This is a genomic window from Micromonospora pisi, from assembly GCF_003633685.1.
GTDB lineage: Bacteria > Actinomycetota > Actinomycetes > Mycobacteriales > Micromonosporaceae > Micromonospora_G > Micromonospora_G pisi.
Genome location: NZ_RBKT01000001.1, coordinates 3,509,883 through 3,737,941 on the forward strand (window position 1 = coordinate 3,509,883; position 228,059 = coordinate 3,737,941).

Consider the following 228,059-nt stretch of genomic DNA (forward strand, 5'->3'; position numbering starts at 1 on the left):
CGACCAGTCGGCCGCCCCCGGTGGCGTGCAGCGAGGAAACCATCCCGCACTCGGCGCAGAGCGCCACGCCGTACGCGGCGTTCTCGACGTTGCAGCCGACCACCACCCGGCCGTCGTCGACCAACCCGGCCGCCCCGACCGGGAAGTTCGAGTACGGGGCGTACGCGTGGCGCATCGCCTCGGTGGCGGCCGCCCGCAGTACCGCCCAGTCGATCTCCATTGTCACGTCCCTATCCTGCCTCGCCGCTGGTCAGACCCGCTAACTGACCGGCGGGCCGGCCCCTGTCAGCCCTTGATGTAGGGCTTGCCGTCGGCGGCCGGCGCCCGGACCCGGCCGACCAGCCCGGCGACCGCCAGGATGGTGGCGAGGTACGGCAGCATCGCGAGGAAGTCGCTCGGGATGACGCTGTTGATCGCGCTCAGGTAGGTGCCGAGCTGGTCGGCGAAGCCGAAGAAGAGCGCGGCGAGCAGCGCCCCGGTCGGGCTCCACCGGCCGAAGATCAGCGCGGCCAGCGCGATGAAGCCCTTGCCGCCGATCATGTTCTTGCTGAACGTGTAGAGCGCCAGCGTGTACGAGGCACCGCCGATCCCGGCCACCATGCCGGCGAGCAGCACGTTGCGGTAGCGCAGCCGCAGCACCCGTACGCCGAGGGTGTCCGCGGCGGTGGGGTGTTCACCGACCGAGCGGGTCCGCAGCCCCCAGCGGGTCCGGAACAGTGCGAAGTGGATGACCAGCACCAGGACCAGGGCGAGGTAGAGGAAGATGTTGCTCTGGAAGATCGCCGGGCCGATCACCGGGATCTCCGACAGCAGCGGGACGGACCAGTTGCCGAAGTGCGGCGGCTGGTTGTACGTGGCCGCGTCGGTCTGCATCAGCCGCTCGTAGAGGAACCCGGTCAGGCCGACCGCGAGCAGGTTCAGCACGATGCCCATCACCACCTGGTCGACCAGGTAGCGGATGGAGAAGACGGCGAGCAGCAGGGAGATGAACGCGCCGCCGATCGCCGCCGCGACCAGCCCGACCCAGACACTGCCGGTGAGCGAGCCGAACAGGGCCCCGGCGAAGGCGCCCATCAGCAGTTGGCCCTCGATCGCCACGTTGACCACACCGGAACGCTCGCAGAGCACGCCGGCCAGCGCCCCGAAGATCAACGGGAGGGCGAGCAGGAAGGTGTTCCGGACGATGTTGACCAGCGGCATGAAGTTCTGTCCCGCCGGTGCGGCCGAGACCTGCCAGCAGAGGAAGGAGAGGACGAAGCCGACCACGCCGATGCCGATCAGCAGCGCGAACCAGCGCCGGGGCACGCCGACCAGCAGCGCCGCGCCGGCCGCCGCGCCGATCAACCCGAAGAGGATCGCTCCGACCGTACCGTTGATCTCCAGGGCGGCACCGGCCGCATCCTCGCTGAGGGTGAACCGGGCGAGTTCGCCGGTGGCGAGCGCCCCGAACAGGGCCGCCGCGAGCACACCGAAGACGAGCAGCCCGAGGCCGATGCGTCGATCACGGGTCCAGAACCCGTGGTGTACGGGGGCCAGGGCGACATCCCCCACTGCCGTCGTGGACATCGGCTACCAGCCCTTCGCCAGGCTCGTCTGCAATCTCGCGGCCCGCGCGGCGCGGAGCTGGAAGATCGCCTTAATCAGGGCGGGTGCGGCGATGAAGATGACGATCAACGCCTGCAACACGGTCACCAGTTCCAGGGAGATCCCGGCGTACGACTGCATCCGGTTGCCGCCGGCCTGCAACGCGCCGAAGAGCAGCGCGGCGAGCAGCACGCCCCAGGGTTTGACCCGGCCGAGCAGGGCGACCAGGATGCCGTCGAAGCCGATCTGCGCCACCACCAGCGGGGTGAGCGCGCTGGCCGTGGTACCGACCACCATGTTCGACCCGCCGAGTCCGGCGAGCGCTCCGGAGATCACCATGAGCAGCACGTACGTCTTGGTGACGCTGATCCCGGCGGTCCGGGCGGCGTCCGGGTTGGCTCCCACCGCACGCAGTTCGAAGCCGAACGTGGAGCGGTTGAGCAGCCAGGCCACCGCCCAGGTGGCCAGCAACGCGAGCAGGATGCCGGCGTGCACCCGCAGGTCGCCGCCGAGCAGCCGGGGCAGTTGCGCCGAGCCGTCGACCGGGCGGCTGATCGCGTCGGTCCGGTCCGGGTCGTGCACGACCTTCTGCAGGATCACCCAGGAGAGCAGGTAGACCGCCACGTAGTTGAGCATGATCGTGTTGATCACCTCGTGGGCGCCGGTGCGCGCCTTGAGGAAGCCCGGGATGAAACCCCAGATCGCGCCACCGAGCGCCCCGGCGAGCAGCGCCACGATCACGTGGATCACTGGTGGCAGCGGAATCAGGAAGCCGGCCAGCGCGGCCAGGATCACGCCGAGCGTGGCCTGCCCCTGGGCGCCGATGTTGAACAGCCCGCCGCGGAACGCCAGCGCCACCGCCAGACCGGTGAAGACCAGCGGCGCGGTGTACGTGAGCGTCTCGGAGATCGGCGCGAAGACCAGCTCCCAGCCGTTCGTGCCGTTGATCCAGCCCTGTACGGCTGCCGGGTCGACCACGGCGCCCTTGAACAGGTTGGCGTACGCCTCGCTGACCACTGCCCAGCTGGAGTTCAGCGCGTCCTGCGGTCGGGCGGTGATGTAGCTGTAGGTGTGCAGCACCTCCGGGTCGGAGATGATGATCAGGATCGCGCCGATCACCGTCGCCAGCACGATCGCCAGGATCGTCACCGTGACGGTGTTCGCCGCCCAGAGGTTCTGCAGGAAACTGCGGAGCAGGAGCGGGCCACGTCCGGGCGGGGTGGCCGGCTCGCCACCCGTACCCGGGGTGGGTGGATCCGCGTTCGCGGCCGCGGACCGCGCGGCCCGCGACTGCTCCGCCGGGTCCTTGTCCGGCGACGCGGCAGCACCATCGAACTCGCTCATGCCGCCGCCTCGCTCCGCTCGCTCATGCCGTTTCCTCGTCGCTTGGGGTGCTACCGGGAGTCGGGACCCCCGCCTCGTCGGTGATCCCGGCCATCAGCAGACCGATCTCCTCGCGCGGGGTGTCCGGTCCGACGATGCCGAGGACCCGGCCGCGGTACATCACGGCAATCCGGTCGGCCAGGCCGATGACCTCGTCCAGTTCGCTGGAGATCAGGAGTACGGCGGTGCCGATGTCCCGTTCACGCACGATCCGCTGGTGGATGAACTCGATCGAGCCGACGTCGACACCCCGGGTCGGTTGCGAGGCGACAAAGAGCTTCAGCGGCCGGGACAGTTCCCGGGCCACGATGACCTTCTGCTGGTTACCGCCGGAGAGCGTCCCGACGGGCGCGTCGGCGCTCGGCGTACGGACGTCGAACTGGGTGATCCGTTCCTCGGCGGAGCGGGCGATCTCCTCGGGCCGCAGTCGCAGGCCGGTGCCGAACGGCGGCTGGTCGTAGATGTCCAGCACCAGGTTCTCGGCGACGCTGAACTCCTTGACCAACCCGTCGACGCTGCGGTCCTCGGGCACGTAGCCGACCCCGGCGCGCAGCACCTTCTTGGTCGACCAGCCGTCGATCCGCTGGCCGGCGAGGCTCACCGAGCCGGCCAGCGTCGGCCGTAGCCCCATGATCGCCTCGACCAGCTCGGTCTGGCCGTTGCCCTGCACCCCGGCGATGCCGAGCACCTCACCGGCACGGACGGTCAGGTCGATGCCGTTCACCGCCCGGTAGGCGCGGTCGTCGTCGACGACCAGCCCCTCGATCTCCAGGACCGGTTCGCCCGGCGCGGCCGGTTCCTTCTCCACGACCAGGCTGACCGTACGGCCGACCATCTGGGCGGCGAGTTCGTCCTCGCTCGCCTGCGGACTCGCCGTACCGACGGTCTTGCCACGCCGGATGACGGTGATCCGGTCGGCGATCGCCTTGACTTCCTTCAGCTTGTGCGTGATGAACACGATCGACTTGCCGGCGGCCTTGAGCGCCCGCATGACGGCGAGCAGTTCGTCGGTCTCCTGCGGGGTGAGCACCGCGGTCGGCTCGTCCAGGATCAGCAGGTCGACGTCGCGGGTGAGCGCCTTGACGATCTCGACGCGCTGCTGCACACCGACCGGCAGGTCCTCGATCACCGCGTCCGGGTCGACCTGGAGGTTGTAGCGGGCGGAGACCTCGGCCACCTCGCGGCGGGCGCGCCGCCGGTCGAGCCAGCCCGCGAGGCCGCCCCGGACCTGCTCGGCACCGAGCATGACGTTCTCGGTGACGGTGAAGACCGGCACCAACATGAAGTGCTGGTGCACCATGCCGATCCCGGCACCGATGGCGTCCGCCGGGCCCTTGATCCGCAGTGGGGCGCCGTCGACCAGGATCTCGCCCTCGTCGGGCTGGATCAGGCCGTACAGCACGTTCATCAGAGTGGACTTGCCCGCGCCGTTCTCGCCGAGCAACGCGTGGATCTCTCCTGGCTCAACCGTCAGATCGATGTGGTCGTTGGCGACCAGCTCACCGAACCGCTTGGTGATGCCGCGCAGTTCGAGTCTCAGCGCAACCTCCTGGAGTGCGGGCGATGGTGCAGCCTAGCCGCCACCGCGACGGGGCGGGAGGGTGAACGGGTCAGCGCTGTCGGCCCGTTCGGCCAACGGTCGAGCATGGTACGGCGCCGGCCTGAACGCTTGATCAGGAGCGTTCCGGCCGAAGCCTTATACGGCCGCTCCGGTGTCCAGCGGGAGAACCGCGGGCACCGGAGCGGCCGGGGCGTTGCTGTGTGCTGACGAACCGGCCGCCGGAGGTGATGTTCCCACCTTCGGCGGCCGGTCCGGCGTCACTTCGGCTGGGCCGGGGAGGTGACGGTGACGGTGCCCGCGGCGATGTCCGCCTTGAGCTTGTCGACCTCGGCCTTCAGCTCGGCCGGAACCTTGCTGTCGAAGTCGTGGTACGGGGCCAGCTCGACACCGTTGTTGGCGAGGGTGCCGGTGAAGCCCGGGTCGTGCGCGAGCTTCTCGCCCTTGGCCGCCTTCTCCACGGCGTCCCGCACGGTGTCCGGGATGTTCTTGACCACGGTGGTGATCAGAGCCGGGCAGTTCTGGGTGCTCTCGCAACCGTCGACGTCGACCCAGATCGCGTTGAACTTGCCGGCCGACGCCTGCGCGGCGGCGGTGGTGCCCTGACCGGCGCCACCGGCAACCGGCATGACGATGTCGGCGCCCTGGGCGACGAGGGTGTCGCTGACCTTCTTGCCCTCGTCCTGCTTGACGAAGTCGTTGGTGAACGACCCGTCCTGGGTGGCCTTGTTCCAGCCGAGCACCTGGACCGACTTGCCCTTGACCTTGTTGTACTGCGCCACGCCGTCGGCGAAGCCGTCCATGAAGATGGTCACCGGCGGGATCTTCATGCCGCCGTAGGTGCCGACCTTGCCAGTCTTGGTCATGCCCGCGGCGAGGTAGCCGGCCAGGAAGGCGGCCTGCGCGGTGTCGAACTGCATCGGGTAGATGTTGCTCTCCGGCAGCTTCGCGTCCACGATGCCGAACTGCTGGTCCGGGTGCGCCTTCGCGATCTTCGAGGTGGCGTCACCCATCAGCCCACCGACCGCGAGGATGAAGTCGCAGTCCTGGTTGACGTACTGGGTCAGGTTCGGCTCGTAGTCGGCCTCGGCCTTTGAGGCGACGTACTTGATCTCAATGTTGGGGTCCGCCGCCTTGGCCTCCTGGAGGCCCTTCCAGGCGGAGGTGTTGAACGACTTGTCGTCGATACCACCGACGTCGGTCACCATGCACGCGTTGTACTTCTTGGCGGCGGTACCAGTGCCGCCACTCTCGCTCGGCGCCTCGCCGCAGGCGGCCATGCCCAGCGCGAGCCCGCCTACCGCGAATACCGAAACGAACCGCATCCCACGCACTGAGCGCAAGACGTCTCCTTCCCCATGCGCACCGACTCGCGGTGGCAGCCCTTCGCCGGCCTGCACCCTGCACCCGGCGTCCCACGTTAGGACGGGAGCGTACGCCCGCGCCCACCCACCGGCCGACAATCGTGCCCGACTGTTGAGTGGCTGTTACCCTCACGTAACCCTCTCGTGGTCGAGATCACTCTCGGTGCTGGTACACCACCGACCACAACTACTTAAACGTCCCTTAAGGGGAGTTTTCCCTGCTCAGGGCAGTGCCGCTGGGTGACTAAGCCGGAACGGTTGGCCAAGTTCCGCGTTAATAACAATTTCTCAACCCACCGAGGTCGAGAGTATTCGGCTCTTGTCAGTATTCGCCGGAATGCGTTCGGTGATCGCGATGACAGCCCGTCCGATAGACACGAACGACAGGCCGACCACCGCGTACCCGGCCAGGATCGCCAGCGGCGCGGTCGCCCCGGCCCCGTCGAAGAAGGCGGTCGAGCGGAGCAGGTCGGCACCGGCCCCGACCGGCAGCCACTGGCCGACGGCGCCCCACGGCCGGGGTAGTAGTTCGGGTGCGGTGGCCACCGCACCAAGCGAGTTGCCGACCAGGAAGATCGTCACCGCGCCGAGCGCGATCCCGGGGCGGCCGAACAGCGCGGCGAGCCCGGTCATGGTCGCCGACACGGCGAGCGCGAACAGGCCGATCGCGGCGGCGTTCGCCAGGTAGCCACCGGACAGTACGCCGAGCCATCCCTGGAGCACGGCGGCACCGGCGAGGCCGGCCAGCACACCGAAGGCGAGTAGCCCGACCAGACGGGCAACCCGGCTAGCGACGAGCAGCGCGAGCAGCACTCCGGCCAGCATGCCGACCATCCCGAGCGGCAGGAATCCGGCCGCGAAGCCGGTGCCGCGCGGGTCGTCCGGGTCGGCCGGCACTACGTCGACCACCCGGACCGGACCACCTGCGGCCCGCGCCACCTCGGTGAGCAGGGCGGTGACCGTGGGACTGGCCCCGCTGGCGGTGTGCAGGGTGATCCCGTCCGGGCCGACGACAAAGGCGCCGTACACCTCGCGGTCGCGTAACGCCCGGTCGGCCTCGGCCGGATCGGTCAGGGTGCGCGGGTCGAAGGCGCCGGGCTGGGCCGCGGCCAGCCGGGCCACGAGCGCCTCGGCCGCGGTCGCCGGCCCGGCGACCGCGATCGGCAGGTCGCGCGGCGTCAGGTGCGCCGCCGGGGCCGCGAACAGGGGTACGAGCAGCGCCTGCAGGACCACCACGGCGGCGGCGGCGAGCATGGCGACGACGATCGGTGATCCGGTACGGCGGGGTGACTGGACCATCTCCCTCTCCTTAAAACGAGCATTCGTTCTCTTAAAATCAGCGTCCCATCGCCCTGTATCGTCGTCAAGAACGAATGCTCGTTTTATATTTGCCCCATGCCCCGCGTCTCCGACGAACACCTCGCCGCCCGCCGTCAGCAGATCCTCGACGCCGCACGGCGCTGCTTCCTGCGCAACGGCTTCCACAACACCTCGATGCAGGACGTGATCACCGAGGCGGACCTCTCCGTCGGCGCGGTCTACCGCTACTTCAAGAGCAAGAACGAGCTGATCACCTCGATCGCCGAATCCGTGATCGGCAGCGCGGACCAGGTCTTCGTCGAGATAGCCCAGCACGACCCACCGCTGTCCCTGGACGAGGCGCTCGACCGCGCGCTGGCCTTCGTCGACACGCAGACCGGCCCGGACGGCGTGCTCCGGATCGCCATCCAGGTCTGGGCCGAGTCGCTGCGCGATCCCGCCCTGGCCGAGTTCGTCGCGGAGAAATACACCCGCTTCCGCGGCCAGTTCGCGGTCATCGCCGAGCGCGCCCGCGACATCGGTGAGCTACCGCCGCACACCGATCCCGAGGCCACCGGTGCCGCACTGTTCGGCCTGATCCCCGGCTACTTCCTCCAACGCGTACTGACCGGCGGGCCGGACCACGCAACCTACCTCGACGGCGTACGGACACTGCTCGAAGCCACGCAACCTCGGGTTCGAACCGCCGGGGACCGGGTACCCCAGCCCTAACCTGGTCGTCCGTTGTGCCCCGCGCCGACGGGCGACTGGGGCTGATGACCCCTTGTGGTGGGGGGTGCGATGGTGCCGCCGGTGCCCCGGGAGTGTCGTCCGGGGCACCGGCGTCGCTCCCGGGCCGCCCGCCGACGACCGGCTCAGCCGCTGAGGTTGCTCAGCTTGTCGGCGATCCGGGCCATGCTCGCCCGCAGTTCCTCCGGGGTCGGCGCGGGCCGTGGTTCGGCGTGCTGGTGCACGCTCTCCAGACCCGTCTCCTCGTCGAGCATGTCCTCGTAGTCGCCGTAGAGGTCGGCATCCTCGGCCTGGACCGCGTCGTCCTCCGCGGCTATCCGCGAGGCGGCGATCTCACCACGGATCTCGTCGGCGCTCAGCCGGGGCAGCAACGGTTCGACCACCGCCATCAGCTCCTCGTCCGCCACCACCGACTCGGCCAGGGCCAGCGCCTGGGGCCGCTCGTACGGTCCGCAGACCACCGGCTCCCACTCGTCGTCGTCGCCGAGGGGGCCGAACGTGATGATCCACGGCAGGTCATGGATCGGGGACCCGTCCGGCAGTTCCAGCGTCACTAGTGCGCCCACGGAATAATCATGGGCCGCATACTGGGCGGCTCGTCAGCATTTGCCCTAATTGCCCCAAGTTGCCACCTTGGTCGGACCGTCGGCCCGGCGGTCGCCTCAGCTCAGGCAGCGACGACCGCCGGGGGCCCAGCGGTGACCCGGATCGCGAACCGGTCGACGAAAGCCGTCTGACCAGCTACATGATCTTCACGGGCACGACGCCAGCATGCCACCAAGTCGATCTTCGTCACAAGAGGCTGCGACAACTTCACTGCGCGTATTGGCAGGCGGCGATGGGAGCCAACCTCCGGCCGCGTCAGCGCGGCTCGCCCACCCGTGGCGGACCCGGCGCGGGCGGGTCGTCGGCCGCCAGGTCGATCACCCGTCCCCGGTGGCTCGTCGCCGCCAGCGCGGCACCGAAGAGCAGCAACTGGTTCAACAGATAGAGATAGACCAGCAGGCCGACGGTGCCGGCCACCGCCGTGTACGCCAGGTTCCGCTCGAACCGGATCACGTAGTAGCGACCGACCGAGTTCAGCAGGGTCACGCCGAGCGCCACCAGCAACACCGGCGAGAAGAGCCGACGCGGAGTGATCCGCAGCCGGGGCACCGCCAGCATCAGCGCCGTCGCCAACACCACGTTGATCACCAGCGCCAACACCCAACTGGTGATCGAGACCAGCACCGAATGCGAGCCGATGGCCAGCCTCAGCAGCGACTGGAGCGTGTCCACCGCACCAACCGAGATACCCAGCAGCAGGAACACACCGAGCACCACCACCAGGTCGATCAGCTGCCGGATCACCACGTACCCGGGCTGCTGGTTGAGCCGGTAGACAAGGCGCTGCGAGGACCGGATCGCCTCCACCCAACCGATGCCCGTGATCACCAGCAGGACCAGGCCGATGATGCCGACCCGCCGGGACCCCTGCTGGATCTGCTCCGGATCCAGGAACGGCAGGTTCTGCCGGAAGAAGTGCGCGGTTCCCTCGTTGACCCGCTGGCTCTCGCCCAGCACCGCACCGAAGATCCAGTACGCCACCAGGCCGAGCGCGAACACCGCGAAGAACCCGTAGTACGCGATGCCGGCGGCGAGCCGCCCGCCCAACACCTCGACGTAACGCCCGACCGCCCGGCAGAAATGGTCGAACACCGGCGACCGGCCACGCCAGACCCGCACCCGCCGCTCGGCGCGTCCCACCACCCGATCCAGGAGGTTCACGCCGTCATCCTCGCCGATCCGCGCCGATTCGGCGCGCCGACCACGCGCGGGCACCCAGGCACGGCGTACGAAACCCGGCTCAACCGCCCAGCAGATAGTCCCGACGCGGCTGCCAACGCGCCTCACCACTGTGCGAGAAGAGGGTGAACCCGGCCACCTCGATGCGCGCCTCGAAACCCGCCAGGTCCTCGTACACCCGGTCCAGCGCAGTCGGGTCGACGTCGTGCGCCACCGTCACGTGCGGGTGGTACGGAAACCGGGTCTCCCGGCGCAGGCCGGGCGCGGCGTTGATGGCCTCGGCCAACAGTTCGCACTCGCTGATCCCCGCCGCCACCGCCACGAAGACCACCTCCGTGATCGGCCGGAACGTGCCCGTTCCCCGCAGGTGCAGGGTGTACGGCGGATGGTCGGCGGCCACCTTCTCCAGGTGGGCCTCCACCGCCGGCAGGTACTCCGGGGCGATCTCGGTCGGCCCGAGCAGGGTCAGGTGCGCGGGCACGTACGCCGCCTGCGGGTCACCCGCCTCGGCCCGACGCCGGGTGAGCAACCCACCCCACGGTTCCGGGATGTCCACCGCGACCCCGATCCGGGTCGGGCTGCTCTCGGTCTGCTGCGACCCGTCCGTACGAACCATGCTCCGCTCCCACGCCGCCGGCGACGGACGCCGGCCGCCCCTCATCCTCGCCGGTTCGTCCCCGGTCGGATCCCGCCGGACCGCCGGCCGGCGACCCGCCGCCCACGGCCGGTGCTGCCCGACCGCAGGCCAGTAGTGCCGGCCCGCCGACTAGTCACGCCGGGCCGCGGGCAGGAAGCCGATCCGGTCGTACGCCGCAGCCAGGGTGGTCGAGGCGACCGCCCGGGCCTTCTCCGCGCCGATCGCCAGCAGCTTGTCCAGCTGTGCCGGATCGTCGAGGTACGCCCGGGTCCGTTCCTGGATCGGCGTGACGAACTCGGTCACCACCGCGGCCAGGTCCTTCTTCAGGTCCCCGTACCCCTTGCCCTCGTACGCCTCGACCAGCTCGTCGATGCTGCGGGCGGTGAGCGCCGCGTAGATGGTGAGCAGGTTCGAGACGCCGGGCTTGGCGGCCTGGTCGAAGGTGACCTCCCGACCGGTGTCGGTGACCGCCGACCTGATCTTCTTCGCCGACCGGGCCGGGTCGTCCAGCAGCTCGATCAGACCAGCCGGCGACGACGCCGACTTGGACATCTTCGCGCTCGGGTCCTGCAGGTCGACGATCTTGGCGGTGTCCCGCACGATGTACGGCGCCGGGACGGTGAAGGTGGCTCCGAAGAGGGTGTTGAACCGCTGCGCCAGATCCCGGGTCAGCTCCAGGTGCTGCCGCTGGTCCTCACCGACCGGAACCGCGTCCGCCTGGTAGAGCAGGATGTCCGCGGCCTGCAGGATCGGATAGGTGAAGAGCCCGACGCTGGACCGGTCCGCGCCCTGCTTGGCGGACTTGTCCTTGAACTGGGTCATCCGGCTGGCCTCACCGAACCCGGTGATGCAGCTCAGCACCCAGGCCAACTGGGCGTGCTCCGGCACCTGCGACTGCACGAACAGGGTGCACCGCTCCGGGTCCAGCCCGACCGCGAGCAACTGGGCCGCCGCCACCCGGGTCCGCTGACGCAGCACCACCGGATCGTGCCCGGCGGTGATCGCGTGCAGGTCGACCACGCAGTAGAACGCGTCGTGCGTCTCCTGCATCGCGACCCAGTTGCGGACCGCGCCCAGGTAGTTGCCCAGGTGGAAGGAGTCGGCGGTCGGCTGGATGCCGGAGAGCACCCGGGGTCGGGCAGGAACGTCGGACATGCCGGCAATTCTGACAGCAACCCCGGACCCACGTCATGACGGGCCTGTGCCAAGTCCCGCCGGCCACCGATTCGCTCGGGAACCCGGACGACGGGTGGGGACTCGTACCCTGAGGACCGGAAGGGCGGCAATCGGGTGCCAGACCAGCACGGCCGGGGCGGGACCTCGGCGGACAGGGCGATCGGCGAGCTGTACCACGGCTGCTACCGACGCCTGGTCACCCAGGTCTACGCGTTCACCCTCGATCTCGCCGAGGCGCAGGACGTGGTGCAGGAGGCGTTCGCCCGGGCGCTGGCCCGACCACGCGGACTGACCGACATCGACAACCCCGAGGCGTGGCTGCGTACGGTCGCGATCAACGTGGTCCGCCGCCGGTGGCGTCGCCGGCAACTGCTGGACACCATCCTCCGCCGCGACCGACCCGTACTCCGGCTGGTCGAGGCGGCCCCCGGACCGGAACGGGCCGACCTGCGCGAGGCACTCGCCGAGCTTCCGGTCGGCTACCGCGAGGTGTTGGTACTGCACTACTTCGCCGACCTGCCGGTGGACGAGGTCGCCCAGGTGCTCGGCGTGGCGGTCGGGACGGTCAAGTCGCGACTGCACCGGGGGCGGGTGGCACTCGCCGCCCGGCTCGGCGACTACCGCGACGGTGCGGAGCCGGCCGACCTCACCGACCCCGCCTCGGCCCGGGCCGCCGGCGCCGGCCCACGCCGACCCGCCGCCGACACCGGCTCCTCCCGACCCGCCACCGACACCGGCAGCACCGAGGTGACCCATGCCTGAGCCCACCTGTCCCACCCGGCTCGACGAACAACTGGCGCACGGCCGGACCGAACTGCTGGACCGGATCGAGCAGCCCCCGCTGGACCGGATCCAGCACCGGGCTCGGCGTCGCCGACGCCGGTCCCGGCACGCCACCACCGGAGCCCTGACCGCCGTGGCGGTCACCCTCACCCTCCTGGTACGGCCCTGGGCCGGCGGCGGCGATCCGGCCCCGCCGCCACCGGTCGCCGGGACCCCCACCCCGGGCCCGATCTACAGCGACGCCGGAATCACCGTCAACGGGCTCGACGGGCCGGTCGTCGACGTACCGGGCACGATCACCGACATCGAGTTCACCGACCCCGACCACGGCTACCTGCTCGCCGAGTGCGTCGACGGCGCGGCATGCCCGGCGAGCGTGGCCCGGACCGGGGACGGCGGCCTCAGCTGGCAGATCACCGAGCTCCCCGGTGCGACCCGGGGACGTACCGGGCTGGGCCTGCTCGCCTTTGCCGACGGGCGGCTGGCGGTCACCGGGGAGACGACCTACCTCTCCGCCGACGGTGGCCGTACCTGGCGGGTCGGTGGCCGGGCCAAGCCGACCCCGCCACAGCCCGGCGACCGGCTGTACCGCCAGCCGGCCACCCCGGGAGGCGACGGCTGCGACGGCACCGTCTCGATCTGGCGGCCCACGGGCCCCGCCGACCTCGGCAGCGCCGACATCGACGGGATCACCGCCTGCTGGGTGGCGTCGGACAGCACCGGCGACGGGGCCTGGTGGGTCGGCGGGACACGCGACGGTCGACCGGTCGCGGCGGTCAGCCGGGACGGGGGCGGAAGCTGGACGGAGACCTTGCTCGGACCGGCCGAGGGCCAGGCGAGGGTGCGGGTGGCGGTACTCGGCAACCAGGCGTACGCGGTCGTGTCCGACCTTGACGGCACGATCCGCCGGTTCTTCCACTCGACCGACGCGGGGCGGACCTTCGATCCGACCTCGGCCGGCCCACCGGTCGGCGGGCCGGAGCGTCTCGCCGGTGACCTGGTGCCGCTGCTCGACGGCCGGCTGCTGGTGGCCGGGGCGGACAACCGCTGGTACGTCAGCGCCGACCGGGGCGCCACGTTCCGCCGAGCCGGCGGAACCCTGCCGACGGTCGGCGGACTCGCCCGTACCGACGCGGGTTACGTCGCGTACCAGCTGTTCAGCAACGGCTGGGCGGCGTACTCGGCGGACGGCTCGACCTGGCGCAAGCTCCAGATCCGGTGAGACAGCGCTAGGCGGACGGGGGCGGCTCGGGCAGGCGGAACGCCCGCCGCTGCTCGGGCAGGTGGGCCAGGGAGATGCCGATCCGGGCCACCCGGCGGCCGTCCAGCGCGAGCACCCGCAGCACCCAGCCGGCGTCGTACCCGCCCCGGTCCGGGTCGTCGGTGTCCTGGCCGCCGTCGGCGCCCGCGTCGACCGGCGCGGGCTCGTCCTCCGGCGGCCGGACCGGGCCTCCCGAACCGGTCGGATCGGCGGGTACCCGGACCTCGTCGCCGGGTGCCGGCACCCGGCCGAGCGCGGCCATCACGAACCCGCCGACGGTCTCGTACGGGCCGTCGGGCAGGGCGAACCCGGCCCGGTCGGCGAAGTCGGCCAGGTTGAGCCGGCCGTCGACCACCGCCGGCAGCCCGGCGCCGACCGGTTCGGGGGCGGCGTCGTACTCGTCGTGGATCTCGCCGACCAGCTCCTCGATCAGGTCCTCCAGGGTGACGATGCCGGCGGTGCCGCCGTACTCGTCCACCACCACGGCGAGGTGCTGCCGCTCCCGGCGCATCTCGGTCAGCGCGGCGAGCACCCGCTTGCTTCCGGGCAACTGCTTGACCTCCCGGGTCAGGTCCCGGATGGTGGCCCGGCCGTCGTGCTGGGGCCGGAGCAGCACGTCGCGCAGGTGCACGAAACCGATCACGTCGTCGTGCGGCAGGTCGACCACCGGGTAGCGGGTGTGGGTTTCCGCCCGGACCAGCTGGCCCGCCTCGTCGAGGGTGAGGCGGGCGTTGAGGAACACCACGTCGGTACGGGGCACCATCACCTCGCGTACCAGGCTCGCGCCGGCCACCAGCACCTCGTCGATGATCCGGCGCTCCACCGGGTCGAGCACGGTGTTCGCGGCCACCAGGTCACGCAGTTCGGACTCGCTGATCCGCTCCCGTCCGGAGGTCGGGCTCGCGCCGAGCATGGCGGTGACCAGACGGGTGGCGGCGTCGGCCGCGCGTACGACCACCCGGGCCAGCCCACGGGCGACCGGGCCGGGTTGTCGAGTAGGACGCCCCGGCGGTCTGCGCCGGGGCCCGGTACTGCCGGATACCCGCATGTCAGTGATGGTAGACACCCTCTGAGGGCAAGGTGGTGAGATGGCGGCCCAGACATGGCATGTTCGACTCTGTTGGATAATGATTGAACGTGGTGGGGCAGCGTCAACGTCACCCGGCTCCGGAGACGCCCGTAATCTGTCCCGCACGCCCCCCGGGGTCCTCGCGTGCGCGGCGCACACACCCCGGCGGGCCCAGGCAGGGAGGGCAACCACGTGAAACTGCTCGTCACTGGTGGCGCAGGCTACATCGGCAGCATCGTCACCCGGCTCCTGATCGACGCCGGACACCAGGTGGTCGTCCTGGACGACCTGCGTACCGGCCACGTCGAGGCGCTCGCCCCGGAGGCGACCTTCGTCCAGGCCCGGATTCACGACGCCGCCCAGGTGCTCACCCCGGACGCCGGCTTTGACGGGGTGCTGCACTTCGCGGCGCTGATCGCCGCCGGTGAGTCGATGACCCGGCCGGAGATCTACTGGGAGAACAACACCGTCGGCTCGCTCGCGCTGATCGACGCGGTACGGGCCGCTGGCGTACCCCGGTTCGTCTTCTCCTCCACCGCCGCCGTCTACGGCAACCCGACCGAGCTGCCGATCACCGAGAACGCGGTCAAGGCCCCGACCAACACGTACGGCGCCACCAAGCTCGCGGTCGACATGGCCCTCACCTCCGAGGCGATCGCCCACCGGCTCGGCGCCGTCTCGCTGCGCTACTTCAACGTCGCCGGCGCGTACATCCGCCCCGAACGGCAGCTCGGCGAGCGGCACGACCCGGAGAGCCACCTGATCCCGATCGCGTTGGAGGTCGCCGCCGGCCGCCGGGAGAAGCTGCAGCTCTTCGGCGACGACTACCCGACCGCCGACGGCACCTGCGTACGCGACTACATCCACATCGAGGACCTGGCCCGCGCCCACCTGCTCGCGCTCGGCGCGGCGACCCCGGGCGAGCACCGGATCTACAACCTGGGCAACGGCAACGGGTTCTCCAACCGGCAGGTGGTCGAGGTGGTCCGCGAGGTGACCGGCCACCCGCTGCCGGTGGAGATGGCACCGCGCCGCGAGGGTGACCCGGCCGAACTGGTCGCCTCCTCGGACCGGGCCCGGACCGAACTCGGCTGGGTGCCGGCCAAGCCCACCCTCGCCGAGATGGTCGGCGACGCCTGGAGCTTCTACCGCCAACACATCCTTCCGGAGAAAACCGAATGAGCCAGCCCGACCAGCCCAGCGGCACCGCGGACATCCCCGCCCGCGCCACCGCCGGCTACATCTCCGAGTACGGTGAGCCACCCGCCGGCCGTTGGGCCGCCCCGGGCCGGGTGAACCTGATCGGGGAGCACACCGACTACAACGACGGCTTCGTGCTGCCGTTCGCCCTGCCGCAGCAGACCGTGGTCGCCGCCACCGGCACGGGCGAACCAGGCTGGACGGTCTGGTCGGAGCAGTCCGGCGAGCGGATCGAATTCGACCTCGACGACGTCAGCGAGCCGGGACGGGTCAAGGGCTGGGGCGCGTACGTCGCCGGCACCGTCTGGGCACTGCGCGACGCCGGGTTCGACGTACCGGGGGCGCGGATGGCGATCGCCTCCGACGTACCGCTCGGGGCCGGTCTCTCCTCCTCCGCCGCGCTGGAGTCGGCGGTGCTCACCGCCCTGGCCGACCTCGGCGGACTGGACCTGCCGGTGGACGACCGGCCCGGGCTGGCGCAACGGGCGGAGAACCGCTACGTCGGCATCCCCTCCGGGATCATGGACCAGTCGGCGTCGATCCGTTGCCAGGGCGGGCACGCGCTCTTCCTCGACTGCCGCACCCTCGCGGTCGAGCAGATCCCGTTCGACCTCGACTCGGCCGGACTGACCATCCTGGTGGTGGACAGCCGTGCGCCGCACCAGCACGTGACCGGCGAGTACCGGGCCCGCCGCGCGGCGTGCGAGGAGGGGGCGCGCTCGCTCGGCGTACCGGCGCTGCGGGACGTGCCAATCGACGAACTGGACGCCGCCCTGGCCCGGCTCGACGACCCGATGATCCAGCGGCGGGTACGGCACATCGTCACCGAGAACCAGCGGGTGTTGGACACGGTCGAGCTGCTGCGCGCCGGTCGGGTACGCGAGATCGGCCCGCTCCTGACCGCCTCGCACGTCTCCATGCGGGACGACTTCGAGATCACGGTGGCGGAGGTGGACGTCGCGGTCGAGGCGGCGCTCGCCGCCGGGGCGTACGGCGCCCGGATGACCGGCGGCGGCTTCGGCGGCTGCGTACTGGCCCTGGTCGACACCGAGCGGGTGGAGGCGGTCGCGACCGCCGTCGCGGACGCGTACGCCGAGCGGGGCTTCACCGCCCCGCACTCATGGCCGGTGCTCCCCACCCCCGGCGCCCACCGCCTCCCCTGAGGGGTAAGGAAGGGCCCCCTCCTATCGTTTCTCGTATAGGAAGGGGCCCTTCTTAACGTGGGTCAGTTGGTGTCGACGATCATTCCGGCGGCGACCGTACGGTTGGTGGTTTCGTCGATCAGGATGAAACCGCCGGTGGTGCGGTTGCGCCGGTACTCGTCGGCGAGGAGCGGGACGGTCGTACGCAGGCGGACGCGGCCGATCTCGTTGAGTCCGAGTTCGGTGGCGGTCTCGTCGCGGTGCAGCGAGTTCACGTCGAGTCGGTAGTGCAGTCCGCGTACGACCGTCCGGGCCGACCGGGTGGTGTGCTTGATGGCGTACTTGCCGCCGGGGCGCAGTGGTTGGCTCTCGTCCATCCAGCAGATCATGGCTTCGATGTCCTGGGCGACCGCTGGGGCGTTGTTCGGCCGGCAGATCAGGTCGCCCCGGGAGATGTCGATCTCGTCGGTCAGCCGGACCGTGACCGACATCGGTGGGAACGCCTCGGCGACCGGGCCGTCCGCGGTCTCGATGCCGGCGATGCGGGAGGTGAATCCGGACGGGAGCACCATGACCTCGTCGCCGGGCTTGAGTACGCCGGAGGCGACCTGTCCGGCGTAGCCCCGGTAGTCGGTGACCGTGGTCGACTGCGGTCGGATCACGTACTGCACCGGGAAACGTACGTCGACCAGGTTCCGGTCCGAGGCGATGTGTACCCGTTCGAGGTGGTGCAGCAGCGACGGGCCCTCGTACCAGGGGGTGTGTTCGGAGCGGGTGACGATGTTGTCGCCGTGCAGGGCGGAGATCGGCACCACGGTCAGGTCCGGTACCTCGAGTTTCGCGGCGAACGCGGTGAACTCGTCGGAGATTCGCTCGAACACGTCCTGCGACCAGTCGACCAGGTCCATCTTGTTCACGCAGAGGACCAGGTGCGGCACCCGTAACAGGGAGCAGAGGAACGCGTGTCGCCGGGACTGTTCGACGAGTCCTTTTCTGGCGTCGACCAGGATCAGGGCCAGGTCGGCGGTGGAGGCGCCGGTGACCATGTTCCGGGTGTACTGGATGTGCCCGGGGGTGTCGGCGATGATGAACTTCCGCCTCGGGGTGGCGAAGTACCGGTGCGCCACGTCGATCGTGATGCCCTGCTCACGCTCGGCCCGTAGTCCGTCGGTCAGCAACGCCAGGTTGGTGTATTCGTCGCCACGGGCCGCGGACACCGCCTCCACCGCCGCCAACTGGTCGGTGAACAGCGACTTCGTGTCGTAGAGCAGCCGGCCGATCAGGGTCGACTTGCCGTCGTCGACGCTGCCCGCGGTGGCGAACCGTAACAGGTCCATCGCCCGCCCCTCGGGCGCCGCGCCCTCGGCCACCGGAAACGCGGTCGTGCTCATCAGAAGTAGCCTTCCCGTTTGCGGTCTTCCATGGCGGCCTCGCTGACCCGGTCGTCGCCCCGGGTCGCCCCACGCTCGGTGATCCGGGTCGCGGCGACCTCCTCGATGACCAGCTCCACCGTGTCGGCGTCGGAGCGGACCGCCGCCGTGCACGACGCGTCGCCGACCGTGCGGTAACGCACCTGCGCCTTGAACGGTTCCTCCGCGCCTCTCGGCCGGATGAACTCGTTCACCGCGTACAGCATCCCGTCCCGCTCGACCACCAACCGCTCGTGGGCGTAGTAGATCGACGGCAGCGCCAACCGCTCCCGGGCGATGTAGTGCCAGATATCCAGCTCGGTCCAGTTCGACAACGGGAACACCCGGATCGACTCACCCGGATGATGCCGACCGTTGTACAACGACCACAGCTCCGGCCGCTGGTTCTTCGGATCCCACTGACCGAAGTCGTCCCGGAAACTGAACACCCGCTCCTTGGCCCGGGCCTTCTCCTCGTCCCGCCGCGCCCCACCGAACAACGCGTCGAACCGGTACTTCTCCACCGCGGCCAGCAACACCGGCGTCTGGATCCGGTTACGCATCCCGTCCGCCGACTCCCGGACCAGACCCGCTTCCAGGGCTTCGGGCACGCTCGCGACCACAAGTTGCAGGCCGAGTTCGGCCACCCGCTGGTCCCGGTAGTCCAACACCTCGGCGAAGTTGTGTCCGGTGTCGACGTGCATCACCGGGAACGGGATCCGGGCCGGAGCGAACGCCTTCTGGGCCAACCGGAGCATCACGATCGAGTCCTTGCCACCAGAGAAGAGCAGGACCGGCCGTTCCAGTTCGGCGACCACCTCACGCATCACGAAGATGCTCTCGGCCTCCAGGGCGTCCAGATGCGACACCCGGTACGCCGCCGTGCCGCTCATCTCGCGCGCCCGCTGCATCGGCTTCTCATGGGCATTCCAGACCTTTCCGGTCGGTCAACTCCCGATATCGGGCCTAGGCTACCCGGAGGTGCCTCCGCAACGCTGCGAGCAACCCGGTAGCAAGATCTTTACGACATACCACCAGATCCGGCAACCGGGGATCAGCCCCGTTGTATTTCAGCGCAGAACCATCGATTCGGGAAGCGTGCAGCCCAGTGGCCGTCGCCACAGCCACCGGAGCCGCCGAGTCCCACTCGTACTGGCCACCGGCGTGCACGTACGCGTCGACCTCACCACTGATCACCGCCGCGATCTTCGCCCCCGCCGACCCCATCGGCACCAACTCCGCGCCAACCTCGTCGGCCAACTCGGTCAGGAACGCCGGCGGCCGGCTCCGACTCGCCGCCAACCGGATCGTCCGACCCCCCGGTGCCGTCGCGGCCAGCAACGTCATCGGCGGGTACGCCGGCGGATGGTCCGTACCGAGCACCCGGTGCTGCGCCGGCAGCGCCACCGCCCCACCGACCAACCCGTGCGCGGTCGCCGCCGTACGTGCCCAGAGCGCCACGTGCACCGCCCAGTCGGAGCGCCCCTCCTCGGAGAACTCCCGCGTCCCGTCCAACGGATCGACGATCCACACCCGGTCGGCGGCGAACCTCGGCGGCGCCGACGGCCCCAGATCGGTCGCCCAGGCCTGACGTGCCCCCTCGTCCTCCTCCGAGAGCACCGCGTCCGCCGGCCGCCAACGGGCCAACTCGGTACGGAGCAGATCGTGCGAGATCTTGTCCCCCGCCGCCTTGAGCGCGCCCGGATCCGCGTGCCCCATCTCGGCCCGCAGCTCCATCAACGCGTCCCCGGCCCGCGCCGCCAACCAGCGGGCAAACGCTCCGTCGATCACCGGTGGGGTGCCCATCAGCGGACTCCAGGGGTCGGGACGGCCTGAACCGCCGCACCACGAACGATCACTGACCGCCTCCTCAACCGACGGAATCCGCCTCCCCGGCCCTGCCGGCACCCTACCGCCGGCCCGGCCAGATCAGGCGCCGTGGTACGCGTTTTGCGTCCACTCCAGCCCCCGCAGGATCACCGACTCCACCGCGTCGGCCGCCCGGTCCACCTGAAACTCCAACTCCTTGCGCTCGGCCGCGGAGAAATCCGAGAGCACGTAGTCCGCCGGATCCTGCCGCCCCGGGGGTCGGCCGACCCCGAACCGGACCCGGACGTACTCCTTCGTCGCGAGCGACTTCGACATCGAACGCAGCCCGTTGTGGCCACCCTCGCCGCCACCACACTTCACCCGCAACTGCCCGTACGGAATGTCCAGCTCGTCGTGCACCGCGATCACCTGCGCCGGCGGCACCTTGTAGAACTGGGCCAACGCCGCCGCGGGACCACCAGAGAGATTCATGTACGTCAGCGGCTTCACCAGCACCAGCTTCGGCCCACCGAACCCGAGCCGCCCCTCGGCGACATCCGCCACCGTCCGCTTGTGCCGGCCGAACTTGCCCCCCACCCGGGCGGCCAACAGGTCGACGACCATGAACCCGACATTGTGCCGATTACCGGCGTACTCCCGACCGGGGTTACCGAGCCCGACCAGCAGCCACGGAAAGGTCTCGTCCGCCACACCCGTCTCCCCACACGCCCAGTGATATGCCAACAGGCGCCCCCGAACCGGTCGGGGGCGCCTGCGTCACAACAACTATCAGGCTTGCGCCGAAGCCTCGGCGGTCTCGCCCTCGGCACCCTCGGCGGTCTCGCCCTCGGCGGCTTCCTCGCCCTCGGCAGCCTCCTCGGCCTCCTCGGCCGGCGCCTCCTCGACAACCCCGGCGCCCTCGGCCTCGAGCTGCTCGGCGGTCGGCGCACCGGTGATCACCACGAGCACCGAGGCCGGGTCCGCCACCAGCTCCACGCCCTGCGGCAGCTTCACGTCGCCGGCGGTGATCTGCGTGCCCGCCTCCAGGCCCTCGATCGAGACCTCGATGCTCTCCGGCAGCCGGGTCGCGTCGGCACTCACCGAGAGGGTGTCGTGCTCGTGCATGACCAGCGTGTCGCGGGCCGCCTCGCCCGTGAGCTGCACCGCGATGTCGACGGTGACCTTCTCGCCCCGGCGGACCAGGAGCAGGTCGATGTGCTCGAAGGTGTCCTTGATCGGGTCACGCTGGATCGCCTTCGGCAGGGCGAGCGCCTGGGTGCCGTCGCTCACCTCGATGGCGAAGAGCTGGTTCGCGCCGCCACGACGGATCGCCGCGGCGAACTCACGCGCCGGAAGCGCGATGTGCTTGGGGGCCTCGCCGTGGCCATACAGCACGGCTGGCACCTTGCCGGCCCGACGGGTACGACGGGCACCACCCTTGCCGAACTCGGTACGGGGCTCGGCGCTGATCTTTACCTCGGACACGGGGAAACTCCTGATATCGTCGCTACGGCGGAACGTCGGCTGGCGGTGCTGGGGCGAGGGGCTCGCTGGGGCTCTGCGTGCAGAGCACTCCCCGGAGCACCGCGTCGATGACGGGCCCTCCGTGCGGCGCTTCTATCAGCGGCCCGCTGGGCACCCTCGCCGTGGCAACCGCACTATTCTACCCGAGGTCCGACGAAGCATTCAGCCGGTACCCCTGGTAATCACGCTGGCCCCGCTCCGCGGGGGCCAGCGCCCACCAGAAACGACCTCAGCTCAGTCCGCCGAAGAGCGTCGTCACCGATCCGTCGTCGAAGACCTCCCGGATCGCCCGCGCCAGCAGCGGCGCGATCGACAAGACCGTGATCTTGTCCAACTGCTTCTCCGGCGGCAACGGCAACGTATTGGTCACGATCACCTCGCTGATCCGGCTGTTCTTCAACCGCTCGATCGCCGGATCGGAAAGCAACGCGTGAGTCGACGCGACGATCACATCCGAGGCACCCGAGTCGTACAGGATGTCCGCGGCCTTACGAATCGTGCCGCCAGTGTCGATCATGTCGTCGACGACCAGGCAGACCCGGTCCTCCACGTCACCGACCACCCGGTTCGCCACCACCTGGTTCGGCTTCAGCGGATCACGGGTCTTGTGGATGAACGCCAACGGGCAACCACCCAGCCGGTCGGTCCACCGCTCCGCCACCCGGACCCGCCCCGAGTCCGGTGCGACCACCGTCATCGGCCGGCCGGCGTACTGGCGCTCGACGTACTCGGCCAGGATGTCCATCGCGAACAGGTGATCCACCGGCCCGTCGAAGAACCCCTGGATCTGCGCCGTGTGCAGGTCGACCGTGAGGATGCGGTTCGCGCCCGCCGTCTTCAGCAGGTCCGCCACCAGCCGGGCCGAGATCGGCTCCCGCCCCCGGTGCTTCTTGTCCTGCCGGGCGTACGGGTAGAACGGCAACACCACCGTGATCCGCTTCGCCGAACCGCGCTTCAACGCGTCGACCATGATCAGGGTTTCCATCACCCAGCGGTTCACGCCATGCGTCACGGACTGGACGACAAACGCGTCCGAACCACGCACCGACTCCTTGAACCGTACGAAGATCTCACCGTTGGCGAACTCGTACGAGTCGGAGGGCGTCGGCGCCACCCCCAGTACCTCGCCGATCTCCTTCGCCAACTCCGGGAAGCCCCGCCCGGAGAAGAGCATCAGGCTCTTGCGGTTTTCGGCGACGATGCTGCCCATCGGCTCGTCTGCTCCCGTTAATCGGTGGTTCCCGGCAGTGGACCAGGGACTATTCGGTTGCAGTATCTCCCTTGGCCGGACCGACGCCACCCGCATCGGTCGTCACGTGGGTTGCCTCACCCTGGCTTGCGCCGCCGACCCCCGAGGGTGCGTCCTCCGCCGCCCCGACCCGGCCACCCGCCACCCGCTCCTGAGCGCGTTCCGCGGCCTCCGCCGAGCGGGTACCAGCCCGCCGTCGGGCCACCCAACCCTCGATGTTGCGCTGCCGGCCCCGGGCCACACCGAGCGCCCCCGCCGGCACGTCCTTGTCGATCGCGCTGCCCGCCGCCACGTACGCCCCCGGGCCCACCTCGACCGGGGCCATCAGGGTGGTGTCACAGCCGACGAAGGCCGCCTCGCCGACCGTGGTGCGATGCTTGGCCACCCCGTCGTAGTTGACGAAGATCGTCGCCGCGCCGATGTTGGCCCTGGCCCCGATGGTGGCGTCACCCACGTACGACAGGTGCGGCACCTTCGCGCCGGCCCCGACCTCGGAGTTCTTCACCTCTACGAACGTACCCACCTTGGCCTGTTCGGCAAGTCGGGCGGCCGGACGCAGGTAGGCGTACGGCCCCACGCTGGCCCGGGGACCGATCTCCGCGCTGACCGCGTGGCTACGCAGTACCGTCGCGTCGGGGCCGACGCTGGTGTCGATCAGGGTCACGTCCGGCCCGACCACCGCCCCGGCGGCCACCGTCGTCGCCCCGCGCAGTTGCGTGTTCTGGTCCACCACCGCGTCCCGCTCGAGTGTGACGGTGACGTCGATCCAGGTGGTCGCCGGATCGAGCAGCGTCACCCCGGCCCGCATCCAGCCGGTGTTCACCCGGTCGCGCAGCAGCGTACGGAGACCGGCCAGTTCGACCCGGTCGTTGCAGCCGAGAGTCTCGGTGGCGTCCGGCGCCACGTGCACCACCACCGGCTCACCCGTCGCCACCAGGAGGCCGAAGACGTCGGTCAGGTACTCCTCGCCCTGGTCGTTGTCGGTGGAGAGCTTGCCGAGCGTGTCCCGCAGGCGGGACACGTCAAAGGCGTAGATACCGGCGTTGATCTCGCGGAGAGCGCGCTGGGCGGGGGTCGCGTCGCGCTCCTCGACGATCTGCTCCAGCCGTCCGGCCTCGTCACGGACGATCCGTCCCAGGCCGGTCGGGTCGGCGACCTCGGCGGCGAGCACGGTCGCCGCGGCCCCCGCCGCCTCGTGCGCCTCGACCAGCGCGGCGACGGTCTCGGGCCGGAGCAGCGGCGCGTCGCCGTTGATCACGATTACGGTGCCGGTCTGGTCGGGTGCCGCGTCGAGCGCCATGCGTACGGCGTGGCCGGTGCCACGCTGCTCGGCCTGGAGGACCGGACTGGCGTCGGGCGCCAACTCGGCGAGGTGCGCGGTGACCTGCTCGGCGCCGTGTCCGACCACGACCAGGGTGCGGTCCGCGGCGAGCGGCGCGGCCGCCGCCAGCACATGACCGAGCAGGGTACGGCCGAGCAAGGGATGCAGGACCTTGGGCAGTGCCGACTTCATCCGCTTGCCCTCGCCAGCGGCGAGAACGACGATGGTGCGGACGCGGGGCTGGGACACGAGAAGCTCCCGTCAGAGCGGTTGGCAGTCTGCGGCCCCATGCTAACCGCGCACCGGTGACCGGTCGCCGGGTTCCCCCGTACCGAACGAATCGGACTTAGAGGTACAGCTCGGCCGCCAGGGTTCGAACCTGAAATACGGGTACCAAAGACCCGGGTGTTGCCAATTACACCACGGCCGAAGGCAAAGCAGTGTCAGCCTAGCGCCTCGGCCGACCCCTGGCCGAATCGCTTTAGCGCCTCGGCCGCCAACGCCCGGTTCACGCCCTCGATCCTCCAGTAGAGTTCCCTGCTTCCTGGCACGTCAATCACCAGGCAGCCGCGATAGAGCTCGTCGGTGTTACGGCGGTTCGTCGTCGGCCGGTGGCGCTTGAGCGTAGGTGCCCGCACCCGGTCGACCGGTAGTCCGAGCACCTCGATCCACCACGACGTCGCCGCCTCCACATCCGCCGACTCGTGAATGCTGAGCCGGTAGCTCGGCGTCCGGCGGTCAACCCCGCACGCGTCGAGAAAACGCAGAAAGAGCGCCAACAGCCCCGGATCGCTGTTGGTGAACGTCAAACGGTCGTTGCGCCGCCAAGGCTTCGACTTGCTCCCCTCACACCAGTAGATGGCGGCCCCGATCAGCAACAGCTCGCGTTCGCTCAACCTGCCGAGTCGATCCACCTCCGCCGCGTGTACCGCCGCCTGCCGCTCGTCCCGCTCCCGGCGGTGCTCCGCCCAACGGGCGTCGGTCATTCGCCGCGAATGTGCCTGGCGCCGCCGCGCCCGGGGCGAGTCGGGGTCGAGCGGCAGGTGCTTGACCCACTGGTAGGCGGTCGACTTGGCGACGTCGAGTTCGGTGGCGATCTCGGTGACCGACCAGCCCTCCTCCCGCAGGCGCAGCGCGCGGGCGCGCACCTCGTCCTTGGCGTTCGGGCGCCGCGTCCAGTCGGGGGCCGGGACGCCGCGCAGCAGCTCGTACAGCCGGTCCTTGCCGATGCCCAGGCGGGCCCGGATCTGGCCCACGGAAAGGCCTTCGACGGTGCGCAGCCGTCGGGCTTCGGCGGCGAGTTCATCGGTCATGACCAGCACGTTAGGACAGACGTACGACGCGTTTCGTCAAGACCTCATAGGGAACTCCCAGAACTCACCCATGGCGACTTACGGTGCCGTAAGTTACGGTGACGTAGGCGTAACTTCGGGATCTCATCCCCCGTCCCACTCATCGAGGTGCCATGTCGACCACCCTGACCGAACCGCCCGCCGCAACCGCCGACAGAGGCCCCAAGCCGCTCACCGAAGGCAAGCAGCCGGTGGCCATCCTGATCGCCCTCTGGTCCTTCGTGATCGTGCCGTTCCTCGCCCTCATCGCCGCCGTTCCGGTGGCCTGGGGCGGCTGGCTGACCTGGACCGACCTCGCGATCGGCGGGGTGTGGTACGTGGTTTCCGGACTCGGCATCACGGTCGGCTTCCACCGCTACTTCACCCACGGCTCGTTCAAGGCCAAGCGGTGGCTACGGGTGACGCTCGCGGTGGCGGGTTCGTTCGCGGTCCAGGGCAACATCACCCAGTGGGTGGCCGACCACCGGCGTCACCACGCCTTTTCCGACGTCGAGGGCGACCCGCACTCGCCGTGGAGGTTCGGCGAGAGTGTGTGGGGCCTGACCAAGGGCCTCTTCTTCGCCCACATGGGCTGGCTGTTCCACCGCGAACTCTCCAACCGGGCGCGGTTCGCCCCGGACCTGTTGGCTGACAAGGACATCGACCGGGTGGACCGGCTCTTCCCGCTGCTGGTGAGCATCTCGCTGCTCACTCCGGCGGCCATCGGCGGCCTGGTCACCTGGTCCTGGCAGGGCGCGCTGACCGCGTTCTTCTGGGCCGGTCTGGTCCGGATCGGGCTGCTGCACCACGTGACCTGGTCGATCAACTCGGTCTGCCACGTCTACGGCGAGCGCCCGTTCGAGGTGCGCCAGGGCGACAAGGCGTCGAACTTCTGGCCGCTGGCGATCCTCTCCTTCGGTGAGAGCTGGCACAACCTGCACCACGCCGACCCGACCAGCGCCCGGCACGGGGTGCTGCGTGGCCAGGTGGACATCTCGGCGCGGGTGATCTGGGCGTTCGAGAAGGCCGGTGCGGCGTTCGACGTACGGTGGCCGAAGCCGGAACGGATCGCGGCGAAACTGGTGAAACCGGCCGTACCGCAGTGATCAGGCCGCGCCGGGGCGCGTCACGGGTGGCGCCACCTGGCAGGATGGCCGGGTGACAGAGAGCCCGAGCACGAGCGGGGGCAACGGGCGGGGGCGACCGCCGACGGCGCCGGCCAAGCCAAATTCCCGGGTACGGATGTCCGCGGCGCAGCGCCGCGAGCAACTGATCTCCATCGGGCGACAGATCTTCGCCGAGCGCGGTTTTGACGCCACCTCCATCGAGGAGGTGGCGTCCCGCGCGAAGGTCTCCAAGCCGGTGGTCTACGAGCATTTCGGTGGCAAGGAGGGCCTCTACGCGGTTGTCGTCGACCGGGAGGTCCGGGCCCTGCTCGACCGGGTGGCGGCCGCGTTGACGGCGGGTCATCCACGGGAGTTGCTGGAGCAGGCCGCGCTGGCGCTGCTCGGCTACATCGAGGAGGAGACCAGCGGTTTCCGGGTGTTGGTCCGGGAGTCGCCGGTGATGTCGGCGACGGGCAACTTCAGCAGCGTGCTCAACGACGTGGCGCACCAGGTGGAGCACATTCTGGGGGCGGAGTTCAAGAGTCGTGGCTACGACCCGAAGCTGGCCGAGTTGTACGCGCAGGCGCTGGTGGGGATGGTGGCGTTGACCGGGCGCTGGTGGCTGGAGGTACGCAAGCCGCGTAAGGAGACGGTGGCCGCGCATCTGGTCAACCTGGCCTGGCACGGGCTTTCGCATCTGGAGGCGAAGCCGACGTTGCTGACCCGCCGGGGCCGTTGACCCCGGCCCGGCTCAGGCCGGGGCGGGTGCGGTCAGCCGGCGGGGTCGGTTGATGCGGTGCGGCGGTACTCACGTTCGGCTTCGGCGCGGGCCGGTGGGCCGACCTTGTCGTAAAGGCCGGTGGCGAGCGTCACCAGGCCGAAGATCATTGACACCACGACCGTGGCCACGGAGAAGTTGAGGATGTTGGCCTCGGTCTGGAGCACGGTCAGCATGACGAGTCCGACGACGAGGAAGACCACCCCGGCGGTGAGGTTCATGAAGTGGCCGAGGTTGCCTCGTTGGGAGGCGCCGATCAGGATCACGATGCCGAAGAGCACCGATACCAGCGAGAAGGCCAGGTTGGTACGGAGTCCGAGGGCGTACACGTCGTCGCGGCCGAAGAGTGAGTTGCCGGCGGTCTCGACGAGGCCGAAGATCCCGAAGATCAGGATGTAGAGCCCGACGAGCCCGGAGAGGACCCGGTAGAGCGGGCGCGCCGGGTGGTTGATGGGGATGTGAGCCATCGACCTCTCCTCCCGTACTGGTGACGATTCTTCCGAATTGTCGCCCAGATCGGGAGGCGTTTCCGGGGAACGCGGATCAGGACCGTTCGGTACGGCCCGTCACCCGGCGCCAGCCCGCTCAGAGCACCAGGCGCCCGTCCCGCCAGGCCCGCGCCTCGTCCTCGGAGCCGACCCGGCCGTACATGCCGGCCATCAGCAGCACCAGCCCGAGGAGCATGGTCACCACGACGCCGGGGATGGTGTAGTTGAGGTAGTTGGCGTCCGTCCGGATGACCGCGAGGCCAGCCAGCGACACCACCATCAGCAGGTAGCCGATCCACTTGTTGAGCGTGGCGTCGACGTTACGGCCGATGCCGGTGCCGATCAGGACGAGCACGCCGAGCACCGCGGCGAGCGCCGAGTGGCCGAGGTTGGTCCCCTGGCCGAGCACGGTGATGGTCTGGTCCTGGGCGAACAGTTCGCTGCCGCTGGTCTCGACGAGCCCGAGGACACCGAAGATGACCAGGTAGAGGCCGGTCAGTCCGCCGATCGCGCGGTAGATCGGGCGCGCGGGGTGGTTGACGGGGTTGTGGGCCATAGTCGTAACTCTCCAACGCCGTTCCGGTGAGGGTCGTCAACGATTGTCCCGCATGCGGCGGTGTGACGCCGCACACGCCCAGCCGCGAGCCGCCCGGGCCGGGCAGCGGCGGGTCCGCCGCCCGACCGGAACCGGTCTCAGTTCCCTGGCACCTGCTCGGCGAGAGCCAGCCAGGTTTCCTCGGTCTGCTCCCGTTCGGCCCGTACCGCGCGCAGTTCGTTGTCCAGTTCGGCGACCTTCGCGTAGTCGGTGGCGTGCTCGGCCATCTGGTCGTGCAGCGCGGACTCCCGCTGGTCGAGCTTGGCGATCTGCCGCTCCAGCTTGCTCAGTTCCTTCTTGGCCACCCGTACCTCGGCGGCGCTGAGCGGGGCGGGGCCGTCGTCGGTCGCACCACGCCCGGTCTCCTGGGGCGAAGGGGCGGCCGTCGAGGCACCGGTGGTGGCGGTGCGACCCTGGCCGGCACTCGCTCGGGAGAGGTATTCGTCGATGCCACCGGGCAGGTGGACCAGCCGGCCGTCGCCGAACATGCCGTAGACCACGTCGGTGACCCGCTCGATCAGGTACCGGTCGTGGCTGGCCACGATGACCGTACCGGGCCAGGAGTCGAGCAGGTCCTCCAACGCGGCCAGGGTGTCGGTGTCCAGGTCGTTGGTGGGTTCGTCGAAGAGGAGCACGTTCGGTTCGGCGGCGAGCAGCCGCAGCATCTGCAACCGGCGGCGTTCACCACCGGAAAGATCGCCGACCGGGGTCCAGAGTCGACGGTCGTCGAAGCCGAACACCTCGGCGAGTTGGGAGGCGGCCAGTTCGCGGTCGCCGAGGACGACCCGGCGGGCCACCTCCTCGACCGCTTCCAGCACCCGCAGTTTGTTGGGGAGCTCGGAGAGTTCCTGGGAGAGGAACGCCGGGCGTACGGTCGAGCCGATGTTGACCCGTCCCGCCTCGGGTTCGCGTACCCCGGCGAGCAGGCGCAGCAGCGTGGTCTTGCCGGCCCCGTTGGCGCCGACGATGGCGATCCGGTCGCCGGGGCCGACCTGCCAGGTCAGGTTGTCCAGGATCAGCTTCGGGCCGGCCTTGAGGGTCACGTCCTCCAGGTCGTACACCTGCTTGCCGAGTCGGGAGGTGGCCAGCCGTTGCAGTGACATGGTGTCGCGCGGCGGCGGTACGTCGGCGATCAGCGCGTTGGCGGCGTCGATCCGGAACTGGGGCTTGGAGGTCCGGGCCGGCGGTCCCCGGCGCAGCCAGGCGATCTCCTTGCGGAGCAGGTTCTGCCGGCGGGCCTCGGTCGCGGCGGCGACCCGTTCCCGCTCCACCCGGGCGAGCGTCCAGGCGGCGAAGCCACCCTCGTAGGCCCGTACGGCCTGGTCGCCGACCTCCCAGGTGGTGGTGCAGACGGCGTCGAGGAACCAGCGGTCGTGGGTGACGACGACGAGCGCGCCCCGACGGTTGACCAGGTGCCGGGCGAGCCAGTCGACGCCGGCCACGTCGAGGTGGTTGGTCGGCTCGTCGAGGATGAGCAGGTCGGCGGTGCGGACCAGGAGGGCGGCGAGCGCGACCCGGCGCCGTTCGCCGCCGGACATCGGTCCGACCGGCTGGTCGAGCCCGAGGTACGGCATGCCGAGCCCGTCGAGGATGGCCCGGACTCCGGCGTCGCCGGCCCACTCGTGCTCGGCACCCATGCTCTGGTCCAGCCAGGCGGTGCCGAGCACCACGTCCCGTACGGTCGCCTCGGCGTCGAGGTTGAGGGTCTGGGGTAGCCAGGCGACCCGCAGGTCACGACGGTGCGTCACCCGCCCGTTGTCCGGTTCTTCGAGCTTGGTGAGGAGTCGGAGCAGGGTCGACTTGCCGGCCCCGTTGAGCCCGACGACACCGATCCGGTCGGCGTCGTCGAGGCCGAGGGACACGTCGGTGAGCAGTTGCCCGGCCGCGCCATAGCCCTTGGACACCCGGTCCAGGTTGACGATGTTGGCCACGAGCCCACCTTCCATGATCAAAGGCGCCCCGGGTGCCGGTCGACCGGCACGGGGGGACGCCTGGAGTAGTCCAAGCCTACGCGGGTGGCGTACCCGTCGGCCGGTCAGATCACCCGGGCGCCGGGGACGGCCCCGGTGGCGGTGCGGGCGGCCCGGCAGACGCCGGCGGCTTCCAGTTCGGCGGCGATCCGGTTGGCGCTGGGGCCGTCGGCGGCGAGGAAGACGCAGGTGGGGCCGGAGCCGGAGACCATGCCGGCGAGCGCACCGGCAGCCTCGCCGGCCTTCAGGGTGGCCGCCAGGGCCGGGCGCAGCGACAGGGCGGCGACCTGTAGGTCGTTGCCGAGGTTCTCGGCGAGTACCGCCGGGTCACGCTGGCGCAGCGCGGCGAGCAGCCCTTCGGCGGCGGTCAGTGGGGGCGGGGCGGCACCGTCGGCGCGCAGCCGGTCCAGTTCACGGAAGGCGACCGGGGTGGAGATGCCGCCGTCGGCGACCGCGACCACCCAGTGCCAGGTGGTGGGCCGGGCCAGTACGGGACTGACCGCCTCGCCGCGTCCGGTGCCGAGCGCGGTGCCGCCGTAGAGCAGGAACGGGACGTCGGAACCGAGGTCGGCGGCGATCAGGGCGAGTTGGTCGCGGGAGAGGTTGGTGCCCCAGAGGGTGTCGCAGGCGACGAGGGCGGCGGCGGCGTCGGCACTGCCGCCGGCGAGGCCGGCGGCGAGCGGGATCTGCTTGCGCAGGTGCAGCCGGGCGTGCGCGGGTACGCCGACGTGTTCGGCGAGGGCGCGGGCGGCCCGGATGACCAGGTTCTCCTCGTCCAGGGCCAGTTCGCCGGTGCCTTCGCCCTCCATGGTGAGGGTGAGGGTGTCGCCGCGTCGGGCGGTCAGCTCGTCGTGCAGCGCGATGGCGTGGTAGATGGTGTTCAGTTCGTGGTAGCCGTCCGGGCGCAGCGGGCCCACCCCGAGGTGCAGGTTGATCTTCGCCGGGACGCGTACCTTGACCGGGCCGCTCGCGCCGCGCCGGGCCCGCTCGTCGTCATCGTCCGGCCGCCATGCCTCGGTCACCGGGCACGGCCCGGGACCCGGGACACCGCCGCTGCGGCGAGGTGGTGTGGGGGCGACACGGGCCTGGTTACGAGCACGGCGACAGCCTACTCGGCACGATCCGGAGCGGGCGGGGCCGACGCGGCGATGGCGGCGAACTGCTCCACGGTGAGCGATTCGCCCCGGGCGCCGGGGTCGACACCGGCCGCGCGGAGCAGCGTTTCGGCGCGGGCCGCGCCTCCGGCCCAGCCGGCGAGCGCGGCGCGCAGGGTCTTGCGACGCTGGGCGAAGGCGGCGTCGACGACGGCGAAGACCCGTTTGCGGGGTACGTCGGCGCGGGGCGGTTCGTGGCGGGTGAAGGCGACCAGCCCGGAGTCGACGTTCGGCACCGGCCAGAAGACGTTCGGTGGGACCTTGCCGGCGCCGCGCGCGTTCGCGTACCAGGCGAGTTTGACCGACGGGATGCCGTACGTCTTGGAGCCGGGGCCGGCGACGAGCCGGTCGGCGACCTCCTTCTGCACCATGACCAGTCCGGTACGGAGGCTGGGCAGTTCGGCGAGCAGGTGCAGCACCACCGGCACGGCCACGTTGTACGGCAGGTTGGCGACCAGCGCGGTCGGTGCCGGTTGGCCCAGTTCGGCGCCGGTGATCCGAAGCGCGTCGGCGTGGTGCACGGTGAGCCGCCCGGCGGCTTCCGGGGACCGGTCGGCGACGGTCGCGGGCAGCGCGGCGGCCAGCGTCGGGTCGATCTCCACGACGTGTACGTGTCCGGCGGCGGCGAGCAGCCCCAGGGTGAGTGAGCCCAGCCCGGGGCCGACCTCCAGGGCCACGTCGGCCGGGGTGAGTTCGGCGGCGGCGACGATCCGGCGGACGGTGTTCGGGTCGTGGACGAAGTTCTGGCCCAGTTTCTTGGTCGGCGCGACGCCGAGTCGGGCGGCCAGTTCCCGGATCTCCGCCGGGCCGAGGAGTCCGGTCATGAGGCCAGAGCCTACGGGGCCGGATCGGGCCTCTGGCCGGCACGCCCGGTACGGCGGCGCACAACTCCGCTTTGACTACCAAACTGGCGAAAACATGACATGTCACCGTTGCTGACCGGCGTTCCGTACTCCACGCTGGTCACCGTGGACCGACCGAACTCGATGACGCCCCCTCCGCGTGGCTGGACGACCGCGACGCGGACCGCCGGGACCCCGTCGACCGTCGCGCCCGCGTGATGGCGGCCGGCCCGTACGACCTCGATCCGACCGACCGCCGCATCGTCGCCGCCCTCCAGGTCAACGGCCGGGCGAGTTGGACCGAGATCGCCGCACTGATCGGAACGTCGGTGACGACCGTGGCCCGCCGGGCCCAGCAGCTGATCGCCGACGGGCTGGTCCGGGTCGCCGTCGCGCCACAACCCGGGGGCGGGGCGGCCGACCTGCTGATCGTCCGGGTCCACTGCGTACCGGGCCAGCAACTTCCGACCGCGCGGGCGCTGGCGGCCCGGCCGGAGGTACGGTTCGTCGCCGTGATGACCGGGGCGCACGACCTGGTCGCCGAGGTGCTGGTCACCCCCGGGACCAGCATGCACAGTGTGCTCACCGGGGTACAGCGCATCCCCGGGGTACGTGGCACCGTCGCCGACCTGTTGCTGCACACGTACAAGTCCGACCACGAGTGGAGTCGTCGGCTGCTCGACGACGCCGCCACGCCGGCCACGCCGGCCACGCCTGGAGTGCACGACTGCCCGCCGGACCATCTGGACAAGGTGGACGAGCGGATCGTGCGCGCGCTCCGCGAGGACGGTCGGGCGAGCTTCCACGCCGTCGCCCTCGGGTTGGGGGTGAGCGAGAGCACCGTACGGCGACGGTTCGAGGCACTGTACGGCGCCGGCTGCGTACAGGTGATCACCCTGGTTCCGGCGGCGGCCCTCGGCTTCGAGGCGGAGCTGCTCTTCTGGCTCTCGGTCGCCCCGTCCCGGTTGGACGCGGTGGCCCGGGAACTCGCCGCGCTGCCCGGTGTGCGCTACGTCGCCGCGACCCTCGGCCAGGAGTCGCTGATGTGCGAGGTGATCCTGCCGACCCACGCCGACGTGCTCGACTTCACCACCCGGACACTGGCCCGGATCGACGGCGTACGGTCCTGGGCCGCCGGGGTCGAACTGCTCACCGTCAAGCGCGGCTTTGTCCTCACCCCGTGGGCGGCCCGGCGCTTCGACCACACCGAGCCCGCGCACCCGGCCCAGGACGTGGAGAGCGGTCCCAGCGGTGGCACCACCGACCTCGACGACGGCACGACTCTCCCCCGGCCCCGGTCGAGCCGTGGCATCCGGCGCGTCGGCCGGGTTCCCGCCCGCCGCCCCTGACCCGCACCCGCCGCCGCCGCCGGCCGGCGCGGGCGTGAGGGGCGTTAGGAAGGGGCCCTTCCTATACCGGAAGCGATAACAAGGGGCCCTTCCTTGTTCACCAGGGGCCGAAGACGCGGTCGCCGGTGGCGGAGATGGCGGCGCAGAGCTTGTCCAGGTCCGTACCGGTGGTCTCGGCCAGCGTACGAACGGTCAGCGGGATCAGGTACGACGCGTTCGGCCGCCCCCGGTACGGCATCGGAGTCAGGTACGGGGCGTCGGTCTCCACCAGCATCTGGTCCAGTGGCGTCACCTTGGCCGCGGCACGCAACGCACCGGCGCTGCCGAAGCTGACCGTACCGGCGAAACTCAGGACGTAACCGCGCCGTACACACTCGACCGCGAACTCCTCGTCGCCGGAGAAGCAGTGCAGCACCACGGTCCGGGGCGCCCCCTCGGAGTCGAGCACCCGCAGGACCTCGGCGTGCGCGTCCCGGTCGTGGATGATCAGCGCCTTGTCGTACCGCTTGGCGATCGCGATGTGGGCGCGGAAACTCTCCTCCTGCGCCGCCCGCCCCTCGTCGCCGGTGCGGAAGAAGTCCAGACCGGTCTCGCCGATGCCGCGCACCCGCTCCTCGCCGGCGAGGGCCTCGATCTCCCGCAACGCGCCGTCGAGGTCGGCCAGACGGGGGGCGTCGTTGGGGTGCAGGGCGACGGCGGCGAGGACGGCCGGATAGCGGCGGGCCGCCTCGGCGCCCCAGCGTGACGACGGCACGTCGACACCGACCTGGACCAGCCGGTCGACACCGGCGACCGCCGCCGCGTCGATCAGCGCGAGGACCGGGTCGACGTCGGGCCCACCGGCCTCGACGGACGCCTCGGCGGCGGGTACGCCGGGCACGCCGGCCTCGGTGACCGTGATGTCGAGGTGGGTGTGGCTGTCCAGCACGGGCAGTGGCAGCGGCTCGGGCGCGGGCGGAAACTCCCCGGCCCGGCGGGCGGCCCGCTGCTGGCGGGATTCGGTCGGCTCACTCATCCCGGTCAGCATCACACACCAGGCGGGACCTACCGCCGCGTACCCGGTGAGCTGATCGTCTCTCGGCCACCTGGACGTCCCGGTAGGCTCTTCGGCTCAACCTCGGCACGACTTTCGGTCGTTGCCTCTCTCTGTCACCTCTCGTTCACCTGGAGGGCACCGAACCCTCCTAGCGTCGCGCGCATGAGCGTCACCCCGCAAACACGGGACGTACCCGAAGCGCCGGTCGGGCTGGTGGTGACGTACGCCGGAACCACATACCCCGCCGAGGAACTGACCCGGGGCGCGGCCTACGAGTTGTTCAGCGCCAGCGAGGTGGACGGGTTCAGCCGCGACCCCCGCCCGGACGCCCGGCTGCCCTGGCACCGGTTCGTGCACGCGAGCGAGGTCACCGCCGTGTACGGGTCGCGCGCCGCCGGCGACCCGGACCTGGAACCGCCGTTGACGGCACCGCTGAACCGGGTCCGGAACTGGGACGACGTCCACCAGCTCAGCCAGACCCAGGCGGGGGCGAGCGACCCGATCCTGGCCAGTGTGCGCAACTCGGCGCTGGTCCGGCAGGGCACACCGATGGTCAAGGTGCTCTCCGCCCGCCAGTTCGCCGGGCATCTACGCGGCTGGTTGCCGTACGGCTTCTGCTACCGCGAGTACGACGTCGCCCACCTGCGTACCCCGGCCGACCTGGCACTGCTCCGTACCGATCTGGAGGCCGGGCGGGACGGGACGGATGTCGCGTACGTGCTGCGCTGGCGGGCGATCGACCCGCTCGACTACGACGTACCCGGGGGCGACCGGCACGCCGGGCTGGTGGCGATCCCGCCGCACGACCGGGTCGGGCCGCCGGTGCTGGGCACCGGGTTCACCCCGAGCGGGCGGCACCTGATCCCGGAGTTCGTCACCCGGGACATGGCCGACCTGCCGTTGTCGGCGAACGCGGCCCTGGTCGCGTACTCGCCGGCCGGCGACGAGGTGGTGCTCTACACGTACCAGCCGGAGCAGCGGGGCTGGCTGCGGATGGCCGGCCCGCGCTGGCGTCACCTGCTGGCCGCCGCGCCGGGCGTCTCACCGGACCAGGATTACGTGCCGTTCGGCGACACTCCCCGCAGCACCCAACTCGTCGGTGACTACCACGAGCAGGAGTACGAGGCGCTCGCCGACCTGCCGGGCGGTTTCCGGGTGCTGGCGATGACCCGGGCGGCGCGCTACCCGGTCGAGAATGTCCGACGCCGGGCCCGGTACGCCAACTGGCGCGGGGTGCTCTGCCTGGTGCTCGGCGAGCAGACCGGCTGGCTGCGGCTGCGGCTGTGCCGGCCGAACCCGGACAGCATCGCCACCTGCGGCGCCCAGTGTTACGAGCGCGGTGTCTACGAGTCGTGGGCGCCGGCCCAGGAGATCACCGACGACCGGATGATCGACCTGCCGTACGGCCGCTGACCCGACCGTACGGCAGGCACCCGCGCCGCCGGGCGTTCAGCCCAGCGGCTTGGCCTTGTTCAACCAGCCCGCGACCTCGCGGTAGATCGGCGCGGTCGCCGCGTAGCTGTACGGGGCGGCCGGCCGCCACCGGAAGACCTGATCGGCCCTGACCGCGGCGAGGTTGGTCCAGGTGGGGATCTTGCCGGCGGTCTCGGCGACCCCGGGGACCTCCCGCCCGTCGAAAATGATCATATCGGCGGGGTATCTGCCGACCTGCTCCCAGCTGATCTCCTCGAAGTACTCGCCCGGCTTCATCTGCCGCGACGGGGTGACGAAGGTGGCGCCGAGCGAGGCGAGGTGCTTCAGGTCGGGGTGCGCGTTCGGGTCGGCGATGTAGAGCTTGTCGGGGTCGCGGGAGATGGCCGCGATCCGGAGGCCGGGCTTGGCCGTGATCGCCGGCCTCACCTCGTTCACGGCGGCGTCGTACTCCGACCGGGCCGCCTTCACCGGGGCGGCATCCGGGTCGGCGCCGAGCTGACCGGCGAGCGTCATGAAGTTGTCGATGATCGCGGGCAGGTCCAGACCGGGCATCTTCATCCCGATCGAGGGCGCCAGCGCGTACACCTTGTCGGCGCTGCTCTCCGGGACGTACCAGAGGCTCTTGTCGTCGAAGGAGAGGTCGACCAGGAGTTCCGGGCGCAGCGCGGCGTACCGCTCCAGGTTGAACTCGCCGTAGGTCTTGCCGACCACCTCGACCTTGGTCACGTCGATGTTGCCGGCCTGGTAGTTGAGCTTGCCGTCGGTGGTGCCCAGCTCCCCGTACACCCCGGCGACCTGGAAGCCGGCGTCCCAGAGCGCGGCGGCGGCGCTGCTCTGCGCGACCACCCGGGTCGGGCGGGCGGCCAGTTCGACGGTCCTGCCCCGGCCGTCGGTGTAGCGGAACGACTGCCCCGCACCGGAGGGGCCGTCGCCGTCGACGGAGGTGGATCCGGAGTCGCCACAGGCGGCCAGGCCGAGCAGTACGCCGGTGGCGCCGACGCCCTGTAGGAAACCGCGGCGGGTCAGGAGGTGCGAGGACATGGTTCTCCAGTCGTTGATCTGTGCGGGTGTCGGGGGGTTCAGCGGATGTCGGGGGGTTCAGCGGGTGGGGGTGAGCACGCGCCGCGCCTTCGGAATGATCAGCGGGGTGCCCGACTCCGGGTCGGTGATCACCCGGCAGGGCAGGCCGAAGACCTGCTCGACCAGGTCGGCGTCGACGATGTCGGCCGGCGCCCCCTGGGCCACCACCGTGCCGTCGCGCATGGCGATGAGGTGGGTGGCGTACCGGCAGGCGTGGTTCAGGTCGTGCAGGACCGCGACCAGGGTGTGGCCCTGCTCCTCCCGGAGCCGGGCGACCAGGTCCAGCACCTCGATCTGGTGCGCGATGTCGAGGTAGGTGGTCGGCTCGTCGAGCAACAGGATCGGGGTCTGCTGGGCGAGCGCCATGGCCAACCACACCCGTTGCCGCTGCCCGCCGGAGAGTTCGTCGACGTACCGCCCGGCCAGGTCGGTGACGCTGGTCGCGGCCATCGCCCGCGCCACCGCCGTCTCGTCCCCCGGCGACCACTGGCGCAGCAGCCCCTGGTGCGGGTAGCGGCCCCGGGCGACCAGATCCTGCACGGTGATGCCGTCCGGCGCGATCGCCGTCTGCGGCAGCAACCCGAGCCGGCGGGCGACCTCCTTGGCCCGCAGTTCGTGGATCGACCGGCCGTCGAGGTGCACCGTCCCGTGCCGGGGTACGAGCAGCCGGGCCAACGCCCGCAGCAGCGTGGACTTGCCGCATCCGTTCGGTCCGACCAGGACGGTGAAGGACTGGTCCGGGATCGTCACGCTCAACGCCTCGGCGACGACTCGGTGGTCGTACGCGAGGGTGGTGTCGACGCAGCTCAGCCGCGCCGGGTCGGGCCCAGTCCGGTCAACCGAAGTCATCCGAGTCCTTTCCGCCATTGCCCGGCGAGCAGCCAGGCGAGATAGAGCCCGCCGATGCCCGCGGTCAGTACCCCGACCGGCAGGGTGACGGGGTGGAACAGGCGCTGTGCGGCGAGGTCGCCGCCGAGCAGCAGGGCCGCGCCCATGAACGCGGACGGGAGAATGTTCGGTCCGCCGCTTCGGGTGAGTCGCCGGGCCACCTGCGGTGCGGTGAGGGCGATGAACGCGATCGGTCCGGCGGCGGCGGTCGCGGTGGCGGTCAGCCCCACCCCGATCAGCATCACGCCGAGCCGGGTCCGTTCGACCGGTACGCCGAGCGCCCGCGCGGGCTCGTCGCCGAGTTCGAGCATCCGCAGGTCACGGCCGAGCAGCACGGCCAGGGGCAGCAGTACGACGAGGACGAGCGCGAGCGGTCGTACCTGCTCCCAGCCCCGACCGTCGAGGCTGCCGGTGAGCCAGAGCACCCCCTGGCGGGCGTCGGTGAACTCGGCCCGCGTGATCAGGTACGCGTTGACCGCGTCGAGCAGCGCGCCGACGGCGATGCCGATCAGGATGAGCCGGAACCCGGATCCGCCCCGCTTGCCGGCGAGCAGGTAGACCAGCATCGCGGTGAGGACCCCGCCGGCCACCGCACCGAGCGCGGTGCCCGTACCGCCGCCGCCGAGCAGCAGGATCACCACGAGTGCACCGGTGGCGGCGCCGGTGTCGAAGCCGACGACGTCCGGGCTGCCGAGCGGGTTGCGCGACATGCTCTGGAAGAGCGCACCGCCGACGCCGAGCGCCGCCCCGACGAGTACGGCGGTGAGCAGGCGCGGTAGCCGGAGTTCGTGGACGATGAAGTCGGTGGCCGGGGTGCCCTGGCCGAGCAGGGTGCGGACCACCTCCGCGACCGGGATCGGGTAGTCCCCGATGCCGAGGCTGAAGACCGCGACCACGACGATCACCGCGCCGAGCGCGGCGCAGACGATGCTGGCCCGGCGGTCCACCCGGAGTGTGATCCGCCCACCCAGGGCGCGTACCCGGCGGACCGGCGGTGGGGCGGGCGGCGCGACGGTGGTGACGCCCGTACCGCCGGGGTTCGACGCGGTCACGGTTGGGCCACCCGGGTCCGTCGGATCAACGCGACCAGCACCGGGGCACCCACGAACGCGGTGACGATGCCGACCTCGATCTCGCCGGGTCGGGCGATCACCCGGCCGATGATGTCGGCGCCGAGCAGCAGGATCGGCGCGAGCACCATCGAGTAGGGCAGGATCCAGCGTTGGTCCGGGCCGACGAGGGCGCGGGCGATGTGCGGGATGGTGAGCCCGACGAAGGCGATCGGTCCGAGCGCGGCGGTCGCCGCGCCGCAGAGCAGGGTCACCGCGAGGACACCGATTCCCCGGGTACGCCCGACGTGCGCGCCGAGGGCACGTCCGCGCTCCTCGCCGAGGGCGAGTGCGTTCAGCGGCCGGGCCAGGGCGAGCGCGCAGACCGCGCCGGCGAGCAGGAACGGGCCGACCGCGGTGAGTACCGACAGGTCCCGGCCGGCCAGGCTGCCGACCGACCAGAACCGGTATCCGTTGAAGGCGTCCGGGTCGAGCAGCACCAGTCCGGAGATGTATCCGGTCAGCGCGGCGGTGATCGCGGTACCGGCGAGGGTGAGGCGGACCGCCGTGGCGGCGCTGCGGCCCCGGGAGCCGAGCAGGTAGACGACGGTGGCGGCGAACGCGGCACCGAGCAGGGCGAACCAGACGTACCCGAGCGGGCTGGTGACGCCGAGCAGCGCGATCGCGGTGACCACCGCGGCGGCGGCGCCCGCGTTGACCCCGAGCAGCCCGGGGTCGGCGAGCGGGTTGCGGGTGAGGGCCTGCATCAGCGCGCCGGCCAGGCCGAGCGCCGCTCCGACGGCGAGGCCGAGCAGCGTACGGGGAATCCGCAGGCCGTGGACGATGTCGCCGTCGGCGGAGCCGGTGCGGTGCAGCAGTTCGTGTACGACGGTGCCGGGCGCGACCGGTTTGGCGCCGACGGCGAGGCTGAGCAGCGCCACCACGGCGACCACCGCGATCGCGAGCACCAGCCCGGAGAGCCGCCAGCCGGTCGCCGCGCGTCGGGGTGACGGCGCCTGCGGCGGCGACTCGGGCGGCGGGGCTGTCGTCGCGTGGGTGGGACGAACCTCGGTGAACACGAAGTTAGGCTAGCCTGACCTAAGCTTCGATCCGCAAGACCCCCTTCCCGCGCAAAGCTGTGGCCTGCGTCTCCTTGGTACCGTCGGCCCGCCAGACGTTCGGCGACCGGCGATGGGGAGAGTGCGGAGATGACATCGGTGGGAGAGGTCAAGGCCGGCTTGACCCGGTTCAACGACGAGGCGACCCGTCAGGCGGCGACCATCCGTTCCCTCGCGGAATCGATGGACCGGACCTCGGCGATGCTGCGCGGCCTCACCAGCGGCGCGAGCGCTGCCCAGGTCGCCGAGGCGCTGGTCCGACTCGAACAGGCGAAACAGCGACTGCACGAGGCGGCGACCCTCGCCCAGGGCGCGGTCGAGGCGACCGACAGCTACGCCGCCGGCTTCTAGCCCGGCCCCGGCCCCGTCGTCGACAGTGGACGGTCAGGAGGCTTGTAGGATTCTTGAACCGGCTGGTCAGGCCGAGTGAGACGAATGTCGACACCTCCGGGGGCAGCCAGTTGGCAGTGGAGTTCCGGCTGCTCGGGGAGGTCGAAGCCCGCGTCGCCGGTCAACCGGTCGACCTCGGTCACACCCGACAGCGCACCGTGCTCGCCGCGCTCCTGGTCGAGGCGAACCGCACGGTCCCGGTCGAACAGTTGCTGGCCCGGGTCTGGGGCGACCAACCACCGCAGCGGTCCAGGTCGGCGCTCTACAGCTACCTGTCCCGGCTACGCCGCTGCCTGGTCGAGGCCGACGGGGTCAGCATCTCCCGCCAGTCCGGCGGCTACCTGCTCACCGTCAGCCCGTCCGCGGTGGACCTGCACCACTTCCGCCACCTCGTCGGGCAGGCGCGCGCGGCCGACGACGGGCCGGCGTACACACTCCTGGAGGAGGCCCTCGGCCTCTGGCACGGCGAGGCGTTCGCCGAGTTGGACTCCCCCTGGCTGAACTCGCTGCGTGACACCCTGGCCCAGGAACGGTTCGGTGCCGAACTCGAACACGCGGACAAGGCGCTCCGGCTCGGACAACACGCCCGGGTGCTGCCCCAACTGTCGGCCCTCACCCGCCGCCATCCGCTGGACGAACGCCTCGCCGACCAGTTCATGCTCGCGTTGTACCGGTCCGGCCGCCAGGCCGACGCCCTCCTCCACTACCAGCAGACCCGGCAACTTCTCGTCGACGAACTGGGCACCGATCCCGGCCCGGCCCTCCAGGCCCGACAACGGCAGATCCTGGCCGCCGAGCCGACCCTCGAACCAGCGCCCGAAGAGACCGCACCACCGTCGACCAGGCCGCCCGTCCCCCGGCAACTACCCGCCCGTCCGCCGCTGTTCATCGGCCGGACCGACGCACTGGCCACCCTCACCGACCCGGGCGAGAACCGGACCTGGGTGATCTGCGGCACCGGCGGGGTGGGCAAGACCTGGCTGGTACTGCGGTGGGCGCACGACAACCTCTGGCGCTTCCCGGACGGGCAACTCTGGGTCAACCTGCGCGGTTTCGAACCCGCGGCAGCGGCGGTACCGCCGTCCACCGCGGTCCGCCGCATCCTCGACGCACTCGGCGTACCCGCCGGTGACCTGCCGACGGACCCGGAGACGCAGATCGGGCTCTACCGCAGCCTGGTCGCGGAGAAACGGATGCTGATCGTGCTCGACAACGCGCGCGACGCCGAACAGATCCGTCCCCTGCTACCCGGCGGTCCCGGTTGCCTGGTGCTGGTCACCACCCGCAACCAGATGCCAGGGCTGGTCGCCGAGTCCGCCGCCCGGACCCTGACCCTGGACCTGCTCACCGCCGCCGAATCCCGGGAACTGCTCGCCGGCCGGCTCGGCGTCGAACGGGTGCGCGCCGAGCCCGAGGCCGTGGAGCAGATCGTGGCCGGCTGCGCCCGGCTCTCCCTCGCACTCGCCGTGGTCGCCGCACGGGCCGCCGCCCACCCGGCCTTTCCACTGGCCAGCCTCGCCGCCGAACTGAACGACCCGGAGGGCGTACTGGACGCCTTCGACAGCGGCGACCCACTGTTGGACGTACGGGCGGCACTGTCCTGGTCGTACCGGGCGATGAGCCCAGGCGCGGGTCGGGTGTTCCGGCTCCTCGGCCTGCACCCGGGACCGGACCTCTCGGTGCCGGCGATGGCGAGCCTCGCCGGGCTGCCGGCCGGCCGGGTACGCCCACTGCTGACCGAACTCTCCCGCGCCCATCTGATCGCCGAGCAGTCGCCCGGCCGGTACGCCTGCCACGACCTGCTGCGCGCGTACGCCACCGAACTCGCCCAGGTCGACGAACCGGAGCCGGACCGTCGCCGGGCCGTCCAGCGGCTGCTGGAGCATTATCTGCACAGCGCGCACGCCGCCGCGCGACTGCTCGACCCGCACCGGGACCCGATCGACCTGGAGCCCGCAGCCGACGGTGTGGTGGTCGAGCGGCCGGAGAGCTACGAGTCGGCAATGGCCTGGCTGACCGTCGAGCATGCGGGGCTGGTGGCGACGATCGGGTCGGCCGCCGAGGCGGGATTCGACACCCGGGCGTGGCAGTTGAGCTGGTCCCTGGTCACCTATTTCGACCGGCGCGGACACTGGCACGACCGGGTCGCCAGCCAGCGGATCGCGCTCGCGGCGGCGGCGAGGCTCGGGGACCTGTCGATGCAGGCGATCTCCCACCGCGACCTGGCGCGGGCGTACACGCTGCTCAGCCATCACCAGGAAGCACACCACCACCTGCGGGCCGCCTTCGACCTGCTCGGGCGGCTCGGTGACCGGGTCGGTCAGGCCCACACGCACCTCAACCTCAGCATGGTGTACCAGCAGCAGGGCCGGATCCACGACGCGATCCGGCACGACCTGCTCTCCCTCGAGCTGTACCGGGCCGCCGGTTACCAGAGCGGCGAGGCGAACACGTTGAACAACGCCGGCTGGCACTACGCGCAGATCGGCGACCACCAGCAGGCACTGGACTTCTGCGAGAAGGCGCTGGCGCTGCACCAGGAGATCGGCAACCAGGTCGGTGTGGCGAACACCTGGGACAGCCTCGGTTTCGTGCACCACCAGACCGGCGACTTCGCACGGGCCGCCGAGTGTTTCCGACACGCCATCGACATGGCCCGGGAGCTGGGCAACCGGTACAGCGAGGCCGAGGCGTCGAACCATCTCGGTGACACCCTGGTCGCGGGCGGCGATCGGACCTCGGCGGAGCCGGCCTGGCGACGGGCATGGGAGATCCTGACCGACATCGGCCACCCGGAGGCCGACCAGGTGGCCCTCAAACTGGATCCGTCACACCGCCCCTGAGCTGCGAATTCAAGCTTTAGTCAGGGTCTGTGCCAGGCCGGTCGAGCACGCTGTGACCCAACAGCGGCTCCTCTGAAAGGGCGTGACCCATGATCAGAGAAAATCCTTCAGACAGGGCGACCGGACGAACGCTGCGCGGCATCGGTACCAGGATGCTGCTGTCCCTGGCCGTACTGGCCGGCACCATGGCACTGGCGCCGACCGCCGCGAGCGCCGGTACGACCGGTGCGGCGGTGGCGGCGGCCTCGACGTGCCGGGACAACGTGAAGACCTTCTCGCGGGGCGGCGCCACCAAGGCGTCCCGGACCATCACCCTCCGGCTCTGTGTACACCGCGACGGTGACTACCTCTGGGCGACCGCCGAGACGTTGTCCACGCCGAAGACCACCTCGGCGGACCTCTTCTACCACTTCGTCGTCAACCTGCGGCTGGAGCGCAACGACGCGGACTTCGCGTCGGCGAGCGACGACCAGACCGGTTGGGGCAACTACGACGGCTCCGCCAACTACCTGACCGGCTTCGACACCCCCTACTACGTCAGCGGCGCGACGGGCGGCTGGACAGCCGACGGGAACGTCTCGTACGACATCATCGGCGACGGCGTCAACGACCTGACCTGGAGCCTGACCGGCTCACCGGTCCTGAACTGACCTGACAGAACCGGCGCGCCGCCAGGGCTCCGTCGTCCCGACACGGGGCAGGACGACGGGGAACTGGCGGCGCGTCGCACCGTGTCGGCGGGCCCGGTGCCGCCCGACGGTCGTCGACCGTCGGGCGCCCCCTGCTCAGCTACCGAGCCGGGCCAACTCCTCGTCCACGATGGACGGGTCGAGCTTGCGGAAGACCGGCTTCGGCGGTGCCAGTGGCCGACCGGCCTCGATCGGCGTCGACTCCCACCGGGCGCCGACCGTGTAGTCACCGGTGAGCACCGGGTACGACGGACCGCCGTCCAGGTCCTCGACCTGCACGATCGAGGGCATCGGCGCGTGTACGCCGGTGCCGCCGAGCAGCTCGTGCACCTGCTGCGCGGAGTGCGGCAGGAAGGGCGTGAGCAGTGTGTTGGCGTCGCTGACCACCTGGAGGGCGACGTGCAGGATCGTACCCATCCGGGCTTTCTGGTCCTCGCCCTTGAGCTTCCACGGCGCCTGGTCGGAGAGGTACTTGTTGGCCTCGGCGACCACCCGCATCGCCTCGCCGATCGCCGCCTTCTGCCGGTGCCGCTCGATCAGGTTGCCGACCGTGGCGAAACCGGTGCGGGCGACCGCGAGCAGCGCCTCGTCCGCCTCGGTGAGTCCGGCCGGGTCGACCGGCGGAATCGCGCCGAAGTTCTTCGCCGCCATCGAAATCGACCGGTTGACCAGGTTGCCCCAGCCGGCGACGAGTTCGTCGTTGTTCCGGCGGAGGAACTCCGACCAGGTGAAGTCGGTGTCGTTGCTCTCCGGGCCGGCGACGGCGATGAAGTAGCGCAGCGCGTCGGCGTCGTAGCGGTCGAGGAAGTCCCGGACGTAGATGACCACCTGGCGGGAGGAGGAGAACTTGCGCCCCTCCATGGTCAGGAACTCACTGGAGACGACCTCGGTGGGAAGGTTCAACCGGCCCATCTCGCCGGGGGTGCCGTCCCGGTCGCCCTCACCGGAGTAGCCGAGCAGCAGCGCCGGCCAGATCACCGAGTGGAAGACGATGTTGTCCTTGCCCATGAAGTAGTAGCCGGTGGCGTCCTTGCCCTCGCCGTCCGCCGCCCACCAGCGCCGCCACGCCTCCGGGTCACCGGATCGGCGGGCCCACTCGATCGAGGCGGAGAGGTAGCCGATCACCGCGTCGAACCAGACGTAGATCCGCTTGTCGTTGCGGTCGCGCCAGCCGTCGAGCGGGATCGGCACGCCCCACTCCAGGTCACGGGTGATCGCCCGGGGCTGGAGGTCGCCCAGCAGGTTCTTCGAGAACCGCAGTACGTTGGTCCGCCACCCCTCCCGGGTGTCCAGCCAGCGGCCGAGCGATTCGGCGAACCCGGGCAGGTCAAGGAAGAAATGCTCGGTCTCCACGAACTCCGGGGTCTCGCCGTTGATCTTCGAGCGAGGGTTGACCAGGTCGATCGGGTCGAGCTGGTTGCCGCAGTTGTCGCACTGGTCGCCCCGGGCGCTGTCGTAGCCGCAGATCGGGCAGGTGCCCTCGATGTAGCGGTCGGGCAGCGTACGACCGGTCGACGGGGAGATCGCCCCCATGGTCACCTTGGGCACGATGTAACCGTTGCGGTGCAGCCCCTCGAACAGTTCCTGCACCACGGCGTAGTGGTTTCCGGTGGTGGTCCGGGTGAACAGGTCGTACGACAGACCGAGTCCGTGCAGGTCCTCGACGATCACCCGGTTGTAGCGGTCGGCCAGCTCACGCGGGCTGACCCCCTCCTTGTCGGCCTGCACCTGGATCGGGGTGCCGTGCTCGTCCGTGCCGGAGACCATGAGTACGTCGTGGCCCGCCATCCGCATGTACCGGCTGAATACGTCGGAGGGGACGCCGAAGCCGGAGACGTGGCCGATATGGCGCGGGCCGTTGGCGTACGGCCAGGCGACCGCCGCGAGAACGTGACTCATGAACAGCAAGCCTAGTGACCGCCGCTGGGAGATCGCGAACCAATAGGCCCGTTCCGGCTCCGTACGCCCAAGCGAGGCCATTTGGACGTGAGTTACGCCATCCCGTCCGGGCTCCAGTCGGATTTCTGCGCCCGATTTGTCGGCGACACGCACCCCAAGCTGCCCCTTTGAGCCAAGAGTGCATTGTCCAATACTTTCTGTGACCGGTAGAGCGAACGGGCAACAGCCAGGGAAAGCCGATCCCGGCCGGGCCGACGACGGCGATTCGCCAACCTCCGAGCCCAAGGCCAGCGGCAACGGGCCAGCCGACGGCCCACGGGCAGCCGCGCCGCCCACCCCCACTCCGCCAGCCTCCACCTCGCCCGTGCCACCCACGTCGGCGTCCACCCCGCCCGCACCGCCGGCACCCGACTCGTCCGCTCCCGCCCCTGCGACGCCCACCCCGCCCACCCCGCCCGCACCGGACGCGCCAGCGACCGATCGGCGAGTACCGCCGCCGGCCGCTGAGGTTCCAGCGGCGACACCGGGTGCGCGGCCGGACCCATGGGCACCACTTCCCGCCGCGACACCGCTGGAGACACCGGCGGTCCCCGCCGCCCGGTCGGCGCCCACCCAGTCGTCCCACACCCCGCCCGGTACGCCTACCCAACCTGGCCCGACACGCGCCCCGATCCAACCTGACCCGACGCGCGCCCCGACCCAACCCGGCCCGGCACGCGCCCCGGCCCAACCCGGCCCGACATGGACGGAGACGGCACGGGCGGAAGCAGGCGAGGCAAAGCCAGCACGGGCCGACGCAGGCGAGGCAAAGCCAGCACGGGCCGACGCAGGCGAGGCAAAGCCAGCACGGCCCGAAGCGAGCGCGCCTGAGGTCGTACCCCCGGCGGAGCCACCTGGTCCGGCCGCGAACCCGGCGGCCGGGCCGAGCACCCTGACCGGGGCGGCCGGATCGCCCTGGATCGCCGCACCGGTCCCCGCCGCGATCGAGCCGACCACCGGCGCACCGCGCAGTTCACTGCCGGACCGGGTGCCCCGGATCAACAAGGCCGGGACGCGTACCGTGCCGTCGGCGGACGGCACCCCGAGCCCGGTGACACTCCCGGGGCAGGCCCCGGCGGCCGAGGACGAAGAGGACTTCTGGCTCCCGATCGAGCAGGTCAACTGGGATGGCACGCCGGCCCGACCGGACCCCGACGAGCGACCTCGACGGCTCTGGTCGTTCCCGACCGGGCGGGTGCCGGCGGGGGCACCGCCGCGGCTGCCGAAGCCACCCCGCCGACCCGCCTCGGGCCTGGCCGGACTGGTTCTGCTGGCGCTACTGGCCAGCTTCTTCGCCTGGGTGAGCGTGGAGCCGCTCTGGCTCGCCTTCGGGCATGGCGACCTCGGCACCGCCACGGTGATCGACTGCACCGGTGAGGGGATCAACCAGCGCTGCCGGGGCGAGTTCGTCTCGGCGGACGGGAAGTTCAGCGCGGTAGACATCCGGCTGGCCGGCGTACCCGCCGAGGACAAACTCGAAAGCTGGCAGCTGACCGCGCGGATGATCGACGCCGACAGCAGCACCGCGTACGTCGGCACCGGCACCGCCCCGCTGCACCTGCGCTGGGTCCTCGGGCTGGCACTGGTGATCCTCTGCGGCGTCGGCATCGTCTGGGCGACCGGTGCCGTACGGCTGCCGGACCGCTCGGCCCGGCGGGGTGCCGTACTGATCGGACTCGCCGGCCCGCTGGCGATCACCGCCGGCTTCCTCGCCGCCACCTTCTGACCGCGCCCGCCTGGGTGTTAGGAAGGGCCCCTTCCTATACAAAATGCGATAACAAGGGGCCCTTCCTTACACAGCTAGGCGGTGTGGACGACGGTGTAGACGTCGCGGCGGCGGAGGGCGTAGGCGGTGGCGACCTCGGTGATGGCGTCGCGGCGGGTGATGCCGGCGGCTTCACGGGCGGCGACCGCGGCGCGGAGTTCGTCGTCGGTGGGGCGGACGGCGGGGGTCGCGGTGGCGCCGGCGACGACGAGGGTGATCTCGCCGCGCGGTTCACCCTCGGTGGCCCAGGTGGCGAGTTCGCCGAGGGGTCGGCGCAGGATCTCCTCGTACGTCTTGGTCAGCTCGCGGCAGACGGCGGCCGGCCGGTCCGCGCCGAAGGTGTCGGCGAGGTCGGTCAGGGTGCTGGCGACCCGGTGGGGTGCCTCGAAGAACACGAGGGTGCGTTCCTCGGCGGCGAGGGCCCGGAGCCGGGTACGGCGCGCGCCGCCGGTGCGGGGCAGGAAGCCTTCGAAGCAGAACCGGTCGACAGGGAGTCCGGAGAGGGCGAGTGCGGTGGTGACGGCACTCGGTCCGGGGGCTGCGGTGACCGGCGCCCCGGCGTCGACCACGGCTTTGACCAGGCGGTATCCGGGGTCGGAGACGCTGGGCATGCCGCCGTCGGTGACGAGCGCGACCAGTTCTCCGGCGAGTACGGCCTCGACCAGGCCGGGGGTGCGCCGTTCTTCGTTGCCTTCGAAGTAGGAGATGATCCGGCCGCTGATGGTGATCTCCAGATCGCGGGCGAGCCGGGTGAGTCGGCGGGTGTCCTCGGCCGCGACCACGTCGGCGGCGGCGAGTGTCTCCCGGAGCCGGGTGGAGGCGTCCCCGGGGTTGCCGAGCGGCGCTCCAAGTATGACAAGTCGCCCATTACTCGACATATCTACCACCAGGAACGTCCCCTCATCGACACTTATGAAAACGTCAGGTTGACGTAGGCCGCCACCGTCCGCTCCCGCAGCCTACGATCGCGGGGTGACCCTGGCGTCGACAGCGCAGACCGCAAGCCGCGACAGCGACCGCGATCACTCGGGCGGTACGGCCACCGCACCCCCCGATGGTCCCGCTGTCGGCGCGGCGAAGACCGAGCCGACACTCCCCGGCGGACGGCACCTCCCCGCCGTGCTGCGCCGCCGGCTGGTGCCGATCGACAGCCGGCTGGAGCCGTACTCCTGGCTCGCCACGCTGGTGGTGGTCGCGATCGCCGCCATCCTGCGGCTGGTCGGGCTGAGTCACCCCAAGGGCAAGATCTTTGACGAGACCTACTACGCCAAGGACGCCTGGGGCCTGATCAGCAAGGGCGTCGAGTGGAACTACAAGGACAACGTCCCGTCGTACGTGGTCCACCCGCCACTGGGCAAGTGGATGATCGGCATCGGCGAGTGGGCGTTCGGCTACTACGACGTCGACGGCAACGTCGTCTCCGCCGGGCACATCGTCACCACCTCGCCCGAGTTCGGCTGGCGCTTCTCCGCCGCGATCATCGGCATCCTCTCGGTGCTGCTGATGGTCCGGACCGCCCGCCGCCTCTTCGGCTCGACCGTGCTCGGCTGCGCCGCCGGCCTGCTGCTCGCCCTCGACGGGTTCCACCTGGTGCTCTCCCGCACCGCCCTGCTCGACATCTTCCTGCTCTTCTTCGTCTTCGCCGCGTTCGCCGCACTGGTCGTCGACCGGGACCACCACCGCCGCCGGTGGGTACGCGCGATCGAGGCGGGACTCGACCCGAGCCGCCGTGGCGCCATCGGTCGGCTGCCGCTGCGGTTCCCCGAGAGTGTGCCGTGGTGGCGCCTGCTCGCCGCGCTGATGCTCGGCTGCGCGCTCGGGGTCAAGTGGAGCGCGCTCTACTTCATCCCGGCGTTCGCCCTCCTGGTGATCTTCTGGGAGGTCGGCGCGCGCCGCTCGGCCGGCGTACGCCGCCCCTGGCTGGACACCCTGCTCGGCGAGATCGGCTGGCTGGCCCTGGCCGGCGTACTGATCGTGGCGACGTACATCGCCACCTGGTCGGGCTGGTTCGCCACCGACCACGGCTACTTCCGGCACTGGCTGGCTGACAACGGTCACTCGGAGCCGCCGATTCTCGGGGCGTTGCAGAACCTGTGGCACTACCACGTCGAGGCGTACAAGTTCCACACCGGCCTGGAGACGCCGCACGTCTACCAGTCGTGGCCGTGGCAGTGGCTGCTCCTCGGCCGCCCGGTCGCCTTCTACTGGTCGTCGGATGCCGGCTGCGGAGCGCCGAGCTGCGCCGCCGAGATCCTGCTGCTCGGCACCCCGATCCTCTGGTGGTCGTTCCTGCCGGCGCTCGCCGCGACCGCCTGGCTCGGCATCGCCCGCCGCGACTGGCGGGCCGGGGCGATCCTGCTCTCCGTCGCCGCCGGACTGCTCCCCTGGTTCTGGTTCGCCTTCGACGGGCGGACGATGTTCTCCTTCTACACCGCCCCGGCGCTGCCGTTCCTGATCCTCGCGGTGACGTACGTACTCGGCGCGATCATCGGCCCACCGGGCGGCAGCAGAGCGACCCGGTCCCGGGTCCGTTCGGCGGCACCGGCCGAGGGCGACACCGGCCAGCCGACCACCCTCACCCTCTCCGAGGAGACGCTTCCGGCCGAACTGTCGGACGAGTCGTCGACCGAGGGCGGTGGCCTGGACCGGCGTACCGTCGGCGTGATCATCGCCGGGGCGTACGTCCTGCTGGTGGCGATCTGTTTCGCGTACTTCTATCCGGTCTTCGTCGGCCAACTGCTGCCGTACGCCGAATGGTCCGCGCGAATGTGGCTGGGCCCCCGCTGGATTTGAAGGTCCGGGGAGCCCCTCTCCTCGTCGATCTAGGGCGAAACGACGTTAGTTGATCTCCGGCAACGACGATTCACCCTAGATCGACGAGCATGGGGGTGGGGTGGGCAGGCATGATCTCGTTGTGGGCGATGCAATCTCGTTGATCGAGAAGCCGATCCTGGTGGGTGAACGGGTGCTGCTCCGCCCCGTCGAGGCCGCCGACGCACCGGGGTTGGCGACGCTCGACCCGGAGACGCTCAAACTGACCGGCAGCCACCGTACGCACAGCCTGGAGATCCTGGAACGCTGGTACGCCACCCGCGCCGGCCATGACGACCGTCTCGACCTGGCGATCGTCGACCAGGGCAGCGGCGAGTGGGTGGGCGAGGTGGTGTTGTTGGACCTCGACGAACACAACCGTTCGTGCTGGTTCCGCATCCTGTTGGCCGGCCCTCGATTCTTCGGCCGTGGTTTCGGCACCGAGGCGACCCGACTGATCTTGGCGTACGCCTTCGAGACCGTCGGTCTGCACCGGATCGAGCTTGAGGTGTACGACTTCAACCCGCGCGCCCGCCGGGTCTATGAGAAGGTCGGCTTCGTCCACGAGGGCACCAAACGCCAGGCCCTGCACTGGGACGGCGAGTGGATCGACGCTCACCTCATGGCCCTGCTCGCCCCCGACTGGGCCACCCACCAGGGCCATCCGACACCCCCACCCGCGCCGACCATGAGCTCGACGCCGGGCGGGCAGGGGTCGTGACGACCCGCGTCAGCGCGGTTCGGGCTGGCGGGTGGTGGCGGCCAGAGCCGGCTCGATGGTCTCCGCGTTCGGCTGGTCCGATGTCGGCGGCGCGACGAAGGCGGGGCGGCGGGCGTTGGTGAGCCAGCGCAGCGCCCACTCGACCGGGCCGTAGCGGAAACGGCGCAGCCAGAGCGCGCTCAGGGCCAGTTGAGCGGCGAAGACGACCGCGACGAAGGCGAAGAGTGCCAGCGGGGAGAGGCTGCCCGCGAGACCGAACCCGATGCCGGTGAAGGCGATCAGGCCGATCGCGGACTGACCCAGGTAGTTGGTGAGGGCCATCCGGCCGCCCGGGGCGAGCGCGCTTCGGACCGCCGCCGTACGCGGGTTGTGCATGATCCGCAGCAGCGTCGCGACGTACGCGGCGGCCAGCAGCGGTGCCGTCGCCACGCTCGCCGCGACCCCGAGGGTGTTGCCGTTGCCGCCGCTGGCGGTGTAGACGATCGAACCGAGCAGCCCGACGGGGAACCCGATCCACTGGATCCGGCGCAGCACCGGCTCGCCTCCGGTGACCCGGGCCAGCCACTGCCGGCGCCCGGCGACCATGCCGAGCAGGAAGAGCCCGAGCGCGGTCGGGCCCTGCAGGGTCACCGCCTGGAGTACGAGCAGCGGCAGGCCGTCGAGGTGCTCGTCGAGGTTCGCCCCCCAGCCGCCGAGCAGTGCCCGCGTCGCCTCCTCGCCGTTGACCAGCGCCTCGGCCTCGCCCGGTACGAACGTCGAGCGGTCCACCAGGAACGCACTGGCGACCAGGCTGACCAGCACAAGTACGTAGAGGGCCAGCGCTGTCCGGATCGCCGTACGGTCCTTGACGTTGCGCATCAGGAGCAGGACGAGACACGCCACCGCGTACGTGGTGAGCACGTCGCCGCCGTAGAGCAGGACGATGTGCAGGGCGCCGAGGAGGAAGAGGCCACCGATGCGGCGGAGCATCCGTGCCGAGAAGGCGGCACCGGCCCGGCTCGCCGCCTCCATCTGGAGGGTGAAGCTGTATCCGAAGAGGAACGAGAAGAGCACGTAGAACTTCATGTCGACGAAGAGGGAGGAGAACGCCCGTACGGCGTGGTCGAGGCCAGAGTCGAAGTCGGGGTCGGTGACCAGGTTTCCCGGATAACCGGAGGCCATGAAGGTGACGTTGACGGCGAAGATCCCGAGCAGTGCGAACCCTCGGATCGCGTCGACGTCGAGAACACGCCCGGCAGGACTCTCTGTAGTCATAACCGACCTCCCCGTGATCTGCGTATAGGATACAGCGTACGAGGTACAGAGTTGCCGAGATCTAGAGTGAGCGCAAGACCCGCGGGTGGAGGACGAGGAGAGTTCAACGTGGCGGAACCGACGCTCCCTCCCGTGGTGGCCCGGATGTGGGGCCGCGAGACGGTCGCCCGACACGGCCCCCGGCCCAGCCTTGACCTGGGCAGGGTCATCGACGCCGCGATCCGGATCGCCGACCGCGACGGCCTGGAGGGCGTGAAGATGAGCAGCGTCGCCGCCGAAGTCGGGATGGCGACAATGTCCCTGTACCGCTACGTCGGCAGCAAGGACGAGCTCCTGATCGTGATGGCCGACGCCGCGACACCCGAACCGCCCGCGCTGGACGGACAGGGTTGGCGCGGTTACCTGACCGAGTGGACCCGGGCCAACCGGGATCTCCTCCTCGAACGGCCCTGGCTACTGGCGCTCGACCAGCGCACCCCACCCACCGGCCCCCGGCTGCTGCGCTGGCTCGACCGCGCGCTCGCGGCCCTCGCCGACACCGGACTCGACCACGGCGAACGGATCAACATCGCGACCAGCCTCACCGGCTACGCCGTCCGGCAGGCAACCCTGGCCCACGCTTTGAACAGCGTGGCCGGGGCCGTCACCGGCGACGACTCGATCGCCGGGCTGGCCGAGTACGGCGCCATTCTCGGGCAGGTGCTCGACCCGGAGGGTTACCCCGAACTCACCGAGGCGGTACGCGTCAACGCCTTCGGCGTCGCCGAGGAGTGGATCGACGACGCCGACTTCACCTTCGGGCTCGACCTGCTCCTCGACGGCATCGAGGCGCTCATCGCGCGCCGGCACGGCTAGGGCGCGCCGGTGACCGCCCTCGTCACCCGTTCTCCAGAGCGGCGATCAGGCCGTCCGGGTCGTCGACCGTGACCGTGACGGCCGGGTGGCGCAGCCAGCCACCCGGGGCGAGCCCCGGCACCGGGGTACGGAACCGGATGCAGACACCGCCAGCGCTGGTGGTGCCGAAACTGACGCCCCGGTCGACCATCGACATGTGCGGTCCGAGCACCCGCCACCACCGGTACGGGCCGGTGCGCTCGGCGCCGACGATGTTCTCCCGAGGGCTGTAGAGGCGCCACCTCCCGTACCGGACGGTCAGGCCGGCCACGTCGACGGTGACCCTGGCGCTGTCCGGGCGGACCCCGATGAGCGAGAGCGGCAGCCGGAACGGTCGCGCGAACGCGAAACCGAACCGTTGTGCGGCCGGGTCGGTCACGACGCGCCGCCGGGTCGAAGGGTTCGCGGCATGCCGCCGGTCTACCCGGTCAGCGCCGGTCGACACACCCCGACGCCGACGAGTACGCGACGGGGCGGACCGGGCGCCCGCCGGTACGCGCGGCTCCCACCGTGGCGAGTTCGGCTGCGGAGAGTAGTCGCCATAACCCGCAGTGGCAGGACTGGTAGGTCACCACACCGTCGCTCGTACGGTGGCGGGACCGGGTGTGCCAGACATGACCGTCGTCGGTGTTCATGACCAGAGCCTGCTGTAATGCCATTGTGCATCTCAACCCTTACGGCCAGGACGCCGTACGCCTTGCCGTCGCACTGGCCAACAACCGCCCGACCACCGTCGCCGACCTGGTGACGCGGTGCGCCGCCGCCGGGTTGGTGATCGACATGCCGGTCGGCGACCGGGACCTGACCGAGGCCCTTGAACTGGTCGACCAGTGGTGCCGGATCGTCGACGCGCCGGACGAGGTCCAACGGGCCGAACTGGTCAACGGGCTGCTGGCGGCGGCGTCGGCGTACCCCCGGCTGACCAACCACGAGGGCTCCGGCTGGCACCTGCACTACCGCGACGACGGGGTTCCACTGGCTGCGGTGCTGCGCGCACTGGTCGGCGTCGGCACCGCTCTGCACCTCGCCGGACGGGGTATGAGCCGGCTCGGCCGCTGCGCGTTGGCCGACTGCGCGACGGTCTACGTCGACACCTCGCGAGGGGGCCGGCAGCGTTACTGCTCACCGGGCTGCGCCAACCGCGATGCCGTGCGTCGCCACCGGGCGCTACACGCGCCGAACGGGCACCCGGGACCGCGAACCGGCGGCCTCACATAGGTGCGCGCCCCGATCGCCTGCCACGGGGGAAGCGGGCGATTGGGGCGCGCACGATGAGCTTAACCATGCCGGTTCACCGAACACAACGGGTGATGTTCAGTCAGATTTCCGACCGGCGTCCGGGTGTGCAGAAGGCGTAAATCATCTCAACCGTCATAAATGACCATGAGTCAGCTCGCCCACGACAGCGTCCACACCGTACATATGCCCTGGTCGCGAGGGGTGTGGGGCGATCACCGGGCGGGTTTTCCTCGATCGTCGGATTCGCTACTGAAACATCGGCGTTACCGCTGATCGTCACCCCCGGTTGAAGCGGATGAACGGGCGGTGAACCCGCCGTCACCGGCGCCGGCGATTCCTTCCCGCGTGACCCGCGGGCACGACGGCTGCCGTACCTGCGGGCCCTCCACTTGGAACCCCGGAGGAGAACCATGTCCGATCTCGCTGAGCGCATCAACGCGCTGACGGTCCCGTCGCCGGACCAGGAGCTGGGGCTGCTGCCCCGGCAGTTGCCCGTACCACTGGAATCGACCCCCGCTCCCCTGCGGCGCGCCCGCGAGCTGGCCATCGAGCCCAAGTGGTACCAGCGGGCCATCTTCTACGAGATGTTCGTACAGGCGTGCTTCGACGCCAGCGGTGACGGGTTCGGGGACCTGCCCGGCCTCACCACCAAACTGGACTATCTGAAGTGGCTCGGCGTCGACTGCCTCTGGCTGCCGCCGTTCTACGACTCCCCCCGCCGCGACGGCGGGTACGACATCCGCGACTACTTGACCGTCGCACCCGAGTTCGGCACCATCGACGACTTCGTGACACTGATCGACGAGGCACACGCGCGCGGCATCCGGGTGATCACCGACCTGGTGCTGAACCACACCTCCGACACCCACGAGTGGTTCCAACAGTCCCGACAGGACCCCGACGGACCGTACGGGGACTTCTACGTCTGGCGCGACACCGACACCGAGTACGCGCAGGTCCCGATCATCTTCTGCGACACCGAACCGTCGAACTGGACCTACGACCCGGTCCGCCAGCAGTTCTACTGGCACCGGTTCTTCGCCCACCAACCAGACCTGAACTACGACAACCCGGTCGTACGCGAAACGATGTTCGACGTCGTCCGGTTCTGGCTCCAACTCGGCATCGACGGCTTCCGACTGGACGCGATCACGTACCTCTTCGAGCGGGAGGGCACCGACTGCGCCAACCTGCCGGAGACGCACGCGTACCTGAAGCGACTGCGCAAGATGGTCGACGAGGAGTTCCCCGGCCGCGTCCTGCTGGCCGAGGCGAACCTCTGGCCGACCGACCTGGTCGACTACTTCGGCGACCCGGCGGTGGGCGGCGACGAGTGCCACATGGCGTTCCACTTCCCGGTGATGCCCCGGATCTTCATGGCCGTACGCCGCGAGTCCCGCTTCCCGATCTCGGAGATCATCGCCCAGACTCCGCAGATCCCGCAGGACTGCCAGTGGGGCACCTTCCTGCGCAACCACGACGAACTGACCCTGGAGATGGTCACCGACGAGGAACGCGACTACCTCTACAACGAGTACGCCAAGGACCCCCGGATGCGGGTGAACGTCGGCATCCGGCGCCGCCTGGCCCCACTGGTCAACAACGACCGCAACCAGATCGAACTCTTCACCTCGCTGCTGCTCTCGCTGCCCGGCTCGCCGGTGCTCTACTACGGCGACGAGATCGGCATGGGCGACAACGTGTGGCTCGGCGACCGCAACGGGGTCCGTACCCCGATGCAGTGGTCCCCGGACCGCAACGGCGGCTTCTCCAGCGCCGACCCCGGCGCGCTCTACCTGCCGGTGAACCAGGGCCCGGTCTACGGCTACCAGGCCGTCAACGTGGAACGCCAACTCGAACAACCGGCGTCGCTGTTGCAGTGGACCCGGCAGATGATCGCCGTACGCAAGCAGCATCCCGCGCTCGCCCTCGGCTCCTTCCGCGACCTCGGCGGCAAGAACGGGACGGTGCTCGCCTTCCTGCGCGAGTACGACGGGCCGGACGGGCACGAGGTGGTGCTCTGCGTACACAACCTGTCCCGGCATCCTCAGCCGGCACAGCTCCCGCTGGGCAGCCGGTTCATCGGCCACCTGCCGGTGGAACTGACCGGGCAGACACCGTTCCCGTTGATCGGCGCCCGCCCCTACCAGCTCACCCTGCCCGGCTACGGATCGTTCTGGTTCCAGCTGACCGCCAGGACACCGGCGCCGAGGACGTCGCCGACGGACGACCTGATCGCCGCCGGCTGACCGGGAGCCCGGTCCCCCGGCTACCGGGTCGGCGGGACCGAGGACGGAAACAGGGTGGAAATTTAACCATCGTTCATGCTCGGGCGAGGCCGTACGACAGTTGGCTCCGTCTATATGGGTGACAGGCAGAGAGCCTGCCACCCGGATGGAGTCGTGATGACCCGTACCCTCACGCGCTGGGCCACCACCCTGCTGGCCACCGCCACCCTCGCCGTCCTCGGTCTCGCCAACCCGGCCCAGGCCGCGACCGTCTCCCAGCCACTCCGCACCATGATCGCCAACCTGCCGGTCGCCAGCGAAATCCGCACCGGCTACAACCGCGACCTCTTCCCGCACTGGATCGACGCCGACGGCGACGGCTGCAACACCCGGTACGAGGTACTGATCGCCGAGGCCACCACCAACCCGTCGGTCGGCTCCGGCTGCACGCTCACCGGCGGACGCTGGTTCTCGTACTACGACGGGGCCTACTGGACCAACCCCGCCGACCTGGACATCGACCACGTCGTCGCGCTCGCCGAGGCATGGGACTCCGGTGCCCGCTCGTGGACCACCTCACGGCGGCAGTCGTACGCCAACGACATGGGCGACGTACGGGCACTGATCGCGGTCACCGACAACGTCAACCAGACCAAGAGCGACCAGGACCCGACCACCTGGGTACCGAGCCGTGAGGTCTGCCGCTACATCGGCGAATGGGTGGCGGTGAAGACCCGCTGGCGGCTCACCGTCGACACCGCCGAGAAGAACGCCCTCACCAGCCGGGCCGCCTCCTGCTCGAACATCACCCTCACGGTCACCCACGCCTTCTGAGCCGCCGGTTCACACCCGGTACGGGACCGGTGCGACCCACCGGCCCCGTACCGCGCCCGGACGCCAGTCGGCGCCCGGACGCCAGTGCGGCGCCGCTCAGTCGGGACTCGACTGACGCAGGGACGGCACCGCGACGAACGTGTTCGCGGCCCGCCGCACCTGGCGCGGCCAGCGCGGGTCGGCGGCGATGCCGAAGACCGCCCGCCGGATCGCCGGTGCCTTCGCCAGTTCCCCCAGCACCGAAAGGCACTCGCCGGCCAGCGACGCCTCGCCGGCCTGCCAGAGCCGCAGCAGGGCGGCCAGGATCATGTCCCGGACCTCCACCGACATCGGAATCCCGGCGCCGACGAGGTGGCCGGCGGCCAGCACCTGGAGCCCCGTCCCGCCGGCCAGCCGGGTCAACGCCGACTCCGTCGCCCGACCCGCCCGAGCCAGGGCGAACGCACCCGTCCCCCGGGTCGACGGATCGGCCATCAGCTCCAGCCAGCGGGACTCCGGCCACTCCCGCGCCACCGGGCCGGCCGCCAGGTACTCCGCGACGGCCCGGGTCAGCGGCTCGATGTCGGCGCCCCGGGGCAGGAACAGACCGGTGGCGAGCAGCAGCGCCCGGACCCGGCCGGGCCAGTCCCGCAACAACCCACCCGGGGCAACCGGGGCGTACGTGTTGGTCCAGTCGACCGCGGCCGGCACCGCGCCACCATCACGCAACCAGCCCGCCGCGGCGGCCTCGCACACCCCCTCGATCCGCTCGTCCAGCCAGGCCGCCACCTCCGTACCCGCGGCACCCCGGCGGCTCAACGCCGCCGCCGCCTCGTCCACCGCCGCCGCACCGCTCTCGATCAGGTGCGGCACGAACCGGTCGAGCAGCTCCGCCGGCCCTGGCGGCAACGTACCCGGACGCCGTTCCCAGCTCAGCGCCGCGAGCGTGACCAGCAACGGGTTGCCGGTCAACCCGTCCAGCTCGACCCGGGCCAGATCCACCCGAAAGCGGTCCCGGTCCCGGTCCGCCCGCTCCGGATCGGGCACCCGGTCCCGGAACCACCGCTCGGCGAAGGTCGACAGGTCATCCGGCTCGAACGGCAGCAGGTGATGCTCGGCGAAGTACGTCCGCAACGCCGTCGCCTCCTCCGCCGCCAACGGGCGGGTGGTCAACATCAGCCGGTACGGGTGGTCGACCCGGGCCGCCCACTCGCGCAACTGGCCCAGCACCCGCGACCGGGTGTTCGGGTCGCTGATCCGGTCCACGCCGTCGACCAGCACCAGCCACCGTCCATGCCGGCTCGGCGGCTGACCGGTCGAGACCGCCGGCACCCCGAACCGGTACGCCTCGGCCAGCGCCTCCGGTAACGACCGGTCGACCAGCATGGTCGCCGGCACGGCCAGCCCGACCTCCTCCGGCGCCCCGCCCCGGCCCCGTACGGTCCCGCTGAAGCCCCGGGCGAGTTCGCGGACCGCGTGCCCGACGAAGGTGGTCTTACCGCTGCCGGCCGGTCCGACCAGCAGCAGATGGGCGTCACCCCGGAGCAGGTCGTCGGCGTCGAACGCCTGGACCGGGCCGATCGGGCCGGTTCCCGGCACCACCCGTTGCGGTACGTAGATCGCGGAGAGGGCGGCGACCGAACCGTCGAGAAACTGGTACGCGTGCGCCGGTACGGTGTCCCGCTGGGCGGCGACCAGGGCGCGTACGGAGTGGATCGTCTCCGCCGCCCGGTGCGGCCGGCGGCGCTGCCACGCGGCGCTCCCTCCGACCATCGCCAGTACGGCAACCGTGCCGACCACGATCGACACGATGTTGTCGAACCGCTCCACCCATTCGAAGAGGTCCACCCCGATCAGCCGGCCCGGCTCGCCTGGAAGTCGTACCGGCACCGCTCACAGAAGCGGCCTCGCCGTCGGGTCTGGCACTCGGGGCACTCGTCGAGCAGCGGGGCCGGCACCGGGTCGACGTCGTGCTGGGCGGCGTTGGCTTGCCTCGGCACCACGTCGGAGCTGTTCCCGGCGGCGTCCTGGCTGTTCAGAATGCTGACGCCGGTGGGGCCGGCGGTGCCCCAGGAGCGGGTGTGGTGGCCGGTCACGGTCGGCACCTGCCAGTGCCCGGGGTCGACGTCGGAGCGGAGCCGCACCCGGCCCGAACCGGCGTCCTCGATCTCCACCACCCGGCCGAAGACCGCCAACTTGTCGTGGGCGCCGGCCGCGTACGCCAACGACACCGCCCGCCCCATCAACGACTCGGCGTCGGCCAACCGGCGCTCGTCGAACGCCTCCCAGGCGGTACGGATCGCCACCGCCAACTCCTGCTGCCGGGTGTAGTGGGCCACCGTCGGGTTGATCCCGGTGTAGCGGGCGATGTCCTCGGTCCACTCGACCGCGATCGCGGTCTGCCCCACCTCGGCCGACCGGCCCGGCTCATCCGCCGTCCCGGTCGCGGCTGCCGCCGGTGGTTCGTCCGCCACCGGCACCAGCAGGCTCAACCAGGCGACCCGTCGGGTTTCGTTGGCCGCCATCGGCTGCACCGCCAGCCCCACGTGGTAGTCCCGGTGCCCCTCACCCCAGGCCCCGATCGGATAGTCGATGGTCTGGGCGTCGACCGGTTGGGCCAGCTCCGCGAGGTCGGCGATGGTCGGGTAGACCTGCTTGACGAACCGGACCGAGGCCAGCGCCGAGGTACGCACCCGCAGCCGTACGTCAGCGGTCCGCTGGCCGAGCGCAGCCGTGATCAACTGGGTGAACTCGGCCGAGAGCCGGTCCAGGTCCTCCACCGGCACCACCGGGTTCGCGCCGAGGGCATCGGCGATCCGAATCAGCTCGGTGCCCCGCCAGGCGTGCACCCCCGGCCGCTCGGCGATCGCCCGGCAGTCCACGGTGTACCGGCCGGCGCACTCGGCCAGCGCCGCGTCCAACTCACTGACCAGCTCACTCTCGTTACGGCCGTCGGTGAGCAGGATCGCGTGCCGTACGCTCCCCGGCGCCTCCTCGAAGAGCCGCGCCGCCAACCGCAACCAGTGACTCATCGCGGTACCGCCGCCGGCACTGGTCCGGCGCAACGCCTCCTTGGCCGCCGCCCGGCTGGTGTCGCTGGCCACCATCAACCGGACCGAGCCCGGGTAGATCATCTCCGCGCTGTGCGTGCCCGCCACCACCGCGAACCGGACCCCGTCCGGCAGGGCCTCGATCGCCGCGATCGCCGCCCGGCGGGCCTGGATCAGCTTGCTCGTCGGCGAGCCCATCGAACCGGAGCAGTCGAGCAGGATCACCTCGGCCAGGTGCGGCGCCGGCGCACCAGAGCCCGTCTCACCGACCGTTCCGCCGGTCGACCGGACCGTGGCGACGACGTCGACCAGGGTCCCCTCGGTCGGCAGGTACATCTCGTAGTGCGTGGTGATGTCGAAGCTCGGACCAGCGCTCACCGGCGCACCTCCCCGGATCGAAACGAGCAGAGACGACACCGGCCGGGGCGGGTGACGCCGGCCCGGCCGGTCACAGCCACGTCCACGGTCGTACCCGGTTGGCCCGGTCCACCAGGGCGATCCGCTCCCGACGACGTACGCTCTGCCGGGCCAGCGAGCGGTAGACCTCGGCCAGCCGCTCCCGCAACCGGTCCTCGACCAGCGGCACGTCGAAAACCATGCCGGCGACGCTGGGCTGCTGCGGAATCCTCCAGGCCAGCGCCACCTCCAGCACCTCGGCGGTCAGGCTGTCCCGGGCCGCCCCGGTCAGGTCCAACGCCTTCACCGTACTGGCGGCGTCGACGAGTTCGTCCGCCTCCGGCCGGTCCGGACGTACCGCGCCGAGCAGCGCGCGGACCTTGGCGATCTGCGCCGGCAACCGGTGGCTGGCCGCCTCGGGCACCTGGTCGAGGGCGGTTGCCGCCCCCCGCCGGTCACCCTGGCGCAACCGGGTACGGGCCAGCCCGAAAAGGGCGCTGAGCGACGAACGCTCGGTGGCCCACACCGCGGCGTAGTGCCGTTCCGCGGTGGCGAGGTCGCCGTCGAGTTCACTGGCGACGGCGTACCCGAGCCGGGACACCAGCTCGCCGGGGAGCCGCCCGTAGACGCTGTCGAAGTGCTCCCGGGCGGTGCCGATCTCGCCGGCCGCGAGCGCGACCAGCCCCCGGTGCCAGTCCAACCGCCAGTCGTCGACCGGCGCCCCGGGCTGGGCGGCGAGCTCGGTGAGCGTGCCAGCGGCCAGTTCCGGCTGGCCGGCGTCGAGGTAGGCCCGGGTCAACCGGAGCAGCACGTCCCGGCTGCGCTCCGGGGCCCGCCCGAGCAGTGCGATCAACTCGGCCGGCTGGAGCGCGCCGATCGAGCCGAGAAATCCGGCGCCGGGGTCGGCGAGGTCCATCAACGGTGCCGGGAGCGCGGTCGCGACGGTCGCCGCCGGCAACGGCGTACGGAGATCGTCGTACGCGCCGAACGGGCGGGGCGCGAGTCCGAAGAGCGTGGACGCCTCCGGCGGCACCTCCTGGCCCTGCTCGGCGAGGACCTGCCGCAGCACCCCGTGCACCTGCGCGTACATCTCGGCGGCGGAACCGAACCGGCGATCCGGGTCCGGGTCGGTGGCGCGCAGCAGCAGCCGGCGGTACGACTCGTGCTGCTCCAGCAGCTGCGGCACGGTTTCCGGCTGCCGCCCGTCGGGGAAGCGGCTGAGGTACTGGCTGGTGTTGGCGGCGAGGCTGAGCGCGCCGAGGGTGCGCCCGACGGTGTAGAGGTCGGATCGGACCGAGGCGGCCCGCGCACCGTGCCGGTGGACCTCGGGCGCCTCGAAGCCACGGGTGCCGAGCAGCGGGCTGTCCAGGTCGCCGGCCCGTCGGGCGGCACCGAGGTCGAGCAGCTTGAGCCGGTTGCCGACGTGCATGACGTTGTCCGGCTTCAGGTCGCAGTAGAGCCAGTCCTGGTCGTGCAGGTGGTCGAAGGCGTCCAGGATGGCCAGCCCGTACGCGAGCACCTGCGGCAACGGCAACGGCCCGGGTACGCCCCAGCCGGCGGGGCGGGGCCGCATCTCGTCGAGTGACTGCCCGCCGACGAACTCCATCACGATGTACGGCGTACCGTCGCCCGCCTCCGGGGGCACGAAGTCGTAGATCTTGACGATGTTCGGGTGGTCCAGCGCGATCAGCGCCCGCCGTTCCCCGACGAACGCCTCGGCGGCGGTCGAGTCCTCCGCCGCCCGCTGGCGCTTGAGCACCCGCCAGCTGCCGTCCATGTCCTCGTCCCGGGCGGCGAAGATCCAGCCCATGCCGCCGTAGCCGACGCAGCCCTTGATCCGGTACCGCTGCTTGATCACGTCCCCGTCGTGCAGTGGGGGGACGAAGGAGAAAGGCGTGCCGCAGTACGGGCAGAAGCCCGTGGTGAGGCCGGTCTCGGTGCCGTCGGTACGCCCCACCGGCCGGCGGCAGGACGACCTTGCGCAGATCCGCGCGTGCTCCGGTACGGCATGGTCCGCCCGGATCGCGGCGAGCGGGTCACGGGGTGGCACCACCGGCATCTCGACCAGGCCGAACCAGCGCCGGGTCCCGCCGCCGCCCGGCGTCGGGTTGCCCCCGCCGGACGGACCTGCGACCCCACCGGAACCGCCGAGTCCGGCACCGGAACCGCCGAACCCCCCGCCCGAGCCGCCACCGGACCACCCGTGCCCGGCGCCACCCCCGCCGCTCGTCGCCCCCGCCCCCGCGCCCGTGCCGGCCTGGCCGCCGGATGTCGCCGGGTCACCGGTACCGGCCGGCACGGCGGCGCCGGACGAGCCGACCGGCTCGCCGTTGCGGCCGAACGAGCCGGCGGACTGACCGGCCACGCCGGACGACCCGGCGGACTGGTCACCGGACTGCCCCGGGCACCGGTGCCCCCACTTGAGACAGAAGCCGTCCAGGTCGACGTCGCCCGGACAGTCACGGGCGAGACATCCGTTCACGCCTGGCCCTCCTCGTTCACCGCGTACAGGTAACGGGTGACCGCCCGATCGGCGGCCTCGGCGTCGAACGGCTCCGCCCGCAACTGGCGCCGGGCCTCGTTGTAGAGATCGGTCAGGCTCAGATCCTCGGAGCGGCCGAGGCTGAACGCCTTGCGCTGGAAGGCGTCCAGCCGGCCACGCAACTCGACCCGGAGCTCATGCAGGCGCTGCCGGTGCAGCCCGGCGGCGTCCCTGGCCCGCACCGCCCGCTCCGCCGCCGCGGTCACCGCCGCACTGATCGCGGCCGGTTCCGCCGCCTCGTCGACCGCGTCCCACCACTGGCCATGGCGGCAGCGCCGCTCAACCGCGCGCAGCCGCACCCGCAGCGCCCCGGCCTGCGGCACCGGCGCGCCGAACTCTGCCGCGCCCGGCGCCGCCCCGGATCCGGCCACCGCCGGCTCGGTGCCGGTACGCGGACCCGGGATCGCGGTCAGGCCACGCCAGGCGTACCGGGCCTCGGTCTCGTCCGCGTCCAACCGTCCGATGAGCAGCCGCAACTCGTCCACCAAACTCGGCAACCGGACCCGCAGCTCCTCGGCCCGTCCGAGCCGTACGCCAAGCTCGGTGAGCTGGGCGGCGAGCCGCTCCCGGGCCGCTCGCCAGGTCACCCCGTCGACGGCGCCGAGAGGATCACGGTCGGCGACCCGGCGCAGCGTGTCGAACTCCGCCTCCGCACCGGTGAGCACCTCCGCCGGCACGGCCACCGCCAACGCCCGGGTACGCAGCTCGGCAAAACGCCGGGCGAGCGGATCGAGTTGCCCGACCACCACCGTACGGGCGGATGCCACCGCCTCGGCCACGGCGACGATCGCGGCGTGGTGCTCACCGGCCCGTTTGATCACCTCGGGCAGGGGCAGCCTCACCACCTCGGCCGGCGCCCCGGTGGCCCCGGTCAGCACCACCTCGCACGGCCCGTGCAGCAGGGCCGTCAGCTCGGCGGCACCGTTCGGGGCGGTCAGATCCGACGCCGGGGCAGCATCCGGTCCCGCATCGGGGCCGGCCGGCACCGGTGCGCCGGGCTGGCGGCGGCGCAACAGCTCCGCCCGGTCGAGCACCTGCTGCGCGGCGGCGAGTTGGGCGGCCAGTTCCCCGATCCGCCACTGGACGTCCTGCCAGGCACGGGCGGTCGCCCCGGCCGTCTCCTGACGGTCGGACTGCGGGAGGCCGGGGGCGTCCCGGATCATCAGCGCGTGGGAGAGCCGGGAGCACTCGGCGGCCAGCCGGCGCAGCTCCGCCTCCGGATCGCCGCCACCACCCTGCTGGTGCTGCGTCAGCGGCTGGTGCCGCAGCTCCAGCGGGCGCCGGGCCACCGGGTGCCGCGCCGCGCGTGGTTCTGGCATCGCCGCCCTCACATGCCCGGAGGCCAGAAGAGGTTCGGACCGTAACGGGCCGGCGGAGGGCCGGCGTCCGGGTGTTCCGGCAACCACTTCTGGTGCATCTGCGCCCACCTGCCGTCCCGTCGGAGCTGCTCCAGCACGTGGTTGACGAACCGGAGCAGAGCGATGTCGTCCTGTCGGGTGGCGATCGCGTGCGGCTCGTCGCTGAACCAGGTGCACGCGGACTTCGGCTCGACGTGCCAGTCGCACGAGGTGTCGCCCGGCGGACGCCACCCGGGCGGCTGGGTGACGAACCTGGTGCTCGGGTCGAGGTCGCGGAGACCGAGCAGCACATTGTGGTCGGTCGAGATCGCCTCGACCTGGCGTTGTTGCAACATGACCAGGCAGTCGGTCCAGTTCGGCACCGACACCGGAATCGGCTTCTCCGGTCGGTCCCGGGTGTGCTGGAGCGAGGTGGTGCCGGTCGCCGCGCAGACCGGCTTGCCGCCGAGATCTCCGATCCCCTGGTACGGCGAGTCACCCCGGACCAGGACCGTCTGCCCCGAGTCGAGGTAGTCGGTGGAGAAGGCGACCTCCAATGCGCGCGCGCAGGTGGCGGTCATCGAGTCGGCGACGATGTCGACCGTGTCGTCCCGCAGCCGCGCCTGCCGCTCGGCGGAAGTGACCACAACGAAGCGAACCGTCTGCTTCGGGTCCTTGCCCGGAAAGAGGGCCTTGGCGATCTCGTAGAGCAGGTCGATGTCGAAACCCTGGAACTCGCCCGTCGCCGGGTGGCGGTAGGTCATCCGGGTCATGGTCTGGTCCACCCCGGCCCGGATGTATCCCTGCGTCACGTACTTGCTCGGCGCGGTCGCCAGCGGCTGCACGCTCCGGCGCGCGTCACACTCCGGTGCGTCGATCGGGCTCGGGGTCGGTGCCGGTTGCTGTGCCCCGGCCGGGCGGGGCGCAGCAACCGTCGGCGGTTGGTAGCTGTTCGTGCAGCCGCTCGCCCCGAGCAGCAGCACCACGGCGAGTACGGCGATGGCGCGGCGCAGCGCGGCAGAGGTCGACGTCACTGGTACTCCCTCACCCGTACCCCGATGCCGACCAGCACTCCCGCGCTCGCCAGCAGGCAGAGCAGCAGGGTGACCACGCCCATCGAGGTCGGTGCCGGTGGGGTGGCGGTCAGCTCACGGAAGATGTCCCGGTCGAGCATGGTGATCTCGTTCGTCAGCACGGTGTCGTAGCGCCCGAACGCGGTGGCGACCTCGCCGCCAGGCAACGCCGCGTCGACCGCCGCCCGGTGCGCGCCGAGCCGTTCGTTCTCCTCGACGTACCGCCGGTGGGCGTTGCACCAGGCGCCGACGAGGGACCGCATCTCATCGGTGAACGGCTCCTGCGCCTGCCCGCAACGGGCGTCCCGCTCGAACCGCTCGTTCAGCGCGTCCATGCCGTACTGGCTGCTGTTGCCGCCGAGTCGCAGGTAGATGTCCGCGCGGGCCTGAAGAGCGCCGCGCTGGATCTCGATCAGGTCGCGGTGCCGCTCGAACTGGCGGCCGGCCACGGTCAGCCCCTTCTCCGCCTGTGGCCAGTGCCGCCACGAGGCGACCAGCCAACCGGTGGTGGCGAGCATGGCGGCGGTGGCCAGCACCAACCCGGGATTGACCCGACGTTTTGTCCGTCGGCGCAGGTAACGCTGGCTCCACCAGAGTGCGCCCAGGGTGAGCAGGGTGATCCCGATCGACCCGAACAGTGCCAGTTGTCCGCCGCGTCGGGCCTCCCGCAGTCGGGTGGTCTCGTCCTCCCAGAGTTGTTGGGCGGCCGGGAGCAGCACACCGCGCAGATATCCGGAGGCTTCCCGCAGGTACGCCGAGCCGAGCAGCGCGTCGGTCGGCTTCGCGGCCGGGTCCGCGCCCAGCGTCTGGGCGTGCTGTACGAGATTGGCGTAGACGGACAACTGGTTCGCCACCCGGGCCAGGCCGGCGGCGCGGGCCGGATCACCGCCGGTGAGACCCGCGGACTCGCCGAGTAGCCGACGTACCTCGCCGAGCGCCTGCTCGTACCGCTCGTTGAGCTGGTCCCGCTGTCCCGACTCGGGTGAGGCGAGGAAGCGCCCGGTCGCGGCGGCGTCCGCCTCGGCCAGCCAGCGGTGCATGCCCTGGGCGTTGCCGCTCATCTGGGCGGCGCTGGTGACCATGACCCGTCCCGCGTCGACCGCCGCCCGCGCGGCCAGCCCGGCGATCGCGGCGGTCAACCCGAAGAGCAGCACGAGCATCACCCCGACCAGGATGAACCGGTTGGGGGTCGGCACCAGCAGGCTGCGCAGCCACCGACGTCGTACGCCCCGACGACGCCCACCGCCCAGTCGGCGGCGTGGGCCCCGGGCGGTGTCCGGCTCGGTCGGCGCTTCCCGGTCCAGTTCGGTCAGTGCCACCCTCACCACCCCTCCGCCCATCGACCGGGCGGATAGATCGTGACCCGCCCCACATTCGCACGCAATGCTACTGACGCCATGCGACACGTGACGTCCCCGCTGCGGGCGAAGGAAGGGCCCCTTGTTATCGGATTTTGTAGAGGAAGGGGCCCTTCCTAACCGCCGAAACGGGTGCGGGTGCGGGTGCGGGGGGTGAGCGTGAAGGTCAGGCGGGGAGGAGGATGAGCTTTCCTCGGATGTGACCGGCCTGGCTGATCCGGTGGGCGTCGGCGACCCGCTCCAGCGGGAAGGTCTCCGCCACCGGGAGGGTGAAGGTGTCCTGTTCGACCAGTCGGGCGACCTGGTCCAGGGCGGGGAACGGATTCTTGCTCCGGCCGCTGCTGAAACGTACGCCGTACTTCTGCGCATCCGGATCGGCGATCGTCATCACGTTGTCGGTGCCGTGGGCCAGCTCGATCAGGTCCGGCAGACCGCCCTTACCGGCCACGTCGAAGGCCCGGTCCACCCCGGCCGAGGCGATCTCGCGTACCCGCTCGACCAGGCCCTCGCCGTAGCTGACCGGGGTCACCCCGAGTGAGCGGAGGAAGTCGTGGTTGGGCTCACTGGCGGTGCCGATCACGGTCGCGCCACGGAACCGGGCAAGCTGGACCGCCGCCAGTCCGACGCCACCGGCCGCGCCGTTGACCAGCACGGTCTGTCCATCGACGACGCCGAGCTGGTCCAACACGCGTGACGCGGTCTCCGCCGCGGTCGGCAACGCCGCCGCCTCCGGCCACGGCAGGGCGGGCGGCTTCTGCGCGAAATGGTCCTGGGCGAGTACGGCGTACTCGGCGTACGCCGCGCCGACCGCGAAGCCGAAGACCTCGTCCCCGACCGAGAACCCGGTGACCCCGTCGCCGATCTCGTCGACGACACCGGAGACCTCACCGCCGGGGATGTAGGGGAAGTCGATCGGCAGGAACTGCCGCATCGCGCCGCTGCGGACCTTCCAGTCCCACGGGTTGACGCCGATCGCCCGGACGGTCACCCGGATCTGGCCGGCCCCGGCGTGGGGCTCGGGAACCTCGGCCATCTGCAGCACGTCCGGCTCGCCGTACTCGGTGAACTGCACAGCCTTCACGTCGGGACCCCCTCGTCGCACATTCTCGGGTCCAGAGCGCCGGACCCACTCGATCCTCCCCCGAAATCGGAGAGTTAATCCGGAATCGCGAGCTGACACACAACGGGAATACATGGCCGGAAACGGGCCGGTCCGGGGCCACCCGCGAGGGTGACCCCGGACCGGGGTGTGGCAACCGCTTCGGTACGTCAGCTCAGAGCCGCGCGCACTGTCCGCTCGCCGGACCGCGTACGGTGTTCGGCCGGTTGTCGTTGCCCGGCGCGGGCGTGTTGCCCGAGCAGGAGAGGGGACCGTTGACCGTGTTCGCCGCCACCAGCACCGGCTGGCTGCCGGAGTTGCCGGTCAGGCTGACCGGGCCGGCGACGGTGAGCGTGTCGAGGCGTACCCCACCGGTGTTGTTGGTGGCGGAGACCGGGCCGCTGATCCGGCCGGACTCCACCAGCACCGCACCGGTCGCACCGGTCACGGTCACCGGTCCGGAGACGGTGGTTCCGGTGAGGGTGAACAGCACCGGCCGGGTCGCGGTGACCGGACCGGAGATGGTGCTGCCGGTGCTGATCAGCGACGCGCCGGGGGCGACCGTGACCGGCCCCGAGATGGTCGCCTGCTCCAGGCAGGTCAGGCCCGAGGTGACGGTCAGCGGCTTGCTGTAGCGGCCGGTGATCGTCGTGGTGCACTGCGGGCCGGGCTGGCCGATCGCCGACCGGGGCTGCGGGTCCGCCGTCACCGGGGAGTTCGCCGCCAGGTAGTCGGTCAGCATGGTCAGGTCGTTGTCACCGGTGGTGGCCGGGTTGGCGCCACCGCCGAGGGCGGCGAAGTTGTCCCCACCGGAGGCGAGGAACGAGTTCACCGTGACCCGGTACGTCGCGGTCGGGTTGATCGCCACGCCGTTGAGCTTCATCGACGTGATCCGCGAGCCCTGGGCGGCGTCCGGCAGGTACGTGTAGCTGAAGCCCTTCGAGACGCCCAGCCAGAGCAGCGGACGGGAGGCACCAGCGGGCTGCCACTGCTGCTCCAGCGCCGCCTTGATCTCGGCACCGGTGTAGCTCTTGGTCACCACGTCGTTCGAGAACGGCTGCACCGAGAAGGCGTCGGAGTAGGTGACCGTGCCGTCGGTGCGGTAGAGCAGGTCGGCCCGGAGCCCGCCCGGGTTCATGAACGCGATCTGCGCCCCGCCCCGGCCCGGCGCCTCGGTGCCGGCCAGCTGCACGTCGGCGACGAAGTTGCCGAGCACCGACTCGATGCCCCGGTTCTCCTGGCCGTTGGTGTAACCGCGCTTGATGTCGGCGGTGATCTTGCCGAGTTCACGCTTGCCCAGCTCGGCCGCGTTCGCCTTGGCCGTGGCGACGATCGCCGCGACCGCCGGGTCCTGCGGCGCGCCGACGACGTCGAGCAGCGCCGCGTCGGCGGCGGTGACCGACTTCGTGGCCGGGTCGTAGGTCAACGTGACCTTGCCCAGCTTCTGGCCGTAGTCCTCGGCCTGCACCACCGGGCGCAGCTTGTCGGTGCCCGGAACCGGGACCTCGAAGGCGTACGGCTGGTGGGTGTGACCGCTGAGGATGACGTCGATCGTCGCGTTCGCGCGGGTGTACTTCCCGAAGACCGGGTCGTTCGCCAGCTCGGCCGCGGAGTCGATGTTCTCGGTGGCCGCGCCCTCGTGGGCGAGGAGCACCACCACGTCGGCCTCACCGTTGGCCGGGTTGCCGTCCTTGAGTTCACCGGCGACGGTGTTCGCCTCGGCGACCGCGTCGCGGAAGGTCAGGCCGGCGATGCCGTCCGGGCTGACCAGGTTCGCGGTCTGCTCGGTGACCACACCGACGAAGCCGACCTTGACCCCACCGACGGTGCTGACCGAATATGCCGGCAGCACCCGCTCGTTGCCCCGGTAGACGTTCGCACCGAGCAGCGGGAAGTCGGCCCGGTCGGTCACCCGGCCGGTCAGGTCGGCGACGCCCTTGTCGAACTCGTGGTTGCCGACCGCCGAGGCGACGACACCCATCTGGTTCAGCGCGTCGATCGTCGGGTTGTCGCCGTCGATCGCCGAGATGAAGGTCGAGGCGCCGATGTTGTCACCGGCGGAGACGAACGCGGTGTTCGGGTTCTCCGCCCGGAGCTGGTTGACCAGCCCGGCGAGCTGCGCCGCGCCGCCGACCGGCTGACCGTTCACGGTCGCCGGGGACTCCAGCCGGCCGTGGAAGTCGTTGATGTTCAACAACTGGAGGTCGACCGGGGTGGCGGTGGTACGCAGACCGACCACCAGCGGGTTGTGGTCGCTGGCCCGGTACGGGTTCGGCGCGAAGAACGCCGGGTGGCCGTCGTACTGGAAGGCGAACGACTCGTGCGAGTTGATCTGCCACACGTCGGTGGCGGTGACCCGGGCGGCCAGCGACGGGGAGGCGATGGCGTGGTCCAGTGAGCCGGACTCGCCGCCGAAGACGTAGCTCGCCTCGCCGCTGGTGTTCAGGTCGACGTACTGCTTGTCGTAGAGGACCTGCAGCGGGTCCTCGTGGGTGTAGGCGTTGAAGTCGCCGAGCAGCAGTACGTCGTCGCTGCCGCTCTCCGCCTTCAACTGGTCCACGAAGGTGGCCAGCGCCCGCGCCTGGCGGACCCGGTCACCGTTGAACTGGCCCTGGCCGTCACCGGCGTCGGCGTTGTCGCCGGTCGCCGAGTCCGACGCGCTCTTGGACTTGAGGTGGTTCGCGACCACGGTGAAGGTGACCGCGCCGGAGGTGAAGCTCTGCGCGATCGGCTCGCGCGCGTTGAACCAGACGCTCTCGTCGTTGACCGAGCGCGACTCGCCCTTCGGCGTGACCTTCGCCGGCTTGAAGATGATCGCGGTGGTGATGAAGTCCTGCTGGGCGGCGGGCGGCAACTGCGCCGGGGTACGGGCGTAGTCCCAGGTCCCCGCACCGGCGGCGGTGTTCAGGGCGGCGACCAGCCGCTTGAGCGCCTGCTGCGGGTCGGCTGTGTTGAACCGTACCGAGTTCTCGATCTCCTCCAGCGCGACCACGTCGGCGCCGAGCGCGTTGATCGCCGAAACGATCTTCGCCTCCTGCTTCGCCAGGCCGGCCTCGTCGTCGGCACCGCGCGCCTCGCCACCGAAGTGGACGAAGTAGTTCAGCACGTTGAAGCTCGCCAGGCGGAGGTCCCCGCCGACGTTCTCCGGTGCCGCCGTACGCGGGTTGGTCGACTTGAAGGTGGTGCGACCGGCCGGCGGGGTGCTCGCGGCGACCGGGGTGGTCGGCTGGAGCCGCCACTCGTTGAAGCCGTACGACAGCACCGTCGGGCCGAACGCCTCGACCTGGTCACCGACCCGCAACGGGCTGGTCGGCGAGAAGTACGGCGGCAGCGTGTTGTCGGTCGACAGGTTGGTGGTCCGACCGTCGTCGAGCAGCAGCCGGGCGAGCTTGTTCGCGGCGGCGACCTGCTGGGCCTCGGGGGTGCCGGGGCGGGCCAGGTCGGTCGGGATCGGGGCGGCGTGCTCACCGGCGGCGAGCACGACCTCGCCGTACCGGTTGGTGTTGTAGACCTCGGAGACCGTGTACGGGCCGACCGGGGCGACCAGCATCGACTCGGCCGACTCGCGGCCGGCCGGGTCGAGCGGCAGGCTGAGCGCGACCGGGGTCGGCAGCGCCACGCCCTGCTCGCAGACCTGCACGTCGGCCTTGGCGGCGATGCTGACCTGGGTGAGTCCGTTGAACTCGCTGGCCGTACCGCTGACCCGGACCCGGTCGCCGACGGCGACCGACGGGTGGTTGGCGGCGTTCGTGGTGAGGTAGACGAAAACGCCGTCGGAGGCGGTGCCGGCGGCCGGCGCGCGTCCGCCGCTGCCGACGGTCTGCACCGAGATGCCGTTGTATCCGCCGGTGCGGTAGTCACCGGTCACCACGCCCTCGACGGTGACCCGGGTGCCCGCGAGCGGGGTCGCGTCGCCTGTCCCCTGGACCTGGGCGATGGTGTGGGTGACCGGGACGTCGCAGCCGATCGGGTCGGGATCGGGGTCGGGGTCCGGGTCGCCGCCGCCGTTGCGTACGCCGAAGGTGTTCGGGGCCGCGTCCCGCCAGCTGCCGCCAACCTTTTGCAGGGACGAGCCGACCGGGCTGGTGGAGCCCTCGGCCACGCCGATGTCGGTGCCGGTGAGGCCGTTCGCCGGGCCACCGACGGCGGCGAAGGTGCCCTCGTAGGTGAGGTATTCGGCGACCGTGCCGTCGGGGGCGACCAGGGCGATCCCGTCCGGGGAGCCGTTCTGGACGCCGTCGACGGGGTAGGTCGCGACGACCACGCCGGCGGCCGGGACCGCGCCGCTGAGCGTGCGGGTGTTGTACGAGGCGCCGTTGTTGCCGTTGTAGAGGACGATCTGCCAGCCGGTCAGGTCGAACCCGGCCGGGGCCTCGATCTCGATCGCCTCACCGGAGTCGGTGCCGGCGTTGTCGTAGTGGATCTCGCTGATGAAGGGGTTCGCCGTGGGTTCGGCGGCGACCGCCGCGGTGCCGCTGGCAAGGCCGAGCGCACCGCTGGTGAGGATCACGCCCAACGCGTTCAGTGAACGCGTGCGTCTGGTCCGGCGCATCAAACTGAGCCTCCGTAAAGGGGGGTAGACGCACTGGAGCCTATGCGGAAACAGTGTCGTTACATGAACTGCCGGGTGTACGGGACGCGGTAAATTTCCAGCCTCCCTGCCAGCGGAAACGGGCTATCCGGTGTTGTCCGGCGGTGACTCGCATAACACCCTCGTCGCAAATGCTGACGGTACGGGCGAACAGGAATCCCCGCCGTCGGGAAGATGCCGGCGGGGATTCCACAGTGCGATGACGTACGGCGGTTACTTCAGCGCGAGCGTCCGGGCGTCGGCGGCGATGACGCTGGCGACGTCAGCCGGGATCAGCTTGCCGGCCTGCCGGTCGACGTAGCTGGCCAACTCGGCGTACCTGGTGTCGACGAGCTTGGCGGTCATCGTGCTGATCGCGGCCGGGTCGGCACCGGAGGTCAGGATGACGTAACCGAGGCCGGCCTGGCTCACCGTGACGGTGAAGGTGCTGGTCGCGGTCGCGGTTCCCTCGGGGCCGGTCACCTGGGTGCTGACGGTGTGCTTGCCGGCGGTGAGCTTGACCAGGTCGAGCTTGCGACCGGCGGCGGACTTCTTGCCGTCCACGGTGACAGTGACGGTGTCGGCGTTGGTCGCGGCGACCGCGATCACCGGGGACTGCGCCCGGTCGAGGCGGGCCCCGTCGGCCGGCGAGGTGATCTCCACGGTCGGGTCACCGGAGGAGCGCTGCATGAAGGCCGAGTTCCAGCCGACCAGTTCGGCGGTGCGGTTGGTGATGATCGCGTCCGTACCGATCCGCTCCAGCCGCTGCCAGAGGCTGGCCGAGTCCATCGTCCACGCCATCACGGCGACCCCGGCGGCGTGCAGCGGGGCGACGACCTCCGGCTTGGCGAGCAGCGCGTTGCCGTCCGGGTTGTACGCGGTCAGGTGCAGCTGCTTGGAGATCGCGACCGGGTCGGCGTCGAGGCTGCTGCGGAGCAGGCCGAGCGGCAGCTCGGGGGCGAGTTCGTAGGTGTACTGGAGGGCGTCGACCTCGAAGCTCTGGACGAAGACCCGGCTCATCATCTGCTCGTCGCGGATCACCTGGATGATCGTGGCGACCTCGTCCCTGGTGTGCTTGCCCTTGATCTCCAGCAGCAGGCTGCCACCCCGGGTACGCAGGTCGGCGAGCTGCTCGGCGAGGGTCGGCACCCGCTCGCCGACGTACTGCGGGCCGAACCAGGAGCCGGCGTCGAGCGCCTTGATCTGCTCGGCGGTCAGGTCGCGGATGTTGCCGGTTCCGTCGGTGGTCCGGTCGACGGTGCCGTCGTGCAGGATGAACGGCACGCCGTCCTTGCTCGGCTGGACGTCGTTCTCGATCCAGTCGGCGCCGCCCTTACGTGCGATCTCCTGGGAGACCAGGGTGTTCTCCGGCGCGGCGGCGGAGGCGCCCCGGTGGGCGATCACGGTGAAGGGGCTGCCCTCGGGGCGGATGTAGCCGTTCGGCGGCAGCTCGGTGACGGTGACGTTGTCGTACGAGACGGTGGCGCCGTTGACGAAGAGCGCCTGGCCGCCGTCGGTGGAGCGCTGGAGGTTGTTGGTCCGCATCGCCTCCCGCCCGTCGAAGATCCAGCGGGCCTGGTTGCCGTGCACCTCGACGGCGACCCGGATGTCGCGGCCGGTGCCGGCGGCGTACGGCGCGGAGGCGGTGTTCGGCACGACCCAGGTGTTGGCGGTGGTCCGCTGGGCGAATTCGAGGCCGTTGGCGGCGGTGGTGCCGCTGCGCATGGTGGCGATCCACCACGGGGTGGCGCCGCTGGCGGGGACGTCGAGGCCGAGCGAGGCCCAGCGGGTCGCGGCGGAGACCGTCTCGAAGCGCATGTTCGCCTCGATCCGGAAGTCGTTGAGGTGCTTCCCGAACGTGATCTTGTTGTTCTCGCTGGAGCTGGCGGAGGTCCCGTAGAGCCGACCGTTCTCGACCTTCCAGGCACCGTCGACCGCGTTCCAGCCGGCGGGGACGGTCCCGGCGGAGAAGTCCTCCGAGACGACCACGTTGCCGGGTTCGGCGGCGGCGGGCGACGAGGTGGCGACGGCCACCGCCGCGGCGCCGCCGGCGACGGCGAGCGCGGCGGCCACGGCAACAGCCCGGGTACGCGGGGCGAGCGGCCCCGCCGTGGCGCGGCCCAGCGGTGATGCTGCGGGAAGGACAGTCATGGTCGGGACGCTACGAAACCGAGCCGAATCCATGATCAATCGAGCGTGACCCGGACCGGAACGCACGGTGTACGCGACCGGTCCGCACGAAACCACTCCGACCAGGCACGCCGTCGATAGTGTCGAGGCATGAACGGAGCGGAAGCGCTGATGCGTACGCTCGCCGGATCCGGTGTGGAGGTCTGCTTCGTCAACCCCGGCACGACCGAACTGCACCTGGTCCGAGCGCTCGAAGCGGTCCCGCAGGTACGGCCCGTGCTCGGTCTCTTCGAAGGGGTCGTCACCGGCGCCGCCGACGGCTACGCCCGGATGGCCGGCAAGCCGGCCGCCACCCTGCTGCACCTCGGCCCCGGACTCGGGCACGGCATGGCGAACCTGCACAACACCCGCCGGGCCAACTCGCCACTAGTCAACATCGTCGGCGACCACCCGACCCGGCACAAGGCACAGGACCCCCCGTTGGAGTCGGACATCGCCGCCGTCGCCGGCACGCTGCGCGGCCCCGTACGCCGGCCGGAGAACCCGACCGGCGCCGGCCAGGACGGCGCCTCCTCGTACGCCGAGGCACTTGAACCACCCGGCCAGATCGCGACCCTGGTCATGCCGGCGGACGTCTCCTGGGGCGAGGGCGGAACCGTCGCCGAGCCGATGCCCGCCCGACCGGTGCCACCGGTCGACCCGGCGGTGATCCAACGCGTCTGCACGATCCTGCGCGGCGGCGAACCAGCCGTCCTGATCATCGGCGGGCCGGCGGGACGGGAGCCGGGGCTGCGCGCCGCCAGCCGGATCGCCGCCAGCACCGGGGTCAAGGTGATGCTGGAGATGTACGTCCCGCGCCTCGAACACGGCGCGGGCGTGCCCGCCTTCGAGCAACTGGCGCCCTACCCGGAGCAGGTGGCGGCCCAGCTCGACGGGGTACGGCAGGTGATCGTCGCGGGCGGGAAGGCACCGGTGGCCTTCTTCGCCTACCCGGACCAACCGAGCTGCCTGGTGCCGCCGGAGGCGAAGACCCAGATCCTGGCCGAGGTCGGGCAGGACGCGGTCGCCGCGCTGACCGCGCTCGCCGACCTGCTCGACCCGAACAGCGAACCCGAGCTGTCGACAGCGGCCCGGCCGGCGCTGCCCACCGGGGCGCTCACCGCGACGAACTGGGCCCAGGTGATCGGCGCGCTGCTGCCGGAACGGGCGATCGTGGTCGAGGAGACGTTGAGTTCCCGGGCCCCGCTCGCGGCGGCCACCGCCGGCTCACCCCGACACGACATGCTGGTGCAGCTCGGCGGCGCGATGGGCGAGGGCATGCCGATGGCGATCGGCGCCGCGATCGCCGCACCGGACCGACCGGTGGTGGCCCTGGAGGGCGACGGTTGTGCGGTCTACACCATCTCCGCGCTCTGGACCCAGGCCCGGGAAAGGCTCAACATCACCAACGTCATCCTGAACAACCGCTCGTACGCCGTCCTGCGCGAGGAGTGGAAGCACCTGGTCGCCGACGGGGTCGACGCACACTCCAACCGACTCTTCGACCTCGGTGACCCGACCATCGACTACGTCAGCATCGCCGAGGGTTTCGGGGTGCCGGGCAGCCGGGCGACCACCGCCGAGGAGCTGGCCGAGCAGTTCTCCCGGGCGATCGCCGAACCCGGCCCGCACCTGATCGAGGCGATCTTCCCCCCGGCCGCCTGACGGATCGGCCAGCTCCACGACCAGGAATCCAGCCCGTGCCACTGGTTGCGACTCGCGGTGTGTCGCCTACCCGTCAGCGTCAGCGGGGTCCGACGAAAAGGAGTCGCCGGTCCAGCTCGACCGGCAGCGGCAGTTGACGTACCTCGTTGCCGTTGAGGTCGATCTCGACCGCAGCCCGCCGATTCGGCCCGGTGATCGTGTACATCAGTCGGTCGTTCGTAACCCAGAACGCATCCACCAGGGGCAGCGTCGCGAGCAGGGCCCCACTGCCGGCGTCGAGAAGCTGCACCTCCCGCCCCGCCTGTACGACAACGCGCCGCCCGTCCGGCGACCACGATCGTGGTCCGGCCACGTCTCCCCGGATCGGCAGGAGCCGGGGCCTCGTCTCCGTCCCTGGCCGGCGATCCAGGCGGGATGTGCGTCAGGCCCGCGATGTACGGAATCCGGGACCGGCGACAGTAAGTGGATGGCGTGGCTCAGACGTTAGAGGGGTGTGGCGCTACAAACAATGGAGTTCACGGAGTTCTACGTGCAAGCCAAGGACGATTGCCTACGGGCGGTGCTCGCGAGCACCGGTGATCGTCACTTGGCCGAAGAGCTCGTGGCGGAAGCGTTCGCCAAGGCATGGGCATCGTGGCGAACCGTCGCTCGGCATCCGGCGCCGCACGCGTGGGTGGTGCGTACCGCGCTGAACACCCGTACGTCGTGGTGGCGTCGTCGGCGGCGGGAGGTGTCGTGGGATGGGCTGGAAGAGCCGGTCAGCGCGTCGGATTTCGCCTTTGACGACTCGGTGTTGGCGGCGCTACGGGACCTGCCGACCAGACAACGTCAGGTCATCGCACTCCGGATCTTTCTCGACCTTGACACCGAGACCACGGCGAAGACGCTCGGCATCGCGCCCGGCACGGTGACCGCCCATCTCGCCCGTGCGACCGCCACGCTTCGCGCGCAGCTCACCTCCCTCTCAAAGAACGGAAGGCAGATCAATGGATGAGCTCTCCACTCGTGTACGTGAGTCCTTCAGCGACGTCCACCTGCCCGACCCGGTCGAGCACGTCATCGCTCGTGGTCGGTCACTGCGCCGACGCCGCAACTCCTTGTCCGCATTCATGACCCTCGGCGTGGTGGCCGTGGCGTCGCTGGCCGTCGCGCTCACGGTCGGCGCACCCGGCGGGGACACCCCGGATGTCCATGTGCATCTTGCCGCCTGGTCCGTTGACACCAACAAGAACCAGACCGTCACCGTAGCCGTCCGGGAACTCTCCGATCCGGAGAAGCTGACTGAGATACTGACTTCTGCCGGAGTGCGGTCGAAGGTCCAGTTCGTGCAGATCCCCGCCACCAGCAAGAACATCGGCTGCTACCGGTTGGCCGGCCCCGGCGTGCAGGCTCTACGCAGCGATCAGGTCCTTTCCGGGGGCCTGGACGCCAATGGAGATCTGCGCATGACCATCACGCCAGCCGCGATGCCGGACGGGTCGGTGCTGAGTTTCGTGGTATTCGGCCGTGGAGAAGGCCAGCGGCTGGGCACGTCGATGACGTTGTTCGACAACGAACCGGGAACGTGCGTGCCTCTGACGGATGAGCAGGTGCAAGCCGAGGTGGACGCGCACCGCACAAACGGATAGTCGGATTGAGGAGCGCGGTGATGCGGAAACTGTTGGTGATCGGGATCGGGGCCGGTGACCCGGGCCAACTCACCGTCGAAGCGGTCGACGCGCTCAACGCGGTCGACATCTTCTTCGTCCTGGACAAGGGCCAGGCGGCGGCGGATCTGACGGTGGCCCGGCGACAGCTCTGTGACCGCTTCATCGGACCGGGACGCTACCGGGAGGTGCTGGTCGCGGACCCGCCCCGGGACCGCGTCGCCGCCGACTACCCCGAGGCGGTACGGAACTGGCGCGACGAACGCGCCGAGCTGCTCGAACAGGTCATCGCGGCCGAGCTTGGCGACGACGGTCTCGGCGGTTTCCTGGTCTGGGGCGACCCGTCGCTCTACGACGGCACCGTCCGGGTGCTCGACACCATCGCCGCCCGTGGCGCACTGGCGATCGAATACGACGTGATCCCGGGGATCAGCAGTGTGCAGGCGCTCGCCGCCCGGCACCGGGTGACGCTGAACCGGGTCGCGGGCGCGGTGCAGATCACGACCGGGCGGCGGCTCGCCGAAGGGCTGCCGTCCGGGGTGGACGACGTCGTGGTGATGCTCGACGCGAACCTGACCTGTAAGGCGTACCGGGACCAGGAGATCGACATCTACTGGGGCGCGTACCTCGGTACGGAGGACGAGGCGCTCGTCGCCGGCCGGCTCGACGAGGTGGTCGACGAGATCGAGCGGCTCCGCCAGGACCTGCGCCGACGCAAGGGCTGGATCATGGACACCTACCTGCTGCGCCGCAACCCGTGACCGGGGCGGTCAGTCCATCATCGCGAGCAGTTTGGTGACCGTGTTCCAGTTGCGGGCGGTGGCGACACCACCGAGCCGTTTCTCGAAGAACGCGTAGGTCAGTTTCGCGTTCTGCTGCCCGCCCGGATACCAGACGTAGAGCTCGCGCTCGCCGACCCCGCACTCCTCGGGCGCGTACGCGGTGAAGTCGATCGCAGCCAGCCTGCTCGGGTCGGGGCGCTCGGCGAGGAAACAGACCAGCAGTTTCGACGGTTCGTCGGTCCGCTCCGCGAGCGGGTTGTCGGCCACGATCCGGTCCAGGTCGGCGCGGTCGCGGACCAGACACGGGATGCTGAGCCCGAGGTCGGCCTTGATCGCCCGCTCGATCTCGATGGCGAGCGCGGCCGGGTCACCACCGCCGGTACGGAACACCGCGTTGCCGCTCTGTAGCAGGGTGGCGACGTCGTCGTACCCGAGTCCGGTCAGCAGGGCGCGCAGGTCGGCCATCGCGATCCGGTTGTTACGCCCGACGTTGATGCCGCGCAACAGCACCGCGTACGAGTTCACCGCAGTCGCACCCACCTTCGTGGACGTCGTTCCGGTTCCGCCCGAACCGTACCGGAGAAGACGGTCGACCCCTGGGGTCAACCGCCGGACCGCTTCATGGGTGACATCCCGGAGATCCCCCTGACGTGCGGTGAGCGCTCTTCAAACCGGGCTTCGAGCCGTGCTCGACTGGCGGCACACCCATCGATTGGAGTTATCGCGAATGCGAAGAACGATCCGTACCGCCGTCGGTGTGACGGCCGCACTGGTGCTCGTACTCGGTCTCGCCGCGCCCGCCGGGGCGGTGGCCGGCGGGGCGGCGGAGGCCGGGGCAGACACCGCCGTGAACGGCTGGCGTCCCCCGGCGGTCAACTGGCAGCCCTGCCCGGAGCAGCCGGACCAGGTAGATCTGCGCTGCGCCACCCTGGCCGTCCCGGTCGACTGGTCCCGCCCGCGCGGCGCCACGTTCCCGTTGGCGATCGCGAAACGGGCCGCCACCGGGCCGGCGGCCACCCGGATCGGCCCGCTGCTGATCAACCCCGGTGGGCCGGGCGGCTCCGGAGTCCAGGCGGTGATCGACAGGTACGAGCGGTACGGCAGCCCGGCGGTCCGGTCGCGGTTCGACCTCGTCGGCTTCGACCCGCGTGGTGTCGGCCGCAGCAACCCGATCCGATGCTCGGCGACGCTGCTCGCCGCACAGCCCTTCTTCGTCCCGTCCGACCAGCACGAGTACCGCGAGCTGGTCGCGCACAACCATCGGCTGTACGACAACTGCCGAGCGCACACCGGCCCGCTCTTCGACCACGTCGACTCGGTGAGCGTGGCGCACGACATGGACGCGATCCGGGCCGCGCTCGGCGCCCGGCAGATCAGCTACTTCGGTGTCTCGTACGGCACCCTGATGGGCCAGATGTACGCCGAGCGCTACCCGGACCGGGTGCGCGCGCTGGTGCTGAACAGCACCATGGACCACAGCCTCGGCATCGGGGCGTTCGTCCGTACCGAGTCGGTCGGCGCGGAGAACTCGTTCACACAGTTCGTGGCCTGGTGTGAGCAGGACAGCGGTTGCGCGCTGCACGGCCGGGACGTACCCGGGCTCTTCGCGTCGTTGATGCGTCGTGCCGAGGCCGGCACCCTGGTGGAGCCGGAGTCCGGGAGGAACCTGAGCTGGCTCGATCTGTCCAGCCTGGCGCTCAACGCGTTCTACGGCCCGCGCTGGTCCGGGCTGGCCGAGCAGCTCGCCGCGATGGCCGACAGCCCGCCCGCGCGGGACGGGTCGTCGACCGGCCGGGAGCGGCTGGCCGGGCAAGGCGACGCGGTCGCCGACGAGTTGGTGGAGTATCCGATGCCGGTCTTCTGCCAGGACTGGGCGCTGCCGGTCGGCAGCCTGTCGGAGTTCCAGCGGTACATGGCGCTGGCCCGCTCGACGGCCCCGAACATGCGCGGCTCGGCCCCGGCGATCATGGCGACCAGTGTCTGCCTCGACTGGAAGGGTGCGGTGAACAATCCGCAGCACCGGCTCCGGGTCCGCACCGACCTGCCGCTGCTGGTGATCAACTCGCACCATGACCCGGTCACCCCGTGGGAGTGGGCGGTGAACGTGGCGGACCAGTTGGGGCGCCACGGCCGGCTGGTCGGTTACGCGGGTTGGGGGCACGGGGTCCACCCCGGTACGCCCTGCACCAACAGTCACATCGACCGCTACCTGATCGACCGTACGCTCCCGCCGCCGGGCGCGACCTGCGCGGCACCGGAGCCCACCGCCAAGCCGGACGCCAAGCCCTCCGCCGAGCCGGAAACCGAGCGCGGCCCGGAAGCTGAGCGCCGGACGGGACCGTCGGCACCGGCACAGCCCGCCTGGTCGACCCGCCTCTCCTGACGATCCCCCTTCCGGTGCGAGGTCGCCGACCCCGGCGCCACGCACCGGAAGGGGCTCGACACCGGCACGACTCAACCCGCACCCGGTCAGCGGTCATGTTCGCCGGACATCTGGGAAGAACACCGCCCATGTACCAGTCGGCCCCGCAGACCCCCACACAACCCCGTCCGCGTCGGCGACGGCCCATCTGGCCCGCCGTACTGGCGCCGGTCCTCGTCGCGATAGCGCTGATCGTCGCCCAGCCACTCTGGCACCAGCCGTCACGGCCGACCGCCGACCCAACCCTGCCCACCACGACCCGGATCCCCGGCACCGCCCCACAACTGCCGTGGCCGTCGACCGGGCAGGCCGCCGTCGCCGTCGACGGCGTCGGCGACCTGGGCAACCACGGTACGCAGACCCCGGTGCCGATCGGCAGCGTGGCGAAGGTGATGACCGCGTACGTCGTACTGACCGACCATCCGCTGCGGGTCGGCGAACCGGGGCCGAGCCTCACCGTCAGCGCCGAGCAGGCGGCGGCGTACTCGGCCGAGCAGGCACGCGGCGAGTCCCTGGTCCAGGTCGCCGCCGGGGCGAAGTTCACCCAACGGGAGGCGTTGCAGGCGGTGCTGCTGCCGTCGGCGAACAACATGGCCCGGATCCTCGCCGCCTGGGACGCCGGCAGCGTCGCCGCGTTCGTCGCGAAGATGAACGCGATGGCGACCGGTCTGGGCATGACGAACACCCGCTACACCGACCCGGCCGGCCTCGCACCCGACACCGTCAGCACCGCCGTCGACCAGGTGATCCTGACCCGCAAGGCGATGGCCCTACCCGCCTTCGCGGAGATCGTCGCCCAGCCGAGGGCGACCCTGCCGGTGGCCGGCACGGTGACCAACTACAACCACCTGCTCGGCCAGGACGGCGTGGTCGGGGTCAAGACCGGCTCCACCGATCAGGCCGGGGGATGTTTCACCTTCGCCTCGGTGGCGAAGGTCGGCTCGGCCCAGTTCCTCGTGGTCGGCGCGATCCTCGGGCAGCCCGGCAGGGACACCCCGGCCCAGTTGCGGTCGGTGTTCGCGGCGACGACACCGCTGGTCCGGGCGGCGGCGGCGGCGCTCGGCGTACACACGGTCGTCCCGGCCGGGCGGGAGGTGGCGACCGTACGCGGACCGCTCGACACCGGTACGACGCTGCGCGCCGGACAGAACCTCGACGTGATCGGCTGGCCCGGCCTCGACGTACGGCTCGGCACCGAGATCCCGACCATGCCGAGGCAGTTCGCGTCCGGCGCCGAACACGGTCGGGCGATCGCGACCGTCGGCAGCCAACCGGCGGTCGGTACGGCGTTGCGCGCCGACGACCGACTCGAACCGCCGGGCGTCTGGGACCGGCTGACCCGCCGCTGACCCTGGCGCCGTCGAACGCCGACGTCAGGCCGGGGAGGCGGTGCGGTCGCCGAGGTCGAGTTGGTAGAGCAGGGTGTCGATCCACCGCCCGTGCTTGAAGCCGACCGACCGCAACCTGCCCGCCTCGACGAAGCCGTACCGGCGGTGCAGCGCCACCGAGGCGTCACCGCCCTCGGCGATCACCGCCACCACCTGACGTACGCCGGCCGCCACGCAGCCGTCCAGCACCGCGGCGACCAGCAGTGACCCGAGCCCGCCCCCGGTGCGGTCCGGCGCGAGGTAGACGCTGTTCTCGGCCGAGTGCCGGTACGCCGGCTTCGGTCGCCACTGGCTCGCGTACCCGAATCCGGCGACCTCGCCACCGACCTCGACCACCAGGAACGGCATCCCGGCCGCGTGCAGTGCCTCGCCCCGGCGGCGCCAGTCGGCCGCGCTCGGCGACGTCTCGTCGAAGGTGATCACGGTTTCGGTGACGTAGTAGGCGTAGATCGCCGCTACCGCGTCATAGTCGTCCGATCCGGCCGGCCGGACCAACGCCGTCGAAGCCGCCACCAGCCTCTTCCCTCTCCGTGGCGCCGGGGCCGACCGCCAGGTGCTGCTGGATCTGTCCGTGACGGAACTGGTAGACGGCGCCGGCTTGACGCAGGACCCCGCGACGGTAGGCGTCCTCGAAGAACGTGATCGTACGCCAGGGCAGGCGGCCGGTGAGCGGTAACCAGAACCGGGCCAGGATCAGCCACCGGCCCCAGGCGTTGCCGAGCAGAGCCCCGAGCAGGCCACCCAGCAGCCCGCCGAGCAGGCCGACGGTGAGCCCGCCCAGCCAGCCGATGGTGAACGCGAAGACCAGCCCGAACATGAGCAACTGGAGGATGGTGTTGCGTCGGTCGGCGGCGAGCAACCGGATCGGACTGACCGCGGTGCGTACGTCGATCGGGGCGGTGAACTCGCCGAAACCGAAGACCAGCAGGACCGCCAGCCCGATCGCGATACCGACCAGCAGCCCGGCCGGCATGCCCTCGGCCCGCCCGAACGCCAGGGTGAAGAGCAGTCCGAGCACGAACCGCACCACCAGGCCGATGGCGAGTCCGACGGCCAGCCACATGATCAGCCCCCGGAGCACCGCCCGTACCCGGCCGTGCAGGCGCAACTGGGTCCGGGACGGTTCGGGACGCTCCCCCGCGAGGCCGAGCGCGAGCCCTACCGCGAGGCCGACGGAGAGGCCGACCGCGAGCCCGAAGGTGAGTCCGACGGTGAGCCCGCCCAGCACCCCGACGGCCAGCCCGTGCGAGAGGCCGAAGAGGACACCACGCAGCACGTTCCGCTCCGAACTGCGGACGCGCACCTGGTTCCGGGACGGATCCGGCTCCTCCTCGATCGCCAACCCGTAGGTCAGGCCGAAGACGACCAGGAAGATCGGACCGGCGACCAGCCCGTACGTGAGCCCGATGACAAAACCACCGGCGAGCGCGAAGGCGACTCCCGCCACCAGCCCGTACGTGATCCCACGGAGCGCGTTGCGGAGCATGCTGCGGGCGCGTTGCTGGACCCGGGACGGTTTCGGGCCCTCGACCGCCAGCCCGAACGCGATCCCGCCCGTCACGCCGAAGGCCAGGGCGAACGCCAGCCCCGCGACGATGCCGGCGACCACACCGAACGCCGCCCCGCCGAGCAGCCCGTACGCGAGGATCCGGGACGGCCGGCGCAGTGTGCTGCCCAGCTGCCACCAGGCCAGGTCATGCGTGTCGAGCGCGTTCAGGTGGCCGGCGAGGTGCCCCAGCCAGCGCTGGACGTCGGTCAGCTTCCAGTCCTCGCGTCGATGGTCGGCGGAGACGCTGTCGATCACCGGCTGTTGGTAGACGGCCGGGACGAACGCCGTGAACAGGTGCTCGCGCACCGACTCCGGGCTGGGGAAACGCTCCGAGTCGAGCAGCTCGGCCGGGTCCCGGCCAGCCACCTGGCTGTAGATCGACCGGGCCAGGGAGACCATCAGCGGGGTGTCGAGGGCGTCGGTGAGCGTCGACGCGTGCGGCTCGGTCCGGTGCTCGCCGACCCAGCGCAGGAACGGGGACCAGACGGTGCTGGTCCCGGCGGTCGCACCGGCTGTCTTGCCGGTGGTACGGGGCAGATAGTCGACCAGGTCGTCGAAGGTGAGCGGCAGCAGTTCGATCGCGGCGGCGGCCCGCAACGCGTTGCTGTCCCGGACCGCGTTGGCGTACTCCCCGGGACGGCTGGTGAGCAGCAGCGGCATGGTGGTCGAACTGAGTGCCCGCAGCGCGTGCGGGTGCAGCCCGTCGGAGATCTCGTCGAAACCGTCCAGCACCGGCAGGATCCGGCCCTCCGCGACCAGCGCGGCGGCGAGGCTGGAGGTCCGGTCGCTGGGGAGGCCGGCGGTGTCGACCGGCGCGGCCAGGCCGGGATAGTCCCGGATGAGCTGGTGGATCAGCCAGTTGCCGAACTTCATCGTCGTCGGGTCCCACGAGCCCAACCCGAAGATCATCGGAATCGGGTCGGTGGGCGTCCATCGTTGCAGCAGGCCGATCACGAACCGCGTGGTCAGGATGGTCTTACCGGAGCCGGGCGCGCCGAGGACGACCAGCCGTCCGGACGGGATGCGCCCGAAGACGTCGACTATCTCGCCGAGCTGGCTGGCCAGTGCCAGCGGCCCCGGCTCGGTGCCGGGCGGGGCCCGGTGGATGTTGGACCAGTGGTCGACCAGTTGTTCGTCGGCGAGGCGCCACCGTACGGCGAGCGGGAACGGGTCGTTGACCTGGCGCTGCTCCTCCTCGCGCCGCCAGACCGCCCCGACGGCGCCGGCGAGCTTGGCCACCGCGTCGTCGGGTGGGACCGGGCGCCCCAACGGTCGGGTCTGCTCGTCGGCACGGGCCCGGTTGCCTTCGAGCACGGCGACCGCGACCAGCAGGAGGACGACCGTCGCCCAGGTCCACGGCTTCCACGCGGACGGCACCTCCACGGTGCCGGTGGCGAGGTTCCCGGTCAGGCCGAGCAGCGTCGCGGGCAGCGCGACGATGGTGAGGAGCGCCGGTCGCCCCCGCCGCCATCTCATGACGTACGCACCCCTCGCGATCCAGTGGATTGCACACCCGCGCGGACCGCACCGACCGGCCGGTCGCGCAGAGGTGTGGGTACGAAGATACGAGCGTTGTCGATGCCCCGACACCACTAAAGTGGACAGAGATTTGGTGGTCGCGGCTTCACGTTCCGCACACCCGGACCGCCCCGAGACCTGATCGGTGTCCCCGGCTCCGACGATCGGCGTACGACGAACCACATCATTCGCGCGCAGCCACCAACAATGACGTACATCGACGGACGGAGCGGCTCGTAACCCTCAACCATCATCGCCAGGGAGACGGCGAACCGCTGGTGCTGATCCACGGGATCGGCAGCGACTGGCGCATGTGGCAGCCGGTCCTGCCCCGGCTCGCCCCGACGCGCGACACGATCGCGCTCGACCTGCCCGGTTACGGCGACTCGCCGCGTACGGGCATGGGGGCACGGTCGGGGATCGGGGCGCTCGCGGACGTGGTCGAGGGGTTCCTCGACCAGTTCGGGTTACCCACCGCGCACCTGGCGGGCAACTCGATGGGCGGCTGGGTGGCGCTCGAACTCGCCCGGCGGGGGCGGGCCCGTACCGCCACGCTGCTCTCCCCGGCCGGTTTCTACAACAATCCCGAGGGCGTTTTCGTACGCGCGTCGCTGCTGTTCAGCGCGCGGATCTCCCGCCGGCTGGCGCCCGACGCCGAGCGGGTGACGGCGAGCCGGCTGCGGCGTACGGTCCTGTTCGCGCAGTTCATGGGGCGTCCGTGGCGGCTGCCGGCGCACCACGCCGCGCACATGATGCGGGTCTTCGCCTCGGCCCCCGGGTTCGACGCCGACCTGGCCGCCATCACGGAATTCCGGTTCGCCGGCCCCCTGGCCCTGGCCGACGTCCCGGTCACGATCGGCTGGGGAAGTCGTGACCGGCTCCTGCTGCCGTGGCAGGGTCGTCGGGCGGTCCGCGCCCTCCCCGGTTCCCGGCTGGTGCCGCTGCCCGGAGTCGGCCACGTCCCGACCCACGACGACCCGGAACTCGTCGCCGACCTGCTCCTCGAAGGCAGCACAACGACGGGCTGAGCCGGGCCCGCCGGGGCTACTTGCCCGCAGGATCGGCTGGCGGACGGGGCGGCTACAGGTCGGACGGGTCGGTGTTGGCGCCGCAGAGCAGCACCGCGACCCGCTCACCCGGCTCCGGCCGGTAGGCGCCGGAGGCGAGCGCCGCGTACGCGGCGGAGGCGCCGTACTCGACCCCGATCCGCCACCGGTCCCAGAGCTGACGTCGGGCGGCGACCAGGTCGTCGTCGGCGACCAGGACCGCGCGTACGCCGGTCCGGACGGCGACCGCGTACGCGATCTCGCCGATCCGGCGGGCGCCGAGCGAGTCCGCGGCGATCCCCGACACCGGTACGTCGACCGGCCCACCCTCGGCGAGCGCGGTGTGCAGGGTGGGGATGGTGACCGGTTCGACCCCGACGACCCGGGCCACGCCCTCGGCGGCGGCGGCGATGCCGGCCATCAGCCCGCCCCCGCCGACCGCGACGACGATGGTGTCGACCGCTCCGTCGAGCTGTTCGATCAGCTCGCTGCCGGCGGTGCCCGCACCCGCGACGATTTCCGGCTGGTCGTAGGCGTGGCAGTAGACCGCCCCGGTCTCGGCGACCGCCCTGAGTGCCGCCTCGTACGCCTCGGCGTACTCGTTGCCGTGCTGGACCACGGTGGCGCCGTACGACCTGAGCTTCGCCACCTTCACCGCCGGGGCGGTCAGCGGCACGAACACCGTCGCCGGTACGCCGAACGCCCGCGCCGCGTACGCGTTCGCCAGGCCGGCGTTGCCCCCGGAGGCGACCACGATCCCGACCGCCGGGTCGAGTTCACCGGACTCGCGGGCCGACAGCAGCCGGTTCACCGCGCCCCGAGCCTTGAAGGTGCCGGTGTGCTGCATGAACTCGCACTTGAACCAGCCCGGTCCGCCCCGTCCGTCCGGATCCATCTCGAACACGGGAGTACGCCGGACGTGCCCGGCGATCCGTACGGCAGCCGCGTCAACATCAGCCCGGGTGATCACGTTCGGTCGCCTCCTCGTCGGAACGCCACTTGTCGTTGCCATGATCGTCAGTTGCTCAGCCGCCCGACCCGCCGTACGGGAGGCTGCTCAGCAACTGACGATCACCGAACCCAGCAGGACATCAGACCGTAAAACGATCAAGGGCGGGTTCCCGGCATCCGAGAACTCGCCCTTGCACTGCTGTTTCTTGGTGGAGTTGAGGGGATTCGAACCCCTGACCCCCTCGATGCGAACGAGGTGCGCTACCAGGCTGCGCCACAACCCCTCGCCCGACTCGCGCCGGACGATCGACCCGCCGTCCGAATCTCAACGGCGAACCGGCGCCAAGGCTAACAGGTGCGGCACCCGGGGGGCGAATCCGCCCCCCGGCGCGGCGGCTCCGAGCCGGGCCCGGCCCGGCCGGTTCCGACCCCCTCCGCCGGCGCGAAGACCGCTCGGTTGCCTCGAAGACCGCTCAGGCGGAGTGGGAACCGCGACCGGCCTCGTACGGGCGACCGCGCAGGCCGCCCGAGCGGCGGTAGGAGACCGAACCCCGGGTCCGCCCACCGCTGGCCGCCGCCGGCAGGTCGTCCGGCCGGTCGAGGCCCATCGCGGCGCGCCGTACCGCCTCGCGCTGGGCGGCCAGCCGGCGCTGCGCCTCCCGGCGGGCCGCCGCGCGGCGGGCCTGCTCCCGGCGTACCTCGGCCTGCCGGGCGGCCAGCCAGGCGGCCTCCCGGGCCTGCATCCGCCGGCGTCGGCGGTCGACGATGGCCCGGTTGCGCAGGTGTACGACGTACGCGACAAGCAGGGTGCCGGTGACCGCGAAGCTGATCCAGAAGCCGGGGCTGACCGTGATCACGCCGACCAGCTCGGCCAGGTTGAGCAGGAGCAGTGCGGCGAAGACCCGGCGGCGCCGGTAGACGGCCGGGGTGTGCCGGCGGGGCGGCGGACGACGACGCGCCCGCGCCCCGGAGCGGGGTACGGCGCGCAGCCGGCTCGCCCGGCGACCGGTCGCGGGCGGGGCGGAGACGGGGTCGGGCATGCCGTAGACCGGGTTGTCCGCCCGCGACTCACCGCGCAGAGTAACCGTGAGGACACGGGACGGGTTCACGGGCTGTCGTCCCGGGACAGTGCGGCGTCGTCGGCGGCGCTGCAACACCCGCGCCGTCGACTGCGCCCGCTCCGCCACCAGCCGCTCCGTGGCGTCGTACCGGCGAACCAGCGCTGGCGCGAAGGCGAGCAGACCGGCGGCGGCGAGGACGGCGAGGAGCACCGAGGCCGGCACCCTCACCCCTCCCGTCACCCAAGTCGGGCAACCGTGACCGTGGCCGGACGACCCACCGAAGCAGCAGGGCCATCACAACCACCGGACGGTTACCGCACATCCAGTTACTTCAGGTTACGGGCGGTACACCAGGATCAACGCGCGCCGCGCCGATCACGTCGAGTCACAGATGATCAAGAAGAGACGGTACGGAGCCGGTGCCAGCGGGCCAGCAGGCCCCCCTCGGCCGCGACCTCCTCGCTGGTCATGGCGTACCCGATGTGGTCCCGCCAGGCGCCGTCGATGTGCATGTAGCGCGGGTGGTACGACTCCTCACGGAAACCGAGCTTCTCCACCACCCGACGCGAGGGGCCGTTCTCCGGCCGGATGTTGACCTCGATCCGGTGCAGCCCACCCGGGCCGAACGCGTGGTCGGCGACGAGCGCCAACGCGGTCGGCATCAGGCCCCGCCCGGCGACCCGCGCATCGATCCAGTAGCCGACGTACGCGGAGCAGAACGCCCGCCGCACGATGTTGCCCAGGTTGATGTGCCCGACCAGCCGTTCCCGACCGTGTTCACGCAGGCAGATCGCGAACGGCATGCTCTCGCCGCGCCGCGCCGACCGGCGCTGGTCACGGTGGACGAAGCGGAACGCGGTCGGCGAGTTGAGTTCGTCCCACCCGCCGGCCGGCGCGGTCTCCCAGGGGGCCAACCACGCCCGGTTGGCGCGACGCACCTCGGACCAGGCGACCGCGTCCGTCCGCTTGTACGGGCGCAGCAGCACCGGACCGTCGATGAGCGCCACCGGCCAGCCCGGTGTCCCGACCAGACTCATCGGCGCCGGTCCAGCAGCAGCACGTCCACGGTGGAGCCGGCCGCCGCCGTGGTCACCCGCTCGCCGAGCACCAGCAGGCCGTTCGCCTCGGCCAGGCCGGCGAGGGTGTGCGGACCCCCCCGCAACGGCTGCACGGTGTAACCACCGCCGCGCCGCTCGGCCACGTGCGCGGGACGGAACTCACGCAGCCCACCGGGGGACGAGACGGTCTCCAGCAGATGGGCACGCACACTCGGCCGGAACACCGGCTCGGCGCCAGCGAGCAGCTGGATCGCCGGGCGGGCCAGCATCTCGAAGCCGATCAACGCGGCACCGGGTTCACCGGGCAGACAGACCACCGGAACCTCCTCGGCACCGACCGTACCGAATCCGAGGGCACTTCCGGGGTACAGGGCCACCTCGGTGAAGGCCACCGGCCCGGCCCGGCCGCCGTCCCGGCGGGAGAGGATCCGCCGCACCATGTCCCCCGGTCCGGTGCCGGTGCCACCGGTGGTGATGATCAGATCGGCCCGCAGGGTCTGGTCCTCCAGCAGCCCACGCAGCCCCTCGGGATCGTCGTCGCAGATCCCGACCCGGTACGCGAGCGCCCCCACCTCGGCGGCGGCTGCGGTCAACGCGTGCGAGTTGGTGTCCACCACCTGACCGGGCTGGCTGCCCCGGCCCACCTCGACCAGTTCGTCACCGGTCGCCACGATCACCACCCGGGGACTGGGCCGGACCACCACGTGTCCGATACCGGTGGCGGCGAAGACCGCGACCAGCGCCGGGGAGACGTACGCGCCGGAACGGGCGAGCAGCGTGCCGGCCTGCAACTCCTCACCGGCGCGACGCAGGCCGTACCCGCGTTTCGGCACCCGGAAGATCTCCACCGCGGCCATGCCCTGATCGGTCCACTCCACCGGAACGACCACGTCGGCGGCGACCGGCAGCGGCGACCCGGCCGCCACCGAGAAGCACGAGCCCGGGGTGAGCCGGACCGGACGCCAACTCGCCGCGCCGAGGTCACCGACCACGTTGAGCCGTACCGGGCGGGTGTCGCCGGGACGGCGGCCGGTGGAGGCACCGCTGCCGGACGAGGCGAATCCACCCCGTCCGGCACCGGCCAGGTCGTCCCAGCGGGCCGCGTACCCGTCGATCGCGGCCTGGTCGAACGCCGGGTACGCGTGCGGCGCGACCACGTCCTCGGCGAGGACGTTGCCGTACGCCTGGGTCAGGTCGAGGTCGAGCGGAGGCAGCGCCCGCAACCTGCGCAGCGTGCTGCCCAGGTAGTCGGCGAGCGGCGTCAGCTCGTTAGCGGCCGCCTCGGCATCGGCCGTGGCTGTCATGTATTGCGCCCGCCGAACTGCTCGGAGCCGACGAAGTCGGCCAACCACTGCCGGAACTCCGCGCCCAGGTCGTCACGCTGGGAGGCGAGCTGCACCACCGCCTGGAGGTAACCCAGCGGCATGCCGGTGTCGAACCGGGTACCTCGGTAGACGATCGCGTGCACGGGGGTCCCCTCGTCCAGCAGGGTCGCCATCGCGTCGGTCAGCTGGATCTCACCGCCGCTGCCCGGCCCGGTACGCCGGATCGCCTCGAAGATCTTGCCAGGCAGGATGTACCGACCGAGGACGGCGAGGTTGCTCGGCGCGTCGGCCGGCTCCGGCTTCTCCACCAGCCCGGTCACCCGGACCACCTCACCGATGTCGGTCAGCTCCGGCTCGGCCGGCGCCACCGAGGCGATGCCGTAACGCTTGGTCTCCTCCGGAGAGACCTCCATGAAGGCGAGCACGATCCCGTTGGTCCGGGCCTGGAGTTCGAGCATCGCCGGCAGCAGCGGCTCGCTCAGGTCGACGAACTCGTCACCGAGCAGCACGGCGAACGGCGCGTCGGTGCCGACGTGCGACTCGGCGCAGCCGACCGCGTGACCGAGCCCGAGCGGCTCGTGCTGCCGGGAGGTGAAGATCTCGACCAGCTCACTCGGCCTGCGTACCGCTTCGAGCCGCTTCTGGTCGCCCTTCTTCTCCAGGTGGGCCTCAAGCGACGGCGAGCGGTCGAAGTGATCCACCATGGAGGTCTTGCCCCGGCCGGTCACCAGCAGGACATCACGGATACCGGCGGCGGCGGCCTCCTCGATGATGTATTGCAGGACCGGGCGGTCGACCACCGGCAGCAGTTCCTTGGGAACCGCCTTGGTCGCGGGCAGGAAGCGGGTGGCCAGACCGGCGGCGGGGATCACTGCCTTGACCGCTCGTCCGGGGGTCGCATTGGAGGTGGTTCCTGGGGACGCAGAATGCTCCGACATTCCGCGAGACTATCGGCCACGGCCCTGGCGCGGCGGGTGCGGCCCAGAAGACGCGCCGCCACCGCGCGGACCAGGGTGCCCACCAGCCCGGGGCAGTCCATCGTCGGGTGTCGCGGCGCCAGCCGGGACGGCGATCTCCTCCACCACCGGGCAGGCGCCGGCCGCCGCGATCCGGTGGGTGTCGCGCCCGGCCGCCTTCGCCGCGTAGAGCGCACCGTCCGCCGCGTCGAGCATCCGCGCGGCGGTGGTGGCGTGGTGCGGATACACCGCGATGCCGATCGACACGGTGACCGGGACGAGCGCGCGGGGTTCGTCCGGCACCGAGCCCGGTGGCGCCGGAATCGCGATCGGCGTGTCCCGGACCGCCGCGCCGAGCCGTTCGGCGACGGTGACCGCCCCACGCGCGTCGGTCTCGGGCAACAGCAGCACGAACTCCTCCCCACCCTGCCGGAAGGCGAGGTCGACCTCCCGGATCACCCCTCGGATGCGGCGGGCGAACTCGGTCAACACGACATCACCGGCCGCGTGCCCGTACGTGTCGTTGACCTCCTTGAAGCGGTCCAGGTCCAGCACCAGCAGGCTGATCATCCGACCGAACCGGCTGGCCCGTTCGACCTCCCGCCGGACCGACTCCTTCAGGTAGCGGTAGTTCCAGAGCCCGGTCAGCGGGTCGGTCAGCGACAGCCGCTGCGCCTCCTCGTGCACCCGTACGTTGTCCACCGCCACCGCCGCGTGGCAGGCGAAGCTGCGCAGGGTCACCAGATCGCTGTCGTCGAAGTCGTCGGAGCCGTGCCGGTCGTAGAGGGCCAGCACCCCGAGGGCACCCCCGGCCGGCGGTTCGACCAGCGGGTACGGCACCCCGGGCGGCCCCTGCGGCGGACCGGCCGAGCCGGGTGCGGCGAACGGCACCGCCACGTACGTCCAGCAGTCGGGCTCGTACGCGGACCGGGTCGGCCCGTCCCGGTCGGTCCGGCCGCGAAGCGGTTCACCGGTGACCGCGACGGTGCCGAGTACGCCGCTGCCCAGCGGGACCCGCAGCGCGGACGGGTCCCGTCCCGCCGGCCCGTCGAGTCCTTCGCCGCACTGGCCGACCAGAGTGCGGGTCTCCGGGTCGAGCAGGAGCAGCACACCGGCGCGCGCCCCGGTGGCTACCAGCGCGGTCTGGAGGATCACCTGGAGGATCCGGTGCAGGTCGTGGGTGCTGGCCAGGGTGTCGCCGAGCAGCGCCAGGTGGCCCCGGAGCTGGTCCCGGCTGGTGGTGAGGGCGTGTACATAGGACTGCGTCTCCCGGGTCATCCGGTTGAAGGTCCGGGCCAGCCGCCCCACCTCGTCCGGCCGGCTCACCGGCACCCGGGCGGTCAGGTCCCCGTCGGCGACCCGGTCGACGGCGAGGGCGAGTTCGGTCAGCGGGCGGGTGGTGGAGCGGGCCAGCCGCCAGGCGGCGAGGACCGCGAGCAGGCCGGCGAGGAGCACCGCCCCGGCCAGGAGGGCGTAGATCCCCTGCGGTGGGCTCGGTGGCACCGACAGCACCAGCGGCAGCGGTTGGCCGGGCGACGGGCCGACCCGACGTACGTACCGGCCGGCGTCGGTCTCGCCGACCGCGTCCCCGTGCAGCCGCCGGGCGGCGAGCAGGACGGAGTCCCGGCTGCCGTTCCGTTCGGTGCTGTGCATGGCCGTGCTCGGACCCGGTTCACCTCGGCAGAGGGTGACGGCGGCGCCGGTGGCGGCGGCGAGCCGGGTGACAAATCCGGGTCCGACGAGCTGGGCGGCCCAGACCACGCCGACCGCCGCGCCGACCTGGTCGCGTAGCTCCACCCGTACCGTCAGGGCCTGGACCGGGGAACTGGTCGGATAGCCGCCGGCGCAGTCCGCCCACGGCGCGGGTGGCGCGTCCGGGGTGAGCAGCGTGGTCGCTCCGACGGCGTCGGTGACCCGGACCGCGACGGCGAGGCCCCGGGCGATCACCTGGCGGGCGGCGACGGCCCGGTCGGTGGTGTCGCCGGCCAGTGCCACCGCGTCGGCCGCCGCGTACAACTGCTGGCAGAGGGCGTTGACGGAGGTGCGGACGGTGGTGGCGGCGAGGTCGAGTCGCTCCCGGGACCGCTGGTCGTTGACCACGGCGACGGTTCCGCCGGCGAAGAAGGCGCCGAGCAGCAGCGGGCCGAGCACGACGGCGAGGAAGGCGACCGTCAGCCGTCCACGCAGCGTCACTTGTTCCCCCGGGAAGTTACGCACTCGTAGCTGCGATGCTGACACAGCCCCAACAGGGAAACTGGAGTTACCGCAGGAGCGTTACGTGCCGGATCGTTCGGATGAAGCGGAAGTGACAGACGAGCTGCACGGGGCGAAGGCCAACCTCCGGGCCGCACTGCTCGCCCGCCGCCGGGCGCTGCCGGCCCCGGACCGGGCCGTCGCCGCCGGGCGGATCCAGGCCGAGCTGACCGCACTGGTACGCCGTACCCGCCCCCGCCGGGTCACCGGGTACGTCCCGGTCGGCTCCGAGCCGGGGGGCCCGGACCTCCCCGACCGGCTGCTCGCCGCCCTCGACCCGACCGGCGAGCTGCTGCTCCCGGTGCTCCTGCCGGACCTGGACCTGGACTGGGCCGGCTATCTCGACGCCGAGACCTTGGTCACCGCCGGCCGGGGCCTGCGGGAGCCGGCCGGCCCCCGGCTCGGTACGGACGCCGTCGGCACGGCTGATCTGGTGATCGTTCCCGCCGTGGCGGTGGACCGGCGCGGCATCCGGCTGGGCCGGGGCGGCGGCTCGTACGACCGGGCGCTGGCCCGGGTCGGCGCGGACGTGCTGACCGTGGCCCTGCTGCACGACGGCGAACTGGTCGAAGCGGTGCCGGCAGCGGCGTACGACCGCCCGGTACGGGCCGTGATCACCCCGACTGGGGGGTTCCAGCCGCTTCCACCCCGCTGACGTCGGCCGGGGGCGGGCGTCACACCGCACACTTCGGGTGGACGAGAATGGGTCCGATGACGCACCATTGGCACTCGGATACGACGAGTGCCAAACGAAAAAGCAAGATCCGGAGGAGACCGTGCCCACGTACCAGTACGCCTGCACCGCGTGCGGCCACCAGCTCGAGGCGGTGCAGTCGTTCACCGACGCGCCGCTGACCGAGTGCCCGGCCTGCGAGGGACGGCTGCGCAAGGTGTTCAACTCGGTCGGCATCGTCTTCAAGGGCTCGGGCTTCTACCGCACCGACTCCCGCTCGAACGGGTCGGAGAGCTCCACCGGGGGCAGCTCCGTACCGGCCAAGTCGGAGTCCTCGTCCGGTAACGGCTCGGGCAGCTCCACGTCGACCTCGTCGGCCGGCTCGACCTCCTCCGGCAACGGCGGTTCGAGCAACGGCGCGTCGAGCAGCGGCTCCGGGAGCGGTGGCAGCGGGTCCGGCGCGGCGAAGTCGACCACGAGCAGCAGCTCGTCCAGCAGCGCCGCATAGCAGATCCACACCCTCGTCCGAGGGTTCTCCACAGCCTGCCGAGTTATCCACAAGCGGGGTTCCGGGCGCTGCGCGCCCGGTCCCACGCCGCCTAGCCTCCTGCCCACCGGAGCGTGCCCACGTCGCGGCGCCCGGCCGAGCGGAAGGCAGGCCCCATGGCGATCCACCCCAGGCCGGTACGACGAACCCCGTCGCTCTCCCCGTCCCGCTGGGCCGCCCTGCCCCGGCGAGGTACGGTCCTCCGCCTGACCACGGCCACGATGCTGCTCGCGCTCGCCGCCGGGGTGCTCTACCTGCGCCAGCCGTCACCGACCTGTCCCGCCGCACCGCCGTCGGCGAATCCGGTGGCAGCCGAGCCGGCCGGCAGCTTCTCTCCCGGGCCCGGCGATCCACCCGCACCGGCCGGCGCCCGGTTGGCGCTGCCGGCGGGAATGGTCGGGGTGCCGGTACGACTGGCCGAGCCGGCCGCCGTGGCGGTCGTACGACCGGGCGCCCGGGTCGATCTGCTGGTCGTACCGAGGGCGGGCGCGGCGCCCCCGGCCCGGCCGACCGAGCCGGTCGCGGCCCGCGCGCTGGTCCTGGACGTGCTCGGCGCCCAGAGCGCGGCGGACGGGTCGACCGCGCTCTACCTGGCCCTCCCACCGGAACAGGCGCAGCGTACGGTCGCCCTGCCGGACGGCACCCGCTTCGCGATCATGGTCCGGGAGTAGGTGCCGGCCCGTTTCTGATCCGGCCCGGCGCGGCGGATGCGGTCTGGTGCCAGCGGGGGGCTAGTCCCAGTGCGGTGGGCGGTCGGCGAGCAGACGCTCGTCGTTGGAGCCCGAACGCTCGCCCCAGCCCCGGTCGGTGTCGTCCACCGACTGCTCGGGAATCACCACGAAGTCGTCATCGGCAAGATCGACCGTACGCTCGCTGTCCAGGCCCGCGCGGGCCGATCCCGACTCGTCCACCCTCTTCACGCTCAGTAGCCTACCCACCGGGCCGGACCGGCCCCTGCGACGCTCGACGCCCCGTCCGCCCGGGACCGAGTGACACCAACGAGATCGGCTCGTCGTCCCGGCCGCCGGCTCGACGGCTCGGGTAGCGTCGAACGCCGTGACCTCCCCCAGCGACGAAGCCACCGACGACAGCTTCTGGCGCCGCCCGGCCGGACCACCCGAACCGGAACCGCCGACGCCTGGGCCAGCCGCTTCCACGCCGGCCGCGCCGAACCCGCCCGCACCCGGGCCGGTCGTGTTCCCCCCGCCCCTGGCGGTCGAGCCGGGCGCCGGCCAGTCGTGGGCGGCGCAACCCGGCGCTGGCCTGCCCTGGGCTCCGCAGCCCGGCGCCGGCCTGCCCTGGGCGCCGCAGCCCATGGCGGGGCGGAGCCCGGTCGAGGCGACGGGAGGCGCACCGGGCGGCTATCCCGGGCCGCCGCAGGCCGCCGTCCCACCACCGGGCTGGCGTCCCCCGGTGCAGGTCCAGCCCGCCCCGCCGCGCCCGCTACCGGGGCAGGACATACCCGCCGTGGAAGCGGCAGAGGCCAGCGCCCGGACGTTGACGTACGGCGTCGGGCTGATCGCCGGGGCGGTCCTGCTCGTGGTGATGTGCCTGCTCTGCTCCCGGGTGCTCTTCTGACCCCACAGCACGCGGCGGGTCGCCGGCACACCGACCCGCCACCGCCATGACGCCCGATCCGCTACAGGACGCCGCTCCAGACCACGCTCGCTCCTGAGTCACCGGTCAGGTAGACGTAGACGGCGGAGAGCACGCCGAACACGATCACCAGGCCGACGAAGACCGACGAGAGCCAGCCCGGCAGGTTGCGGCTTCGCGCCCGTCCGCTCGTCGAGAAGAGCAGCAGGCCGGCGCTGACGCCCAGCCCGAGGCTGAACCAGAACAACAGGTCGCCGTAGTTCTGGTGCTCGGCGAGCTGGTCGAGAATCTGCGGCGGGTAGCCCTTCGCCCGCAGCACCTCCAGCAGTTCCTCACCGGAGAGCTTGGCGAAGAGGGCCGCGGCGGGCGCCGCCACGGCCAGAGCCGCCACCGCCCAGCCGATCCTCGCCCGGAACCGCGGCAGGACCCCGTAGCCGATCGCGAGCAGCACCAGCAGCGGTACGAACACCACCGCGGCGTGCACCACCAGCGGATGCACGGGGAGGCCCATGATTTCCCTGAACACGACAACCTCCTCAGCGGCTGACCCGCAGGGCGGGTCAGGGTACGGAACATCGATCGGGAACGGTGTCCCCAACAGTCGTACACGATGGCAGAGCCGGTACGGTTCACGTCGGTTCCCAACTCGCCCGTGACCTGGTGCGGGCTGTGCCGCGTACCACCGGGGACAACGATCGTTTGATGGCCCCGCGTATCCGTGCTGTTATTGCGTCATGACGAGCGAGGAGCTGCTCCGGTCGAGGGGCCTGCGGGTCACCCGGCCGCGCCTCGCCGTGCTGGAGGTCCTCGCCGACGGCGGGCACCTCGAGGTCGACGAGATTCTGCGACGGGTCCGCCGCCGCCTCGACTCGGTCTCCACCCAGGCGGTCTACGACGTGCTCGGGGCACTCGCCCGAGCCGGCCTGTCGCGGCGGATCGAGCCGGCCGGGAGCCCGGCCCGGTACGAGGCACGGACCGGCGACAACCATCACCATGTCGTCTGCCGGAGCTGCGGCGAGATCGCCGACGTCGACTGCGTCCACGGGTCGGCGCCCTGCCTGGAGCCGAACAACTCGCACGGGTTCGACGTCGACGAGGCCGAGGTTACCTTCTGGGGGCTTTGCCCGAATTGCCAGCAACGTCGGAGCGGCGACCAGTAACCCGACGGCGGCTGGTGGAGGTGAGCCGCCACGGACGGCATCGGTCGAACCTATTCCGTTGCCGGACTCACCGGCGGCGGGGTGGGGGTCACCGGCAGCAGGGTACGTTCGACCGCCGCCCAGGGCTCCTTCGCCGGCGCTCCGGCTCCCCCCGGGCAGGTACGCCGAAAGTCGCACCAGGCGCAGCCCGGCCCGGGGGCCACCGGGAAAGCCTCGTCCGGGTCGGCTCCGTCGGTGACCGCCCGTTCGGCGGCCATGATGTCGCGCGCGGTGTCCTCCGCCCGGCTCACCTGGCGGGCGATCGACTCGGGGGTGTGGTCGAACGCCGCCACGGTCCCGGTCGGCAGGTGGTGCAGTTCGACCCGGTGGCAGGGACGACGGAAGACCCGCTCGGCCGCGTACGCGTAGAGGGCCAGCGCCTGCGAGCCCCGCGCGTCGTCGACGTCCAGGCCGGTGCGGCCGGTCTTGTAGTCGACGATCGCCAGTTCCGGGCCGTTCGGGCCGGTACGGGCGTCGATCCGGTCAGCCCTGCCGTTGAACGCCAGCACGGCGGTCTTCACCGCGACCACCCGCTCCACCCCGAGTGGGTCGACACCCGGTTCGAGCGTCTCCACATAGGACTCCAGCCACTGCAGGGCGCGGCGGTACGCCGTCCGCTCCTGCTCGCCGTCCCGGTATCCCTCGCCGACCCAGGTGCCCTTGAGCAGCACCGGCAGGGCCTCCGGGCGACGCTTCGCCTCGGGCAACGCGTACCAGTTGCGCAGCGCGGTGTGCACGCTCGCGCCGAGCGAGTTGTGCGCCCAGGGCGGGCCCTTGACCGGGGTCGGCCGGTCGACGTAGGAGTAGCGGTAGCGGCGGGGGCAGTCGGTGTAACTGCCGAGCTTGCTGGGGGTGCAGACAAAGAGCCGTTCCGGCATCCCCTCGAAGCCCAACTGCTCCGGCTGGTCGCCGCGGGGACGTGGGGTCCGGCCGCCAGAGGAGGTCGGCCTGCCGGAGGAGCTGGATCTGCGCACGTAGCAGATCCTGCCACCCGCCACCGACACTCCGGTCGATACCCGCCGCGCCGCCCGTCAGGACATCGCGGCGCGCTGGCTCAGCCCTGCTGGAAGACCTTGACGAAGGCGCTCACCGCGTCCGCGATGAGCTGCACCGCGATCGCGGCGAGCAGCAGACCCGCGATGCGGGTCAGGACCTCGATGCCACTGGGCCGGAGCACCCGGACGATGCCACCGGAGAAGCGCAGCGTGAGCCAGACGGCGACCATGACCGCGACGATGCCGACCGCGATCGCCGACTGGTCGGCGAACCCGTCGGCTCCCTGGACGAAAAGCATGGTCGCGACGATCGCACCCGGCCCGGCGAGCAGCGGGGTGCCGAGCGGCACCAGCGCGATGTTCGACGTGGTCTGCTGACCCGGGTCGTCGGCCTTGCCGGTGAGCAACTCCAACGCGACCAGGACCAGCAGCAGCCCACCGGCGCCCTGGAGGGCGGGGAGAGACACGTGCAGGTATCCGAGAATGCTCTGGCCGGCGACCGCGAAGACCACGATCACTCCGAGCGCGAGGGTCACCGCCTGCCGCGCCGCCCGGTTCCGCTCACGGGCCGCCAGCGGCCCGGTCAGGGCCAGGAAGATCGGCACCATACCCGGCGGGTCCATGATGACCAGCAGGGTGACGAACACCTCCACGAAGAGTTTGAGATCCACCCGATCACGGTAGTTGGCCGGCCGCGTTATCCCACGTCGTTGTGCGCGAGGCCACCAGCGGCACCCGGTCGATCTGGATGAATCGGCCGGCGGGGGCGTCGATCAGGGCGCGACGACCGGCGGTACGCCCGTCGCCGCCGCCACGATCCGCTCGTACGACGCGACCGAGGTGGTGAAGGCGCCCAGTCGTACGGTCTTGTGCTCGCCATGGAAGTCCGACGAACCGGTCACCGTCAGTCCGAGCTCGGCGGCGAGCCGCCGGACGTGCTCCCGTTCGGCCGGTGAGTGGTCCTCGTGGTCGGCCTCCAGCCCGGCGAGTCCGGCGGCGGCCATCTCGACGATCAACGCGTCGGGGACCACCGGCCCACGTCGGCTCGCCCGGGGGTGGGCGAAGACCGGCACCCCGCCCGCCTCGCGGACCAGCCGGATCGCGTGGAAGACGTCCAGGTCCTCCTTTGGCGCGTGGTACCGCCAGCCGAGCCACCTCGGCTCGAACGCCTCGTTGGTGGTACGCACCAGTCCGGCCCGGATCAGCGCCTGCGCGATGTGCGGTCGACCGACCGTGCCGCCGGCCGCCCGCGCCTGGATGTCGGCCCAGTCCACGTCGATCCCGTCGGCGCGCAACGAGTCCACGATCCGTTCGGCCCGAACCTCGCGGGCGGCCCGGATCCGGGCCAGCTCGCTGACCAGTTCCGGCGCCTCCGGGTCGAACAGGTAGGCGAGCAGGTGCAGGGCGATCGACGGCTGGACGCCGTACCAGCGGCAGGAGAGTTCCGCGCCGCGTACCAGGGTCAGTCCGGGTGGCAGTGCCGCGACCGCGGGCGCCCAGCCGGCGGTGGTGTCGTGATCTGTGATCGCCACCACGTCGAGACCGGCCTCGGCGGCCGACCGCACGAGTTCGACCGGACTGAGCGTGCCGTCACTGGCGGTCGAGTGGGCGTGCAGGTCGATCCGGGTGTCCGGACCGGGAACGGGCAGCGGGTTCGGTACGGACGGGATCACTGGTACGAGGGTACCGGCCGACCGGAAGCTCCTGGTCAGCCGGCCGATCGGCCAGCGGGGTCAGCCGGCCGGCTGGTTCGAGGTGAGTTTTGGTACGAACTGCCACTGCGCGGTCACGCCGCTCGGCAGCGGCACCACCTTCTCGGTGCCGTCGACACCGCAACGGACCACACCCCGGTCGTCGGCGGCGAGCAGAGTGCGTTCGTCGGCCCAGGCGGGTGCGACGGTGGTACGGATCGGGCAGAGCACCGTCCGGTCCTGCCCGGCCAGCGCCTGGGTGAGGTCGACCAGCCGTACGTCCTCGGCCCGGTGTTCGGCGACCCAGCCGCCGTCGGGGGTGATCCGTCCTCCGGTGGTGTCGAGTTTCGGGTCCAGCACGCAGGTGCCGGTCCTGGCCACCACGAGGCCGGTGTCGCTCGCCTGGAGTTCGGCCAGGCAGGGCCGCTGTGCGGGGCCGGTCCCGGGTACGAGCCCGATCAGGGTCTTGCCCTGTGGCGACCCGTACACCGCCGTGATCTTGTTGTTCCAGTTCGCCTGGTAGACGCGGTTCTGGGTGACCAGGTCGAAGCCCCGGGACTCCTCCGTGATCACCACCTGCTGACCGAGGAAGGCGACCGGGGAGATGCCCGCCGGCACCGGTGTCATGGTGCGTACAGCCAGACCGCTGGAGCTGACCCGGGCCACGTAGAGCACGGTGTCGATGACGAAGGCGAGTTGGTCCCCGCCGGGGCTCAGCACCCAGCGGTCGTCGTTCCCGCGCAGCGAGATCGAAGTGCCGTCGGGGCGCATGAACCGGATACCGGCGGTGCCGCCGTAGATCCAACCGGTGGGCACCCGGTAGATCTGGGAGACCGTGCCGACCCCGGTCAAGGGCAGCGTCCGGCCGTCCATGGTCCAGAGTCGGTTGCCGGCCCAGAGGTCGAGGCCGATGCCGGTGTCGACGGTGGGTTGCGGCTCGACCGCCGGGTTGGTGGGCGTCGACTCCGGTTGACCGTTGAAGGCGATCGCCGAACCCTCCCGGCCTCCGTTGCCCGGTATCGAGACCTCACGCAGCGAGACGATCCCGCCGACGGTGACCACCAGGGCCAGCGCCGCGGCCACCGAGGAGGCGGCGGCCCGGCGGCGGCGGGCGGCCCGGCCACGGCGGATCGCGGCCGAAGCCGGGTCGTTGATCAGCGGCGGCGACTCGACCCGTTCGCTGAACATGCTCCGCAGCGAGTCCTCAAGCATGATCATCAACCTTCGGCCCCGGTCGACCGGACGGCGGGCGCCACGGCGGGGACCGTGGTCACCGGCAGCCGGGCCGGCGTGGCGCGCGGCGCGGCCGGGACCCGACGGGGTGCCGGTGCCGGTACGGGGGCGCGGGCCCCGGCCGGTCGGGGGGAAGGCTCGCCGCCCGGCAGTCCGGCGCCGGTCGGGCGGGCCGTGGCGGGCGGGCTGGTCCTCGGGCCGGCCGGCGCCGCTGCGCCGTCGGTACGCGCGACCAGCTCCGCCTCGGTGCCGGGCTCCGCGCCGAGCCGGCGGCGCAGCGTGTTGAGTGCCCGGAAGGTCTGACTCTTGACGGTGCCGGGCGAAATGTTGAGCATCGCAGCGGTCTGGGCTTCGGTCATGTCCTCGTAGAACCGGAGCACCAGGACGGCGCGTTGCCGTGCCGGTAGCGTCCGGAGATGCCGCCAGAGCGCGTCCCGCTCCAGTTGCTCCTCGATCTGGTCCGGGGCCGGCCGTTCGGGCAGCACCTCGGTGGGGCGCTCGCCGTGCCAGCGTCGACGCCACCAACTGGTCGCGGTGTTGACCAGCACCCGTCGGGCGTACGGCTCGACCGCCTCGATCTCACCGAGGCGCTTCCAGGCCAGGTACGTCTTGGTCAGCGCGGTCTGGAGCAGGTCCTCGGCCGTCGCCCAGTCTCCGGCGAGCAGATAGGCGGTACGCAGCAGCGCGGCGGAGCGGGCCGCGACGAACTCGCGGAACTCCTCTTCCAGGTTTTCCCTGGCCGCCACCTGTTGCCTCCCCCGACGCAGCACCAACCGTCAGGTTGACACAGGTAGTGCCCCGGAGTCGACGGCGAACGGGTGCGGTCTCCTCCGATTTTCGGATGAAAAGTCCGCACCCGTCACCACATGCCTACACGTCTATTACGCTCCGTCGTCAGCCTTGGCCTCGTCGGCTTCCTTGCCGAGCCGCGCCTCGACTGCCTGCGGCTCGTACATCTCCTCAACCACGCGCAGGTAGAGCTCGTTCGGGTTGGGGAGGTACTTGACCTCACGCAGTGCCTGGTCCTGACCGGCCGACTCCAGCACGAAGGTGCCGTAGTTGAGCGTCCTGCCGAGCGGGGACTGCTCGTACTTCATGTCGGTGACCCGGGCCAGCGGCATCATCGCGACCCGCCGGGTGATGATGCCGTTGACCACCATCACCCGCTTGTTGGTCAGGATGAACCGGTCGAAGAACCAGTCCGCGACCTTCCACGCCACATAACCCATCACGCCGAGCCAGATCAGGACCGCCACGGTGGTGAGCCCGGCGATCTGCTGCCCGGCGAGGAAGCCGGAGAGGTAGCCGAGCACGAAGGTGGCGGCAAGCCCGATCAGGATCGGGGTGGCCAGGTAGACCTTGTGCCGCTTCCACTCGCCCCGGTACCGCTCGGTGGGGAAGAGATAACGCGCCACCAGGGCGGTCGGCTCGTCCTCCAGCGGCAGCACCCGACGCGGCCCGAGCGGCATGCCCGACGCGTCGACCCGCAGACCGGCGAGCTCCTCCTCGGAGATCTCCGGTGGCCGGTACTCCGCCTCCGGGTCCCGCTCCCAGCTCCGGCCGGAACGGGACTCGTCGTCGTAACCGGCGCCGTCCGGGTAGGGCGGCCCGTCCGGATAGGACGGTGCACCGGGATAGGGAGAGGCGTCTTCGGGGCCGTCGGGGCGGGCCCGAGGTATCGGCTCGGTGTCCCGCTCCCGACGCCAGCGCTCGGCGTCGTCAGGATCAGGGGGTGGCCCGGACGGATTGCCCATCGCCGGCTACGCGAAGAGGCTGGCGAAGAAGTCGCTGAAGCCCTGCGCGATGTCCATGACGCCGCCGCCCAACGACTTGAAGACGTCGGCGGCCGAGTCCGGCCGGAACGCGATGAAGAAAATTAGGAAGGCGATTCCGCCCCAGGTGAGGACCTTCTTGACCATGACGGGCCATCCCCTCGATCGCGCGCCGTGTGGCGTACCGCAGCAGTACGTAGCGTATCAGCCAGGTGTCTTACCGTGAATTCCAAGTTTGTGCCATTTTCGAACCTGTCCGAGATGGTCAGTCAGACCAGACCGTGCAGGTACGGCGACGGCGCTCCGTACACCAGCTCGGGCGGCAACCACTCGGTCAAGTCGTGTAGCACGACATCTTCCGCGAGGAGGTAGCCCGCGCTCGACGGCCAGGTTATCGCATATAACCACCGTCCCCGAGCTTCGCCGACGTACGCGCTGCGGTCTGTCGGGGATTTGACCGACCAAAGTGGAGTGGGGTGACCAGCCGCCCTGACCTTGGCGTGTGCCGGGTTCTCGGCGTGTCCGGGCAGCTCAACGGTCATCACGTCGGCGAGTAGCGCGCCGGGGTCCGGACCGGGGATGCCGGCGAACCGGGTGCCGAGACCGACGCCGGGCTCCTCGGCGACCAGGATGAGGTCGGCGGGTCCGCCGCCGAGCGGCGCCGGGCCGCTGCACGCCACGGCGGTGGCTCGCACACCCGTACGATCGTCGCCCGCCCAGGCCGCGCCGGTCATCACCCATCCGGGTGGCAGCGGCCAGAGACACCAGAGCGGCATCGCCGAGCCGGCGGCCGGCTGCGGCGGGTCGTTGATCAGCGCGGTGGCGACCTCCAGCATTCCCGGCCCGACCCGCTCCGCCACGCGCAGCGGTGGCACCGGGCCACAGTCCGGGCACCGCCATTCGGAGTGCATCAGGTCCGGTGGTGCCACCGCACCGCCACACCTAGGACAACTCACCGCAAGAGTCACACGAACTACAGTCCCCGGCACAGCACCCCGGAGTCAAGCGAACCGGCCTTTTCGGTCAACTTGCCTCGGCTCACTACTCACCCGGACGGGTCGGACAGGGGTTATCCGGGTGGCGGACCGGCATGCTCCCGGATCCAGGCGTGCATGGCGATGCCGCTGGCCACCCCCGCGTTGATCGAGCGGGTCGAGCCGTACTGGGCGATGGAGAAGAGTTGGTCGCAGGCGGCACGGGCCGGATCGGACAAGCCCGGCCCCTCCTGACCGAAGAGCAGTACGCACCGCGCCGGGAGCGTGACCGTTTCGAGCGGGCGGGCTCCGGGCAGGTTGTCGATCCCGATGACCACGAGATCGGCCTGGCGGGCCCAGCCGACGAAGCCCTCGATCGTCTCGTGGTGGCGTACGTGCTGGTACCGGTCGGTCACCATGGCGCCGCGCCGGTTCCACCGCCGCCGTCCGACCACGTGCACCTCGGCGGCGAGGAAGGCGTTCGCGTTCCGGACCACCGTGCCGATGTTGAAGTCGTGCTGCCAGTTCTCGATCGCCACGTGGAACGAGTGCCGGCGCTGGTCCAGGTCGGCGACGACGGCCTCCTGTCGCCAGTACCGGTAGCGGTCCACCACGTTGCGCCGGTCGCCGTGCGCGAGCAGTTCCGGGTCGTAGTGCGGGTCCGTGGGGAACTCTCCAGGCCAGGGGCCGACCCCGACCTCCTCGTCCGCGCCCCCCACGACCTCAGCCTCCACGATCTGCAGAGGGTACGGGCCGACCGGGCGGCGACTCAGCGCAGGCCCAGGGCCGTACCGAGCCGGCCGAGAAAGCCCCCGTCGATCCCGGGCACCCACTCGCCGGAGGTGCCGAGGTGCGCGTCCACCGGGTGCGCCGCCCGGCGTACCCGGGCCGCCACCGACTGCACCCACTGTCGGTACGCGGCCGAGTCGGCCGGGTCCGCCCGATCGGCGAGCACCTCGACCGCGGCCTGACAGGAGAGGAGCAGCCCGGCGAGCCGGTCTCGCCGGCCGGCGTGCGGGCCACCGTCGAACGGACCGTTGTCCGGCTGGACGTCCAGCGGGGTGTTGTCGGGCTCGGCGTAGATGGCGACCACCACGGCGCGGACCAGGTCGCTGTCGAACGCACGCCCGGCGGCGATGCCCTCCAGCCCGGCCAGTCCCTCGAGCACCGCGTGGCGCGGGCTCGCCGGCTCGGGCGAGGTGGCCGCCACCAGCACCCGGCCCGGGAGCCGGATGAGCAGCTTCCACTCGTCGGTGGAGTAGGCCACGGTCGGCGCCCGCCCAGCGGGTCGACCGGAGTACGGCGACTCACCCGAGGCGTAGTGGCTCATGGGGGACCTCCCGGCGCCAGCATATGACCGCTCGGGGTGGGCGGCAGAGGTCTTGCCCGAGAGATTCGACCGCACCGGCACCGGTGGACAGGAAGCCGGTGGGCAGAGTGGGGCCCCGGATCAGACTCGGGGCCGGACGCAATGAGCGGCGGGGCCCTCCCCGGCACCCGCCGCCCACGCTCTGATGAGAAGGATTCTGCCCGATGACGCCGGGACACAGAAGAGTCGGAACAGAGACAGAGGTCACAGTTATGTTTTTGAAACATTACTTAACGTGAGAGTTGATGTTGCGGTAACTCATGGTCATTCTGGAAATTCGCCCTCGTGAATAGCGTGATCGTCAGATCACCGCAGGTCGCCAGCCGTGGCGAGATGGAAGCGCTCCCGTTACGTACCGTGTTCGTTTAATTTTCTTAACATTAGGGCCGACGAGACCGCGCCAGACCGACGGTCGTCAATCCGCCACTACCCTGCCCTGACCGGGCCGACTCCCGGCCGGAGCAGGGTGACTCTGGCCACCCTGGGCGTTTCGGGGTGGGGGTACGGGGAATTCCACAGGCGGTGGACAGGTTCTTGCCTGCGTAGGTCTCAACCCATGAACGGAGAGTTCAATGGCTACCGTTGAGCTGACTTCAGCCAACTTCGACGAGGTGACGAGTTCGGAGGGCACCGTTCTGGTGGACTTCTGGGCGGACTGGTGTGGCCCCTGTAAGCGGTTCGCCCCCGTCTACGAGAAGCTGTCCGAGCAGCACCCGGAGATCGTCTTCGGCAAGGTCGACACCGAGGCCCAGCAGGACATCGCCGCGAAGTTCGAGATCCGCTCGATCCCGACCATCATGGCCGTCCGCGACGGCGTGATCGTCTTCTCGCAGCCCGGCGCGCTCCCGGAGAGCGCCCTCCAGTCCCTGATCGACCAGGTCCAGCAGCTCGACATGGATGACGTGCGCAAGCAGCTCGCCAGCCACTCGCACGAGCACTGACGACGCCGAGCCCGACACGGGCCCGCTATGCGCGTACCGACCGTTGCCGGCCGGGCACCCCACGGGTGTCCGGCCGGTGTCGTATCCGGCCGGGTGCCGGCGACCGCCGGACGCGGATCACCTCGGGGTGGGTCCGTAACGCTGCTCACGAACCGCCTGGGGCAGCGAGCAGGCGGCCGTGCCACCCGGCATGCGGTGCCGGTTGCGGGCCACCCAGCGGTACGTCGGCCAGGCGAGCGCCCGGACCGGAGGCAACCGGAGCACCCGACCGAGCACCCGCCACACCGGCCGGCTGTCACCGAGCAGCCGGGCGATCGCGTCCGGGCCCGCCGCCCGGGTGCCGTCCGTACCGACCCACTGCACGGCGGCGTCGCACTCCGCCACGGTCAGGCCGAGTGCGTCGATGTCGGTGAACTGCCAGGGCACCACCCGCGCCCGGGTCGGGATACGCCGACCGACGAACTCCGCGCAGGTGGTGCAGAACGCACAGTCGCCGTCGTACACGAAGATGGGCCGGTCCATCTCCTCATCCTCCCCTGCCCCGCCGGATCGGACCAGGGCAACCCCGGCTGCCTCGATTACCGGACCGCTACAACACGTGGGTCCGGTAACCCGCGAGCGTCGCGTCCAGCACCTCACGGCCCGGCCGCGCCCACACGTCGGCGTGGAAGACCTCGACCTCGATCGGCCCGGTGAAACCGGTCGCGTCCACCGCCTCCCGGAACCGGCGCAGCTCCACACACCCCTCGCCGGGCAGACCACGCCCGAGCAGCACCCCCTCCGGCAGCGGGGTGACCCAGTCGGCGACCTGGAAACAGGCGATCCGCCGCTCCCGGCCGGCCCGCTCGATCTGCGCCCAGACCTGGTCGTCCCACCAGACGTGGTACGTGTCGACCACCACGCCGACCGCCTCGACCGGATGCGGCGCGGCCAGGTCCAGCGCCTGCCCCAGACTGGCGACCACGCAGCGGTCGGAGCAGAACATCGGGTGCAGCGGCTCGATCGCCAACCGGACCCCGGCGGCGAGCGCGTACGGCACCAGCGCGCCGATCGACTCGGTCACGCGCGCACGGGCGGCGTCCAGGTCCCGGCTGCCCGGCGGCAGGCCGCCGGAGACCAGCACCAGCACCGGGGCGCCGAGCGTCGCCGCCTCGTCGATCGCGCGCCGGTTCTCGTCGTACCAGTCCGGGGTGTGGAAGAAACCACCACGGCACAGTGAGGTCACCGCGAGCCCGGCCTCCCGGACCAGCGCGGCGGTCTTCTCCACGCCGTAGTCCCGGGTCTCCTCACGCCAGAGGCCCACCTGGGTCACCCCGGCGTCGACACAGCCCGCGACCAGTTCCGGGATCGGCCAGTACTTCGTGGTCGCCTGGTTCAGCGAGAAGCGGTTCACTGGGGCACCCCCACGGTGGTCAGCCAGGCCCTTGCCCGGTGGGCGGCAAGGCCGGCGTCGGGCAGCAGGCCGGCGGCGTCGGCGAGCCGGAAGAGTTCGATCAGGTGCCGGGGAGACCGTCCGGAGTGGAGCCCACCGACCATGGTGAAGTGCTCCTGGTGGCCGGCGAGCCAGGCCAGGAAGACGATTCCGGTCTTGTAGTAGTAGGTCGGCGTACCGAATATGTGCCGGGCCAGCGGCACCGTCGGCGCGAAGAGCCGGTGGTAACCGTCAAGATCACCCTGGTCCAGCGCGCGCAGCGCGGCGGCGGCGACCGGGGCGATCGCCGCGAAGACCCCCAGCAGGGCGTCCGAGTAGTCGGCTCCGGGACTGGTGGCGGAGGTGTCGCCCTGGATCAGACTCGGGTAGTTGAAGTCGTCGCCGGTGTAGAGCCGGACCCCGGCCGGCAGCCGACGACGCAACGCCACCTCGAAGTCGGCGTCCAGCAGCGAGACCTTGATCCCGTCGATCCGGTCCGCGTGCGCGGCGATCAGCTCCAGCACGGTCTCGGTCGCCGCCGCCGGATCGGAGCTGCCCCAGTAACCGGTCAGCGCCGGGTCGAACATGGCACCGAGCCAGTGCAGGACGACCGGGGCGTCCGCCTGCCGCAGCAGCTCGTCGTAGACGCTGAGGTAGTCGTCCGGCCCCTGTGCGGTGGCGGCGAGCTGACGACTGCACATCAGCACCGGTCGCGCGCCGGCGGCCTGGACGTGGTCCAGCTGCTCGGCGTACGCCTTGCGTACGTCGTCCAGGTGCACCGGACCGTCGGGCAGCTGGTCGGTGGCGACTCCCGCGACGATCCGGCCACCGACCGCGCGGGCCTCGGCGGCACTGCGCCGGATCAGCTCACGGGTGGTCTGGTAGTCCAGCCCCATCCCCCGCTGTGCGGTGTCCATCGCCTCGGCCACGCCGAAACCGTGCGACCAGAGGTGGTGCCGGAAGGCCAGGGTGGCGGACCAGTCGAGTTCGGCGGGGGCGCCGGGGCCGTTCTCGGCGGTCGGGTCGGCCACCACGTGCGCGGCCGCGTACGCGACCCGTGCGGTGAAGCGTGGGCCGGGCGCGACGAACTCCCGCCCGGCGCCGGTGAAGGTGAACCGGCCGCCGGGCAGCAGGACCGAGTCGCTCACTTCGACGGCTCGGCTTGCAGTTCGGGGATCTCGATCCGCCGGCCCTCGCGGGCGGAGCGGAGCCCCAGCTCGGCGAGTTGGACGCCGCGCGCACCGGCCCAGAGGTCCCAGCTGTACGGCTCGTCCTCCACGACGTGCCGCAGGAACAGCTCCCACTGTGCCTTGAAGCCGTTGTCGAACTCCTCGTTGTCCGGCACCACCTGCCACTGTGACCGGAAGTCCTCGGTCGCCGGCAGGTCGGGGTTCCACACCGGCTTCGGCGTGGTCGACCGGTGCTGGATGCGGCAGTTGCGCAGCCCGGCGACGGCGCTGCCCTCGGTGCCGTCGACCTGGAACTCGACCAGTTCGTCGCGGTAGACCCGAACCCCCCAGGATGAGTTGATCTGGGCCACGATCGGGCTGGACTGGCCGGCCCGGTCGATTTCGAAGATGCCGTACGCGGCGTCGTCGGCGGTCGCCTCGTACGGCTCGCCGGCCTCGTCCCAGCGGGTCGGGATGAGCGTGCTGACGTGTGCCGTCACGGCGTTCACCTGGCCGAAGATCTGCTCCAGCACGTAGTGCCAGTGCGGGAACATGTCCACCACGATGCCGCCGCCGTCGGCCGCCCGGTAGTTCCAGGACGGACGCTGCGCCGGCTGCCAGTCGCCTTCGAAGACCCAGTAGCCGAACTCGCCACGGATGGAGAGGATCCGGCCGAAGAAGCCGCCCCGGACCAGCCGGTCGAGCTTGCGCAGACCGGGCAGGAAGAGCTTGTCCTGTACGACGCCGTGCTTGATGCCGGCGGCGTCGGCGAGCCGGGCCAGTTCGACCGCGCCGGAGAGGTCCTCGGCGGTCGGCTTCTCGGTGTAGATGTGCTTGCCGGCCTCGATCGCCAGCCGCAGCGCCTTCTCCCGTTGCGCGGTGACCTGGGAGTCGAAGTAGATCTGGACGTCGGGGCGGGCCAGTCCCGCGTTCAGGTCCGTGGTCCACTCGGTCAGGCCGTGCCGGTCGGCGATCTCGCGGAGTTTGGTCTCGCTGCGGCCGACCAGCACCAGTTCCGGCCAGAGCCGGGTGCCGTCGCGCAGTGGCAGGCCGCCCTGTTCGCGGATCGCGAGCAGCGAACGGACGAGGTGCTGGCGGTAGCCCATCCGGCCGGTCACGCCGTTGAGCACGATCCCGATAGTGGTACGGGCCATGCGGTCGCCTCCTCAGGCTGTCACGGTCGATCCAGGTAAGCGCTTTCCCGCGCACGTTACTGGTCTGCACCCGGATTCGGCAAGGGCTTTCCTCGCCCGCGTACCCGCGCGCGCTATCCTCACCTGCAGCCGGCTCAGGGCGGTCGGGGAGAGGTCGGATCGATGGCCACCTTGGCAGATGTGGCGCGCCGGGCGGGAGTCTCCCCCGCGACCGCGTCCCGAATCATCAACGGCAGCGCGAAGCCGGTGACCGACGCGTTGCGGGAGCGGGTGTTGGCGGCGGTCGAGGAACTCCAGTACGTCCCGAACGCCCACGCCCAACTACTCGCCCGCAACCACCGCTCCGCCGTCGGCGTCATCGTCCACGACGTCTCCGACCCCTACTTCGCCGAAATCACCCGCGGCCTGCAACGCGTCGCCACCGAACACGGCCGACTCGTCATCATCTGCAACACCTACCGCGACCCCGACAAAGAACTCGAATACGTCGAACTCCTCCGCGCCCACCAAGCCGCCGCCATCATCCTCGCCGGCAGCGGCCACCACAACGAAACCTTCACCCACACCCTCGACGCCAAACTCCGCGTCTACCAAGCCACCGGCGGCCACATCGCCGTCATCGGCCGCCACGAACACACCGGCCACGCCGTCATCCCCGCCAACGAAACCGGCGGCTACCTCATCGGCACCGAACTCTACGCACTCGGCCACACCCACCTCGGCGTCATCGCCGGCCCCAAACACCTCACCACCACCACCGACCGCCTCACCGGCCTACGCCACGCCGCCCGCGACCACGGCCACAAACTCCCCACCCGCCACATCGCCTACGCCAACTTCGACCGCGACAGCGGCGCCACCGCCACCGCCCACCTCCTCGACACCCAACCCCACCTCACCGCCATCGCCGCCCTCAACGACACCATGGCCATCGGCGCCCTCGCCCTGCTGCGCACCCGAGGCATCAAAGTCCCCGAACAGATCAGCGTCACCGGCTTCGACGACATGCCCATCGCCCGCGACGTCACCCCCACCCTCACCACCGTCCGCCTCCCCCTCGCCGACATGGGCGCCCGCGCCATGACCCTCGCCCTCCAGGAGCCCGACCCGGCCAACCACCACCAGGTCGAGCACGTGCCGGCGGAACTCATCCGCAGGGAGAGCACCGCGCCACCCGCGCGGTAGCCGGAGAAAGACCCAGCAGGGCGAATCGGCCCGGCGGACTTGCGCCAACACTCGAACATGTGTTCGGATCAGGGTCATGCGCTGGGAAAACCTTTCCTTCGCCGCGGTCGGGGCCGGGGCGGCCGAAGCGTCAGCGCCGGCGGCACCACCCTTGCCGCTGGCACTGCCCGACGCGGTCGCCCGGACCTTCGACACCCCCGGCTTCGCCGGGATGACCTTCTACGAGGTGCGCGCGAAGTCGATCATCAATCGGGTTCCCGGCGCCTCCCGCGTGCCGTTCGAGTGGACGATCAACCCGTACCGGGGCTGCTCACACAGTTGCGTCTACTGCTTCGCCCGGAACACCCACACCTATCTCGACCTCGACGCGGGGCAGGACTTCGACCGCAGGGTGGTCGTGAAGGTCAACGCCGGTGAACTGGTCCGGCGCGAGCTGGCCGCGCCGAAGTGGCGCGGCGACCACGTGGCGATGGGCACCAACGTCGACTGCTACCAGCGGGCCGAGGGCAAGTACCAGCTGATGCCGCAGATCCTGGCCGCGCTGCGCGACTTCGCCAACCCGTTCTCGATCCTCACCAAGGGCACCCTGCTGCTGCGGGACCTGCCCCTGCTGCGGCAGGCCGCTGCGGTGACCCGGGTCGGCATCTCGTACTCGGTGGGATTCGTCCACGAGGAGCTGTGGCGCTCGGTCGAGCCGGGAACCCCCAGCCCACGGCGCCGGTTGGACGCGATCAGACAACTGACCGACGCCGGCTTCCGGGTCGGCGTGCTGATGGCCCCGATCCTGCCCGGCCTCACCGACACCGACGACTCGATCGAGGCGACCGTCTCCGCGCTCGCCGCCGCCGGAGCGGCGAGCGTGACGCCGATCCCGCTGCATCTGCGTCCCGGTGCCCGCCAGTGGTACGCGAGCTGGCTGGCCCGGGAGCATCCGGCCCTGCTGCCCCGCTACCGCGAGCTGTACGGCAACGGCTCCTACCTGCCCCAGAGCTACCAGCGGGAGATCGTCGCCCGGGTCCGGATGGCGGCCCGCCGGCACGGTCTGCTCCGCTCCGAACCGGGCGATACCCGACAGGTGCCGACGGCGGCGGTGCCCGCTCCGGCCGAACAGCTCACCCTGCTCTGACCGGGTGCCGGCGGAGCTAGAGTCGGCGGGTGCGAGATGCCCGACAGATCCTGGTGGACGCCAAGGTGATCGCCGTGGTCGGCGCCGCCCGCGATCCACGGAAGGCGGCCCACCAGGTGCCACTCCAGATGCAGGGGTACGGCTGGCGGATCATTCCGGTCAACCCGGTCGCCGACGAGCTCTTCGGTGAGAAGGTCTACCGGTCGCTGGCCGACATTCCGCATCCGGTCGACCTGGTCGACATCTTCCGCCCCGCCCGGGACGCGGTCGAGGTGGTCCGGGCGGCGATCGCGATCGGCGCCCCGGCGGTCTGGTTGCAGCTCGGCATCGTGTCGGCCGAGGCGCGGAAACTGGCCGAGGAGGCCGGCATCGACTACGTCGAGGACCGCTGCCTGGTGATCGAACGGGCGAACGGCAACCTGAGTCAGCTCCCCTGATCCGGTTACTGCCCCGTACCGCACCGTCAACCCCTTTCCTGGTCGCGGCAGCGTGCGGCCGGGGCAGATGTCTACGTAGTAAACTTGTCCGATGGTTGGCACCCGGCGGGAGACCGCGACACACCGTGGGCTCGACCCCGACAAGATCGTGGCGAGTGCACTGGCCGTCGCCGACGCCGAGGGACTGGGGGCGGTGACCATCCGACGCCTGGCCCAGCAGCACGACGTCACCCCGATGGCCCTCTACCGGCACTTCCGGGACAAGGACGAACTACTGGACGCGATCGCCGACCGGTTGCTCTCCGCCGTCGCACTGCCCGAACCGGACGACCGGCCGTGGCACGAGCAGACCCGGGACGTACTCGCCGCCTTTCTCGCCGCCCTGCGTCCCCACCCGAACGTCGCCCAGCTCACCCTCGCCCGGATCCTCACCTCGGCACCCGGGCTCGCCCTGGCCGAGCGGACCCTGGCGCTGCTGCACCAGGCCGGATACCAGACCGACCAGGCGGCCCGGATCGGCCGCCAGGTCCTCTGCTCGTTGATCACCCTGGTCAGCAACGAACCGGGCGTCGGGCAGCACGGTGACGCCGAAGCCCGTGAGGACGCCGTACGCGCCGAGACGGCCGGCCTCGCCGCGCTGCCGCCGCGTCGCTACCCCCACGTGGTCGCCGCCGCCGGCGCGCTCACCTCCGTCGACCGTCAGGAGGACTACTACCGGCTCGGTCTCGATCTCGCCGTCGCCGGCCTGCGCGGGGTGTCGCCGGCCGCCTGAGGCGTCACCCGTCCTCGTCGGCGGCCGGTCAGTCGACTCATCCGCCGTCCACGGCTTCCCTGGTCAAGTAGCGTCCGGGACGAGGAGGGCGACAGGTATGAGCTACCCACCACCAGGCGAGGACCCCGATCCCCACCAGCAACCACCGCAGTACGGCCCACCCGAGCAGTACGGCCCACCCGAGCAGTACGGCCCACCCGAGCAGTACGGCCAGTACGGCCAGCAGCCCGGGCAGTACGGGTACTACGGCCAACCGGGCCAGTACGGGCAGCCGGGCCAGTACGGGCAGCCGCCCGGCGGTTATCCACCCGGTTACGGCCCGCCGACCGGGACCAACGTACTGGCGATCCTGTCGCTGGTCTTCGCATTCGTCTTCGCGCCGGCCGGCATCGTCCTCGGGCACATCGCCCGCCGGCAGATCAGGCAGAGCGGTGAACAGGGCAACAGCCTGGCCACCGCCGGACTGATACTCAGCTACCTCTTCACCGCGTTCTACCTGATCTTCTGCTGCGGCTGGTTGGCGTTGGGCATCTGGGGCGGCGACGACTTCGGCGGCGGCTCCTACTGAACCGCCCCGGACCGCGCCGACCGACCGGTGCACCGCCTACCGGAACTGCGCCTCCCGCACGCTGTTGCCACCGTCGACGACGAGCATCTGCCCGGTGATGTACGAGGCCGCCGGGGAGCAGAGGAAGGTGATCGCCGCGGCAACCTCGTCCGGGGTGCCGGGGCGACCGACCGGCGTACCCAGGCCCTGCTTGAGTTCGGCCATGGTGGATGCGGCGGTGTAGATCGTGCCCGGCGCGACCGCGTTGACCGTGACGCCGTCGGCCACCATCTCCATCGCGAGCGCCCGGGTCAGCCCCACCACACCGGCCTTCGCCGCGGCGTAGGCCGCCTCGGTCGGCAACGCGTTCACCGGTCCGGCGGTCGCGGAGAGGTTCACGATCCGACCCCAGCCCCGCTCGGCCATGCCACCGATGAAGGCACGGCTGCACAGGAAGGCGGTGGTCAGGTTGCGCTCGATCTCACCGTGCCACTCGTCGTAGCTGAGCTGGGCCACCGGACGCAGCACCTCCGGGCTCGCCCGGCTGGCCAGACCGGCGTTGTTAACCAGCACCTCGACCTCACCGAGCTGCTCGGCGATGGCGTCGGCGAGCGCGCCCACCTCGGCCTCGTCGGTCAGGTCGGCGACAAACCCGGTCGCCCCCAGCTCGGTGGCCCGGTCGTGGATCCGGCGGGTGGTCGAAACAATCGCCACCCGTGCCCCCAGGTCACGCAACCGGCGAGCGGTGGCGTAGCCGATGCCGTCCGCGCTGCCCGCACCGGTGACCAACGCGACCCGCCCGTCGAGCCGGAGCGTGACGGGTTCGGAGTCGGGCAGGGAGGTCGGCTCGTCGGAGTCGTCGGCCGGGCCGGCGCCCGGCGGGAGAGTCCGGGAACGGCGAGCCAGTGCGGAGCGCGAAGCGTCCCGCCGAGGTCGGCTGCCGGCACGTTCACCGGCGCGCGCGTCGAATGCCATGCCGCGATCCTGCCCGGTCCCGTCAATCCGGGCAACGCGGCACCCCCTGCGACACGGGGCGGATGTCGGTGGCGATCTCCGACTACCCTGACGGCGCATCCCTGCGTAGACGGAGAGACCTGATGAGCGACCCCCAGCAGCCCGGCGGCTGGAACGCCCCGCCCGGAAGCGGCCCGCAACCGGAGAGCCCGCAGAGTCCGGCCCCCCAACCCCCGGCCGGCACATCCGAACCGACCGCGTACGTGAACCCGCCGGCGTACCCGGACCCGACCGCCTACCAGAACCCGGCGGCGTACCAGGATCCGACGGCGTACCAGAACCCGGCGGGGTACCAGGCCCCGCCGGCGTACCAGACCCCGCCGGCCTACCAGGCTCCGCCGGCGTACCAGGCCCCGGCCGGCACCCCGGACCCGAACGCCTACCAATACCCGGCGGGTGCCGTCGATCCGGCGGCCCAGCAGTACCAGCCGGGATATCCCGCTCCGGGCTACCCCGCACCTGGCTACGGCTACACCGCACCGCAGCAGCAGCAGAACGGGATGGCGGTCGCCTCGCTGGTCGTCTCCATCGTCGGTGTACTCGGGCTCTGCGGCTACGGCCTCGGCGGTTACCTGGGCATCGTCGGCGCGATCCTCGGCCACGTGGCCAAGCGGCAGATCCGCGAGCGTGGCGAGAGCGGCGGCGGTTTGGCGACCGCTGGCATCATCACCGGTTGGATCGCGGCCGGGATCGCCGTACTCGCCACCGCGGCGATCATCATCTTCTTCGCCGTCCTCGCGAACAACCCGGACGCCTTCGACTCCTCGTACTCGTACTGACCGAGGGCTGTGGCCGCGCGCCGATCCGACCGGCCGGTGGGAGCACCACCGGGCCGGCCGGTCGAGCGGTCAGCTCACTCCGGTCGCTCGAACGCCGAGGTACGACGCAGTCCGGCGGCCCGCCCCTTCGCGGCCACCACCAGCGCGAGCTTGCGTGACGCCTCGTCGATCATCTCGTCGCCGAGCATCACCGCACCACGCTGCCCGCCCTCCGCCGAGGTGTAGTACTCGTACGCGTCGAGGATGAGCTCGGCGTGGTCGTAGTCCTGCTGGGACGGTGCGTATATCTCGTTCGCGGCGTCGATCTGACCGGGATGCAGCACCCACTTGCCGTCGAAGCCGAGGACGGCCGAACGCCGGGCCGACTCGCGGAAGCCATCGACGTCACGGATCTGCAGGAACGGCCCGTCGATCGCCTGCTTGTCGTACGCGCGGGCGGCCATCAGCAGTCGCATCAGGATGTAGTGGTACGGGTCACCGGGGTAGCCCGGGATGAGCGCACCGACCACCATCGACCTCATGTTGATCGAGGCCATGAAGTCGGCCGGCCCGAAAATGATCGTCTCGACCCGGGGCGAGGCGGCGGCGATGGCGTCGACGTTGACCAGCCCGGCGGCGTTCTCTATCTGGGCCTCGATGCCGATGCCGCCGACCGGCAACCCGAGGGCACGTTCGATCTGAGTGAGCGTGAGGTCCAGCCACTCGACGTGGCTGGCGCTCTGCACCTTCGGCAGCATCAGGCAGTCCAGGTTGGCGCCCGCCCCCTCCACCACGTCGACCACGTCCCGGTACGTCCACGGCGTGGTCAGGTCGTTCACCCGTACGGCACGGATTTTGCCGGCCCAGTCCCCCTCGTTCAGGGCGGCGACGACGTTCTTGCGCGCCGCGGGCTTGGCCAGTGGCGCGACGGCGTCCTCCAGGTCCAGGAACACCTGGTCGGCCGGGAGCCCCTGGGCCTTGCCGAGCATCTTCACGCTCGATCCGGGCACCGCGAGGCAGGACCGACGGGGACGGCCCGCTGTGCTCATCGAGAGGCTCCTTTTCCGCATCCGGCCCAGCTCCGGCCGGCTCAAACGATCACGACGGTCTTTGTGACCACACGGTAACCTCGCGCCATGACTGGCGATAACCGACCTGCGGAAGATGTTCCGGGTGTGACATCGCCCTCGCCGGCCGCCTCCGGCCGCCGGTCCGGGCTACGGGTGGTGGTCACCGGCGCGACCTCGGGCATCGGCCTCGCCGCCGCCACCGAGCTTGCCCGGCGGGGAGACGAGGTCGTCCTGGTCGGACGGGACCCGGTGCGCCTGGCCGCCGCCATCGACCAGGTGTACGACGCGAGCGGACTGCGGCCGGCCGGTTTCCGAGCCGACTTCGCCGTACTCGACGACGTCCGGCGGCTTGCCGGCGAGCTACGGGCCGCGTACGACCGAATCGACGTGTTGGCGAACAACGCGGGTGCGGCGAGTCTCCAGCCGGTGACCACGGTGGACGGCTTCGAGCTGACCATGCAGGCGAACCATCTGGCACCGTTCCTGCTGAACGTGCTGCTGCGGGACCGGCTGGACCGGATCGTGACCACCGCCTCCGGCGCGCACCGGTGGGGCGCGCTCGATCCGGACGACCTCTCCGCCAGCCTGCGTGACTACCGCCCGGCCCGCGCGTACGGCACCAGCAAGCAGGCGAACATTCTGATCACCGCCGAGGCCGCCCGACGGTGGCCGGCGCCGCTGGCGGTCTCGTACCACCCGGGCATGGTGCGTACCCGGTTCGCCAACGAGAGTTCGCTGGTGGCCTTCTGGATGAAACGGGCGTGGTTCATGCGTACGCCGGCCAAGGGTGCGGAGACCCTGGTGTGGCTCACCCACCTGGCCCCGGAGGCGTTGACGAACGGGGGCTACTACGCCGACCGCGAGCTGCGTGAACCCTTGCCGCGCGCCGCCGACCCGGTGCTGGCCGCCCGGCTGTGGCAGGCGAGCGAGCGGGCGGTCGGACTGGGCTGAGCCGAGTCAGCGCCCGCACCATCGCCGCAAATTGACGGATTCAACTGCTTTGTCGGCAGTCACGGTGATGAATGCCGTTATCTGTCGATAATCCGTCAGAACGGATATAGTAACCGGCACACTACGAAGAGTAGTATTCGCGTAGAAGCGGCTAGTAGCTTCCGGGGCGGCAGGGCCCTCGATCATGCACCTTGTGAACCGACCTGGATTGTTGACTCGGCACTGTCGCCAGCAACCGAGGTGGGCTACCTAGGCAGGACGGGCAGCGCAGCCGCGCCGTGCGCCGCCCACTCCCAAGGGCGAAGCTATGAACAACACCGATCTGCACCCATCGGGCGACCCCCAAACACCAGACGATCCCCGCTCACGTGGCACCAGTCGTACCCGACTCATCGCCGCCACCAGCGCCGTCGGACTCGCCGCGATCGCCGGCACCGGGTACGCGATCATCGCGAACTCGGGCGCGGATCCGCTGGTCCTCAACACACCGAACGCGGTCATCGCCGGTCAGACGTTCGACCGTCCGATCGAGATCGCCGCGGACAACGTCACTCTGCAACGGGTGACCATCCGCACCGGCGGTAGTGCGGCCATCCGGATCCGCCCCGGCGTATCCGGTGCCACCATCACCGACACCGAAATCCACTGCACCGACAACAAGACGGACGGCATCGTTCCCGGCGACTACGCGGCTACCCGGGTGACCGTGCACGACTGCCGCCGAGCGTTCGTGCAGGACGCCACCACACCGGCCACCATTGTGGACTCCGAGCAGAACGGCGAGGCCTATTCGCCGGACGTACCGGGAGGGGTGCTCGTCGCCCCGACCCCGACCGACCTCGGCCCGGAAGGTCCGTTACCGAGCCCACCCCGCGCGCCGACTGCCGTCCCGCCCACCCCGATCACCTACTGGCCCGGCCCGACCAACACCGGGGTGCCGGCCGGCACGATCCTCACCAACTCGGGCTCACTCGACCTCCGCATCGCCGGTCAGGTGCTCACCAACCTGAACATCGTCGGCTGCGTCACGGTCCGGGCCAGCAACGTCGTCATCCGCAAGTCGCGGATCACCTGCAACAGCCCGACGTACTCGATCCGGGTTTACGACACGGCAACCAACCTGCTGGTCGAGGATGTCGAGATCAACGGCGGCGGACGAAACTCGGCCTCGGTCTGCTGCAGCAACTACACCCTGCGCCGAGCGAACATCTGGAACATGGTCGACGGCCCCCGGCTCAGCACCAGGAGCACCGTCGTCGACTCCTGGATCCACGACCTCGCCCGGGTGCCGAACTCACACAACGACGCCCTGCAGACCACCGGCGGCAGCAACATCATCGTCCGGCACAACCGGCTGGAGCCGTACAAGGCGAGCACCAACGACCCGCACAACGCCTGCATCATGATCGGTTCGACCACCGCTGACTCGGTCCGCAACCTCACCTTCGAGAACAACTACTGCAACGGTGGCAACTACTCCGTCGGCGTACGGGACGACCTGGTCGCCTCGAACATCGTTTTCAAGAACAACAAGTTCGGCCGCAACTACCGGTACGGCGTCATCGCCCGCCCCAACCAGACCGGCATCCTCTGGGAGCGGGCGACGAACGTCTGGTTCGACAACGGCCTCCCGGTAGTGCCGTAGCCGGCGCTTGAGCGGTCTGCCCCACCCACGCCCACCCGGGGCGGACCGCTCAGGCAGTACGCGCGGCGGCCCGGACATGCTGGGACTCGTTCGGAAAACGTCGCTCGTCGAAGAGCACCCACTCGGTCACCGCCACCTCGTAGAGCCGACTGGGGGTCTCGTGCCGAGCGAGCCGGTCCGGGTCGATCGCGACCTCGGCGCCCGGCCAGCGCTCCAGGAAGGCCCGCGCGGCGGCGGGTACAGCGGCCTGCGGCACTGCCCGTACGGTGCCGGTGAAGGTCACCCCGCGTACCGTACCGGCCCGCACGTCCGGCGGCACGGCGATGATGCTGCCACCGACCCGGCCGCCACCCGGCCCCTGGGCGCCGTGGCCACCGACCTGGTGCCCGTCACCACCACGCCAGTGGTCGTGCCGGGCGACGAAGCGGAGCAGGTCCGGGTCGAAGCACGGGTCGTACCAGAGGTTGCCCACCATCGGGGAGCCGTCGGCCCGGACGCTCGCCAACTGCATCAACCGCCCGGCACGGACGTACTCCTCCAGCAACTCCCGGTCACCCGGCATCGCAACGGCCCCCTTCACCGGCCAGATCGGCGACGACCTGCGGGTACGCCGCCGCCAGCACAACGTAACCGGGCCGGCCGCCACCGGCAGGAAAACGCGGCGCGCGCACCGCAGGCACCCCGGCTCAGCGGTTCAGGTGCACCGGCACACTGGTGATCACCACGCCGGGCAGACCCCGCAGGGCCCGGCGCAGCCGCTGGTCGATCGGGGTGTGCAACAGGCGGTGCCAGGGGTGCCGGACCATCAACTCCGGCACCACCACGGTGAGCACCATGTCCGGCCGGAGCATGTGCAGCGCGTCGAGATACTGCACCAACGGCGCGGTCACCGCCCGGTACGGCGAGATGATCGTCTCCAGCCGGAGATGGTCGCCCCAGATCCGCCACTCCTCCCGGAACCGGTCCGCCTCCTCCTGCTCCGGACTGAGGTGCACGGCGAAGACCGGCGGGCCGAGCGACGCGGCGTACGCCAGCGCCCGCAACGCGGCCAGGTTCAACCGGGCCACCGGCACCACCACCAGGTGCCGTACGTCCTGCGGGCTCTCCTCGCTCTCCTGGTCGTCGCCGCCGACCGCCCGGTCCCGGGAGCCGCCGGCCAGCACCGGCCGACCCACGTCCGGGCCCGGCACCGACGGCGGGCGCAACGCCAGTGCCCGGTGCATCCGGTCGTAGTGCCGGCGGATCCGCGACGCCAGCAGCACCAGTAGCGGGATGGCGAGCACGGTCACCCAGGCACCCTCGCCGAACTTGGTGACCGCGGCGGTGACCAACACGATCGCGCAGAGCGCCGAACCGAGCCCGTTGAGCGCCGCCCGCCAGTGCCAGTTCCGGCCCCGGTGCCGCCGCCAGTGCACCACCATCCCGGCCTGGGAGAGGGTGAAGGCGAGGAAGACCCCGACCGCGTAGAGCGGAATCAGCGACTGGGTCAGCCCACCGAAGGCGAGGAAGATGATCGCCGCCGTCACCGAGAGCACGATGATGCCGTTGCTGAACGCCAACCGGTCGCCCATGTGCAGGAACCGCCGGGGTGCGTAGTCGTCCCGGGCCAGGAAGAAGAGCAGCCGGGGGAAATCCTGGTACGCCGTGTTCGCCGCCAGCAGCAGGATCATCGCGGTCGCCGCCTGGATGATGCCGTACCACGGACCGGTGCGGAAGGTGTGGCGGGCGACCTGGGAGATCAGCGTCTCGTCGGCGCGCGGCACCACACCGGTGAGGTGAATCAACAGGGTCAGCCCGGCGAAGAGCACCACCAGCAGGCTGACCATCCAGGTCAGCGTCGTACGGGCGTTGCGCCACTCGACCGGTTTGAAGACCGGCACCGCGTTCGACACCGCCTCGATGCCGGTCATCGAGGTCGCCCCCGAGGCGAACGCCCGCAGCACGACCAGCAGGGTGAGCCCCTCGACCGCGGTCACCGGGGGCGGCGGCAGGGCCTCGAAGCCACGCATCCCGGCCTGGGCGAAGCCGGCGACGAGCAGCAGCACCACGGCGACGATGAAGACGTACGTCGGCGCGGCGAAAAGGTTGCCGGCGACCCGCACCCCGCGCAGGTTGCCGGCGAGCAGGACGGCGATCGCGAGCAGGCCGAAGGGCACGGTGTACGGCTCCAGTCCGGGCAGCGCGGAGGTGATCGCGCTGATCCCGGCCGCCACCGACACCGAGACGGTGAGCACGTAGTCGAGGATCAGGCCGGCGGCGGCGGCCAACCCGAACCGGGGGCCAAGACTGTCGCTGGCCACCAGGTAGGACCCGGCGCCGTGCGGATAGGCCCGGACGGTCTGCCGGTACGACGTACCGACGACGATCATCAGCAGCACCAGCGCGCCGGCCAGCGGCAAGGAGAGGGCGAGCGCACCGGTGCCGGCCAGCACCAGGACGGCGAGCAGTGCCTCGGGCCCGTACGCCACGGAGGAGAGCAGATCCGAGGAGAGGACCGGCAGGGCGATCAGCTTGCGCATCCGTTCCTGGAGCACGGCGGTGCTGGCCAGGGGCGGCCCGAGGATGGCGCGCCGTACCCGGGCGAGGCGCTGCCCGGCCCGATTTTGCGGCAGGGTCGCCGACTCGGTGGCGAGAAGTTGGCCGGGTTCGTCGGCCTTGAACATCTCGATCCGGGCGAGGCGTTCGAATCGGCTCGGGGTGGGTGGGTGCCGGTAACGGTCGAGGGTGGGGTCCAGTGGGAGATCGTCCCAGTCGGTCGGCCGGTCCCGCATCGCCGCCGACCAGCGCTGCCCCACCTCGCGCAGGACGGCCAGCTCGTCCTGGCCCAGTCCGGGGAATTCGGCCGACGGGCTGAGCGTGACGGTGGGCTGGTCCGGCGAGGGTTGCTCCCCCTCCTGCTCCCCGCGCCCACGCCGCGCCATCTCCACCGGCCCTCTCTCCCGTGATGCCCCTGTTCCGCACTTTCATCGAAAACCGGGCCGATGGCACGCGAATGGCCACACTCGCCGAGAAAGTGCTCGCGACCGGGCTGGTGAGGCGGGAGGGCTCAGTCGGCCAGCGGGGCGACTTCGGGCGGCACACCGACCGGCTCGGCACGCCGGCTCGCCCGGGCCCCGCCGATCACCACGATCATGACCCCGACCAGGAGCAGGGCCAGGCCGGGCAGAGCGGCCGTCCGGGGCAACTGCCCCAGCCAGACCCAGGCGATCAACGCCGCGCCGGGGGCTTCGAGCAGGATCAGGACGCTGATCGTGGTCGCCGAGAAGCGTTGCAGCGCGTAGTTGAACATCGAGTGGCCGAGCAACTGGGCACCGGCCACCAACCCGAGTACGGCCAGCCAGGTCGTACCCGGGAAGCCGGTCAGTTGGACCCCGCCGACCAGGCAGACGACAAGCAGCAGCGCGGCGCAGACGCCGTAGCAGATCGTCGTGTACGCGGTGGTGCTGATCGTCGCGCGGGCCCGCTCCCCGAAGGCGGTGTAGATCGCCGCCGCGATGCCGCCGACCACCGCGAGCAGGTCGCCCGTGACCGCCCGCCCGGAGTGCCCGAAGTCGGCTCCGGTCGCGAGCACCGCACCGGCCACCGCCACGCCGATCCCGACCCAGGCGAGGGTGGGCAGGCGCCGGCCCTGCCCGAGCGCGATCAGGCCCTGCCAGACCGGCTGGGTGGCGCCCAGGGCGGTCGCCGCCGCCACCGTGGTCAGCTGGGCACTCGGCATCCAGGTGGCGAAGTGCGCGGCCAGCGCCACCCCGGAGAGCACACAGAACCAGCCCTCGCGCCGTCCGGCGCCCCGGGTCAACGTACGGAGTTCGGCTCGCCGCCGGAGCAGGGTGACCGGGCTGAGCAGTCCGACCGAGATCGTGTTCCGCCAGAACGCGACCGCCAGCGCCGGCGCGGCGGCGTACGCGATCAACGGCGCCGAGGAGGAGACGGCGGCGACCGCGAGAGCCAACGCCCCGACGCTCGTCGGGTGGACCGGACGGCGTCCGGGGGTCGGGACTCGCGGAGACGGCACGGAATGATCATCACACGACCGCCTGATCCCACTCGAAAGTTCCACAGTTCGGTCACGGGGGGCCACGAATCGATCAACATTTCGTTACCATCGGCCCGGTCCGCGTTCGCTGATCCCCTCCCCCGAGGCTGGTCCACCATGCCCGCATACCGGGCGGTGCTCTTCGACTTCTTCAACACCCTGACCCGTCCGGCGAACCGGGGGCGTCGGCACACCCTCGTCGCCGACCAGCTCGGTTGCACCACGCGGGAACTGCTCGACGTGCTCGACCAGTCGTTCTACCTGCGGGCCAGTGGCGTGCTCGGCAACGCCGAGGAAACCCTGCGCTGGGTCTGCGAACGGATCGGCGTACGGCCGTCGGACACGCGGATCCAGGCGGCGCTGACCGCCCGGCTGGACGCCGTCCGGGCCGACACCCGACTACGCCCCGAGGCGGTCCCCACCCTGCGGGCACTGCGCCAACTCGGGATAGCCACCGCCCTGGTCAGCGACTGCACCCACGAACTCCCGGTCCTCCTCGCCGAACTACCGGTCGCGCCGCTGCTCGACACCGAGGTCTACTCGGTGCAGGTCGGCTGCTGCAAACCAGACCCGATGATCTACCTGACCGCCTGCCAACGGCTCGGGGTGGCACCGGGCGACTGCCTCTACGTCGGCGACGGGGGCAGCCGGGAACTCACCGGCGCCGTCGGGACCGGGCTCGCCGCGGTCCGGCTGCTCGCCCCCGACCTCGGCAACCACCTGGTCTTCGACCCCGACACGGGGTTCACCGGGCCGGCCCTGACCTCGCTACGCGAAGTGATCGGCCTGGTCGAACCGGCACCCGCCGGCACCGCCCACCCGGTCGCGGTCCGGGGTCGACCGGCCCAGGGACGGCGGCGCCCGGCGCTGCGCGCCCGCTGAGCAGGTACGACGCGGGGCGCCCGGCCGAATGCCGGACGCCCCGCTGGAACCAACTGTCAGTACACCCCGTCGGTCAACACGACGGTTCGGTCACAGACCGACGCACTGCCCAGCTCACAGACCGACGCACTGCCCCGCGACCGGACCACGCACCGTGTTGGCCAGGCCGTTGCCGACCGGGGCCGGCGCGTTGCCGGTGCAGGCGAGCGGCCCACCGACCTCGGTCGCCGCGACGAGCGGACCCGAGTTGGCGGTGAGGGTCACCGGGCCGCCGATGGTGGCCTGCTCGATGCTCGCCTCGCCGGTGGTGCCGGTCAACGCGACCGGACCGCCGACCGTGACGCCGCGCAGCACCACCGCGGACGCCCCGCTCGCCGCCACCGGGCCGTTGATCGCCCCGCCGTCGACATAGAGCGCGGCACCGGCCTTCACCGTGACCGGGCCCTTGACCGTCGCCCCGCTCAGGCAGGTGACGCCGGAGGAGACGGTGAGGGGGCCGCTCCGGGTGCCGGTCACCGTCGAGGTGCAGGCCGGCGACGGGTTCGCCAGCAGTTCCACCTCGGCGAGCGCCACCGGAGCGGAACCGGTCGTGGTCAACCGGTAGTGGGCGTACCGGCCGGGACGCTCGATCGTGAACGCCCGCGTCTGTGCCCGCCACGGGAACTTCTCCCCCGCCCGGGTGTCGACGACCGTCCACCGCTGGCCGTCGTACGAGCCCTCCAGTTGCCAGCCCTGCGGGTCCGCCGGGTTCGCCCCGGAGGTGAGGGTGTACTGGGTGACCCGCTCCGGCGTACCGGTGACCGCCCAGGTGACCGGGGCGGCCAGGGTTGCCTGGGTGCCGGAGGTGTTGTCGCGCAACGCCGCCGGTCCGCCGTCGACGGTGATGTCGGTCAACGGCCGGGCCGGTGCACCGGGCGCGGTCAACGAGGTCGGCAGGTTCGCCGCGCCCGTACCCCACGCCGACGGCGCGGAGCCCATCCGGAAGTCCAGCACCGCACCGTCGGCCAGCACGCCGTGCGGGATCGAGTTCTTCCCGTACGACACACCGTCGACCTTCAGGCCCTGCACGTACACGTTGGTGGAGCTGTTCTCCGGGGCGTTGACCACGATGTCCCGGCCGTTCTCCAGGTGCACCGTCGCCTTGCGGAACAGCGGCGAGCCGATCGCGTAGTCGGCGCTACCCACCTGGAGCGGGTAGAGGCCCAGGGCGCTGAACAGGTACCAGGCGGACGTCTCACCGTTGTCCTCGTCGCCTGCGTAACCCTGGCCGATGTCGCTGCCGAGGTACATCCGGGACAGCACCTCACGCACCTTGGCCTGCGTCTTCGCCGGCTGACCGGCGTAGTTGTACATCCACGGGATGTGGTGCGACACCTGGTTGCTGAAACCCCACATGCCCATCCGTACGTCGCGCGCCTCGACCATCTCGTGGATCGTGCCGCCGTACGAGCCGGGGAACTTGGCCGTCTCCGGGGTGGCGAAGAACTCGTCCAGCTTGTCGGCGAGGGCGTCGCGCCCGCCGTACAGGTTGGCCAGGCCCTGCCCGTCCTGCGGCACGTGGAACGCGAAGTTCCAGGCGTTGGTCTCGGTGTAGTCGTGCTCGTGGCCCCAGACCCTCGGGTCGAACTCCTCCGGGCTGGACTTCCAGTTCCCGGCCGCGTCACGACCCTGGAAGAACTCCACTCCCGGGTCGAACATGTGCACGTAGTTCTGGGCCCGGTTGCGGAAGTAGACCGCGTCCGACCGGTAACCGGCCCGCTCGGCCTCGGGGGTCGCCGGGTCCTCGGCGAGTGCCGAGGCCATGTTGGCGATACCGAAGTCGTTGACGTACCCCTCCAGGGCCCAGGACACCCCCTCGGAGACCGCCGACGACGTGTAGCCGCTGAAGATCGAGGTTTGGAGGCCCTTCCGGCCGACGCTGGTGTTGTTCGGGTTGCTGCCCGGCGGCGCCACCGTCGCGTTCTTCACCGCCGCCTCGTACGCGGACTTCACGTCGAAGTTGCGTACGCCCTTGACGTACGCGTCGGCGAACGCGACGTCGGAGCTGGTGCCGGTCATCAGGTTCGCGTAACCCGGCGACGACCAGCGCGACACCCAGCCGCCGTCCTTGTACTGCTGCACGAACCCGTCGACCAGCTCACCGGCCATTCCGGGGCTGAACAGCGTGTACGCCGACCAGGCGGTGCGGTACGTGTCCCAGAACCCGTTGTTGACGTACACCTTGCCGTCGACCACCTCGGCGCCGGTCTGCGTCGGCGTGGTGCCCGGCGGGTTGGTCGAGGAGGTCGAGGACTGCACCGCGTGCTTCCAGTGCGGTGCGGCGTTGGTGCCGACGTTCTCGTGCCCCGAGTTGGGGTAGAGGAAGAGCCGGTAGAGGTTGGAGTAGAGGGTGGTGAGCTGGTCGTCGCTGGCCCCCTCGACCTCGATCACGTCGAGGCTGTCGTCCCAGAGGCGCTGGGCGCGCTCGCGGACGGTGTCGAAGGTGTCAGCGGAGCCGATCTCGTTGGTCAGGTTCCGGCGGGCCTGCTCGACCGAGATCAGCGAGGTGGCGATCCGCAGGTGGACCTGCTCCGAGGCGCTGGTGTCGAAGGCCAGGTAGCCGGTGACGTTGGCGCCACCGCCGCCGGCGAGCCGACCGCTGCCGACCACCGGCTTGTCCACCACGCCGTAGACGAACATCCGGGTGGCGCCGTTGGAGAGCCCGCTGCGTACGTCGGAGTAGCCGCTGATCTCGCCGCTGGCGTCGAGGGTGAGGCCACCGTTGTTGTTCACGTTGTCGAAGATCAGGTTGCCCCGGTCTCCGGGGAAGGTGAACCGGAACATCGCCGCGTGGTCCGTGGGGGCGATCTCGGTGACGAGGCCGCTGTCGAACGTCACACCGTAGTAGTGCGCGCGGGCGATCTCGTTCTCGTGCTGGAACGACAGGGCCCGGTTGTTCCGGTTGGCGTCCGGCACCCCAGCCGCCGCCGACGGCATCACCTGGAACGTCTGCCGGTCACCCATCCACGGGCTCGGCTCGTGGCTGACGGTGAACGCCTGCAACGCCGGCCGGTTGTCGGCGTTGTTGCCGCTCTGGTAGCTGTAGGGCCAGTCGATCGCACCGGCGTTGGTCATCGGGGTCCAGAAGTTGAACCCGTGCGGGACCGCCGTGGCCGGGATGTTGTTGCCCCGGGAGAAGCCGCTGCTGGAGTTGGTGCCCCGGGTGGTCAGCACGTGGTCGGAGGGGCGCTCGTGTGGCGGGCGGGTCGGGTTCGGAGTGATCCGGATGTCGTCCAGCCAGCCGTTGAAGATGCCGGTGCCGGTGCCGCTGTCGTAGCCGACGAGGACCCGTACGGCCCGCTTGCCGGCGGCGACCGCACCGATCCGGGACCGCTTCAGGTTCCACTGGTCGGCGTAGAGCGACTTCGAGGCGCCCTGCCCCTGCGGGCTGAGGCCGAAGCCGTACTGGTCGAGGGCGCCGAGGTTACTGAGGTAGGTGCCGTCGTCGAAGGCCAGGTCCACCGCGACGTACGTGCTCGGGTAGTCGAGGTCCTCCGCGCTCAGCTCCGGGAAGATCGCGTACGAGAGTTCGGTGTCGGCCGTGATCGGCACGTTCACGTCGAAGATCTTGTTGTACGCGTACCCCCGGTCGTCGGAGGTCTGCCAACCGGAGTACTGCAACGCGTTGCGCCCGGTCCAGCCGACGTTCGGCTTCATCGTGGGTCCGTTGACCGGCCCGCCACTGACGAAGCTGCGCATGTCGGTCGGGGGCGGCAGGGTGCCGCTCCCGTCGGAGAGCTGCAACTCGGCGAACTGGATGAGGTTGCCGCTGCCCACCGCGCTGATGTTCAGCCGGTAGTAGGGGTAGGCGGTGCTGTTCTCGAAGCGGTAGTCCTTGGTCTGGAACCGCTCGGTGAACTGCTGCCCGGTACGGGTGTCGAGGGTGGTCCAGTTCTGCCCGTCGGTGGAGCCTTCGAGGGTCCAGTCCTTCGGGTCACGCTCGGGCGCGTCGTTCGCCGAGGTGAGCGCGTAGTGCACGATCGCGACCGGGGCGTCGAGGCGCACCCGGATCCAGCCGGTCGGCTCGAAGACCAGCCACTTGGTGCTGACGTTGTGGTCGACGACCCGCTGCGCGATCTCGTTCGGCGGGTTCTCGCCGCTGCCGGTGACCTCGACGGCCCGCTCGGTGAGGTTGCCCGGGATCTCGAACGGGGGGCTGCCGGTGACGCCGGACATCTTCTTCCGCCCGGAGGCGTCAAGCTCGGCGGCATTGGTCCAGGTCGGTTGCGGGTCGCCGGGCTCCAGCGAGGACTGGAACCCGGCCGGGTCCGCCGGTGCCGCCCGAGCCGGCAGCGGGACGGCGGGTATCGCCAGCCCCACTGCGGCTATCAGCGCCACCGGAAGGGCGCGTTTGGACAGGATCATGTGGATCTCCTATTGGGGGTTGGTCGGGTGCGGAGGCCACACCCGACGGAGATCACGCCAGCGTTTCGATCTTGAGACGACCCTGTCAAGAGTCTGGTCTTAACAGGCGTCCGGGTGGTGGCGGCCGGTCGCCGGGCGTCCGTGGTGGTTGCCGCCTTCCCTCCTGCGCCTGTCGCGCCGGTTGCCGGAGGGTGTCGGCAGGGGGTGTTCGGCGACGGGCGGGCGGGGACTGGGGCAGGATGCAGGGGTGACTGACTCAGATGGTGCGTCGACCCCGGCGACGGCGGAGGTCAGGACATCGCCGCTCGTCGACGAGGCGATGAAGAAGGCCGCGATCGCCTGGGTGTCGGTCGACGGCGGGCCGGGGCTGGCACTGTGGTGTTTGCCACTGGAGGGCGGGCTCTACGTGGTGAGCGGGCCGGGCGAGCAGCTCGCCCCCGGACTCGCCGACGCGGCCACCGCCGCCGTGACGCTGCGTGGGGACCACGGTGGGCGGATCGTCACCTGGCCGGCCGAGGTGACCCGGCTCGTTCCGGGCAGCGAGCAGTGGGAGACGAACGCGCCGCTGGTGGCCGCCAAGCGGCTGAACGCCCCGGGTACGGCCGCTGATCTCGTGGCGCGCTGGGCGGCGGACGGGTGTGCGCTCAACCGGCTGACCCCGGCCGGCGCACCGCTGGCTGAGGGCGGCTCGCTGCCGGACGCCTCGGAGGCGGCGGTGCCGAGGGAGTCGCCGGCCGTACGCCAGACCCGCAAGCCGTTCCGCCTGCATCGGGTACGCCGCCGGTAGTCCGGCCCTTTTACTTTGCCTGTTGGCTGGCTCGGGGCGGGTTGCCGGCTGTGAGGCGTATAAAGCGTCGACCTCCTACACGGAAGAACGTATAGCCACACGATCTTCCGTGTAGGTCCTCGACGGGAGGTGTGGTCGGTTAGGTTACTGCTGCTTGGTCAGGCCGACGAACGCGCGCCACGCGTCCGGACTGAAGGTCAGGGTGCCGCCGTCGCGGTCCTTGGTGTCACGGACGAGCACCCGGCCGGTGAGGTTGTCGGCGACCTCGACGCAGTCGCCGCCGTTGGGGGTGCTCCGGGTGCTCTTGCGCCACTGGGCGCCGGTCAGATCCATGTCTCCGCCACTTCCCTGATCAACTCGATCTTCCGGGTAGGTTCTCGCCGGTCGACGGGACGTGTCGGTCGGTTTGGTCAGTGCTGCTTGGCCAGGCCGACGAACGCGCGCCACGCGTCCGGACTGAAGGTCAGGGTGCCGCCGTCACGATCCTTGGTGTCACGGACGAGCACCCGGCCGCTGAGGTTGTCGGCGACCTCGACGCAGTTCCCGCCGTTGGGGGTGCTCCGGGTGCTCTTGCGCCACTGGGCGCCGGTCAGATCCATGTCTCCGCCACTTCCCTGATCAACTCGACGGTCTGCTGGTGCGGCAACGCCTCGCTCCGGACGGACTCCCAGATCCGCTGCAAGGTCTCCAGGTCACCGACCTTCTCGACCACCTGGCCCTCCAGGTGGTTGTCCAGGTAACTGAGGCCCTGCCCACCCGGCAGCGTGGCGAGCACGAACGGACCGGCCAGGCCAGGATACGCGCCGACCGTCCATGGCACGACGTGCAATCTGACCCGGGGTGACTCGGCCATCGCGAGCAGATGCAGGAGTTGTTCTCGCATCACCGCTGGGCCGCCGACCGGGCGTCGGAGCACGGACTCGTCGAACACGGCGGTGAACATGGGCGGGTTCTCCCCGGTGAGCAGCGCCTGCCGCTCGAGTCGGAGTTCGACCCGCTCGTCGACCTCGTCGTCGGTGAGCAGGGCTCCGCCACGGAAGAGCGCGCTGGCGTAGGCCCTGGTCTGTAGCAGGCCCGGCACGATGTTCATCTCGAACGAGCGCAGCGAGGTCGCCTCCCGTTCGTTGTCGGCCCACGGCCGGAACCAGATCGGCCCCCGCCGCAGCAGAGTCTCGGGCCAGAGTTCACCCACCCCGCGACCGAGGATCTGGGCGACGGCGACCCGGGTGCCGGGGTGCGGAACCGACCCACGCGAGACCCATCTGGCCGCCGACTTGGGATCGACGCCCACCTTCGCGGCAAGCGAGTCAGCGGTCTCGCCGACCTGCACCATTGCCACCCGCAGGACATCATTCACGCGTTACTCCTTTTCCAAAACGTTCGGGGACGTTTCTGGGTCGTTTCCATTGACATGGATGGAGTTGCTGATGAATGAAAAGCCTATCGATGGCGGGGTTCGAGGTCGACCTGTTGGGCCGTCTATTGTGGCAGGAAATTCAAGCGGGAACCGTTTCTAACGGTTGGGAAAGGGGGTCGCCTTTATGCATGCATCCCCGTCATCGTCGACGCACTCCCGGCCAGCTCCGCCGAGTAACGTCAACCGGGCGTCGCGGGCAGGTCCCACCGGGCGCTGATAGCGAAGTTCCGGTCGACCTTCTCGGTCAACACGGCCCCTCGCCGCCCCAACCCCAGCCGCTGCCCCCAGCCGTCGAGAATGCCGAGGAAGTCGACCAGGTGGTGCCGTACACCTGTCAACAGGACAGGCAGCACGGATCGTGGAATTCGACAACCGCCCGAAGACTGACCGTCACTACGTGGACAACCGTCAGCCGACGAAGGGCGGAACGGTGATCTGGCCGGTGGCGATCGGCACCACCTGACCGGCGACCGTGGCGCCGAGCGCCGCCCCATCGGCCGCGGTCACCGTGCACTCGAGCAGACACGGCCGGTCGATCTCCGCGCCCTGCCGCACGGTGTACGACGACTGACCGTCCCCCGGCAGCAGCCCAGTGGTGACCAACCACACACCGAGCCCCAGCGCGGCCGAACCGGTGCCCGGGTCCTCCGGGACCCCGACACCGGGCGCGAAGACCCGGGCGTACGCGGTCCGCTCCTCCGGGTGCCAGGCGAAGACGCTGAGGTGCTCGACCCCGGCCCGTACCGCCGCAGGGGCGTTGAGCACCACCCGGGCCAGCGCGTCCGGTCGGACCGACAGGTAGGGGAACTCCAGCCCACAGCCGGCCACCCGGGGCGCCGGGCCGACAAAGTCGGTGGCGGTCAACCCGACCATCGCGAGCAGCGGCTCCACGTCCAACTCCGGGCCGAGCGTGGGTGCCGCCCCGGTCACCATGGCCCGGTCACCGCTCACCGCGATCGGCAGCAGTCCGGCTCCGCACTCCTGGATCACCTGACCGGAGCCGTACCAGCCCCGCCGGCCGGCGGTCACCGCCGCGCCGATGCTCGGGTGCCCGGCGAACGGCAGTTCCCGCTCGGTGGTGAAGATCCTTGCCCGGTACGTCGCCGTGGCCGCGCTGGACGGCAGCACGAAGACCGTCTCGGAGAGGTTGAACTCCCGGGCGATGAGCTGCATCTGCTCGGTCGCGAGCCGCTGCGCGTCGAAGACGACCGCGAGCGGGTTGCCGGCGAACGGACGGTCGGTGAAGACGTCCACGATCTCGTAGGCCAAGGTCGACATGTTGATAAACCCTAGGCGCATAGGCTGGATCACGTGACCACGCCGACCCGGGTGTACATCGCCCGCCTTGCCGGACTGGCCGTCTATGACCCTAACGGAGATCAGGTCGGTCGGATTCGGGATGCGGTCGCCCGACTTCGGACCACCGCCCGGAACCCTCAGGTCGTCGGGCTGGTGGCGGAGCTGGCGATGCGCCGGCGGATCTTCCTCTCGATCAACTGGATCACCACGATCGACGCCGAGTCGGTGCTGTTGGCCAGCGGCACACTCAACCTGCGCCGGTTCGAGAAACGCCCGAACGAGCTGCTGGTGCTGGAGGACCTGCTCGACCGGCGGGTGACGATCGAACCGAGCAACCGGCCCGGCACCGTCGTCGACGTCGCGATGGAGTCCAACCGCCAGGGCGAGTGGTCACTGACCCGGGTCGCGGTACGGGAGCAGACCAGCCGGCTCAGCCGTCGCGGGCACCTGCACCAGCTCGACTGGGAGCGGGCAGGTGGCCTGCTCGGGCTGCCGGAGACCCGGGGCACCGCCAACCTGCTCTCGGTGCTGGAGAACATGCGCCCGGCCGACCTCGCCAACGCGTTGCAGGACCTGCCCGACGCCCGCCGCAACGAGGTGGCCGCCGCACTCGACGACGCCCGCCTGGCCGACGTACTCGGCGAACTGCCCGAGCACGACCAGGTGGAGATCCTGGCCGGGCTGGACCGGGAGCGGGCCGCCGACGTGCTGGAGGAGATGGATCCGGACGACGCCGCCGACCTGCTCAGCGAGCTGCCCCCACCGGAACAGGACATGCTGCTGGACATGATGGAGCCGGACGAGGCCGACCCGGTCCGTCAGCTCCTGAAATACCAGCCCGGTACGGCCGGCAGCCTGATGACCTCCGAACCGGTGATCATGCCGCCGGACGCCACCGTCGCCGAGGCACTGGCCCGCATCCGCGAACCGCAGCTCTCCCCGGCGATCGCCGCCCAGATCTTCGTCGTCCGCCCGCCGATGGCGACGCCGACCGGCAGGTACCTCGGCATGGTGCACTTCCAGCGGCTGCTCCGGGAGCCCCCGGCGGAGCTGGTCGGCAGCCTGCTGATCAACGACATCGACCCGTTGCAGCCGACCACCCCACTGCCCGAGGTCACCCGCCGGATGGCCACGTACGACCTGGTCGCCTTTCCGGTGATCGACGCGGCGAGCCGGTTGGTCGGGGCGGTCACCGTGGACGACGTACTCGATCATTCGCTGCCGAGCGACTGGCGCGAGCGGGACTCGGCGGCGAAGCCATGAGTGAGCCGCGCCGGGTGGAACGGCTCGACCAGCCACGTGAGCCGCGTCGACTGCGCCTGCCCCGGTTCGACCCGGAGGCGTTCGGCCGCTGGTCCGAGGGGATCGCCCGCTACATGGGTACGGCGAACTTCATCGTCTACATGACCGTGGTGATCGCGATCTGGCTCGCCTGGAACACGCTCGCCCCCCGGGAACTGCGCTTCGACCCGTACACCTTCACGTTCCTGACCCTGCTGCTGTCGTTGCAGGCGTCGTACGCGGCTCCGCTGATCCTGCTGGCGCAGAACCGGCAGGCGGCCCGGGACCGGCTCGCCGCCGAGGAGGACCGGCGACGGGCGGCATTGCAGAAGGCGGACACCGAGTATCTGGCGCGGGAGATCGCCGCCCTGCGGATCGCCCTCGGCGAGGTGGCGACCCGCGACTTCCTCCGCTCGGAACTCGGCCGGCTGGCCGAGGAGCTGGACGAGCACGCGCACCGCCGGCAGCGGTTGGAACAGCGGCAGTACCGCAAGGACCGGCAGCAGGTCTCGGGACGGCCGGTGCCGGCGGAACGGATCGAGGAGCCGCTCGACGAACTCGACGCGGAATGACGGAGCCGCGCGCCTCAAGGGGCTAGGCGCGCGGCGTACCTCATCGATGGTTACACCCCGACGGGTACGACGTCCATCCTCAAATCGGCGCATCCGCCCGTTAGGAAGGGGCCCTTCCTATACAAAAAGCGATAACAAGGGGCCCTTCCTTACACCCGGTGGTGGATCGGGTCGGTCACACCGGTTGGCCGTGACCGGCACCGGCGGACGGGACGCGACGTACCATGGCGGTCATGTCAGCACCCGTCAGCACCGTCGAGGAAGCGGTCCAGGCCGCCCTGGCCACCGTCGACGACCCGGAGATCCGCCGGCCCATCACGGAGCTCGGCATGGTGCGTTCCGCCGTGGTCGGTCCGGACGGTCTGGTACGTGTCGAACTTCTGCTCACCGTGGCCGGCTGTCCGCTGAGGGACAAGCTACGTACGGACATCACCGCCGCCGTCAGCGCGGTTCCCGGGGTGACCGGGGTTGAGATCGACTTCGGGGTGATGACCCCGGAACAGCGGCAGTCGCTCCAGCAGCGGCTGCGTGGCGGCGGTCCCGCCGCCGAGGAGCCGGTCGTCCCGTTCGCCCAGGCGGGCAGCCGGACCCGGGTGTACGCGGTGGCGAGCGGCAAGGGCGGGGTGGGCAAGTCGAGCGTCACGGTGAACCTGGCCGCCGCGCTTGCCGCCAAGGGTCTGAACGTGGGTGTCGTCGATGCCGACATCTACGGCCACTCGGTGCCCCGGATGCTCGGCACGGAGGCTCGGCCGACCCGGGTCGAAGACATGATCATGCCGCCCCAGTCGCACGGGGTAAAGATCATCTCGATCGGCATGTTCACCGACGGCAACGCCGCGGTGGTCTGGCGGGGGCCGATGCTGCACCGGGCGTTGCAGCAGTTCCTGGTCGACGTCTACTGGGGCGACCTGGACGTACTCCTGCTCGACCTGCCGCCGGGCACCGGCGACGTGGCCATCTCCCTGGCCCAGTTGCTGCCCAACGCCGAGATCCTGGTGGTCACCACGCCGCAGACCGCCGCCGCCGAGGTGGCCGAGCGGGCCGGGGCGATCGCCCTCCAGACGCATCAGCGTCTGGTCGGTGTGGTCGAGAACATGTCCTGGCTGGAACTGCCCGACGGGTCCCGGATGGAGGTCTTCGGGGCCGGCGGTGGCACCGCCGTGGCCGAGTCCCTGACCCGGGTGGTCGGCGCACAGGTGCCGCTGCTGGGTCAGATCCCGCTCGACACCCGGGTACGCGAGGCCGGTGACCGGGGTACGCCGATCGTGCTCGCCGACCCGACGGCACCCGCCTCGGTGGCCCTGAACGCGGTCGCCGACCGGCTCGCGGTCCGCCGGGAGTCACTGCTCGGCAAGCCGCTGGGACTGCGTCCCGCCGGTCGCTGACCGGTTCCGCCAACGGGCCCACCGACGGGCTCACCGATACGAGAAGGTCCCGTCCGCCGGCATCCGGCGGGCGGGACCTTTGTTCTGACGGTGCGGAGGTCCGGATCAGGTGGCTTCGTCGTACGACCGCGCCTGCGGGGCGGCGGCCGTGGCGGTGCCGTTGACGGCCGAGGGGGCGCTGTCGGCGCCGTTCACGCCCGAGGCGCGGGAACCGGAGCGCAGGTCCGTGGCGGCGGCCACGTCCTTCAGATCGTCGTGTACGCCGCTGATGTCGGACTTCACCGAGTCGTAGAGCCCTTGCAGCGGCTTGCGCAGTGCCGCCTCGTCGTCCTCGCTGAGCAGGTGCTTACGGATGAACGCCTTCGGGTGCAGATCCTCGAGCTGGATGTCGGTGCCCAGCTCACGGCTCAGGTCACCGGTGGCGTTGCTGGCCATCTGGCGCAGGTTGCGCAGCATCCGCAGGCCATCGTTGATCACGTTGGGCAGCTTGTCACCGAAGATCAGCAGCGCCAGAAGCAACAGCGCGCCGATCTCCCACCAGTTCAGGTTGTCGAACACCCCGCCGCCTCCTCGTACCGGTCCAGGGCAAGACTACGCACGCCAGGGGCGGATCCGGCAGGGGGTGCGGAAGACCTACTTGGCATCTGCGGCAAGAGTCACTGAGGCCTTCTGCCGATCGGTGCCGCGCCGGTACTCCACGGTCACCACCGCACCCGGTGGGTATTTACGTACCAAAGCGATCAAATCAGTTGGTTCTTCCAGCACCCGGCCGTCCAGGCGGAGCAGCACGTCACCGTTGCGGAGGCCGGCCCCGGCCGCCGGCCCCGCCGGGTCGACCACGGCGATGCGTACGCCGCCCTCCTGACCCACGCCCACCCCGCTGACCTGGGCACCGATCACCGTACGGCGTGCCTTGCCGGTGTCGATGAGCTCCTGGGCGACCCGCTTCGCCTGGTTGATCGGGATGGCGAAGGCGAGCCCGATGTTGCCGGCCGCCGACTCGTCCACCGCCAGCGACTTGATCACCGAGTTCACGCCGATCACCCGCCCCGCGCCGTCGACCAGTGGCCCACCGGAGTTGCCCTGGTTGACCGCCGCGTCGGTCTGGATCGCCGCGTAGTACCGCACCTGACCGCCCGGCTCACCGGCGCTGATCGTACGGTCGAGGGCGCTGACGATCCCCGCCGTCACGGTGTTGGCGAGCGCCAGCGGCGTGCCGAACGCCAACACCGGGTCGCCGACCGCGATCGACTCCGAGTCGCCGAACTCCACCGGTGTCAGACCCGACCGGGACACCTTGATCACCGCGAGGTCCGACTCGGGGTCCTTGCCCACCAGGGTCGCGGACTCGGTCGACCCGTCGTTGAAGACCACCGTCGCCCGCCCGCTGCTCGCCTCGACCACATGGTCGTTGGTGATCACGTAACCGTCGGCGGTCACCACGAAGCCCGAGCCGACGCTCGAACCACCACCACCGTTCACCCGTACCGTGACCACGCTCGGCGCCAGCCGCTGGGCGACCCCGGCCAACGTGTCCGGCCTGCGCTGCACCACGGCCGGCGCCTCACCGCCCTGGCTGCCGAGCACCGTGCCGCTGCCACCGGCCCCGCTCCGGGCCGCGAAGGCGAACCCGAGCGCACCACCGAGCGCACCGGCGAGCAGGGCGGTGACGAGGGTGACCACGAAGACCGGAGCCGTCGCCCGGCGGCGCGGGGCGTCCGGATCGGTGACCGGCTCGGGCAGCATCGCCACGCCGAGCGGTGGCGCCTGGACCACGACCGCGGTCGGCGTCTGAGGATTGCGCCACGGATCGTGCAGGGCGTCGGACCACCAGGCGGAGGGCGCCGGCCCGCCGACACCACCAGGTCCCGCTGACGAGCCCGCCGACGGTCCCGCGTGCGGCGGCACATTCGCCGTCGTCGGGGTCCCGTCGGGCTGGCGCCAGTTCCAGCCGTCGGTCACGTTCGGTGCCCTCCCAGTCCGTCCCGGAAATCGGGTGCCGACATGACGGCGTGGGCCGTCCTCCGGTCGGGCGCGCGGATTTCCGCCTCCAGGATTGCACGGATAGCCGGGGTGCAGTCAGTGGTTGGGTCCGTCGTGGACTCCGAACCGGTGGGACGCTGTCGGTCGGAGACCGCCGCCCTTAGGCTCATACCGCAACCGCCCCTGTCCACCCTCGCCGCTCTGCGGAGGTGCCCCATCGCCATGGTCGATCGGTCAGTCACCACGATGACCGCCCAGGCACTCGGATTCGCCGAGGCGTACGTGGCCGAGGACCTCGTCCTCCAGACCGCCCGCAGTCTCGCCCGAGAGGTCGGTCTGCCCGCGATCACGCCCGGCGCGGGCGCCGCTCTCCGGCTGCTGGCCGCCGCCGGCAGCGCCCGTTCGGTGGTGGAGATCGGCACCGGCACCGGGGTCAGCGGGCTCTGGCTGCTGCGCGGGATGCGCCCGGACGGCGTACTCACCACGATCGACGTCGAGGCCGAACACCAGCGCATCGCCCGTCGCATCTTCCAGGAGGCGGGTTTTCCGGCCGGGCGTACCCGGATCATCACCGGCCGGGCGCTCGACGTGCTGCCGCGACTGGCCGACGGCGTCTACGACCTGGTCTTCGCCGACACCGACGCGACCGAGTACAGCGCGTGCGTGGAGGCCGCGCTGCGGTTGCTCCGCCCCGGCGGCGCGCTGGTGCTGCACGGCGCACTGGCCGGCGGTCGGATCAGCGACCCGGCCGCCCGCGACCTGACCACCGTCACCGTCCGCGAGATCGTCAAGGCGGTACGCGAGTCCGAGGACTGGATTCCCGCACTGCTCCCCGCCGGCGAGGGTCTGCTCGCCGCGATCAAACGGGGATGACCGATCAGGGTCAGTCCTTCACCGCCCTGGCGGAGTCCCAGAGAATGCCCTTGTTGACCCGGTGGGGGTGACGCGCGAGCATCGCCTCGTACAGGTCGAGGGCGTTGCTCGTCCGCGCCACCTCGGTCTCGAAGTCCCGGATGTAGGCCCGGGTCTCCTCGATGATCTGCGGGCCGTCGTCGGCACCGTCACGCTTGTGCCCGGCGACCACGTTGACCGGGTGGAGCGACTCGACGGTGTCCAGCGCGTCCAGCCAGGCCCGGTCCCGGCCGCCGCCGGATTCACCGAGATGCAGGTGTACGTCGTTGTAGACGGCGTCACCGGCGACGACGAGCCCGATGGTGGGGACGTAGAGGGCGGTCGTGTCGTCGGTGTCGCTGTGACCCAGCTCCACCGCGACCAGCCGCTCGCCCTCCAACACGAGCGCATGGTCCGACATCGGCTCGGCCATCACCAGCCGCTCGGGAAGCTGCCCCGGAAAACGGGACCGCCAGTAGTCGGCCTGCTCCTGGCCGCAGAGCTGACGCAACCGCTCGACGACCCGGACGGTGGCGACCAACCTCGCCTCCGGAAAGCGGTCCAGCAGCACCGACGCGCCGAAGAAATGGTCCCCGTGGCCGTGCGTGATGTAGATCGTGGTGAGGTTCCTGCCCGTGGCCGCCACCCAGTCGGCCAGGTGCCGTCCCTCCTCGGCCGTCATCAGCGCGTCCACCAGGACCGCGTCCCGGTCGCCGTAGATCAGCGTGGCGGTGGTCGGAGACCATCTCCGCTCCGTCTCGCCCGGCGGTGGGCTGTCGGAGACGACCGGTTTGGGCGGCGCGATGAAGGTGGAGTATTCGAGCGAAGCCATCTTGTCCCCCGGGTTGTCCCGCCACTGCGGCGCCGAAGCCGACCCACCATCCCCACATAACCACTCGGGGGACGTCTCCCGTGGGGCAACCCGATCACACCGCCCGATCGACCGGTACGGCGGCGGGACACCGAGGGACTACTCCAGCCCGCCCAGCCAGCGCAGCAGCGTACGCACGCCGTAGCCGGTGGCACCCTTGGCGAGCACACCGTCGTTGCCCTCGGCCCAGGAGGGCGCGGACATGTCGACGTGCACCCAGCGGTCCCGCAGCGGGCCGGTGAACTCACGCAGGAAGAGCGCGGCGGTCACCGAGCCGGCACCGGCGGCCGGGGCGCTGTAGAGGTCGGCGATGTCGCTGCCGAGGTACTCGACGTAGTCGTTCGGCAACGGCATCCGCCAGGACAGCTCGCCGGCCTCGCGGCCCGCGTCGATCAGCGCCCGCGCCAGCTCGTCGTTCTCGCTGTAGAGCGCGCCGTGCCGCTTGCCGAGCGCCACCGCGTTGGCGCCGGTGAGGGTGGCGATGTTGATGAGCAGGTCCGGCTCGAGCTGCTCGACCGCGTACGCGAGCGCGTCGGCGAGCACCAGCCGTCCCTCGGCGTCGGAGTTGGTCGTCTCGCTGGTGAGGCCGCCGTAGTGGCGGACCACGTCGCCGGGGCGGAACGCCGAGCCGCTGACCATGTTCTCGGCGAGCGGGGCGAGGGCGGTGATCCGTACCGGCAGCCGGAGCGCGGCGGCGCCGATGGTGGCCGCGAGGATGGCGGCGGCACCGGCCATGTCCTTGCGCATCAGCTTCATCGCATCCCGGGGCTTGATCGAGATGCCGCCGGTGTCGAAGGTGATGCCCTTGCCGACCAGGACCACGTGGGTCCGGGCGTCGGCCGGCTGCCAGCCGAGTTCCACCAGGCGGGGGCCGGTGGCGGAGCCGCCGCCGACGGCCAGGATGCCGCCGAAGCCCTCCTCCGCGAGCTGCTCCGGGTCGCGGACCCGGATGCGCAGCTCGGGGTACTCGGCGGCGGCGGCGACGATCTGGTCGGCGAGCCACTCGGGGGACTTCACCGAGGACGGGGTGTTGGTCAGGTCCCGGGCCAGCCGGGTGGTCCGGGCGGTCACCCGGGCCAGGTTCAGGGCCGTCTGGTGGGCGTCCGGATCGGCGACCGCGACCAGAACCTCACCGAGTTCGGCGTCGCGGTCGGCGACCTCCGCCGGCTCCGGCAGACGGAACCGGTACGAGGCGAGCCAGAGCCCTTCGGCGAGACCGCGTACGGCTTCCGTTCCGGCATCGGACGGCATCGCTATAGTGATCGAAGTCTCATGTGCGGCGGTGCGGGCGATCGCCGCCCCGGCCGCCCGCCAACCGGCCTCGTCCCCGGCGCCGATCCCGACGAGCAGGAGCCGGCGGGGTTCACGTAGCGCCCGGACCGTCAGGTGGCTGGCACCGGCGGTGCCGGTCAGCTCGACCAGCGGCAGCAGCGCGTTCGCCTCGGCCAGCAGGTCGGCCGGCAGAGCGAGCGAGGTCGGTGGCACCTCCGCGATCGGGGTGGCGCCGGGAGGCGCTTCGGGAGTGTCCGGACCCGTGGTGTCGGGCCGGGGGCCGTCGACGGGCGGGGTGACCGGTCGTACCGGCAGGACAAGGGCGTCGAACCCGGTGGGATCGGCGACGAGACGGATGCTGAGCACGCCGACCGTACCTCCAGTAGATCTTCGATTGGTGCGGCCGGCGCGCTGCTGGGAGCACGCTGAGGGCCGGTGCAACGGTTCGGGCCACCGGCGGCGCCGGTGGCCCAGATGGAAGGAGGCCCGGGCACGCGGCGTGCCCGGGCCTCCTTCATCACTCAGCCGGCGGCGGCCTTCAGCGCGTCACCGAGCGCGTTGGCCTCGTCTGGAGTCATCTCAACGACGAGCCGGCCACCACCCTCCAGCGGAACCCGCATGACGATGCCCCGGCCCTCCTTGGTGACTTCCAGCGGACCGTCGCCCGTCCGCGGCTTCATCGCCGCCATGTTGTCTCCCCTCAGACCTTCACCAGGGTCGGTGGGTTGCCCCACATCCACTTCGTCGACAGCACCGCGCTCACGGCCCGCGGTGCCGACCAACGATTTTCCCTGATGAACACCGCCGGACCCAAACTGAACCAGCAAGGCTGTAACAGCGTCTAGCATATCTTGCGAGAGGCTGTCACAATGTGCGGTCATGCAGGCACGGTCGGCACTCTTCGACCTGTACGGCGACTATCTGCGCGCCCGAGGTGGCCGCGCGCCGGTCGCCGCCCTGGTCAAGCTTCTCGCACCGCTCGGGATCGCGCCACCGGCGGTACGGACGGCGGTCTCCCGCATGGTCCGTCAGGGCTGGCTCTATCCGGCCCGGCTGAACTCCGGTCCCGGTTATCTGCTGAGCCCCAAGGCCAACCGACGGTTGGACGAGGCCGCCTCCCGAATCTACCGCACCGGCAAGATCGGCTGGGACGGACGGTTCGATCTGATCGTCCTGCGCCCGCCACCGGCCCGCCGGGACCGCCAGCGACTCGACACCAGCCTGGCCTTTCTCGGCTACGGCATGCTGGACGAGCAGACCTGGGTCGCCCCCCGCCCCGGCGAGGAGGTGGACACGATGCTCACCGAGGCCGGCGTCCGCTACGAGCGCTTCTCCGCCGCGCACGCCGCCGGTACGCCCGGCGCGATGGGGCTGGTCCGCCGCGCCTGGGACCTCGACGAAATCGGCCGGGCGTACGAGGGGTTCATCGCCGAGCAGCGGGCATCGCTCGGCGCGGTGACCGCACGCAGCGACGACGAGGACGCGTACGCGGCCCGCTTCCGCCTCGTGCACGCCTGGCGTACCTTCCTCTTTCGGGACCCGCAGCTGCCCCCGGCGCTACTGCCGGAACGGTGGCCCGGCACCAGCGCGGCCGTCTTCTTCGACCGGCACGCCGCCCGCCTGCGTCCCGCCGCCGACCGCTACGTCGAGCACTGCCTCGACGCCAGCAGCAAGGTTCTCCGACAGAAGGGCCCGTAGAAATCGTGACCGAGCCGTTGCTCATCGAGCGCGCCGACGCCGTCGTCACCCTGACCCTCAACCGCCCCGAGGCGATGAACGCGCTCAACGTCCCGCTCAAGGAGGCGTTGCGCGACGCGCTGGCGATGCTGGAGACCGACCGCAGTTGCCGCGCGGTGGTGCTGGCGGGCGCGGGGCGCGCCTTCTGCACGGGTCAGGACCTACGGGAACACGTCGAGACGCTGCGTACCAACCGGGCCGACCCGCTGAGCACCGTACGGGCCCACTACAACCCGATCGCCGCCCGGCTGGGCAACCTGCCCAAGCCGGTGGTGGCCGCGGTACGCGGCACGGCCGCCGGCGCGGGGGCCTCGCTGGCCTTCCTCGCCGACTTCCGGGTCGGTGGCCCTGGCACCAGCTTCCTGATGGCCTTCGCCAAGGTCGGGCTCGCCGCCGACACCGGCGCCTCCTGGTCGCTGCCCCGCCTCGTCGGTCACGCCAAGGCGGTCGAGCTGCTGATGCTCGCCGAACCGGTGCCGGCGGCCGAGGCGGACCGGCTGGGCCTGCTCACCAAGCTGGTCGACGACGACGAGGACGTGCTGCCCGCCGCTCAGGAACTGGCCGCCCGGCTGGCCGCCGGACCGACCGTGGCGTACGGGGCGATCAAACGGCAGCTCTCCGTCGGCGACGCCGGCACGCTCTCCGAGGCGCTCGCCGCCGAGGCTCAGGCGCAGTCGATCTGCGGTGCGACCGAGGACCACCGCTCGACCACGGACGCCTTCGTCAACAAGCAGCGACCGGTCTTCGTCGGTCGCTGAACCCGTCCGCGTGGCGGGCCGGTCGTCCGGCCCGCCACGCTGTGGACGGGCTCAGTCGTCGTCCTCTTCCGGGTCCTGGTTCGCCTCGGCACCGAGCACGAACGCCTGCATGGCGAGTTCGTTGCCGGCGGGCGAGACGAACGCGGGCAACTCCCGCGGTCCCAGTTCCCGCACGTACGACCAGAAGAGCGCGACCGCCTCGGCCGGCGTCGCCGCCTCGATCGGCAGGTCCAGGCTGACCAGCCAGGTGCTGCGCGAGGGCGCCGGACCCACCCGGTCGGCCAGCGCCCGGTAGGTCTCCGGGTCGACCGGGGTCAGCGGTCCGTCGAGGCTGAGGCCGTCGACCTCGGCCGGGCTGTCGAAGACCCGCCGGGTGTACGCCACCGTGAGCGCCCCGGCTTCGTCGGCCCCCAGCGGGTCGTCCGGCTTCCGTGCCGGGTCGGCCCCGGACGTGGCGATCCGGCCCAGCGCCACCAGCAGCGGGTCGGCGCCGTCGCGCAGCACCAGCACGGGATCGCCGCTGGCCGGTCGGTGTCGCCCGTCGAGTCCGGCGAACTCCAGCGTGTCGTGGTGGAAGAGCCGCTCGGACTCGTACCGCTCGTCGCTGATGACCACCGCCCAGGCGCTCATGCCCGCGCCTCGTTCCACTGCCCCATGGCTCCTATCCCATCACGGCCTGTTCGGCGGTTCGGAACGACCGGGCATGGCAACCGACGAGGTGGTCGTCGACCATGCCGGTCGCCTGCATCAACGCGTACGCGGTGGTCGGTCCGACGAACCGGAAGCCGCGCTGTTTGAGCGCCTTGGCCAGGGCGGTCGACTCGGGCGTGTGCGCCGGCACGTCGGCGAGGAAGCGTGGGCCGGCCGGGCGGGCCGGACCGGCGAAGCTCCAGAGCAGCGCGCTGAGCCCGTCCGGGAGGTCGAGCGCGGCACGGGCGTTGTTGACGGCCGCCTCGATCTTGCTGCGATTGCGCACGATTCCGGCGTCGTCCAGTAGCCGCCGCACGTCCGACTCGTCGTAACCGGCCACGGTCTCCAGGTGGAACCGGTCGAACGCGGCCCGGAACGCCTCCCGCTTGCGCAGGATGGTCAGCCAGGAGAGCCCGGACTGGAACGCCTCCAGGGTGAGCCGCTCGAACAGAGCGTCGTCGCCGCGCAGCGGCCGTCCCCACTCCCGGTCGTGGTACGTCGCGTAGTCGGGCGTGCTCGCACCCCAACCGCACCGGGCCAACCCGTCCGCACCGATCACCAGATCCGTCACGGTCACTACCGTAGGTCAGCCCGGTTGCCCGGCGCCAACGCCGTGATCAGGGCAACTGCCCGCTCTCGACCAGCCGGGCGAACCGCTTCAGGGCCTGACTGAGACTGATCTTGGAACCGGGCCAGAGCAGCGGCCAGGCCCATCGGCCCGCCGTGCCGCCGGGCAGGTGGAACCACTCGTGCCAGACCACCTGGGTCCGGTCCCGCTCCATCGGGGTGCAGCGCAGCACGCCGGGGCCACGGAGCAGCTGCCCACAGTGGACCACTCGCAGCTCGTACGGGGCGTCGACCCGGACCACCCGCATCTCGTCGCGCAGCACCGCCGGACCGACCGTGGTCACCGCCTCGACCAGACTTCCCTCGCCACCGTCCCCCCGCACCACCCGGACGCGGGTGAACGGGATCCAGTCGGACTGCCGCTCCCAGGCGGTGAAACCGGCGAAGACCGTCGCCGCCGGGGCCCCCACGATCACCGTCGCGGTGACCTCGCCGGCACCCGGTTGCGCGACGTCCTCGCAGCCCTCCGGTTTCTCCGGCCCGGTCACCCGCGCTCCGTCCGCAGCGCCGGACCGCCGCCGCTGTCGGCCGGTACCGAGGCCGGCGCCTCCTCCGGGTCAGCCTCGCCGGCCGGCTCCGGTGACGTCTTCGGGGCCTGGGTGGTGGTCGCCGGCACGGCTGGCGTCAAATCCACTGCGGCTGCGGGTGCGGGTGCGGGTGCGGCCGGGCCCGAAGCCGTCGGTGGCTCCGAAGCGGCGGCGACACCGGCATCGTCGGTTCCGGCGGGGTCGGGCGCCTCTCCAGCGGTGCTGGGGTGGCCCGGCGCGAGCGCGGCCACCCGGGCCTGACGCAGTGCGTCGGCGTCCGCGTTACGACCTTCGCGCAACGCCTCCACCTCCGCCTCCAGTACGCCGATCAGCTCGTCCTTGTAGCCGATGTCGTAGGCCGCCCGCTGGAACGCCTGGTCGACCTGGCTCATCCGGTACCCGCGCAACGCGGTGTCGAACCGCAGCTCGCTCACATCGGACTCCGCCAATGGACGACTGGTCGGCAGGGGCACCGCGCGGCCGTCCGGTTCGGCCTGCACCATGCCGGGATCGCCCCCGGTGAGCAGCACGGTTACACCGAAGACGACCGCCGCGGCGGTCAACGCCACCACCAGGAGGAGGAGAAACTGGCCCATAGAAGGATCGTGTCACGACCGGAGCGGGCGGGCGACCCCGCCACCCCGCCCGACTCCCGTCGCACCCCGGTCCACCACACCCAGTTAGCGTCGTGGTGATCGGCGACCGGACGAGAGGGAGGTTCTGCGATGGAGCGGACGCTACGGCTGGGCGGGCAGGCCTTCCCCCCGGGTGACCTGGTCGTCATGGCGATCGTGAACCGTACGCCCGACTCGTTCTTCGATCGGGGGGCGACCTTCGCCGCGGACGCCGCGCTGCGGGCGGTCGAGCAGGCGGTGTCCGAGGGGGCACGGATCATCGACATCGGCGGGGTGAAGGCGGGCCCCGGCGCGGAGGTCGGGGTGGCCGAGGAGATCCGCCGTACGGTGGCCACCATCGCCGCCGTACGGGCCGCCTTCCCCGAGGTGGTGATCTCGATCGACACCTGGCGGGCGGAGGTGGCGATCGAGGCCGTCGCCGCCGGCGCGGACCTGCTCAACGACACCTGGTCCGGGGCCGACCCGGCGCTCGCCCAGGTCGCCGCCGACACCGGTACGGGGCTGGTCTGCTCGCACGCCGGTGGGCTCAGCCCGCGTACCCGGCCGCACCGGGCCGCCTTCGACGACGTGGTGGACGATGTCGTCTCGACCGTCACCCGGCTCGCCGACCGCGCGGTCGCCCTCGGGGTGCGCCCGGACGGGATCCTGATCGACCCGGCGCACGACTTCGGCAAGAACACCCGGCATTCGCTGGAGGTGACCCGGCGGCTCGGGGAGATGACCGCGACCGGCTGGCCGGTGCTGGTGGCCCTGTCGAACAAGGATTTCATCGGCGAGACGCTGGACCTGCCGGTCGACGAACGGCTGGAGGGGACGCTCGCGGCGACCGCCGTCTCGGCCTGGCTCGGCGCCCGGGTGTTCCGGGCACATCAGGTACGTCAGACCCGCCGGGCCCTCGACATGGTCGCCTCGATCCGGGGCGACCGTCCGCCGACCCTCTCCCGCCGCGGCCTCGCCTGACCTTCGTTACGCCCCGCCCGCTCGCCCGCGCGTCGCCCGCCCGCGTCGCCCGCCCGCGTCGCCCGCGCGCGCCGCTCGCCCGTCAAGGATGTTAGGAAGGGGCCCTTCCTCTACCGAAAGCGATAACAAGGGGCCCTTCCTTACCCCTCAGTCGGCCCAGCGGAGGATGTTCTTACGCCAGGCGTAGAGGATGCCGAGCGCCAGCACCGCCACGAAGATCGCCATTTCGACCACGGTCACCAGGCCGAAGCCGGGCCGGTCGAAGACGACCGCCCAGGGGAAGAGGAAGACCGCCTCCACCGCGAAGAGCACGTAGAGGTAGGCGTAGACGTAGTAGCGGATCTGCACCTGGGCCCAGCCGCTGCCGACCGGGTCGACACCGCTCTCGTAGGTCGTCCGCTTTCCGGGCGGGTCCGCCGGGTGGGCGGGTCGGAGCAGTCGGTTCGCCGAGAACGCGCCGACGAAGACCAGGACGCTGGCGAGCAACAGGAGCCCGAGCGTCGCGTACGACCCGAGGTAGCCGGTCATGGGCGGGAGCCTACCCGTACCGCCCGCCCGGCGCGGCTCGCCCGCGTCTCACGCACCGGCGCGCAGCAGTCGGCGGCGGGTGCCGTACCTGCGCCGTACCTCCCGGGTGCTGACTCCGAGGGCCGTCGCGATCTGGGCCCACTCAAGGCCGGCGTTGCGGGCCCGTCGCACCTGGAGGGCTTCGGCCCGCTCGGCGTCCCGGCGGAGGTCTCCGGCGGCACGTAACGCGCGCCGGGGGTCGTCGGCGGAGTCCTGTGCGACCACGGCCATGTAGATCACCTTCCCATCGTCGTCAACATACGTTGACGATACCCCGAGCCGTCAACATACGCTGACGGCCGCCATGCGCTCGTTACGCATTTGTTCCGCGTTGGCAGTGGTGTACCGGGACCGGGCACGCCGAATAATGAGTCCACCAGGGCTGAGCACCGGAGGATCGATGGCGCGTGTCGAGTTCGGACGGCGTACTCGCACGCCCTGGACCGGCCGCCGCCGCGAGGCCGACCGCGACCGGGCGCACGGGGCGTTGGCCGCCGTAGCACTCACCCTGCTCACCGCCACCGGAATCATCGTGATCGGAGTGGCCGGCACCGACCGCTCCGCCGCCTCGGCGGCGACGATGCTGGCCGCGACCGAGGTGCCCGGCAACGGCGGGACGGCTCCGGAGCGGACCAATCCCGACCCGGATCCGGACCCCGAACCGAGCACCCCGCCGTCGACCGAACCGCCGACGAACACGCCTGTGCCGAGCACGCCCCCGGAGAGCCCCACACCGAGCCCCGGGCAGAGTACGCAGCCGAGCGACGAGCCGAGCCAGAGCCCGTCTCCGCCGGCCGACCCGCCGCCGACCACCGCTCCCGGCCAGTCGAGCCCGCCACCCACCACGATCCCGAGGCCGCCGGAACCCGGCCAGCCCCGCCTCGGCGTCCTGGTCAGCACCGGTGACATCAGCCTGACCAGCGCCTACTGGGGTGCCCGGAGCACCACCACCGAGCTACAGGTGACGATCCGCAACACCGGCGAGACGACGCAGCTCGTACGGCTGCGCTATTCGCTGCCCTCCGGGTTGACCGACGCCGGCACGCCGGGCTGTGCACCGGTCACGGGCGGGACGTACCGGTGCGGCGCCTGGCAGACGGCGGCGGGTGCCCAGTTCAGCACGCGGATCAGGGTGCTCGTCGACGCGAACGCCTGGCTACGCATGCCGTTGGCCGGATCCGTGCAGGTCACCGCCGTCGACCCGGCACGGCCCGATGCCGGATCGGTGAATGACGACGAGGGCTTCGCGGTGCTGTTCCCGCCGGGCCCACCGGCGGCCGGGGTGACCCTCGCCGCCGACGAGATCGCTTTCGGCACGACCGGGCAGCCGAGCACGCTGGTGGTCCGGCTCGGCAACACCGGTGTGACCGAGGCAGGTGGGACGGTCGAGGTCATCCTGCCGGACGGTGTGACGGTGCCGGCCCTTCCGCACGGCTGCCGCGCCACCGCCCCCACCCCGGACGACCCGGCCCCGGCCAACCCGGATCAGACCGGTACGTCCCGGCTCGGTTGCGAACTCGGCCGGATCGCCGCCGGCCAGACCGCCACCGCACGGTTTTCGGTCGCTGCCACCCCCGCCGCACAGCGGATGGCACCCCTCTCCGGCGCCGTGATCGGCACGATCATCCCGAGCCAGGGCCGCACCGGCCGGATGCAGATGAGTTTCCGGATCACGGCGGCGGTGGCCGGCGTCCCGTCCGAAGGGGTCGGCGCGATGCCGACCGGCTCCCAGGGCCTGCTGCCGATGGTGCGGCCGGTGTCGCAGCCGGACAACGGGGTCCAGCGGACGGCGATCGGCCTGATCGTGGTCTCCGGGCTGCTGGTGGTCCTCGCGCTGACCCTCGCGGCCGTGACGTTGCGTCGACACACGCCCTGACCCGATGGCGGGTCGGTGCCCGCCTGGTTCCGACGTGGCGCGGATCTCCGACCGCTGCTGGCCGGCGGATTCACCGGTGACGGCCCTGGATCGCGAGCGATGATGGACGGGGAATCGGACAGAAACCCCAGTGATCTGAGTTACGTCGATTGAGTTTGACCCACCAAATACTGGCAAATGCCCTTTCTTGCCCTTCCCATCCGGCGGACCTGGGGGAAGGTTTACCTAACGGTCCGACGTAGGCTCTCGGTTGAGAGACAGGCGGGGATGGACCATCGGTGTACGAAACCCGCCGCCGGCAACAGGAGGTCACGTGACCAAGCAGGTCCGTCAACTGGATCGGGTGGTGATCCGGTTCGCCGGCGACTCCGGCGACGGGATGCAGCTCACCGGGGACCGGTTCACCTCGGAAACCGCGCAGCTCGGCAACGACATCTCGACCCTGCCGAACTTCCCGGCCGAGATCCGGGCGCCCGCCGGCACCCTGCCCGGGGTGTCGAGTTTCCAGGTGCACTTCGCCGACTACGACATCCTCACCCCGGGCGACGCGCCGAACGTGCTGGTCGCGATGAACCCGGCCGCCCTCAAGGCGAACCTGGTCGACCTGCCCCGGGGCGCGGACATCATCGTCAACACCGACGAGTTCACCCGGCGCAACCTGGCCAAGGTCGGTTACACGGTGAGCCCGCTCGAGGACGGTTCGCTCGACGGCTACGCCCTGCACCCGGTCGCGCTGACCTCGATGACCATCGGCGCCCTAACGGAGCTGAACGTCGCGAAGAAGGACGCCGAGCGAGCCAAGAACATGTTCGCCCTCGGCCTGCTCTCCTGGATGTACTCCCGGCCGTACGCGTCCACCATCCGCTTCCTCGAAACCAAGTTCGCCAAGCGGCCCGAGCTGATCGCGGCGAACACCGCCGCCTTCAAGGCCGGCTGGAACTTCGGCGAGACCACCGAGGACTTCGGCGTCCGATACGAGGTCAAGCCGGCCAAGATGAGCCCGGGCACCTACCGGAACATCACCGGTAACGCCGCGCTCTCGCTCGGCCTGGTCGCCGCTGGCGTCCGCGCCAAGCTGCCGGTCTTCCTCGGCGCCTACCCGATCACCCCGGCCTCGGACATCCTGCACGAGCTGAGCAAGCACAAGCGGTTCGGCGTCACGACCGTCCAGGCCGAGGACGAGATCGCCGCGATCGGCGCGGCGCTCGGCGCGTCGTACGGCGGCGCCCTCGGGGTCACCACCACCAGTGGCCCCGGCGTGGCCCTCAAGGGCGAGACGATCTCGCTCGCGGTGGCCCTGGAGCTGCCACTGGTGATCGTGGACGTGCAGCGGGCCGGGCCGTCGACCGGTATGCCGACCAAGACCGAGCAGGCCGACCTGAACATGGCGCTGTTCGGCCGGCACGGCGAGGCCCCGGTAGCGGTGATTGCCCCCCGCTCCCCGTCGGACTGCTTCCACGCCGCCATCGAGGCGGCCCGGATCGCGCTGACCTACCGCACGCCGGTGATCCTGCTGTCGGACAACTACGTCGCCAACGGCTCCGAGCCGTGGCTGCTGCCCGACGTCGACTCCCTGCCCGATCTCCAGGTGGAGTTCGCCACCGAGCCCAACGGCGAGGACGGCACCACCTTCCTGCCGTACCTGCGCGACCCGGTGACCCTGGCCCGGCCGTGGGCGATTCCCGGCACGCCCGGCCTGGAGCACCGGATCGGTGGTCTGGAGAAGGCCGACAAGACCGGCGACATCTCGTACGACCCGGCCAACCACGACTTCATGGTCCGTACGCGGGCGGCCCGGATCGAGGCCATTCCGGTGCCGGACCTGGAGGTGGAGGACCCGGACGGCGACGCGCGGGTGCTCGTACTCGGGTGGGGCTCGACCTACGGGCCGATCGGCGCCGCGTGCCGCGGACTGCGCCAGCGGGGGCTCTCGGTGGCCCAGGCGCACCTGCGCCACCTGTCCCCGATGCCCGCCAACCTCGGTGAGGTGCTACGGGCGTACGACCGGGTGGTCATCCCGGAGATGAACCTCGGCCAGCTCGCCCACGTGATCCGGGCCCGCTTCCTGGTCGACGCGATCAGCTACAACCAGGTCCGGGGCCTTCCGTTCACCGCCACCGAGCTGGAGACCATGCTGGAAGAGGTAGTCAAGAATGCCTGAGCCCGTCGCCCTCAAGCTCACCGCGAAGGACTTCAAGTCCGACCAGGAGGTGCGCTGGTGCCCCGGCTGCGGTGACTACGCGATCCTCGCCGCGGTGCAGTCGTTCATGCCCGAGCTGCAGATCCCGCGCGAGCGGACCGTTTTTGTCTCCGGTATCGGCTGCTCGTCGCGCTTCCCGTACTACATGAACACGTACGGCATGCACTCGATCCACGGTCGGGCCCCGGCGATCGCGACCGGCCTGTCGGTCTCCCGCCCGGACCTCTCGGTCTGGGTGGTGACCGGTGACGGCGACGCCCTATCGATCGGCGGCAACCACCTGATCCACGCGCTGCGCCGCAACGTCAACCTGAAGATCCTGCTCTTCAACAACCGGATCTACGGGCTGACCAAGGGTCAGTACTCCCCCACCTCCGAGGTCGGCAAGATCACGAAGTCGACCCCGGTCGGTTCGGCGGACTCCCCGTTCAACCCGCTGTCGCTGGCGCTGGGCGCGGAGGCGACCTTCGTCGCCCGCACCATCGACTCCGACCGCAAGCACCTCCAGTCGGTGCTCCGGGCCGCGGCCGAGCACCAGGGCTCGGCGTTCGTGGAGATCTACCAGAACTGCAACATCTTCAACGATGGCGCGTTCGACCAGCTCAAGGAGCCGGCGACCCGGGACGACTACCTGATCCGGCTGGAACACGGGCAGCCGATCACGTTCGGCGCGCAGGGGCAGTTCTGCGTCGTACAGACGCCGGGTGGATTCGGCCTGGAGGTACGCGAAACCGCCTCGGTACGGCCCGAGGAGATCGTCGTCCACGACACCCGGGTGAACGAGCCGGCGTACGCGTTCGCGCTGTCCCGGCTGCCCGGCTTCGACCTGCGCAACACCCCGATCGGGGTGCTCCGCAGCGTCTCCCGCCCCTCCTACGACAGCATCGTGCAGGAGCAGGTCCGGTCCGCCCAGTCCACCCAGACCGAGACGCCCGAGCAGCAGCTCGCCGGGCTGCTCAACAGCGGCGACACCTGGACCATCCTCTAGCCGCACCGGCATCCGACACGACGATGGGCCGCACGGGTGACCGTGCGGCCCATCGTCGTTCCGGGCCTTCCACTGTTCGCGGACCGTCTGGTCTGGCCCACTCGCGGCCGGGCCGCTCGGTCAGGCGGACGACGCGGAGGAGGTCGAGCGGTCGTCGCGTACGTAGACGAGCATGTCCCCGGTTTCGATCTTGACGCCGGCCGGCTCCACGACGGAGACCACCTTGCCGCGCCGGATCAGCGCGATCACCAGCGACTCCACCTCACGGGGCGAGGTGCCGACCTCGTGCCGCTCGGCCGAGCGCATGGCCAGCGCCATGCCCTGTCCCGGGGTGAGCAGGTCCTCGACCACGTCGATCAACGGCGGCGCGGAGGTGGAGAGGCCGAGCAGCCGCCCCGCCGTCGCCGACGAGACGATCACGTGGTGCGCGCCGCTCTGCTTCAACAGGGGCGCGTTCTCCGCCTCCCGTACCGCCGCGATGATCCGTACCTGGCCGGCGGTGAGCTGACGCACGGTCAGGGCGACCAGCACCGAGGCGTCGTCGCTGTCGGTCGCGATGATCACCGCTTTGGCGTTCTTGACGTGCGCCTCGTTCAACACGGAGGAACGGGTGGCGGAGCCCTCGATGGCGACCAGGCCGGCGGAGGTCGCCTGCCGTACGGCGGTCGCGCTCTTCTCGACCACCACGATCCTCGACTTGTCGAAGTCGGTCTCCAGCAGGGCGCTGATGGCACTGCGGCCCTTGGTGCCGTAGCCGCAGATGATGACGTGGTCCTTCACAGTTTTCCTCCACCGCGTCATGCGGAGGTTGGTGCGGTACTGCTCGGTCAGGACTTCCAGTGTGGTGCCGACCAGGATGATCAGGAAGAGCACCCGGGCCGGGGTGATCACCAGGACGTTCACCAGCCGGGCCGAGGGTGAGACCGGAGTGATGTCGCCGTACCCGGTGGTGGAGAGGGTCACCACGGCGTAGTAGGCCGAGTCGAGCAGGGTGAGGTTGTCCTCGTTGACGTCCCGGTAGCCGTCCCGGTCCAGGTAGACCACGAAAACGATGATCAACACCAGGCCGACGGCGGCGAGGACTCTCAGGCTGAGGGCGCGTAACGGCCCCTGCCGGACGGCGGGAAAATGGATCACCGCGGGCCCGGTACCGTCACCACGATCAGCTGCACGCCCACAACATAGCCGGTACGGCCGGTCCCGCGTGCACTGGCGGCCGGCACGCCGTACGGCGCGCTCGGCACGGATGGATACGCCCCCGTTGGGCACAGCTCCTGCCCATGCACATTCGCCTGTTTCGGCGCATGTCGTTAAATATTCACGCCAGGTAGAGATCGACGTCCCGCGATTACCCGAGACTGTGCTCATTCCGGTAACCCACCGGTAACAAGCCCCCGTTCTCCGATGCCCCCACCAGGGGCATCACTCGTCTCGGAGGTATCCCCCATGCCCCGTCGGATGACCACCCTGCTCGCCGCAGCCGCGTTCGCGCTGCTCGGCGTGCTCGGCGTCGCCTCGCCCGCAGCCGCGGTGACGCCCGCCGAAAAGCTCTCCGTGCTGACCAGTTGGACCCAGACCAGTGCCGGCAGCTACGACAGCTGGAACTCGGCCCGCATCAACAGGGCTCCCTGGGCCGACTACAACTTCGACTGGTCGACCGACTACTGCTCGTCGAGCCCGGACAACCCCCTCGGGTTCAGCTTCCAGCTCTCCTGCTACCGGCACGACTTCGGCTACCGCAACTTCAAGGCGGTGGGCCAGTTCCCGGCGAACAAGTCCCGCCTGGACAGCGCCTTCTACGAGGACCTGAAGCGGGTCTGCGCCACGTACAACTCGGTCGTCCGACCGGCCTGCACCAGCCTGGCCTGGACGTACTACCAGGCCGTACGCGCCTTCGGCAAGGTCGCCGTCAGCCAGGCGGACCTGGACCGGGCGGCGAAGATGAAGTCCGACGCCGAACGGGCCGCCGGCCTCATCCACTGACCCGACCGGTCAGACCAGCGGTGCCGTCCCGCCGACCCCCGCGGGCGGGACGGTGCCCCTGGGCAGGGCGCCCCCGACGGACACCATCGCGCGCCACCGGGCGGGGCACATGTGCCGGGCTACGAACCCGGATGCTCGTAGTGGTCGAGAATCTCGCGTGGCGACTCCGCGTGGATCGACTCCCGCCCCGACCTCGACCGCTGGGCCGGCGGCTCCACCCCCGAGAACCGGATCGAACCGGCCGCCAGGTCCGGGTGGTCGACCGCGAGCGCCACCGCCGCCGCCTCCTCCAGCGTCAACTCGGCCCCCTCCGCGTAGGCCGCGTCGAACGCCGCGTCTCCCAACACGCCCCGGAGCCCGGCCTGCTCCTCCAACCAGTACGGACCGAACATGCCGGCGGTGCTGCGCATCGCGGACCGGGTCGCCTGGGCCGCCCCGAAGAGCCGGGCTGCCGTGACCGGGTCGCCACCCCAGGCGCACCGCACCGCGATCGCGTTGATCGTGTCGCAGGCCCGGCCGTGGAATCCGTGCGCCATCCGGGACCGGAGCGCCACCACCAGGTGGTCGTGTGCGGCGACCAGGTCACCACGGGAGAGCGCGACCATGCCGAGCAGCATGTCGACCGACCGGCGGGCCCGCTCGACCGGACGAGCCGCCTCCACCGGACGGGCGGCACCGAGCAGTTCGGCCGCCTCGTCCAGGGCGCATCGGCGCCAGAGCAGCTCGGCCAGGCTGTAGACCGCGAAGAGCGCGTCGCCCGAGACGTCGTTCTGGTGCGCCCAGGCGATCACCTCGCGGCAGACCCGCTCGGCCTCGGCCAGCTGTCCCATGTCGATCAGCGGCGCGGCCCGACCGGCGAGCACCCGGGCCTGTAGACCGGCGTCGCCAGCCTGCCGTGCGGCCGACTCGGCCCGCTGCGAGAACCTCAACTCCTCGGCGAACTCACCGTCGGCCCCGGCGTGCAGCGAATGCATGTGGTACGCCGCCGCCAGCTCCGCCTCGGGTATCCGCTCGCCGGTCTCGGCGATCCGCCCGTAGAGCCGGAACAGCCAGAGCCTCCCCTCCCGGGCCAGCCCTCGCTCGCGCCACCACTGGTCGAGTCCGCTGGCGAGTTGCAGACCCTGCCGGGCGCTCCCGCCGGTGGCGGTCCAGCGCAGCGCGGCGCGCATCTCGTCGGCGAGCGGATCGAGGGGGTAGAGCGACAGGGTGACCGGCCGGTCGTCCGGGCCGAGGTAGGCGCGTTCCAACGCGTGCAGGGACCAGGCCACGTGCCGGTCCCGGGCGCTCTGCTCCTCGCCCGCGTCGACCAGGCGTCGGGCCGCGTACGCCCGGATCGGGTCGAGCATCCGATAGGTGCTGCCGGAGATGTTCGGCTCCACCTGGATCATCGACTTGTCCGCGAGTACGGAGAGCGGGTCGAGCGGGTCGTCGTCGAGCAGCCATTCCACAGTGGCCAGGTCGACCGGGCTGGAGAAGACCGCCAGCCAGCGCAGCAGTCGCGCGGCCCGGGGCCCGAGTGTCCGGTACGACCACGTGACGGTCGCCTGCATGGTGACGTGCCGCTGGGTCGCCGACCGCTGGGCGGCTCGGGCGGCGGCGACCGGCGCCACGCCCAACGCGGCGGCGGCGAGGTCGACGGTGTCGTGTTGGTTGGCGATCCAACGGGGCGTCGACGGGGCCGGCTGTTCCGGCTCGTCCCGCCCGGCGTCGAGCGCGCCGAGCACGTCGTCGAGCCGCCCGGCGAGCTGGCTGGCCGAGAGGACCCGGAGGCGGGCCGCGGCGAGTTCGATCGCCAGCGGCAACCCGTCCAACCGGGCCACCACCCGTTCGAGATCGGCCGCCTCGGCCGGACTGGAGCGCCGGCCGCCGCGCGCGGCGACGGTACGGTCGAGCAGCAGTGCGATCGCGTCGCTGGGGCCACCGTTCGGTCCCGGGTCGACCGAGAGCGGCGGGATCCGCCACACCACCTCGCCCGGCAGGCCGAGCGATTCCCGACTGGTGGCCAGGACGCGTACCCCGCTGCCGCCGGTGAGCAGCCGGGCGATGACCTCGGCGCAGGCGGCCGGCTGGGCGTCACAGGTGTCGAGCAGGATCAGCATCCGCCGCGAGGCGGCGTATTCCACCAGGGTCTCGGCCATCGGCCGGCCCGGTTCGGGACGTAGGCCGAGCACCGCGGCGATCGCGAAGGCGACCAGGCCCGGATCGGTCACCGCGGCGATGTCGACGAACCAGATCCCGTCCGGGTACGTCTCCACGTCCGCCCCGGCGACCTCGACCGCGAGCCGGGTCTTGCCGGCCCCACCCGCCCCGACCACGGTGACCAGCCGGTGCTCGTTGACCAGCCGGTCGAGCTCGGCCCGCTCCACCTTGCGGCCGACGAAGGAGGTGACCTGGGTGGGCAGGTTGTGCGGGACGGCGTCGGCGGTACGGGGTCGGGGAAACTGCCGTTCCAGGCCGGGGGCGACCAGTTGGAAGAGGCGTTCCCGGTCGTCGAAGCCGCGCAGCCGGTGCAGTCCGAGGTCGAGCAGGGAGGCGCCGGGCGGTAACGGCGCCGCGTGCCGGGCGGTCGCGCCGGAGCAGAGGACCTGTCCACCGTGTGCCGCCGCCGCGATCCGGGCGGCCCGGTGCACCTCGGCGCTGGCGTACTCACCGGCGAGCGGCTCGGCGTGGCCGGTGTGCAGTCCCATCCGGACCCTCGGGGCGGCTTCGGGGGTCGGCCACTCGTGGCTGGCCAGCGCCCGCTGCGCGGTCAGGCAGGCGTCCAGCGCCGCGGCGGCGTCGGCGAAGGCGATGAAGAACGAGTCTCCCTCGGTGAACAACTCGGTGCCGTCGCTGGCGGCCAGCGTGGAGCGAAGCAGCCGTCGATGCTCGCTGAGCACCGGGCGATAGCCCGAACCGAGCATCTGGGCCAACCGGGTTGACCCCTCGATGTCGGTGAACATGAAAGTCACCAGCCCACTCGGCAGGTGGATCCGTACCGACATGCGTGGAACCTCCGCCCCCTGGAAGTCGCGTTTATGCTGCCGCATTTCGACGTCACAGCGCATCGTAGGAACGGACGGGGCGAGACGGCCCCAAGGTGCTAACCCGCTACGTGACCATGGAACAACGACTTAACACATGCTTCCCAAGCATTCTGGACGATCACGACAGACGGGTTAATGATCGCAGATCCGGCAGCGGACCTCTACCAGCGGAGGGAGGGGCCGGCTCAGCAGCCGCAGCCACCGCCGCAGCAACCACCGCCGGCCGGGCCGGCGCCGACCGAACCACCGGCCACGGATCCACCTCGGCCGGTTACCGACACCGCGGAAAGCAACTTCACCGTGTCGTCGTGCCCCTGCGGGCAGGCCGCGGGCGCGGAGGCCTCGGCCATCGGTCGATTGATCTCGAATGTGTCACCGCAGGCGCGGCAGCGGAACTCGTACCGGGGCATGGCAACAGGGTACGACCGCACCTGACGATTTTCCCCGGATGGGTAATACTCGACGCGTGGCGGACCGAGAGGGCGGCGTGGTGGACGGCGCGGACAGTACGGCGGCTCGGCGGCTCCGATCGGCAGCACCAGCGCTCGACGGGCCGCTGGCCAGTTCCGGAGCCGCGCCTGAACCGGGTGCCTCGAAACCCGCCGCCCAGCAGCCGGGAGCCGCGAAACCTGTCGACTCGAAACCCGCCGTCCCGACGCAGCGCACCCCCGGACCGGCCGCGTCCGACGCACCCGGCGACCCGAAGGCCGCCGACGACAAACCCACCGACGCGCGGCAGGTAGGCGTCGACGCGGACGAGACAGGCGCGAAGCGGGCCGATGACACACCCGTCGAGGTGAAGACGACGGGCGCGGAGAAGACCGACGCGGAGAAGACCGACGCGGCGTCGGATGACGCGGCAGCCACCACATCCGACACGTCCGCGTCGGACGGGCCGACCCGGGTCGGCTCTCCTCGCCGAACCCGGGTTCCGTTCGCGCACGCCCTGCGCCGGGTCCCACCGGCCCGCCAGGTGCCTGCCGCCACCGCCCGGGCAGTCGGACGCTGGGCCAGGGGCGGCAGCGGTCGGCTGGTCCTGCCGGCTCTGTTCATCCTGGCCCTGGTCGCGGCCGCCGGGCTGGCCGGCGGGGTGCTGATCCCGGCGACCGCGCACACGCCACCCTCGCGAGCGGGCGGCGCCAGCGGTTCGCAGACCGATCCGGGCGCACCGGCGCCGGGCCAGCCGTCCGGTCCCGCGCCGACCGCTGGTGCCGGCCTGCCGACGAGCGGCCTACCCGGAACCGCGCTGCCGGGGACCGGCCTGCCGGGGGGCGTGCTGCCGCCGAGCGCTCGGCCGGCGGACGTCCTCACCGGCTGGGCGGCACAGACCTCGGCCCGGACCGGGGTGGCTCCGCTCGCGATGCAGGCGTACGGCTACGCCGAACTGGTGTTGGCGCAGACCACACCGGCCTGCAAGCTGAGCTGGACCACATTGGCCGCGATCGGCTTCATCGAGTCGGGACACGGCACCGCGAACAGGAACACGGTCGACGCCAAGGGCGCGTCGACGCCCGGAATCATCGGACTTCCGCTGGACGGAACCGAGAACCGAATGCGGATCATGGACACCGACCGGGGCGTCCTCGACGGAGACGTCACCTATGACCGGGCCGTCGGCCCCATGCAGTTCATCCCCACCACGTGGCAGGAAAGCGGCGTCGACGCCGACAACGACGGCGTGAAAAATCCTCAGGACATCGATGACGCAGCCCTCGCAGCCGGTAACTATCTGTGCAAGGGCAACCGGAACCTGTCCGTCGCCGAGGACTGGTGGAACGCGATCCTCTCCTACAACGACGTGCGGGTTTACGCTCAGGACGTGTTCAACAAGGCCAACGAGTACGGTGCCAACAGCCGGGCGTAGTCTGGACGTAGCGTAATGGTCCACGTACATTGAAGAATTGGCCACTTTCGCCAGACTGCGGTTAGCGGCAAGCTGTACTGGTGATGGTGCGCGAGTGGGATCCCAGGACCGCGTCGTCCGCCGAGATCGAGTCGTTGCTGGACACTGTCAACGCGGCCTTCGCGGCGGACCTTCCGGCTGACCCTCAGTGGCAGAACAGCTCACTTCGCGAGTATCTCGCCGAGGTGATGCCGGGCGAGCGGCGGATCTCCTGGATCGCCCAGGAAGAGCCGACCGACGGCACGCCCGGCCGGATCATCGGACACATCCACGTACTGCTGCTCGGCGACATCGGTGTGATCGACGTGCTCGTACATCCGGAGGAACGACGGCGTGGCCTGGGGCGGAAGCTGCTCGCCAAGGCCGCGCGACGGACGTACCAGGAGGGCTTCTCCCTGATCGGCGTCGAGGTCATCGGGGACACCCCGGCGCTCCATTTCTTCGAGGCGCTCGGCTTCGCCCGGGAGTACGTGGAGACCCGCAGCGTGCTCCGCCTCGCCACGGTGGACTGGGTGACCCTGGAGGAGATGGCGCGGGGCATCAGTTCCGGCTACCGGCTGGAGTTCTACCCCGGCGGTCCGCCGGACGAGATGCTCGACGCGTACGCCCGCGCCAAGGCGGAGATCCGCGACATCGACGACGGCGATCTTGACCTCCGGCCGAGTTCGTACGACCCGCAGCGACTGCGGGACAGCCTGGGCTGCCTGCACCGGCGGGGCATGAAGCCGTACATCGTGCTCGCCGTGCACGAGCGGACCGGCGAGGTCGCCGGCCTGACCGAGGTGGTCGTGCCGGCCCAGCACCCGACCCGGGCCGACCAGTACGACACGATCGTGGTCCAGGACCACCGTGGTTACGGCATCGACCGGGCCATGAAGGCGCGGATGCTCTTCGAACTCCGGGCCGCCGAGCCCGACCTGGCCGAGGTGCAGACCTGGAACGCGCAGGCCAACGAGCCGATGCTCAAGGTCAACGCCGAGCTGGGTTTCCGGGCCGAGCGGGACTGGTGCGAGTACGGCGTGAACGTGGCCGAACTGGTGCACCGGCTCGACGCGACCGGCGTCACCACCCCGTGATGACGCCGGTCGGCGGCAGCGAGGATCAGTAGCTCTCGCGCAGCATGGTGGCGGCCTCGACGGCCCAGTACGTGAGGATGATCTGCGCGCCGGCCCGCCGGATCGAGGTGATCGTCTCCATGATCGCCCGCTCCCGGTCCAGCCAGCCGTTAGCCGCGGCGGCCTCGACCATCGCGTACTCGCCGGAGACCTGGTAGGCGGCGACCGGGACGTCGACCGTGGCACGGACCGCGGCGAGCACGTCCAGGTACGGCAACGCCGGCTTCACCATCACCAGGTCGGCACCCTCGGCGATGTCCAGCTCGACCTCGCGCAGGGACTCCCGCAGGTTCGCCGGGTCCTGCTGGTAGGCCTTCCGGTCGCCCTGGAGCGCCGACTCGACCGCGTCCCGGAACGGGCCGAAGAACGCCGACGCGTACTTCGCCGCGTACGCGAGGATCGAGGTGTCGGTGTAACCGGCGGCGTCGAGCGCCTTACGGATCACGCCGACCTGGCCGTCCATCATCCCGGACGGCCCGACCATGTGCGCCCCGGCGGCGGCCTGGGCCACGCCCATCTCGGCGTACGCGGCGAGCGTCGCGTCGTTGTCCACGGTGCCGTCGGGTGCGAGCAGGCCGCAGTGCCCGTGCGAGGTGAACTCGTCGAGGCAGAGGTCGCTCATCAGCACCGTGCTGTCGCCGAGTTCGGCGGCGAGGTCCCGGAGCGCCACGTTCAGGATCCCGTTCGGGTCGGTCCCGCCGGAGCCCCGCTCGTCCCGGGTCTCCGGCACGCCGAAGAGCATGATGCCGCCGACCCCGGCCTGCACCGCCTCCACCGCCGCCTTACGCAGCGAGTCCCGGGAGTGCTGGAACACGCCCGGCAGGGTGGCGATCGGCCGGGGCTCGGCCAGCCCTTCCTTGACGAACATCGGCAGCACCAGCTCGGCCGGCGCCACCCGGGTCTCGGTCACCAGCCGCCGGATCGCCGGTGTACGCCGCAGCCGGCGCGGCCGGACGTCGGGGTACGACATGGTTCCTCCCCAGGACCCGTGGGTCACGGGTCAACCATTCCAGGCTACGACTGCCGCCCGGATCTCTTCAGTTGGTCGGCGGGACCGCCGCGGTCAGCGGAACCGCAGCGCGGTCGGCCCCTGCACCTTCGAGCCACGACGCTGCTTGGCCGGCATCGCGGCCAGCTTCTCCCGCAGCTCGACGGCGTACGAGGCGAGCGCCTCCACCAGGTCGGGGACGGAGGCGTTGGCCGGCTGGGCGTCCACCCGGAGGCCGAACTCGGTCGCCGTCTCGGCCGTCTTCGGTCCGATCACCGCCACCACCGTGCGCGGGTGCGGCTTGCCGGCGATGCCGACCAGGTTGCGCACGGTCGAGGAGGAGGTGAAGAGGACCGCGTCGAAGCCACCGGACTTGATCGCGTCCCGGATCTCGGCCGGCGGCGGCGCCGCGCGGACGGTCCGGTACGCGGTCACGTCGTCGACCTCCCAGCCCCGCTCGGTCAGCCCGGCGGCGAGGGTCTCGGTCGCGATGTCGGCGCGCGGCAGCAGCACCCGGCCGACCGGGTCGAGGATCTCGTCGTGCGGGGAGAACTCGGCGAGCAGCCCTTCCGAGGACTGGTCACCGGCGGGGATCAGCTCGGGCTGGATGCCGAAGTCACGGACCGCGTCGGCGGTCGCCTCACCGATGCAGGCGATCTTGACGCCACCGAAGTGGCGGGCGTCCAGACCGTGCTCGGCGAACTTCTCCCAGACCGCGCGTACGGCGTTGACCGAGGTGAAGATCACCCAGGCGTACCTGCCGTCGACCAGGCCCTTCACCGCCCGCTCCATCTGGGCGGGGGTACGCGGCGGCTCGACCGCGATGGTCGGCACCTCGCACGGGATGGCCCCGTACGCGCGCAGCCGGGCGCTCATCACGCCGGCCTGCTCCTTGGTCCGCGGGACCAGCACCTTCCAGCCGTACAGCGGGCGGTTCTCCCACCAGCTCAGCTTGTCCCGCTGGCTGACCCCGGCGCCGAGGGTGAGGACCACCCGGCCGGTGAAGCCGAGCGCGGCGGCGACGAAGCTGTCCACGGTCGACGAGGTGGTGTACTGCGTCTCGCCGGTGCCGTCGCCGGTCACCCCGACCGGGGTGGTGCCGTCGACGCCGACCGCGAGCAGCCCGTCCCGGACCGCCGCGAGGTCGCCGGCGTCCACCGCGAGCGCGAGCGAGCCCCGGTTCACGGCGGCGGCGAGCGCCTCGAAGTCCAACGCGGTGACGTCGTCGACGTCGGCCGCCGTGCGTACGCCGGGCAGCGGAACCCCGGCGTAGCTGGCCACGCCCTCGGCCTGGCCGATACCGGGCACGACCTCGAAGTGCACCGCGGTACGGACGACCGCCTGGACCTCCTTGACCACCGACTCGTGACCGAACGGGTCACCGGAGACCAGGTGTACCGCCGACAGGCCCGAACGGGCAGCGGAGATCAACACCTTGGCGACGTCGCCCGGGGCGCCCTCGGCGGGGCTGAACTGGGCGTCCTCCTTGGCCTCGGCGCGCAGCGCGTCGAGCAGCGACTCGGGGACTCCCCGGTCGAAGATGACCTGGTCCGCCTCGACCAGCGCGTCGTGCGCCCGGCGGGTCAGCAGACCGGGGTCGCCGGGGCCGGCCCCGACGAACGAGATGTGGCCTGCGGGCTTACGGGTGCGGATCATGGCTGTGCTCCAAAATGCTGGGTCCTCGCGCCGGGGTGCGTAGGCGTTCCGAGGATCGAGTCGGCGCCGAGTTCGAGGAGTTCGGCGGCGAGTGCCTTACCGATCTCCGCCGCCTCGGCGGGCGTACCGGTGCGGGACAGCCGGAGGTCACGGGACCCGTCCGGACTGATCACCGCCCCGCGCAGGTAGATCTCATCGCCGTCGTCGCCCTCGGCGAGTTCCGCGAATGCGGCGACCGGTGCGCTACAGCCGGCCTCCAGGGTTGCCAGCAACGCCCGTTCCGCGGTGATCGCGGCTCGGGTCGGCGCGTGGTCCAGTACGGCGAGAAGCTCGATCAGATCCGGGTCGTCGGCCCGACATTCGACCGCGAGGGCACCCTGGGCGGGTGCCGGCAACATCAGCATCGGATCGAGCGTCTCGGTGATCTCGGCGGTGCGACCGAGCCGGGCCAGACCGGCCCGGGCGAGCACCACCGCGTCGAGATCCGCGTTCGGGCCGAGCACCCGCGCCGCGCGGGTGTCGACGTTGCCGCGGATCGGGGTGACGGCCAACTGCAGGCCGAGCGCGTGTAGTTGGGCGATCCGGCGCAGCGCGCCGGTGCCCACGGTCGAGCCGGCGGGCAGCTCGGCCAGGGTACGGCCGTCGCGGGCGATCAGCGCGTCGCGTGGATCCTCACGCTCGGGGACGGCGGCGATGTGCAGCCCGCTCGCTCCCGCGGTCGGCAGGTCCTTGTACGAGTGGACCGCGAAGTCGATCTCCCGGGCGGTGAGCGCGTCCCGCAGCGCGGAGACGAAGACGCCGACACCGAGCCGGTGCACCGGGGCGGTCGACCGGTCGCCAGCGGTGACCACCTCGACCAGTTCGACCTCTCGGCCGGTCGCGGCCCTTACCGCGTCGGCGATCTGGCCGGACTGGGCCAGTGCCAGGGCGCTGCCCCGGGTGCCCAGGCGTAGTGCGGTCATCGCTCACCTCCTGGAGCGGGATGCGACACGCGCGGAGCGATGTCGGGGACGGTGTCGACCTGCGAGGTGCTGGGCACTTCCAGGTCGAAGAGTTCGCGCAGCAGCGCGGTGTACTGGTCGCCGCCGGGCTCGGCGGCGAGCTGGCGGACCCGTACCGTCGGCGAGTGCAGCAGTCGTTGCACGACCCGGTGCACGGTGTGCGCCACGTCGGCCCGCTGGTCGTCGGTGAGGTCGGGGCGGCGCTGGGCGAGTCGGCGCAGCTCGGCGGTGACCACCTCGTCGGCCCGTGCCCGCAGGGCGGCCACGGTCGGGAGCACGTCGGCGCCGCGCAGCCAGGTGAGGAAGCTCGCGACCTCGCTGCTGACGATCTCGGCGACCGCGGCGGCGTCGGTGGCGGCGGGTCCGTCCGCGAGTTCGGCGGCGAGCCGGTCGATGTCGATCACGAGTACGCCGGGCAGCTCGGCGACCTCGGCGTCGACGTCCCGGGGGACGGCGAGGTCGAGCAGGACCAGTGGGGTGTCCGGTCGGCTGGTGGCCCGGCGGGCCAGGGCGGCGGCGACCGTCTCGCGGGTGAGCACCGGCTCGATGGCCGCTGTGGCGGTGACTACGATGTCCACAGTGGACAGGGCTACGGTAAGATCATTGAAGGGCACGGCGGTGGCGCCGTACGCCTCGGCCAGCCTTGTCGCCCGGTCCGCGCCACGGTTGGTCACCGCCACCGGACCGACCCCGGTCCGGCTCAGCGTCGCCACCGCGAGCGCACCCATCGCCCCCGCGCCGATCACCAGCGCCTGCCGGCCGGCCAGCGAACCGTCGAAGCGGCTCGCCGCGATCTCCAGCCCAGCCGTGACCACGCTCTGCCCCGCCTGGTCGATACCGGTCTCGGCGTGAGCCCGCTTACCGACCCGCAGCGCCTGCTGCATCAACTCGTGCAACTGGCGTCCGGTGGCGTCCGCCTCGGTCGCCACGTGGTACGCGTCCCGGAGCTGGCCCAGGATCTGCGCCTCGCCGACGACCATCGAGTCCAGCCCGGTGGCGACCCGGAACACGTGCTCGACCGCGGCTTCGTCATAGTGCACGTAGAGGTGGTTGGCCAGGTCCGCGGCAGGACATCCGGCCTCGTCGCCGAGGACCGCGCAGATGTCGCCGAGACCACCGTGGAAGCCGGACACCGCCGCGTAGACCTCGACCCGGTTACAGGTCGAGACGACTACCGCCTCGCCGACATACTCCTGGGCGAGCAGCCGGTCGAGAATGCGTGGCAGATCGGCCGTGGAGACCGAGAGGCGCTCCAGCATGGCAACCGGGGCGGTGCGGTGGGACGCGCCGACAACGAGCAGGTTCACGAGCCGACCACCTCCGTACGGGTCGGGCGGGTTCGGCCCGGCGGGGCGGGCTCGACCGGCGCTGGGGCGGCGGTGTCCTCGGTGCCGGTGGCGGCGAGGTCCGGATCGGCCTCGTCCCGGCCACCGGGGAGCGCGGTCAGGGACGCCTTGCGGTGCTCATGGAAGGAGAGGATCTGCAACTCGATGGCAAGGTCGACCTTGCGTACGTCCACCCCCTCCGGCACGGCGAGTACGCAGGGCGCGAAGTTCAGGATGCTGGTCACCCCGGCCGCCACCAGCAGATCGGTGACGCGTTGGGCGGCCGAGGCGGGAGTGGCGATCACGCCGATCGCGATCCGCTCCTCGGCGGCCGTCTGCAGCAGGTCGTCGATGTGCCGGACGGTCAGCCCGTTGATCTCCTCGCCCACCCGGGTCGGGTCGGCGTCGAAGAGGGCGGCGATCCGGAAACCCCGACTGGCGAAGCCGGCGTAACCGGCCAGCGCGTGCCCGAGGTTACCCACTCCGACCAGCGCGACCGCGCGACGATGGGTGAGCCCGAGGACGTACTCGATCTGGTGGATCAGCAGGGCGACGTCGTAGCCGACCCCGCGGGTGCCGTACGAGCCCAGGTGGGAGAGGTCCTTGCGGAGCTTGGCCGAGTTGACCCCGGCCGCGGCGGCCAGGCCCTCGCTGGAGACGGTATCGTCGCCAGCCTCGGCAAGATTGTGCAGTGCGCGCAGGTACTCGGGGAGCCGGGCGACCGTCGCCTCAGGGAGATCCGGAAGCGCCGGAACGGCACCGGCGCGCCCGGACGCGCCTGCGGGGCGGTGCTGACTCATGTGACTCCGTGCGGTGCGATCCTCGACCAGCCGGAGCGGCGGGTCATTCCAGGGCTCCCGCTTGCGACCGCTGTGACCGGCTGTGCTAGCAGGGCTCGTCGGAGTAACAGAGTAGGCGCTTGTGAAGACGTGCACAAATCGCGATCTTGAAGCGTCGCGACACGGCCTCACCAGCCACTCCATTCACAAGATCGGTTTCGTTGCGGGGATCGGCCCGCCTGGCGATTATTACTCAATTCCGACTATTCTTGCCAACTTGACAAGCTATCGTGGGTCCTCGCCGACTGCCCGAGTCCTGCTCGGCGGGCCTCCGGGTGAGGCCAGCCCTACCGGAAATAGGCAGGCCGACGGGATATGGAACCACCCACCGGGTTGCCTAGCGTGGAAGACATGACCACCGTCACCGCCAGCGCCGAACCGGCGCAAGCGACAATTCTGCGCCAGCTCGGCGTCGATTCGGCGTACGTGCTGCTCGGCTTCCCACTCGCACTGGCGAGTTTCGTCATATTGATCGCCGGCTTGGCGCTCGGCGTGGGGCTCATGGTGACCGTGATCGGCCTACCGATCCTGGCCGGCACCCTCTACCTGGCGCGGGGCTGGGCCGACATCGAACGGCTGCGTATCCCAGCCGTACTGCACCAGCCCCGGGTCCGCCCGCAGTACCGCAGCGCCGAGACCGGGGCGAGCGCCTGGCGGCGGATCTTCGTACCGATCGCCGACGGCCAGTCCTGGCTCGACCTGGCACACGGCCTGGGCAAGCTGGTCGTGGCGGTGGTCACCTTCGTCGTCACAGTGGTCTGGTGGGCCGGCACGATCGGTGGCTCCCTCTACTGGGCGTACGACTGGACCCTGCCCCAGGGCGACGGGAACGAAGGACTGAACGAACTGCTCGGACTCGGCGACTCCGCCGGCGCCCGAATCGGCCTGAACAGCGCCATCGGCCTCTTCTTCCTCATCACCCTCCCGATCGTGGTCCGCGGCTGCGCACTGCTCCAGGCCAGCTTCGGCCGCACCCTGCTGACCGGGGTCGCCGAGATGCGCAACCGGATCACCGTGCTCGAGGAGCAGAAGCGGGCCGCCGTCTCCGCCGAGGCGAGCGCCCTGCGCCGACTCGAACGCGACATCCACGACGGCCCGCAGCAGCGCCTGGTCCGGCTCGCCATGGACATCAGCCGCGCCCAGCACCAGCTCGCCACCGACCCGGACGCGGCCCGGCGCACCCTCGACGAGGCGCTCACCCAGACCCGGGACACCCTCGCCGAACTGCGCGCCCTCTCCCGGGGCATCGCGCCACCGATCCTGGTCGACCGGGGACTGCCCAGCGCCCTGGCCGCCCTCGCCGGCCGCGGGCTGATCCCGGTCGAACTCACCGTCGACCCCGAACTCGGTACGCCCGTCGGCCGCCTCGACCCGGCGGTGGAGAACGCCGCCTACTTCGTGGTGGCCGAAGCCCTGACCAACGTGGCGAAGCACAGCCGGGCCACCGAGTGCTGGCTCACCGTCACCCGCGCCGACCGGAAGCTGAGCATCGCGGTGGTCGACGACGGCGAAGGTGGCGCCCACCTCTCCAAGGGGCACGGCCTCGCCGGCATCGCCGACCGGGTACGTGCCACCGGCGGCACGCTCACCGTGATCAGCCCGGCCGGTGGCCCGACCGAGGTACGGGCCGAGCTTCCGTGCTGAACGAGGACACACCGATCCGTACGCCGGACAGCACGACGGACGGCGACGTGGTAGACAACCGAGCCATGCGGGTTGTGATCGCCGACGACGCCTTCCTGCTCCGAGAGGGGCTGGCCCGGCTGCTGACCGAGCACGGGCACGAAGTGGTGGCCGCGGTCGGAGACGGCACCACCCTGGTCGAGGCCGTGGTCGCGCACCGCCCGGACGTCTCCATCGTCGACGTACGGATGCCCCCGACCCACACCGACGAAGGTCTCCGGGCGGCGGTGGAGGCACGCAGACTGGTCCCCCGGGCCCCGATCCTGGTCCTCTCCCAGTACGTCGAGGTGTCGTACGCCGACGACCTGCTCGCCACGGTCAACCCCGGGCCGGGCGCTGGCGGCGGAATCGGCTACCTGCTCAAGGACCGGGTGGCCGCGATCGACGAGTTCCTCGACGCGCTCCGCCGGGTCGCCGGCGGCGGCACCGTACTGGACCCCGAGGTCGTCGGGCAGCTGCTGGTCCGCCGTCGCCGGGACGATCCGCTGCGCGAGCTGACCCCACGTGAGCGCGAAGTGCTCGGTCTGATGGCCGAGGGCCGCTCCAACACCGCGATCGCCCGTGCCCTGGTGGTCAGCGACGGCGCCGTGGAGAAGCACGTACGCAACATCTTCACCAAGCTCCACCTCCCGCCCGACGACGAACAGCACCGCCGGGTCCGGGCGGTGCTGACCTACCTGCGGGGTTGAGCCGCCAGTCGTACCGCCTCGGTGAGGGTGTCGGCGACCGGCCGGCCGGAGGCACGCAGTCGGGCGGGGTCGGTGAAGCCCCCGGTATAGAGGACACAGTCGGCACCGACGGATTCGGCGGCGTCGGCGTCGTCGACCGAGTCGCCGATGAGCACCACCGACTCACCGTCGATGCCGAGTTCGGCCAGGTGCCGCGCCAGATGCGCGGCCTTGTGGTCGCCGCCGATGGTCCCCCGCAGGCCGTCGACCCGGCTGAACATGCCGGTCAGCCCGTACGTCTCGACGGCCGGAACCAGTTCCTCGTGGAACCACATGGAGAGCAGCGACTGGGTGCCGTTCCAGGACCGCATCGCGGCGGTCGCGTCGTCGGCCAGCGCGCAGGTGGTCAACCCGGTCCGGTACGCGTCGTGGAAAATCTTGTCGAGTGAGCCGAACGCGTCGGCGTCGACCGCGCGCCCGAGCACCTCGGCGTAGTAGTCGGCGATCGGGCGGCGGAACGACTGCCGGTGCTCGTCCAGGGTCACCGCGGGGCCACCGACGCTGGCGAAGACGACATTGGTCGATTCGACGACCAGACTCAGATCATTGAGCAGAGTGCCGTTCCAGTCCCAGACCAGGTGCATACGAGCCAATGCCATCGCGAAACAATAACGCGATCACCTCCCCACCCTCCCCCGCCTCCCTCCCCTCCCCCGCCTCCCCGCCTCCCCCGCCCCCTCCCCGTCGATCTAGGGCGAATTGTCGTCGCCAGAGATCAACAAGCAGGGACTTGCCCTAGATCGACGAGCCGGGGTGGGGGCCAGGGGCGGGTGGGGGTGGGGTGGTTAGGGGGTGGTGGGGGTCAGGTCGCGGAGGAGGCGGGCTTCCTCGACGCGCCAGTAGCCGTGCTCCTTGCCATCGAGCAGCACCACCGGCACACGGTCGCCGTACTCGCGTTCGAGTTCGAGATCACCGCTGACGTCCACCTCGACCCAACGGTCACCCGTGGCCGCCACCACCCGGTCGATGGCTTCCTTCGCCACCTCGCACAGGTGGCACCCGGGGCGGGTGATGAGAGTCAGTCGCGGTTCGCTCGCCATGGTGTTCTCCCAGGTCCGGCACTGATCGCAGAAGTCTGGCACAGACCCGCCCCGACCGGTCCCGCACATCGATGACAGACGGCCCCTCGACACCACCGGTGCGTCACGGTACCGTCCACGAGACCACGTCCCCGCGTGGAAATATCACCGCCGGGACCAACTACCACCGCTAGCACCTTTGCCGGCGGCACGCCAAGTCGTGCTGCCTTTCGGCGTGTTGCGGTGTTTTAGCAGGTCACACCCCTCGTGACCGGACTGTCCGGGATCCGACAACGCACAATTGGTCCGGTCCATCTGGGCAAATCTGGGAAATACTTTGGCTCTGTGTAACGGACTCGCCACGCGTGGGTGACGTTGGCCCTATCATCACTCGGGTCGGCTCACCCCTTTTGCTGTGAGTCGACACCCCTCAGCCCGAGGAGGCCGCCGTGCCTGTAACTGCACTGCACCAGCACCTCAAGGGTGCGTGCCGCCAACCGGGGCGGTCTGCCGCCGGTGTGGTGGATCGTGCCGGTCCAGGCCTGGGTCGCGGCATCGCCGCCGCGACATCGCGGCCACCGGTTCCGCTGGCGTACCGGCTCGGGGAGGGCCTGTGAGCACTTACGGATACGCGGACGCGGCACGTAGCCGCGAGGTCCGATCCGCCCGCGTCGCCCTGAACCAGGGGCTGACCCAGCTGCGTGTCTCCATGGACGACATGCTGAGCCTCGCGGTACGCGGGGAGGGCAGTCCGAAACGGACCAGGAACAGACCACACCCGAACGAGACGCCGTCGCGGCACACGCCGCCGGGCAGCAACGCCCGACCGATCAGCGGTCGGGTGACCAGTCCGACCCGGCCGACGATGCCGGCCCAGCCGGGGCCCGGTCAGACCGGCCCACGGCCGGACGCGCCGGAGACCGAGACCGCGATCCTGCCGGTCGTGCCCGCCGTCGATCCGGCGCCCGCACCGTCGGGGCCGCCACCGACCGGCTACCCGGACCGGCCGGATCCGTCCGATCCGGCGACCGAGGTGTGGAAGCTGATCGAGCGGGCCCAGCAGGGCGAGTCCGAGGCGTTCGGGTTGATCTACGACCGGTACGTGGACACCGTCTTCCGGTTCGTCTACTTCCGGGTCGGTAACCGGCAGCTCGCCGAGGACCTGACCTCGGACACCTTCCTGCGTGCCCTCAAGCGGATCGGCAGCTTCACCTGGCAGGGCCGGGACCTCGGCGCCTGGCTGGTGACGATTGCCCGGAACCTGGTGGCGGACCACTTCAAGTCCGGACGCTACCGCCTCGAAGTTACTACGGGTGACGTTCTGGATGCTGACCGTGAGGATCGAGGGCCGGAAGGAAGCCCGGAGTCCGCAGTGGTCGAACACATCACCAACATGGCCCTGCTCGGCGCGGTCAAGCAACTCAACCCCGAACAGCAGGAGTGCATCGTGCTCCGCTTCCTCCAAGGCTTCTCGGTCGCGGAGACGGCCCAGACCATGGGGAAGAACGAGGGCGCGATCAAGGCGCTCCAGTACCGGGCCGTACGCGCCCTGGCCCGGCTGCTGCCGGACGGATTTCAGCCGTGAGTCCAGCCGATCCTGGTTACTCAGTCGCGGCAACACCGATCACTCATCGTGATAGTGGAACCGAACGGCCCGTAACCGGCCGGGCTTACCGGGCGTTTGTCCCGGTGCGACGGGCGGTTGCCCAGGCAAACCGCCGGCCCGTCGGTCCGGCCGACTGAGTTGGTCGCAACCGACGCGGCCCGGACCCGAGCCGCCGTCGCACGGTCGGCGACGATGCCGCCCGTACGGCCGTGACCAGCGAAGGGAGGTGCCCGCGGTGAATCTGAACATATTCCGCCGCTGGCGCGCCGAGCGCTTCGCGCAACTTCTCGACGAAGCCAACGGAGGCCGTCGACACCACATCCGCTCCCGTGTCGACGACGACCTCGCCGAACTGGTGACGGTCGGGCAGCGGGTACGTGGTGCCCAGCCGTCCGTCGACATCGACGTCGACCCCACGTTCCGAGACGAGCTGCGAATCATGCTGCTCGCCGCCGCCGAACAGGCGGCAATGCAGAACGCGGGTGGGGCCGAGCAGGGCGCCCGGCGGACCGGCGGCGCCGGTAGCCGGGCGACACGAGGGGGCCAACGAACCCGGGCACGGGTCCGGGGCTCGATCATCGTCGGCGTGGCCGTCGGCGCGATCGCGGTCTCCGGAATGTCGGCGGCGAGCGAGAACGCCCTGCCCGGCGACGCCCTGTACGGGGTCAAGCGCTCCACCGAACGCGCCCAGCTCGCCCTGGCCAGCTCCGACCTGAGCCGAGGACAGCTCTTCCTCGACTTCGCCCAGACCCGGCTCGCCGAGGCGATCGCGGTCCGGGACGACAGGGTCGGATTCGCCGCTGTCCTGGACGATATGGACGCGGACACCCGGCAGGGCATCAAACTGCTCAACACCTCGGCCGCACAGCGTCGCGACGCGGCGGCGCTCGACGCGATCGGTACGTTCCTCACCGGGCAGCGGCGGCAGATCACCGAGTTGTTGGACAGCACCAGCCCCGCCAACAGCCAACGGGTCTCCGACTCACTCACCCTGCTCGACTCGATCGGCCGGCGGGCGGACCTGCTCCGGGCCGCGCTCCAGTGCGGCGCCGACCCGGCCGCACGGGTCGACAACCTGGGGCCGTTGCCACGGGCCTGCGGCGGCAGCCGCAGCTCGAACGGGCAGCAGCAGAGTTCCTCCCAGGAAAGCCGGCCGCAGAACACCCGGACCCCGGCTTCGCCCCGTCCGGAGGTGTCGGCCGAACCCGAGCTGACGCCGACCAGCGACCCCGAACGGCAGTTGGAGCAGGGGACGATCCTCAAGAAACCGGCGGGCGACACGACCGCTCCGGTGGATGCCCGACCGGCCGAGTAGGGGCTGGTAGCGCCGCACAGTTCAGGCAACCGTGGTGGGGGTCCAGACCTTGGTCTGGACCCCCACCACGTGTGGGAGCGGCATCCGGTGCGGCCGGCCCGGTTAGGCTCGCTGGAGGCACGCGCCGTTTCGGTCGATCGGAGGGAGGTCCGCGGGTGGCCCGCACCCGAAAGGTGACCGTCAGCACGGACGCACATGGTCACACCGCCGGCTGGGCCGCGACGGAGTTGGAGACGAACCTCGCCCCGCTCCCGGACCAGAATGCCGCCGCCTTCTTCGACGTCGACAACACGATGATGCAGGGCGCCTCGATCTACTGGTTCGCCCGCGGACTCGCCGCGCGCAACTATTTCACCACCGGCGACCTCGCCCGCTTCGCCTGGCAGCAGCTACGGTTCCGGCTGCTCACCACCGAACACGCCGGTGACATGTCCCATGCGAAGCAGGCCGCACTCGCCTTCGTCGAGGGCTGGCGGGTGGAGGACATGGAGCGGCTCAGCGAGGAGATCTTCGACGAGTTGATGGCGCCGAGAATCTGGGCCGGCACCCGGGCCCTGGCCCAACTGCACCTCGACGCCGGCCAGCGGGTCTGGCTGGTGAGCGCGGCACCGGTCGAGATCGGTCGGGTCATCGCGACCCGGCTCGGACTGACCGGTGCGATCGGTACGGTCGCCGAGGTGCAGGACGGGGCGTACACCGGGCGGCTCGTCGGTGACCTGATGCACGGGCCGGCCAAGGCGGACGCCGTACGTCAGCTCGCCGCCGTGGAGCAACTGGACCTGGCCCGGTGCGTGGCGTACAGCGACTCCTCCAACGATCTGCCGATGCTCTCCGTCGTCGGTCGGGCGGTGGCGATCAACCCGGACAACGCACTGCGGCAGACCGCACGGATGCGCGGCTGGGAGGTGCGTGACTTCCGTACCGGTCTGAAGGCCGCCCGGATCGCGGTGCCGTCGACGGTCGCCGCCGGCCTGCTCGCCGGGGCGGTGACCGCGGGACTCGCGGTACGACGCCGCCGGCAGAGCCGGTGAACGCCACCGGGCCGGTACGCCGGCAACTGGTCGGCCTCGCTGCGGCCCTGGCCGCCGGTGGGGTCCTGCTCGCCCTGCCGGCCGCCACCAGCGACCCGGCACCCGGGCCGAAGGTCAGCACCTTCGCGGAGGTCTGGCCGGACAGCCAACCGGTGGAGATCCCGGCGTCCCTTCCGGACGGCCCGGCCTACAGTCCGGTCCACTTTCTCGACGCGCGCACCTCGGTCGGTACCGCACCGAGCCCGGAGGGGACGGACCTGCGGCTGGTGCTGCGGGCTGCGGACGGGGCGGTCCGCGAACTGCGCCGGCTCCCGATCGCCGACGCACCGCAGTTCATTGGCTTCACCCGGGACGGTGACCAGTTGGCCTGGGCCGAGTCGACCTCGGGTGAGGACGGCGTCGGTCGGACCGAACTGTGGACGACGAATGTCGCCTCGGCCGGGCCGGCCCGGCGGCTCACCACCGACACCGGCGCCATGGTCTTCATGAACTCGCAGTACGACATGGTCATCCACTCGGGAAGGCTGTACTGGGCGGCAGCGGCCCCGGGTGAGGAGCCCGCGACGGAGATCCGTTCGGTGGCGCTCGCCGGTGGGCCGGTCTCGGTCCGTACCGAGCAGGGCGCGTGGTCCATCTCCGCGTACCCGTGGTTGGCCAGCGCGGGCGCCGGGGCGAGCGGGCCGGTCCTGCTGCGTAACCTCGACCAGCGCAAGGTGATCGAGGTCGATGCGACCGGCTCCGAGCTGGTCACCTGTAGCCCCACCTGGTGCCGGGTGCTGGTGCTCGCCGCCGACGGGCCGGGGCGGATCGAGCTGATGCGACCGGACGGCACAGGCCGGCAGCGGGTGGCCGGTGGAGTGGCCACGGCGGCGGTCATCGACGTCGCGGTCCTCGACCGGTTCGAGGTGGTCACCCTCGCCGACGCGCAGCGTACGGCCACGGACAATCAGCAACTGCTGCTGTACGACGCGCGTGACCAGCGGACCGTGGTGGTGGCCGAGGGCAGCGGTCTGGTGCTCTGCCGCGACGGCATCCTCTGGTGGTCCACCGGGGGCAGCGACATCACCGCGTGGCACGCGCTGGACCTGCGCACCCTGCGCTGACCGTCGAGCCCGCCCGGCTGTCGGCTGCCGGGGTGGGGTGGTCGGTCAGGGTCCGAACGGGTCCGGGCGGCGTTCCAGTAGCTGGTGCAGGGTCTGCTGGATGGTCTCGCGTACCTGGTCGGCCAGGTTGAACACGACCAGTGGGTCGTCCGCCTGGTCGGCCATCCCCTCGGTCGAGATCGGCGGGCAGAACTCGATCAGCCACTTGCTCGGCAGCGGCACCATGCCGAGTGGGCCGAGCCACGGGAAGGTCGGCGTCACCGGGAAGTACGGCAGCTTGAGCAGCCGGGCCAGCGGCTTGATGTCGGCGAGCATCGGGTACGTCTCCTCGGCGCCGACGATCGCCACCGGAATGATCGGGGTGCCGGTACGCAGCGCCGCCGAGACGAATCCGCCCCGGCCGAATCGTTGCAGCTTGTAGCGGTCGGCGTAGAGCTTGCCGACGCCCTTGAAGCCCTCGGGGAAGACGCCGACCAGTTCGCCCCGGCCCATCAGCCGCTCGGCGTCGGGATTGCACGCCATCGTGCCGCCGGTCTTGCGGGCGAGTTCGGAGACGACCGGCATCCGGAACACGATGTCGGCGCCGAGCAGGCGCAGATAGCGGCGGGCCGGGTGGTGGTCGTGCAGGACCGCGGAGAGGATCAACGCGTCCAGCGCGACCGTTCCGGAGTGGTTGCCGACGACCAGGCCGGCGCCGGTGGCCGGCAGGTTCTCCACCCCGCTGACCTCGGTACGGAACCATTCCCGGTAGAGCTGACGCAGCAGTGGGTGGATGACCCGGTCGGTCAGCTCGGGGTCGAAGCCGAAGTCGTCGATCTCGTACTGACCGGCGAGACGGCGTCGGAGGAAGGCGAGCCCGGACGCGACGCGCCGATCCCAGATGTCGCCCGGCTGGTCGGTGACCGCCGAGCCGATCGGCTCGGGTGCGGGCGTCCGCCCGTTTTCACTCATCTACGGTCACTCACCGGTGGTCGCTGCTCCAGACGGGTTGGCCACCGCGGTGCGGACCTGACGAATCCGGTCGAGGATCGCCTGTTCGGCGGCGGCGAGCTGCTCGGCGCGGACCACGGTGCGGTCGGTGTGGCCGCTGATGAAGTCGTCGAACGCCACCGCCGTGGAACGCGGGGTGAAGCCGTATTCCGTGGTCAGGCGGGTGGTGTCGACCACCCGGCCGTGCACGAAGAGGTCGACCTGGTCCAGGCCGTAGCGCCCGAAGCCGAGGGTACGGGCGATGCCGGCGGCGCCGGAGAGACCGGGTTCCAGCACCGGTACGGCGACCCGCCCGGATCGCCGGATCGCCTGCGACAGCGCGAGCACCCCCGGCCCGGCGACGTTGTACGTGCCGCCGTGTTCCTCAGTCACCGAGCGGTGGAGCACTTCGAGCGCGTCCTCGATGTGCAGGAACTGCAACCGGGGATCCCGGCCGAGCACGGTCGGCACGACCCGCTGGGCGAAATAGCGGGTGAGGGTGGTGTCGGCGGTGGAGCCGATGAACGGGGCGAAACGCAGCACGGTGGCGGTGACGTCGGGTCGACGCCGCCGGAAGCCGCGTACGTAGCCCTCGATGTCGAGGATGTCGCGAGCGAATCCGCCGCGCGGCACCGCGTGCGGCTCGGTCTCCTCGGTGAAGACGGCCGGGTCACGGAACGAGGCCCCGTAGGCGGCGGTGGAGGAACGGACCACCAGCCGGCGCAGCCGGGGCGCCCGCTGGCAGGCGGCGAGCAGCTGCATGGTGCCGATGACGTTCTGTTCCTTCATCGCCGCCCGCCCGCCGTGCTGCTGGTCGGGGGCGGTCACGAGGGCGAGGTGGACCACCGAGTCGGCACCCAGCTCGTCGATGACGGTGCCGACCGAGGCCACGTCGGCGCGTACCCGTTCGACCTGGTCGAGCAGGGGGGCCAGTTCGGGGGACGGGTCAGCGGCGTCGAGCCCGACCACCCGCTCGATCCGTGGATCGGCGGCGAGGCGGGCCGCGACGTGGGCGCCGAGGTAGCGGCTGACGCCGGTCACGACGACAACCCCCGGTGCACCTGAGGTGCCGCCGGGGGTCATCCCATGCTCCTCGTCAGCGTGTACGGGCGCTGACGCCCAGACCACCGCGACCATGTCACGGGTGCCTCCGAGGGTCTACGGGTGGCAAGTGGTGCCATTGGCCGGGCGTTGGCCCGGCCCTGGTCACTTGCCGAGCTTGCGACGCTGGACGCGGGTCTTGCGCAGCAGCTTGCGGTGCTTCTTCTTAGCCATGCGCTTGCGGCGCTTCTTGACCACCGAGCCCATACGACAGCCCTTCCGATACAACGTGCGGGTCGGTCCGGGAGCCATCGTGGGATGTCTCCGGAAACCGAGCTGGACAACGGACCGGATCCGGCCGGTGGGTGTTGGACGCACCAAGGTGGGATCACGGTCGCGGTCCAGGGTAGCCGTCGCCCCTGCACAGGACCAACGCGGCCCCATGCACACCTGTCACGGCGCCGGCCACGACCACCCCGGCCTGCGTCGGCAGGACGCTGACCGGAGTCCTCCGTGGGTCAGGCCGTTTCCTGGAACGCCCCGCGCAGGTACTCGTGCACCGCGTGCTCCGGCACCCGGAACGACCGGCCGACCCGCACCGCGGTGAGTTCACCGGAGTGCACGAGCCGGTAGACGGTCATCTTCGAAACCCGCATCAGCGTCGCCACCTCGGCGACGGTCAGGAACCTGACCTCCGACAGCCGAGCGTCGGACTGTGGTGATCCCGTCATGGCCCACCGACCCATCCCATTCCCCGGCGCGCGCCCCCGGGCAGGCTGCTCCCGCGCCACGGTGGGCAACGCGCGTGTTACCAGTACGGTAGCGGGACGGCTGTGACCTGCGCGATCCCTTCACGCTGTTGATCATATGTCGTCAAGCTGCCACACCGCCCCGAGCAGGCATTTTCCACTCGGCAGGGGACAGAAAGCCGACGGCCGAACAACAAACGGTGGGTGAGCTGCCGGTCACTCCGCGCGCAGGGCGACCACCGGGTCGAGCCGGCCGGCCCGCCGCGCCGGCAGCACACCGAAGACGATCCCCACCACCGCCGACACCCCGAAGGCCAGCGCCAGCGACCAACCGGTGACCGTCGCCGGAACCGGGGAGAGTGCGGCCACCGACCACGCCCCGGTAATGCCGAGCGCCACCCCGGCCACCCCACCGAGCGTGGTCAACAGCACCGCCTCCAGCAGGAACTGCAGACCGATATCCCGGGGACGGGCACCGACCGCCATGCGCAGACCGATCTCCCGGGTCCGCTCGCGTACCGAGATCAGCATGATGTTGGATACGCCGACGCCGCCGACCAGCAGCGAGACCCCGGCGATCGCGGCCAGCACCCCGGTCAGTACGCCGAGGATGTCGCCGAGTACGCCGAGAATCTGCTCCTGGGTCACCGCACTGAACTCGGTGTCCGGATGCCGGGCGGTCAACTCGCCGACGATCCGGTCCCCCAGTTCGCTGATCCGCTCGCGATCCGGTGCCCGTACCGCGATCCCGTCGATCCTCGACGTGCCGTAGAGCCGGTGCGCGGCGGTGATCGGTACGTGTACCTCGCCATCCCGGTCCACGCCGAGACTCTGCCCCAGCGGGGCGAAGGTGCCGATCACCCGGAACCGCACCGAGGCGATCGATATCTGCTGACCGACCGGGTCCCGGTCACCGAAGAGCGTCGCGGCCACGGTCGAGCCGAGCACCGCCACCCGACGCGCCCCGTCCACATCGGAGGCCCTGAAGTAGGTGCCCCGGGCGACGTCGCGTACGAAGACCCTCGGGGTGGTCTCCAGCACCCCCTGCACGGTGCCGAACGCCGACCGGGAGCCGGCCCGTACGGTCTCGCCGGAGGCGACCGTGGCGGTGACCCGCCCCGGGTCGCCGACCACCCGGGACACCGCGGCGACGTCCGACAGGTCGAGCCGGGACACCGCGGGCGCCGCACCGAAGTCGAGTCGACCGGGGACCACCACGAGCAGATTCGACCCGAGGCCCTCGACCTGCTCCTCCACCTCGCGCTTCGCGCCGGTGCCGATCGCCACGAGCAGCACCACGGCGGCGACGCCGATGATCACACCAAGCATGGTCAGTCCGCTGCGCGTCCGGTTGGACCGCAACGCGTTCCGGGCCACCCGCCAGCCCTCAGCCAGCCGCATGATGTCCCCGCCTCATCGGCTGCCGCCGCGTCGCGGCATGGGGAGGGGATGGGACGGGCGAAGGCGCCCGGTGGCTCCGGCGGCGCCACCGGAGCCACCGGACGGGTGCCCCGACTCGCTTCCGGACGCGAACCGGGGCTCCGCGCTGGGAGCGGCGTCCACTATCTCAGGTGCCGCGACGGCTCTCGGCGGCACCGGGGAGTCGGTGGCGATCAACCCATCCCGGATGATGACCTGTCGCCGCGTACGGGCGGCCAGTGACCGGTCGTGCGTCACCAGTACGACCGCGACCCCGCGCTCGGTGTTCAGTTCCTCCAGCAACGCCAGGACGGACTCGCCGGTAACGCTGTCGAGATTGCCGGTCGGCTCGTCGGCGAGCAGGACGGCCGGGTCGGTGACCAGCGCGCGGGCGATCGCCACCCGCTGCTGTTCACCGCCGGATAGCTGGTTCGGCCGGTGGTCGAGCCGATGCCCCAGCCCGACCCGGGTCAGCGTCTCTACCGCGCGGGCGCGCCGCTGCCGGGCACCGGTCCCCCGGTAGACCAGGGGGAGCGCCACGTTCTCCACCGCGCTCGTCCGGGGCAGCAGGTGGAACGACTGGAACACAAAACCGATCGTGCGGTTGCGCAGGTCCGCCAGTTCCGGCGCGGTCAGCGTACGGATGTCTCGACCGCCGATGCGCAGTTCACCGCCGGTCGGGCGGTCCAGGCCACCGAGCAGGTGCATCAGGGTCGACTTGCCGGAGCCGGACGGCCCGACGATCGAGAGATGGTCCCCCGGCATGATCCGCAGTGAGACTCCCCGCAGTGCCGCTACCCGACCCGCGCCGAGGTCGTAGCTCCGTACCACGTCGATCGCCTCGACCGCCGGCTCGTCCCGGTTCAGGTGCACCGCCGACCGGGTCAAGAGATCTGCTGTCCGGTACGGATCCGGTCGGTGCCACCGACCACGAGCCGTTCCCCCGGCTGCACGCCGTCGAGGATCTGGACGAGTTCGGTGCCCTGGACACCGACGGTCACCGGGACCCGTTCGGCCCGGCCGGAACGGACCAGCCAGACGTTGTCCCGTCCCTGTTCGGAGAAGAGCGCGGCGGCCGGCACGGTCACCACGTCGTCGGCCTGGCGTACGCGCAGGTGGACCAGGGCGCTCATGCCGGGGCGGGGAGCGGGGGCGGGGCGGCCGTCGACGAACCGCCCGCCGGCCAGGGTGAGCCGGACCCGGTAACCGACGCCGGCCCCCGCGCCAGCGGCCGGCAGTACGTCGACCGCCCGCACCCGGGCGTCGTACGTGGCCCCGGGGGCGGCGTCGAACTCGACGGCGGCCGGGAGCCCGGGGGTGACCAGCAGGACATCGGTCTCGTCCACCTCGGCGACCAGTCCGAGTTCGGCGACGTCCACCACCGTCATGATCGGTGTACCGGCGGTGACCCGGCCGCCCACCGGAACCGCCTCGTCGACGCCGGGCACCGCCGGGCCGGCCGTCCGCCGCTCGCCGCCGGCCCCGCCGCTGAGGCCGGCCGCGCCGAGCAGGTCGCCGAGGGTGCCGCCGGGGCCGGTGCCGTCGCCGGTCCCGCCGAACTGGACGACTCCGCCGACCGGTGCCCGGAGGGTCAGTGCGTCCACCGTCGCCCGGGCCAGCTCGTACGCCTGCTGCGCCTGGACCCGTTGCGCGGCGGTCAGTGCACCGACGGCCGCATTGAGCTGGGCAACTCCCCGCTGGGCGGCGCGTACGGCCTGGTTGGCGGCGCGGGCGGCGGTGGCGTACTGCTGTTCGGCGGCCCGTACCTGGTGGAGCTGGGCATCGCGGAGCCCGGGTTCGGTGATCTTCCCGGCGGCGTCCCGGGCGGCTGCGAAGGCACGGGCCGCAGCCTGGTCGGTGGCCCGCTGGCTGCGGGTCAGCTCGGTCCGTCGAATGCCGCCGGTGCCCTGTCCGGCCCGCCGGGCCGAGTCGAGTGCCTGTTCGGACTGCTTGAGCCGGTTCCGGGCGCCGGGTGAGTCGATCACGGCGAGGATCTGGCCGGCGGTGACCGTGGCACCGGGTTCGACCCGCAGGTCGGCCAGGAGGCCGTCGGCGGGTGCGCTGACGGTCGCCACGGCCCGCGCGGTGACATTGGCCGGGGCGTCGACGAGTTCCGCGACGCTGGCCCGGGAGACGCTGCCGAGCGCGACGGGCGCCGCCTCGTCACCGCAGGCGACGGCACCGAGACTGACCAGGACCACCGAGCCGGCGACGAGAGCGGGCAGGAGGGGCCGCGACGGTGCGTACGCGTGCGGCGACGGAACGCGACTCACGGGCTCATGCTACGAGCAACGCCCCCGGTACGAGCGGCGCGACGCGCGGTACGCCCGCCGCTCACCCGCTCAGCGAGCGGTACGCAGGTACGCCACGCACTCCTCGTGCAGGGTGCTCCACTCGACCCCGAACACCTCACGGCTCGCGTCGGCCTCGGCGCGACCGTCGTGCACCACCGCCTTGAAGAAGGCGAGCAGCCGTTCCTCACTGAACCGGTCGGCGAGGTAGCGGGCGGCCAGGTAACCGACGCCGTAGCTCCCCGAGACGCGCCAGTCCTCCGAACTCGTGGGCGGCTCGAGCGATTCCAGTCTGCCGTTCCAGCCGCCCGAGCGGACACCGAGCAGCCGAACCACGTCCGGCAGCCGCTCGTACTCCTTGACCGGGCGACCGCCGGCGCCGGCGTACTCGGCGATCCCCTCGACCAGCCACCAGTTCCCGGTGCTGGCGTGGCCGCGTTCGGGTAGCGAGGCCGCGTGGGTCATCTCGTGCCGGAGCAGGTCGTCGATGGCGGTCCGGTGCAGCCCGTCGGAGTTGAGCACCACGTCGAACCGGCCTCCGCCGATGCCGACCGCGTAACCACCGGTCCAGACCGGACGGCCGCCGCCGTACCAGCGATCCCACTCGGGCTTGAGGGCGTAGAAGATCCGGTAGACGTCCGGTGGCGAGCCGTCGACCGCGTAACGGTCCGCGACCGTGGCCGCCTGTTCGGCCGTCTTGAGCAGGTCCGGCAGCTGGCTGCGTACGCTCTGCGGCACCGCGACCACGGTCCGGGCGCCGACCGCCACCGCGAGGTCGGTGACCTCCCAGGGCCGGGGCCCCTCCACTCCGGACATCGACGGCTCGACGGCGACCAGACGCGGCTGCGGCCCCCTGTCGGCCCACCGGGTCCCGATCGTCACCGGCCCGGGACGGCACTCCGGCACCACGAAGCAGTGTTCGATGGTGACCAGCACCCGCCACTCGGTGGTGTTGTTGGTCATCTGGGCCGGGGGGCCGTTGCGCGACGGATCCCAGGCGGCCACCTTCATCGCCCGGAGCACGTTGAACTGCCGCTTGAGATCGGCCGCGGCCGGGGAGGTCGGGTCGGCCACCGCGAGAAAGCCCTGCTCGTCGCCGCGGAGCAGGGCCTGCGCCTGCTGCGCCAGCAACACGTCGATCCGCTCACCCAGCCAGGCCGCGGTCATCTCGATCGAGTCGCCCGCCTCCGGGCTGCGTGCCGGGGTTGCGCTGGCGACCGTGCCGGGCAGCCCCACCACTTCGGGTGTACGGGCGATCAGCACCGCCACCAGACCCGCCGGCATCCCGCAGAAGAGCAGCACCCCGACCACACCGAGCGCCACCCACAACGGCCAACGCCACCGTCGTACCGGCCGCGTGTCCACCCCGTCGATCATCCACGCGAGAGTACGACATGCACCTGTACGTCAGACGCCCGCGTGGTCCCCGTACGTCGATCGCCCGTACCCCACTCGGCCCCCGCCCAGCTCAACCACCGACCCAAGCCCGACCACCGACGACCCGGCCCATTCAGCCCGACCACCGACTACCGCGCCCACCCCTCCGAACAAATCATTTCCTGGAGATCAGCGCGCGGGCGAAGAAGACCAGGTTCGCCGGACGCTCGGCGAGCCGGCGCATCAGGTAGCCGTACCAGTCGCTGCCGTACGGCAGGTAGGTCCGGACCGTGTGACCTTCGCCCGCCAGCCGGGCCTGCTCGTCCGGCCGGACGCCGTAGAGCATCTGGAACTCGAACTCGTCCGGCGACCGGTCGAACCAGCGGGCCCGGTCCTGGCCGATCGCGATCAGCCGCGGGTCGTGGGTGGCGAGCATCGGGTAACCGGCTCCGGAGAGCAGGATGTTGAGGCAGCGCACGTACGACTTGTCCACGTCCCGCGCCGACTGGTACGCCACCGACTCCGGCTCCTTGTACGCGCCCTTGCAGAGCCGTACCCGGGAACCGGCGGTGGCCAGCTCCCGGCAGTCCGCCTCGGTCCGCCGCAGGTACGCCTGGAGCACCGCGCCGGTCGACGGGAAGTCCTTGCGCAGCCGCGCCAGGATGTCCAGCGTCGAGTCGGTGGTGGTGTGGTCCTCCATGTCGAGGGTGACCGTGGTGCCGGCCGCCGCCGCCGCGGCGCAGATCGCCCGTACGTTGTCGTAGGCGAGCTTCTCGTCGAACTTCTGGCCGAGGGCGGAGAGCTTGACGCTGACTTCCGCGCCCGAGGTCAGGTCGGCGCCGGCGAGCACGGTCAGCAGGGTGAGGTACTCCTCCCGGACGGCGGTGGCCTGCTCCGGGGTCACGGTGTCCTCGCCGAGGTAGTCGAGGGTTACCGTCAGCCCGCTGCCGACGAGTTCGTGGGTGGCACGAAGCGCGTCGTCCGTGGTGGTGCCGGCGACGAACCGGCGTACGACGTCCCGGGTGAACGGGGCCGTTTCGACGAGCCGCTCGACCCGGGATGACCGGGAGGCGGCGAGGATGACCGAACGCATGCTGGGAGCGTAACGTCCGCCGACCCACTGGAGCCGGGCAGCGGGCAGGTCCGGAACAGCCCGTCCAGTCGAAGTGATCATGGAATTGGTCGCCTCGGTCGGCCCGCCGACCACCTCGCCTCCCCCGTCGTGGAAGTTGCGACTTTGCCGAAGGCCCTGCTCGCCGCGTTGTGGGAATTTTTCCGGACCACCCATACCCGATGCCGGCATTTCTCGATTCACCGCTCCGGATGACGAAGTATGCCGCCGAGTCGCTGCTTCGCCACATGCCGGTCAATCGCAAAGTGAAAGCCTTATCAGCGATGCGTACGCCCGCTGTCAGTCACTACGGGGACGCGCCACTACGGCCCCCAATCGTCTACGGTTGTCGGGTGAACTTCGACGCGTACGCCCGGACCGGAGTTGACCTTGTCAACGCGCGACTGGACGACCTCGACGACCTGAAGGCGCTCTTCGCCGACGAAAACCTCTGGATGCGCGATGAGGTGGCCGAACGCGACGTGGTGATATTTCGCCGCGCACAGAAGCGTCTCCGAGACGTCTTCGAATTCGGCACCTCTGGCCGCGACGTGGACGCGGTCGCCGAACTCAACTCACTGCTGGAGACCTTTCCCGTTCAGCCACGCATTTCCGGTCACGGATCCAGCGACTGGCACATGCACGTGAGCAGCCGTGGCGCCTCGGTGAGCGCGGAGTATCTGGCTGGTGCGGTATGGGGGCTCTCGGTCTGGCTTTGCGAGTACGGCAGCGCGCGCTTCGGGGTCTGCGCCGACGACCGTTGCGGCAACGTCTACCTGGACACCTCGTCCAACTGCTGCCGCCGGTTCTGCTCGGAACGGTGCGCCACCCGCTCGCACGTCGCCGCCCACCGGGCCCGTAAGCGGGCAGCGGTGGAGGAAGCCGTCCAGGCGGCGGCCGTGCCCAAGCCGAGCGTGCCGAAGGCAAGCCTGCCCACCCAGACACTCACCAAGGTCTGAGCGGACCGACGGGCGCCCTCGCCCGTGCCCGCCCTCAGTGCTTGAGGGTGGGCGCGGCGGCGAGGTGAGCGCGGGCGAAGGCCAGGGCCGCACCGAGATCCGCCTCCCGGCCGGCGCGGCTCTTCGCGCCCCGGGTCGACACCTCCACCGCGATCGCGCCGGTGAAGCCACGGCCGGCCAGCGACGCCAGCAGTTCGGCGCAGGGCTGGTTGCCACGACCGGGAACGAGGTGCTCGTCGCGCCCCTCCCCGGTGCCGTCACCGAGATGGACGTGTGCGAGCTTCCCGCCCATCTGGTCGGCCATGTCGATCGAGTCCGTGTGCGACGCGGCGCAGTGCGACAGATCCAGGGTGTACGCGTCGTAACCGGTCTCCGTCGGGTTCCAGCTCGGCGCGTACGGGACGAACTGCCGGCCCGCCATCCTGACCGGGTACATGTTCTCCACCGCGACACGTACGCCCGGGTGCTGCTCGGCCAGCTCGGCGAGGAGCGGGGTGAAGGTGCGCGCGTACTCGCGCTGCCAGGTGAAGGGCGGGTGCACGACCACCGTGGGGGCGTCCAGCGTCTCGGCCAGTTCGACCGCCCGCCGCAGACGCATGCCCGGGTCATTGCTCCAGACCCGCTGGGTGACGAGCAGGCAGGGGGCGTGCACCGAGAGCACCGGCACGCCGTAGTGCTCCGCCAGGCCGCGCAGCGCCCCGGCGTCCTGGCTCACCGCGTCGGTCCAGACCATCACCTCGACACCGTCGTAACCGAGCGCCGCGGCCAGTTCGAAGGCCGCCGCCGTCGGCTCGGGAAAGACCGAGGAACTGGACAGCAGCACAGGGGGGGTCACGGTTGTCAGCGTAGCTCTCGGCTGCGGAACCGCCACCGACAAGATGTGCTAAATCACCCGAATCCGCAGCTCAGCGGCGTGTATTCAGGCCGGTTCGAGCTGGTCCAGACGACGCAGGATGACTCCCTCGCGCAGGGCCCAGGGGCAGATGTCCAGCGACTCGATGCCGAGCCGACGCATGACCGACTCGGCCACCATCGCGCCCGCCAGCAACTGGTGCGCCCGGCTGCTGCTCACTCCCTCGAGCTCGGAGAGCTTGCTCGGCGGAATGTGCCGGATGAAACCGATGATCTGCCGCAGCCCGTTCTGGGAGAGGCTGCGCCGGACCCACAGCCCGGAACTGGAGGGTGCCGCCCCGGCCAGCCGGGCGAGCATCCGGAACGTCTTCGAGGTGGCCACCGGCCGCTCCCAGCGGGCCTGCTTCATTCGCTCCACCACCGGGTCGAGCAACGACTCGATGTACTCCTGAAGTTCCATCACGGCCTGGGCCGGTGGCGGCTCGGTGGTACTGGCGTCGACCCTGAGCCGTTCCCGGGTCAGCCGCCCCGCCCCCAGTGGCAACGAGAGCGCGATGTCCGGGTCCTCGTCGATGCCGGCCGCCACCTCCAGCGAGCCACCGCCGATGTCGAGCACCAGCAGCCGCCCGGCGGACCAGCCGAACCAGCGCCGTACCGCGAGGAACGTCGCCCGCGCCTCGTCCGCCCCGGAGAGGACCTCCAGCTGTACGGCGGTCTCGGCCCGTACCCGCGCCAGCACGTGTGCCGCGTTGGTCGCGTCCCGGACCGCCGAGGTGGCGAAGGCGAGCAGGTCGTCGACGGCCAGCCGGGAGGCGGAGGCCTTCGCCTCGACGACGGACGCGACCAGGGCGTCCGCACCGTTGTCGGTCAGTGCCCCGTTCCGGCCGATCTGCTCGGCCAACCGCAGCACCGCCTTCTCCGAGTGCGCCGGCCACGGATGCGCGCCATGGTGGGCGTCCACCACGAGCAGGTGGACGGTATTGGATCCCACGTCGAGCACTCCGAGCCGCATGGTCGAAACCCTAGACGCGCCGATCACCCGGTTCCTCCGGGGGCCGGCGCAGCACGCCCGGAAAGGCAGGTATCCGACCTGGTAGAACCGCCGGGCGTACGCTGACCAGGTGGCGCCTCGTACCCAACTCCGCGTGTTGGTCCAGGATCCGGCCGATCCCCGTAGCCGGGAGGTCGATCTCGACTTCCCCCGGGAGTGGGTCGAGTTCCTCGACCCGGCGGACGCCGAGCATCTCGTCCGCGCCGACCTGACCTGGCTGCTGTCCCGCTGGACCTGTGTCTTCGGCAAGGCGTGCCACGGCATCATCGCCGGCCGGGCCAGCGACGGCTGCTGCTCGCACGGCGCGTTCTTCACCGATGATGACGACGAGCAACGGGTGAAGGCGGCGGCCGGCCGGCTCACCCCCCTGACCTGGCAGCACTACCGGCGCGGCTTCAAGAAGTACACGGAGATGGACACCGTCGACGGCAAGACGCCGGCCCGGCGTACCGCGACCCAGGGCGACGAGGGCCCCTGTGTCTTCCTCAACGACGCCGACTTCGCCGGTGGCGGGGGCTGCGCCCTGCACGCCCAGGCACTGCGCGACGGAGTGCACCCGCTGGAGTACAAGCCCGACGTCTGCTGGCAGTTGCCGGTCCGGCGGGACCAGGAGTGGAGCAAGCGGCCCGACGGCAGCAAGGTGCTGGTCTCCACACTCAGCGAGTTCGACCGGCGCGGCTGGGGCGCGGGCGGCCACGATCTGGACTGGTGGTGCACGTCGTCGCCGGAGGCGCACGTCGGCCAGGAGGCGATGTACCTGTCGTACCAGGCGGAGCTGACCGCCCTGATCGGCGCCCCGGCGTACGCGAAGCTCGCCGAACTCTGCGCGGCCCGGCTCAAAAGTGGTCTGGTCGCACCCCACCCGGCCAGCCCGGCGGCCCCGGAGCCCTCGCCCACCCGGCGGGTCAACGGCGGTGGCCGCAAGGTGACCACGCCGACCATCGTGTCGTAGCCCACACCGGACCTCCCGGCGGTCCGGCACCGAGGTCACTCCCGCGTCCGTGGTCCGCCGCGGCTCCGTGGTCTTCATGACAGTGGTTGGACTCTGGCAGACAGATCTGTCTACGGTGGCCCGGTCAGTCAGACAGACTCGTCTGTTCGTCCGCTGCCGCGAGAGAAGTCCGCATGAGCTCCCCGAGCGTCTCCCCGCCCGATCTCCAAGCGCCACCCCGGGCCGGCCGGCTACCGAACACGGTCGGGTTCTACCTGCTCGCCTCGGTCGTGGTCGCCTTTCTCGCCGGATCCAGCGCCCCCACCCCGCTCTACGCCATCTACCAGGCCGAATGGGGCTTCTCGCCAATCACCGTGACCCTGGTCTTCGGCGTGTACGCGCTGGCCGTACTCGCCGCGCTGCTCACCGTCGGCTCGCTCTCCGACCATGTCGGGCGCCGGCCGGTGCTGATCGCGGCGATCGCCGTACAGGCGGCGACCATGCTCGCCTTCGCCGCCGCGGACGGCGTACCCGCACTGATGGCCGCCCGGGTGCTCCAGGGCCTGTCGACCGGCGCCGCCGCCGGTGCGATCGGCGCCGGCATGCTCGACCTGAACCAGACCAAGGGCGCGATCACCAACGCGGTCGGCCCGATGCTCGGTACGGCCACCGGCGCGCTCGGCTCCGGCCTGCTGGTCCAGTACCTGCCCGCCCCCGCCCACCTGGTCTACCTGGTGCTCTTCGGGATCTTCGTCCTCCAGGGCGTCGGCGTGCTGCTGATGTCCGAATCGTCGTCGCCGCGTCCGGGAGCGCTCGCCTCGCTGCGCCTCCAGTTCGCCCTCCCACCGGTCGCCCGCCGCCCGCTGCTGCTGGCCGCGCCGGCGCTGGCCGCCGCCTGGGCCCTCGCCGGCTTCTACGGCTCGCTCGGCCCCGCGGTGGTACGGCTGGTGGCCGGCTCCAACTCGTTCGTGCTCGGCGGGCTGGCCCTGTTCACCCTCGCCGCGAGCGGCGGTGCGATGGTGCTGCTCCTGCGGGCCAGCGCTCCCCGTACGTTGATGTTCGTCGGCACGGCGGGCCTCTTCGTCGGCGTGGGCGTCACCCTGCTCGCCATCGCCAACTCCTCGGAGTCGCTCTTCTTCGCCGGAACGGTGGTGGCCGGCGCCGGCTTCGGCGGCGGGTTCCAGGGCGCTATCCGCACCGTGGTCCCGTTGGCCCGGCCGCACGAGCGGGCCGGGGTGCTCTCGGTCATCTACGTGGTGTCGTACCTCGCCATGGGGCTGCCGGCGGTGATCGCCGGTTTCCTGGTGGTGCACGCCGGCGGAGTGCTGACCACGGCCCGGGAGTACGGCATCGCCGTCATGGCACTGGCCGCCGTGGCCCTGCTCGGCCTGCTCCTGACCCGCCCCGCCGCCAACCGGCCCGTCCCCGCCTGAACAGAACGTCGATCATGAAGTTGGCGAGGGAATCGCGCGCGATTCCCTCGCCAACTTCATGATCGACGCGGTCGTACACGCCCCGGCGGGGCGGGGCGGCCTACGGCTCGAACTTGTAGCCGAGACCGCGCACGGTGACGATGTAGCGGGGCGTGGAGGGCTCCGGCTCGACCTTGGAACGCAGTCGCTTGACGTGCACGTCGAGGGTCTTGGTGTCACCGACGTAGTCGGCACCCCAGACGCGGTCGATCAACTGCCCCCGGGTCAGCACCCGACCCGCGTTACGCAGCAGCAGTTCCAGCAGCTCGAACTCCTTGAGCGGCAACTGCACCGCGACACCGTCGACGGTCACCACGTGCCGCTCGATGTCCATCCGGACCGGCCCGGCGGCCAGGGTGGGCGCGGCCAGGTCGACCGTCTCGCTGCTCTTGCGCCGCAGCACCGCCCGGATCCGGGCGACGAGCTCACGCGGCGAGTACGGCTTGGTCACGTAGTCGTCGGCCCCGATCTCCAGGCCGACCACCTTGTCGATCTCACTGTCCCGAGCGGTCACCATGATGATCGGTACGTGCGAGCGCTGACGCAGTTCGCGGCAGACCTCGGTACCGGACATCTCGGGCAGCATCAGGTCAAGGAGGACAATATCCGCGCCGGTGCGGTCGAATTCGGTGAGCGCCGAGAGCCCGGTCGGTGCGACCGAGACCTCGAAACCCTCTTTGCGCAGCATGTAGGAGAGGGCGTCGGAGAACGACTCCTCATCCTCGACCACGAGAACGCGGGCCAACGGAATTTCCTTTCCTCTGTCCGACCTGGGATTACTCAGCCGAACCAGTGTCGATCTCAATTGACGGGGGTAGCGGTAGGACGGCGTCCGGAGGACGGGCTGGCAGCCGCAGGGTGAACGTCGAGCCTCCACCAAGCGTGCTTGACACCTCGACCCGTCCGCCATGGTTGGTGGCTATGTGTTTGACGATCGCCAGACCGAGACCGGTGCCCCCGGTCGCCCGCGAACGGGCCTGGTCGGCCCGGTAGAAGCGCTCGAAGATCCGGTCGACCTCGCTCGGCGAGATGCCGATGCCCTGGTCGGCGACGGAGATCTGGACGTGATCGTCGTCCGCCCGTGTGGTGACCGTCACCCGGCTCTCCTCGCCGGAGTACGCGATCGCGTTCTCCACCAGGTTGCCGACCGCCGTGGCGACCTGGCTGTCGCTGCCGTACACGGTCAGGTCACGCTGGCCCTCGACCACGATCTCGACCTTCCGGGCGGAGGACGTGGTGCGGGTCCGGTCGATCACCTCGGCGATCACCCAGTCCACCGCGACCGGCTCCGGCTCCGGCAGCGGCTCGGCACCCTGCAACCGGGTCAGTTCGAGCAGTTCGTTGACGAGCCGGCCGAGCCGGGTGGACTCGTGCTGGATCCGTTCGGCGAATCGTCGGGCCGCCACCACGTCCTCGGACGGCTCGACCCCACCGGTCTCGACCGGTGGCTCGGTGGCGTCCAGCAGCGCCTCGGCGAGCAACTGCAACGCCCCGATCGGGGTCTTCAGCTCGTGGCTGACGTTCGCCACGAAGTCACGGCGTACCCGCGCCACCCGGTGCGACTCGGTCACGTCGGCGGCCTCGATGGCCACGTACCCGTTGCCGATCCCCATCGCGCGCAGGTGCACACCGAGCGGGTCATGGACCCCGCCGTCGCGGCTGCGCGGCAGGTCGAGTTCGACCTCGCGCCGTACGCCGGTCCGACGCACCTGCCCGGCGAGGGTACGGATGATCGGGTGGGCCGCGACCGTACCCGGACCGGCTCCGGCACGTAGCAGGCCCATCGCCCGCGCCGCCGGATTGATCAGTACGGGCTCGTCGTTGGTGTCCAGGACCACCACGCCGACCCGGAGCGAGTCGATGCTCTTGCGTCCGAGTCCGGAAACTTCGTTCTGGTGCTTTGCGATCGCCGGCCTCCCGTCGGCTGGGGTGAGGTCGCCCCCAACCGGGAGTCGCCGCTCGTGTTGCACAGGCGCCCGCCGGATGGCGCGCACCAGCATCGGGCCGATGGTCAGCCCGACCACCAGCCCACCGGCCACGCCGGCTACGACCCCCCATTCCACCCGGCGATCGTAGGGTCATTGTTATCCAAGCGGCCCTACACAATAGGACAAATCAGGCGCCGACTTGGCAAAGTTCACGCTTCAGCCTCGCGTCGTTCACTTACGTTCACCTACGGGCCGTCGGGGAGCCCTACGGTGAGCAGGCAACCTGCCCCAACCCCGTGCGGGTACGTCGGCGGCGGTGGCCCACCGGCGACCCACCGACCACAGGACGTGATCATGCGCGACGAGTTCCGGACCGACCTGCACATCGTCAGCCAACTGCTGGTGGACATGGCGGAGGCAGTCCGCGCGGCGATGAGCAAGGCGACCAAGGCGCTGCTCACCGCCGACCGGACAGCCGCCGAGGCCGTGATCGCCCGCGACGCCGAGATCAACCTCATCCACCGGCAGGTGGAGGAGCGGGTCGCCGACCTGCTCGCCCGGCAGGCCCCGGTCGCCTCCGACCTCCGTGCGGTGATCACCGCGCTGCACATCGCGGCCGACCTCGAGCGGATGGGCGACCTCGCCGACCACGTCGCCAAGACGGCACTGCGCCGGCACCCCTCCCCGGCCGTACCGGCGGAGCTGCGCGGGGTCTTCACCGAGATGGCGGGCGTCGCCGACCGGATCGCGCGCAAGATCGGCGCAGTGCTCTCCAAGCCCGACGCCGACCTCGCGGCCGAGCTGGAGAGCGACGACGACGCCATGGACGACCTGCACCGGGACCTGTTCGCGATCCTGCTCAGCGACGACTGGCCGTACGGGGTCGAGACCGGCATCGACGGCGCCCTGCTGGGCCGCTTCTACGAGCGCTACGCCGACCACGCGGTCAACGCCGGCGAGCGGGTCGTCTACCTGGTCACCGGCGAGTTCGCCGACGAGCAGAGCACTGCCAGCTAGTCCTGCCGCCCGCCGGGTGACCGACCGGCCAGCCGCGCCCGACGCAGAGCCGGGTGGACCACGGCAAGGGGCCCTTCCCAACCGGAAACGGTAGGAAGGGCCCCTTGTTCACATGGCGTCACGCGGCCCGGCAGCGCCGAAGCGCTGCTGGACGGGTCAGCGCCGGAAGAGTCAGCGGCCCTGGTTGGCGACGGCGGCGGCGGCCTCCTTGGCCGCCTCCGGGTCGAGGTAGGTGCCGCCCGAGGTGACCGGACGCAGCTGCGGGTCGAGGTCGTAGCGCAGCGGGATGCCGGTCGGGATGTTGAGCTTGGCGATCGCCTCGTCGGAGATCTGGTCCAGGTGCTTGACCAGGGCCCGCAGCGAGTTGCCGTGCGCCGCGACGAGCACGGTCCGGCCGGCCAGCACGTCCGGCACGATCGAGTCGTACCAGTACGGCAGCATCCGCTCCACCACGTCCTTGAGGCACTCGGTACGGGGCATAAGCTCCGGCGGCACCAGGGCGTAGCGCGGGTCTCCGGCCGGCGACCACTCGTCGTCGTCCGCGATCGGCGGCGGCGGGGTGTCGTACGACCGGCGCCAGAGCATGAACTGCTCCTCGCCGTACTCCGCCAGGGTCTGCTTCTTGTCCTTGCCCTGCAACGCGCCGTAGTGCCGCTCGTTGAGCCGCCACGACCGGCGGACCGCGATCCAGTGCCGGTCAGCGGCGTTCAGCGCCAGCTCCGAGGTGCGGATGGCCCGGCGCAGCACGCTGGTGTGCACCACGTCCGGGAGCAGCCCGTGCTCCCGCATCAGCTCGCCACCGCGGCGCGCCTCGCCCTCACCCTTCGCGGTCAGGTCCACGTCGACCCAGCCGGTGAAGAGGTTCTTGGCGTTCCAATCACTCTCGCCGTGCCGCAGCAGCACGAGGGTCCCAACTGTCATGCCCCACATCTTTCCGCAGGTCCCGTCGGGACGCGCCGGCACCCGCCGTGACGACCACCACGTGGTAATCAACATGACCGCGAGTGAGCGCGCCGACTAGGTTGTAAGGCATTGACCGATCAGAGGTCATTACACATCGGGGGGCGACGTGAGGTCGGTACGGGGCTGGGTCAAAGACACCACAGGTGGATTACCCACCACTTTCTGGTACCTCTGGACCGGGACCCTGATCAACCGCCTCGGCTCCTTCATCCTGGTCTTCCTCGCCATCTACCTGACCACCGCGCGCGGCTTCTCAGCGGTCGAGGCGGGCCTGGTGATCGGCCTCTACGGGGCCGGCGGCACCGTCGGCACGCTCACCGGCGGCATCCTCGCCGACCGCTGGGGACGGCGCCCCACCCTGCTCACCGCACACATCGGCGCGGCCTCGATGATGCTGGCGCTCGGCTTCGCCCGCGGACTCTGGGTGATCGCGGCTGGTGCGCTGCTGCTCGGCATGTTCGCCGAGGCGGCCCGGCCGGCGTTCGCCGCGATGATGGTCGACGTGGTGCCGGACCGGGACCGGTTGCGCGCCTTCTCGCTGAACTACTGGGCGATCAACCTCGGCTTCGCCTGCGCCGCGATCCTGGCCGGGTTCGCCGCCCAGGTCAGCTACGAACTGCTCTTCCTGGTCGACGCGACGACCACGCTCATCACCGCGGCCGTCATCTTCCTCAAGGTCCGCGAGCCGCACCGGACGTACGTCCCCTCGGCCCCGGTCCCCGGCACCCGCGCCCGCGGTGGCCTGCTCGACGTCCTGGGCGACCGCGTCTTCCTCGGCTTCGTGCTGATCAACATCTTCACCGCGCTGGTCTTCCTCCAGCACATCTCGATGCTGCCGATCGCGATGGGCGCCGACGGCCTGGCACCCTCCACCTACGGCACCGTGATCGCACTCAACGGAATCCTGATCGTCGCCGGCCAGCTCTTCGTGCCCCGGCTGATCCGCGGGCGCAGCCGGTCGCACGTACTGGCCCTGGCCGCCGTCATCACCGGAGTCGGATTCGGACTGACCGCCTTCGCCGACGCGGCCTGGTTCTACGCGCTCACCGTGCTGACCTGGACCCTCGGCGAGATGCTCAACTCCCCGTCGAACTCGACCCTGATCGCCGAACTCTCCAAGCCCGGGATGCGCGGCCGTTACCAGGGGGTCTTCTCCCTTTCCTGGTCACTGGCCGGGTTCAGCGCACCGATCCTCGGCGGCCTGGTACGCGAGCACCTCGGCGACTCGACCCTCTGGCTCGGCTGCGCCGCGATCGGACTCGCGATCGCGGTCGCACACCTGATCTCCGGCCCGGCGCGCGAACGTCGGGCGGTGGAGCTCAAGCGGCTGGCCAACGAGGCCGAATCGCGCCGGACCCCGACCCCCACCCCGGGCCCACTGGCCGCTTCTCAGGCAGCCTGAACCCCCTCCCGCGACCAGCCCCCGGGAACGGGGGTGATCCGTGGCACGCTGGTGCGTGGCGCAGGGTCTTCCTATGATCAAACTGGAAACAAACCTTGCAGAAAGAGGTACGTGGGTGCGCGGTTGGCTGCGCGAAACCGCCGGAGGACTCCCCGCCACCTACTGGTACCTCTGGACCGGGCTCCTGATCAACCGGGTCGGCGCGTTCGCGATGCTCTTCCTGTCGCTCTACCTGACCGGCAGCCGGGGAGCCAGCGAAGGTCTCGCCGGGCTGGTGGTCGGCGCGTACGGGGCCGGCGGCGCGGTCGGGGTGCTGCTCGGCGGGGTGTTGGCCGACGGCTGGGGCCGACGCGCCACCCTGGTCTGGTCGCACCTGGCGGCGGCGATCGGCATGCTCGTGCTCGCCTTCGCCAACGACCTGGCCACCATCGCCGTCCTCGCCGCACTGATCGGCGTCATGCACTCGATGCCGGGGCCGGCGTTCGTCGCGGCGATCATCGACGTGGTGCCCGAGGAGCGCCGGTCACGGGCGTTCAACCTCCAGTTCTGGGCGTTCAACCTGGGCATGGCCGCCGCCTCGTTCCTCGCCGGCCTGCTCGCCGAGACGAGTTTCCTGGCGCTCTTCCTGGTCGACGCGGGCGCCACCCTCGCCACCACCGTGCTGATCGCCTGGAAGGTGCCGGAAACACTGCGCCGCACCACCGGCCGTCGCGCCACCCGCACGCCGGGCAACGCCGGGGCGGGAACGGCACGCCGACCCGGACTGGTCACCGCGCTGACCGACCGTACGTTCATGGTGTTCGTGGGGTTGACCTTCGTGCTGGCCGTACTCACCACCCAGACCTCGACGATCATGCCGCTGGCGATGCGGGCGGACGGGCTCAGCGCAACGTCGTACGGAATCGTGGTGGCGCTCGGCGGCGGACTGATCGTGCTCGGGCAGCTCTTCGTGCCCCGGCTGATCGACGGTTACCGCAAGCACCTGGTGCTCTCCGCCTCGACCGCCCTGCTCGCCCTCGGCTTCGGCGCACTCGCCCTCGCCGACCACCTACCGGTCTACCTGGCCGCCTCGGTGGTGTGGACGGTCGGCTCGATGCTGGCCGCACCACCGAACGCCGAGATCAACGCGGAACTCGCCCCGGCCGTACTCCGGGCCCGCTACCAGTCGGTCTTCTACCTGACCTTTCCCGCAGCCGCGTTTGTCGCACCCGCCCTGGGCGGGGTGAGCCTGCAGCACCTCGGAGACTGGCACTGGGTCATCGTTGGTGGTCTGGGCCTGGCTGCGGCGCTCGGGCACCTGTTGGCCGGCCCGCCCCGCGAACGGCGGGTGGCGGTGCTCCGGACCGCTGCGCCGCCCGCGTCGAGTGCCATCGTCAGCACCGCCGGTGCCGCCAGCGACTGAACCGCGCCAACCGACCGGCAACCACAGAAAAGTCGGCCCGGCGGCGGCGGGCGACACTCACCCCCGTAAGCATCGCCCGCTCACACCGCCGGTCTCAGGTGGCGCCGTCCCCCAACGGCTTAGTGCCACCCGTCCCCCGGGCGCGCTCTGCTCGGTGCTCGGATCTGCTCGATCCGCGGTTCCCCCGAACCGTTCCAAGCGTCGCGCCCGCGATCACGGTAGTTCGCGCTCCGGAACCGGCACAAGCTCAGCGGCTGTCTCGCCGGTCACACGGAGTGAATCACCACACGCGAACCATGTTCCGTACAGTTCAGCCATCTTCCCGGTCCGGAGATTCCGGCTTGAAGAAGTTACTTTGCTTACCGTCCGAACGCTGCTCCTGGTAGATGAAGTTCAGCCGGCGCAGGTCGAACGTCTTGAACCACTGCTCCCAGGTGATCTGCCGCAACCGGCCGCCCTCGCGCCACCCCGGAAAATTGAACGTCAGAACGCCGGCCCGGCCGTCACGCTCGGTCCCGGCGATCGTCGCCGGCTTCGCCTTACGGGCCCGCGCCCACCGCCGGATCACCTCGTGACTCGTGGTGACCAGGCTCCGTCCCGGCCGTTCCGGCCGCTGGTCGGGCGAGGAGATCGGCTGGGCGTACTTCAACGAACGGGACATGGTCCGACCCATCCGGATTCCGTTGGCCGCCGCGTTCTTCGCCCGTTCCATGGTACGGGCGGCCGTACTCGGCGCCGCCTTCGACGGGGACGCCCGACGCTGCCGCGCCGCCGCGCTCACCTGCCCCGAAGCGGTCCTCGTCCGCGCCGACGACGCACTCTTGCGCGCGGGCGACGTACTCTTCCGGGCCGACGCGGTGCTGGTCCGGGCCGACGCGGTGCTCTTACGCGCCGCCGGGCTGCTCTTACGGGCAGCCGTCCCGGTCCGCTTCGCCGGGCCCGTGCTCTGACGCGCCGACCCACCGCCGGCCCGTCCCTCCGCCCGCATCGCCCTCGCCAGCCGCTGCACCAGATCGTCCTTGCGCAACGCGGAGATGCCGGTGATGCCCCGCTTGCGGAGCTGGCCACGGATCTGGTCGGCGGTCAGCTGGGCGATGTCACTCGGACTGCTGGTTCGGGCGCTGATCGCCCGGCTTCTGGTCGCGGTCGCGGTGCCGCCGCGACTCGAACTGCTTCGTTGAGCCATGAGATTCTCACGCTCCCTGGACAGTCTGTCATCGGCATGCGGCGCGCGTCGCTCATCGTCCGTGCGCCACCGCTGCCATACCCGTCAGGGACGGTCCAAATCCGGGTCGGCGGATTTCGACGGCTCGAAAAGATGGGTGAAGGCCGCGAGGTTCGCGACAGACTCGCCCCGTTTGATCCGCCACTCCCATTCGCGCCGGATCGAGGTACCGAAACCGATCTCCAACATGGTGTCGAAGGACTCGTCGGCGTAGCTCAACACCGAACCGAGCAACCGGTCCAGTTCCTCCTCGGAAACCCCCGCCAACCCGACCCGACCGGTGAGGTACACGTCGCCGACCGCGTCAACGGAGAAGGCCACGCCGTACATCCGCGCATTGCGGCGCAGCAACCAGGCCCACAACTCCTCGCGCCGCTCATCCGGCTGGCGCATCACGAACGCCTCGATCCGGAGCGCGTGCTCGCCCACGATCAGGTTGCAGACCGTCTTCAGCTTGTGCGTACCAGGAAGGGTCACCGCGTAGGCGAACTCACCGGTCGCCTCGCACGGCAGCTCACGCTCGGCGCAGACCGACTCGATCAACGCCCCGATCGCCAGCCGGTCGTCCCGCCCGGTCACCTCGGAAACCGCCCGGTCACCGGATGCCGGCCGGCAGAACCGGGCTCGACAGGCCCTCGGCCTCACCCGGCAACCCCGACGCCAACCTGCTCCGGTGCTCCACCATCGCATCACGGTAGACCTCGAGCAGCCCAGCCGCCGTCCTGGTCCAGGAGAAGTTCTGCGCGTGCCGGACCGCCCCCTCGGCGAGCGCCGCCCGTCGACCCGGCGCCGCCAGCAGGCCGCTGAGCGTACGCGCCCAGTCGACCGGGTCATGCCCGTCGACCAGGATGCCGCTGCGCCCATCCCGAACCGCGGTGACCAGCCCACCGACCGCGGCGGCCACCACCGGCGTACCGCACGCCTGGGCCTCCAACGCCACCAACCCGAACGACTCGGTGTACGACGGCACCGCCACCAGGTCCGCCGCCCGGTACAGCTCCGGCAGGTCGTCCCCGGTGCAGGGCGGCCGGAACACGATCGAGTCACCGATCCCGAGCGAAGCCGCCAGCTCGATCAACGCGGTCGGCCGGTCCATGCCACTCCCGCTCGGGCCGCCCGCGATCACCACGGTCAACTGGTCGGCGACCAGCGGATCCCGCTCCCGCAGCGCGGCGACCGCGTGCAGCAGCACATCAGGGGCCTTGAGCGGCTGGATCCGACCGACGAACGCGACGACGTACCCGTACTCGGGAAGGCCCAGCCGACGACGGGCGGCGATCCGGCGCGCGGCGGCCGACCCGGCCGGTGCCGGCCGGAACCGTTCCAGGTCGACCCCGGGCTCGACCACCGCCACCCGGTCAGGGTCGGCGGCATAACGGGCGATCAGGTCGCGGGCCTCGACGGCGGTGTTCGCCACCAACCGGTCGGCCTCGGCCACCAACTGCTCCTCGCCGATCACCCGGGACTTCGGCTCGGGCCGGTCCCCCTCGGCCAGCCGCGAGTTCTTCACCTTGGCCAGGGTGTGCGCGGTATGCACCAGCGGCACCCCCCAGCGCTCCCGGGCCAGCCAGCCGACGTGCCCGGAGAGCCAGTAGTGCGAGTGGATCAGGTCGTAGTGGCCCGGCGGGTGCGCCGCCTCCGCCCGCAGCACCCCGTTGGTGAAGCAACAGAGCTGGCCCGGCAGCTCCTCCTTGGCGAGCCCCTCGAAGGGGCCGGCGGTGACGTGCCGGACCAGCACCCCCGGCGCCATCTCGACCACCGGAGGCAGGTCACTCGCCGTCGCCCGGGTGAAGATCTCCACCTCGACACCCGCGTCAGCCAAGCGGCGGGCCACCTCGACGATATAGACGTTCATGCCGCCGGCATCGCCGATACCCGGCTGGTGCAGCGGCGAGGTGTGCACGGAAAGGGTGGCGATACGGCTCGGCGTCGGCCACGGCTGTGCGCCCCGCTGCCGCCCGACGCCCGTGTGGGATTCCGCCACATCCACTCCTTCGGTCAAGCTGACTACGGTCCGGCACATCCCGGGCGCCCCAGGACAACAACCGCCAGGCTGATCGTCATCTTCCCGATCACGCCACAACCATTCATCCGGGTACCCGCATTGGTGACCGACCTCATCCATCGGCCGACCCGATCCGGTGCCGCCCTCGGACCGGCTAGACCGGTCGATGGGAAACAATGCCCTGATGACACCTGTCGCGATCGTCACCGGCGCCTCCAGCGGAATCGGCGCGGCCACCGCCCGCCGACTCGCCGCCGAGGGCTTCCACGTCCTGGCCGCCGCCCGGCGGGCCGACCGGCTGGCCGAACTGGTCGAGGAGATCGAGAAAAACGGCGGTACGGCCACCGCGGCAACCTGCGACATCACCTCCGACGAGTCGGTGGCAGCGCTGGTGGCAACCGCGACCGGGCTACCCGGTCCGGTCACCCTCCTGGTGAACAACGCCGGCGGCGCGATCGGGCTCGACCCGGTGGAGTCCGCCCCGATCGCCGACTGGCAGTGGATGTACGACGTGAACGTACTCGGCACGCTCCGGGTGACCCAGGCGGTGCTCCCACTGCTCGACGCCTCCGGCGCCGGCACGGTGATCGTGGTCAGCTCCACCGCCGGGATCGACGTGTACGAGGGCGGCGGCGGCTACACCGCGGCCAAGCACGCGGAGACCGCGCTGACCCGTACCCTCCGACTGGAACTGCTCGGCCGACCGATCCGGGTGATCGAGATCGACCCGGGCATGGTCCGTACCGACGAGTTCTCGCTGCACCGCTTCGGCGGCGACGCCGAACGGGCGGCGGCGGTCTACCACGGGGTGCCGGACCCGCTGGTCGCCGACGACATCGCGGACTGCATCGCCTGGTGCGCCACCCGACCCCAGCACGTCAACGTGGACCGGCTGGTGGTCCGCCCACTGGCCCAGGCGGCCCAGCACCGGGTGCACCGGGTGAGCTGATGCCCGCACCGGGACGACACCGCCGGGCCCCCTGATGCCACCGCCACGTCGACCGGTCGGAGTGGTCACCCGGGGCACCACCAACCCGAACCGGCTGCGCCGGGTGGACAACTGGATCGCGGCGACCTGCGCGGGACCACTGCGGGACGCGGCCGACCCGCTGGTCATCGACCTCGGCTACGGCGCCACCCCGGTCACCGCCGTCGAACTCCGGGCCCGGCTGACCGCCGCGGTCCGACCGGACGTACGGGTGGTCGGGCTGGAGATCGACCCGGTACGGGTAGCCGCCGCCGCCGACGCGGCCGACCCGCCCGGACTCACCTTCGCCCGGGGCGGCTTCGAGCTGGCCGGGCTCCGCCCGGTGCTGGTCCGGGTCTTCAACGTGCTCCGCCAGTACGACGAGGCACAGGTCCCGCAGGCGTGGCGGACGATGGCCGACGCGCTCGCCCCGAACGGACTGATCGTCGAAGGCACCTGCGACGAACTGGGACGGCTCGCCACCTGGCTGCTGCTGGACGCCACCGGTCGACCCCGGTCGCTCACCCTGGCACCGAGGCTCGCCACCCTGGAGACCCCGGCGGCGCTGGCCGAGCGGCTACCGAAGGCCCTGATCCACCACAACGTGCCCGGCACCGGGGTGCACGGACTGCTCCGGGCGCTCGACGACGGGTGGCGCGACGCGGCCCCGTACGCCACCTTCGGTCCCCGCCAGCGCTGGCTCCGTACGGTCGGCGCGGTCCGGGACGCCGGCTGGCCGGTCCTGGACCGCCCCGCCCGCTGGCGCCTGGGCGAGATCACCGTCCCCTGGACCACCGTCGCCCCGGGGTAAGGAAGGGCCCCTTGTTATCGCTTTTTGTATAGGAAGGGGCCCTTCCTAACGCCGCAGGCGTGGCGCGGCGGGTGCGTGGCGCGGTGAGTGGGTGGGGGTCAGAGGGTGCAGTTGACCAGCACGGGTTCCGGGTGCAGGGTCACGCCGAACCGGTCGTGCACCCCGTCGCGGATCTCCCTGGCCAGGTCGATCAGGGCCGCCGTCGTACCAGAGTCCGGGTTGGTCAGCGCCAGGGTGTGCTTGGACGAGATGGCCGCGCCGCCCGCACCCCGGTAACCCTTGCCGAACCCGGCCTTGTCGATCAGCCAGGCGGCGCTGACCTTCACCACACCACTCGGTGTGGGCCAGGAGGGCGGCTCGCCGAGCCCGTCGGACCGCTCCACGAGCCGGTCGTACGCGGCGACGTCGAGCACCGGGTTGGTGAAGAAGGAGCCGACCGAGCGGGTGTCCGGGTCAGCCGGGTCGAGCACCATGCCCTTGCCTGCGCGGAGCGCCCGTACGGTCGCCCGGGCCTGCGCCAGTGGCACGTGGTCACCGATCCCGACGCCGAGCGCGCGGGCGAGTTCGGCGTACCGGACCGGGGTGGACAGTGGCGAACGCTGGAGCGTGAAGTCGACGCTCAGGACGGTCCACCGGTCGCTGTGCCGGAAGATGCTGGACCGGTACGCGAAGGCGCACTCCTGCGGGGTCAGTCGGACCACCTCGTCGGCCACCCGGTCGTACGCCTCGACCCCGGCGACGGTCTCGGCCACCTCCTGGCCGTACGCCCCGACGTTCTGGATCGGGGTGGCGCCGGCCGAGCCGGGGATGCCGGAGAGGCACTCCAGGCCGGACCAGCCGTTCTCGACGGTCGCGGCGACCAGGTCGTCCCAGGGCTCGCCGGCCTCGACCCGCAGGGTCACGGTCCGATCGTCCTGGGCGACCACCCGGTAGCCGCGCGAGCGGATCAGGATCACCGTGCCGGGGAACCCGTCGTCGCCGATCACCAGGTTGCTACCGCCGGCCAGAATCAGCACCGGCTGCCCGAATAACTCCGCTTCTCGTACTCCCTGTACGATTTCACCCGTTTCTTCGGCCAGCACCAGGCGGCGCGGCGGCCCTCCGAGTCGCAGCGTCGTGTAGTTCGCGAGCGGCGCCGGCTCGGCGGAGTCGGCTGCGGCGGTCTGGGCGCTAACGTCTGGCACGTTGTTCACCCTAGGCTGAGGGGGAGCCAGGCGACCCACTGGTGGCCCGGTAGCGCGGGAGGATCCTGATGAGCAGACTGCACGGCACCAAGGATTTCTGGCTCGCCGCCCTGCGTGCGGACGGGCCGGCGTTTCGCGTGGCGGTCTCCGAGGCGCCACCCGATGGCCCGGTGCCCTCCTGTCCGGAGTGGACCACGACCGATCTGGTGCACCACCTCGGCTCGCGTTACCGCTGGGTCCGTGGCGTGATCACCAGCGGGGTCACGAGCGCGCCGGCCAAGTGGGCGGTCGAGGACGGCCTGCCGGCCGGAGCCGCGGCGATCGAGTGGTGGCAGCACGAGTACGACCAACTGGTGGCCGCGTTCGACACGGTCGACCCGGAGGCGCCGGCCTGGAACTGGGCACCGCAGCCGAAGCGGGCCGGGTTCTGGCCACGGCGGATGGCCCTCGAGACCACGTTGCACCGCTGGGACGCCCAGTTGGCGATCGCCTCGGCCGAGCCGATCGAGGCGAAGCTCGCCGCCGACGGGGTGAGCGAGGTACTGGACACCTGGTTGCCGGCCGGTCGGCGCCGCTCGCCCGAGCCCCGGTACGGCGTGGTGCAGCTCGTCGCGGCCGACGCCGGCCAGGACTGGTACCTGCGGTTGCGTGGCACGGGTGTGGCCCTGCTCGACACCGACACGATCCTGGACGACGACGACCACCACGCCCGGGCACACGTCACCGGCAATGCCAGCGACCTGGTGCTGGCGCTCTGGGGCCGGATCAATTTCGAAGTGCTGGAGACCTCTGGCGACGTCACCCTGCTGGAGGGTCTGCGCGCGGGCTGAGTACGCCCGACCCGCTCGGTCCCGCGTCTCTTCATGGCTGCTCAGGCAGCGCCATGAGGAGACTCCGTGTAACTTTGTGAGAGCGCTCTCTTGACACTCGGGTGACCCACGTTCAGGCTCGGAGGCGAGAATTCATCGCGCGCCCGCCGGACGGCCACCGCTGGCGGCAGCGTGCGAGCCGGCACGGGGGCCGCGACCACCGGCGTGCCGCTGCCTGTCGATCTCGTCGTCGTCCGCGGCACCATCAGCGGCATCAGGAAAGGTGCGGTATCGGTATGACCAGTCTTGAGACGCCCCCGGCGGTGCTGGCGGCACCCGCGGAGGCGACGGTACGTTTCCCGGAGGGCTTCGTCTGGGGCGCGGCGACCGCCTCGTACCAGATCGAAGGGGCGGTGCACGACGACGGTCGCGGCCCGTCGATCTGGGACACCTTCAGCCGTACGCCGGGCAAGGTCTACGCCGGCCACACCGGTGACGTGGCCTGCGACCACTACCACCGGTACCCGCAGGACGTGGCGCTGATGGCCGACCTCGGGCTGCAGGCGTACCGGTTCTCGATCGCCTGGCCCCGGATCCAGCCGGACGGCTCCGGCCCGGTCAACCCGCGCGGGCTCGACTTCTACGACCGGCTGGTGGACGAGCTGATCGGCCGGGGCATCGACCCGATCGTCACCCTCTACCACTGGGACCTCCCGCAGACCCTGGAGGACCGGGGCGGCTGGACCAACCGGGCGACCGCCGAACACTTCGCCGAGTACGCCACCGCCGTCTACGCCCGCCTCGGTGACCGGGTGAAGACCTGGACCACGCTGAACGAGCCCTGGTGCTCCGCGTACCTCGGTTACGGCAACGGCGTACACGCCCCCGGGCGGCAGGATCCGGCAGCCGCCTTCACCGCCGTACACCATCTGCTGCTGGCGCACGGCCTCGCCGGTCGGGCCCTGCGCGCGGCCGGTGCGCAGACCCTGGGGATCACCCTCAACCCGACCGAGGCGTACCCGGTCGACCCGACCAGGCCCGAGGACCAGGCGGCGGTACGGCTGGTCGACGGCCTGGCCAACCGGATCTTCCTGGACCCGATGCTGCGCGGGGAGTATCCGGCCGACGTGCTCGAACACGTGGCCCGGTTCACCAACCTCGACCACCTGCGCGACGGCGACGAGAAGATCATCAACGTCCCGATCGACCTGCTCGGCATCAACTACTACCAGCCGACCTACGTGACCGCCCGGGAGGGCGCGACCGGTGGCGGCGGCGCCTATCCGGGCACCGACGGGATCGAGTTCGTGGCGCCGGTCGGCCCGCTCACCGACATGGGCTGGATGATCGAGCCGCGTGGCCTGACCACCCTGCTGGTACGCATCTCGGAGAACTACCCGGGCGTCCCGATGGTCATCACCGAGAACGGCGCGGCCTTCCCGGACAAGTTCGACCGCGCCGACCCGGACGCCGACGGGCGGATTCCGGACGCCGACCGGGTGGACTACCTCGACGGGCACCTTCGGGCCGCACACGAGGCCATATCGCGGGGCGTGGACCTGCGCGGGTATCTCGTATGGTCATTGCTGGACAATTTCGAATGGGCCGAGGGCTACCGTAAGCGGTTCGGGATCGTCCACGTCGACTACCTGACCCAGCGGCGGGTGCTCAAGGACAGCGCGCGGTGGTACCGGGAGGTGATCCGCCGCAACGGCCTGTGACCGACACGCCGGTGGCAGTGCCACGGCGAGGAGACGAAGGAGCCGCATGACGATGGCGCGGGAGCGACCGACCCTGGAGGCGGTGGCACGGCGCGCCGGTGTCTCCCGAGCCACGGTGTCGCGGGTGGTCAACGGTTCGACCACGGTCGCCGAGCCGATCCGGGAAGCGGTCCGGCGGGCGGTCCAGGAACTGGGGTACGTGCCCAACCTGGCCGCCCGCAGTCTGGTCACCCAGCGGACCGACTCGATCGCGCTGATCCTGCCCGAGGCCGCCACCCGGGTCTTCTCCGACGACCACTTCTTCCCCGGCATCATCCGTGGGGTGAGCCAGGAGTTGGAGGCCGCCGACAAGCAGCTCGTGCTGATGCTGGCCGGCTCGACGGCCAGCCACGACCGGGTGGAGAGCTACGCCATGGGCCGGCACGTCGACGGGGTGCTCTTCGCCTCGCTGCACGGCGCCGACCCGCTCCCCAGCGCGCTGGCCCGGATGGGCATCCCGGTCGTCTGCGGCGGACGCCCGCTCGGACGGGCGTCCGTACCGGTGCCGTACGTCGACGTCGACCACATCGGCGGGGTGGCCCGTGCCGTACGGCACCTGCTCGACTCCGGTCGACGGCGGATCGCCACCATCGCCGGCCCACAGGACATGGTCGCCGGCATCGAACGGCTGGCCGGCTACCGGACCGAGTTGCAGGACTCCCGGCGTCGCTCGATCGTCGCGGTCGGCGACTTCACCCGGGAGTCCGGGGCGCTCGCCATGCGCCAACTGCTCGACGACGACCCGACCCTCGACGCGGTCTTCGTGGCCTCGGACCTGATGGCCCACGGCGCCCTCCGTACGCTGCGCGAGGCCGGTCGCCGGGTCCCCGACGACGTGGCGGTGATCGGATTCGACGACATCGAGTCGGCCCGTTACACCGATCCGCCACTGACCACGGTGCGTCAGCCAATCCTCCAGATCGGCCGGGAGATGACCCGGCAACTGCTCCGGCTCGCGGCCGGCGAGGAGGTCGAGCCGGCGGTGGTCCTCCCGACCGAACTGGTGCTGCGCGACTCCGCCTGACCGCGTCGGCTCAAGCAGTCGACCCGGCCCGCGTCGGTTGACTCAGCCGCCGTCCCGCACCCGTTCCGCGACGGCGAGGGTCCCGGCGTCGAAGAGCACCAGTTGGGCCTCGGCGACATGTGTCGGCCGAGCCGCCCCCAGGACGGTCAACGCCTGGCGTACCGCGTCCTCGATCGGCCAGCGGTAGACGCCGGATGAGATCAACGGGAAGGCGATCGACGTGGCACCGAGTTCGTCGGCGACCCGGAGGCTGTGGGAGTAGCAGTCCCGCAACAGCCCGGACCGGTCCTCGTCGGCCGACCAGACCGGGCCGACGGTATGCACCACCCAGCGGGCCGGCAGGTTGCCGGCGGTGGTGGCGACCGCCTGGCCGGTCGGCAGGCCCCGGCCGTACCGGGATGCCCGCAGGTCCCGACAGGCGTCCAGAATCGCCGGACCGCCGCGCCGGTGGATCGCCCCGTCGACCCCACCGCCGCCGAGCAGCGACGAGTTCGCCGCGTTGACGATGGCGTCCACCCGTACCGTGGTGATGTCCGCTTGGAGCAGCCTCGTCTCCACTATGCCCCCGTGCCGGGGGCCGGCTGCTCGATCCAGCGGCCGGGTTCGTCGATCGGCTGGCCGAGCGACCGCCGGGCGAGCAGGGCGGCGCCGGCCACCGCCGCCGGCATGACCAGGATCGCGCCAAGCGGGATCAGAAAACAGCAGAAGACGGCGACGCCGAAGCCGAGCGCGACCGGCCGGTGCTCGCGCAACACCCGACGCCGGTCCGCCAGGCGCAGCCCGCGCCGGTAGAAGGGGGCGCCCACCAGCTCCAGGGCGAGGAACCAGCCGCCGACCGCGGCGGCGATCACGGGTACGACGAACTGCCCGACCACCGGAATGAAACCGGCGAAGAAGAGCGGTACGCCGAGCAGCACGGAGCGGGTGACCAGCCGGAGCGAGTCGACCATGCTCCGCCGCAGGGACCGCAGCCAGTGCACCTCGATCTCGTTGGGCACCCCGCCGTACCGGGCCTCGACCCGGCCGGAGATCTCCTCGTAGAACGGGTCGCCGACGACCAGGGTCACCGCCGTGAAGGTGAGTACGCCGAGCACCGCGCCGAGGGCGAGGAACGCGAACGCGGCGAGCACCCGGATCAGGTCCCGACCCCATTGCACCCAGCCGTCGGCGAACGGGGTGACCAGGTCGGCGAGGTCGGTGACGAAGTAGATCAGCGTGGCGTAGCCGGCGAGGAAGAGGGCACCGGTGATCAGCGCCGGCAGGATGCCGAGCAACACCAGACGGGGATTCCGGGCGTACGTGCCGAGGCCGCGCAGGAGCAGCCCGACACCGGTGAAGAACTGCCCGGCCGCGCTGACAGCCGGGGCCGCGACCTTGGCTGCGCCCACGAGCCGGAAGCCTACTGGGTGACCCTGACGGCCGGCTCTGTTCCACCACCGCCCGTCGGCGGCCGGAGGCCGGCGGTGGACGGCAGTATGGACGGATGCGCGCTGCTCGGCTGATCTCACTGGTGCTGCTGTTGCAGAACCGGGAGACGATGACCGCCGCCGAACTCGCCCAGGAACTGGAGGTTTCCGAGCGGACGGTGTACCGGGACGTGGTGGCGCTCGGCGCGGCCGGGGTGCCGGTCTACGCCGACCGTGGACGGGCCGGTGGTTATCGGCTGCTCGGTGGTTACCGGACCAGGCTGACCGGGTTGAGTCGCGCCGAGGCCGACGCGCTCTTCCTCTCCGGCCTGCCCGGACCGGTCGACGAGATGGGGCTCGCCGAACCGGTCGCCGCCGCCCGGTTGAAGGTGCTGGCCGCGTTGCCTGCACCGCTGCGGGACGCGGCTCGACGCTCCGGGCAGCGGTTCCACCTGGACGTACCCGGCTGGTTCGGGGCCGCCGATCCGCCGCCGTTGCTCAGCGACCTGGCCACGGCGGTGTGGCGCGACCGGGTGGTGGAGCTGCGCTACCACCGGCGCGACCGGGAGGTGACCCGGATCGTGCAGCCGTACGGGCTGGTCCTCAAGGGCGGGGTCTGGTACCTCGTCGCACGGGTCGACGACGACCACCGCACCTACCGGGTGGACCGGGTGGTCGGGGTCGAGGTCACCACGACCGGCTTCGACCGGGACGGGGACTTCGACCTGGCCGGCTTCTGGTCGGCCCAGGTGACCGGGTTCATCGAGGCCATGCTTCCCGAGCGGATCACGGTACGGCTGAGCCCGGCCGGCCTCCGCGCGCTGCGGTACCTGACGGAACCACCGGCTGCGCGGGAGGCGCTCGCGGCGGCGGGCGAACCCGACGGGCAGGGCTGGGTGGTGACCCGGCTGCCCGTCGAGTCACTCGACGTCGGCTACAGCATGCTGCTCCGCTTCGGCCCGGAGATCGAGGTGCTCGACCCGCCGCCGCTGCGGGCCCGGCTCGCCGAGGCGGCGGCCCGGTCGGACGCGCTCTACCGGCCGTGACCCCTGTCGGCGCCTAGGCGCCGTGGCCCCCCGTCCACGGGGTACCGATCAGCGGTAGCCGGTGGCGTCGGCGGGCTTGCCCGGGTCCTGTACCTCGACGATGTAGCGCCAGGCGTCGGGCTGGCTGCCGTCGAGGTCGGTGAAGCCGTAGACCCGGGCGAGTTGGCCGCTGGAGAGCGACTGACCGGACCAGCGGGCCCGGTCCGGGTCGGCGGCGAGGGCGGCGACCGCACGGCCGACGTACGCGGGCGACTCCGAGACGACAAAGTGCGGTTCCCGCGCGGTCGCGTCCCGCCAGTTCTCCTCGGTGACGCCGTAGAAGTCGAGCATCATCTCCGAGCGTAGCCAGCCCGGCGTCAGCGCGACCGCGGTCGCGCCGTACGGGCGCAGTTCGTGGGCCTGGCTGAAGGCGAGTCGGTTGACCGCCGTCTTCGCCAGGTCGTAGAAGACCGTGGCGCGGTAGTTGTTCCCGTTGTACTCCGTGGTGCCGTCGCCGACCTCGACCACCAGGCCACCGGGCGAGCGGATCAGCAGCGGCAACGCGTAGTGGCTGGTGATCAGGTGGGTGTCGATCGCCAGGCGGAGCGTACGCAGCCCGTCGGCGAGTGAGTGCTGCCAGAGCGACTGGTCCCAACCGATCATCGGATCGGCGCCCCACACGTCGTTGACCAGTACGTCCAGCTTTCCCTGCTCCCGGTCGATCCGTTGGACCAGCGCCTCGACCCGCTCCGGCACCAGATGGTCGACCGGCACCGCGATGCCGACGCCGCCGGCCTCGTTGACGAGTTCCGCGGTCTCCTCGATGGTCTCGGGTCGGTCCAGTTCCGAGCGTTGCTCACGGGTGCTGCGACCGGTGGCGTAGACGGTGGCGCCGGCAGCGCCGAGCTGCACCGCGATCTGCCGGCCGGCTCCTCGGGTCGCCCCGGCGACCAGCGCGATCCTGCCGGTCAGTGGGCGTTCCGTTCGGTTCCTGTCGGGACTCATGTCGACGAGTTGGCTCATGTCGACGACGTTGTCAGCAAAACCTGACAACCGATGGCAACTTTTCCGGCCTCCCGAACAAAAACCCGTTCGGCCGAAGCAGCCGGTACGCGATCATCTCCGGTATGCGCCTGCTCCTCGCCGGGATCGTCGGCTCGACCGCGTACGGCCTGGCCCGCCCGGGGTCCGACGTGGACCGGCTCGGTCTATTCGCCGCGCCCACGGTCGCCTTCCACGGGCTGCACCCGCCGCAGGCGTCGATCGTGACCACGTCACCGGACCGGACCCTGCACGAGGCGGGCAAGTGGTGCCGGCTGGCACTGAGCGGCAACCCGACCGCGACCGAGTTGGTCTGGCTGCCCGACGAGTTGTACGAGACCCGGACCGACCTGGGCGACCGGCTGGTCGGCCTCCGTACGGCATTCCTGGCCGCTCCCCGGGTCCGGGCCGCCTACCTCGGTTACGCCGGCCAGCAGTTCCGCAAGCTCGAGTCGCGCGGCGACGGTACGTTCTCGGCCGACACCCGGCGACGGACCGCCAAACACGCCCGCCACCTGGCCCGCCTCGTCCACCAGGGCCGCGTGCTGTACGCGACCGGCCGGCTGCCGATCCGGCTCGACGACCCCCGGTCCTTCGTGGACTTCGGCGATCGGGTCGCCGCCGGGGAGGTGGACGAGGCACGTGCGCTGCTGGCCGAGGCCGAACGGGACTTCGACACCATCCGCAGCCCGTTGCCGGAACAGCCGGACGAGCCGGCCGTCGAGAGCTGGCTGCTCGACGTACGCGCGGCGAACCTGCCGCAGGACTAGCCGGTCACTCGACCAGGCGGACCCGTACCCGGCGGTTGGCCTTGCCCTTGCTCTCCACCTTGACCACCTGGACCTTGCCGATCTGGGCGGTCGAGGCGACGTGCGTGCCCCCGTCGGCCTGTACGTCCAGCCCGACGATGTCGACGATCCGGATCTCCTGCTCGTCGGCGGGGATCAGGTTGCTCTGGGTCCGGATGATGTCCGGCAGCGCCAGCGCCTGGTCGCGCGGCAGCACCTTCACCGCCACCGAGCGGTCGGCCGCCACCTCGACGTTGACCAGTTCCTCCAGCCGGGTCTTGAAGTCGGCCGGCACCTCGGGCAGGTTGAAATCCATCCGGGCCTCGCCCGGTTCCATGCTGTTGCCGGTGACGAGGGCACCGAAGTCCCGGAACACCACCCCGCAGAGCACGTGCAGCCCGGAGTGGGTGCGCATCAGCATGGTGCGCCGGGTCTCCTCAAGCGCGCCGGTGACGGCGGTGCCGACCGGTGGGACCGGATCGCCCTCGGCCGGGATCAGGTAGAGGTCGTCGCCCTTGTGGGTGCCGACGATACGGGTCTGCGTGCCCTGCCAGAGCAGCACACCGTGGTCCGGCGGCTGGCCGCCGCCACCCGGGTAGAACGCCGAACGGTCCAGCACGATCCCCCGGTCCGGGTCGACGTGCACCACCGTGCACGTCCACTCCCGCAGGGTCGGGTCAGCGAGGTCGAGCCGAACCGTGTGGCCATGTTGAGTAACACCCATGCCCAGGCAGGTTACTCGTCCGGCCGGTCCCGCTCGTCGAACCCGCCTGGCTGTTCTCGTCGAACCCGGCTAGCTGTTGAGGAACTGGGACACGCGGGCGCGCAGATCCGCCCGGTGGGTCCAGAGCACGCCAGGACGGTCGTAGACCTGGAGTGTGGCGTCGGGCAGGGCGGCGGCGAGTTGCTCGGCGACGGCGAGCGGGTGCAGGTCGTCCCCGGCGCAGCCGATCACCAACGAACGGGCGGTGACCGCGCCGAGCGACGCGGCGTCCGAGACCGCAACCTCGTCCGGCAGGCTGGCCAGCCCCGCCGCCAACCCGTCCCGCATCAACTGGTCGATCCGTTGGCGCAGGTACGCCCAACCGGCCGGGGTGTTCCGCACCGCGGGCGGCAGTTCGGCGGCGGCGGCCTCGGCGACCGTACCGGCCTCACCGCTCTCGACCGCCTCCAGCAACGCGGTCAGCCGCTCCCGGGCCGCCGCCGGCCGAGGTTGGTCGAGCACCGCCGGCAGGAAGAAGACCGCCCGGTCGAACCGTTCCGGGCTCTCGGAGAGCAACCGGGTCAGCGCACCGGCGCCGAGACTGACACCGACCGCGCGGGTGGCCCGGCTCAGGTCGGCGATCGCCCGCAGGTCCCGGGCGAGGTCCGCGTAGCTCCACCTGCCGTCCGGCGCGTCCGACCGGCCGTGGCCACGGAACTGGAAGAAGACCCGGCGCCCACTGACCGCGCTGCCCAGTGGCCGGGTGACCGCGATGCCGCCGCCGAGCCCGTGCGCGAAGACGGTCACCGGGTCGCCGGCACCGGTGATCAACCGCTCCAGCCGTACGCCGTGCGGGGTGGTGACGAGTTCGGTCTCCGGCTCGGGCAGGGCGGGACGCCCGGTTCGAGGTGCACTCGGACCGGGTCCGTACGTCCGTGGCCCGCCGTCAGGAGGTGGAGGCCAGCGGAAATCTCTCACCAGAAGCCTTTGCCGTCGGTGAGGTCACGCAGGCCGGGCCGCACGTCGAGCAGGTAGATCAGGGCGGCCGCGATGCCGATCAGACCGAAGATGGTGATGACACCGCCGAGCAGCAGGGTCATGACCATGCAGACGGCGAGGATGGCGATCCAGCCCCCCTTGGGCAGGGTGCCGATCGCCGGGAACGCGTCCGACCTTTGTGTGATCGCGTGCACCAGGGCCACCCCCTCGATGATGAGGGCGAGGATGCGGAGCGCCAGCTCAATGACGTACCGGACATCGGCGTAGAAGATCGGCGCGGCAGTATCCATGCCGTGAAGCTTATGTCGACAACCCCGGGTACGGGCTACTTGCCGTACCCGGGGTTGTCCGGCCGCGTCTACTTCTCGTCGCTGGCCGGGGTGCGCTTCGCCGACCGGGCCACGCCGGTCTTCGTGGCGGCGGCCTTGGTGGCCGGCGCCTTGGCGGCGGTGGCCTTGGTCGTCGTCCGGGCCGGGGTACGGGTGGCCTTGGTCGCCACGGCCTTGGCCACGGTCTCCTTCGTCGCCAGCGCCTCCGGGGTGACGGTCACCTCAGCCGGGGCCTTGGGCGCGTCGGCGCCGGCGGCCTGTGCCGGTACAGCGGGGGCCGGTGCCGGCGCCTCGGCCGGGGTGCCGACCGAGGCGACCACCCGTTCACCCCGGGCCACCATGGCACCGTAGGCGGCGACGGCCCGCTCGGAGGCGCTGTGCGCACCGGAGACCACGACCGCGGCGTTGCGGATCGCGGCCGTACGCAGCCGGCTGACGTCCAGCTCCGCGCCGACCGTGCGGCCCCGCAGGCTGGTCGCGGTGGTGTTCGCGGTACGCAGCGCCTCGGCAGCCCGCTCGCGCAGCTCGGCGGCACCGACCGTGGCCTTCTCGCGCAGCTCGGTCGTGTTGATGGCAACGGCCTTCTCGCGCAGTTCGGCAGTGCTGGTCGCGGCCTTCTCGGTCAGCTCGGTGACGACGGCGGGGAGCTTGCGCAGCTGCTCCAGGGCGAGGTCGCCGATGCCGGCGGCGGCGTAGAGAGGGGTGGGGATACGAGGGGTCCGGGGGTCGGTCATGACTGCTCCTCCTCGACCGCTGGCGCGGTCTTCCGGACCGCCTTGCGGGCGGTCCGCTTGGCGGGTTGGGGGGCGTTCGGCGATGGCGCGGTGCCCGACTCGGTTCGCGCCACCGACTCGAGTGCGTCGTCGATCGCCGTACTGCCGCCGTCGGCCGGTCCGGTGGTGGTGCTGGTCGGCGCGGTCGGCGGTGTGCTGGTGGCGGTCGTGGTCTCCGCCGGCGTGCTGGTCTCGGACTCCGCCGGCGTGCTGGTCTCGGCGAGGCGCGCGTTCTCCCGCCGGAACGTCTCGTAGATCTGGCTCAGCGACTGCTTCTGCGGCATGGTCAGGTCGGGGTCGGCCGCGATCGAGGCGAGCACCCCGTGCCCCTCCTTGTCGTCGAGCAGGCCGGCCCGCAGGTACATGACCGGCGTCGACACCCGTAGGGCGCTGGCGAGTTGCTGGAGAACCTCCGCACTCGGCTTGCGCAGTCCACGCTCGATCTGGCTCAGGTAGGGGTTGCTCACCCCGGCCTGGTCGGCGAGCTGCCGCAGCGAGATCTTCGCGTTGCGGCGCAGGTCGCGGATGAACCCACCGACGTCGCGGGGCAGGTCCTTGGGGTTCGCCATGTCCTCGACGGTAGTTCGCGGCGCTAGCTGTTGCAAGCAAAACGCTAGCCACAGTTAGCGAGGTCTCATCCCGAACCACTTTGCGCCACAGGGGGCGAAGTGCGTAGCTTCCCCTGGTGTCGATGATCGAATTGAATGGGACCACGCTGGCCTACGACGACCTGGGTGACGGAAGCAGCGTCGTACTGCTGCACGCCGGCATCGCCGACCGCCGCATGTGGCGGCACCAGGTCGCCGTCCTCGCCCAACGTCACCGGGTACTCAGCCTGGACCTGCGCGGGTACGGCGACTCCGAACTGTCCGAGCAGTCCTTCGCCCACCACGACGACGTGGTCGGTCTGCTCGACGCACTGGGCATCGAACGGGCCGCCCTGGTCGGTTGCTCGTTCGGTGGCGCGGTGGCGATCGACACCACGCTCGCCCACCCGGACCGGGTCACCGCGCTCGCCCTCTTCGGCTCGGCGGTCTCCGGCTACCAGTGGTCCGACGAGGCCAACGAACTCTGGGAAAACCTGATCGGCGAGGTCGACGACGGGGACTTCGACGCGGCCGCCGCGGCCGAGGTGCGGTTCTGGGTGGTGGGCCCGGGTCGGCAGCCAGCCGATGTGGACCCCGCACTGCGCGAGCTCGCCCAGGAGATGGACCGTCGTGCGCTCGCCGCCGAGGCGGCGCTCGGCAACGTCGAGGTACGCGAACTCGACCCGCCCGCGATCGAACGGCTCGCCGACATCAAGGTGCCGGTGCTGGTCGGGGCGGGTGCGGCCGACGTACCGGACATCTCCCGACTGGCCGACACGATCGCCGCCCAGGTGCCGGGGGCGGTCCGGCTGCCGGACGTACCCGACGCCGGCCACCTGCTCCCCCTGGAACGCCCCACCCCGGTCAACGACGCCCTGCTGAACTTCCTCCCCTAACAACGCGTAAGGAAGGGCCCCTTATTAACGCATAGCGTTAATAAGGGGCCCTTCCTTACGCTCAGAGGGGGCGGATGGCGCCGACCGGGACGCCGCCGCCGAACAGCGGCACATCGGCCAGCTCGTCCAGCACGGGTGCGGCCACACCCAGCTTGCGCAGCGCCGTGACCAGCACCGGCATCCGGGCTCGGGCGGCCCCGTCGTCGATCTTGAGCGCCACCGCGCCGACCCCGGGCAGGGCGGCCACCAGTACGCCCTCCGCCCCGACCTTGGAGAGCAATCCGGGCACCCCGGTCATCAGCAGGTTGTCCTCGGCCCCGGTGCCGGAGACCAGGTCCGGGTGGGCCCGCATCGCGTCGGCGACGGTCCGCTCGACCGAACCCGGCGCCCCCGAGACCAGGCGCAGGAACCCGCTAGCAAGCCCGGTCAGCGAGACCGCGAGCACCGGGGCGCCACAGCCGTCGACCCCGGTCGCCGCCACCTGCTCACCGGTGAAGTCCTCGATCGCCGTACGCAGCCGCTGCTGCAACGGGTGCTCGGGCCGCCAGTACCCGTCCACCGGCCAGCCGGCGGCGAGACAGGTCAGCAGCATCCCGGTGTGCTTGCCGGAGCAGTTCATCAGGATCCGGGCCGGTCCGCCACCAGCCCGGTAGACCTCCGCCCGCGCCGCCTCGCTCACCGGCAGGTCGGGTGGGCAGCGCAGAGCCGATGCGGTCAGGCCACCGCTGCGCAACATGGCCTCGACTCTGGCCACGTGGAAATCCTCGCCGTAGTGGCTGCCGCAGACCAGTGCCAGGTCGGCCGCGTCGACCAGCCGCAGACCGGAACGAAGCATCCCGATCGCCTGCATCGGCTTGCTGGACGAACGCGGAAAGATCGGCGAACGTACGTCGCCCACCGAGGAGACAACCGCACCGTCCGCGCCGAGGAGCACCACCGAACCCCGGTGGGTTCCCTCGACGAAACCGGACCGGACCACCTCGGCGAGCGGCTCGCCGCCCGCGTAGCTCTGTGCCATGATCCCAGAACTTAGCGAGTGGCCCGACCGCCGCCTTAAGGAGCCCTCAGGAACGAGGCGGAAGCCTCAGCAGCTCACGGACGTCCGCACTGGTCATCGGGGGCCGCTGGGCGAGTTGGGCGAAGCCGACGGCACGCGCCACCAGTTGCATGTTCGACTCCACCGGCCGGCCCTTGGCGTACGTGACGGTGTCCTCCATGCCGACCCGGAGGTGGCCACCGGCGGAGAGGGAGGCGAGCAGCACCGGGATGGTGCTGCGCCCGATGCCGGTGGCGGAGAACGTGGTCCCCTCCGGCAGGTCACGCAGCGACTGACGACACGCGACCAACGCCTCGGTGGTGCCCGGCATACCGCCCGGCACCCCCATCACGAAATCGACGTGCACGTGACCGCCGGCGGGCAGGCCGTGCTTGTCGAGCAGCCGGCGCAGGGTGGTGAGCTGACCCAGGTCGAAGATCTCGTACTCGGGGGCGATGCCGCGCTCCTGCATCCGGGTGTGCAGTTCGACGATGAACTCCCACCGGTTCAGGAACACGTCGTCGCCGAAGTTGACCGTCCCCATGGTGCAGGAGGCCATCTCGGGACCGGCGTCGAGCACGGCCAGCCGCTCCGCCTCCGGGTCGGTGACCGCCCCGCCGGTGGAAAGCTGCACGATCAGGTCGGTGTTCTCCCGTAGCGCGGCGACGGTCTCGCGCAGCCGCCCCTGGTCGAGCGTCGGCCGGGCCTGATCGTCACGGATGTGTACGTGGATCACGGCCGCGCCGAGCGCCTCGCACTCCTTCGCGGTCCGTACCAGCTCGTCCAGGGTCACCGGCAGTGCCGGGACCTCGGCCTTGGTCGATTCCGCCCCGGTCGGGGCCACCGTGATCAACGTCCCTGTTGTCATGCCGGCGATCCTAACCAGGCCACCCGTTACCTCCGCCACACCAACCGTGCGCCGCCCGTCGACGCGCGGGTGACGCGGATCGGGCTCAGGAGGGGTCGATCGCGGCGGCCACCCCGTCGACCACCAACTGGGCGTCGTCGGGCACGTTGCGCTTGAGCACCGCCAACGCGACCGGGCCCAGTTCGAAGTGGCGGACGGCCGTACCGACAAAACCGACCGCCCGGTCGCCGTTGGTCACCGGGGCGCCGACCGCCGGAAGCTGGTCGGAACCGAGCCCGTCCAGGTGCAGCAGCACCAGCCGGCGCGGCGGCCGACCCAGGTTGTGCACCCGGGCCACCGTCTCCTGCCCCCGGTAGCAGCCCTTGTCCAGGTGTACGGCCGGGGCGATCAGGTCCACCTCCGCCGGAATGGTGCGGTGGTCGGTCTCGAAACCGACCCGGGGCAGTCGGGCGGCGACCCGCACCGCCTCGTACGCCCAGAGCCCGGCCAACGGCACCCCGGCGCCGGTCAGCTCAGCCACCACCCGGTCCAGTTCGGCGCGGGGCACCAGCAGGTCGACACCGAGCTCCACCCGGCGGGCCCAGCCGCCGCCCGGCAACGGGCGTACGTCGTACCGCGTGGTCGGTCGGGGCGGCAGGTCCCCGCCGGCGAACTTCGGACCCGGCACCGGCAGCGCGTCCGGCACGTCGAGCCCGCTGACGCCGAGCGTGCCGACCGCCTCGGCGGCACGCGGGCCGACCAGGGAGAGCACCGCCCAGTCGGCGGTCGCGTCCCGCGGATCGACCTGGGTGAAGAAGCGCATCTTCTCCAGGTACGTGAGCAGACCGGCGGTGTCCCGGGGCTCGGTGTCGAGCCAGGTGGTCTCGCCGTCCTCGGCGACCATCGCGTGCTGCTCGATGTGTCCGTGCGGTGAGAGGACCAGCAGTTCGCTGCCCTGCCCCGCGCGGAGGTCGGCCAGGTGCTGGGTGGTCAGGGTGTGCAGCCAACCGACCCGCTCGACCCCGGGGACCGCGATCACACCCCGGTGGGAGCGGTCGACCAGGCCCACCTCGCTGGCGAGATTCCGCTGTTCCCGCATCGGGTCGCCGTAGTGTGCGGCAACGCCCCGCACGCCGGCCGCCGCGTGTTCCGGCGTCGGCTGGTCCGGCGTCTGCTCGTCCAGCACCTCGACGGCCACCGCACCCGCGATGTCGATCATTTGCCACCCCGCAGTCGACTAGTCCTGCTGTTCCCCGCACTTCCGGCAGAGACCGAAGAGTGCCACGTGCCCGACGTCGACCACGAATCCCCGTTCGTTGGCCAACTGGTCGGCGAGCGGCCCGAGCATCTCCGGGTCGATCTCGTCCACCTCGCCGCAGGACCGGCACACCAGATGGACGTGCTGGTCCGCGCCGGCCGCGTGGTAGGTCGGGGAACCGTGCGACAGGTGCGTATGGGTAACGAGTCCGAGCCGCTCCAACAATTCCAGGGTGCGGTAGATAGTGGTGATGTTCACTCCGGCGGCGATCCCCCGGACGGCCGTGTGCACCTGTTCCGGGGTGGCGTGCCCCAGTTCGAGGACGGCCTCGAGAATCAGTTGCCGCTGCGCCGTCAGGCGCAGCCCGCGGGAGCGCAACATTTCGGCCAGCGATGATTCCGACACTCGCCGATCATAGTTCCCCCGGGTGGGCTCGCCCGACCATGGCAATCACGGCGAGCGGCTCCCCCGCCCCCTGGACACCGTTACGCTCTGAACTCGTGTCCGGACGCCCGATCGTCGCCGTGCTGGGCCGGGGCGTGGTCCCGGCCGACGAACCGGTCGTGCGCGCCGACGACCGGGGGGTGCTGCACGGTGACGGCCTCTTCGAGACCATGCACGTACGCGGCGGTCGGCCGTGGCTGCGCAACGAACACCTGACCCGGCTGGCCAACGCCGCCGTCGCCGTCGACCTGCTGCTGCCCGACGCCACCGAGCTCGCCGTACTGCTGGAGGAGGTCTGCGCGCACTGGCCGGCGCAGGTTGAGGGGGCACTGCGGCTGGTCTGCACCCGTGGGCCGGAGGAGGGCGGTCCGGCCACCGTCTTCGCCACCCTGTCCGAGGTCGCACCCGCGCTTCGGCTGGCCCGGACCGCCGGCGTCACCGTCGCCACGCTGCCGCTCGGCGTACCGGCCGGGGCCCGCGCCGGGCTGCCCTGGCTGCTCGCCGGGGTCAAGTCCACCTCGTACGGGGTGAGCCTGGCGGCCCGCCGCTGGGCCGCCGCGAACGGGGTCGACGACGTGCTCTGGACCTCGACCGACGGTTACGCCCTGGAGGGGCCGTCGGCCAACCTGGTCTGGTTGGCCGGCGACACGCTCTGTACGGTGCCGGCCGCGAGTACCGGCATCCTGCCCGGCTTGACCGCCAGGTGGCTGCTCGCGCACGCCGATTCGCTCGGCTGGTCGGCCGAGGAACGCCTGGTCACCCCGGCGGAGCTACGTGAGGCGGCGTGCGGCGGCGCCTGGTTCACCTCGTCCGTACGCGGGCTGGCTGAGGTGCGGTCGCTGGACGGCATGCCGCTGCCGCCCAGCCCACACACCCGTAACCTGCTCGATCTGCTGGGTTTCCCGGCGGCCTGACCGTCCGGCGTAACGGTCCGGTCCTGCCCGTGTTGCCTAGCCGCCGACCCGGATGAGTCGGGCGGAGAGGTGGGGCACCAGGGGCTGGCCGACGGCGGCCATCTCCTGGGCGTAGAGCAGGGCGCCCTCGACGATGCCGAAGAGCCGGTGACCGGCGGTGACCTCTTTCGCCGTGGAGGTACGCACCACCGCGTCGGTGACCAGTTCGAGCCGGGTGCCGGTGACCTTGCCGACGTGCAGCTCCATGATCCCGGTCGGGGTGGTCAGCAGCGCCTCGATCTCGTCGGTCGCCCGCTCGCCGTCCATCACCGGCCGCCACCAGCCCACCTCACGGCCGGCCGGCCGGATCGGTCGGCTCTCCTCGTCGAGCAGCCAGGCCCTCGACTCGTAGCTGAGGAACGGCCGCCCGTCGTGGCTGATCTTGATTTCCTGGGCGTAGTCGAAATCGTCGACCGTGGGGTAACCGCCGCGTCCGCGTCCGCGCCAGAGTCCGACGTACGGGAGCAGGCCGAGCAGGGCCGGATGGAGGTCCGGACCGACCCGCAGGTCGTACGTCTCCTCGAACGGGTACGGCTCCACCGGTGGCGCGTTCAGCCACGGCGGTGGTGCCATCGGATTGTCCGGGGACGTACTCTCCGCGTTCACCAGCGTCCTCTCGAAATTCGTACCGCCAGGTAGACCAGGCCACCGGCGAGCAGGCCGAAGCCCGCGACCAGCAGGCTTACGAACCCAATCTCGGTAACCATGACAAGGTCATCCTATGCTGGCCGGTATGACACGCACTCTGGTCGTCAAGGCCACCGCCGGCTCCGATTCGCCGGAACGGTGCGCCCAGGCGTTCACCGTGGCCGCGACGGCTGTCGCGGCGGGAGTGGACGTGTCGCTCTGGCTCATCGGCGAGTCGAGCTGGTTCGCCCTCCCCGGACGGGCCGCCGAGTTCGAGTTGCCGCACTCCGCGCCGTTGGCCGAACTGCTGCACGTGATCCTGACCAGCGGCCGGGTCACCGTCTGCAGCCAGTGCGCGGCCCGGCGGGAGATCGGCGAGGCGGACGTGCTGCCCGGCGTACGGATCGCCGGGGCGGCGGCCTTCGTCGAGGAGGCGATGGCCGACGGCGCCCAGGCGCTGGTCTACTGACCCGCCGCCGCGACCGGCCCGGTCCGTCAACTCGTACCGCCCCACCGGACCAGGTCCCGCCGCATCGCGGTACGCGGCCAGCGGTCCAGCCCGAGTGCTGTCTCCCGGTCCCGGATCGCCCGTAGGCCCGGTGTCAGTTCGTCGTCGGTGAGGATCCGGAAGCCGCACCGTTCGTAGTAGGGCGCGTTCCACGGCACCTCGACGAAGGTGGTGAGGGTCAGCGCCGGCATGCCCCGCCTGGTCGCCTCGCCCGCGAGATGCTCCAGCAGCCGCCGGCCCAGGCCCCGTCGGGCGTGCTCCGGGTGCACCGAGATCTGTTCGACGTGCAGGTTCCCGTCGACCTCCTCGACCAGCGCGTACGCGATCGGTCGATCGGTCTGGTCGGCCGTGACCCAGGCCCGACCGTCCTGCTGGTACGGGGTGAGTTCGGCCGGTGCGGGCAGGTCGTTCTCGGCGATCTCCGCCATGTCGAGGTCGTGGAAGACCCGGCCGGCGGCGTACTCGATCTCCAACAGCAGGGGCAGTTCGGCGAGGCGGGCCGTACGGATGCGCATCAGCTCATTCTGCTGGCCTCGCGGCGACCGCGGCCTCCCGCACCAGGGCGAGGACGGCCGGCAGCAGCGCCTCGCTGGCGCCGATGGTCGCGCCCGAGTCGGCGGTGTGCGGGCTGCCGTCCAGGTCGGCGAGCCGGGCGCCGGCCTCCGCGGCGATGATCACCCCTGCACTGGTGTCCCAGGGCTTGTTGCTGAGCATGACGAAGGCGTCGAGCCGCCCATGGGCGAGCCAGGCCAGGTCGATCGCGGCGGAGCCGAACATCCGTACGCGTTGGGCCCGCTCGGCGAAGGCGGCGGTGATCGCGAGCCGGTGCGCGTTCCTGCCGGTGGCGTCCTCGCCGACCGCGAAGTCCCCGAGCGCGACCAGCGCCTCGCCCAGGTCACCGGTGCGACTGGCGTGGATCCGCTCGCCGTCGCAGAACGCGCCCTGCCCGAGCGCGGCCGAGTAGCGGTTGCCGAGGAACGGCAGGTCGATCACCCCGAGCACGGACCGCTGGCGCGCGATCAACCCGAGCGAGACGGCGCAGAGCGGTGACCCGTGTACGAAGTTGACCGTGCCGTCGACCGGGTCGAGTGACCAGGTGAGTTCCTCACCCGCACCACTGGTTCCTTCCTCCTCGCCGAGGAAGCCGACCTGCGGCGTACGTTCGGCCAGGAAGGCGCGGAGTGTCCGCTCGATGGCGAAGTCGACCTCGGAGGCCATGTCCCGGTCGCCCTTGCCGGTCAGCACACCGGGCCGGAGCGTACGCATCATGTCCCGGGCCAGGTCGACCGCCTCGTGCGCCACCGTGAGCAGAGCGCCGTACTCCGTCATGCCCCACCCCTCTCACCAGCCTGCGGTCCCTCGAATGATCACACCACCTCGCCGCCGACCGACCCGCCTCCACCCTGTTGATCATGAAGTTGGCACCCACAGGTGGCCCGAACATCCGCGCCAACTTCATGATCAACTACGAAGGGGTGGGCGGTCAGGGGCAGGGGGTCGTGGTGGAGACGCGGGTGCCGGTCTCGGTCAACGTCACCACCACGCTCAGCGAAGCGGTGCGGTAGGCGTAGAGGTCGGGTTCGTCGGTGACGACGGTCGAAGCGGGGCCGGCGACCGGGCGCAGGGTGGTGCCGAGCGGGGCGGTCGGGGTGCCGGGGACGGTCACCCGGGTGGTGCTGGCGTGGCCGCCGGACGGGCAGTAGAGCGTGGGCCTGTCGTCGGCGAACTCGGGTGCCGGCAGGCCGAGCGCGGTGAGCACCCGGACGGCCTCGTCGTCGAGCACGATGCCCATGAGGGTGTCGACGAACTGGGTGTCGCTGCCGGGCCGGCAGCCGGTTTCGGCGGTGAGTTCGATGACGCCGGGATCGGTGACGCCGCCGGAGATGAGGACGAACTCGCCACCGTCGGCGCGCAGCGTGTGCGTGCCGCTCTCCGGGCGGTGCCGTACCCGGGCGTGATATTCGGCCGGCAGCCGCTCGGCGATGCGGTCGAGCAGGGCCGGCGCGTCGGCTTCGGCCGTACGCAGAGTGAGGGTGCCGACCAGGTTGAACCCGTCGCGCATCGGGCTGATCCGGCAGCCCGGCTCCAGCTTCTGCCCGCCGATCTCGGCTACCGCATCCGGTCCGGCCCCGCTGAGCAGCCGGCCGAGGGCCCGGTTCACCACCGGCATGGCCGCGACCACGTCGCGCTGCTCCGGCACGGTGGGTGCGTCGGTCCGGACCGAGACATAGGCGACGAGCAGCAACAACACCGCCCAACCGGCTACACCGACGAGCAGCCAGCGCCGCCGCTTGCGGGCCGGCGGCTCCTGGGCGGTTCGGCTGGCCGGCGTCGAAGGCGGGGCCGCGTCTGTCGTCACGACCGCCATCGTGACACGGAAGCACAGGTCAAAGTACGGCCGCCAACCGGTCAGAGTGCGGGCAGCAGGCGGTAGCCGACCCCGCGTACGGTCTGCACCTGCGGACCGCCCTCGATTCCACGCAGCTTGCGGCGCAGTCGTTTGATCGCGGAGTGCAGGATGGCCGTGTCCCCGAGGTAGGCCCCGCCCCAGACGGAGTCGAAGAGCCGCTCGTAGGTCCAGACCATCAGCGGCGGACCGACCAGCCGGGCGAGCAGTTCCCGCTCCAGTCGGGTCAGCGCCAGCGGTTCACCGCGCCAGGTGACGAGGTGACCACCGGGGTCGACGACGAGTTCGCCGATGCGCACCGGCATCGACGACGGCAGCGGCGGCGGCGGCGACCCGGCATTCTCCGGTGGGAACAGCGTCGCCCGGAGTTCCGCCAGGTCAGCCACGATCAGTACGCGGCCGAAGTCGTCGAGCCGACGCAGTACTCTTGCCCGTACGGCCGCATCCGTGGACACACACACCACGAGTGGCACCTCGGTCTCAGTCAACCCGATCCTCCCCGTACATCGGCTCGCACCAGCCAACGCGGTCGTCGCAACGGAGTCAACGGGGTGTGGGCGCCCTCCCCCATTCAATGGGCACCCTCCCAGAAACGTCAAGATGCCTACCTTCAGGCTGAATACTGCCTGAATACTGCCTAGCTTTAGTCTTGATCATGGTCAAAACGCCCCTGACCATGTCTTCTGGGCAGGTGCGGAGCCGCTCTCCAAATTCGACAGACCCCGCACCAGCCGGCGGCGCCGGACATCCCGGAGCAGCGTGATCGACGCTCCGGGTGACCCGTGGCGTCGCGAAGGTGGAGGAACGATGACACACCGACTGGGACGCCGAGGGGCGAGCCGGTCCAGACTCTGGCGAACACTCGCACTGGTCTCGACCGTTGTCCTCGGCGTGACGGCACAGCCGGCGATGGCGGCCGCAGCCGCTCCGACCGCTCCGGTCAGCCCCCAGGTGATGACCGAACTGACCACGACGGGCAGCAGCAGCTTCGTCGTCTACCTGCGGGAACGCGCGCAGTTGGGCAACGCGGCGAAGGTACGGGACGCGGACGCCCGCGCCAGCCAGGTCTACCAGCAGCTCACCGGGACCGCCGCCCGTACCCAGCGCGGACTGCTCGCCGAGCTGACCAAGCGCAAGGCCCGGTACGAGTCGTTCTGGATCGCCAACGCGATCCGGGTCAAGGGCGACAAGGCGCTGGTCGACGCGATCGCGGCCCGACCCGAGGTGGAACGGATCGAGCCGGCGCGCACGTACGAACTGATCGAGCCGACGTCGAGCAGGGCCGCCCCGCAGGACGCGATCGGCGTGGCGTGGGGCCTCACCAACATCGGCGCGCCCCGGGTCTGGTCCGAGTACGCCGACCGGGGCGAGGGCGTCGTCATCGCCAACATCGACTCTGGCGTGCAGTTCGACCACCCGGCGCTGGTCAACTCGTACCGGGGCAACCTCGGCGACGGCACCTTCGACCACAACTACAACTGGTTCGACCCGGCCGGTGTCTGCGTCGAGCAGGCGCCCTGCGACAACAACGGGCACGGCAGTCACACCATGGGCACGATGGTGGGCGACGACGGTGCCGGCAACCAGGTCGGCGTCGCCCCCGGTGCAAAGTGGATGGCGGCCAAGGGCTGCGAGAGCAGCAGCTGCTCGGACGAGTCGCTGATGGCCGCCGGCCAGTGGATTCTCGCCCCGACCGACCTGAACGGCGAAAACCCCCGGCCGGACCTGCGCCCCGACATCGTGAACAACTCCTGGGGTGGTGGCCAGAACGACCTCTGGTACCAGCAGACCGTCACCGCCTGGCGGGCCGCCGGCATCTTCCCCACCTTCGCCGCCGGCAACGAGGGCGAACTGGGCTGCAACACGGCGAGCTCCCCCGGCGACAACCCCGGGGCGTACGCCGTCGGCGCCTACGACGTCGACAACAACATCGCCGAGTTCTCCAGCCGTGGACCGTCCCTGGTGACCGGCGAGCCGAACCCGAACATCGCGGCCCCCGGCGTCGACATCGTCTCCACCCTCCCCACCAACGGGTACGGGGTCATCAGCGGCACCTCGATGGCCGCACCGCACCTCTCCGGCGCCGTGGCGCTGGTCTGGTCGGCGGCACCGGTGCTGCGCGGCGACATCGCCGGTACGGAGAAGCTGCTCGACGAGACCGCGACCGACGTCGAATCGCTCAGCTGCGGCGGAACCGCGGCCGACAACAACAACTTCGGCGAGGGCAGGCTCGACGTGTTCAAGGCGGTCGAGACCGCGCCACGCGGCCCGGCTACCAAGATCACCGGTACGGTCAGCGACGCCGGCACCGGCGCCCCGATCGCCGGCGCCTCGGTCCGTGTGGATGGCCGCACCGCTCTCACCGACCAGGTCGGCCACTACACCCTGCCGGTCGTCACCGGAACGTACCCGGTGGCCGTCGAGGCGTACGGCTTCGCCGGCAGGAGCGCGACGGTGGTCGCCACCGGAACCACGGTGACCCAGGACTTCGCGTTGTCCGCGCGGCCCATGGTGACCCTCTCCGGGAAGGTCACCGACGGCTCCGGCCAGGGCTGGCCGCTCTACGCGCGGGTCGAGGTCGCCGGTCGTCCCGGCGGGCCGGTCTTCACCGACCCGGCCAGCGGTCGTTACTCGGTCAGCGTGCCGAGCGGCGGAACGCACCGGCTCACCACAACCGCCGTCTCCAGCGGCTACCGGAGCGTCTCCACCGAGGTCACCGTGGCGAACCGGGCCAAGACGGCGAACATCGCGCTTCCGGCCACGGTCTCCTGCGACCTGCCCGGTTACACCGCCGGCGTCGGCCGGACCGTGCTCTCGGAGGGCTTCGACGGCACCGGCACCCCGGCCGGCTGGTCGGTGGTCAACCGGGCCGACACCGGCTGGGCGTTCGACAATCCGCGCAACCGGCAGAACCTGACCGGCGGCACCGGCGGCTTCGCGAACGCCGACAGCGACGGCTACGGCTTCGGGCACACGCAGGACAGCGACCTGGTCAGCCCGATCCTCGACCTCAGCACGGTCAACGCGCCCGTCCTCCGCTTCGCCAGCGACCTGTACGTGGCCGGCAACGGCGACGCGGCCAGCATCGACGTCTCGACCAACGGTGGCGCCAACTGGGTCGGCGTCGCGATGCAGCAGGTCTCCCGGCGCGGCCCGGCGGCCGAGGAGGTACCCCTGCCCGGCCTCGCCAACCAGGCGAACGCGCAGATCCGGTTCCGCTACCGGGGCGACTACTCCTGGTGGTGGCAACTCGACAACATCCAGGTGGTCGATCGCAGCTGCACCCCTGTTCCGGGTGGTCTGGTCACCGGTTTCACGTCCGACGCCAACACCGGCGCCGGGGTGAACGGGGTCACGGTCAGCAGCCCGGACCGGCCGGCCGAGCGGGCCGTCTCGGTCGCCACCCCGGAGGACCGCAGCGCTCCGGACGGGTTCTACTCGTTCTTCTCCACGCTGGTCGACGGCAAGCACTCGTTCGTCGCGAGCGCAGCGCCGTACCAGGACCGGGCGAAGACCAGCACGATCACCGACGGCGGTGCGCGTCGGGTCGACTTCGACCTGAAGATCGGCCGGATCGCGCTCAACACCGCCGAGATCAAGAGCACCCAGCCGTACGGCAGCGGCCGTAACGCCGAGGTCACGGTCACCAACACCGGCAGCGCCCCGATCAGCGTCGAGGTGTTGGAACGCGACGGCGGCTTCGCCGCACTCGCCACCGGCAAGGGTGCCCCGCTCACCGAGTATTCGGTGCCGAAGGTCAGCGCCGGCATGTCGTTCGGCACCGCGAAGCCGTCGACGTCGGCGGGTCGTACCGGGGTGGTGACGCCCTTGGACGACTCCTGGAGCCGGATCGCGGACCTGCCCGCGCCGGTGTACGACAACTCGGCGGCCCTGCTGGGCGGCAAGGTCTACTCGGTCGGCGGCGGAACGACGGACCGGGAGGAGAAGCGGGAAGCGTACGTCTACGACCCGGCCACCGACGCCTGGCAGACCCTGCCCGACATGCCGCACAGCCGGTACAAGCCGGCCACCGCGGCGGTGAACGGCAAGCTGTACGTGTTCGGTGGCTGGACCACCGAGGGCGAGACGGAGACCGCGGTCGACGTCTTCGACCCGGCCACCGGCGCCTGGCAGACACTGCCCGGGGTAACCAACCCGGCAGCGCGGGCGGCGGGCACCGCGTCCGTGGTCGAGGGCA

At 71.1% G+C, this 228,059-nt stretch carries 215 protein-coding genes, 2 tRNA genes and 1 pseudogene (2 of these 218 cut by a window edge); 78 read left to right on the forward strand and 140 right to left on the reverse strand.

From position 1 onward, the window contains the following. The 6 genes from BDK92_RS14610 to BDK92_RS14635 all read right to left on the reverse strand — a co-directional run. Window positions 1-220, reverse strand: partial view of a cytidine deaminase gene (locus BDK92_RS14610; RefSeq protein WP_121157217.1) — the 5' end (the start) only. The gene continues 497 nt to the left of window position 1, outside the view; only the first 220 of its 717 coding nucleotides appear in the window; it begins with the start codon at window positions 218-220; its stop codon lies off the left edge, out of view. 65 nt (window positions 221-285) lie between these two features. Next, the gene (locus tag BDK92_RS14615) at window positions 286-1,566 is read right to left on the reverse strand and encodes an ABC transporter permease (RefSeq protein ID WP_121157218.1); all 1,281 of its coding nucleotides are present in this window, start codon (window positions 1,564-1,566) and stop codon (window positions 286-288) included. Window positions 1,567-1,569: 3 nt separating this feature from the next. After that, the gene (locus BDK92_RS14620; protein WP_121157219.1) at window positions 1,570-2,928 is read right to left on the reverse strand and encodes an ABC transporter permease; all 1,359 of its coding nucleotides are present in this window, start codon (window positions 2,926-2,928) and stop codon (window positions 1,570-1,572) included. 22 nt (window positions 2,929-2,950) lie between these two features. After that, window positions 2,951-4,507, reverse strand: a complete 1,557-nt coding sequence (locus tag BDK92_RS14625; protein ID WP_121157220.1) for an ABC transporter ATP-binding protein — start codon at window positions 4,505-4,507, stop codon at window positions 2,951-2,953. Between the two features lie 278 nt (window positions 4,508-4,785). After that, entirely contained in the window at window positions 4,786-5,850 is a 1,065-nt protein-coding gene (locus BDK92_RS14630) for a BMP family lipoprotein (protein WP_121157221.1), read from the reverse strand. Between the two features lie 327 nt (window positions 5,851-6,177). Continuing rightward, window positions 6,178-7,188, reverse strand: coding sequence for a hypothetical protein (locus BDK92_RS14635; protein WP_211349228.1), 1,011 nt, complete (start codon window positions 7,186-7,188; stop codon window positions 6,178-6,180). 96 nt (window positions 7,189-7,284) lie between these two features. Between BDK92_RS14635 and BDK92_RS14640 the strand changes: the two genes are divergently transcribed. Next, window positions 7,285-7,920: a TetR/AcrR family transcriptional regulator gene (locus tag BDK92_RS14640; RefSeq protein ID WP_121157222.1), complete on the forward strand. Its 636-nt coding sequence runs from the start codon at window positions 7,285-7,287 to the stop codon at window positions 7,918-7,920. Window positions 7,921-8,063: 143 nt separating this feature from the next. On the opposite strand, the gene BDK92_RS14645 is transcribed toward BDK92_RS14640, so the two are convergent. The 4 genes from BDK92_RS14645 to trpS all read right to left on the reverse strand — a co-directional run bounded on the left by BDK92_RS14645 (window position 8,064) and on the right by trpS (window position 11,515). Continuing rightward, window positions 8,064-8,504, reverse strand: coding sequence for a hypothetical protein (locus BDK92_RS14645; protein ID WP_121157223.1), 441 nt, complete (start codon window positions 8,502-8,504; stop codon window positions 8,064-8,066). Between the two features lie 295 nt (window positions 8,505-8,799). After that, window positions 8,800-9,705 (reverse strand): YihY/virulence factor BrkB family protein, encoded by a 906-nt coding sequence (locus tag BDK92_RS14650; RefSeq protein WP_121162131.1) that lies wholly within the window; start codon window positions 9,703-9,705, stop codon window positions 8,800-8,802. A 79-nt stretch (window positions 9,706-9,784) separates the two neighbouring features. Then, window positions 9,785-10,339, reverse strand: a complete 555-nt coding sequence (locus BDK92_RS14655; RefSeq protein ID WP_121157224.1) for a 2'-5' RNA ligase family protein — start codon at window positions 10,337-10,339, stop codon at window positions 9,785-9,787. A 150-nt stretch (window positions 10,340-10,489) separates the two neighbouring features. Next, the gene (gene trpS / locus BDK92_RS14660; RefSeq protein ID WP_121157225.1) at window positions 10,490-11,515 is read right to left on the reverse strand and encodes a tryptophan--tRNA ligase; all 1,026 of its coding nucleotides are present in this window, start codon (window positions 11,513-11,515) and stop codon (window positions 10,490-10,492) included. A gap of 135 nt (window positions 11,516-11,650) precedes the next feature. On the opposite strand from trpS, the gene BDK92_RS14665 reads away from it, so the two are divergent. Both BDK92_RS14665 and BDK92_RS14670 read left to right on the forward strand, forming a co-directional pair. Further along, window positions 11,651-12,298, forward strand: coding sequence for an RNA polymerase sigma factor (locus BDK92_RS14665; RefSeq protein ID WP_211349230.1), 648 nt, complete (start codon window positions 11,651-11,653; stop codon window positions 12,296-12,298). After that, window positions 12,291-13,541 (forward strand): hypothetical protein, encoded by a 1,251-nt coding sequence (locus tag BDK92_RS14670; RefSeq protein WP_121157226.1) that lies wholly within the window; start codon window positions 12,291-12,293, stop codon window positions 13,539-13,541. The genes BDK92_RS14665 and BDK92_RS14670 overlap by 8 nt, the downstream gene beginning before the upstream one ends. Before the next feature lie 7 nt (window positions 13,542-13,548). On the opposite strand, the gene BDK92_RS14675 is transcribed toward BDK92_RS14670, so the two are convergent. Further along, window positions 13,549-14,628, reverse strand: coding sequence for a hemolysin family protein (locus BDK92_RS14675; RefSeq protein ID WP_121157227.1), 1,080 nt, complete (start codon window positions 14,626-14,628; stop codon window positions 13,549-13,551). Between the two features lie 213 nt (window positions 14,629-14,841). On the opposite strand from BDK92_RS14675, the gene galE reads away from it, so the two are divergent. Both galE and galK read left to right on the forward strand, forming a co-directional pair. Further along, complete coding sequence (gene galE, locus BDK92_RS14680) at window positions 14,842-15,831, forward strand: UDP-glucose 4-epimerase GalE (protein WP_121157228.1); 990 nt, start codon at window positions 14,842-14,844, stop codon at window positions 15,829-15,831. After that, complete coding sequence (galK, locus tag BDK92_RS14685) at window positions 15,828-17,012, forward strand: galactokinase (protein WP_121157229.1); 1,185 nt, start codon at window positions 15,828-15,830, stop codon at window positions 17,010-17,012. The genes galE and galK overlap by 4 nt, the downstream gene beginning before the upstream one ends. Window positions 17,013-17,074: 62 nt before the next feature. On the opposite strand, the gene BDK92_RS14690 is transcribed toward galK, so the two are convergent. From BDK92_RS14690 to BDK92_RS14730, 9 genes are all read right to left on the reverse strand, one after another. Next, on the reverse strand, window positions 17,075-18,382 hold the full coding sequence (locus BDK92_RS14690) for a sulfate adenylyltransferase subunit 1 (protein WP_121157230.1): 1,308 nt from the start codon (window positions 18,380-18,382) through the stop codon (window positions 17,075-17,077). Beyond that, window positions 18,382-19,293 carry a sulfate adenylyltransferase subunit CysD gene (cysD, locus tag BDK92_RS14695; protein ID WP_121162133.1) on the reverse strand — a complete coding sequence of 304 codons (912 nt, stop codon included), beginning with the start codon at window positions 19,291-19,293 and terminating at the stop codon, window positions 18,382-18,384. Before cysD ends, BDK92_RS14690 begins: the two co-directional genes overlap by 1 nt. A 73-nt stretch (window positions 19,294-19,366) precedes the next feature. Next, complete coding sequence (locus BDK92_RS14700; RefSeq protein ID WP_121157231.1) at window positions 19,367-20,206, reverse strand: 3'(2'),5'-bisphosphate nucleotidase CysQ; 840 nt, start codon at window positions 20,204-20,206, stop codon at window positions 19,367-19,369. Window positions 20,207-20,329: 123 nt separating this feature from the next. After that, on the reverse strand, window positions 20,330-20,920 hold the full coding sequence (gene pth / locus BDK92_RS14705; protein WP_121157232.1) for an aminoacyl-tRNA hydrolase: 591 nt from the start codon (window positions 20,918-20,920) through the stop codon (window positions 20,330-20,332). A gap of 78 nt (window positions 20,921-20,998) precedes the next feature. Further along, complete coding sequence (locus tag BDK92_RS14710) at window positions 20,999-21,694, reverse strand: 50S ribosomal protein L25/general stress protein Ctc (protein WP_121157233.1); 696 nt, start codon at window positions 21,692-21,694, stop codon at window positions 20,999-21,001. A gap of 268 nt (window positions 21,695-21,962) precedes the next feature. Further along, the gene (locus BDK92_RS14715) at window positions 21,963-22,943 is read right to left on the reverse strand and encodes a ribose-phosphate diphosphokinase (protein ID WP_121157234.1); all 981 of its coding nucleotides are present in this window, start codon (window positions 22,941-22,943) and stop codon (window positions 21,963-21,965) included. Window positions 22,944-22,992: 49 nt separating this feature from the next. Then, entirely contained in the window at window positions 22,993-24,552 is a 1,560-nt protein-coding gene (gene glmU, locus BDK92_RS14720) for a bifunctional UDP-N-acetylglucosamine diphosphorylase/glucosamine-1-phosphate N-acetyltransferase GlmU (RefSeq protein WP_121157235.1), read from the reverse strand. Window positions 24,553-24,661: 109 nt separating this feature from the next. Next, window positions 24,662-24,733: transfer RNA gene (locus BDK92_RS14725), tRNA-Gln, on the reverse strand. Window positions 24,734-24,746: 13 nt separating this feature from the next. Further along, entirely contained in the window at window positions 24,747-25,616 is an 870-nt protein-coding gene (locus tag BDK92_RS14730; protein WP_121162135.1) for a helix-turn-helix domain-containing protein, read from the reverse strand. A 152-nt stretch (window positions 25,617-25,768) separates the two neighbouring features. Between BDK92_RS14730 and BDK92_RS14735 the strand changes: the two genes are divergently transcribed. Next, window positions 25,769-26,740 (forward strand): acyl-CoA desaturase, encoded by a 972-nt coding sequence (locus BDK92_RS14735; protein WP_121157236.1) that lies wholly within the window; start codon window positions 25,769-25,771, stop codon window positions 26,738-26,740. Window positions 26,741-26,792: 52 nt separating this feature from the next. Beyond that, window positions 26,793-27,479, forward strand: a complete 687-nt coding sequence (locus tag BDK92_RS14740) for a TetR/AcrR family transcriptional regulator (RefSeq protein ID WP_121157237.1) — start codon at window positions 26,793-26,795, stop codon at window positions 27,477-27,479. A gap of 32 nt (window positions 27,480-27,511) precedes the next feature. Here BDK92_RS14740 and BDK92_RS14745 read toward each other — a convergent pair whose 3' ends face one another. The 5 genes from BDK92_RS14745 to rsmA form a co-directional block, all read right to left on the reverse strand. After that, window positions 27,512-27,985 carry a DUF4383 domain-containing protein gene (locus BDK92_RS14745; protein ID WP_121157238.1) on the reverse strand — a complete coding sequence of 158 codons (474 nt, stop codon included), beginning with the start codon at window positions 27,983-27,985 and terminating at the stop codon, window positions 27,512-27,514. 118 nt (window positions 27,986-28,103) lie between these two features. Beyond that, window positions 28,104-28,562, reverse strand: coding sequence for a DUF4383 domain-containing protein (locus BDK92_RS14750; RefSeq protein ID WP_121157239.1), 459 nt, complete (start codon window positions 28,560-28,562; stop codon window positions 28,104-28,106). A 137-nt stretch (window positions 28,563-28,699) separates the two neighbouring features. Beyond that, window positions 28,700-30,532, reverse strand: a complete 1,833-nt coding sequence (locus BDK92_RS14755; protein WP_121162137.1) for an ABC-F family ATP-binding cassette domain-containing protein — start codon at window positions 30,530-30,532, stop codon at window positions 28,700-28,702. A 104-nt stretch (window positions 30,533-30,636) separates the two neighbouring features. Next, on the reverse strand, window positions 30,637-31,593 hold the full coding sequence (locus BDK92_RS14760) for a 4-(cytidine 5'-diphospho)-2-C-methyl-D-erythritol kinase (protein ID WP_121157240.1): 957 nt from the start codon (window positions 31,591-31,593) through the stop codon (window positions 30,637-30,639). Window positions 31,594-31,679: 86 nt separating this feature from the next. After that, window positions 31,680-32,549, reverse strand: coding sequence for a 16S rRNA (adenine(1518)-N(6)/adenine(1519)-N(6))-dimethyltransferase RsmA (rsmA, locus tag BDK92_RS14765; RefSeq protein WP_121157241.1), 870 nt, complete (start codon window positions 32,547-32,549; stop codon window positions 31,680-31,682). 236 nt (window positions 32,550-32,785) lie between these two features. Between rsmA and BDK92_RS14770 the strand changes: the two genes are divergently transcribed. Further along, a complete protein-coding gene (locus BDK92_RS14770) occupies window positions 32,786-33,916 on the forward strand; it encodes an Lrp/AsnC family transcriptional regulator (RefSeq protein ID WP_121157242.1) in 1,131 nt (376 codons plus the stop codon). 97 nt (window positions 33,917-34,013) lie between these two features. Here the strand turns inward: BDK92_RS14770 and BDK92_RS14775 are convergent, their stop codons facing one another. Continuing rightward, the gene (locus tag BDK92_RS14775; protein ID WP_121162140.1) at window positions 34,014-34,943 is read right to left on the reverse strand and encodes a TatD family hydrolase; all 930 of its coding nucleotides are present in this window, start codon (window positions 34,941-34,943) and stop codon (window positions 34,014-34,016) included. A gap of 171 nt (window positions 34,944-35,114) precedes the next feature. Between BDK92_RS14775 and BDK92_RS14780 the strand changes: the two genes are divergently transcribed. Continuing rightward, window positions 35,115-36,365 (forward strand): hypothetical protein, encoded by a 1,251-nt coding sequence (locus BDK92_RS14780; RefSeq protein ID WP_121157243.1) that lies wholly within the window; start codon window positions 35,115-35,117, stop codon window positions 36,363-36,365. Window positions 36,366-36,401: 36 nt separating this feature from the next. Here BDK92_RS14780 and BDK92_RS14785 read toward each other — a convergent pair whose 3' ends face one another. The 4 genes from BDK92_RS14785 to BDK92_RS14800 all read right to left on the reverse strand — a co-directional run bounded on the left by BDK92_RS14785 (window position 36,402) and on the right by BDK92_RS14800 (window position 40,482). Next, window positions 36,402-37,427, reverse strand: a complete 1,026-nt coding sequence (locus BDK92_RS14785; protein WP_121157244.1) for an ABC transporter substrate-binding protein — start codon at window positions 37,425-37,427, stop codon at window positions 36,402-36,404. Window positions 37,428-37,484: 57 nt separating this feature from the next. Continuing rightward, complete coding sequence (locus BDK92_RS14790) at window positions 37,485-38,315, reverse strand: ABC transporter ATP-binding protein (RefSeq protein WP_211349231.1); 831 nt, start codon at window positions 38,313-38,315, stop codon at window positions 37,485-37,487. Beyond that, entirely contained in the window at window positions 38,312-39,325 is a 1,014-nt protein-coding gene (locus BDK92_RS14795; protein WP_121162141.1) for a FecCD family ABC transporter permease, read from the reverse strand. Before BDK92_RS14795 ends, BDK92_RS14790 begins: the two co-directional genes overlap by 4 nt. 77 nt (window positions 39,326-39,402) lie before the next feature. Then, a complete protein-coding gene (locus BDK92_RS14800; protein ID WP_121157246.1) occupies window positions 39,403-40,482 on the reverse strand; it encodes an iron chelate uptake ABC transporter family permease subunit in 1,080 nt (359 codons plus the stop codon). Window positions 40,483-40,611: 129 nt separating this feature from the next. Between BDK92_RS14800 and BDK92_RS14805 the strand changes: the two genes are divergently transcribed. The 3 genes from BDK92_RS14805 (at window position 40,612) to BDK92_RS14815 (ending at window position 44,404) form a co-directional block, all read left to right on the forward strand. Continuing rightward, window positions 40,612-40,872 (forward strand): hypothetical protein, encoded by a 261-nt coding sequence (locus BDK92_RS14805; protein ID WP_121157247.1) that lies wholly within the window; start codon window positions 40,612-40,614, stop codon window positions 40,870-40,872. 53 nt (window positions 40,873-40,925) lie between these two features. Beyond that, entirely contained in the window at window positions 40,926-43,754 is a 2,829-nt protein-coding gene (locus BDK92_RS14810; protein ID WP_246017041.1) for an AfsR/SARP family transcriptional regulator, read from the forward strand. A gap of 152 nt (window positions 43,755-43,906) precedes the next feature. Continuing rightward, window positions 43,907-44,404 carry a hypothetical protein gene (locus tag BDK92_RS14815; protein ID WP_121157248.1) on the forward strand — a complete coding sequence of 166 codons (498 nt, stop codon included), beginning with the start codon at window positions 43,907-43,909 and terminating at the stop codon, window positions 44,402-44,404. A 135-nt stretch (window positions 44,405-44,539) separates the two neighbouring features. Here the strand turns inward: BDK92_RS14815 and metG are convergent, their stop codons facing one another. Further along, complete coding sequence (metG, locus tag BDK92_RS14820) at window positions 44,540-46,342, reverse strand: methionine--tRNA ligase (RefSeq protein ID WP_121162145.1); 1,803 nt, start codon at window positions 46,340-46,342, stop codon at window positions 44,540-44,542. Between the two features lie 1,027 nt (window positions 46,343-47,369). Here metG and BDK92_RS14825 point away from each other — a divergent pair. Continuing rightward, entirely contained in the window at window positions 47,370-48,107 is a 738-nt protein-coding gene (locus tag BDK92_RS14825) for a hypothetical protein (protein ID WP_246017043.1), read from the forward strand. A gap of 74 nt (window positions 48,108-48,181) precedes the next feature. Here the strand turns inward: BDK92_RS14825 and rsmI are convergent, their stop codons facing one another. Continuing rightward, the gene (gene rsmI, locus BDK92_RS14830) at window positions 48,182-49,024 is read right to left on the reverse strand and encodes a 16S rRNA (cytidine(1402)-2'-O)-methyltransferase (RefSeq protein ID WP_121157249.1); all 843 of its coding nucleotides are present in this window, start codon (window positions 49,022-49,024) and stop codon (window positions 48,182-48,184) included. Between the two features lie 100 nt (window positions 49,025-49,124). Here rsmI and BDK92_RS14835 point away from each other — a divergent pair, with 100 nt between their 5' ends. Then, complete coding sequence (locus BDK92_RS14835) at window positions 49,125-50,939, forward strand: dolichyl-phosphate-mannose--protein mannosyltransferase (protein WP_425462302.1); 1,815 nt, start codon at window positions 49,125-49,127, stop codon at window positions 50,937-50,939. Between the two features lie 121 nt (window positions 50,940-51,060). Further along, window positions 51,061-51,678 carry a GNAT family N-acetyltransferase gene (locus BDK92_RS14840; RefSeq protein WP_211349233.1) on the forward strand — a complete coding sequence of 206 codons (618 nt, stop codon included), beginning with the start codon at window positions 51,061-51,063 and terminating at the stop codon, window positions 51,676-51,678. A gap of 9 nt (window positions 51,679-51,687) precedes the next feature. Here the strand turns inward: BDK92_RS14840 and BDK92_RS14845 are convergent, their stop codons facing one another. After that, window positions 51,688-52,932: a DUF418 domain-containing protein gene (locus BDK92_RS14845; protein ID WP_121157251.1), complete on the reverse strand. Its 1,245-nt coding sequence runs from the start codon at window positions 52,930-52,932 to the stop codon at window positions 51,688-51,690. 108 nt (window positions 52,933-53,040) lie between these two features. On the opposite strand from BDK92_RS14845, the gene BDK92_RS14850 reads away from it, so the two are divergent. Next, window positions 53,041-53,787, forward strand: a complete 747-nt coding sequence (locus BDK92_RS14850; RefSeq protein ID WP_211349235.1) for a TetR/AcrR family transcriptional regulator — start codon at window positions 53,041-53,043, stop codon at window positions 53,785-53,787. 22 nt (window positions 53,788-53,809) lie between these two features. Here BDK92_RS14850 and BDK92_RS14855 read toward each other — a convergent pair whose 3' ends face one another. Then, on the reverse strand, window positions 53,810-54,205 hold the full coding sequence (locus tag BDK92_RS14855) for a hypothetical protein (protein ID WP_121157253.1): 396 nt from the start codon (window positions 54,203-54,205) through the stop codon (window positions 53,810-53,812). A gap of 49 nt (window positions 54,206-54,254) precedes the next feature. Beyond that, window positions 54,255-54,461, reverse strand: a complete 207-nt coding sequence (locus tag BDK92_RS14860; protein ID WP_147457010.1) for a hypothetical protein — start codon at window positions 54,459-54,461, stop codon at window positions 54,255-54,257. 25 nt (window positions 54,462-54,486) lie between these two features. Between BDK92_RS14860 and BDK92_RS14865 the strand changes: the two genes are divergently transcribed. The 3 genes from BDK92_RS14865 to BDK92_RS14875 all read left to right on the forward strand — a co-directional run bounded on the left by BDK92_RS14865 (window position 54,487) and on the right by BDK92_RS14875 (window position 58,127). Then, window positions 54,487-55,044, forward strand: a complete 558-nt coding sequence (locus BDK92_RS14865) for a CGNR zinc finger domain-containing protein (protein ID WP_121157255.1) — start codon at window positions 54,487-54,489, stop codon at window positions 55,042-55,044. Between the two features lie 431 nt (window positions 55,045-55,475). Continuing rightward, window positions 55,476-57,314, forward strand: coding sequence for a maltose alpha-D-glucosyltransferase (gene treS / locus BDK92_RS14870; protein ID WP_121157256.1), 1,839 nt, complete (start codon window positions 55,476-55,478; stop codon window positions 57,312-57,314). Between the two features lie 156 nt (window positions 57,315-57,470). Next, complete coding sequence (locus BDK92_RS14875) at window positions 57,471-58,127, forward strand: HNH endonuclease family protein (protein WP_121157257.1); 657 nt, start codon at window positions 57,471-57,473, stop codon at window positions 58,125-58,127. Window positions 58,128-58,223: 96 nt separating this feature from the next. On the opposite strand, the gene BDK92_RS14880 is transcribed toward BDK92_RS14875, so the two are convergent. From BDK92_RS14880 to BDK92_RS14925, 9 genes are all read right to left on the reverse strand, one after another. Beyond that, window positions 58,224-59,996 (reverse strand): NACHT domain-containing protein, encoded by a 1,773-nt coding sequence (locus BDK92_RS14880; protein ID WP_121157258.1) that lies wholly within the window; start codon window positions 59,994-59,996, stop codon window positions 58,224-58,226. Next, a complete protein-coding gene (locus tag BDK92_RS14885; RefSeq protein ID WP_121157259.1) occupies window positions 59,960-61,534 on the reverse strand; it encodes a VWA domain-containing protein in 1,575 nt (524 codons plus the stop codon). The genes BDK92_RS14880 and BDK92_RS14885 overlap by 37 nt, the downstream gene beginning before the upstream one ends. Before the next feature lie 70 nt (window positions 61,535-61,604). After that, a complete protein-coding gene (locus BDK92_RS14890; protein WP_170208589.1) occupies window positions 61,605-64,034 on the reverse strand; it encodes a serine/threonine-protein kinase in 2,430 nt (809 codons plus the stop codon). Beyond that, window positions 64,031-65,413: a hypothetical protein gene (locus tag BDK92_RS14900; RefSeq protein ID WP_121157262.1), complete on the reverse strand. Its 1,383-nt coding sequence runs from the start codon at window positions 65,411-65,413 to the stop codon at window positions 64,031-64,033. Before BDK92_RS14900 ends, BDK92_RS14890 begins: the two co-directional genes overlap by 4 nt. A gap of 8 nt (window positions 65,414-65,421) precedes the next feature. After that, complete coding sequence (locus BDK92_RS14905; RefSeq protein ID WP_121157263.1) at window positions 65,422-66,465, reverse strand: transporter substrate-binding domain-containing protein; 1,044 nt, start codon at window positions 66,463-66,465, stop codon at window positions 65,422-65,424. Continuing rightward, window positions 66,462-67,829, reverse strand: coding sequence for a hypothetical protein (locus BDK92_RS14910; protein ID WP_147457011.1), 1,368 nt, complete (start codon window positions 67,827-67,829; stop codon window positions 66,462-66,464). Before BDK92_RS14910 ends, BDK92_RS14905 begins: the two co-directional genes overlap by 4 nt. 199 nt (window positions 67,830-68,028) lie before the next feature. Next, window positions 68,029-68,943: an NADP-dependent oxidoreductase gene (locus BDK92_RS14915; RefSeq protein WP_121157265.1), complete on the reverse strand. Its 915-nt coding sequence runs from the start codon at window positions 68,941-68,943 to the stop codon at window positions 68,029-68,031. 193 nt (window positions 68,944-69,136) lie between these two features. Then, the gene (locus BDK92_RS14920; protein ID WP_121157266.1) at window positions 69,137-73,513 is read right to left on the reverse strand and encodes an ExeM/NucH family extracellular endonuclease; all 4,377 of its coding nucleotides are present in this window, start codon (window positions 73,511-73,513) and stop codon (window positions 69,137-69,139) included. 252 nt (window positions 73,514-73,765) lie between these two features. Further along, window positions 73,766-75,682, reverse strand: coding sequence for a glycerophosphodiester phosphodiesterase (locus BDK92_RS14925; protein WP_121157267.1), 1,917 nt, complete (start codon window positions 75,680-75,682; stop codon window positions 73,766-73,768). Between the two features lie 129 nt (window positions 75,683-75,811). Between BDK92_RS14925 and BDK92_RS14930 the strand changes: the two genes are divergently transcribed. Further along, window positions 75,812-77,365, forward strand: coding sequence for an acetolactate synthase large subunit (locus BDK92_RS14930; RefSeq protein ID WP_121157268.1), 1,554 nt, complete (start codon window positions 75,812-75,814; stop codon window positions 77,363-77,365). Window positions 77,366-77,444: 79 nt separating this feature from the next. Here BDK92_RS14930 and BDK92_RS14935 read toward each other — a convergent pair whose 3' ends face one another. Beyond that, on the reverse strand, window positions 77,445-77,717 hold the full coding sequence (locus BDK92_RS14935) for a TolB-like translocation protein (protein ID WP_147457012.1): 273 nt from the start codon (window positions 77,715-77,717) through the stop codon (window positions 77,445-77,447). A gap of 156 nt (window positions 77,718-77,873) precedes the next feature. Between BDK92_RS14935 and BDK92_RS14940 the strand changes: the two genes are divergently transcribed. From BDK92_RS14940 to cobF, 3 genes are read left to right on the forward strand one after another with little or no spacing between them, the layout of a single operon-like run. Beyond that, window positions 77,874-78,359: a sigma-70 family RNA polymerase sigma factor gene (locus BDK92_RS14940; RefSeq protein WP_121157270.1), complete on the forward strand. Its 486-nt coding sequence runs from the start codon at window positions 77,874-77,876 to the stop codon at window positions 78,357-78,359. After that, entirely contained in the window at window positions 78,352-78,993 is a 642-nt protein-coding gene (locus tag BDK92_RS14945) for a hypothetical protein (RefSeq protein ID WP_121157271.1), read from the forward strand. Before BDK92_RS14940 ends, BDK92_RS14945 begins: the two co-directional genes overlap by 8 nt. 20 nt (window positions 78,994-79,013) lie before the next feature. Continuing rightward, window positions 79,014-79,772 (forward strand): precorrin-6A synthase (deacetylating), encoded by a 759-nt coding sequence (gene cobF, locus BDK92_RS14950; RefSeq protein ID WP_121157272.1) that lies wholly within the window; start codon window positions 79,014-79,016, stop codon window positions 79,770-79,772. Window positions 79,773-79,781: 9 nt separating this feature from the next. On the opposite strand, the gene BDK92_RS14955 is transcribed toward cobF, so the two are convergent. Further along, the gene (locus BDK92_RS14955) at window positions 79,782-80,318 is read right to left on the reverse strand and encodes a DUF1697 domain-containing protein (RefSeq protein WP_121157273.1); all 537 of its coding nucleotides are present in this window, start codon (window positions 80,316-80,318) and stop codon (window positions 79,782-79,784) included. 202 nt (window positions 80,319-80,520) lie between these two features. Here BDK92_RS14955 and BDK92_RS14960 point away from each other — a divergent pair, with 202 nt between their 5' ends. Together BDK92_RS14960 and BDK92_RS14965 are read left to right on the forward strand one after the other, a co-directional pair. After that, window positions 80,521-82,176: an alpha/beta fold hydrolase gene (locus BDK92_RS14960; protein WP_121157274.1), complete on the forward strand. Its 1,656-nt coding sequence runs from the start codon at window positions 80,521-80,523 to the stop codon at window positions 82,174-82,176. 128 nt (window positions 82,177-82,304) lie between these two features. Continuing rightward, window positions 82,305-83,564 (forward strand): D-alanyl-D-alanine carboxypeptidase family protein, encoded by a 1,260-nt coding sequence (locus BDK92_RS14965; RefSeq protein ID WP_170208590.1) that lies wholly within the window; start codon window positions 82,305-82,307, stop codon window positions 83,562-83,564. Window positions 83,565-83,588: 24 nt separating this feature from the next. Here the strand turns inward: BDK92_RS14965 and BDK92_RS14970 are convergent, their stop codons facing one another. Together BDK92_RS14970 and BDK92_RS14975 are read right to left on the reverse strand one after the other, a co-directional pair. Beyond that, window positions 83,589-84,116 carry a GNAT family N-acetyltransferase gene (locus tag BDK92_RS14970; protein ID WP_121157276.1) on the reverse strand — a complete coding sequence of 176 codons (528 nt, stop codon included), beginning with the start codon at window positions 84,114-84,116 and terminating at the stop codon, window positions 83,589-83,591. After that, complete coding sequence (locus BDK92_RS14975; protein ID WP_121157277.1) at window positions 84,067-86,628, reverse strand: NACHT domain-containing protein; 2,562 nt, start codon at window positions 86,626-86,628, stop codon at window positions 84,067-84,069. The genes BDK92_RS14970 and BDK92_RS14975 overlap by 50 nt, the downstream gene beginning before the upstream one ends. Window positions 86,629-86,948: 320 nt before the next feature. Here BDK92_RS14975 and BDK92_RS14980 point away from each other — a divergent pair, with 320 nt between their 5' ends. After that, window positions 86,949-87,698: an alpha/beta fold hydrolase gene (locus BDK92_RS14980; RefSeq protein ID WP_211349237.1), complete on the forward strand. Its 750-nt coding sequence runs from the start codon at window positions 86,949-86,951 to the stop codon at window positions 87,696-87,698. Window positions 87,699-87,750: 52 nt separating this feature from the next. On the opposite strand, the gene BDK92_RS14985 is transcribed toward BDK92_RS14980, so the two are convergent. The 7 genes from BDK92_RS14985 to BDK92_RS15015 form a co-directional block, all read right to left on the reverse strand. Beyond that, complete coding sequence (locus BDK92_RS14985; RefSeq protein ID WP_121157278.1) at window positions 87,751-88,686, reverse strand: threonine/serine dehydratase; 936 nt, start codon at window positions 88,684-88,686, stop codon at window positions 87,751-87,753. A gap of 188 nt (window positions 88,687-88,874) precedes the next feature. Further along, window positions 88,875-88,951: transfer RNA gene (locus BDK92_RS14990), tRNA-Ala, on the reverse strand. A gap of 189 nt (window positions 88,952-89,140) precedes the next feature. Continuing rightward, window positions 89,141-89,956 (reverse strand): divisome protein SepX/GlpR, encoded by an 816-nt coding sequence (gene sepX / locus BDK92_RS14995; RefSeq protein ID WP_211349239.1) that lies wholly within the window; start codon window positions 89,954-89,956, stop codon window positions 89,141-89,143. 167 nt (window positions 89,957-90,123) lie between these two features. Further along, a complete protein-coding gene (locus BDK92_RS15000) occupies window positions 90,124-90,765 on the reverse strand; it encodes a GNAT family N-acetyltransferase (RefSeq protein WP_121157280.1) in 642 nt (213 codons plus the stop codon). Then, window positions 90,762-92,090, reverse strand: a complete 1,329-nt coding sequence (locus BDK92_RS15005) for a molybdopterin molybdotransferase MoeA (RefSeq protein ID WP_121157281.1) — start codon at window positions 92,088-92,090, stop codon at window positions 90,762-90,764. The genes BDK92_RS15000 and BDK92_RS15005 overlap by 4 nt, the downstream gene beginning before the upstream one ends. Further along, the gene (locus BDK92_RS15010; RefSeq protein ID WP_121157282.1) at window positions 92,087-93,049 is read right to left on the reverse strand and encodes a UTP--glucose-1-phosphate uridylyltransferase; all 963 of its coding nucleotides are present in this window, start codon (window positions 93,047-93,049) and stop codon (window positions 92,087-92,089) included. The genes BDK92_RS15005 and BDK92_RS15010 overlap by 4 nt, the downstream gene beginning before the upstream one ends. A 9-nt stretch (window positions 93,050-93,058) precedes the next feature. Continuing rightward, entirely contained in the window at window positions 93,059-95,260 is a 2,202-nt protein-coding gene (locus tag BDK92_RS15015; RefSeq protein ID WP_121157283.1) for a GGDEF domain-containing protein, read from the reverse strand. A gap of 85 nt (window positions 95,261-95,345) precedes the next feature. Between BDK92_RS15015 and BDK92_RS15020 the strand changes: the two genes are divergently transcribed. Beyond that, complete coding sequence (locus tag BDK92_RS15020) at window positions 95,346-95,975, forward strand: 5-formyltetrahydrofolate cyclo-ligase (RefSeq protein WP_121157284.1); 630 nt, start codon at window positions 95,346-95,348, stop codon at window positions 95,973-95,975. A 276-nt stretch (window positions 95,976-96,251) separates the two neighbouring features. On the opposite strand, the gene BDK92_RS40305 is transcribed toward BDK92_RS15020, so the two are convergent. Next, window positions 96,252-96,512, reverse strand: a complete 261-nt coding sequence (locus BDK92_RS40305) for a hypothetical protein (protein ID WP_246017622.1) — start codon at window positions 96,510-96,512, stop codon at window positions 96,252-96,254. Window positions 96,513-96,656: 144 nt separating this feature from the next. Between BDK92_RS40305 and BDK92_RS40800 the strand changes: the two genes are divergently transcribed. Then, the gene (locus tag BDK92_RS40800) at window positions 96,657-97,211 is read left to right on the forward strand and encodes a flagellar biosynthesis protein FlgA (protein ID WP_281278619.1); all 555 of its coding nucleotides are present in this window, start codon (window positions 96,657-96,659) and stop codon (window positions 97,209-97,211) included. 60 nt (window positions 97,212-97,271) lie between these two features. On the opposite strand, the gene BDK92_RS15035 is transcribed toward BDK92_RS40800, so the two are convergent. Next, window positions 97,272-97,460 carry a hypothetical protein gene (locus tag BDK92_RS15035; RefSeq protein ID WP_246017045.1) on the reverse strand — a complete coding sequence of 63 codons (189 nt, stop codon included), beginning with the start codon at window positions 97,458-97,460 and terminating at the stop codon, window positions 97,272-97,274. 136 nt (window positions 97,461-97,596) lie between these two features. On the opposite strand from BDK92_RS15035, the gene BDK92_RS38410 reads away from it, so the two are divergent. Next, complete coding sequence (locus tag BDK92_RS38410; protein WP_147457013.1) at window positions 97,597-98,118, forward strand: hypothetical protein; 522 nt, start codon at window positions 97,597-97,599, stop codon at window positions 98,116-98,118. Window positions 98,119-98,179: 61 nt separating this feature from the next. On the opposite strand, the gene BDK92_RS15040 is transcribed toward BDK92_RS38410, so the two are convergent. Next, on the reverse strand, window positions 98,180-98,662 hold the full coding sequence (locus tag BDK92_RS15040; RefSeq protein ID WP_121157287.1) for a DUF2231 domain-containing protein: 483 nt from the start codon (window positions 98,660-98,662) through the stop codon (window positions 98,180-98,182). A gap of 208 nt (window positions 98,663-98,870) precedes the next feature. On the opposite strand from BDK92_RS15040, the gene BDK92_RS15045 reads away from it, so the two are divergent. Further along, entirely contained in the window at window positions 98,871-99,296 is a 426-nt protein-coding gene (locus BDK92_RS15045; RefSeq protein ID WP_121157288.1) for a Fur family transcriptional regulator, read from the forward strand. Between the two features lie 50 nt (window positions 99,297-99,346). On the opposite strand, the gene BDK92_RS15050 is transcribed toward BDK92_RS15045, so the two are convergent. From BDK92_RS15050 to BDK92_RS15090, 10 genes are all read right to left on the reverse strand, one after another. Beyond that, on the reverse strand, window positions 99,347-100,213 hold the full coding sequence (locus BDK92_RS15050) for a RecB family exonuclease (protein ID WP_425462303.1): 867 nt from the start codon (window positions 100,211-100,213) through the stop codon (window positions 99,347-99,349). A 176-nt stretch (window positions 100,214-100,389) separates the two neighbouring features. Further along, window positions 100,390-101,001: a MarC family protein gene (locus BDK92_RS15055; protein ID WP_121157289.1), complete on the reverse strand. Its 612-nt coding sequence runs from the start codon at window positions 100,999-101,001 to the stop codon at window positions 100,390-100,392. 102 nt (window positions 101,002-101,103) lie between these two features. Further along, window positions 101,104-102,000 carry a PHP domain-containing protein gene (locus tag BDK92_RS15060; RefSeq protein WP_246017526.1) on the reverse strand — a complete coding sequence of 299 codons (897 nt, stop codon included), beginning with the start codon at window positions 101,998-102,000 and terminating at the stop codon, window positions 101,104-101,106. A 63-nt stretch (window positions 102,001-102,063) separates the two neighbouring features. After that, window positions 102,064-103,233, reverse strand: a complete 1,170-nt coding sequence (locus BDK92_RS15065) for a hypothetical protein (protein ID WP_147457014.1) — start codon at window positions 103,231-103,233, stop codon at window positions 102,064-102,066. 5 nt (window positions 103,234-103,238) lie between these two features. Beyond that, complete coding sequence (locus BDK92_RS15070; RefSeq protein WP_121157291.1) at window positions 103,239-104,000, reverse strand: SigE family RNA polymerase sigma factor; 762 nt, start codon at window positions 103,998-104,000, stop codon at window positions 103,239-103,241. Between the two features lie 135 nt (window positions 104,001-104,135). Next, window positions 104,136-105,008, reverse strand: coding sequence for a PH domain-containing protein (locus tag BDK92_RS15075; protein WP_121157292.1), 873 nt, complete (start codon window positions 105,006-105,008; stop codon window positions 104,136-104,138). Between the two features lie 6 nt (window positions 105,009-105,014). Then, window positions 105,015-105,173 carry a hypothetical protein gene (locus BDK92_RS39025; RefSeq protein WP_170208591.1) on the reverse strand — a complete coding sequence of 53 codons (159 nt, stop codon included), beginning with the start codon at window positions 105,171-105,173 and terminating at the stop codon, window positions 105,015-105,017. A 122-nt stretch (window positions 105,174-105,295) separates the two neighbouring features. Then, on the reverse strand, window positions 105,296-105,937 hold the full coding sequence (locus BDK92_RS15080) for a DUF6758 family protein (protein ID WP_121162158.1): 642 nt from the start codon (window positions 105,935-105,937) through the stop codon (window positions 105,296-105,298). Window positions 105,938-106,095: 158 nt separating this feature from the next. After that, on the reverse strand, window positions 106,096-106,719 hold the full coding sequence (locus BDK92_RS15085) for a TrmH family RNA methyltransferase (protein ID WP_121162160.1): 624 nt from the start codon (window positions 106,717-106,719) through the stop codon (window positions 106,096-106,098). A gap of 50 nt (window positions 106,720-106,769) precedes the next feature. After that, window positions 106,770-107,330, reverse strand: coding sequence for a hypothetical protein (locus BDK92_RS15090; RefSeq protein WP_121157293.1), 561 nt, complete (start codon window positions 107,328-107,330; stop codon window positions 106,770-106,772). Between the two features lie 611 nt (window positions 107,331-107,941). Between BDK92_RS15090 and trxA the strand changes: the two genes are divergently transcribed. Continuing rightward, the gene (trxA, locus tag BDK92_RS15095; RefSeq protein ID WP_121157294.1) at window positions 107,942-108,310 is read left to right on the forward strand and encodes a thioredoxin; all 369 of its coding nucleotides are present in this window, start codon (window positions 107,942-107,944) and stop codon (window positions 108,308-108,310) included. A gap of 117 nt (window positions 108,311-108,427) precedes the next feature. On the opposite strand, the gene BDK92_RS15100 is transcribed toward trxA, so the two are convergent. From BDK92_RS15100 to BDK92_RS15115, 4 genes are all read right to left on the reverse strand, one after another. Then, window positions 108,428-108,832, reverse strand: coding sequence for a thiol-disulfide oxidoreductase DCC family protein (locus tag BDK92_RS15100; protein ID WP_121157295.1), 405 nt, complete (start codon window positions 108,830-108,832; stop codon window positions 108,428-108,430). Window positions 108,833-108,899: 67 nt separating this feature from the next. Beyond that, on the reverse strand, window positions 108,900-109,703 hold the full coding sequence (locus tag BDK92_RS15105; protein WP_121157296.1) for a sugar phosphate isomerase/epimerase family protein: 804 nt from the start codon (window positions 109,701-109,703) through the stop codon (window positions 108,900-108,902). Next, entirely contained in the window at window positions 109,700-110,869 is a 1,170-nt protein-coding gene (locus tag BDK92_RS39680) for a dihydrodipicolinate synthase family protein (protein ID WP_425462232.1), read from the reverse strand. Before BDK92_RS39680 ends, BDK92_RS15105 begins: the two co-directional genes overlap by 4 nt. Continuing rightward, window positions 110,866-112,044 (reverse strand): Gfo/Idh/MocA family protein, encoded by a 1,179-nt coding sequence (locus BDK92_RS15115; protein WP_121157297.1) that lies wholly within the window; start codon window positions 112,042-112,044, stop codon window positions 110,866-110,868. Before BDK92_RS15115 ends, BDK92_RS39680 begins: the two co-directional genes overlap by 4 nt. A gap of 162 nt (window positions 112,045-112,206) precedes the next feature. Between BDK92_RS15115 and BDK92_RS15120 the strand changes: the two genes are divergently transcribed. The 5 genes from BDK92_RS15120 to BDK92_RS15140 all read left to right on the forward strand — a co-directional run bounded on the left by BDK92_RS15120 (window position 112,207) and on the right by BDK92_RS15140 (window position 116,132). Then, entirely contained in the window at window positions 112,207-113,229 is a 1,023-nt protein-coding gene (locus tag BDK92_RS15120; protein ID WP_121157298.1) for a LacI family DNA-binding transcriptional regulator, read from the forward strand. A 76-nt stretch (window positions 113,230-113,305) separates the two neighbouring features. Further along, window positions 113,306-114,355: an Rv2578c family radical SAM protein gene (locus tag BDK92_RS15125; protein ID WP_121157299.1), complete on the forward strand. Its 1,050-nt coding sequence runs from the start codon at window positions 113,306-113,308 to the stop codon at window positions 114,353-114,355. Window positions 114,356-114,384: 29 nt separating this feature from the next. After that, window positions 114,385-114,792, forward strand: coding sequence for a CoA-binding protein (locus BDK92_RS15130; RefSeq protein WP_121157300.1), 408 nt, complete (start codon window positions 114,385-114,387; stop codon window positions 114,790-114,792). 91 nt (window positions 114,793-114,883) lie between these two features. After that, window positions 114,884-115,564 (forward strand): TetR/AcrR family transcriptional regulator, encoded by a 681-nt coding sequence (locus BDK92_RS15135; protein ID WP_121157301.1) that lies wholly within the window; start codon window positions 114,884-114,886, stop codon window positions 115,562-115,564. Between the two features lie 97 nt (window positions 115,565-115,661). Next, window positions 115,662-116,132 (forward strand): DUF4190 domain-containing protein, encoded by a 471-nt coding sequence (locus tag BDK92_RS15140; RefSeq protein ID WP_121157302.1) that lies wholly within the window; start codon window positions 115,662-115,664, stop codon window positions 116,130-116,132. A 36-nt stretch (window positions 116,133-116,168) separates the two neighbouring features. Here the strand turns inward: BDK92_RS15140 and BDK92_RS15145 are convergent, their stop codons facing one another. Further along, complete coding sequence (locus BDK92_RS15145; RefSeq protein WP_211349615.1) at window positions 116,169-117,017, reverse strand: SDR family NAD(P)-dependent oxidoreductase; 849 nt, start codon at window positions 117,015-117,017, stop codon at window positions 116,169-116,171. A 191-nt stretch (window positions 117,018-117,208) separates the two neighbouring features. Here BDK92_RS15145 and BDK92_RS40805 point away from each other — a divergent pair, with 191 nt between their 5' ends. Then, window positions 117,209-117,904 (forward strand): DUF4190 domain-containing protein, encoded by a 696-nt coding sequence (locus BDK92_RS40805; protein ID WP_121157304.1) that lies wholly within the window; start codon window positions 117,209-117,211, stop codon window positions 117,902-117,904. Between the two features lie 74 nt (window positions 117,905-117,978). On the opposite strand, the gene BDK92_RS15155 is transcribed toward BDK92_RS40805, so the two are convergent. Further along, the gene (locus BDK92_RS15155; RefSeq protein WP_121157305.1) at window positions 117,979-118,932 is read right to left on the reverse strand and encodes an HpcH/HpaI aldolase/citrate lyase family protein; all 954 of its coding nucleotides are present in this window, start codon (window positions 118,930-118,932) and stop codon (window positions 117,979-117,981) included. 174 nt (window positions 118,933-119,106) lie between these two features. Between BDK92_RS15155 and BDK92_RS15160 the strand changes: the two genes are divergently transcribed. Next, entirely contained in the window at window positions 119,107-119,904 is a 798-nt protein-coding gene (locus tag BDK92_RS15160; protein WP_246017528.1) for an SDR family NAD(P)-dependent oxidoreductase, read from the forward strand. A 307-nt stretch (window positions 119,905-120,211) separates the two neighbouring features. Next, window positions 120,212-121,549, forward strand: a complete 1,338-nt coding sequence (locus tag BDK92_RS15165) for a glycoside hydrolase family protein (protein ID WP_121157307.1) — start codon at window positions 120,212-120,214, stop codon at window positions 121,547-121,549. A 49-nt stretch (window positions 121,550-121,598) separates the two neighbouring features. Here BDK92_RS15165 and BDK92_RS15170 read toward each other — a convergent pair whose 3' ends face one another. The 3 genes from BDK92_RS15170 to BDK92_RS15180 form a co-directional block, all read right to left on the reverse strand. Then, complete coding sequence (locus tag BDK92_RS15170; RefSeq protein WP_147457015.1) at window positions 121,599-122,129, reverse strand: pyridoxamine 5'-phosphate oxidase family protein; 531 nt, start codon at window positions 122,127-122,129, stop codon at window positions 121,599-121,601. A gap of 106 nt (window positions 122,130-122,235) precedes the next feature. After that, on the reverse strand, window positions 122,236-124,470 hold the full coding sequence (locus BDK92_RS15175; RefSeq protein WP_121157309.1) for an APC family permease: 2,235 nt from the start codon (window positions 124,468-124,470) through the stop codon (window positions 122,236-122,238). Between the two features lie 125 nt (window positions 124,471-124,595). After that, a complete protein-coding gene (locus BDK92_RS15180) occupies window positions 124,596-125,564 on the reverse strand; it encodes a DMT family transporter (protein ID WP_121157310.1) in 969 nt (322 codons plus the stop codon). A gap of 138 nt (window positions 125,565-125,702) precedes the next feature. On the opposite strand from BDK92_RS15180, the gene BDK92_RS15185 reads away from it, so the two are divergent. Beyond that, window positions 125,703-126,467: an HAD family hydrolase gene (locus BDK92_RS15185; protein ID WP_121157311.1), complete on the forward strand. Its 765-nt coding sequence runs from the start codon at window positions 125,703-125,705 to the stop codon at window positions 126,465-126,467. 114 nt (window positions 126,468-126,581) lie between these two features. On the opposite strand, the gene BDK92_RS15190 is transcribed toward BDK92_RS15185, so the two are convergent. Then, window positions 126,582-130,871, reverse strand: a complete 4,290-nt coding sequence (locus BDK92_RS15190) for a GH92 family glycosyl hydrolase (RefSeq protein WP_121157312.1) — start codon at window positions 130,869-130,871, stop codon at window positions 126,582-126,584. 319 nt (window positions 130,872-131,190) lie between these two features. Here BDK92_RS15190 and BDK92_RS15195 point away from each other — a divergent pair, with 319 nt between their 5' ends. Further along, entirely contained in the window at window positions 131,191-131,658 is a 468-nt protein-coding gene (locus tag BDK92_RS15195; protein WP_121157313.1) for a hypothetical protein, read from the forward strand. Between the two features lie 144 nt (window positions 131,659-131,802). On the opposite strand, the gene BDK92_RS15200 is transcribed toward BDK92_RS15195, so the two are convergent. From BDK92_RS15200 to BDK92_RS15215, 5 genes are all read right to left on the reverse strand, one after another. Continuing rightward, on the reverse strand, window positions 131,803-131,991 hold the full coding sequence (locus tag BDK92_RS15200; RefSeq protein WP_121157314.1) for a DUF397 domain-containing protein: 189 nt from the start codon (window positions 131,989-131,991) through the stop codon (window positions 131,803-131,805). 77 nt (window positions 131,992-132,068) lie between these two features. After that, window positions 132,069-132,257 carry a DUF397 domain-containing protein gene (locus BDK92_RS15205; RefSeq protein ID WP_121157315.1) on the reverse strand — a complete coding sequence of 63 codons (189 nt, stop codon included), beginning with the start codon at window positions 132,255-132,257 and terminating at the stop codon, window positions 132,069-132,071. Further along, window positions 132,248-133,015 carry a DUF5753 domain-containing protein gene (locus tag BDK92_RS15210; RefSeq protein WP_121157316.1) on the reverse strand — a complete coding sequence of 256 codons (768 nt, stop codon included), beginning with the start codon at window positions 133,013-133,015 and terminating at the stop codon, window positions 132,248-132,250. The genes BDK92_RS15205 and BDK92_RS15210 overlap by 10 nt, the downstream gene beginning before the upstream one ends. Before the next feature lie 239 nt (window positions 133,016-133,254). After that, window positions 133,255-133,413 carry a hypothetical protein gene (locus BDK92_RS39030; RefSeq protein WP_170208592.1) on the reverse strand — a complete coding sequence of 53 codons (159 nt, stop codon included), beginning with the start codon at window positions 133,411-133,413 and terminating at the stop codon, window positions 133,255-133,257. A 70-nt stretch (window positions 133,414-133,483) separates the two neighbouring features. Next, window positions 133,484-134,353 (reverse strand): PhzF family phenazine biosynthesis protein, encoded by an 870-nt coding sequence (locus BDK92_RS15215; protein ID WP_121157317.1) that lies wholly within the window; start codon window positions 134,351-134,353, stop codon window positions 133,484-133,486. A gap of 33 nt (window positions 134,354-134,386) precedes the next feature. Between BDK92_RS15215 and BDK92_RS15220 the strand changes: the two genes are divergently transcribed. The 3 genes from BDK92_RS15220 (at window position 134,387) to BDK92_RS15230 (ending at window position 137,612) form a co-directional block, all read left to right on the forward strand. After that, window positions 134,387-135,637 carry a magnesium transporter MgtE N-terminal domain-containing protein gene (locus tag BDK92_RS15220; protein ID WP_121157318.1) on the forward strand — a complete coding sequence of 417 codons (1,251 nt, stop codon included), beginning with the start codon at window positions 134,387-134,389 and terminating at the stop codon, window positions 135,635-135,637. Next, window positions 135,634-136,227 (forward strand): DUF1003 domain-containing protein, encoded by a 594-nt coding sequence (locus tag BDK92_RS15225; RefSeq protein WP_121157319.1) that lies wholly within the window; start codon window positions 135,634-135,636, stop codon window positions 136,225-136,227. The genes BDK92_RS15220 and BDK92_RS15225 overlap by 4 nt, the downstream gene beginning before the upstream one ends. 233 nt (window positions 136,228-136,460) lie before the next feature. Next, a complete protein-coding gene (locus BDK92_RS15230) occupies window positions 136,461-137,612 on the forward strand; it encodes an Mrp/NBP35 family ATP-binding protein (protein WP_121162165.1) in 1,152 nt (383 codons plus the stop codon). 105 nt (window positions 137,613-137,717) lie between these two features. On the opposite strand, the gene BDK92_RS15235 is transcribed toward BDK92_RS15230, so the two are convergent. Both BDK92_RS15235 and BDK92_RS15240 read right to left on the reverse strand, forming a co-directional pair. Continuing rightward, a complete protein-coding gene (locus BDK92_RS15235) occupies window positions 137,718-138,170 on the reverse strand; it encodes a twin-arginine translocase TatA/TatE family subunit (protein ID WP_121157320.1) in 453 nt (150 codons plus the stop codon). Window positions 138,171-138,245: 75 nt separating this feature from the next. Continuing rightward, the gene (locus BDK92_RS15240) at window positions 138,246-139,574 is read right to left on the reverse strand and encodes a S1C family serine protease (protein WP_121157321.1); all 1,329 of its coding nucleotides are present in this window, start codon (window positions 139,572-139,574) and stop codon (window positions 138,246-138,248) included. Between the two features lie 303 nt (window positions 139,575-139,877). On the opposite strand from BDK92_RS15240, the gene BDK92_RS15245 reads away from it, so the two are divergent. Further along, on the forward strand, window positions 139,878-140,468 hold the full coding sequence (locus BDK92_RS15245; RefSeq protein WP_121162166.1) for an O-methyltransferase: 591 nt from the start codon (window positions 139,878-139,880) through the stop codon (window positions 140,466-140,468). A 10-nt stretch (window positions 140,469-140,478) separates the two neighbouring features. Here BDK92_RS15245 and BDK92_RS15250 read toward each other — a convergent pair whose 3' ends face one another. The 3 genes from BDK92_RS15250 to BDK92_RS15260 form a co-directional block, all read right to left on the reverse strand. Then, complete coding sequence (locus BDK92_RS15250) at window positions 140,479-141,318, reverse strand: MBL fold metallo-hydrolase (protein ID WP_121157322.1); 840 nt, start codon at window positions 141,316-141,318, stop codon at window positions 140,479-140,481. Window positions 141,319-141,456: 138 nt separating this feature from the next. After that, entirely contained in the window at window positions 141,457-142,995 is a 1,539-nt protein-coding gene (locus BDK92_RS15255; protein WP_121157323.1) for a leucyl aminopeptidase family protein, read from the reverse strand. Between the two features lie 155 nt (window positions 142,996-143,150). Continuing rightward, complete coding sequence (locus BDK92_RS15260; protein ID WP_007455245.1) at window positions 143,151-143,318, reverse strand: DUF3117 domain-containing protein; 168 nt, start codon at window positions 143,316-143,318, stop codon at window positions 143,151-143,153. Window positions 143,319-143,508: 190 nt separating this feature from the next. Here BDK92_RS15260 and BDK92_RS15265 point away from each other — a divergent pair, with 190 nt between their 5' ends. Both BDK92_RS15265 and BDK92_RS15270 read left to right on the forward strand, forming a co-directional pair. Next, complete coding sequence (locus BDK92_RS15265) at window positions 143,509-144,327, forward strand: PaaX family transcriptional regulator (RefSeq protein ID WP_121157324.1); 819 nt, start codon at window positions 143,509-143,511, stop codon at window positions 144,325-144,327. A gap of 5 nt (window positions 144,328-144,332) precedes the next feature. Continuing rightward, complete coding sequence (locus tag BDK92_RS15270; protein WP_121157325.1) at window positions 144,333-145,124, forward strand: enoyl-CoA hydratase-related protein; 792 nt, start codon at window positions 144,333-144,335, stop codon at window positions 145,122-145,124. Window positions 145,125-145,175: 51 nt separating this feature from the next. Here BDK92_RS15270 and BDK92_RS15275 read toward each other — a convergent pair whose 3' ends face one another. From BDK92_RS15275 to BDK92_RS15290, 4 genes are read right to left on the reverse strand one after another with little or no spacing between them, the layout of a single operon-like run. Continuing rightward, complete coding sequence (locus BDK92_RS15275) at window positions 145,176-145,754, reverse strand: hypothetical protein (RefSeq protein WP_121162168.1); 579 nt, start codon at window positions 145,752-145,754, stop codon at window positions 145,176-145,178. A 31-nt stretch (window positions 145,755-145,785) separates the two neighbouring features. Then, entirely contained in the window at window positions 145,786-146,385 is a 600-nt protein-coding gene (locus tag BDK92_RS15280; protein ID WP_121162170.1) for a DNA-3-methyladenine glycosylase I, read from the reverse strand. Window positions 146,386-146,431: 46 nt separating this feature from the next. Next, a complete protein-coding gene (locus tag BDK92_RS15285; RefSeq protein WP_121157326.1) occupies window positions 146,432-146,929 on the reverse strand; it encodes an SRPBCC family protein in 498 nt (165 codons plus the stop codon). Continuing rightward, window positions 146,926-147,564 carry a DivIVA domain-containing protein gene (locus BDK92_RS15290; protein WP_121157327.1) on the reverse strand — a complete coding sequence of 213 codons (639 nt, stop codon included), beginning with the start codon at window positions 147,562-147,564 and terminating at the stop codon, window positions 146,926-146,928. The genes BDK92_RS15285 and BDK92_RS15290 overlap by 4 nt, the downstream gene beginning before the upstream one ends. Before the next feature lie 129 nt (window positions 147,565-147,693). On the opposite strand from BDK92_RS15290, the gene folP reads away from it, so the two are divergent. Continuing rightward, a complete protein-coding gene (folP, locus tag BDK92_RS15295) occupies window positions 147,694-148,563 on the forward strand; it encodes a dihydropteroate synthase (RefSeq protein ID WP_121157328.1) in 870 nt (289 codons plus the stop codon). A 147-nt stretch (window positions 148,564-148,710) separates the two neighbouring features. Here the strand turns inward: folP and ndhC are convergent, their stop codons facing one another. After that, window positions 148,711-149,091, reverse strand: a complete 381-nt coding sequence (ndhC, locus tag BDK92_RS15300; RefSeq protein WP_121157329.1) for an NADH-quinone oxidoreductase subunit A — start codon at window positions 149,089-149,091, stop codon at window positions 148,711-148,713. A 48-nt stretch (window positions 149,092-149,139) separates the two neighbouring features. Then, window positions 149,140-149,361, reverse strand: a complete 222-nt coding sequence (locus BDK92_RS15305) for a hypothetical protein (RefSeq protein ID WP_121162172.1) — start codon at window positions 149,359-149,361, stop codon at window positions 149,140-149,142. A 169-nt stretch (window positions 149,362-149,530) separates the two neighbouring features. On the opposite strand from BDK92_RS15305, the gene BDK92_RS15310 reads away from it, so the two are divergent. The 3 genes from BDK92_RS15310 (at window position 149,531) to BDK92_RS15320 (ending at window position 154,194) form a co-directional block, all read left to right on the forward strand. Beyond that, window positions 149,531-151,006 (forward strand): hypothetical protein, encoded by a 1,476-nt coding sequence (locus BDK92_RS15310; RefSeq protein ID WP_246017048.1) that lies wholly within the window; start codon window positions 149,531-149,533, stop codon window positions 151,004-151,006. A gap of 313 nt (window positions 151,007-151,319) precedes the next feature. Next, a complete protein-coding gene (locus BDK92_RS15315) occupies window positions 151,320-153,167 on the forward strand; it encodes a 2-oxoacid:acceptor oxidoreductase subunit alpha (protein ID WP_121157330.1) in 1,848 nt (615 codons plus the stop codon). After that, a complete protein-coding gene (locus tag BDK92_RS15320; RefSeq protein WP_121157331.1) occupies window positions 153,160-154,194 on the forward strand; it encodes a 2-oxoacid:ferredoxin oxidoreductase subunit beta in 1,035 nt (344 codons plus the stop codon). Before BDK92_RS15315 ends, BDK92_RS15320 begins: the two co-directional genes overlap by 8 nt. A gap of 120 nt (window positions 154,195-154,314) precedes the next feature. Here the strand turns inward: BDK92_RS15320 and BDK92_RS15325 are convergent, their stop codons facing one another. Continuing rightward, a complete protein-coding gene (locus tag BDK92_RS15325; RefSeq protein ID WP_121157332.1) occupies window positions 154,315-155,331 on the reverse strand; it encodes a potassium channel family protein in 1,017 nt (338 codons plus the stop codon). Between the two features lie 309 nt (window positions 155,332-155,640). Between BDK92_RS15325 and BDK92_RS15330 the strand changes: the two genes are divergently transcribed. Then, the gene (locus BDK92_RS15330) at window positions 155,641-156,177 is read left to right on the forward strand and encodes a phospholipase (RefSeq protein ID WP_121157333.1); all 537 of its coding nucleotides are present in this window, start codon (window positions 155,641-155,643) and stop codon (window positions 156,175-156,177) included. A gap of 119 nt (window positions 156,178-156,296) precedes the next feature. Here the strand turns inward: BDK92_RS15330 and BDK92_RS15335 are convergent, their stop codons facing one another. Together BDK92_RS15335 and BDK92_RS15340 are read right to left on the reverse strand one after the other, a co-directional pair. Beyond that, window positions 156,297-159,161, reverse strand: a complete 2,865-nt coding sequence (locus BDK92_RS15335; protein ID WP_121157334.1) for a winged helix-turn-helix domain-containing protein — start codon at window positions 159,159-159,161, stop codon at window positions 156,297-156,299. A gap of 227 nt (window positions 159,162-159,388) precedes the next feature. Next, on the reverse strand, window positions 159,389-159,613 hold the full coding sequence (locus BDK92_RS15340) for an FmdB family zinc ribbon protein (RefSeq protein WP_121157335.1): 225 nt from the start codon (window positions 159,611-159,613) through the stop codon (window positions 159,389-159,391). Between the two features lie 56 nt (window positions 159,614-159,669). On the opposite strand from BDK92_RS15340, the gene BDK92_RS15345 reads away from it, so the two are divergent. Both BDK92_RS15345 and BDK92_RS15350 read left to right on the forward strand, forming a co-directional pair. Further along, the gene (locus BDK92_RS15345) at window positions 159,670-161,067 is read left to right on the forward strand and encodes a lytic transglycosylase domain-containing protein (RefSeq protein WP_425462234.1); all 1,398 of its coding nucleotides are present in this window, start codon (window positions 159,670-159,672) and stop codon (window positions 161,065-161,067) included. An 83-nt stretch (window positions 161,068-161,150) separates the two neighbouring features. Continuing rightward, window positions 161,151-162,182, forward strand: coding sequence for a GNAT family N-acetyltransferase (locus BDK92_RS15350; RefSeq protein ID WP_121157337.1), 1,032 nt, complete (start codon window positions 161,151-161,153; stop codon window positions 162,180-162,182). 25 nt (window positions 162,183-162,207) lie between these two features. Here the strand turns inward: BDK92_RS15350 and hemB are convergent, their stop codons facing one another. The 5 genes from hemB to BDK92_RS15375 all read right to left on the reverse strand — a co-directional run bounded on the left by hemB (window position 162,208) and on the right by BDK92_RS15375 (window position 167,991). Beyond that, window positions 162,208-163,191 carry a porphobilinogen synthase gene (gene hemB, locus BDK92_RS15355; protein ID WP_121157338.1) on the reverse strand — a complete coding sequence of 328 codons (984 nt, stop codon included), beginning with the start codon at window positions 163,189-163,191 and terminating at the stop codon, window positions 162,208-162,210. A gap of 93 nt (window positions 163,192-163,284) precedes the next feature. After that, complete coding sequence (locus tag BDK92_RS15360; protein ID WP_121157339.1) at window positions 163,285-164,865, reverse strand: bifunctional uroporphyrinogen-III C-methyltransferase/uroporphyrinogen-III synthase; 1,581 nt, start codon at window positions 164,863-164,865, stop codon at window positions 163,285-163,287. After that, on the reverse strand, window positions 164,862-165,827 hold the full coding sequence (gene hemC, locus BDK92_RS15365) for a hydroxymethylbilane synthase (protein WP_121157340.1): 966 nt from the start codon (window positions 165,825-165,827) through the stop codon (window positions 164,862-164,864). Before hemC ends, BDK92_RS15360 begins: the two co-directional genes overlap by 4 nt. Further along, window positions 165,824-167,173: a glutamyl-tRNA reductase gene (locus BDK92_RS15370; RefSeq protein WP_121157341.1), complete on the reverse strand. Its 1,350-nt coding sequence runs from the start codon at window positions 167,171-167,173 to the stop codon at window positions 165,824-165,826. Before BDK92_RS15370 ends, hemC begins: the two co-directional genes overlap by 4 nt. Then, complete coding sequence (locus tag BDK92_RS15375) at window positions 167,170-167,991, reverse strand: redox-sensing transcriptional repressor Rex (RefSeq protein ID WP_121157342.1); 822 nt, start codon at window positions 167,989-167,991, stop codon at window positions 167,170-167,172. The genes BDK92_RS15370 and BDK92_RS15375 overlap by 4 nt, the downstream gene beginning before the upstream one ends. A gap of 390 nt (window positions 167,992-168,381) precedes the next feature. Here BDK92_RS15375 and BDK92_RS15380 point away from each other — a divergent pair, with 390 nt between their 5' ends. After that, entirely contained in the window at window positions 168,382-169,674 is a 1,293-nt protein-coding gene (locus tag BDK92_RS15380) for a sensor histidine kinase (RefSeq protein ID WP_121162176.1), read from the forward strand. Window positions 169,675-169,739: 65 nt separating this feature from the next. Further along, window positions 169,740-170,402: a response regulator transcription factor gene (locus tag BDK92_RS15385; RefSeq protein ID WP_121162178.1), complete on the forward strand. Its 663-nt coding sequence runs from the start codon at window positions 169,740-169,742 to the stop codon at window positions 170,400-170,402. Here BDK92_RS15385 and BDK92_RS15390 read toward each other — a convergent pair. Then, window positions 170,387-171,040 carry an HAD family hydrolase gene (locus BDK92_RS15390; protein WP_121157343.1) on the reverse strand — a complete coding sequence of 218 codons (654 nt, stop codon included), beginning with the start codon at window positions 171,038-171,040 and terminating at the stop codon, window positions 170,387-170,389. The two genes, BDK92_RS15385 and BDK92_RS15390, sit on opposite strands and share 16 nt — an antisense overlap. A gap of 186 nt (window positions 171,041-171,226) precedes the next feature. After that, window positions 171,227-171,481, reverse strand: a complete 255-nt coding sequence (locus BDK92_RS15395) for a glutaredoxin family protein (RefSeq protein WP_121162180.1) — start codon at window positions 171,479-171,481, stop codon at window positions 171,227-171,229. A gap of 592 nt (window positions 171,482-172,073) precedes the next feature. On the opposite strand from BDK92_RS15395, the gene BDK92_RS15400 reads away from it, so the two are divergent. The 4 genes and pseudogenes from BDK92_RS15400 (at window position 172,074) to BDK92_RS15415 (ending at window position 176,515) form a co-directional block, all read left to right on the forward strand. After that, window positions 172,074-173,045, forward strand: coding sequence for an ECF subfamily RNA polymerase sigma factor, BldN family (locus BDK92_RS15400; protein ID WP_425462235.1), 972 nt, complete (start codon window positions 172,074-172,076; stop codon window positions 173,043-173,045). 256 nt (window positions 173,046-173,301) lie between these two features. Continuing rightward, window positions 173,302-174,177 (forward strand): annotated as a pseudogene (locus tag BDK92_RS15405) (DUF5667 domain-containing protein); the annotation flags it as partial. Window positions 174,178-174,536: 359 nt separating this feature from the next. Beyond that, window positions 174,537-175,412, forward strand: a complete 876-nt coding sequence (locus BDK92_RS15410; RefSeq protein WP_121157344.1) for an HAD family hydrolase — start codon at window positions 174,537-174,539, stop codon at window positions 175,410-175,412. Then, the gene (locus BDK92_RS15415) at window positions 175,409-176,515 is read left to right on the forward strand and encodes a hypothetical protein (protein WP_121157345.1); all 1,107 of its coding nucleotides are present in this window, start codon (window positions 175,409-175,411) and stop codon (window positions 176,513-176,515) included. The genes BDK92_RS15410 and BDK92_RS15415 overlap by 4 nt, the downstream gene beginning before the upstream one ends. A gap of 45 nt (window positions 176,516-176,560) precedes the next feature. Here the strand turns inward: BDK92_RS15415 and BDK92_RS15420 are convergent, their stop codons facing one another. The 9 genes from BDK92_RS15420 to BDK92_RS15460 form a co-directional block, all read right to left on the reverse strand. Further along, window positions 176,561-177,466: a lysophospholipid acyltransferase family protein gene (locus BDK92_RS15420; protein ID WP_121157346.1), complete on the reverse strand. Its 906-nt coding sequence runs from the start codon at window positions 177,464-177,466 to the stop codon at window positions 176,561-176,563. Between the two features lie 6 nt (window positions 177,467-177,472). Further along, window positions 177,473-178,567 (reverse strand): NAD-dependent epimerase/dehydratase family protein, encoded by a 1,095-nt coding sequence (locus tag BDK92_RS15425; protein ID WP_121162184.1) that lies wholly within the window; start codon window positions 178,565-178,567, stop codon window positions 177,473-177,475. A gap of 123 nt (window positions 178,568-178,690) precedes the next feature. Beyond that, window positions 178,691-178,792 (reverse strand): 30S ribosomal protein bS22, encoded by a 102-nt coding sequence (locus BDK92_RS15430; protein WP_020520584.1) that lies wholly within the window; start codon window positions 178,790-178,792, stop codon window positions 178,691-178,693. A gap of 251 nt (window positions 178,793-179,043) precedes the next feature. Further along, window positions 179,044-179,256: a helix-turn-helix domain-containing protein gene (locus BDK92_RS15435; RefSeq protein ID WP_121157347.1), complete on the reverse strand. Its 213-nt coding sequence runs from the start codon at window positions 179,254-179,256 to the stop codon at window positions 179,044-179,046. A 234-nt stretch (window positions 179,257-179,490) separates the two neighbouring features. After that, complete coding sequence (locus BDK92_RS15440) at window positions 179,491-180,675, reverse strand: ABC transporter permease (RefSeq protein ID WP_121157348.1); 1,185 nt, start codon at window positions 180,673-180,675, stop codon at window positions 179,491-179,493. A gap of 12 nt (window positions 180,676-180,687) precedes the next feature. Beyond that, window positions 180,688-181,581, reverse strand: a complete 894-nt coding sequence (locus tag BDK92_RS15445; RefSeq protein ID WP_246017050.1) for an ABC transporter ATP-binding protein — start codon at window positions 181,579-181,581, stop codon at window positions 180,688-180,690. Beyond that, a complete protein-coding gene (locus tag BDK92_RS15450; RefSeq protein WP_121157349.1) occupies window positions 181,578-182,966 on the reverse strand; it encodes an efflux RND transporter periplasmic adaptor subunit in 1,389 nt (462 codons plus the stop codon). The genes BDK92_RS15445 and BDK92_RS15450 overlap by 4 nt, the downstream gene beginning before the upstream one ends. A 69-nt stretch (window positions 182,967-183,035) precedes the next feature. Further along, window positions 183,036-184,361: a hypothetical protein gene (locus tag BDK92_RS15455; protein WP_121157350.1), complete on the reverse strand. Its 1,326-nt coding sequence runs from the start codon at window positions 184,359-184,361 to the stop codon at window positions 183,036-183,038. A 175-nt stretch (window positions 184,362-184,536) separates the two neighbouring features. Further along, a complete protein-coding gene (locus BDK92_RS15460; RefSeq protein WP_121162188.1) occupies window positions 184,537-185,454 on the reverse strand; it encodes a proline dehydrogenase family protein in 918 nt (305 codons plus the stop codon). Between the two features lie 371 nt (window positions 185,455-185,825). Between BDK92_RS15460 and BDK92_RS15465 the strand changes: the two genes are divergently transcribed. After that, a complete protein-coding gene (locus BDK92_RS15465) occupies window positions 185,826-186,431 on the forward strand; it encodes a CGNR zinc finger domain-containing protein (protein ID WP_121157351.1) in 606 nt (201 codons plus the stop codon). Window positions 186,432-186,465: 34 nt separating this feature from the next. Here BDK92_RS15465 and BDK92_RS15470 read toward each other — a convergent pair whose 3' ends face one another. Both BDK92_RS15470 and BDK92_RS15475 read right to left on the reverse strand, forming a co-directional pair. Beyond that, entirely contained in the window at window positions 186,466-187,266 is an 801-nt protein-coding gene (locus tag BDK92_RS15470; protein ID WP_342775819.1) for a sugar phosphate isomerase/epimerase family protein, read from the reverse strand. 84 nt (window positions 187,267-187,350) lie between these two features. Continuing rightward, window positions 187,351-188,295, reverse strand: a complete 945-nt coding sequence (locus BDK92_RS15475; RefSeq protein ID WP_121157353.1) for a Ppx/GppA phosphatase family protein — start codon at window positions 188,293-188,295, stop codon at window positions 187,351-187,353. A 133-nt stretch (window positions 188,296-188,428) separates the two neighbouring features. Here BDK92_RS15475 and BDK92_RS15480 point away from each other — a divergent pair, with 133 nt between their 5' ends. Together BDK92_RS15480 and BDK92_RS15485 are read left to right on the forward strand one after the other, a co-directional pair. After that, on the forward strand, window positions 188,429-189,286 hold the full coding sequence (locus tag BDK92_RS15480; protein WP_121157354.1) for a DUF3109 family protein: 858 nt from the start codon (window positions 188,429-188,431) through the stop codon (window positions 189,284-189,286). 173 nt (window positions 189,287-189,459) lie between these two features. Further along, window positions 189,460-190,698, forward strand: coding sequence for an MFS transporter (locus tag BDK92_RS15485; RefSeq protein ID WP_121157355.1), 1,239 nt, complete (start codon window positions 189,460-189,462; stop codon window positions 190,696-190,698). A gap of 100 nt (window positions 190,699-190,798) precedes the next feature. On the opposite strand, the gene BDK92_RS15490 is transcribed toward BDK92_RS15485, so the two are convergent. Both BDK92_RS15490 and BDK92_RS15495 read right to left on the reverse strand, forming a co-directional pair. Further along, a complete protein-coding gene (locus tag BDK92_RS15490) occupies window positions 190,799-191,482 on the reverse strand; it encodes a response regulator transcription factor (RefSeq protein WP_121157356.1) in 684 nt (227 codons plus the stop codon). Window positions 191,483-191,513: 31 nt separating this feature from the next. Then, the gene (locus BDK92_RS15495; protein ID WP_121157357.1) at window positions 191,514-192,800 is read right to left on the reverse strand and encodes a sensor histidine kinase; all 1,287 of its coding nucleotides are present in this window, start codon (window positions 192,798-192,800) and stop codon (window positions 191,514-191,516) included. A 219-nt stretch (window positions 192,801-193,019) separates the two neighbouring features. On the opposite strand from BDK92_RS15495, the gene phoU reads away from it, so the two are divergent. Continuing rightward, window positions 193,020-193,682: a phosphate signaling complex protein PhoU gene (gene phoU / locus BDK92_RS15500; protein WP_121162190.1), complete on the forward strand. Its 663-nt coding sequence runs from the start codon at window positions 193,020-193,022 to the stop codon at window positions 193,680-193,682. Between the two features lie 171 nt (window positions 193,683-193,853). Here phoU and BDK92_RS15505 read toward each other — a convergent pair whose 3' ends face one another. Next, window positions 193,854-194,612: a phosphoglyceromutase gene (locus BDK92_RS15505; RefSeq protein WP_121157358.1), complete on the reverse strand. Its 759-nt coding sequence runs from the start codon at window positions 194,610-194,612 to the stop codon at window positions 193,854-193,856. 139 nt (window positions 194,613-194,751) lie between these two features. On the opposite strand from BDK92_RS15505, the gene BDK92_RS15510 reads away from it, so the two are divergent. Then, window positions 194,752-196,047 (forward strand): MDR family MFS transporter, encoded by a 1,296-nt coding sequence (locus BDK92_RS15510; RefSeq protein ID WP_121157359.1) that lies wholly within the window; start codon window positions 194,752-194,754, stop codon window positions 196,045-196,047. A gap of 73 nt (window positions 196,048-196,120) precedes the next feature. Next, window positions 196,121-197,449, forward strand: coding sequence for an MFS transporter (locus tag BDK92_RS15515; RefSeq protein ID WP_121157360.1), 1,329 nt, complete (start codon window positions 196,121-196,123; stop codon window positions 197,447-197,449). A gap of 310 nt (window positions 197,450-197,759) precedes the next feature. Here the strand turns inward: BDK92_RS15515 and BDK92_RS15520 are convergent, their stop codons facing one another. After that, window positions 197,760-198,536, reverse strand: coding sequence for a hypothetical protein (locus BDK92_RS15520; protein WP_425462304.1), 777 nt, complete (start codon window positions 198,534-198,536; stop codon window positions 197,760-197,762). Here BDK92_RS15520 and BDK92_RS40320 point away from each other — a divergent pair. Continuing rightward, window positions 198,493-198,630: a hypothetical protein gene (locus BDK92_RS40320; protein WP_246017623.1), complete on the forward strand. Its 138-nt coding sequence runs from the start codon at window positions 198,493-198,495 to the stop codon at window positions 198,628-198,630. The genes BDK92_RS15520 and BDK92_RS40320 overlap by 44 nt on opposite strands. Window positions 198,631-198,719: 89 nt before the next feature. On the opposite strand, the gene BDK92_RS15525 is transcribed toward BDK92_RS40320, so the two are convergent. Both BDK92_RS15525 and mshA read right to left on the reverse strand, forming a co-directional pair. Then, complete coding sequence (locus tag BDK92_RS15525) at window positions 198,720-199,253, reverse strand: type III secretion system chaperone family protein (protein ID WP_246017051.1); 534 nt, start codon at window positions 199,251-199,253, stop codon at window positions 198,720-198,722. 16 nt (window positions 199,254-199,269) lie between these two features. Further along, entirely contained in the window at window positions 199,270-200,658 is a 1,389-nt protein-coding gene (mshA, locus tag BDK92_RS15530; RefSeq protein WP_121162191.1) for a D-inositol-3-phosphate glycosyltransferase, read from the reverse strand. A 205-nt stretch (window positions 200,659-200,863) separates the two neighbouring features. Here mshA and BDK92_RS15535 point away from each other — a divergent pair, with 205 nt between their 5' ends. Then, the gene (locus BDK92_RS15535) at window positions 200,864-201,628 is read left to right on the forward strand and encodes an SDR family NAD(P)-dependent oxidoreductase (RefSeq protein ID WP_121157363.1); all 765 of its coding nucleotides are present in this window, start codon (window positions 200,864-200,866) and stop codon (window positions 201,626-201,628) included. A 34-nt stretch (window positions 201,629-201,662) separates the two neighbouring features. After that, a complete protein-coding gene (locus BDK92_RS15540) occupies window positions 201,663-202,457 on the forward strand; it encodes a class I SAM-dependent methyltransferase (protein ID WP_121157364.1) in 795 nt (264 codons plus the stop codon). 98 nt (window positions 202,458-202,555) lie between these two features. Here BDK92_RS15540 and BDK92_RS15545 read toward each other — a convergent pair whose 3' ends face one another. Next, window positions 202,556-203,641 carry a UDP-N-acetylmuramate dehydrogenase gene (locus BDK92_RS15545; RefSeq protein ID WP_121162193.1) on the reverse strand — a complete coding sequence of 362 codons (1,086 nt, stop codon included), beginning with the start codon at window positions 203,639-203,641 and terminating at the stop codon, window positions 202,556-202,558. A 68-nt stretch (window positions 203,642-203,709) separates the two neighbouring features. On the opposite strand from BDK92_RS15545, the gene BDK92_RS15550 reads away from it, so the two are divergent. The 3 genes from BDK92_RS15550 to BDK92_RS15560 all read left to right on the forward strand — a co-directional run bounded on the left by BDK92_RS15550 (window position 203,710) and on the right by BDK92_RS15560 (window position 207,234). Beyond that, the gene (locus BDK92_RS15550) at window positions 203,710-204,471 is read left to right on the forward strand and encodes a maleylpyruvate isomerase family mycothiol-dependent enzyme (RefSeq protein ID WP_121157365.1); all 762 of its coding nucleotides are present in this window, start codon (window positions 203,710-203,712) and stop codon (window positions 204,469-204,471) included. Window positions 204,472-204,746: 275 nt separating this feature from the next. Further along, window positions 204,747-206,171 (forward strand): GH1 family beta-glucosidase, encoded by a 1,425-nt coding sequence (locus tag BDK92_RS15555; protein WP_121157366.1) that lies wholly within the window; start codon window positions 204,747-204,749, stop codon window positions 206,169-206,171. Window positions 206,172-206,217: 46 nt separating this feature from the next. Then, on the forward strand, window positions 206,218-207,234 hold the full coding sequence (locus tag BDK92_RS15560; RefSeq protein WP_121157367.1) for a LacI family DNA-binding transcriptional regulator: 1,017 nt from the start codon (window positions 206,218-206,220) through the stop codon (window positions 207,232-207,234). Window positions 207,235-207,276: 42 nt separating this feature from the next. Here the strand turns inward: BDK92_RS15560 and BDK92_RS15565 are convergent, their stop codons facing one another. After that, window positions 207,277-207,792 carry an O-acetyl-ADP-ribose deacetylase gene (locus BDK92_RS15565; protein ID WP_121157368.1) on the reverse strand — a complete coding sequence of 172 codons (516 nt, stop codon included), beginning with the start codon at window positions 207,790-207,792 and terminating at the stop codon, window positions 207,277-207,279. Then, a complete protein-coding gene (locus BDK92_RS15570; RefSeq protein WP_121157369.1) occupies window positions 207,792-208,622 on the reverse strand; it encodes an EI24 domain-containing protein in 831 nt (276 codons plus the stop codon). Before BDK92_RS15570 ends, BDK92_RS15565 begins: the two co-directional genes overlap by 1 nt. Window positions 208,623-208,717: 95 nt before the next feature. Here BDK92_RS15570 and BDK92_RS15575 point away from each other — a divergent pair, with 95 nt between their 5' ends. Beyond that, a complete protein-coding gene (locus BDK92_RS15575; protein WP_121157370.1) occupies window positions 208,718-209,686 on the forward strand; it encodes a helix-turn-helix transcriptional regulator in 969 nt (322 codons plus the stop codon). 48 nt (window positions 209,687-209,734) lie between these two features. On the opposite strand, the gene BDK92_RS15580 is transcribed toward BDK92_RS15575, so the two are convergent. Next, entirely contained in the window at window positions 209,735-210,688 is a 954-nt protein-coding gene (locus tag BDK92_RS15580; RefSeq protein WP_246017052.1) for an SDR family oxidoreductase, read from the reverse strand. Window positions 210,689-210,792: 104 nt separating this feature from the next. Between BDK92_RS15580 and BDK92_RS15585 the strand changes: the two genes are divergently transcribed. Next, window positions 210,793-211,476, forward strand: a complete 684-nt coding sequence (locus BDK92_RS15585; protein WP_121157371.1) for a nucleotidyltransferase domain-containing protein — start codon at window positions 210,793-210,795, stop codon at window positions 211,474-211,476. A gap of 4 nt (window positions 211,477-211,480) precedes the next feature. On the opposite strand, the gene BDK92_RS15590 is transcribed toward BDK92_RS15585, so the two are convergent. From BDK92_RS15590 to BDK92_RS15610, 5 genes are all read right to left on the reverse strand, one after another. Continuing rightward, window positions 211,481-212,218 carry an alanyl-tRNA editing protein gene (locus tag BDK92_RS15590; protein WP_121157372.1) on the reverse strand — a complete coding sequence of 246 codons (738 nt, stop codon included), beginning with the start codon at window positions 212,216-212,218 and terminating at the stop codon, window positions 211,481-211,483. 69 nt (window positions 212,219-212,287) lie between these two features. Then, a complete protein-coding gene (locus BDK92_RS15595; RefSeq protein WP_121157373.1) occupies window positions 212,288-213,175 on the reverse strand; it encodes an alpha/beta fold hydrolase in 888 nt (295 codons plus the stop codon). Beyond that, entirely contained in the window at window positions 213,172-213,486 is a 315-nt protein-coding gene (locus tag BDK92_RS15600) for a DUF2516 family protein (RefSeq protein ID WP_121157374.1), read from the reverse strand. Before BDK92_RS15600 ends, BDK92_RS15595 begins: the two co-directional genes overlap by 4 nt. A gap of 68 nt (window positions 213,487-213,554) precedes the next feature. Further along, window positions 213,555-214,259, reverse strand: a complete 705-nt coding sequence (locus BDK92_RS15605) for a hypothetical protein (protein WP_121157375.1) — start codon at window positions 214,257-214,259, stop codon at window positions 213,555-213,557. Continuing rightward, entirely contained in the window at window positions 214,256-214,867 is a 612-nt protein-coding gene (locus BDK92_RS15610) for a helix-turn-helix domain-containing protein (RefSeq protein WP_121157376.1), read from the reverse strand. Before BDK92_RS15610 ends, BDK92_RS15605 begins: the two co-directional genes overlap by 4 nt. A 122-nt stretch (window positions 214,868-214,989) precedes the next feature. On the opposite strand from BDK92_RS15610, the gene BDK92_RS15615 reads away from it, so the two are divergent. Then, window positions 214,990-215,781 (forward strand): alpha/beta fold hydrolase, encoded by a 792-nt coding sequence (locus BDK92_RS15615; RefSeq protein WP_121162197.1) that lies wholly within the window; start codon window positions 214,990-214,992, stop codon window positions 215,779-215,781. Window positions 215,782-215,842: 61 nt separating this feature from the next. Here the strand turns inward: BDK92_RS15615 and BDK92_RS15620 are convergent, their stop codons facing one another. The 4 genes from BDK92_RS15620 to BDK92_RS15635 form a co-directional block, all read right to left on the reverse strand. Beyond that, window positions 215,843-216,799 (reverse strand): asparaginase, encoded by a 957-nt coding sequence (locus tag BDK92_RS15620; protein ID WP_121157377.1) that lies wholly within the window; start codon window positions 216,797-216,799, stop codon window positions 215,843-215,845. A 46-nt stretch (window positions 216,800-216,845) separates the two neighbouring features. Continuing rightward, window positions 216,846-217,685, reverse strand: a complete 840-nt coding sequence (locus tag BDK92_RS15625; RefSeq protein ID WP_121157378.1) for a beta-keto acid cleavage family enzyme — start codon at window positions 217,683-217,685, stop codon at window positions 216,846-216,848. Window positions 217,686-217,770: 85 nt separating this feature from the next. Next, on the reverse strand, window positions 217,771-218,883 hold the full coding sequence (gene ygfZ, locus BDK92_RS15630; RefSeq protein WP_121157379.1) for a CAF17-like 4Fe-4S cluster assembly/insertion protein YgfZ: 1,113 nt from the start codon (window positions 218,881-218,883) through the stop codon (window positions 217,771-217,773). A gap of 18 nt (window positions 218,884-218,901) precedes the next feature. Then, window positions 218,902-219,327 carry a Fur family transcriptional regulator gene (locus BDK92_RS15635; RefSeq protein WP_121157380.1) on the reverse strand — a complete coding sequence of 142 codons (426 nt, stop codon included), beginning with the start codon at window positions 219,325-219,327 and terminating at the stop codon, window positions 218,902-218,904. Between the two features lie 38 nt (window positions 219,328-219,365). Between BDK92_RS15635 and BDK92_RS15640 the strand changes: the two genes are divergently transcribed. Further along, on the forward strand, window positions 219,366-220,280 hold the full coding sequence (locus BDK92_RS15640) for an aminotransferase class IV (RefSeq protein WP_121157381.1): 915 nt from the start codon (window positions 219,366-219,368) through the stop codon (window positions 220,278-220,280). Window positions 220,281-220,316: 36 nt separating this feature from the next. Here the strand turns inward: BDK92_RS15640 and BDK92_RS15645 are convergent, their stop codons facing one another. Next, a complete protein-coding gene (locus BDK92_RS15645) occupies window positions 220,317-220,892 on the reverse strand; it encodes a heme-binding beta-barrel domain-containing protein (RefSeq protein ID WP_121162199.1) in 576 nt (191 codons plus the stop codon). A gap of 29 nt (window positions 220,893-220,921) precedes the next feature. Beyond that, the gene (mtfM, locus tag BDK92_RS40810) at window positions 220,922-221,026 is read right to left on the reverse strand and encodes a small membrane protein MtfM (RefSeq protein WP_269476287.1); all 105 of its coding nucleotides are present in this window, start codon (window positions 221,024-221,026) and stop codon (window positions 220,922-220,924) included. 14 nt (window positions 221,027-221,040) lie between these two features. On the opposite strand from mtfM, the gene BDK92_RS15650 reads away from it, so the two are divergent. Next, on the forward strand, window positions 221,041-221,415 hold the full coding sequence (locus BDK92_RS15650; protein WP_121157382.1) for a DsrE family protein: 375 nt from the start codon (window positions 221,041-221,043) through the stop codon (window positions 221,413-221,415). Between the two features lie 26 nt (window positions 221,416-221,441). On the opposite strand, the gene BDK92_RS15655 is transcribed toward BDK92_RS15650, so the two are convergent. From BDK92_RS15655 to BDK92_RS15670, 4 genes are all read right to left on the reverse strand, one after another. Beyond that, window positions 221,442-221,969 (reverse strand): GNAT family N-acetyltransferase, encoded by a 528-nt coding sequence (locus tag BDK92_RS15655; protein WP_121157383.1) that lies wholly within the window; start codon window positions 221,967-221,969, stop codon window positions 221,442-221,444. Between the two features lie 4 nt (window positions 221,970-221,973). Beyond that, window positions 221,974-222,783, reverse strand: a complete 810-nt coding sequence (locus BDK92_RS15660; RefSeq protein WP_121157384.1) for an inositol monophosphatase family protein — start codon at window positions 222,781-222,783, stop codon at window positions 221,974-221,976. Between the two features lie 154 nt (window positions 222,784-222,937). Then, window positions 222,938-223,813, reverse strand: coding sequence for a hypothetical protein (locus BDK92_RS15665; RefSeq protein WP_147457016.1), 876 nt, complete (start codon window positions 223,811-223,813; stop codon window positions 222,938-222,940). 50 nt (window positions 223,814-223,863) lie between these two features. After that, window positions 223,864-224,349 (reverse strand): winged helix-turn-helix domain-containing protein, encoded by a 486-nt coding sequence (locus BDK92_RS15670; protein WP_121157386.1) that lies wholly within the window; start codon window positions 224,347-224,349, stop codon window positions 223,864-223,866. A gap of 319 nt (window positions 224,350-224,668) precedes the next feature. Between BDK92_RS15670 and BDK92_RS15675 the strand changes: the two genes are divergently transcribed. Continuing rightward, on the forward strand, window positions 224,669-228,059 hold the 5' portion of the coding sequence (locus tag BDK92_RS15675; protein WP_121157387.1) for a S8 family serine peptidase. 734 nt of this gene lie beyond the right edge of the window; the window shows 3,391 of its 4,125 coding nt (coding positions 1-3,391); it begins with the start codon at window positions 224,669-224,671; its stop codon lies off the right edge, out of view.

Coding starts and splice junctions, on each gene's coding strand:
- BDK92_RS14620 (WP_121157219.1), bottom strand. CDS start 2,928: ATGAGCGAGTTCGATGGTGCTGCCGCGTCGCCGGACAAGGACCCGGCG.
- BDK92_RS40320 (WP_246017623.1), top strand. CDS start 198,493: ATGCCCCGCTTGCGGAGCTGGCCACGGATCTGGTCGGCGGTCAGCTGG.
- BDK92_RS15330 (WP_121157333.1), top strand. CDS start 155,641: ATGCCCCGTCGGATGACCACCCTGCTCGCCGCAGCCGCGTTCGCGCTG.
- BDK92_RS15660 (WP_121157384.1), bottom strand. CDS start 222,783: ATGACGGAGTACGGCGCTCTGCTCACGGTGGCGCACGAGGCGGTCGAC.
- BDK92_RS15230 (WP_121162165.1), top strand. CDS start 136,461: ATGTCAGCACCCGTCAGCACCGTCGAGGAAGCGGTCCAGGCCGCCCTG.
- BDK92_RS15075 (WP_121157292.1), bottom strand. CDS start 105,008: ATGGGCAATCCGTCCGGGCCACCCCCTGATCCTGACGACGCCGAGCGC.
- BDK92_RS14735 (WP_121157236.1), top strand. CDS start 25,769: ATGTCGACCACCCTGACCGAACCGCCCGCCGCAACCGCCGACAGAGGC.
- BDK92_RS15435 (WP_121157347.1), bottom strand. CDS start 179,256: ATGACGGGATCACCACAGTCCGACGCTCGGCTGTCGGAGGTCAGGTTC.
- BDK92_RS15580 (WP_246017052.1), bottom strand. CDS start 210,688: ATGAGCCAACTCGTCGACATGAGTCCCGACAGGAACCGAACGGAACGC.
- BDK92_RS14780 (WP_121157243.1), top strand. CDS start 35,115: ATGAGCGTCACCCCGCAAACACGGGACGTACCCGAAGCGCCGGTCGGG.
- BDK92_RS14655 (WP_121157224.1), bottom strand. CDS start 10,339: ATGGTTCGTACGGACGGGTCGCAGCAGACCGAGAGCAGCCCGACCCGG.
- BDK92_RS15260 (WP_007455245.1), bottom strand. CDS start 143,318: ATGGCGGCGATGAAGCCGCGGACGGGCGACGGTCCGCTGGAAGTCACC.
- BDK92_RS14805 (WP_121157247.1), top strand. CDS start 40,612: ATGACATCGGTGGGAGAGGTCAAGGCCGGCTTGACCCGGTTCAACGAC.
- BDK92_RS14750 (WP_121157239.1), bottom strand. CDS start 28,562: ATGGCCCACAACCCCGTCAACCACCCCGCGCGCCCGATCTACCGCGCG.
- BDK92_RS15320 (WP_121157331.1), top strand. CDS start 153,160: ATGCCTGAGCCCGTCGCCCTCAAGCTCACCGCGAAGGACTTCAAGTCC.
- BDK92_RS15360 (WP_121157339.1), bottom strand. CDS start 164,865: ATGATCCGCACCCGTAAGCCCGCAGGCCACATCTCGTTCGTCGGGGCC.
- BDK92_RS14715 (WP_121157234.1), bottom strand. CDS start 22,943: ATGGGCAGCATCGTCGCCGAAAACCGCAAGAGCCTGATGCTCTTCTCC.
- BDK92_RS15010 (WP_121157282.1), bottom strand. CDS start 93,049: ATGTCGGAGCATTCTGCGTCCCCAGGAACCACCTCCAATGCGACCCCC.
- BDK92_RS14945 (WP_121157271.1), top strand. CDS start 78,352: ATGGATGAGCTCTCCACTCGTGTACGTGAGTCCTTCAGCGACGTCCAC.
- BDK92_RS15265 (WP_121157324.1), top strand. CDS start 143,509: ATGCAGGCACGGTCGGCACTCTTCGACCTGTACGGCGACTATCTGCGC.
- BDK92_RS15115 (WP_121157297.1), bottom strand. CDS start 112,044: ATGGCCCGTACCACTATCGGGATCGTGCTCAACGGCGTGACCGGCCGG.
- BDK92_RS14700 (WP_121157231.1), bottom strand. CDS start 20,206: ATGGGCACCCCACCGGTGATCGACGGAGCGTTTGCCCGCTGGTTGGCG.
- BDK92_RS15550 (WP_121157365.1), top strand. CDS start 203,710: ATGAGCAGACTGCACGGCACCAAGGATTTCTGGCTCGCCGCCCTGCGT.
- BDK92_RS15175 (WP_121157309.1), bottom strand. CDS start 124,470: ATGGCGCGGCGTGGGCGCGGGGAGCAGGAGGGGGAGCAACCCTCGCCG.
- BDK92_RS15650 (WP_121157382.1), top strand. CDS start 221,041: ATGCTGGCCGGTATGACACGCACTCTGGTCGTCAAGGCCACCGCCGGC.
- BDK92_RS14775 (WP_121162140.1), bottom strand. CDS start 34,943: ATGCTGACCGGGATGAGTGAGCCGACCGAATCCCGCCAGCAGCGGGCC.
- BDK92_RS15425 (WP_121162184.1), bottom strand. CDS start 178,567: ATGACCCCCGGCGGCACCTCAGGTGCACCGGGGGTTGTCGTCGTGACC.
- BDK92_RS15485 (WP_121157355.1), top strand. CDS start 189,460: ATGAGCTCCCCGAGCGTCTCCCCGCCCGATCTCCAAGCGCCACCCCGG.
- BDK92_RS14630 (WP_121157221.1), bottom strand. CDS start 5,850: ATGCGGTTCGTTTCGGTATTCGCGGTAGGCGGGCTCGCGCTGGGCATG.
- BDK92_RS15305 (WP_121162172.1), bottom strand. CDS start 149,361: ATGGCCGTGGTCGCACAGGACTCCGCCGACGACCCCCGGCGCGCGTTA.
- BDK92_RS14860 (WP_147457010.1), bottom strand. CDS start 54,461: ATGAACACCGACGACGGTCATGTCTGGCACACCCGGTCCCGCCACCGT.
- BDK92_RS15475 (WP_121157353.1), bottom strand. CDS start 188,295: ATGCGGCTCGGAGTGCTCGACGTGGGATCCAATACCGTCCACCTGCTC.
- BDK92_RS15605 (WP_121157375.1), bottom strand. CDS start 214,259: ATGACCGACCCCCGGACCCCTCGTATCCCCACCCCTCTCTACGCCGCC.
- BDK92_RS14965 (WP_170208590.1), top strand. CDS start 82,305: ATGTACCAGTCGGCCCCGCAGACCCCCACACAACCCCGTCCGCGTCGG.
- BDK92_RS15600 (WP_121157374.1), bottom strand. CDS start 213,486: ATGGATACTGCCGCGCCGATCTTCTACGCCGATGTCCGGTACGTCATT.
- BDK92_RS14785 (WP_121157244.1), bottom strand. CDS start 37,427: ATGTCCTCGCACCTCCTGACCCGCCGCGGTTTCCTACAGGGCGTCGGC.
- BDK92_RS15375 (WP_121157342.1), bottom strand. CDS start 167,991: ATGAGTCAGCACCGCCCCGCAGGCGCGTCCGGGCGCGCCGGTGCCGTT.
- BDK92_RS15215 (WP_121157317.1), bottom strand. CDS start 134,353: ATGTCGACCTTGGCCTACGAGATCGTGGACGTCTTCACCGACCGTCCG.
- BDK92_RS15185 (WP_121157311.1), top strand. CDS start 125,703: ATGCCCGCATACCGGGCGGTGCTCTTCGACTTCTTCAACACCCTGACC.
- BDK92_RS39025 (WP_170208591.1), bottom strand. CDS start 105,173: ATGGTCAAGAAGGTCCTCACCTGGGGCGGAATCGCCTTCCTAATTTTC.
- BDK92_RS14730 (WP_121162135.1), bottom strand. CDS start 25,616: ATGACCGATGAACTCGCCGCCGAAGCCCGACGGCTGCGCACCGTCGAA.
- phoU (WP_121162190.1), top strand. CDS start 193,020: ATGCGCGACGAGTTCCGGACCGACCTGCACATCGTCAGCCAACTGCTG.
- BDK92_RS14875 (WP_121157257.1), top strand. CDS start 57,471: ATGACCCGTACCCTCACGCGCTGGGCCACCACCCTGCTGGCCACCGCC.
- BDK92_RS15575 (WP_121157370.1), top strand. CDS start 208,718: ATGCGCGCTGCTCGGCTGATCTCACTGGTGCTGCTGTTGCAGAACCGG.
- BDK92_RS15540 (WP_121157364.1), top strand. CDS start 201,663: ATGCCACCGCCACGTCGACCGGTCGGAGTGGTCACCCGGGGCACCACC.
- BDK92_RS14635 (WP_211349228.1), bottom strand. CDS start 7,188: ATGGTCCAGTCACCCCGCCGTACCGGATCACCGATCGTCGTCGCCATG.
- treS (WP_121157256.1), top strand. CDS start 55,476: ATGTCCGATCTCGCTGAGCGCATCAACGCGCTGACGGTCCCGTCGCCG.
- BDK92_RS14940 (WP_121157270.1), top strand. CDS start 77,874: ATGGAGTTCACGGAGTTCTACGTGCAAGCCAAGGACGATTGCCTACGG.
- BDK92_RS14640 (WP_121157222.1), top strand. CDS start 7,285: ATGCCCCGCGTCTCCGACGAACACCTCGCCGCCCGCCGTCAGCAGATC.
- BDK92_RS14770 (WP_121157242.1), top strand. CDS start 32,786: ATGGCGGCCGGCCCGTACGACCTCGATCCGACCGACCGCCGCATCGTC.
- BDK92_RS15430 (WP_020520584.1), bottom strand. CDS start 178,792: ATGGGCTCGGTGGTCAAGAAGCGCCGCAAGCGCATGGCTAAGAAGAAG.
- hemC (WP_121157340.1), bottom strand. CDS start 165,827: ATGACCGCACTACGCCTGGGCACCCGGGGCAGCGCCCTGGCACTGGCC.
- metG (WP_121162145.1), bottom strand. CDS start 46,342: ATGAGTCACGTTCTCGCGGCGGTCGCCTGGCCGTACGCCAACGGCCCG.
- trpS (WP_121157225.1), bottom strand. CDS start 11,515: ATGTCCGACGTTCCTGCCCGACCCCGGGTGCTCTCCGGCATCCAGCCG.
- BDK92_RS15205 (WP_121157315.1), bottom strand. CDS start 132,257: ATGGATCTGACCGGCGCCCAGTGGCGCAAGAGCACCCGGAGCACCCCC.
- galK (WP_121157229.1), top strand. CDS start 15,828: ATGAGCCAGCCCGACCAGCCCAGCGGCACCGCGGACATCCCCGCCCGC.
- BDK92_RS15640 (WP_121157381.1), top strand. CDS start 219,366: ATGGCAATCACGGCGAGCGGCTCCCCCGCCCCCTGGACACCGTTACGC.
- BDK92_RS14790 (WP_211349231.1), bottom strand. CDS start 38,315: ATGACTTCGGTTGACCGGACTGGGCCCGACCCGGCGCGGCTGAGCTGC.
- BDK92_RS15140 (WP_121157302.1), top strand. CDS start 115,662: ATGAGCTACCCACCACCAGGCGAGGACCCCGATCCCCACCAGCAACCA.
- BDK92_RS15380 (WP_121162176.1), top strand. CDS start 168,382: ATGACCACCGTCACCGCCAGCGCCGAACCGGCGCAAGCGACAATTCTG.
- BDK92_RS15165 (WP_121157307.1), top strand. CDS start 120,212: ATGAACAACACCGATCTGCACCCATCGGGCGACCCCCAAACACCAGAC.
- BDK92_RS15620 (WP_121157377.1), bottom strand. CDS start 216,799: ATGGCACAGAGCTACGCGGGCGGCGAGCCGCTCGCCGAGGTGGTCCGG.
- hemB (WP_121157338.1), bottom strand. CDS start 163,191: ATGTCGTACCCCGACGTCCGGCCGCGCCGGCTGCGGCGTACACCGGCG.
- BDK92_RS15350 (WP_121157337.1), top strand. CDS start 161,151: ATGGTGCGCGAGTGGGATCCCAGGACCGCGTCGTCCGCCGAGATCGAG.
- BDK92_RS15590 (WP_121157372.1), bottom strand. CDS start 212,218: ATGGGTGTTACTCAACATGGCCACACGGTTCGGCTCGACCTCGCTGAC.
- BDK92_RS14675 (WP_121157227.1), bottom strand. CDS start 14,628: ATGCGGGTATCCGGCAGTACCGGGCCCCGGCGCAGACCGCCGGGGCGT.
- cysD (WP_121162133.1), bottom strand. CDS start 19,293: ATGAGCGGCACGGCGGCGTACCGGGTGTCGCATCTGGACGCCCTGGAG.
- BDK92_RS15290 (WP_121157327.1), bottom strand. CDS start 147,564: ATGGGCCAGTTTCTCCTCCTCCTGGTGGTGGCGTTGACCGCCGCGGCG.
- BDK92_RS15000 (WP_121157280.1), bottom strand. CDS start 90,765: ATGAGTCTGGTCGGGACACCGGGCTGGCCGGTGGCGCTCATCGACGGT.
- rsmA (WP_121157241.1), bottom strand. CDS start 32,549: ATGACCGGACTCCTCGGCCCGGCGGAGATCCGGGAACTGGCCGCCCGA.
- BDK92_RS15385 (WP_121162178.1), top strand. CDS start 169,740: ATGCGGGTTGTGATCGCCGACGACGCCTTCCTGCTCCGAGAGGGGCTG.
- BDK92_RS15090 (WP_121157293.1), bottom strand. CDS start 107,330: ATGAGCCACTACGCCTCGGGTGAGTCGCCGTACTCCGGTCGACCCGCT.
- BDK92_RS15625 (WP_121157378.1), bottom strand. CDS start 217,685: ATGACAACAGGGACGTTGATCACGGTGGCCCCGACCGGGGCGGAATCG.
- BDK92_RS14900 (WP_121157262.1), bottom strand. CDS start 65,413: ATGCCAGAACCACGCGCGGCGCGGCACCCGGTGGCCCGGCGCCCGCTG.
- BDK92_RS15250 (WP_121157322.1), bottom strand. CDS start 141,318: ATGGCTTCGCTCGAATACTCCACCTTCATCGCGCCGCCCAAACCGGTC.
- BDK92_RS14670 (WP_121157226.1), top strand. CDS start 12,291: ATGCCTGAGCCCACCTGTCCCACCCGGCTCGACGAACAACTGGCGCAC.
- BDK92_RS15420 (WP_121157346.1), bottom strand. CDS start 177,466: ATGAGTGAAAACGGGCGGACGCCCGCACCCGAGCCGATCGGCTCGGCG.
- BDK92_RS14845 (WP_121157251.1), bottom strand. CDS start 52,932: ATGACTACAGAGAGTCCTGCCGGGCGTGTTCTCGACGTCGACGCGATC.
- BDK92_RS15065 (WP_147457014.1), bottom strand. CDS start 103,233: ATGCTTGAGGACTCGCTGCGGAGCATGTTCAGCGAACGGGTCGAGTCG.
- BDK92_RS14815 (WP_121157248.1), top strand. CDS start 43,907: ATGCTGCTGTCCCTGGCCGTACTGGCCGGCACCATGGCACTGGCGCCG.
- BDK92_RS15195 (WP_121157313.1), top strand. CDS start 131,191: ATGAAGAAGGCCGCGATCGCCTGGGTGTCGGTCGACGGCGGGCCGGGG.
- ndhC (WP_121157329.1), bottom strand. CDS start 149,091: ATGACCGGCTACCTCGGGTCGTACGCGACGCTCGGGCTCCTGTTGCTC.
- BDK92_RS15610 (WP_121157376.1), bottom strand. CDS start 214,867: ATGGCGAACCCCAAGGACCTGCCCCGCGACGTCGGTGGGTTCATCCGC.
- BDK92_RS15645 (WP_121162199.1), bottom strand. CDS start 220,892: ATGGCACCACCGCCGTGGCTGAACGCGCCACCGGTGGAGCCGTACCCG.
- BDK92_RS14615 (WP_121157218.1), bottom strand. CDS start 1,566: ATGTCCACGACGGCAGTGGGGGATGTCGCCCTGGCCCCCGTACACCAC.
- BDK92_RS15515 (WP_121157360.1), top strand. CDS start 196,121: ATGATCAAACTGGAAACAAACCTTGCAGAAAGAGGTACGTGGGTGCGC.
- BDK92_RS15585 (WP_121157371.1), top strand. CDS start 210,793: ATGCGCCTGCTCCTCGCCGGGATCGTCGGCTCGACCGCGTACGGCCTG.
- BDK92_RS14920 (WP_121157266.1), bottom strand. CDS start 73,513: ATGCGCCGGACCAGACGCACGCGTTCACTGAACGCGTTGGGCGTGATC.
- trxA (WP_121157294.1), top strand. CDS start 107,942: ATGGCTACCGTTGAGCTGACTTCAGCCAACTTCGACGAGGTGACGAGT.
- BDK92_RS15225 (WP_121157319.1), top strand. CDS start 135,634: ATGAGTGAGCCGCGCCGGGTGGAACGGCTCGACCAGCCACGTGAGCCG.
- BDK92_RS40805 (WP_121157304.1), top strand. CDS start 117,209: ATGAGCGACCCCCAGCAGCCCGGCGGCTGGAACGCCCCGCCCGGAAGC.
- BDK92_RS15535 (WP_121157363.1), top strand. CDS start 200,864: ATGACACCTGTCGCGATCGTCACCGGCGCCTCCAGCGGAATCGGCGCG.
- BDK92_RS15005 (WP_121157281.1), bottom strand. CDS start 92,090: ATGACAGCCACGGCCGATGCCGAGGCGGCCGCTAACGAGCTGACGCCG.
- cobF (WP_121157272.1), top strand. CDS start 79,014: ATGCGGAAACTGTTGGTGATCGGGATCGGGGCCGGTGACCCGGGCCAA.
- BDK92_RS15655 (WP_121157383.1), bottom strand. CDS start 221,969: ATGCGCATCCGTACGGCCCGCCTCGCCGAACTGCCCCTGCTGTTGGAG.
- BDK92_RS15455 (WP_121157350.1), bottom strand. CDS start 184,361: ATGATCGACGGGGTGGACACGCGGCCGGTACGACGGTGGCGTTGGCCG.
- BDK92_RS15615 (WP_121162197.1), top strand. CDS start 214,990: ATGATCGAATTGAATGGGACCACGCTGGCCTACGACGACCTGGGTGAC.
- BDK92_RS15190 (WP_121157312.1), bottom strand. CDS start 130,871: ATGATCCTGTCCAAACGCGCCCTTCCGGTGGCGCTGATAGCCGCAGTG.
- BDK92_RS15460 (WP_121162188.1), bottom strand. CDS start 185,454: ATGCGTTCGGTCATCCTCGCCGCCTCCCGGTCATCCCGGGTCGAGCGG.
- BDK92_RS15125 (WP_121157299.1), top strand. CDS start 113,306: ATGCGCTGGGAAAACCTTTCCTTCGCCGCGGTCGGGGCCGGGGCGGCC.
- BDK92_RS15340 (WP_121157335.1), bottom strand. CDS start 159,613: ATGCCCCGGTACGAGTTCCGCTGCCGCGCCTGCGGTGACACATTCGAG.
- BDK92_RS15045 (WP_121157288.1), top strand. CDS start 98,871: ATGACGAGCGAGGAGCTGCTCCGGTCGAGGGGCCTGCGGGTCACCCGG.
- BDK92_RS15050 (WP_425462303.1), bottom strand. CDS start 100,213: ATGCCGGAACGGCTCTTTGTCTGCACCCCCAGCAAGCTCGGCAGTTAC.
- BDK92_RS15560 (WP_121157367.1), top strand. CDS start 206,218: ATGACGATGGCGCGGGAGCGACCGACCCTGGAGGCGGTGGCACGGCGC.
- BDK92_RS15310 (WP_246017048.1), top strand. CDS start 149,531: ATGGCGCGTGTCGAGTTCGGACGGCGTACTCGCACGCCCTGGACCGGC.
- BDK92_RS15135 (WP_121157301.1), top strand. CDS start 114,884: ATGGTTGGCACCCGGCGGGAGACCGCGACACACCGTGGGCTCGACCCC.
- BDK92_RS14975 (WP_121157277.1), bottom strand. CDS start 86,628: ATGAGATGGCGGCGGGGGCGACCGGCGCTCCTCACCATCGTCGCGCTG.
- BDK92_RS14690 (WP_121157230.1), bottom strand. CDS start 18,382: ATGAGCACGACCGCGTTTCCGGTGGCCGAGGGCGCGGCGCCCGAGGGG.
- BDK92_RS14925 (WP_121157267.1), bottom strand. CDS start 75,682: ATGACTGTCCTTCCCGCAGCATCACCGCTGGGCCGCGCCACGGCGGGG.
- mtfM (WP_269476287.1), bottom strand. CDS start 221,026: ATGGTTACCGAGATTGGGTTCGTAAGCCTGCTGGTCGCGGGCTTCGGC.
- BDK92_RS15395 (WP_121162180.1), bottom strand. CDS start 171,481: ATGGCGAGCGAACCGCGACTGACTCTCATCACCCGCCCCGGGTGCCAC.
- BDK92_RS15440 (WP_121157348.1), bottom strand. CDS start 180,675: ATGCGGCTGGCTGAGGGCTGGCGGGTGGCCCGGAACGCGTTGCGGTCC.
- ygfZ (WP_121157379.1), bottom strand. CDS start 218,883: ATGATCGACATCGCGGGTGCGGTGGCCGTCGAGGTGCTGGACGAGCAG.
- BDK92_RS15120 (WP_121157298.1), top strand. CDS start 112,207: ATGGCCACCTTGGCAGATGTGGCGCGCCGGGCGGGAGTCTCCCCCGCG.
- BDK92_RS14745 (WP_121157238.1), bottom strand. CDS start 27,985: ATGGCTCACATCCCCATCAACCACCCGGCGCGCCCGCTCTACCGGGTC.
- rsmI (WP_121157249.1), bottom strand. CDS start 49,024: ATGTCGAGTAATGGGCGACTTGTCATACTTGGAGCGCCGCTCGGCAAC.
- BDK92_RS14930 (WP_121157268.1), top strand. CDS start 75,812: ATGAACGGAGCGGAAGCGCTGATGCGTACGCTCGCCGGATCCGGTGTG.
- BDK92_RS15155 (WP_121157305.1), bottom strand. CDS start 118,932: ATGAGCACAGCGGGCCGTCCCCGTCGGTCCTGCCTCGCGGTGCCCGGA.
- BDK92_RS15200 (WP_121157314.1), bottom strand. CDS start 131,991: ATGGATCTGACCGGCGCCCAGTGGCGCAAGAGCACCCGGAGCACCCCC.
- BDK92_RS40800 (WP_281278619.1), top strand. CDS start 96,657: ATGGCGATCCACCCCAGGCCGGTACGACGAACCCCGTCGCTCTCCCCG.
- BDK92_RS15335 (WP_121157334.1), bottom strand. CDS start 159,161: ATGTCGGTACGGATCCACCTGCCGAGTGGGCTGGTGACTTTCATGTTC.
- BDK92_RS15080 (WP_121162158.1), bottom strand. CDS start 105,937: ATGCACTCCGAATGGCGGTGCCCGGACTGTGGCCCGGTGCCACCGCTG.
- BDK92_RS15390 (WP_121157343.1), bottom strand. CDS start 171,040: ATGGCATTGGCTCGTATGCACCTGGTCTGGGACTGGAACGGCACTCTG.
- BDK92_RS15505 (WP_121157358.1), bottom strand. CDS start 194,612: ATGTGGGGCATGACAGTTGGGACCCTCGTGCTGCTGCGGCACGGCGAG.
- BDK92_RS15555 (WP_121157366.1), top strand. CDS start 204,747: ATGACCAGTCTTGAGACGCCCCCGGCGGTGCTGGCGGCACCCGCGGAG.
- BDK92_RS14960 (WP_121157274.1), top strand. CDS start 80,521: ATGCGAAGAACGATCCGTACCGCCGTCGGTGTGACGGCCGCACTGGTG.
- BDK92_RS15100 (WP_121157295.1), bottom strand. CDS start 108,832: ATGGACCGGCCCATCTTCGTGTACGACGGCGACTGTGCGTTCTGCACC.
- BDK92_RS15275 (WP_121162168.1), bottom strand. CDS start 145,754: ATGAGCGCCTGGGCGGTGGTCATCAGCGACGAGCGGTACGAGTCCGAG.
- folP (WP_121157328.1), top strand. CDS start 147,694: ATGGAGCGGACGCTACGGCTGGGCGGGCAGGCCTTCCCCCCGGGTGAC.